213 protein-coding genes, 6 tRNA genes and 1 pseudogene (2 of these 220 running past the window's edge) are annotated in these 229,940 nt (G+C 66.5%); 131 read left to right on the forward strand and 89 right to left on the reverse strand.

Translation table 11 applies throughout. The annotated features are described in order from the left end of the window. A protein-coding gene (gene rdgB / locus JVX90_RS05380) for an RdgB/HAM1 family non-canonical purine NTP pyrophosphatase (RefSeq protein WP_205331389.1) crosses the window boundary here: on the forward strand, positions 1-339 show its 3' portion. The gene continues 288 nt to the left of window position 1, outside the view; the window shows 339 of its 627 coding nt (coding positions 289-627); its start codon lies off the left edge, out of view; the stop codon is at positions 337-339. 21 nt (positions 340-360) lie between these two features. On the opposite strand, the gene JVX90_RS05385 is transcribed toward rdgB, so the two are convergent. From JVX90_RS05385 to JVX90_RS05410, 6 genes are read right to left on the reverse strand one after another with little or no spacing between them, the layout of a single operon-like run. Beyond that, entirely contained in the window at positions 361-699 is a 339-nt protein-coding gene (locus JVX90_RS05385) for a DUF3817 domain-containing protein (RefSeq protein WP_205332290.1), read from the reverse strand. Positions 700-733: 34 nt separating this feature from the next. After that, on the reverse strand, positions 734-1,138 hold the full coding sequence (locus JVX90_RS05390; RefSeq protein WP_205331390.1) for a transcriptional regulator: 405 nt from the start codon (positions 1,136-1,138) through the stop codon (positions 734-736). 37 nt (positions 1,139-1,175) lie between these two features. Then, positions 1,176-1,712 carry a M15 family metallopeptidase gene (locus JVX90_RS05395; protein ID WP_205331391.1) on the reverse strand — a complete coding sequence of 179 codons (537 nt, stop codon included), beginning with the start codon at positions 1,710-1,712 and terminating at the stop codon, positions 1,176-1,178. 29 nt (positions 1,713-1,741) lie between these two features. Further along, complete coding sequence (locus JVX90_RS05400; RefSeq protein WP_205331392.1) at positions 1,742-3,133, reverse strand: HAMP domain-containing sensor histidine kinase; 1,392 nt, start codon at positions 3,131-3,133, stop codon at positions 1,742-1,744. A 10-nt stretch (positions 3,134-3,143) separates the two neighbouring features. After that, positions 3,144-3,824: a response regulator transcription factor gene (locus JVX90_RS05405; RefSeq protein ID WP_205331393.1), complete on the reverse strand. Its 681-nt coding sequence runs from the start codon at positions 3,822-3,824 to the stop codon at positions 3,144-3,146. A 7-nt stretch (positions 3,825-3,831) separates the two neighbouring features. After that, the gene (locus JVX90_RS05410; protein WP_205331394.1) at positions 3,832-4,485 is read right to left on the reverse strand and encodes a phosphatase PAP2 family protein; all 654 of its coding nucleotides are present in this window, start codon (positions 4,483-4,485) and stop codon (positions 3,832-3,834) included. A gap of 54 nt (positions 4,486-4,539) precedes the next feature. On the opposite strand from JVX90_RS05410, the gene JVX90_RS05415 reads away from it, so the two are divergent. Genes JVX90_RS05415 through JVX90_RS05425 form a run of 3 tightly spaced genes read left to right on the forward strand, consistent with a single transcriptional unit; the run spans position 4,540 to position 9,463 of the window. Continuing rightward, positions 4,540-5,235 (forward strand): DNA alkylation repair protein, encoded by a 696-nt coding sequence (locus JVX90_RS05415; RefSeq protein WP_205331395.1) that lies wholly within the window; start codon positions 4,540-4,542, stop codon positions 5,233-5,235. 44 nt (positions 5,236-5,279) lie between these two features. Next, complete coding sequence (locus JVX90_RS05420; RefSeq protein WP_205331396.1) at positions 5,280-7,769, forward strand: ATP-binding cassette domain-containing protein; 2,490 nt, start codon at positions 5,280-5,282, stop codon at positions 7,767-7,769. Further along, positions 7,766-9,463: an ABC transporter ATP-binding protein gene (locus JVX90_RS05425; RefSeq protein ID WP_205331397.1), complete on the forward strand. Its 1,698-nt coding sequence runs from the start codon at positions 7,766-7,768 to the stop codon at positions 9,461-9,463. Before JVX90_RS05420 ends, JVX90_RS05425 begins: the two co-directional genes overlap by 4 nt. A 7-nt stretch (positions 9,464-9,470) precedes the next feature. On the opposite strand, the gene JVX90_RS20540 is transcribed toward JVX90_RS05425, so the two are convergent. Continuing rightward, on the reverse strand, positions 9,471-9,947 hold the full coding sequence (locus JVX90_RS20540; protein WP_240194069.1) for a hypothetical protein: 477 nt from the start codon (positions 9,945-9,947) through the stop codon (positions 9,471-9,473). Between the two features lie 127 nt (positions 9,948-10,074). Here JVX90_RS20540 and JVX90_RS05435 point away from each other — a divergent pair, with 127 nt between their 5' ends. Further along, complete coding sequence (locus JVX90_RS05435) at positions 10,075-11,043, forward strand: hotdog domain-containing protein (RefSeq protein WP_205331398.1); 969 nt, start codon at positions 10,075-10,077, stop codon at positions 11,041-11,043. 1 nt (position 11,044) lies between these two features. Here the strand turns inward: JVX90_RS05435 and JVX90_RS05440 are convergent, their stop codons facing one another. After that, positions 11,045-11,656: a LysE family translocator gene (locus JVX90_RS05440; protein WP_205331399.1), complete on the reverse strand. Its 612-nt coding sequence runs from the start codon at positions 11,654-11,656 to the stop codon at positions 11,045-11,047. 58 nt (positions 11,657-11,714) lie between these two features. Further along, positions 11,715-12,281 (reverse strand): hypothetical protein, encoded by a 567-nt coding sequence (locus tag JVX90_RS05445; protein WP_205331400.1) that lies wholly within the window; start codon positions 12,279-12,281, stop codon positions 11,715-11,717. Positions 12,282-12,621: 340 nt separating this feature from the next. Here JVX90_RS05445 and JVX90_RS05450 point away from each other — a divergent pair, with 340 nt between their 5' ends. From JVX90_RS05450 to JVX90_RS05460, 3 genes are read left to right on the forward strand one after another with little or no spacing between them, the layout of a single operon-like run. Beyond that, positions 12,622-13,029 (forward strand): hypothetical protein, encoded by a 408-nt coding sequence (locus JVX90_RS05450; RefSeq protein WP_205331401.1) that lies wholly within the window; start codon positions 12,622-12,624, stop codon positions 13,027-13,029. A gap of 6 nt (positions 13,030-13,035) precedes the next feature. Continuing rightward, on the forward strand, positions 13,036-13,230 hold the full coding sequence (locus tag JVX90_RS05455; RefSeq protein ID WP_205331402.1) for a hypothetical protein: 195 nt from the start codon (positions 13,036-13,038) through the stop codon (positions 13,228-13,230). Positions 13,231-13,287: 57 nt separating this feature from the next. Further along, entirely contained in the window at positions 13,288-13,908 is a 621-nt protein-coding gene (locus tag JVX90_RS05460; protein ID WP_205331403.1) for a GyrI-like domain-containing protein, read from the forward strand. An 8-nt stretch (positions 13,909-13,916) separates the two neighbouring features. On the opposite strand, the gene JVX90_RS05465 is transcribed toward JVX90_RS05460, so the two are convergent. After that, a tRNA-Leu gene (locus tag JVX90_RS05465) sits at positions 13,917-14,001 on the reverse strand. Between the two features lie 54 nt (positions 14,002-14,055). Here JVX90_RS05465 and JVX90_RS05470 point away from each other — a divergent pair. Then, positions 14,056-15,555, forward strand: coding sequence for a methyltransferase (locus JVX90_RS05470; protein WP_205331404.1), 1,500 nt, complete (start codon positions 14,056-14,058; stop codon positions 15,553-15,555). A gap of 124 nt (positions 15,556-15,679) precedes the next feature. On the opposite strand, the gene JVX90_RS05475 is transcribed toward JVX90_RS05470, so the two are convergent. After that, positions 15,680-16,345, reverse strand: a complete 666-nt coding sequence (locus JVX90_RS05475; RefSeq protein WP_240194070.1) for a lysophospholipid acyltransferase family protein — start codon at positions 16,343-16,345, stop codon at positions 15,680-15,682. 68 nt (positions 16,346-16,413) lie between these two features. Between JVX90_RS05475 and JVX90_RS05480 the strand changes: the two genes are divergently transcribed. Further along, positions 16,414-16,923 carry a TetR/AcrR family transcriptional regulator gene (locus tag JVX90_RS05480; RefSeq protein WP_205331406.1) on the forward strand — a complete coding sequence of 170 codons (510 nt, stop codon included), beginning with the start codon at positions 16,414-16,416 and terminating at the stop codon, positions 16,921-16,923. Positions 16,924-17,079: 156 nt separating this feature from the next. Here JVX90_RS05480 and JVX90_RS05485 read toward each other — a convergent pair whose 3' ends face one another. The 3 genes from JVX90_RS05485 to JVX90_RS05495 are packed head-to-tail and all read right to left on the reverse strand — an operon-like array spanning position 17,080 to position 21,261. Next, a complete protein-coding gene (locus JVX90_RS05485; protein ID WP_205331407.1) occupies positions 17,080-18,300 on the reverse strand; it encodes an aminotransferase class V-fold PLP-dependent enzyme in 1,221 nt (406 codons plus the stop codon). Then, a complete protein-coding gene (gene opgC, locus JVX90_RS05490; protein ID WP_205331408.1) occupies positions 18,297-19,445 on the reverse strand; it encodes an OpgC domain-containing protein in 1,149 nt (382 codons plus the stop codon). Before opgC ends, JVX90_RS05485 begins: the two co-directional genes overlap by 4 nt. A gap of 28 nt (positions 19,446-19,473) precedes the next feature. After that, positions 19,474-21,261: an AMP-dependent synthetase/ligase gene (locus JVX90_RS05495; protein WP_205331409.1), complete on the reverse strand. Its 1,788-nt coding sequence runs from the start codon at positions 21,259-21,261 to the stop codon at positions 19,474-19,476. A gap of 120 nt (positions 21,262-21,381) precedes the next feature. Here JVX90_RS05495 and JVX90_RS05500 point away from each other — a divergent pair, with 120 nt between their 5' ends. Next, the gene (locus JVX90_RS05500; protein ID WP_205331410.1) at positions 21,382-23,106 is read left to right on the forward strand and encodes a DEAD/DEAH box helicase; all 1,725 of its coding nucleotides are present in this window, start codon (positions 21,382-21,384) and stop codon (positions 23,104-23,106) included. Positions 23,107-23,189: 83 nt separating this feature from the next. On the opposite strand, the gene JVX90_RS05505 is transcribed toward JVX90_RS05500, so the two are convergent. Then, entirely contained in the window at positions 23,190-23,795 is a 606-nt protein-coding gene (locus JVX90_RS05505) for a TetR family transcriptional regulator (protein WP_205331411.1), read from the reverse strand. A gap of 96 nt (positions 23,796-23,891) precedes the next feature. On the opposite strand from JVX90_RS05505, the gene JVX90_RS05510 reads away from it, so the two are divergent. Next, positions 23,892-24,881 (forward strand): ABC transporter permease, encoded by a 990-nt coding sequence (locus JVX90_RS05510; protein WP_205331412.1) that lies wholly within the window; start codon positions 23,892-23,894, stop codon positions 24,879-24,881. Between the two features lie 15 nt (positions 24,882-24,896). Here JVX90_RS05510 and JVX90_RS05515 read toward each other — a convergent pair whose 3' ends face one another. From JVX90_RS05515 to JVX90_RS05535, 5 genes are read right to left on the reverse strand one after another with little or no spacing between them, the layout of a single operon-like run. Next, complete coding sequence (locus tag JVX90_RS05515; RefSeq protein WP_205331413.1) at positions 24,897-25,451, reverse strand: hypothetical protein; 555 nt, start codon at positions 25,449-25,451, stop codon at positions 24,897-24,899. Then, positions 25,448-26,182: an NAD-dependent deacylase gene (locus JVX90_RS05520; RefSeq protein ID WP_205331414.1), complete on the reverse strand. Its 735-nt coding sequence runs from the start codon at positions 26,180-26,182 to the stop codon at positions 25,448-25,450. Before JVX90_RS05520 ends, JVX90_RS05515 begins: the two co-directional genes overlap by 4 nt. After that, on the reverse strand, positions 26,179-26,610 hold the full coding sequence (locus JVX90_RS05525) for an HIT family protein (RefSeq protein WP_205331415.1): 432 nt from the start codon (positions 26,608-26,610) through the stop codon (positions 26,179-26,181). Before JVX90_RS05525 ends, JVX90_RS05520 begins: the two co-directional genes overlap by 4 nt. 59 nt (positions 26,611-26,669) lie before the next feature. Further along, positions 26,670-27,059 (reverse strand): DUF4189 domain-containing protein, encoded by a 390-nt coding sequence (locus JVX90_RS05530; protein ID WP_205331416.1) that lies wholly within the window; start codon positions 27,057-27,059, stop codon positions 26,670-26,672. Positions 27,060-27,102: 43 nt separating this feature from the next. Next, on the reverse strand, positions 27,103-27,903 hold the full coding sequence (locus JVX90_RS05535) for an LppX_LprAFG lipoprotein (protein WP_205331417.1): 801 nt from the start codon (positions 27,901-27,903) through the stop codon (positions 27,103-27,105). Between the two features lie 298 nt (positions 27,904-28,201). Here JVX90_RS05535 and JVX90_RS05540 point away from each other — a divergent pair, with 298 nt between their 5' ends. Beyond that, on the forward strand, positions 28,202-37,432 hold the full coding sequence (locus tag JVX90_RS05540; protein ID WP_205331418.1) for a type I polyketide synthase: 9,231 nt from the start codon (positions 28,202-28,204) through the stop codon (positions 37,430-37,432). A gap of 16 nt (positions 37,433-37,448) precedes the next feature. Further along, on the forward strand, positions 37,449-37,841 hold the full coding sequence (locus tag JVX90_RS05545; protein WP_205331419.1) for a holo-ACP synthase: 393 nt from the start codon (positions 37,449-37,451) through the stop codon (positions 37,839-37,841). Between the two features lie 4 nt (positions 37,842-37,845). Here JVX90_RS05545 and JVX90_RS05550 read toward each other — a convergent pair whose 3' ends face one another. After that, positions 37,846-38,460 carry a TetR family transcriptional regulator gene (locus tag JVX90_RS05550; protein WP_008378844.1) on the reverse strand — a complete coding sequence of 205 codons (615 nt, stop codon included), beginning with the start codon at positions 38,458-38,460 and terminating at the stop codon, positions 37,846-37,848. Between the two features lie 14 nt (positions 38,461-38,474). After that, positions 38,475-38,948: a thioredoxin-dependent thiol peroxidase gene (gene bcp, locus JVX90_RS05555; protein ID WP_205331420.1), complete on the reverse strand. Its 474-nt coding sequence runs from the start codon at positions 38,946-38,948 to the stop codon at positions 38,475-38,477. Positions 38,949-39,065: 117 nt separating this feature from the next. Between bcp and JVX90_RS05560 the strand changes: the two genes are divergently transcribed. The 5 genes from JVX90_RS05560 to JVX90_RS05580 all read left to right on the forward strand — a co-directional run bounded on the left by JVX90_RS05560 (position 39,066) and on the right by JVX90_RS05580 (position 43,179). Further along, positions 39,066-39,287 (forward strand): DUF3618 domain-containing protein, encoded by a 222-nt coding sequence (locus tag JVX90_RS05560; RefSeq protein WP_205331421.1) that lies wholly within the window; start codon positions 39,066-39,068, stop codon positions 39,285-39,287. Between the two features lie 90 nt (positions 39,288-39,377). Further along, positions 39,378-39,450 (forward strand) — tRNA-Lys (locus JVX90_RS05565). Positions 39,451-39,579: 129 nt separating this feature from the next. Then, on the forward strand, positions 39,580-40,368 hold the full coding sequence (locus tag JVX90_RS05570; RefSeq protein WP_205331422.1) for an alpha/beta fold hydrolase: 789 nt from the start codon (positions 39,580-39,582) through the stop codon (positions 40,366-40,368). Positions 40,369-40,671: 303 nt separating this feature from the next. Beyond that, positions 40,672-41,898 (forward strand): Ig-like domain-containing protein, encoded by a 1,227-nt coding sequence (locus tag JVX90_RS05575; protein WP_205331423.1) that lies wholly within the window; start codon positions 40,672-40,674, stop codon positions 41,896-41,898. A 141-nt stretch (positions 41,899-42,039) separates the two neighbouring features. After that, positions 42,040-43,179 carry an acyl-CoA dehydrogenase family protein gene (locus JVX90_RS05580; RefSeq protein WP_205331424.1) on the forward strand — a complete coding sequence of 380 codons (1,140 nt, stop codon included), beginning with the start codon at positions 42,040-42,042 and terminating at the stop codon, positions 43,177-43,179. A gap of 42 nt (positions 43,180-43,221) precedes the next feature. On the opposite strand, the gene JVX90_RS05585 is transcribed toward JVX90_RS05580, so the two are convergent. Genes JVX90_RS05585 through JVX90_RS05595 form a run of 3 tightly spaced genes read right to left on the reverse strand, consistent with a single transcriptional unit; the run spans position 43,222 to position 47,926 of the window. After that, the gene (locus tag JVX90_RS05585) at positions 43,222-44,748 is read right to left on the reverse strand and encodes an aspartate aminotransferase family protein (protein ID WP_205331425.1); all 1,527 of its coding nucleotides are present in this window, start codon (positions 44,746-44,748) and stop codon (positions 43,222-43,224) included. After that, entirely contained in the window at positions 44,745-46,061 is a 1,317-nt protein-coding gene (locus JVX90_RS05590; RefSeq protein ID WP_205331426.1) for an MFS transporter, read from the reverse strand. The genes JVX90_RS05585 and JVX90_RS05590 overlap by 4 nt, the downstream gene beginning before the upstream one ends. Next, the gene (locus tag JVX90_RS05595; RefSeq protein WP_205331427.1) at positions 46,058-47,926 is read right to left on the reverse strand and encodes a membrane dipeptidase; all 1,869 of its coding nucleotides are present in this window, start codon (positions 47,924-47,926) and stop codon (positions 46,058-46,060) included. Before JVX90_RS05595 ends, JVX90_RS05590 begins: the two co-directional genes overlap by 4 nt. 71 nt (positions 47,927-47,997) lie before the next feature. Here JVX90_RS05595 and JVX90_RS05600 point away from each other — a divergent pair, with 71 nt between their 5' ends. The 6 genes from JVX90_RS05600 to JVX90_RS05625 all read left to right on the forward strand — a co-directional run bounded on the left by JVX90_RS05600 (position 47,998) and on the right by JVX90_RS05625 (position 55,152). Further along, positions 47,998-48,495, forward strand: a complete 498-nt coding sequence (locus JVX90_RS05600; RefSeq protein ID WP_205331428.1) for a nuclear transport factor 2 family protein — start codon at positions 47,998-48,000, stop codon at positions 48,493-48,495. 88 nt (positions 48,496-48,583) lie between these two features. Beyond that, positions 48,584-50,827, forward strand: coding sequence for a glycerol-3-phosphate 1-O-acyltransferase (locus JVX90_RS05605; RefSeq protein ID WP_205331429.1), 2,244 nt, complete (start codon positions 48,584-48,586; stop codon positions 50,825-50,827). Then, the gene (locus JVX90_RS05610) at positions 50,824-52,332 is read left to right on the forward strand and encodes an HAD-IB family hydrolase (protein WP_205331430.1); all 1,509 of its coding nucleotides are present in this window, start codon (positions 50,824-50,826) and stop codon (positions 52,330-52,332) included. Before JVX90_RS05605 ends, JVX90_RS05610 begins: the two co-directional genes overlap by 4 nt. Positions 52,333-52,366: 34 nt before the next feature. After that, complete coding sequence (locus JVX90_RS05615) at positions 52,367-53,761, forward strand: wax ester/triacylglycerol synthase domain-containing protein (RefSeq protein ID WP_240194149.1); 1,395 nt, start codon at positions 52,367-52,369, stop codon at positions 53,759-53,761. Between the two features lie 19 nt (positions 53,762-53,780). Continuing rightward, on the forward strand, positions 53,781-54,569 hold the full coding sequence (gene thiD, locus JVX90_RS05620) for a bifunctional hydroxymethylpyrimidine kinase/phosphomethylpyrimidine kinase (protein WP_205331432.1): 789 nt from the start codon (positions 53,781-53,783) through the stop codon (positions 54,567-54,569). Positions 54,570-54,594: 25 nt separating this feature from the next. Beyond that, on the forward strand, positions 54,595-55,152 hold the full coding sequence (locus JVX90_RS05625; RefSeq protein ID WP_205331433.1) for a dihydrofolate reductase family protein: 558 nt from the start codon (positions 54,595-54,597) through the stop codon (positions 55,150-55,152). Here the strand turns inward: JVX90_RS05625 and JVX90_RS05630 are convergent. Next, positions 55,060-56,751, reverse strand: coding sequence for an HNH endonuclease signature motif containing protein (locus JVX90_RS05630; protein ID WP_240194071.1), 1,692 nt, complete (start codon positions 56,749-56,751; stop codon positions 55,060-55,062). The two genes, JVX90_RS05625 and JVX90_RS05630, sit on opposite strands and share 93 nt — an antisense overlap. Positions 56,752-56,957: 206 nt before the next feature. Between JVX90_RS05630 and JVX90_RS05635 the strand changes: the two genes are divergently transcribed. The 3 genes from JVX90_RS05635 to JVX90_RS05645 are packed head-to-tail and all read left to right on the forward strand — an operon-like array spanning position 56,958 to position 58,654. Beyond that, positions 56,958-57,332, forward strand: coding sequence for a VOC family protein (locus JVX90_RS05635; RefSeq protein ID WP_205331434.1), 375 nt, complete (start codon positions 56,958-56,960; stop codon positions 57,330-57,332). A 43-nt stretch (positions 57,333-57,375) separates the two neighbouring features. Beyond that, positions 57,376-57,885: a GNAT family N-acetyltransferase gene (locus JVX90_RS05640; protein ID WP_205331435.1), complete on the forward strand. Its 510-nt coding sequence runs from the start codon at positions 57,376-57,378 to the stop codon at positions 57,883-57,885. A 1-nt stretch (position 57,886) separates the two neighbouring features. Further along, on the forward strand, positions 57,887-58,654 hold the full coding sequence (locus tag JVX90_RS05645) for a crotonase/enoyl-CoA hydratase family protein (RefSeq protein WP_205331436.1): 768 nt from the start codon (positions 57,887-57,889) through the stop codon (positions 58,652-58,654). Between the two features lie 19 nt (positions 58,655-58,673). Here JVX90_RS05645 and JVX90_RS05650 read toward each other — a convergent pair whose 3' ends face one another. Together JVX90_RS05650 and allB are read right to left on the reverse strand one after the other, a co-directional pair. After that, on the reverse strand, positions 58,674-59,234 hold the full coding sequence (locus JVX90_RS05650; protein ID WP_205331437.1) for a Type 1 glutamine amidotransferase-like domain-containing protein: 561 nt from the start codon (positions 59,232-59,234) through the stop codon (positions 58,674-58,676). Then, entirely contained in the window at positions 59,235-60,608 is a 1,374-nt protein-coding gene (gene allB / locus JVX90_RS05655; protein ID WP_205331438.1) for an allantoinase AllB, read from the reverse strand. A gap of 222 nt (positions 60,609-60,830) precedes the next feature. Between allB and JVX90_RS05660 the strand changes: the two genes are divergently transcribed. Both JVX90_RS05660 and JVX90_RS05665 read left to right on the forward strand, forming a co-directional pair. Beyond that, the gene (locus JVX90_RS05660; RefSeq protein WP_205331439.1) at positions 60,831-62,336 is read left to right on the forward strand and encodes an NCS1 family nucleobase:cation symporter-1; all 1,506 of its coding nucleotides are present in this window, start codon (positions 60,831-60,833) and stop codon (positions 62,334-62,336) included. A 24-nt stretch (positions 62,337-62,360) separates the two neighbouring features. Continuing rightward, positions 62,361-63,083: an aspartate/glutamate racemase family protein gene (locus JVX90_RS05665; protein WP_205331440.1), complete on the forward strand. Its 723-nt coding sequence runs from the start codon at positions 62,361-62,363 to the stop codon at positions 63,081-63,083. A 132-nt stretch (positions 63,084-63,215) separates the two neighbouring features. Here JVX90_RS05665 and JVX90_RS05670 read toward each other — a convergent pair whose 3' ends face one another. Then, positions 63,216-64,031 carry a bifunctional allantoicase/(S)-ureidoglycine aminohydrolase gene (locus tag JVX90_RS05670; RefSeq protein ID WP_205331441.1) on the reverse strand — a complete coding sequence of 272 codons (816 nt, stop codon included), beginning with the start codon at positions 64,029-64,031 and terminating at the stop codon, positions 63,216-63,218. Next, positions 64,028-65,302 carry an aldolase gene (locus JVX90_RS05675; RefSeq protein WP_205331442.1) on the reverse strand — a complete coding sequence of 425 codons (1,275 nt, stop codon included), beginning with the start codon at positions 65,300-65,302 and terminating at the stop codon, positions 64,028-64,030. Before JVX90_RS05675 ends, JVX90_RS05670 begins: the two co-directional genes overlap by 4 nt. A 163-nt stretch (positions 65,303-65,465) precedes the next feature. On the opposite strand from JVX90_RS05675, the gene JVX90_RS05680 reads away from it, so the two are divergent. Next, the gene (locus JVX90_RS05680; RefSeq protein WP_205331443.1) at positions 65,466-66,230 is read left to right on the forward strand and encodes an IclR family transcriptional regulator; all 765 of its coding nucleotides are present in this window, start codon (positions 65,466-65,468) and stop codon (positions 66,228-66,230) included. 128 nt (positions 66,231-66,358) lie between these two features. On the opposite strand, the gene JVX90_RS05685 is transcribed toward JVX90_RS05680, so the two are convergent. Next, the gene (locus JVX90_RS05685; RefSeq protein WP_205331444.1) at positions 66,359-67,213 is read right to left on the reverse strand and encodes an alpha/beta fold hydrolase; all 855 of its coding nucleotides are present in this window, start codon (positions 67,211-67,213) and stop codon (positions 66,359-66,361) included. Between the two features lie 43 nt (positions 67,214-67,256). Here JVX90_RS05685 and JVX90_RS05690 point away from each other — a divergent pair, with 43 nt between their 5' ends. From JVX90_RS05690 to JVX90_RS05710, 5 genes are all read left to right on the forward strand, one after another. Further along, complete coding sequence (locus JVX90_RS05690; protein ID WP_205331445.1) at positions 67,257-67,535, forward strand: 4a-hydroxytetrahydrobiopterin dehydratase; 279 nt, start codon at positions 67,257-67,259, stop codon at positions 67,533-67,535. A gap of 117 nt (positions 67,536-67,652) precedes the next feature. After that, positions 67,653-67,982 (forward strand): PadR family transcriptional regulator, encoded by a 330-nt coding sequence (locus JVX90_RS05695; protein WP_008378904.1) that lies wholly within the window; start codon positions 67,653-67,655, stop codon positions 67,980-67,982. A gap of 1 nt (position 67,983) precedes the next feature. Continuing rightward, the gene (locus JVX90_RS05700; RefSeq protein ID WP_205331446.1) at positions 67,984-68,340 is read left to right on the forward strand and encodes a DUF1048 domain-containing protein; all 357 of its coding nucleotides are present in this window, start codon (positions 67,984-67,986) and stop codon (positions 68,338-68,340) included. Beyond that, positions 68,337-69,113: an ABC transporter ATP-binding protein gene (locus JVX90_RS05705; RefSeq protein ID WP_240194072.1), complete on the forward strand. Its 777-nt coding sequence runs from the start codon at positions 68,337-68,339 to the stop codon at positions 69,111-69,113. The genes JVX90_RS05700 and JVX90_RS05705 overlap by 4 nt, the downstream gene beginning before the upstream one ends. After that, positions 69,110-69,886, forward strand: a complete 777-nt coding sequence (locus JVX90_RS05710) for an ABC transporter permease (RefSeq protein ID WP_205331447.1) — start codon at positions 69,110-69,112, stop codon at positions 69,884-69,886. The genes JVX90_RS05705 and JVX90_RS05710 overlap by 4 nt, the downstream gene beginning before the upstream one ends. Positions 69,887-70,012: 126 nt before the next feature. On the opposite strand, the gene nuoN is transcribed toward JVX90_RS05710, so the two are convergent. The 16 genes from nuoN to JVX90_RS05790 all read right to left on the reverse strand — a co-directional run bounded on the left by nuoN (position 70,013) and on the right by JVX90_RS05790 (position 87,450). Then, positions 70,013-71,677, reverse strand: a complete 1,665-nt coding sequence (gene nuoN / locus JVX90_RS05715; RefSeq protein WP_205331448.1) for an NADH-quinone oxidoreductase subunit NuoN — start codon at positions 71,675-71,677, stop codon at positions 70,013-70,015. Further along, the gene (locus tag JVX90_RS05720; protein WP_205331449.1) at positions 71,674-73,200 is read right to left on the reverse strand and encodes an NADH-quinone oxidoreductase subunit M; all 1,527 of its coding nucleotides are present in this window, start codon (positions 73,198-73,200) and stop codon (positions 71,674-71,676) included. The genes nuoN and JVX90_RS05720 overlap by 4 nt, the downstream gene beginning before the upstream one ends. Further along, positions 73,197-75,122 (reverse strand): NADH-quinone oxidoreductase subunit L, encoded by a 1,926-nt coding sequence (gene nuoL / locus JVX90_RS05725; protein WP_205331450.1) that lies wholly within the window; start codon positions 75,120-75,122, stop codon positions 73,197-73,199. Before nuoL ends, JVX90_RS05720 begins: the two co-directional genes overlap by 4 nt. A gap of 4 nt (positions 75,123-75,126) precedes the next feature. Next, complete coding sequence (nuoK, locus tag JVX90_RS05730; RefSeq protein ID WP_008378915.1) at positions 75,127-75,426, reverse strand: NADH-quinone oxidoreductase subunit NuoK; 300 nt, start codon at positions 75,424-75,426, stop codon at positions 75,127-75,129. Then, the gene (locus JVX90_RS05735; RefSeq protein WP_205331451.1) at positions 75,423-76,295 is read right to left on the reverse strand and encodes an NADH-quinone oxidoreductase subunit J; all 873 of its coding nucleotides are present in this window, start codon (positions 76,293-76,295) and stop codon (positions 75,423-75,425) included. The genes nuoK and JVX90_RS05735 overlap by 4 nt, the downstream gene beginning before the upstream one ends. Continuing rightward, positions 76,292-76,810 carry an NADH-quinone oxidoreductase subunit NuoI gene (nuoI, locus tag JVX90_RS05740; RefSeq protein ID WP_205331452.1) on the reverse strand — a complete coding sequence of 173 codons (519 nt, stop codon included), beginning with the start codon at positions 76,808-76,810 and terminating at the stop codon, positions 76,292-76,294. Before nuoI ends, JVX90_RS05735 begins: the two co-directional genes overlap by 4 nt. Beyond that, positions 76,810-78,129: an NADH-quinone oxidoreductase subunit NuoH gene (gene nuoH / locus JVX90_RS05745; RefSeq protein ID WP_205331453.1), complete on the reverse strand. Its 1,320-nt coding sequence runs from the start codon at positions 78,127-78,129 to the stop codon at positions 76,810-76,812. Before nuoH ends, nuoI begins: the two co-directional genes overlap by 1 nt. Continuing rightward, entirely contained in the window at positions 78,126-80,522 is a 2,397-nt protein-coding gene (locus JVX90_RS05750) for an NADH-quinone oxidoreductase subunit G (RefSeq protein WP_205331454.1), read from the reverse strand. The genes nuoH and JVX90_RS05750 overlap by 4 nt, the downstream gene beginning before the upstream one ends. Next, the gene (nuoF, locus tag JVX90_RS05755) at positions 80,522-81,862 is read right to left on the reverse strand and encodes an NADH-quinone oxidoreductase subunit NuoF (RefSeq protein WP_205331455.1); all 1,341 of its coding nucleotides are present in this window, start codon (positions 81,860-81,862) and stop codon (positions 80,522-80,524) included. The genes JVX90_RS05750 and nuoF overlap by 1 nt, the downstream gene beginning before the upstream one ends. After that, positions 81,859-82,506, reverse strand: coding sequence for an NADH-quinone oxidoreductase subunit NuoE (nuoE, locus tag JVX90_RS05760; protein ID WP_205331456.1), 648 nt, complete (start codon positions 82,504-82,506; stop codon positions 81,859-81,861). The genes nuoF and nuoE overlap by 4 nt, the downstream gene beginning before the upstream one ends. Next, on the reverse strand, positions 82,503-83,825 hold the full coding sequence (nuoD, locus tag JVX90_RS05765; RefSeq protein WP_205331457.1) for an NADH dehydrogenase (quinone) subunit D: 1,323 nt from the start codon (positions 83,823-83,825) through the stop codon (positions 82,503-82,505). The genes nuoE and nuoD overlap by 4 nt, the downstream gene beginning before the upstream one ends. Next, a complete protein-coding gene (locus JVX90_RS05770; protein WP_205331458.1) occupies positions 83,825-84,490 on the reverse strand; it encodes an NADH-quinone oxidoreductase subunit C in 666 nt (221 codons plus the stop codon). Before JVX90_RS05770 ends, nuoD begins: the two co-directional genes overlap by 1 nt. Then, positions 84,487-85,041, reverse strand: a complete 555-nt coding sequence (locus JVX90_RS05775) for an NADH-quinone oxidoreductase subunit B (RefSeq protein ID WP_205331459.1) — start codon at positions 85,039-85,041, stop codon at positions 84,487-84,489. The genes JVX90_RS05770 and JVX90_RS05775 overlap by 4 nt, the downstream gene beginning before the upstream one ends. A gap of 5 nt (positions 85,042-85,046) precedes the next feature. Beyond that, complete coding sequence (locus JVX90_RS05780) at positions 85,047-85,409, reverse strand: NADH-quinone oxidoreductase subunit A (protein WP_205331460.1); 363 nt, start codon at positions 85,407-85,409, stop codon at positions 85,047-85,049. 239 nt (positions 85,410-85,648) lie between these two features. Beyond that, the gene (locus JVX90_RS05785; RefSeq protein ID WP_205331461.1) at positions 85,649-86,044 is read right to left on the reverse strand and encodes a hypothetical protein; all 396 of its coding nucleotides are present in this window, start codon (positions 86,042-86,044) and stop codon (positions 85,649-85,651) included. A 53-nt stretch (positions 86,045-86,097) separates the two neighbouring features. Further along, positions 86,098-87,450, reverse strand: coding sequence for a DUF3533 domain-containing protein (locus tag JVX90_RS05790; protein ID WP_205331462.1), 1,353 nt, complete (start codon positions 87,448-87,450; stop codon positions 86,098-86,100). Positions 87,451-87,518: 68 nt separating this feature from the next. On the opposite strand from JVX90_RS05790, the gene JVX90_RS05795 reads away from it, so the two are divergent. The 3 genes from JVX90_RS05795 (at position 87,519) to JVX90_RS05805 (ending at position 90,620) form a co-directional block, all read left to right on the forward strand. Then, a complete protein-coding gene (locus tag JVX90_RS05795; RefSeq protein ID WP_205331463.1) occupies positions 87,519-88,580 on the forward strand; it encodes a 2,3-butanediol dehydrogenase in 1,062 nt (353 codons plus the stop codon). A 21-nt stretch (positions 88,581-88,601) separates the two neighbouring features. Beyond that, positions 88,602-89,693, forward strand: a complete 1,092-nt coding sequence (locus JVX90_RS05800; RefSeq protein WP_205331464.1) for an AI-2E family transporter — start codon at positions 88,602-88,604, stop codon at positions 89,691-89,693. Positions 89,694-89,831: 138 nt separating this feature from the next. Further along, complete coding sequence (locus tag JVX90_RS05805) at positions 89,832-90,620, forward strand: metalloregulator ArsR/SmtB family transcription factor (protein ID WP_205331465.1); 789 nt, start codon at positions 89,832-89,834, stop codon at positions 90,618-90,620. A 69-nt stretch (positions 90,621-90,689) separates the two neighbouring features. Here JVX90_RS05805 and JVX90_RS05810 read toward each other — a convergent pair. From JVX90_RS05810 to JVX90_RS05830, 5 genes are all read right to left on the reverse strand, one after another. Next, positions 90,690-90,762 (reverse strand) — tRNA-His (locus tag JVX90_RS05810). 111 nt (positions 90,763-90,873) lie between these two features. Next, on the reverse strand, positions 90,874-91,473 hold the full coding sequence (orn, locus tag JVX90_RS05815) for an oligoribonuclease (RefSeq protein ID WP_205331466.1): 600 nt from the start codon (positions 91,471-91,473) through the stop codon (positions 90,874-90,876). Between the two features lie 24 nt (positions 91,474-91,497). Next, positions 91,498-92,304 carry a mycolate reductase gene (cmrA, locus tag JVX90_RS05820; protein ID WP_205331467.1) on the reverse strand — a complete coding sequence of 269 codons (807 nt, stop codon included), beginning with the start codon at positions 92,302-92,304 and terminating at the stop codon, positions 91,498-91,500. A 102-nt stretch (positions 92,305-92,406) separates the two neighbouring features. Beyond that, the gene (locus JVX90_RS05825; protein WP_205331468.1) at positions 92,407-94,470 is read right to left on the reverse strand and encodes an NADPH-dependent 2,4-dienoyl-CoA reductase; all 2,064 of its coding nucleotides are present in this window, start codon (positions 94,468-94,470) and stop codon (positions 92,407-92,409) included. Positions 94,471-94,502: 32 nt separating this feature from the next. Continuing rightward, positions 94,503-95,069: a PadR family transcriptional regulator gene (locus tag JVX90_RS05830; RefSeq protein ID WP_205331469.1), complete on the reverse strand. Its 567-nt coding sequence runs from the start codon at positions 95,067-95,069 to the stop codon at positions 94,503-94,505. A 40-nt stretch (positions 95,070-95,109) separates the two neighbouring features. Here JVX90_RS05830 and JVX90_RS05835 point away from each other — a divergent pair. Then, positions 95,110-95,817, forward strand: a pseudogene (locus JVX90_RS05835) (SMP-30/gluconolactonase/LRE family protein); the annotation flags it as partial. Positions 95,818-95,826: 9 nt separating this feature from the next. Here the strand turns inward: JVX90_RS05835 and JVX90_RS05840 are convergent. Next, a complete protein-coding gene (locus JVX90_RS05840; protein ID WP_240194073.1) occupies positions 95,827-97,758 on the reverse strand; it encodes an ABC transporter ATP-binding protein in 1,932 nt (643 codons plus the stop codon). A 92-nt stretch (positions 97,759-97,850) separates the two neighbouring features. Continuing rightward, positions 97,851-97,982: a hypothetical protein gene (locus JVX90_RS20685; protein ID WP_275889945.1), complete on the reverse strand. Its 132-nt coding sequence runs from the start codon at positions 97,980-97,982 to the stop codon at positions 97,851-97,853. Positions 97,983-98,252: 270 nt separating this feature from the next. Here JVX90_RS20685 and JVX90_RS05845 point away from each other — a divergent pair, with 270 nt between their 5' ends. Both JVX90_RS05845 and JVX90_RS05850 read left to right on the forward strand, forming a co-directional pair. Continuing rightward, entirely contained in the window at positions 98,253-99,641 is a 1,389-nt protein-coding gene (locus tag JVX90_RS05845; RefSeq protein WP_205331471.1) for an MFS transporter, read from the forward strand. Further along, positions 99,638-100,774: a uroporphyrinogen-III synthase gene (locus tag JVX90_RS05850; protein ID WP_205331472.1), complete on the forward strand. Its 1,137-nt coding sequence runs from the start codon at positions 99,638-99,640 to the stop codon at positions 100,772-100,774. The genes JVX90_RS05845 and JVX90_RS05850 overlap by 4 nt, the downstream gene beginning before the upstream one ends. On the opposite strand, the gene JVX90_RS05855 is transcribed toward JVX90_RS05850, so the two are convergent. From JVX90_RS05855 to JVX90_RS05870, 4 genes are all read right to left on the reverse strand, one after another. Then, positions 100,743-101,492, reverse strand: coding sequence for a CbiX/SirB N-terminal domain-containing protein (locus JVX90_RS05855; RefSeq protein ID WP_205331473.1), 750 nt, complete (start codon positions 101,490-101,492; stop codon positions 100,743-100,745). The two genes, JVX90_RS05850 and JVX90_RS05855, sit on opposite strands and share 32 nt — an antisense overlap. Beyond that, positions 101,489-101,890, reverse strand: a complete 402-nt coding sequence (nirD, locus tag JVX90_RS05860) for a nitrite reductase small subunit NirD (protein ID WP_205331474.1) — start codon at positions 101,888-101,890, stop codon at positions 101,489-101,491. Before nirD ends, JVX90_RS05855 begins: the two co-directional genes overlap by 4 nt. Next, positions 101,887-104,415, reverse strand: a complete 2,529-nt coding sequence (nirB, locus tag JVX90_RS05865; protein WP_205331475.1) for a nitrite reductase large subunit NirB — start codon at positions 104,413-104,415, stop codon at positions 101,887-101,889. The genes nirD and nirB overlap by 4 nt, the downstream gene beginning before the upstream one ends. A 106-nt stretch (positions 104,416-104,521) precedes the next feature. Then, entirely contained in the window at positions 104,522-108,541 is a 4,020-nt protein-coding gene (locus JVX90_RS05870) for a bifunctional nitrate reductase/sulfite reductase flavoprotein subunit alpha (RefSeq protein ID WP_205331476.1), read from the reverse strand. An 80-nt stretch (positions 108,542-108,621) separates the two neighbouring features. Here JVX90_RS05870 and JVX90_RS05875 point away from each other — a divergent pair, with 80 nt between their 5' ends. From JVX90_RS05875 to JVX90_RS05895, 5 genes are all read left to right on the forward strand, one after another. Continuing rightward, entirely contained in the window at positions 108,622-109,752 is a 1,131-nt protein-coding gene (locus JVX90_RS05875; protein WP_205331477.1) for an acetyl-CoA C-acyltransferase, read from the forward strand. Continuing rightward, entirely contained in the window at positions 109,749-110,549 is an 801-nt protein-coding gene (locus JVX90_RS05880) for a crotonase/enoyl-CoA hydratase family protein (RefSeq protein ID WP_205331478.1), read from the forward strand. The genes JVX90_RS05875 and JVX90_RS05880 overlap by 4 nt, the downstream gene beginning before the upstream one ends. Further along, positions 110,546-111,685, forward strand: coding sequence for an FAD-dependent oxidoreductase (locus JVX90_RS05885; protein WP_205332293.1), 1,140 nt, complete (start codon positions 110,546-110,548; stop codon positions 111,683-111,685). Before JVX90_RS05880 ends, JVX90_RS05885 begins: the two co-directional genes overlap by 4 nt. A 97-nt stretch (positions 111,686-111,782) precedes the next feature. After that, positions 111,783-112,433 (forward strand): HAD-IA family hydrolase, encoded by a 651-nt coding sequence (locus tag JVX90_RS05890; RefSeq protein ID WP_205331479.1) that lies wholly within the window; start codon positions 111,783-111,785, stop codon positions 112,431-112,433. Positions 112,434-112,496: 63 nt separating this feature from the next. Continuing rightward, on the forward strand, positions 112,497-112,802 hold the full coding sequence (locus JVX90_RS05895; RefSeq protein ID WP_205331480.1) for a GlsB/YeaQ/YmgE family stress response membrane protein: 306 nt from the start codon (positions 112,497-112,499) through the stop codon (positions 112,800-112,802). A 21-nt stretch (positions 112,803-112,823) separates the two neighbouring features. On the opposite strand, the gene JVX90_RS05900 is transcribed toward JVX90_RS05895, so the two are convergent. Beyond that, positions 112,824-113,468 (reverse strand): pentapeptide repeat-containing protein, encoded by a 645-nt coding sequence (locus tag JVX90_RS05900; RefSeq protein WP_205331481.1) that lies wholly within the window; start codon positions 113,466-113,468, stop codon positions 112,824-112,826. A 186-nt stretch (positions 113,469-113,654) separates the two neighbouring features. Here JVX90_RS05900 and JVX90_RS05905 point away from each other — a divergent pair, with 186 nt between their 5' ends. Next, positions 113,655-113,840 carry a hypothetical protein gene (locus JVX90_RS05905; RefSeq protein WP_205331482.1) on the forward strand — a complete coding sequence of 62 codons (186 nt, stop codon included), beginning with the start codon at positions 113,655-113,657 and terminating at the stop codon, positions 113,838-113,840. A 249-nt stretch (positions 113,841-114,089) separates the two neighbouring features. Here JVX90_RS05905 and JVX90_RS05910 read toward each other — a convergent pair. Then, positions 114,090-114,163, reverse strand: a tRNA-Arg gene (locus JVX90_RS05910). Between the two features lie 59 nt (positions 114,164-114,222). Here JVX90_RS05910 and JVX90_RS05915 point away from each other — a divergent pair. Continuing rightward, positions 114,223-116,274, forward strand: coding sequence for a cytochrome c oxidase assembly protein (locus tag JVX90_RS05915; RefSeq protein ID WP_205331483.1), 2,052 nt, complete (start codon positions 114,223-114,225; stop codon positions 116,272-116,274). Positions 116,275-116,287: 13 nt separating this feature from the next. Here JVX90_RS05915 and JVX90_RS05920 read toward each other — a convergent pair whose 3' ends face one another. Beyond that, complete coding sequence (locus tag JVX90_RS05920) at positions 116,288-116,608, reverse strand: PGPGW domain-containing protein (protein ID WP_205331484.1); 321 nt, start codon at positions 116,606-116,608, stop codon at positions 116,288-116,290. Between the two features lie 215 nt (positions 116,609-116,823). Beyond that, positions 116,824-117,270 (reverse strand): MarR family transcriptional regulator, encoded by a 447-nt coding sequence (locus JVX90_RS05925; protein WP_205331485.1) that lies wholly within the window; start codon positions 117,268-117,270, stop codon positions 116,824-116,826. Between the two features lie 69 nt (positions 117,271-117,339). On the opposite strand from JVX90_RS05925, the gene JVX90_RS05930 reads away from it, so the two are divergent. The 5 genes from JVX90_RS05930 (at position 117,340) to JVX90_RS05950 (ending at position 126,095) form a co-directional block, all read left to right on the forward strand. Continuing rightward, positions 117,340-118,383, forward strand: a complete 1,044-nt coding sequence (locus JVX90_RS05930; protein ID WP_205331486.1) for a hypothetical protein — start codon at positions 117,340-117,342, stop codon at positions 118,381-118,383. A gap of 153 nt (positions 118,384-118,536) precedes the next feature. Beyond that, positions 118,537-120,213 (forward strand): energy-dependent translational throttle protein EttA, encoded by a 1,677-nt coding sequence (gene ettA, locus JVX90_RS05935; RefSeq protein WP_275889946.1) that lies wholly within the window; start codon positions 118,537-118,539, stop codon positions 120,211-120,213. Positions 120,214-120,363: 150 nt separating this feature from the next. Further along, on the forward strand, positions 120,364-124,887 hold the full coding sequence (locus JVX90_RS05940) for an NAD-glutamate dehydrogenase domain-containing protein (RefSeq protein WP_240194074.1): 4,524 nt from the start codon (positions 120,364-120,366) through the stop codon (positions 124,885-124,887). Between the two features lie 45 nt (positions 124,888-124,932). Beyond that, the gene (locus tag JVX90_RS05945; protein WP_205331488.1) at positions 124,933-125,415 is read left to right on the forward strand and encodes a thioesterase family protein; all 483 of its coding nucleotides are present in this window, start codon (positions 124,933-124,935) and stop codon (positions 125,413-125,415) included. 2 nt (positions 125,416-125,417) lie between these two features. After that, positions 125,418-126,095, forward strand: coding sequence for a hypothetical protein (locus JVX90_RS05950; RefSeq protein WP_205332295.1), 678 nt, complete (start codon positions 125,418-125,420; stop codon positions 126,093-126,095). 25 nt (positions 126,096-126,120) lie between these two features. On the opposite strand, the gene JVX90_RS05955 is transcribed toward JVX90_RS05950, so the two are convergent. Together JVX90_RS05955 and JVX90_RS05960 are read right to left on the reverse strand one after the other, a co-directional pair. After that, positions 126,121-127,719: a glycoside hydrolase family 13 protein gene (locus JVX90_RS05955; RefSeq protein WP_205331489.1), complete on the reverse strand. Its 1,599-nt coding sequence runs from the start codon at positions 127,717-127,719 to the stop codon at positions 126,121-126,123. 19 nt (positions 127,720-127,738) lie between these two features. Then, a complete protein-coding gene (locus tag JVX90_RS05960; protein ID WP_205332296.1) occupies positions 127,739-128,131 on the reverse strand; it encodes a globin in 393 nt (130 codons plus the stop codon). Positions 128,132-128,295: 164 nt separating this feature from the next. Here JVX90_RS05960 and JVX90_RS05965 point away from each other — a divergent pair, with 164 nt between their 5' ends. Together JVX90_RS05965 and JVX90_RS05970 are read left to right on the forward strand one after the other, a co-directional pair. Next, positions 128,296-128,544 carry a hypothetical protein gene (locus JVX90_RS05965; protein WP_008378339.1) on the forward strand — a complete coding sequence of 83 codons (249 nt, stop codon included), beginning with the start codon at positions 128,296-128,298 and terminating at the stop codon, positions 128,542-128,544. Further along, on the forward strand, positions 128,531-128,998 hold the full coding sequence (locus tag JVX90_RS05970; RefSeq protein WP_205331490.1) for a DUF5130 family protein: 468 nt from the start codon (positions 128,531-128,533) through the stop codon (positions 128,996-128,998). Before JVX90_RS05965 ends, JVX90_RS05970 begins: the two co-directional genes overlap by 14 nt. Before the next feature lie 126 nt (positions 128,999-129,124). Here the strand turns inward: JVX90_RS05970 and fadD1 are convergent, their stop codons facing one another. Together fadD1 and pepN are read right to left on the reverse strand one after the other, a co-directional pair. Continuing rightward, positions 129,125-130,756, reverse strand: a complete 1,632-nt coding sequence (gene fadD1, locus JVX90_RS05975; protein WP_205331491.1) for a fatty-acid--CoA ligase FadD1 — start codon at positions 130,754-130,756, stop codon at positions 129,125-129,127. A gap of 22 nt (positions 130,757-130,778) precedes the next feature. Beyond that, entirely contained in the window at positions 130,779-133,361 is a 2,583-nt protein-coding gene (pepN, locus tag JVX90_RS05980; RefSeq protein WP_205331492.1) for an aminopeptidase N, read from the reverse strand. 60 nt (positions 133,362-133,421) lie between these two features. On the opposite strand from pepN, the gene JVX90_RS05985 reads away from it, so the two are divergent. Beyond that, positions 133,422-134,030 (forward strand): DsbA family protein, encoded by a 609-nt coding sequence (locus JVX90_RS05985; RefSeq protein ID WP_205331493.1) that lies wholly within the window; start codon positions 133,422-133,424, stop codon positions 134,028-134,030. A 40-nt stretch (positions 134,031-134,070) separates the two neighbouring features. Here JVX90_RS05985 and JVX90_RS05990 read toward each other — a convergent pair whose 3' ends face one another. Further along, entirely contained in the window at positions 134,071-135,111 is a 1,041-nt protein-coding gene (locus JVX90_RS05990) for a M48 family metallopeptidase (protein ID WP_205331494.1), read from the reverse strand. 22 nt (positions 135,112-135,133) lie between these two features. On the opposite strand from JVX90_RS05990, the gene JVX90_RS05995 reads away from it, so the two are divergent. The 3 genes from JVX90_RS05995 (at position 135,134) to JVX90_RS06005 (ending at position 137,420) form a co-directional block, all read left to right on the forward strand. Next, positions 135,134-135,613 (forward strand): ribose-5-phosphate isomerase, encoded by a 480-nt coding sequence (locus JVX90_RS05995; protein ID WP_205331495.1) that lies wholly within the window; start codon positions 135,134-135,136, stop codon positions 135,611-135,613. Between the two features lie 15 nt (positions 135,614-135,628). Further along, the gene (locus JVX90_RS06000; RefSeq protein ID WP_205331496.1) at positions 135,629-136,447 is read left to right on the forward strand and encodes an Fpg/Nei family DNA glycosylase; all 819 of its coding nucleotides are present in this window, start codon (positions 135,629-135,631) and stop codon (positions 136,445-136,447) included. A 70-nt stretch (positions 136,448-136,517) separates the two neighbouring features. Then, positions 136,518-137,420, forward strand: coding sequence for a PE-PPE domain-containing protein (locus JVX90_RS06005; RefSeq protein WP_205331497.1), 903 nt, complete (start codon positions 136,518-136,520; stop codon positions 137,418-137,420). A 70-nt stretch (positions 137,421-137,490) separates the two neighbouring features. On the opposite strand, the gene JVX90_RS06010 is transcribed toward JVX90_RS06005, so the two are convergent. Then, positions 137,491-138,171: a L,D-transpeptidase gene (locus tag JVX90_RS06010; RefSeq protein WP_205331498.1), complete on the reverse strand. Its 681-nt coding sequence runs from the start codon at positions 138,169-138,171 to the stop codon at positions 137,491-137,493. 164 nt (positions 138,172-138,335) lie between these two features. Beyond that, entirely contained in the window at positions 138,336-138,893 is a 558-nt protein-coding gene (locus JVX90_RS06015) for a helix-turn-helix domain-containing protein (RefSeq protein ID WP_205331499.1), read from the reverse strand. Positions 138,894-138,953: 60 nt separating this feature from the next. Between JVX90_RS06015 and JVX90_RS06020 the strand changes: the two genes are divergently transcribed. Together JVX90_RS06020 and JVX90_RS06025 are read left to right on the forward strand one after the other, a co-directional pair. After that, positions 138,954-140,144, forward strand: a complete 1,191-nt coding sequence (locus JVX90_RS06020) for a benzoate/H(+) symporter BenE family transporter (protein WP_205331500.1) — start codon at positions 138,954-138,956, stop codon at positions 140,142-140,144. A 91-nt stretch (positions 140,145-140,235) separates the two neighbouring features. Then, on the forward strand, positions 140,236-140,682 hold the full coding sequence (locus JVX90_RS06025) for a lipoprotein LpqH (RefSeq protein ID WP_205331501.1): 447 nt from the start codon (positions 140,236-140,238) through the stop codon (positions 140,680-140,682). A gap of 62 nt (positions 140,683-140,744) precedes the next feature. On the opposite strand, the gene JVX90_RS06030 is transcribed toward JVX90_RS06025, so the two are convergent. Beyond that, positions 140,745-140,815, reverse strand: a tRNA-Gly gene (locus tag JVX90_RS06030). 137 nt (positions 140,816-140,952) lie between these two features. Between JVX90_RS06030 and JVX90_RS06035 the strand changes: the two genes are divergently transcribed. The 5 genes from JVX90_RS06035 (at position 140,953) to clpX (ending at position 145,320) form a co-directional block, all read left to right on the forward strand. Continuing rightward, positions 140,953-141,026 (forward strand) — tRNA-Pro (locus JVX90_RS06035). Positions 141,027-141,066: 40 nt separating this feature from the next. Then, positions 141,067-142,419 (forward strand): trigger factor, encoded by a 1,353-nt coding sequence (gene tig / locus JVX90_RS06040; RefSeq protein WP_205331502.1) that lies wholly within the window; start codon positions 141,067-141,069, stop codon positions 142,417-142,419. A 230-nt stretch (positions 142,420-142,649) separates the two neighbouring features. Beyond that, on the forward strand, positions 142,650-143,228 hold the full coding sequence (locus tag JVX90_RS06045) for an ATP-dependent Clp protease proteolytic subunit (protein WP_205332297.1): 579 nt from the start codon (positions 142,650-142,652) through the stop codon (positions 143,226-143,228). Positions 143,229-143,274: 46 nt separating this feature from the next. Beyond that, complete coding sequence (locus JVX90_RS06050; protein ID WP_240194075.1) at positions 143,275-143,952, forward strand: ATP-dependent Clp protease proteolytic subunit; 678 nt, start codon at positions 143,275-143,277, stop codon at positions 143,950-143,952. A gap of 84 nt (positions 143,953-144,036) precedes the next feature. Then, complete coding sequence (gene clpX / locus JVX90_RS06055) at positions 144,037-145,320, forward strand: ATP-dependent Clp protease ATP-binding subunit ClpX (RefSeq protein ID WP_205331503.1); 1,284 nt, start codon at positions 144,037-144,039, stop codon at positions 145,318-145,320. Between the two features lie 97 nt (positions 145,321-145,417). On the opposite strand, the gene JVX90_RS06060 is transcribed toward clpX, so the two are convergent. Further along, complete coding sequence (locus tag JVX90_RS06060; protein ID WP_205331504.1) at positions 145,418-146,329, reverse strand: hypothetical protein; 912 nt, start codon at positions 146,327-146,329, stop codon at positions 145,418-145,420. 168 nt (positions 146,330-146,497) lie between these two features. On the opposite strand from JVX90_RS06060, the gene JVX90_RS06065 reads away from it, so the two are divergent. From JVX90_RS06065 to proB, 11 genes are all read left to right on the forward strand, one after another. Then, the gene (locus JVX90_RS06065; protein WP_205331505.1) at positions 146,498-147,094 is read left to right on the forward strand and encodes a molybdenum cofactor guanylyltransferase; all 597 of its coding nucleotides are present in this window, start codon (positions 146,498-146,500) and stop codon (positions 147,092-147,094) included. A gap of 46 nt (positions 147,095-147,140) precedes the next feature. Beyond that, a complete protein-coding gene (locus tag JVX90_RS06070; protein ID WP_205331506.1) occupies positions 147,141-149,831 on the forward strand; it encodes a valine--tRNA ligase in 2,691 nt (896 codons plus the stop codon). Beyond that, positions 149,831-151,228, forward strand: a complete 1,398-nt coding sequence (locus tag JVX90_RS06075) for a folylpolyglutamate synthase/dihydrofolate synthase family protein (protein WP_205331507.1) — start codon at positions 149,831-149,833, stop codon at positions 151,226-151,228. Before JVX90_RS06070 ends, JVX90_RS06075 begins: the two co-directional genes overlap by 1 nt. Then, the gene (locus tag JVX90_RS06080; RefSeq protein WP_205331508.1) at positions 151,225-151,623 is read left to right on the forward strand and encodes a DUF4233 domain-containing protein; all 399 of its coding nucleotides are present in this window, start codon (positions 151,225-151,227) and stop codon (positions 151,621-151,623) included. Before JVX90_RS06075 ends, JVX90_RS06080 begins: the two co-directional genes overlap by 4 nt. A 75-nt stretch (positions 151,624-151,698) precedes the next feature. Next, positions 151,699-152,133, forward strand: a complete 435-nt coding sequence (locus JVX90_RS06085; RefSeq protein ID WP_205331509.1) for a hypothetical protein — start codon at positions 151,699-151,701, stop codon at positions 152,131-152,133. Positions 152,134-152,170: 37 nt separating this feature from the next. Then, entirely contained in the window at positions 152,171-152,587 is a 417-nt protein-coding gene (gene ndk, locus JVX90_RS06090) for a nucleoside-diphosphate kinase (protein WP_205331510.1), read from the forward strand. 269 nt (positions 152,588-152,856) lie between these two features. After that, positions 152,857-156,105 (forward strand): Rne/Rng family ribonuclease, encoded by a 3,249-nt coding sequence (locus tag JVX90_RS06095; protein ID WP_205331511.1) that lies wholly within the window; start codon positions 152,857-152,859, stop codon positions 156,103-156,105. A gap of 203 nt (positions 156,106-156,308) precedes the next feature. Then, entirely contained in the window at positions 156,309-156,620 is a 312-nt protein-coding gene (gene rplU, locus JVX90_RS06100) for a 50S ribosomal protein L21 (protein ID WP_008378366.1), read from the forward strand. 32 nt (positions 156,621-156,652) lie between these two features. Then, positions 156,653-156,916, forward strand: a complete 264-nt coding sequence (rpmA, locus tag JVX90_RS06105; RefSeq protein WP_008378367.1) for a 50S ribosomal protein L27 — start codon at positions 156,653-156,655, stop codon at positions 156,914-156,916. 97 nt (positions 156,917-157,013) lie between these two features. Continuing rightward, the gene (obgE, locus tag JVX90_RS06110; protein ID WP_205331512.1) at positions 157,014-158,507 is read left to right on the forward strand and encodes a GTPase ObgE; all 1,494 of its coding nucleotides are present in this window, start codon (positions 157,014-157,016) and stop codon (positions 158,505-158,507) included. Then, complete coding sequence (proB, locus tag JVX90_RS06115) at positions 158,500-159,615, forward strand: glutamate 5-kinase (protein WP_205331513.1); 1,116 nt, start codon at positions 158,500-158,502, stop codon at positions 159,613-159,615. Before obgE ends, proB begins: the two co-directional genes overlap by 8 nt. A gap of 21 nt (positions 159,616-159,636) precedes the next feature. Here proB and JVX90_RS06120 read toward each other — a convergent pair whose 3' ends face one another. The 4 genes from JVX90_RS06120 to JVX90_RS06135 form a co-directional block, all read right to left on the reverse strand. Continuing rightward, positions 159,637-160,074, reverse strand: a complete 438-nt coding sequence (locus JVX90_RS06120; RefSeq protein ID WP_205331514.1) for an ectoine synthase — start codon at positions 160,072-160,074, stop codon at positions 159,637-159,639. After that, positions 160,071-161,342, reverse strand: coding sequence for a diaminobutyrate--2-oxoglutarate transaminase (ectB, locus tag JVX90_RS06125; protein ID WP_205331515.1), 1,272 nt, complete (start codon positions 161,340-161,342; stop codon positions 160,071-160,073). The genes JVX90_RS06120 and ectB overlap by 4 nt, the downstream gene beginning before the upstream one ends. A gap of 30 nt (positions 161,343-161,372) precedes the next feature. Continuing rightward, on the reverse strand, positions 161,373-161,879 hold the full coding sequence (gene ectA, locus JVX90_RS06130) for a diaminobutyrate acetyltransferase (protein WP_205331516.1): 507 nt from the start codon (positions 161,877-161,879) through the stop codon (positions 161,373-161,375). 118 nt (positions 161,880-161,997) lie between these two features. Then, positions 161,998-162,873 carry a Sir2 family NAD-dependent protein deacetylase gene (locus JVX90_RS06135; RefSeq protein WP_205331517.1) on the reverse strand — a complete coding sequence of 292 codons (876 nt, stop codon included), beginning with the start codon at positions 162,871-162,873 and terminating at the stop codon, positions 161,998-162,000. A gap of 27 nt (positions 162,874-162,900) precedes the next feature. Between JVX90_RS06135 and rsmD the strand changes: the two genes are divergently transcribed. From rsmD to mutM, 6 genes are all read left to right on the forward strand, one after another. Continuing rightward, positions 162,901-163,446, forward strand: a complete 546-nt coding sequence (gene rsmD / locus JVX90_RS06140; protein WP_205331518.1) for a 16S rRNA (guanine(966)-N(2))-methyltransferase RsmD — start codon at positions 162,901-162,903, stop codon at positions 163,444-163,446. A 37-nt stretch (positions 163,447-163,483) separates the two neighbouring features. Beyond that, positions 163,484-163,972: a pantetheine-phosphate adenylyltransferase gene (gene coaD, locus JVX90_RS06145; protein ID WP_205331519.1), complete on the forward strand. Its 489-nt coding sequence runs from the start codon at positions 163,484-163,486 to the stop codon at positions 163,970-163,972. A gap of 99 nt (positions 163,973-164,071) precedes the next feature. Then, positions 164,072-164,866, forward strand: coding sequence for a DivIVA domain-containing protein (locus JVX90_RS06150; protein WP_205331520.1), 795 nt, complete (start codon positions 164,072-164,074; stop codon positions 164,864-164,866). 34 nt (positions 164,867-164,900) lie between these two features. Next, the gene (locus JVX90_RS06155) at positions 164,901-165,437 is read left to right on the forward strand and encodes a YceD family protein (RefSeq protein WP_205331521.1); all 537 of its coding nucleotides are present in this window, start codon (positions 164,901-164,903) and stop codon (positions 165,435-165,437) included. Next, positions 165,434-166,162, forward strand: a complete 729-nt coding sequence (gene rnc / locus JVX90_RS06160) for a ribonuclease III (RefSeq protein ID WP_205331522.1) — start codon at positions 165,434-165,436, stop codon at positions 166,160-166,162. The genes JVX90_RS06155 and rnc overlap by 4 nt, the downstream gene beginning before the upstream one ends. Positions 166,163-166,165: 3 nt before the next feature. Next, complete coding sequence (gene mutM / locus JVX90_RS06165) at positions 166,166-167,032, forward strand: bifunctional DNA-formamidopyrimidine glycosylase/DNA-(apurinic or apyrimidinic site) lyase (RefSeq protein WP_205331523.1); 867 nt, start codon at positions 166,166-166,168, stop codon at positions 167,030-167,032. A gap of 50 nt (positions 167,033-167,082) precedes the next feature. Here the strand turns inward: mutM and JVX90_RS06170 are convergent, their stop codons facing one another. Then, positions 167,083-168,459 (reverse strand): MFS transporter, encoded by a 1,377-nt coding sequence (locus tag JVX90_RS06170; RefSeq protein ID WP_205331524.1) that lies wholly within the window; start codon positions 168,457-168,459, stop codon positions 167,083-167,085. 60 nt (positions 168,460-168,519) lie between these two features. Between JVX90_RS06170 and JVX90_RS06175 the strand changes: the two genes are divergently transcribed. The 13 genes from JVX90_RS06175 to JVX90_RS06235 all read left to right on the forward strand — a co-directional run bounded on the left by JVX90_RS06175 (position 168,520) and on the right by JVX90_RS06235 (position 186,195). Continuing rightward, entirely contained in the window at positions 168,520-169,203 is a 684-nt protein-coding gene (locus JVX90_RS06175; protein WP_205331525.1) for a TetR/AcrR family transcriptional regulator, read from the forward strand. Positions 169,204-169,476: 273 nt separating this feature from the next. Beyond that, a complete protein-coding gene (locus JVX90_RS06180; RefSeq protein ID WP_205331526.1) occupies positions 169,477-169,884 on the forward strand; it encodes an OsmC family protein in 408 nt (135 codons plus the stop codon). 3 nt (positions 169,885-169,887) lie between these two features. Beyond that, positions 169,888-170,157 (forward strand): acylphosphatase, encoded by a 270-nt coding sequence (locus tag JVX90_RS06185; protein ID WP_205331527.1) that lies wholly within the window; start codon positions 169,888-169,890, stop codon positions 170,155-170,157. 25 nt (positions 170,158-170,182) lie between these two features. Next, positions 170,183-173,803 (forward strand): chromosome segregation protein SMC, encoded by a 3,621-nt coding sequence (gene smc, locus JVX90_RS06190; RefSeq protein ID WP_205331528.1) that lies wholly within the window; start codon positions 170,183-170,185, stop codon positions 173,801-173,803. After that, a complete protein-coding gene (ftsY, locus tag JVX90_RS06195; RefSeq protein ID WP_205331529.1) occupies positions 173,800-175,197 on the forward strand; it encodes a signal recognition particle-docking protein FtsY in 1,398 nt (465 codons plus the stop codon). The genes smc and ftsY overlap by 4 nt, the downstream gene beginning before the upstream one ends. Before the next feature lie 154 nt (positions 175,198-175,351). Then, complete coding sequence (locus JVX90_RS06200) at positions 175,352-175,981, forward strand: TetR/AcrR family transcriptional regulator (RefSeq protein WP_205331530.1); 630 nt, start codon at positions 175,352-175,354, stop codon at positions 175,979-175,981. Further along, positions 175,978-177,597 (forward strand): acyl-CoA dehydrogenase family protein, encoded by a 1,620-nt coding sequence (locus JVX90_RS06205; protein WP_205331531.1) that lies wholly within the window; start codon positions 175,978-175,980, stop codon positions 177,595-177,597. Before JVX90_RS06200 ends, JVX90_RS06205 begins: the two co-directional genes overlap by 4 nt. A 4-nt stretch (positions 177,598-177,601) precedes the next feature. Further along, entirely contained in the window at positions 177,602-179,119 is a 1,518-nt protein-coding gene (locus JVX90_RS06210; RefSeq protein ID WP_205331532.1) for an AMP-binding protein, read from the forward strand. A 129-nt stretch (positions 179,120-179,248) separates the two neighbouring features. Beyond that, positions 179,249-180,583 (forward strand): ammonium transporter, encoded by a 1,335-nt coding sequence (locus JVX90_RS06215; RefSeq protein WP_205331533.1) that lies wholly within the window; start codon positions 179,249-179,251, stop codon positions 180,581-180,583. A gap of 69 nt (positions 180,584-180,652) precedes the next feature. Continuing rightward, a complete protein-coding gene (locus tag JVX90_RS06220) occupies positions 180,653-180,991 on the forward strand; it encodes a P-II family nitrogen regulator (protein ID WP_008378391.1) in 339 nt (112 codons plus the stop codon). After that, positions 180,966-183,353 carry a [protein-PII] uridylyltransferase gene (locus tag JVX90_RS06225; protein WP_205331534.1) on the forward strand — a complete coding sequence of 796 codons (2,388 nt, stop codon included), beginning with the start codon at positions 180,966-180,968 and terminating at the stop codon, positions 183,351-183,353. The genes JVX90_RS06220 and JVX90_RS06225 overlap by 26 nt, the downstream gene beginning before the upstream one ends. Positions 183,354-183,524: 171 nt before the next feature. Further along, positions 183,525-185,102: a signal recognition particle protein gene (gene ffh, locus JVX90_RS06230; protein WP_205331535.1), complete on the forward strand. Its 1,578-nt coding sequence runs from the start codon at positions 183,525-183,527 to the stop codon at positions 185,100-185,102. Positions 185,103-185,115: 13 nt separating this feature from the next. Further along, positions 185,116-186,195 carry an amidohydrolase family protein gene (locus tag JVX90_RS06235; RefSeq protein ID WP_205331536.1) on the forward strand — a complete coding sequence of 360 codons (1,080 nt, stop codon included), beginning with the start codon at positions 185,116-185,118 and terminating at the stop codon, positions 186,193-186,195. A gap of 3 nt (positions 186,196-186,198) precedes the next feature. Here JVX90_RS06235 and JVX90_RS06240 read toward each other — a convergent pair whose 3' ends face one another. Beyond that, positions 186,199-186,861 carry a hypothetical protein gene (locus tag JVX90_RS06240; RefSeq protein ID WP_205331537.1) on the reverse strand — a complete coding sequence of 221 codons (663 nt, stop codon included), beginning with the start codon at positions 186,859-186,861 and terminating at the stop codon, positions 186,199-186,201. 246 nt (positions 186,862-187,107) lie between these two features. Here JVX90_RS06240 and rpsP point away from each other — a divergent pair, with 246 nt between their 5' ends. The 12 genes from rpsP (at position 187,108) to dprA (ending at position 195,868) form a co-directional block, all read left to right on the forward strand. Then, complete coding sequence (gene rpsP / locus JVX90_RS06245) at positions 187,108-187,560, forward strand: 30S ribosomal protein S16 (protein WP_008378396.1); 453 nt, start codon at positions 187,108-187,110, stop codon at positions 187,558-187,560. Then, positions 187,557-187,799: an RNA-binding protein gene (locus JVX90_RS06250; RefSeq protein ID WP_008378397.1), complete on the forward strand. Its 243-nt coding sequence runs from the start codon at positions 187,557-187,559 to the stop codon at positions 187,797-187,799. The genes rpsP and JVX90_RS06250 overlap by 4 nt, the downstream gene beginning before the upstream one ends. A 13-nt stretch (positions 187,800-187,812) precedes the next feature. Beyond that, a complete protein-coding gene (gene rimM, locus JVX90_RS06255) occupies positions 187,813-188,349 on the forward strand; it encodes a ribosome maturation factor RimM (RefSeq protein ID WP_205332299.1) in 537 nt (178 codons plus the stop codon). Positions 188,350-188,362: 13 nt separating this feature from the next. Then, the gene (trmD, locus tag JVX90_RS06260; RefSeq protein ID WP_205331538.1) at positions 188,363-189,049 is read left to right on the forward strand and encodes a tRNA (guanosine(37)-N1)-methyltransferase TrmD; all 687 of its coding nucleotides are present in this window, start codon (positions 188,363-188,365) and stop codon (positions 189,047-189,049) included. Between the two features lie 69 nt (positions 189,050-189,118). Further along, complete coding sequence (locus JVX90_RS06265) at positions 189,119-190,285, forward strand: hypothetical protein (protein WP_205331539.1); 1,167 nt, start codon at positions 189,119-189,121, stop codon at positions 190,283-190,285. 186 nt (positions 190,286-190,471) lie between these two features. Further along, the gene (gene rplS / locus JVX90_RS06270; protein ID WP_205331540.1) at positions 190,472-190,813 is read left to right on the forward strand and encodes a 50S ribosomal protein L19; all 342 of its coding nucleotides are present in this window, start codon (positions 190,472-190,474) and stop codon (positions 190,811-190,813) included. A 96-nt stretch (positions 190,814-190,909) separates the two neighbouring features. Continuing rightward, on the forward strand, positions 190,910-191,731 hold the full coding sequence (gene lepB / locus JVX90_RS06275; RefSeq protein WP_205331541.1) for a signal peptidase I: 822 nt from the start codon (positions 190,910-190,912) through the stop codon (positions 191,729-191,731). Then, positions 191,731-192,390 (forward strand): ribonuclease HII, encoded by a 660-nt coding sequence (locus tag JVX90_RS06280; RefSeq protein ID WP_205331542.1) that lies wholly within the window; start codon positions 191,731-191,733, stop codon positions 192,388-192,390. The genes lepB and JVX90_RS06280 overlap by 1 nt, the downstream gene beginning before the upstream one ends. Then, positions 192,390-192,701, forward strand: coding sequence for a DUF2469 domain-containing protein (locus tag JVX90_RS06285; RefSeq protein WP_040519813.1), 312 nt, complete (start codon positions 192,390-192,392; stop codon positions 192,699-192,701). Before JVX90_RS06280 ends, JVX90_RS06285 begins: the two co-directional genes overlap by 1 nt. 115 nt (positions 192,702-192,816) lie before the next feature. Beyond that, positions 192,817-193,212 carry a YraN family protein gene (locus tag JVX90_RS06290; RefSeq protein WP_205331543.1) on the forward strand — a complete coding sequence of 132 codons (396 nt, stop codon included), beginning with the start codon at positions 192,817-192,819 and terminating at the stop codon, positions 193,210-193,212. Beyond that, positions 193,209-194,738: a YifB family Mg chelatase-like AAA ATPase gene (locus JVX90_RS06295; RefSeq protein ID WP_205331544.1), complete on the forward strand. Its 1,530-nt coding sequence runs from the start codon at positions 193,209-193,211 to the stop codon at positions 194,736-194,738. The genes JVX90_RS06290 and JVX90_RS06295 overlap by 4 nt, the downstream gene beginning before the upstream one ends. After that, positions 194,735-195,868 carry a DNA-processing protein DprA gene (gene dprA, locus JVX90_RS06300; protein WP_205331545.1) on the forward strand — a complete coding sequence of 378 codons (1,134 nt, stop codon included), beginning with the start codon at positions 194,735-194,737 and terminating at the stop codon, positions 195,866-195,868. Before JVX90_RS06295 ends, dprA begins: the two co-directional genes overlap by 4 nt. 15 nt (positions 195,869-195,883) lie before the next feature. On the opposite strand, the gene JVX90_RS06305 is transcribed toward dprA, so the two are convergent. Together JVX90_RS06305 and JVX90_RS06310 are read right to left on the reverse strand one after the other, a co-directional pair. Then, on the reverse strand, positions 195,884-196,444 hold the full coding sequence (locus JVX90_RS06305) for a hypothetical protein (protein ID WP_205331546.1): 561 nt from the start codon (positions 196,442-196,444) through the stop codon (positions 195,884-195,886). Positions 196,445-196,450: 6 nt separating this feature from the next. Continuing rightward, on the reverse strand, positions 196,451-197,089 hold the full coding sequence (locus JVX90_RS06310) for a hypothetical protein (protein ID WP_205331547.1): 639 nt from the start codon (positions 197,087-197,089) through the stop codon (positions 196,451-196,453). Positions 197,090-197,230: 141 nt separating this feature from the next. Here JVX90_RS06310 and JVX90_RS06315 point away from each other — a divergent pair, with 141 nt between their 5' ends. Together JVX90_RS06315 and JVX90_RS06320 are read left to right on the forward strand one after the other, a co-directional pair. Next, complete coding sequence (locus tag JVX90_RS06315) at positions 197,231-198,022, forward strand: siderophore-interacting protein (protein ID WP_205331548.1); 792 nt, start codon at positions 197,231-197,233, stop codon at positions 198,020-198,022. Between the two features lie 14 nt (positions 198,023-198,036). Continuing rightward, positions 198,037-198,921, forward strand: a complete 885-nt coding sequence (locus JVX90_RS06320) for a tyrosine recombinase XerC (RefSeq protein ID WP_205331549.1) — start codon at positions 198,037-198,039, stop codon at positions 198,919-198,921. Here JVX90_RS06320 and JVX90_RS06325 read toward each other — a convergent pair. Continuing rightward, entirely contained in the window at positions 198,869-199,423 is a 555-nt protein-coding gene (locus tag JVX90_RS06325) for a M23 family metallopeptidase (RefSeq protein ID WP_240194076.1), read from the reverse strand. The two genes, JVX90_RS06320 and JVX90_RS06325, sit on opposite strands and share 53 nt — an antisense overlap. 302 nt (positions 199,424-199,725) lie before the next feature. Here JVX90_RS06325 and rpsB point away from each other — a divergent pair, with 302 nt between their 5' ends. From rpsB to JVX90_RS06350, 5 genes are all read left to right on the forward strand, one after another. Then, positions 199,726-200,583, forward strand: coding sequence for a 30S ribosomal protein S2 (rpsB, locus tag JVX90_RS06330; protein ID WP_205331551.1), 858 nt, complete (start codon positions 199,726-199,728; stop codon positions 200,581-200,583). A 94-nt stretch (positions 200,584-200,677) separates the two neighbouring features. Beyond that, positions 200,678-201,502, forward strand: coding sequence for a translation elongation factor Ts (gene tsf, locus JVX90_RS06335; RefSeq protein ID WP_008378427.1), 825 nt, complete (start codon positions 200,678-200,680; stop codon positions 201,500-201,502). Positions 201,503-201,623: 121 nt separating this feature from the next. After that, a complete protein-coding gene (gene pyrH, locus JVX90_RS06340; protein WP_205331552.1) occupies positions 201,624-202,364 on the forward strand; it encodes a UMP kinase in 741 nt (246 codons plus the stop codon). A 50-nt stretch (positions 202,365-202,414) separates the two neighbouring features. After that, entirely contained in the window at positions 202,415-202,972 is a 558-nt protein-coding gene (frr, locus tag JVX90_RS06345; protein WP_205331553.1) for a ribosome recycling factor, read from the forward strand. Then, complete coding sequence (locus JVX90_RS06350; protein WP_205331554.1) at positions 202,969-203,802, forward strand: phosphatidate cytidylyltransferase; 834 nt, start codon at positions 202,969-202,971, stop codon at positions 203,800-203,802. Before frr ends, JVX90_RS06350 begins: the two co-directional genes overlap by 4 nt. 14 nt (positions 203,803-203,816) lie before the next feature. Here JVX90_RS06350 and JVX90_RS06355 read toward each other — a convergent pair whose 3' ends face one another. Then, positions 203,817-204,176 carry a lipopolysaccharide assembly protein LapA domain-containing protein gene (locus JVX90_RS06355; RefSeq protein ID WP_205331555.1) on the reverse strand — a complete coding sequence of 120 codons (360 nt, stop codon included), beginning with the start codon at positions 204,174-204,176 and terminating at the stop codon, positions 203,817-203,819. A 30-nt stretch (positions 204,177-204,206) separates the two neighbouring features. Between JVX90_RS06355 and rlmN the strand changes: the two genes are divergently transcribed. Continuing rightward, positions 204,207-205,313 carry a 23S rRNA (adenine(2503)-C(2))-methyltransferase RlmN gene (rlmN, locus tag JVX90_RS06360; RefSeq protein WP_205331556.1) on the forward strand — a complete coding sequence of 369 codons (1,107 nt, stop codon included), beginning with the start codon at positions 204,207-204,209 and terminating at the stop codon, positions 205,311-205,313. 69 nt (positions 205,314-205,382) lie between these two features. On the opposite strand, the gene JVX90_RS06365 is transcribed toward rlmN, so the two are convergent. Beyond that, a complete protein-coding gene (locus JVX90_RS06365; protein ID WP_008378436.1) occupies positions 205,383-205,646 on the reverse strand; it encodes a DUF2631 domain-containing protein in 264 nt (87 codons plus the stop codon). 82 nt (positions 205,647-205,728) lie between these two features. On the opposite strand from JVX90_RS06365, the gene dxr reads away from it, so the two are divergent. The 6 genes from dxr to JVX90_RS06395 all read left to right on the forward strand — a co-directional run bounded on the left by dxr (position 205,729) and on the right by JVX90_RS06395 (position 213,082). Beyond that, entirely contained in the window at positions 205,729-206,898 is a 1,170-nt protein-coding gene (gene dxr, locus JVX90_RS06370; protein WP_205331557.1) for a 1-deoxy-D-xylulose-5-phosphate reductoisomerase, read from the forward strand. Between the two features lie 26 nt (positions 206,899-206,924). Further along, the gene (locus JVX90_RS06375) at positions 206,925-208,133 is read left to right on the forward strand and encodes a M50 family metallopeptidase (RefSeq protein ID WP_205331558.1); all 1,209 of its coding nucleotides are present in this window, start codon (positions 206,925-206,927) and stop codon (positions 208,131-208,133) included. Between the two features lie 37 nt (positions 208,134-208,170). Beyond that, positions 208,171-209,325, forward strand: coding sequence for a flavodoxin-dependent (E)-4-hydroxy-3-methylbut-2-enyl-diphosphate synthase (gene ispG, locus JVX90_RS06380; protein WP_205331559.1), 1,155 nt, complete (start codon positions 208,171-208,173; stop codon positions 209,323-209,325). Positions 209,326-209,388: 63 nt separating this feature from the next. Further along, positions 209,389-210,225, forward strand: a complete 837-nt coding sequence (locus tag JVX90_RS06385) for a GNAT family N-acetyltransferase (protein ID WP_205331560.1) — start codon at positions 209,389-209,391, stop codon at positions 210,223-210,225. 22 nt (positions 210,226-210,247) lie between these two features. Then, positions 210,248-212,053, forward strand: a complete 1,806-nt coding sequence (locus JVX90_RS06390; RefSeq protein WP_205331561.1) for a penicillin-binding transpeptidase domain-containing protein — start codon at positions 210,248-210,250, stop codon at positions 212,051-212,053. A gap of 192 nt (positions 212,054-212,245) precedes the next feature. Continuing rightward, on the forward strand, positions 212,246-213,082 hold the full coding sequence (locus tag JVX90_RS06395; RefSeq protein ID WP_205331562.1) for a hypothetical protein: 837 nt from the start codon (positions 212,246-212,248) through the stop codon (positions 213,080-213,082). A gap of 53 nt (positions 213,083-213,135) precedes the next feature. Here JVX90_RS06395 and JVX90_RS06400 read toward each other — a convergent pair whose 3' ends face one another. From JVX90_RS06400 to JVX90_RS06410, 3 genes are read right to left on the reverse strand one after another with little or no spacing between them, the layout of a single operon-like run. Continuing rightward, positions 213,136-213,903 carry a heme ABC transporter ATP-binding protein gene (locus tag JVX90_RS06400; protein WP_205331563.1) on the reverse strand — a complete coding sequence of 256 codons (768 nt, stop codon included), beginning with the start codon at positions 213,901-213,903 and terminating at the stop codon, positions 213,136-213,138. Continuing rightward, positions 213,900-214,940, reverse strand: a complete 1,041-nt coding sequence (locus JVX90_RS06405; protein ID WP_205331564.1) for an iron ABC transporter permease — start codon at positions 214,938-214,940, stop codon at positions 213,900-213,902. The genes JVX90_RS06400 and JVX90_RS06405 overlap by 4 nt, the downstream gene beginning before the upstream one ends. Then, complete coding sequence (locus JVX90_RS06410; RefSeq protein ID WP_205331565.1) at positions 214,933-215,919, reverse strand: ABC transporter substrate-binding protein; 987 nt, start codon at positions 215,917-215,919, stop codon at positions 214,933-214,935. Before JVX90_RS06410 ends, JVX90_RS06405 begins: the two co-directional genes overlap by 8 nt. A gap of 111 nt (positions 215,920-216,030) precedes the next feature. On the opposite strand from JVX90_RS06410, the gene map reads away from it, so the two are divergent. The 3 genes from map to JVX90_RS06425 all read left to right on the forward strand — a co-directional run bounded on the left by map (position 216,031) and on the right by JVX90_RS06425 (position 219,313). After that, positions 216,031-216,894, forward strand: a complete 864-nt coding sequence (gene map / locus JVX90_RS06415; protein ID WP_205331566.1) for a type I methionyl aminopeptidase — start codon at positions 216,031-216,033, stop codon at positions 216,892-216,894. A 69-nt stretch (positions 216,895-216,963) separates the two neighbouring features. Further along, a complete protein-coding gene (locus tag JVX90_RS06420) occupies positions 216,964-218,517 on the forward strand; it encodes a cobyric acid synthase (RefSeq protein ID WP_205331567.1) in 1,554 nt (517 codons plus the stop codon). Then, complete coding sequence (locus JVX90_RS06425) at positions 218,486-219,313, forward strand: alpha/beta hydrolase (protein ID WP_205331568.1); 828 nt, start codon at positions 218,486-218,488, stop codon at positions 219,311-219,313. Before JVX90_RS06420 ends, JVX90_RS06425 begins: the two co-directional genes overlap by 32 nt. On the opposite strand, the gene JVX90_RS06430 is transcribed toward JVX90_RS06425, so the two are convergent. The 4 genes from JVX90_RS06430 to JVX90_RS06445 are packed head-to-tail and all read right to left on the reverse strand — an operon-like array spanning position 219,299 to position 222,682. Further along, positions 219,299-219,601: a hypothetical protein gene (locus JVX90_RS06430; RefSeq protein WP_205331569.1), complete on the reverse strand. Its 303-nt coding sequence runs from the start codon at positions 219,599-219,601 to the stop codon at positions 219,299-219,301. The genes JVX90_RS06425 and JVX90_RS06430 overlap by 15 nt on opposite strands. Positions 219,602-219,633: 32 nt before the next feature. After that, positions 219,634-220,287 carry a maleylpyruvate isomerase N-terminal domain-containing protein gene (locus tag JVX90_RS06435; RefSeq protein ID WP_205331570.1) on the reverse strand — a complete coding sequence of 218 codons (654 nt, stop codon included), beginning with the start codon at positions 220,285-220,287 and terminating at the stop codon, positions 219,634-219,636. Then, positions 220,284-221,678 (reverse strand): mycothione reductase, encoded by a 1,395-nt coding sequence (gene mtr, locus JVX90_RS06440; protein WP_205331571.1) that lies wholly within the window; start codon positions 221,676-221,678, stop codon positions 220,284-220,286. Before mtr ends, JVX90_RS06435 begins: the two co-directional genes overlap by 4 nt. Beyond that, the gene (locus JVX90_RS06445; protein ID WP_205331572.1) at positions 221,675-222,682 is read right to left on the reverse strand and encodes an alpha/beta hydrolase; all 1,008 of its coding nucleotides are present in this window, start codon (positions 222,680-222,682) and stop codon (positions 221,675-221,677) included. Before JVX90_RS06445 ends, mtr begins: the two co-directional genes overlap by 4 nt. Before the next feature lie 152 nt (positions 222,683-222,834). On the opposite strand from JVX90_RS06445, the gene mqo reads away from it, so the two are divergent. From mqo to JVX90_RS06470, 5 genes are all read left to right on the forward strand, one after another. Further along, entirely contained in the window at positions 222,835-224,319 is a 1,485-nt protein-coding gene (gene mqo, locus JVX90_RS06450; RefSeq protein WP_205332300.1) for a malate dehydrogenase (quinone), read from the forward strand. A 3-nt stretch (positions 224,320-224,322) separates the two neighbouring features. Further along, complete coding sequence (locus JVX90_RS06455) at positions 224,323-226,236, forward strand: VWA domain-containing protein (protein WP_205331573.1); 1,914 nt, start codon at positions 224,323-224,325, stop codon at positions 226,234-226,236. A 151-nt stretch (positions 226,237-226,387) separates the two neighbouring features. Then, positions 226,388-227,005 carry a cob(I)yrinic acid a,c-diamide adenosyltransferase gene (cobO, locus tag JVX90_RS06460; protein WP_205331574.1) on the forward strand — a complete coding sequence of 206 codons (618 nt, stop codon included), beginning with the start codon at positions 226,388-226,390 and terminating at the stop codon, positions 227,003-227,005. Further along, positions 226,999-228,399 (forward strand): cobyrinate a,c-diamide synthase, encoded by a 1,401-nt coding sequence (locus JVX90_RS06465; protein WP_205331575.1) that lies wholly within the window; start codon positions 226,999-227,001, stop codon positions 228,397-228,399. The genes cobO and JVX90_RS06465 overlap by 7 nt, the downstream gene beginning before the upstream one ends. Continuing rightward, a protein-coding gene (locus JVX90_RS06470) for a GAF domain-containing protein (RefSeq protein WP_205331576.1) crosses the window boundary here: on the forward strand, positions 228,396-229,940 show its 5' portion. It continues 51 nt past the right edge of the window; 1,545 of the gene's 1,596 nt are visible here — the first part of the coding sequence; it begins with the start codon at positions 228,396-228,398; the stop codon falls past the right edge of the window. The genes JVX90_RS06465 and JVX90_RS06470 overlap by 4 nt, the downstream gene beginning before the upstream one ends.

The raw sequence follows: 229,940 nt of genomic DNA on the forward strand, positions 1-229,940 counted from the left end.
CTGGTGCCGGGAAGCTCGGTCGACGAGGGCAACAACGATCTGCTGCTCGCCCAGCTGGGTGACGTACCCGAGGATCGACGAGGGGCTGCGTTCGTGTCCGTCTGCGCGCTCGTCACGCCAGACGGCGCCGAGACCGTGGTGCGAGGGGAGTGGCGCGGGACGATCATCGCGCAGCGCCGTGGCGTCGAAGGATTCGGCTACGACCCGCTGTTCGTGCCGGACGACGCCGCTGCGGGCGGCCGCACGTCAGCGGAGCTGGCACCGGACGAGAAGAACGCTCTCAGCCACCGCGGCAAGGCGCTCGGCCAGCTCGTTCCGGCGCTGCGCGACCTCGTCTGATCAGGACAGGGTGAGCTGCAACTACGAGAGGTTGAACTCGGCCTTCACCTCGCGGGTGCGAATGTGCTCGAAGTAGAACGACAGGAACGGGATGGTTCCGGCGATAGCGGTCAGGACCAACTTGGGCAGCGGCCACCGAGCCTTGATGCTCAGGTCGACGGTGAAGATCAGGTACGCGAAGTAGATCCAGCCGTGAGCGATGCCGACCCAGCCGTAGCCGTCGACGTCGAAGCCGTACTTGGCGACCATCTCGGCGACCAGGGCCAGCAGCCAGATGCCGGTGATCCATGCGAGGACTCGGTAGCGGACTAGCGCACCGTGGACCCGCTTCTGGGTGGCGGCGGACTCGGCGTTAGACATGTCGGTCACAGATGTTCCTTCGGTGCAGATCAGATCAGCGGGCGTCGTCGCCGCGGTCGTTGAGCTCGGAGAGATACCGGTTGTAGTCGGCGAGACCGTCATCGGGCTCGTCGAAGACGGCGATGTGCGGGTCGCGCGCCGTCGGGCGCTCGGGGAGGACTCCATCGGGGATCTCGGTGGGTCCGCGGCGTTCGGCGGCGGTGTGCACGGCGTCCGGATCGGACTCCATCACGACGAACCGCCGATACGCGTACACGACGGCGATGGCGAACGCAGGCCACTGCAGTGCGTAGCCGAGGTTCTGAAAGCTGCCCGATGACGATTCGAACCGGCCCCATTGCCACCACGCAAGCGCCAGGCATGCTCCCGCGGCGACCACCACGAGCGCGATCAACGCAGGTCGGTGTCGCTTCGGGGTTGATGCTGCAGTGTCGGCCACGAGCTCTACGGTACCTGGCCGCTCATAGCGACCGGGGTCACAGCGCACTCGCATCGGGCAGCAGGTCCGGGCAGTCGCCACCGGGCACGAGCTCGTAGTGCCACAGCTCATTGGCGAAGATCTGGCACAACCCGTAGTCGGATCCGTTACGGGACATCCAGTCCATCGCATCGGTGGGGCCGACGTCGACCGCTTCGCCGGTCACATGCTTCGACTTGTCGGGGGACGCGACGAACCGGGACGCTGCGTCCTCGGAGCCGTAGGTCCCGACTGCATCCGCGAACAACGATTGCTGGAAGTCCCTCGATCGCCAACCCGACGTGATGCGGATGTCGACGTTCTGTGCTCGCGCATCTGCGACGGCACGACGCAATGCGTCCAGGAGATCCGGGTCGAGTCGGGTGATCGCGGCAGAAGTCGAGTCGACGGTGACGCCCTCGTCGGGCAGCGACCCGTTGTCGGAGGTGTCGACGAAGGAACGGGTGATGTCGTCCATGCGGCAGGCAGTCGAGGCGAGCACGAGCGACACGGAGACGGCGGCGACGGAGAGGAGGCGAACGATTCTGGTGGTCATGTCTCCAGAATCGGCGGGGGATGTCCCGGTCAGGTCCCGCCGGTGGAGCGACTGTGCTGCGGTCGTGTCGCCGGGGGGCGGCCCTGGGGGTCGGCGAACTCTGCGACGAACACCGTCGCCGGTGCACCTTCGACGTCCGTGCGCAGGTATCGGACGTCGCCGCCGAGCAGTTGCGCGTTCTCCCTAGCGATCGCAAGGCCGAGGCCCGCGCCTCCCGTACGCGTTCGGGCGTCCGACGCCTTGTAGAGGCGCTCGAAGATCCTCGACACGTGTTCGCCGGCGACACCTGGCCCGCGGTCGATGACGGCGACGGTCAGCACACCCGAGCGGTACGAGATGTGGACCGAAACAGGGGAGGCTCCGTGCCGAACGGCGTTGCCGACGAGATTCGTGACGACAGCGACCAGACGCCTCGGGTCGGTCGAGACCGAAATCGCCGAGCCTCGGATCTCGACGTCCGACCAACCGCGGCGATGCAGCGCGTCGGTCAGGACGGACACGACGTCGACCGTCTCGACCGATACGTCTGCCAAACCCGCATCGCGGCGCGTCATCTCGAGAAGGTCTTCGACGAGGGCCGCCATCGCCGTGACCTCACGGGAGACGAGACTCGCCGCTCGACCGGCGAAGCCGGGGTCGTCCGCCAATTCCTCCTGCAGCACTTCCGCCGCAGGCACCATCGCGGCGAGTGGCGATCGCAGTTCGTGCGACACGTCTGCGACAAAACGCTGTGCGCGCTGTTCCTCTTCTTTCAACACGGTGAGCGCGGCGTCCTGTTCGTCGAGCATGTCGTTCAACGACGCCGTGACGCCCTGCAGTTCGCGCGCGTCTGTCGGCGGCATGCGCACGCCCTCGTCACCTGCGGCGATCCTCTTCGCCGCTCGTTCGACCTTCTTGAGCGGACGCACGACGGACCGGACGACGAACGCGCCGAGCGCAACGCCGAGGATCACGCTGCCCGCGACGGACGCTGCGAGAATCGTCATGAGGTGGTTGAGACGTTCAGACACGTCGAGCAGCGGCCTGACGACGAAATAGCTCCGCGCGGGGAAGTCGCCGCCGGGCTGATACCCGATCGCGATCCGCTCGGACGACAGGCGTTCGAACCGAAACAGGGTGGGATTGCGATCGACGTTGGTGCGGAGGTCGGCGGGCACGAGGTCGGCCGTGGCCCGTGGATCGGAGATCACCTCGCCGCCGACGGTGACGACGACGTCTGACGGGACGTCCATCGGGTCGTCCCGGAGCGTTGTCATCTCGTCGGTGAACGTCGCAAGGGCGGTCTCTTGCGCGTCCTGGTACGCCCACGATCGGGCGGACAGCGCGGTGGCGCCGCCTGCGCCGAGCGCCGTCACGAGCACAACCAGCACGGTCCCCAGGAGGACTCGGGCCCTCAGGCTGGGGAGTAGTCGCGTGATCACGGCGTCGCGCTCATGGAGCGAACCGATAGCCGAAACCGCGGACCGTCTCGATGTGGTGGTCGCCGATCTTGGTCCGGAGACGTTGGATGGCGTTGTCGACAAGGCGTGAATCGCCGAGATACGACTGGTCCCATACGAGTTCGAGGAGCTGATCCCGGCTCAGGACCTGACCGACGTGGTCGGCGAACGTCAGCATCAGACGGGTCTCGGTGGGGCTCAGCGGCAACGGTTCCCCGTCCCGTCGCACCTGGGCGGCTCCGCGGTCGACGATCAGGTCGCCGAGGGACACGGTGTCGGCGGTCGCCGTCGACGGAGCTGGACTGGTGGGGGCGCTCGCGACACGTCGGACGTTCGCCTTGATCCTGGCGTCGAGAACTCGGGGGCTCACGGGTTTGACGACGTAGTCGTCCGCGCCGGCTTCCAGTCCCGCGACCATGTCGATGTCGTCCGACCTGGCAGTCAGCATGACGATGGGGATGTCGCTGATCGCCCGAATCGAGCGGCAGACGCTGAAGCCGTCAGCACCGGGCAGTCCGATGTCGAGAATCACGACGTCCGCTGCGTCGAGGAGCTCAGGCAGTCGATGGCCTGGGGCGGCGGATTCGGCCTGCACAGTGTGATCGAGGCGTTCCAGACTCATCTGGAGCGCCTCGACGATGTGCGGATCGTCCTCGATCAATAGAAGTCGCATGCTTGGACTAGCTTCGCACAGTGTGCAGTCTGGTCCCGGGGTTCGTCTGATGCACGGCGACGCGGCGACCGCGAACGGGAACCAGGCACTCGGCGGCCGCCGCTGCGGCGATCGCGATGAGCCAGCCGCCGATGACATCCGACGGGCGGTGCCACTGCAGCGCGACGACGGCGGCCGACACGGCCACTGACCCGACGGTGGCACCGACTGCGGCGACGGTCCGAAATCGATTCGGAAGGACAACAACGAGAGCGATCCCCGCGGCGACGAACGCTGCGACGGTGTTCGACGGGAACGAGTTGTTGGCTGTCCCGACACCGAACGACGGCCGGTCGAGGCCGTGCTTCACGAACACTGCGGTCAGGACGGCGCCGAGAATGACTGCTGCAGCGTGCGCTGCGAGTCGTGTCGAACGGCGCCAGGCGCAGGCCGCACCGATCACGACACCGATGACGACGAGAAGAATCAATTGATGGGTACCGAGCCAACCGGTGGTCGGCACCTCGTTGCCCCACCGCGCCGCCCATGCCTTCATGGCGGCGTCGTCGGCAGCCTGTCCGGGGTAGGAGGTGACGAACATCGCGAACGAGGCGACTGCGAGGCCGAGGGCTGTGACGGCGCAGGCGAACGCGCCTATCCGGTGAGCAGAACTGGTCATCATGGCATCCACCTTGCAGATCGGATGTCGCGGATCGGGGGCTCGGTCGACGCAGAAATGTCGCAACTGTGTCGCAGCTATTCTCGAGGGGTGACCGATGTCGACACGATCCTCGCCGAACTCGCCGAACTTGCTGATGAGAGGACGTCGGCGATCAACCGTCGACACGGCGACGACCACGCGGTGAAGCTGTCGTCCTTGCGTGCGATCGCAAAACGATGCAAGACGCAACAACCCCTGGCCGTCGACCTGTGGAACACGGGCGACAGCGCCGCGCGCCTCGTCTCGCTCCTGATCTGTCGGCCGAAAGACTTCGCCGCGGCCGAGCTGGACATGATGCTGCGCGAGGCAGGCACTCCAAAAGTGACCGACTGGCTCATCGGCAACGTCGTCGCGAAGAGCCCGCATCGGGAGGTGTTGAGAGTCGCCTGGCTCGACGACGCCGATCCTGTTGTCGCCGCCGCTGGCTGGTCGTTGACCGCAGACCGGGTGGCGAAGGATTCCGAGGGACTCGATCTCACCGGGCTCCTGGATGCGATCGAATCAGAGATGAAGGGCGCGCCGGACCGACTCCAATGGTCCATGAACACCTGTCTGGCTCAGATCGGCATCGGCCACGCGGAGCTACGGGGCCGGGCGGTATCGATCGGCGAGAGCCTGGGGGTGCTCGCGGACTACCCGACGTCGCCGGGGTGCACGTCGCCCTACGCACCGACGTGGATCGCGGAAATGGTGCGCCGTGCCGATGCGTGACTGTCTCATCTAAGATTAGGCAAACCTAATCTTCAGGAGGGTTCATGGGAACCGGCTTCCAGGGCGCGATGCTGCGCGCACTCGGCGCGAAGAACCATCCGGCGACGGTCACCGGCGTCCGGTGGATCACCGAACACGTCGTCCGCATCGACTTCCGCTGCACCGAGATCATGTACCCGGCGGGGGAGAAGCCCGCTGCCTGGGTTCGCGCCTGGTTTCCCGACGCAGACAACCCGTCGAAGTTCCACCAGCGTGGATACACCTTCGTCGACCCGGAGCCGACTGCCGGCACATTTGCTCTCTGCTTCCTCGTCCACGAACCGGCGGGTCCGGCCTCGACGTGGGCCCGCGCCGCATCGGTCGGCGACGAACTGCTGATGACCAGGCTCAGCGGCGACGGCTACGACGTGCCGGAGGACCCGCTCGGCTACCTATTGCTGGGCGATGTCGCATCATGGCCCGCGTTTGCCTCCCTGGTCCAAAAGATTCCCGCCGACGTGCCGATCCGCGTTGTTCTGGAGTACCAGAACGACGACGATCTCGATCTCCCCATGCCCGCTCACGACGGCCTGACGGTCGACTGGGTTCCGACCGGCCCAGACCGCCGTGCGTTGGTCGATGCCATCGGGGACGGCGACTACCGCGGGTGGGCCACCTGGGTGACGGCCGAGAGCACCGCGGTGCGGCTGGCGAAATCTGCGCTGGCCCGCGACCACGGCCACAACAAGGCTACGATGCACGCGCAGGCATATTGGGCGGCCGGTCGTGCGATGGGCAGACAAGCGGACGTGGAAGTCGATGCGCCGGAAACCCCGGAGCAGCCCACTGCGAAGACGGCGTCGGTGCTTGCCCCCGCAGTGCCCGCAATGGTGATCGCCGGACTCTTCGCGCTGGTGCTCGCCGTGCTCGAAGTGGTCCCGCTCGTTCTCTTCGCCGAACTGGCTCGACGGCTGGTATCCGGGGCCGACCGAGCCGAACTGGTCAGCGTCGGCGTCACCGCATTGATCGTGCTGGTCGCGGGCGGTGTGGGGAGCGCCGTCTTGATCGCTGTCATGCACTTCTATGACCAGGTGTACGCGGCCGCGCTGAGACGACGGGTGCTCGCCAAACTGTCGCGACTGCCGCTCGGATGGTTCGCCGAGCGGCGCCATTCCGACATCCGCAAGACGGTGCAGGACGACGTCTCCGGGCTGCACTACCTGATCACCCATGCCGTGCCCGACCTCATCTTCGCCGTGGTGACACCCCTGGTGATTCTCGGCTACCTGTTCGCCGTGGACTGGCGCCTTGCGCTGGTCCTGCTGACCCCGGTGATCGTGTACGTCGTGTTGATGGGGCGCCTGGCCACGGCCGACAAACCGCGCCTCACTAAGCGCATGCAGTGGTACGCGACGCTGCCCGGCGACGCCGAGCGGTTCATCGGTGGGCAGCAGACCTCACGTGTGTTCGGCGATCGGGCGACCGTCGACCTGCCCGGAGAGGTGCGCCGCCTCACGGACTTCGTCAAGGACTGGCAGAACGCCACCGTAGCCACCAAGTCGGTTCTGTTGCAGCTCAATCGCCCTATGACGTCGATGGTTCTCGTCTGCTTCGTCGGTACGGCGTTGATCACGGCGGGTTGGATGGAGGCCGTTGCAGTCCTTCCGTTCCTGATCCTCGGGACATCGCTCGGCGACCGACTGCTCGGCGCGTCGTTCGCCGCCAACGGACTGCGGGAGGGCATGGAGGCCAAGGCCGGCCTCGACCTCCTCCTGACCACCGGGGACCTTCCTCTCGCCGACAATGAGGTGGCGTTGACTTCCGGACCTGCGACCGTCGCGCTGCGCGGGGTCACGTTCGGGTACACGCCCGGACGGCCGGTGCTCGACGGCGTCGATCTACGCCTGGCACCCGGGACGACGACCGCACTCATCGGCCCGTCCGGAGCCGGAAAGTCGACGATCGCTGCGCTGGTGGCCCGACTCTGGGACCCGACATCGGGGAGTGTCCTGATCGATGGCGTCGACTATCGCGACGTGCCCGAAGAACAGTTCCGAAGCCGGGTCGCCGTGGTGTTGCAGGACGTGCAGCTGGTCCGCGGAACCATCGCGGACAACATCGCGCTCGGGCTGCCGGACGTTGAGCGTTCGGCGATCGTCGAGGCCGCGCGCGCCGCATACATCGACGAAGTGATCTCGGCGCTGCCAGACGGGTACGACACCGTCGTGGATCGCGAGAGTCTGTCCGGCGGGCAGCGACAACGCATCGCGATCGCCCGCGCAATCCTCGGGGATCCACGGTTGGTGGTGCTCGACGAGGCCACCGCCGCCGCCGATCCGGATTCGGAATGGGAGGTGCGGCAGGGCCTGTCACAGCTCCTCGCCGGTCGGACGGTACTCGTCGTCGCACATCGCCTGCACACGGTCGCCGATTCGGATCGCATCGTGGTGCTCGACGGTGGGCGAATCGTCGAACAAGGACCACCGGCCGAGCTCCTCGAGGCGGGCGGGCGATATGCGGCGATGACCGCGCAAGCACGGGAGGCGCTCCGATGATCTTGAATGATGTCGCCGCGGTGACCGGTGGGGCACGTCGTGCCGACCGCGCTGCGTTCTACGGACTGACGATCGTCTCGACAATTCTGCAAGCGGTCGCCACCATCGGCCTGGTACCGGTGCTCTCGGCGCTCTTCAGCGACCAACCGGCCGACGCGTGGCCGTGGGTGGCGATGATGGTCATGGCGTTGATCGTCGGATGGGCGACCGACATGGCCGCCACCAAGGCCGGGGTCCGGGTCGGGTTCGGCGTCATCGACGCAGCGGAACGGGCGGGTGTGCAGGCGATCCGGACGCTCGATCCAGCCGCCTTGCACGGTGAGCGTGCGTCGATGCTTCGTGATCTCGTCGCGAAGTCGGGACCAGACGCCGTGTCGGCCATCGTGCTGTTGTTCTCCCCGTTGATCCGCGCGGCCCTTCTCGTTCCGTTCCTGTCAGCCGGCCTGTTCCTGGTGTCGTGGCAGCTCGGTCTCGTCGGACTCGTCGCGGGCGCCGCACTGTTCAGCGCGTTCTTCCTCAGCCGCCGCGTGGTGGCGAAGGCCGAGGACGGTTTCGCGGCGGCCGGTCGCGAGCTCGACGACCGGATGCTGGAGTTCGCGTGGGCGCAGCCGACCCTGCGGGCAGCCGGGGTCGGTCCGCGCCTGGTCGACGGCGTGATCTCCCGGTCCCGAAGTCGCGGCTTCCGGCTGCTCGCCTGGCAGATACCCGGAGACGTCCTGTTCAGTGTGGTCGGACAGATCGTGCTCATCGCGCTCGGCGTGACGGCGGGCGCCCTGTACCTGTCCGACGACCTCTCCGGATCGACGGCAGCCGCGCTGATCGTCGTCGCCCTGCGGATGGTCGAGAGCACAGGGTCGTTGTCGTTGTTGGCGACGCCGTACGCGGGAATCCAACGGACACTCGCCGACCTGCGCCGACTCGTCGAGTCGGAGGATCAGGTCCAGACACCGGCTGACGGAGCGGACGGCCCGGTCGACGTCGTCCTGGACGCGGTCGACTACAGCTATCCGGACGGAACTCGTGCGCTGGACGGTGTTGATCTGACGATCGGTCGGGGCGAGATCACGGTGATCGTCGGACACTCGGGGTCGGGCAAGTCGACACTGCTCGACGTGGTGGCCGGCTTGCGGGAACCGTCAGGCGGGCAGGTGTCGGTCGGTGGTTCGGTGTCGGATGCTGACACGCGACTCGCGGGCTCGGCCGTCGTCTTCCAGACCACCCTCCTTCGGCCCGGAACCGTCCGCGAGAACGTCGTGACCGGAGACGCCGCCGCCGACTTGGTGGAGATCGCGGATCTTGCTCAGCTCGACCCCGTGCTGGCGGGCCTGCCCGACGGTTGGGAGTCGAAGATCGGTGAGGGCGGGAACACTCTCTCCGGAGGCGAACGCCAGCGGGTCGGTCTTGCGCGGGCACTCGCCAAACCGGCCGGTGTGCTGTTGGTGGATGAAGCGACGTCGTCGTTGGACGTGGTGACGGAACGGGCGGTCGTGGAGTCATTGGAGCGCATTCGGGGAACGCGCACGATCGTGGTCGTCACGCACCGTCCTGCGTTGGTGGCGATCGCGGATTCGGTCGTAGTGCTCGATGGCGGGCGGGTGGCCGAGTCCGGCCCCGTCGAAGTTCTCCTCGCAGGGGGCGGTGTGTTCGCCGATCTCTGGGAGCGTTGGCGTTCGTCTGAGGGATGGCAGGTGTGACACGCGTCTAAGGGCGTGTCACCCACGTTGTTCCGCCGCACATGATGAACAGGCCGTTCTCGTCCTTCGCAACCGAGTCGACGGCGCTGTCGCATGGTTCGCCGACGCTGTGGATCTCGCCGGATTCGTCCGCGTGCTGGAGCCAGTGCGGCTCGTCCGTCCCGGAGTAACCACACACCAGGCTGCGTCCCGACGCATCGGTCCCGAAGCTCCGGACTTCGGAGGGATAGCACTCACCACCTTCAGTGACGAGTGAACCGCTCGGCGTCTCGGCAGTCGGCTCCACGTACGTCGGCGTCTCGGCGACCGGGGCCGTCGTCGTCGCGGTGCTCGAAGTCGTGGTGATCGTGGTTGTTGTGGTCGCAGGAGGTGCGGACGGCGACTCCGAGCCGTCGAGAACAACGATGGTGACGGCGACTCCCACGACCACTGCCAGAACGGCAGCGGCACCAGCCAGGACCGCGGTGAGCGACTTCGGCGACATCCGACGAAGGTACCCGTGACGGGCGTGTTACCGCGACATGGCCGACTGCTCGCATCGTCACCCCAGTTCACTGTGCGTTTCCGACACTTCTCACCATGGTGCGAGGCGACGATGAGGAGGCCGAAGGATGACGAGGAACGATCGTGAGATGACGCTGCGCTTCATGGCGGCGCCGACAGACGTGGCGACGATCGGCGGCGGTGTTCGGGGCGGGCGGATCCTGGAGTGGGTCGACAAGGCGGCGTACGCGTGTGCGGCGGCGTGGTCGGGCGGGTACAGCGTGACCGCGTACGTCGGGAACATCAGCTTCGGCCGGGACATCGAGTCCGGCGACATCGTCGAAGTGACGGCGACACTCGTCCACACCGGACGGACGAGTATGCACATCGAGTGTTCGGTGGCCTCCGCAGATCCCCGTGTCGGCACTTTCACCGAGGCGAGTCGATGCCTCTTGGTGTTCGTGTCCGTCGACGAGGACGGAGCCCCCACACCCGTTCGGCAGTGGGAACCCGTCTGGGCCGTCGATGTCGCACGGTCCGATGCGGCGTGTGCCCGTACCGAGGTCCGGAACAGGATCACGGCGGCTATGAGCGACGCGGACTACTCCGGCACATCCGCGGCGCTCAACGTCTCGACGCGCTTCTTGGCGGCTCCAACGGATGTCAACTGGGGCGGCAAGGCCCACGGTGGGCGAGTGATGGGGTGGATCGACGACGCGGCCTACCTGTGCGCGGTGCGCTGGTGGTCAGGGGAGGCGGTGACCGTTTACATGGGCGGCGTGCGCTTCTACCGGCCCATTCACATCGGCCAAGTAGTCGAGGTTCAGGCGCGTCTGATCCACACCGGTCGTCAAACGATGCACGTCGCCGTCCACGTCTACGCGCATTGGCCAAGGGAAGGACGCGAGACGAGGCGACTCGCCGCGCACAGCCTCACTGTCCTCGCCGCATTGGACGTGAACGGCGATGCGACCGAGGTGAAGCCGTGGATCCCGCAACTTCCGAAAGACATCGCACTCGACCTCCACGCGCGTGACCTGATCAGGATTCGCGGCAGACGCCGACCCGCTCGCGAACACCGGATGGTCGAGATCTGACCTACTCGGTCGCGAGCCGTACGCCGAAGCCGATGAGGGCGACACCGGCGACGGCGTCGATGCGTCGGCGATTACGCGGCGTCTGCATCCAGTTCCCGATGCGGCCCGCGGCGAGGACAATCACCGCGAAATACACACAGGTCAATGCGACGTAGAGCATGCCGAGGCCGAACGTGGTCCAGGCCGCCGAGTAGCCGTCCGGCACAAAACCGGGCAGGAGCGTGATGAACAGAATGCCGATCTTGGGGTTCAGAATGTCCGTGAGGAATCCGGCGAGGAACCCTCCTGCGCTGCCGCCGGTCGGCGCGGGTACCGGTTCGGCGGGCCGCGCACGCATCGACCGCAGGGTCTGGACGCCCATCCAGACCAGGTAGACGCCTCCGACGATCTTCAGGATTTCGAAACCGATCTCACTCGCCTGGAGCAGTGCTGACAGCCCGAGGACCGCCGCGATCACCCAGACGAGCAGACCGCAGACGACGCCGAGTGACGTCCGTACACCACCCGCCCGTCCGTCGCGCGTCAGACCGCGAATCACAACAAGGGAGTCGGGTCCGGGGAGGATCACGAGAAGGACCGCCGCCACGGTGAAGGATGCAAGAGAGGCGAGCATGGTGTCATCGTAGATGGTCGACGACTCGCGACGCCGCGTGCGAGTCGACCATCCGGCTTCATCGACGAAGCGTGTTGTTGATCGCCATGGCGTCGTCCCGCGCGACGTTCAATGCTTCGATGACCTGGTCGAGCAACGCGATCGGCACGCTGAACTCGCGCGGATGTCGGCCGTCGGTGAGCGAAATCGTCGCGTCCTGAGCAGTCACGTGTCCGTCATCGCCTTGCATCGTCTTCACGCGAGTCTCAATCCGGACTCCTCGATGGAACGTGACGCGATTGCGCCACCACGTCTCGCGGCCGGTCTCGTGGCGGTAGGAACGTTCGGGGTCATCGGAGCGTTTGTGGTCCACGGACACGGTTGGCGATGCGGCCGCGTCGGTCGACACGTCTGAGAGCGTTCCTCGCCGCTGAGCTTGCCGTATCGCCAACGTCCAGCGGTCAGCACTCGTGTCGAACGACACGTCCTCTGCGAGGAGCAGCAACAACGATCGCATGAGGGTGTGGGCGTCGATCTGCGTCTCGACCCGGTAGGCGACCACATCGCCGACGCTGGGGTCGTCGTCGCGTTCATGGAAGACGACGTTCCATTCGTCCGCTTCGCCGGTACTGACACCGTGCAGCACGAAGCGAGGTATCACGGCGTGACCGGGTCGGTTCTGGTGGTACTGCACGGCCGTCGCGAAGGTTGGAAAAAGGTGACGGCCGATACCGACTGATGAAGTAGAACTCATACGTCTCGCCGCCTTGCCCGAGGTACTCGCCCCGGCTGATCCGTCACGACGACAGCGGACCGCTGTTTATTGGTGACGATGCAGTGTCCAGCCTACGCGCGTTCGGCGGACGCTGTTCTGGTCGCGATCAGCGTACGGTTGGAGTAGGCCGCACGAACAGTTCGCGGGATTCCGCCGGCGTCGTCGCGACTGCGGAACCGGCTGCCTGTCGTGGCCGAGTTTGGTCGAAGCTGTGGACGATACCGACTTCCTCGAGACGGTCGAGGCACAAGGCCGGCTGTATCCGGACGTACGCGACTACATGCGTGCACGGCCAGGACATGGCGGGCGACGCAGATCGGTGGTCGCCGGTATTCAGGAGCAGGACTCGGTCGAGACATCTGGTGACCTCCTAGCTCAATGGGACGTCGTCTTCTATCCGAGCGTGATCGTGCACGGACAGGGGGATGTCGTCGCTCATCGGGTCCTGCGCCGCTCACGGTATTCGCGGACGGTGATCGTTCAACGTGATGAGCACCCGGTGATTGTCGTCGCCCAGGACGTGACTCGTGCTGAGGCGGATGCGGCCTGGCGATCGGTCACCGAGGGAGCACGTGCTGCGACTCTCGAATCGCTGCTCGTCGAGTGCGGAGGCAGGTGACTCGTCATGACCCGACGGAATGACCTGCCGCCGATCACTCGACGGCTGAATGCGGATCTCGACGCCGCGTTTCGTTCAGAATCGATCAACCCGGAACTGAAGGCGGCTTTGACGGAACTTCGCCTCGGAGTGATATCGGCCGTCGGAGCACTCGAAGTGGATCTGATCACGAGCCGCCCTCGTCACGTCGGTCGCGGTTGATCTCCTCGGGCGGAGCTCGCGTCCAGGCCGTGGACATTTCCCGAGCCCGGGTGGCAGATGACTGACAAGATCGATTTCAAGAAGGTGCTCGACAGTTACCGGGCCGCGCGCGGCCGCTTCGATATCGTCGACGTCCCCGACATGCAGTACTTGATGGTCGACGGACACGGCGATCCGAACACGGCTGTCGAGTACACAGACGCGCTCGCGGCTCTTTATCCCGTCGCGTTCAAGCTCAAGTTCGCAAGTAGACGAGAACTCGGCCGCGACTACGTCGTCCCACCGCTCGAAGGGCTGTGGTGGGCGGCGGACATGGATGCGTTCACCACGTCGCGTGACAAAGCGAAGTGGGACTGGACGATGATGATCATGGTTCCAGACTGGATCGATCACAGCATCTTCGTCGACGCTGTTGCGCAGGTCGGGGCGAAGGATCCGCCCGTCCGACTGCCAGACGTCCGACTCCGGCCATTGACCGAGGGGCGATGCCTGCAGACACTGCACATCGGACCATACGACGATGAAGCTCAGGTTCTCGACCGACTCCACAACGAGTTCATCCCGCAGAACGGTCTTCACCTGAACGGCCTGCATCACGAGATCTATCTCAGCGATGCCCGGAGAGTGGCACCGGAGAAGCTGCGGACGATCCTCCGCCAACCGATCGCCCCGGCCTGACCCGATCCTGGTGCGCGAGGGGGGACTTGAACCCCCACACCCGAAGGCACTGGAACCTAAATCCAGCGCGTCTGCCAATTCCGCCACTCGCGCGCGACGCCGAATCAGGTCGGCGTGCGAAGAACACTGTACCGGTACGCTCGGGCGGTGACGGCATACCCACTCTCTGATCCTGACCTCGTCGACGCTCTCGGCGCCGCATTGCGCGCCGCGGACTTCTCCTCGGAGGGCATCGACGGTCTTCTCGGCGAGCAGGCGAGCGCGGCGCTCGTCAACGGATCATGGTGGCCTGCGCTGCGAGCCACGCGCCGGGATGACGCCGATCCGGCGCTCGCAACACTTGTCAGGCTCTTCCTGCTCGGTTCCACGGAGCCCGAGTTCCAGGTCGCCGAAGCGCTCGCGCCCGTGACGGTCCAGGATCTCGTCGACAGCGGTGTGGTAGCACTGCTCGACGGCGGAGTCCGCGCGCTCCTCGACATCCGCCCCCACGGCAGTGACGCGTCCGATTACTTGGTAGTCGCCGATCAGGACGCGTCGATGCGTCCGGGCGCTGTTTCCCACGACCATGTGCTCGGCATCGGTGGCGCGTCGATGTCGTTGGCGCAGGCCGTGATTCGCACACCTGTCAGGCGTGCACTGGATCTCGGAACGGGATGCGGTGTGCAGGCGCTCCACATGGACGGACACTGCGACGAGATCGTCGCCACCGACACCAACCCGCGGGCGCTCGCACTCGCGGCTGCGACCGCGCGACTCAACGGCATGCAGTGGGAACTGCGAGACGGCAGCCTGTACGAACCCGTCGAGGGGGAGACGTTCGACCTCATCGTCTCCAACCCGCCGTTTGTCGTAGGGACTGGAGCGCAGGACTACATCTACCGTGACTCCGGCATCGTCGGAGACGGCGTCAGCAGGCAGCTGATCGAGAACGCAGCCGCATACCTCAATCCCGGCGGCGTCGCGCAGATGCTCGCCAACTGGGTGGTCTACGACGAGGAGCGCTGGGACGAACGCGTCCGAGGCTGGGTTGAGGCGAGCGGTCTCGACGCATGGGTGGTGCAGCGCGAACTCGCCGATCCGATCAGCTACGTGTCCCTGTGGGTGTCCGATGCGGGGGAGTCGTCCGAGGACGCGGCCCGGCGTGGGGCAGACTGGCTCGACTGGTTCGAACGCGAAGGGATCGTCGGAATCGGCATGGGATCGGTCACCCTTCGCCGGCCGCTGGAGGACCGCGCGGCGGACGTGACGATCGAGGAGATCACCGCTGCAGGCCAAGAGGTCACAGGTTTCGAGGCCCAGGCTTGGTGGCGCCGACGCGACTTCCTGCGCGCCGCATCCGACGAGGAACTTCTCGCCGCGCGCCTCACCACACCTCCGGTCTTCCTCGAGACCCAGTCGCTTCCCGGCGACGACGGCTGGCAGCAGGTCGGTGCGTCTGTCACTCGCCCGGGCGGACCGGGTGCTGTGCTCGGCGTGGACGTAGTGCTGACCGCGCTGCTCGCCGGTTGCCGCGGCCAGGTACCACTGGCTGCCCTGATCACGCTGCTCGCCGACTTCCACGGTGTCGACTCCGACGCGTTGGCTCAGGCGGCGATGCCGTCTGTGCGCGACGCGATCGGCCGAGGGATTCTGCACGTCGCCGACTAGGCTCCTACAGTCGTTCCGTCACTCGAACAGCACGCCAAGCGTTCGGTCACCGGATCCGCAACGCTGGTGTCGGAAAGCCGGCGCCGCGACGGACGGTGGCGACGGAAGGTCCGCTGTCCCGCACTCATTTCCGGGCGTACTCGTCCACGTACGCCAGATCGCCGAGGCGGCGGATCGCGGCCATCAGTTCGTCAGTTGCTGCACGAGCGTTCTGCTCGGGACCGAGAAGAGCGTCGGCAGACAACGGCTCGCCGATATGGACCGTGACGACGCCGGGGCGAACTCGGCGCGATCCGGCAGGCGTCACGTCTGGCGTCCCGGAGATGACCACGGGGACGACGCTGGTACCGGGCACGCGCGAGGCCACACGCATCGCACCTGTGTGGCCACGGTGCAACCTTCCGTCAGGAGACCGAGTTCCCTCGGGATAGATGGCCCACACCCGCCCGCTGCGAAGAACTCGTTCCGCGGCGTCGAGGGCCGCGTGGTCTCCGCCTGAGCGGTCCACCGGGATCTGACCGGTGCCGGCGAAGAATGCTCGTGCAGCGCGTCCGCGGATTCCGGCGCCGGTGAAGTACTCGGACTTCGCGAGGAACGACAGTCGGCGTCGAATCGCCAGCGGAAGCATCAGCGAGTCGATCTCGGCGAGGTGATTCGACGCGATGATCACCGGTCCGTCGTCGGGAACGTTGTCCCGGCCGATCACGGTGACGTCGATTCGCCTCCGGAGTGGAGGGCCGATGAGGACGTGTTTGCAGAGCGGATACAGGACAGAAGCGGTAGTCGGCACGAGGTGTCCTCCAATCGGTAGACAGTGTCTACTGGACAGTGTGTGCTGCATCAGTAGACACTGTCAACGTGGAGACCACGCGTGACCGTCTCGTGGCGGCAGGAGTCGAGATCGTCGACGAGTCGGGACTCGGTGAGGTCGGCGTCCGAGCGGTGGCGGCCAGGGCAGGCGTCTCACACGGAGCGCCGCGACGATACTTCCCGACGCTGGAGAGCCTGCTCGCCGCGATCGCGGCGAGTGGCGTCGCTGACGTGGACCGAGTGCTGTCGCCTGCGATCGAGCGCGGCATAGCCGAGGCGGCCGTCGAGTATTGGAGGTTCGCGCAACGGCGGCCGGGGATGTTCGAGCTGATCTTCCGTCACGATCTGCTCGACGGTGCAGGAGAGGATCTGCGGTCGACGACCGGTCCGTGGTTTCGAGGGATCGTCGCCGCCGTCGGCGACCCCGATCGGGCGTTGACCTGTTGGGCTGCGGTACACGGTTTGTGCGTATTGGCGGCCACACGAGTCCCCGACGCCGTCGGAGTGACCGTCGACGAGCTTGCGATTCGTCGTATCGCGACCGAACTCGGCGCTTGAGCCTGACGCAGGAGCAGCGTTCCGTCACCCCTTACCGACGCGCGTCGGCTATTCCATCACGATTGCCTCGTAGGCGTGACGCAATCCTGTCGCCGTGCTGGAAATGGGTGACGGAACGCCGTCACGGCACGGAGGCGGAGGTTGTCGCTCGGATGGTCAGGAACAGGCGACGTCGAGAGCCGCTGCGAGGTCGGCCTTCAGGTCGTCGACGTCTTCGAGACCGACGGAGAACCGCAGATGTCCGTACTCGCGGAATCCGTCTGGGTAGGCCGCGACCCGTGGACCGGTGGTGCCGACGTGCACAATCAGTGATTCGTCATGTCCGACCGATACCGCAGAGGTGATCACACGCAGGGCCGCGACGAAACGGTTCTGCAGGTCGGGATCACCTTTCACAGCGAACGACATGATGCCGCCGAATCCCGCATCGGGTGTCGCGGCGCGGCCGAACTGTCGGACGGCGAGGTCGTGCTGCGGATGCGATTCGAGTCCGGGGTAGGCGACGTATGCGATCCGCTCGTCGGCCTCGAGGAAACGTGCCAGTTCCAGCGCCGACGCCTGATGCTGTCGAAGGCGTAGGGGGAGTGTCACGGAGCCGCGCATGATGAGCCACGCGTTGAACGGTGAGATCACGCCACCGACGTCGACCATCGCCTCCGACCGGATCGGTTCGACCGCCGCCGCCGTGCCGATCACCGCACCGCCCATCGCGTCGCCGTGCCCGTTGATGTACTTGGTCAGAGAATGCACAACCAGGTCGGCGCCGTGATCAAGCGGACGGAACAGAGGGGGCGGAGTGAACGTCGAATCCACCATGAGCAATGCGTCGGTCGCATGAGCGATATCGGCGAGTGCCGCGATGTCCGCGACCTTGGTCGTCGGATTGGCGATCACCTCGGTCACGATCAGTTTTGTGTTGGGTCGGATCGCCGCGCGAACGGCGCCGAGGTCGGCGATGTCGACGAACGTCGCGTCGATCCCGTACTTCCGCGGTAGCAACGACGTCCACAGCTTGTAGGTCGCCTCATACGTCGCGTCGGCGACAACGACGTGGTCGCCGACTGAGACATGGGAGAAGAACACGGCATGCAGTGCGGCGACGCCGGAGGCGAGTGCAACGGCGTCCTGCCCGTGCTCCAACGCGACGAGCTTGTCCTGCAATGCGATCTGGTTGACGCCGGTGTTCCGGGTGTAAGTGAGATGCTCCGGATTCGACCAGTCCATCGTCGACGGATCCGCCGGTAGGTGATACGAGTTGGCCATCGTGACCGGGACCCGGATCGCGCCGCCCTCGCCCTCTGCGTGATTTCCGCCGTGCACACTCCACGTCTGCTCGCCGACCGTCGACGCGTCGTGCTTGTCCGGGCGCTGTCTCATCGCTGTGTCCTCCCCGCTCGCTGGATCCCCGCCGCGCCGGCCTGGACCACTCGTGCAGGCAGTCGGTGGAGTTTGTCGATCCGGAACCGGCTGCGGGTTTCGGCCCACAACCAGCACGTCGCGAAGACCACCGCGGCCGTCGTCATCGCCGTCGAAGCCGACCAGGGGCGTGGGACGAGGACCGCGGGGACCGCGAGCAGCGCCAACGCCTGGATCACGTACGAGTCGAGACTGCGGGCGCCTGTCGAGACAAGCGGACGCAGCACATCGCGACGAGTCCAGCCTAGGACTGTGCGGAACACGCCGTACAACGTGGTCACCACCAGGAACGCCACGATCACGCGGACGACGCCCAGATCGACCTTGTCGATCAGCCAACCGGAGTGGCGGACGACGGACCGGGACCGGATCACATCGCGGACCGTGAAGCCGACAGCCAGTGCGACGGTCACCAGCACGGGGAGGGCGGTGTCCACCCGCTCGGGCACCCGCAAGCGGTCCCAGTGCCAGCCGATCACCAGCGCGATCATGAACAGGATCTGCCAGGCGGCCCAGTTCTGGACTTCAAGACCGCCCGGGAACGACGTGACGACCATCCACCCGGCGGTTGAGGTCTGACTGACGACGTACAGCCCGATCGATCCGGCGATGACGAGCGGCCACCACCCGCGCATCAGGATCGGGATCACCGCAAGCGCGAGGACCATGAGGATCAGATAGAGCAGCAGGATGTTCCCGCCGCTCGGCAGGTAACGCAGACCGAGGGCCCACCGGACCTTCTCCCCGACGTCGTCCGGGTACGGCAGCAGCGAGACGCGGCGGAACTCGCGGCGGGTGAACGCTGCAGCGGCCAGCACGGCGGCCAGTCCGATTGCGGCCTGACACACGTACAGGACGGCGATACGACGAATCAGCCGGTCCACGCTGTAACGCAGCGAGAACCGGCTGATCCACCGTTGGTGGACGATGCCGAGGACAAGACCGGACAGGAGGACGAACGCGCTCATCCCGTCCATGTACGGAAACAGATGAGTCGGTTCGGCCGCCCAGGTGCCGTCCGCGAAGTGCAGACTGACCATGCTCCAGATGGCCAGTCCGCGCAGCGCGTCGATCGCGAGATCGCGGCCGTGAGCGGACCGCGTCACGAGGTGAACGCGGGCGCAGCCCTGTCGATCACGAGTACAGGTCGGCGATCGCCTGCTGGTACGTCTCGTGAATCACGTTGCGCTTCAGCTTCATCGTCGGGGTCAGCTCGCCGGTGTCGATCGTGAAGTCGGTGTCGAGGACGTCGTACTTCTTGATCGCCTCGGCATTTGACACCTTCTTGTTGGCGTCGGCGACCGCTGCGTCGAGCTCGGCGCGGATCGCCGGGTTCGTCGTCAGCTCGGTCAACGTCGTGTCAGCGGGGAGACCGTTGCGCTCGAGCCACCCTGGCACGGCCTCGGGGTCGAGGGTGATGAGCGCTGCGATGAAGGGCTTCTTGTCGCCGACGACGAGGCACTGGCTCACCAGCGGATGCGCGCGGATCGAGTCCTCGAGTTGAGCGGGGGACACGTTCTTTCCGCCCGCGGTGACGATCAGTTCCTTCTTGCGACCCGTGATGAACAGGAAGCCGTCCTCGAGGCGGCCGATGTCGCCGGTGTGGAACCATCCGTCCCGGATGGAGTCGGCGGTGGCCGTCTCGTTCTGCCAGTAACCACTGAAGACCATGCCGCCCTTGAGCAGGACCTCGCCATCCTCGGCGATCTTGACGGTCACGCCGGGGACGGGGCGGCCGACCGAACCGATGCGGCTGTGCTCCTGGCTGTTAGCGGTGACGGCGGCAGTCGTCTCCGACAGGCCGTAGCCTTCGTAGATCGGAACACCCGCGCCGCGGAAGAAGTGGCCGAGACGTTCGCCGAGCGGTGCGCCGCCGGAGATCGCGCCTTCGCAGTTGCCGCCGAGTGCGTCGCGCAGCTTGCCGTAAACGAGCTTGTCGAAGATGGTGTGCTTGATCTTGAGGACCAGACCCGCCCCGTCGGCTTCTTCGGCGCGGCTGAACTCGATCGCGGTGTCGACGGCCTTGCCGAAGATGGAGCCCTTGCCGCCGTCGATCGCCTTCTGCTCGGCCGTGTTGTAGACCTTCTCGAACACACGCGGCACCGACAGCACGTAGTTCGGCTTGAACACGGCGAGGTCGGCGATCAGGTTCGGGATGTCTGCGGTGTGGCCGAGCACAACGCCGTTTTCGAGTGCGGCGACGGCGACGACACGCGCGAACACGTGGGCCAGCGGCAGGAACAGCAGAGTCGACTTGCCCTCCTCCATGCCGGTGCCGACCGCGGCGGCAGTCGCCGCGGTCTCGGCGAGGAAGTTCTCGTGCGTCAGGACGACGCCCTTCGGGCGACCGGTGGTGCCCGAGGTATAGATCAAGGTGGCGGCGTCGCCGCTCGTGGCGGCCGCCTCGCGAGCATCGAGTTCGGAGTCGGGGACATCGGCGCCGCGCTTGCGGAGGGCGTTCACGGCACCGTCGTCGATCACCAGGGTCTCGCGGAGTGCCGACGCACCTGCGATCACCTCCTGGTGCTTGCTGCGCTGGCCGGCGTCTTCGACGATCAGGACCGATGCCGCGGAGTCGGTGAGGATCCAATCGACCTGGTCGGGCGAGGAGGTCTCGTAGATGGCGACGGTGGTGGCTCCTGCCCGCCAGATCGCATAGTCGAACAGGCTCCATTCGAAGCGTGTGGACGAGAGCAGAGCGACGCGGTCGCCTGCCGTCACACCGGCAGCGATCAGGCCCTTGGCGACGGCGTCGACCTCGTCGGCGAACTGCGCTGCCGTGACCGTCACCCACTGGCCGCCGTCTCCGCGACGCTTGAACAGCGGCAGTGTCGGGCGCTCCTTGCGGTAACGCTGCAGAGTGGTGATCGTCGTTGCACTCGGATCGACGACCAAACTGGTGGGAGTGGTGTACTCCTGCATGTTCATTCCCCTCAACTGGAAATCGCTCGAACCGCCCGGCCGGCGAATTCTTCGCTCGCACAGTACCAGTAGCCCGGTGAGGCATGTCACAGGCCCTTTTCGGGGTAGCATCTACAGACGATGACTAAAGATTCCGCCGACGATTCGGCACCGGTGTCCAGCTTCGACGACTTCGACATCGACGGTCGCGTGCGCGCAGCAGTTGACGAAGTCGGGTACGAGACGCCGTCACCCATTCAGGCGGCGACCATTCCTCCTCTTCTCGAGGGACGCGACGTGGTCGGCCTCGCGCAGACCGGTACGGGTAAGACGGCGGCTTTCGCCATCCCCGTGCTCTCGCGCATCGACACCTCCGCCCGCAAGCCGCAGGCGCTCGTTCTGGCGCCCACGCGTGAACTCGCGTTGCAGGTGTCCGAGGCGTTCGGTCGGTATGCCAGCAAGATGCCCGAAGTGAAGGTCCTGCCGATCTACGGTGGCCAGAGTTACGGCGTCCAGCTGTCCGGTCTCCGTCGCGGCGCACAGGTGATCGTCGGCACCCCGGGCCGAGTGATCGATCACCTCGACAAGGGCACTCTGGATCTGTCCGAGCTCGAGTTCCTCGTCCTCGACGAGGCCGACGAGATGCTGACGATGGGCTTCGCCGAAGACGTCGAGCGGATCCTCGCCGACACTCCGGACAAGAAGCAGGTCGCGCTGTTCTCGGCGACGATGCCCGCCTCGATCGGTCGGCTGGCCCGCAAGTACCTGAACAACCCGCAGGAGGTGACGGTCAAGGCCAAGACCGCCACCGCGTCGAACATCACGCAGAAGTACCTGCAGGTGTCGCACCAGCGGAAGCTCGACGCGCTGACTCGTGTCCTCGAAGTCGAGACCTTCGACGGGATGATCATCTTCGTCCGCACCAAATCGGCCACCGAAGAGCTCGCCGAGAAGCTGCGCTCGCGCGGCCTGTCGGCGATGGCGATCAACGGCGACATGGTGCAGGCGCAGCGTGAGCGCACCATCAACCAGCTGAAGGACGGCTCGCTCGACATCCTCGTCGCCACGGACGTGGCCGCACGAGGGCTGGACGTGGACCGCATTTCGCACGTCGTCAACTACGACATCCCACACGATGTGGAGTCGTACGTCCACCGCATCGGCCGTACCGGTCGCGCTGGACGATCGGGCGCCGCACTGCTCTTCGTCTCGCCGCGTGAGCGTCATCTGCTCCGTTCCATCGAGCGCCACACGCGTCAGAGCATCGAAGAGATCGACCTGCCGAGCGTCGACGACGTGAACGCACAGCGTGTCGCCAAGTTCGCCGACTCGATCACATCGAATCTCGGATCGAGCAATCTCGACATGTTCCGTGGGCTCGTGGAGAACTACGCCCGCGAGAACGATGTCGCGATGGCGGACATCGCTGCGGCACTCGCGCTCGAATCGCGGGACGGCGGCTTCCTCATGGCACCGGATCCGCCCGCGGGCCAGCGACGTGAGCGCAGCGAGCGACCGGAGCGCGCACCCCGCGGCAGCAACGGTGGGCACTTCGCGACCTACCGGATCGCCGTCGGGCGCAAGCACAAGGTGTCGCCGGGGGCCATCGTCGGTGCGATCGCCAACGAAGGAGGTCTCACGCGAGGCGATTTCGGCAACATCAGCATCCGCGACGACTTCTCGCTGGTCGAACTGCCGAACGATCTCGACTCCGAGACTCTGAACTTGCTCAAGCACACGCGCATCGGCAAGCATCCGATCGATCTGCGTCAGGACATGGGCGCGCCCCGTGGCCGTGGCGGCTACAACAAGCGCGACGGCTACAACAAGCGGTCACCGCGCGTCGCCGGGCGCGGCCGCGGCTGACGACACGCCTCTTCGCATAACATTCACCGATTCGACGGGAAACGGGCCGACGCCGGCAGGTGGCCGTCGGATCGGTGAATTTTTTACGGAATGTGGGTTCCGTCGGCGTCAACGATCAGTTGGAGTCGGGGGCCGTACATGGCGATCACTTCATCGCGGGTCAACTCGGCGAACGTCGGAACGCCGACGAGATATCGGACCATCGCCATGCCGAACAGGCAACTGATGAGCACACGCGCGGTGTCCAGGTCCACCCCGGCCTTCTCGGAGAGCAGCGGAACCATCCGATGCGACGCGAACTCGCCGAACGCATTCGAGCGACCGGGGTCGTTGACGATGGATCGCAGTAGTCCCTGCAGCGCGGTGCCAGTGGTTTCGCCCTCCCAGGCGCCGGTGAACACTGTGATGATCCTCGTGCCCAGTTCGGAGCGGGGGCCGTCCGCGGCGCGCGTCAGTTGCTCGGCGGGATCGACTGGCACCTCGAGCGCTTCGACGAACAAACCGTGCTTACTGCCGAAGTAGTACGAGACGAGCGCGACGTCGACGCCCGCCGCGGCGGCGACCGCGCGCAGCGACGTGCCCTTGAATCCGTTGCTCGCGAACATCTCTCGCGCTGCAGTGAGAATGTCCGCGCGCGCCGTGGACTCTCCGCTGCGTCGTCCTGCTCGGGTGGATGAAGCCTCTGCCATGCGTCCAGCCTACCCGAAATTCAACACTCGTTGACTTATAAGGCAATCCGTCGTACCTTGGGTGTCAACAGTTGTTGAATTAATCGGAGGTGGGCCATGTCCACGACAGTCCGCAAGCTGGGAGCCGTCGTCATCGGACTCTCGATCGTGATTCCACTCGTCTTGTTGATGTTCATCGGGCCCGCGTCGCGCGGTGCGCCGCATGACGTGCCGATCGGTGTGGTCGGACCTCCCGCTGCGGTGGGACAGATGAGCTCTTCGCTCGAGCAGCACCAGCCGGGGGCCTTCGACGTTCGCAGCTTCGAGACATCGGACGATCTGCGGGACGCCGCACGCAACCGTGAGGTGTACGGCGGATTTGTGCTCGGCGCGCAGCCTGAGACGATCGTGGCGACCGGCGGCAGCCCGGCTGTCGCGACGACGCTCACTCAGATCGGCGCCGGACTCGCGGCCCAGTCGGGTGCGCCTGCCGCACCCGTCGTCGACGTCGCGCCTGCTGCCGACGACGACTCGCGTGGTGCGGGGTTCGGTTCGATGGTGATGCCGGTGTTCATGGCGGGAGTCGCCCTTGGCGCCACTGCTGCGCTCGTCGGACGCCGCCGCAGGGTGATCCTGTGGGCACTTCCGGTAGGCGCGGCAGCCGTCGCTGCCGCGTCGATCGGCGTCGCCATGGCAGTCGGCGTCCTGGGCGGAGGGTTCGGGCTTCAGTGGCTGGCGCTCGCCGCGGGCATCCTTGCGATAGCGGCGCCGGTTGCGGGTCTTGTCCGTGCTGTCGGCACGCCGGGGATCGGCGGTGCAGCGCTGGTGTTCATGCTTGTCGGCATGCCTCTCGCAGGAATCTCCGCACCGCCGGAGTTCCTGCCGTCGATCTGGGGGACCGTCGGACAACTGTTGCCGCTCGGCGCCACCGGCACCGCGCTGCGCAGTGCGGCGTTCTTCGACGGGGCGGGCTCGCCTGCGGCGTTCGCGGTGCTTGTCGCCTGGATCGTCATCGGCTACCTGCTCCTGTCGGTTCCGATGAGGACTCCCGATGGTGAGGTCGCCTCCACCGGGGTCGATGAGATCGGTGAGCCTGTCGCCGTGTGACGACCGCGGTCCCTCTCAGACGCGGGTCAGTCGTTGGCGGACGCTGAGCCACCTGGCTTCCGCGATCTGTTGATGGTCGGTGAGTCCACGCCAGAAGCCGGCGAGATCCGCGGTCGCGGACTCTTCGCAAGCGAGCGACATTCGAGCGAGGAGGCTCAGGTAGCCACGTCGGTACCAGTGGTCGGTGAGGGCGACCGCGAGAAGTGCGACGTCGGCGCCACCCGGGAGGGGTCCCGCTCCCGACGGCGCGGCGATGTCGAGGAGGACACTCCGCAGGCCGGCCCGCTCCTTCGGATCGGCGATGCCCTCGGTGAGCAGGGTCGGCGTCACCGGCAGCCCGGCATCTGTGCGGGCCACCACAGCGGCGAAGACCGCGGTGTGAACCGGTCTCAGAAAGAGCACGGTGTCGACCGGGAGCAGATCTCGCGACGGGGGGTCGCGCTCCTCAGGTCGGCCGATCATCGCATGCACCGCGGCGACGGCCACCGTGGCCGGCGCCCAGACCAGTGATGTCAAGAACTCGAGTTCCAGACGGATGGTGTCGTCGAGGTCCGCCGATGTGTCCGTCATCCGACAACCCGAGGCAGCGTCTCGGCCGCCGATCCGGCGAGGTGGATGGTCGCCAGTCGTGTCAGCTCCGACGGCTCCGGGTTCACCTCGATGATGGGGACTCCGTCGAGGTGCGCTCGTTCGGGAAGTCCGGCGGCGGGTTGGACGACCCCGCTCGTCCCGATCACGATCATCAGATCGCAGGCGGCGACCGCTGCGGACGCAGTGGACCAGGCGTCTCGCGGAAGGAGTTCGCCGAACCACACGACGCCCGGCCGCAGCGATTCGCCGCACAGCGGGCACATCGGTCGGGGTGTGACGAGGGCTGTCTCTGCGCTCTCGGGGTGACGACAAGATTCGCACCGGGGCGCGAACAGGCTGCCGTGCAGGTGGCTGGCAACCGCGCTGCCTGCACGTTCGTGGAGATCGTCGACATTCTGCGTGATCACACTGACCGCTCGACCGTCGATGCGGGCGGTGACGGCCAACTGCGCGAGTGCGATGTGCCCGTCGTTCGGCTCGACATCGCGGACGTCGTTCGCGCGCTGCGCATACCAGCCCCAGACGAGGTCGCGGTCGGCCTTCCATCCCTCCGATGACGCCAGCGTCATCGGGTCGTGGTTCTCCCACATGCCGACGAGGGCATCGCGGAATGTCGGGATGCCGCTCTCGGCGGACATTCCGGCACCGGTGAACACGACGGTCTTCTCGGCGTGCGCGATGAGCTCCGCGGCTCGCTCGAGGTCCGTCACGCGTGTGGTCCGATCAGTCCGCGGAGCTGTGCCGCAGTCGTCGCGAGATCACCCGCGCGGCGAGTGACGAGACCCTTGGCGAACGAGAGCTTGTCTCCGCTCCGCCGCGGGACGACGTGCAGGTGAGTGTGGAACACCGTCTGCATCGCGGCTCGGCCGTCGTTGACTGCGAGGTTGACGCCGTGCGCACCGAACTCGGGTGTCTTCATGGCGTCGGCGATCCGCTGGGCGGCTGCGAACAGGGGTGCGCCGAGTGTCGGATCAAGGTCGGACAGGCCGGATGAGTGCTTCCGTGGAATCACCAGCGTGTGCCCGCGGGTGACCGGAGCGCGGTCGAGGAACGCAACGACGTGCTCGTCGGAGTAGACGAGATGTGCGGGACCGCGTTCGGCGACGATGTCGCAGAACACGCAGGGATCGGTCGACATGGAACAAAACTAACGGCCCGGGCGCGCGTGTGCGCTCCCGGGCCGTCAGTCGGTGCGGATCAGCTGTGGCCGGAGGTGCAGACCCAGTCGTAGATGTAGCCGCCCTCGGAGTAGTAGCGGGCGTACGACTCGGCGTCGTACAGGTTGCTCGCCCAACCGTAACCCCAATAACTGGTGCCCTTTGCGATGGCGCCGCAGCCGTTGACGAACTCGGTCACCACTTTGCAGTCCGAGTATGAGCAGTAGCTCATGGCGACATTGGCGGCATCACGAGAGTTGTCGTAGTCCCAGGCGCGGCCGGTCTGGCCGGTGCTCGGCGATAGCGCGATCGCGCCGTAGTAGCTGTAGGCGTGGGCGGGCGCCGGGTCGACGATGGACGGGACGGTGAGGGCGGAGCCGACTCCGACGGCGATCAGTCCCGCGGTGGCGAGACGCTTGCGGATGTTCATGGTGTTCTCCTGAGGAAGAGAGGTAAGGAAGGGGACGGGAGGGTCAGCTGCCGGTCTTCTCACGTGGGGTCTCGCCCGACGTGGTCGACTTCGGCTTCGCGGTCGGAGCTTCGACGTTCTTCGGCTTGCTCACATCGACCTTCTGGCCCCACTCGCTGATGTCGACGGTCATTGTGGCGTCCTTGGCGGGGGAGACGACGACTCGTGCGACGTTGTTCTTGCCGTCATCGGTGACGAAGACGGTGGCGTCGTACGTCGCCTCGGCGAGCTCACCGGTGGACGGCGTCGATGCGAGGCCCGCGAGGTCCTTGCCGCTGACGGTGCCGGTGATCTTGGTGGTCTCGACGCCGTTGACGGTCTCGGTGCCCGCCTTGGTGGCGCCCTGAAGTGCACGAAGGATGGCAGGGACGCCGCTCTTCGAGTCGAGGATCTTCGAGACGTCGTAGATCGAACGACCGTCGCCGTAATCCTGGTATCCCTTATCGGCCACGTCGGCGTAGAGCTTGCCGTCGATGTAGACGAATGGAGCGTCGACTGTGCGACCGCCCATGTTCAGGGTGGTGGTTCCCTTGCCCTTCAGCTCGGGCTTGGTCTCGACGTCGGCCTCGACCTTGCTGGCGTTCAGGCTCTGCAGCTTGCCGTCGATCGCCATCACGATGTGCGCGCCTGTGAGGGCCTCGGTCGCGGTCGCGGCGGCGTCGAGTGTCGACTTCGCGGCGGAGTCGGAGGCTGCAGTCGTCGAGCTGTTGCCGCTGTCGTCGTTGCTGGAGCATCCGGTCAGGATGACCGACGCTGCAACGACTCCTGCGAACGCGCCGGCGACCAGTCGGTGTGAACGGTTCATGGATGGTGCTCCTCCCCGCGGGATCGCACCCGGTGTGCGACTCACTGCGAATTACTGGATCGAAATCTAGTACGTCGCGACGTGACGTGGGGGATTCACGTCGTTTCAGCGGATGACACGTCGACGGGCCCGGGCGGTTGTGATGACAGTCACTGAATTTTCGGGCGACGCAGGTCCAGTTGGTTACTGACGGGTCTACCAGCGAGTATACCTCGCGGTCGCCTCCAAACATGAGGGATCCCTCATGTTTCTGTGGCACTATGGCCGAGTTCCCCCACACAGGCCGACAGGAGTATCCGTGACCCTCGACCAGTTCCGCACCGGTGATCGAGCAACCTCAACCGACGACGGTTCGACGAGTCTGATCGACCGCTTCGCGGCCGGCGAGTGCTATGCGATCAGCTTCGGCGGGCAGGGCGGGCCGTGGCTGCCGACACTTGCCGAGCTCGTCGCCGACGCCGATCTGGGCCGACGGATCACCGCGATCGTCGACTCCGCTGCGCGCTCCCTGGGGCCTGTCGCCGACCGTCTCGCCGCTGCCGGCGGCGACCGTTTCGCCCCCGCGGAGTGGATCGCCGCTGTCGACGAGGACCGGGCGGTCCCGACCGACGCCGAACTCGCCGCCGCCGAATTGTCGGTCCCGGGCATCCTCCTCGCTCAGATCGCGGCCATCGCCAACCTGTCGAAGCAGGGTCTCGACCCGAGCAGGCTCCCGGCGAGCGCCGTCATCGGTCACTCGCAGGGGCTCCTCGCCGCAGAGGCCATCACCACCGCCGAACATCCCCGCGAAGCCGACGACGCGGCTCTCCTCGCGATCGCCCAGCTCATGGGGGCAGCGGCCACTGTCACCGCCCGCCGCCTCGGGCTGCTCGGCTCGGCGGATCAGACCACCGAGGGCACCTCGCCGATGGTCGCGGTCAACGGCGTCCCGCCGCGTGAGATCGACGCCATGCTCGAGGAGTACCGCGCGTCGCTGCCCACCGGGACATCAGGACTGCCGACCGTTGCGATCGTCAACAACCGACGGTCGATCGTTCTCGCGGGGTCGCCGCGTCACCTGACCGGATTCCAAGCGCTCTGTGCACGTCGTGCAACGGCCGAAGCCGCCGACCGCAAGGCCAAACTGACCGGCGGGAAGCCGTTCGCGCCGACCTTCGAGGAACTGGCCGTCACCGTGCCGTTCCACCATCCCGATCTTGCACCCGCGGTTGACCTCGTCGTCGAATGGGCCGGCCTCTCCGGACTCGACCCGGAGTTCGCCGGCCGTCTCGCCACCCGCATCCTCGTCGACCCCGTCGACTGGGTGGACCAGATCGGCGACGCAGTGGCCTCCGGCGCATCGTGGATCATCGACTTCGGTCCAGCCGATCTCGGCGCTCGGCTCGCCGCACCCCTGGTCCGTGGACAGGGCGTCGGTGTCATCGCCGCGGCCACCCGTCGTGGCCAGCGCAGTCTGTTCGTTCCGGGTAGCGCCCCGGCCGTCGCGCGGCCATGGTCGGCCTTCTCGCCGCGTCTGGTGTCGTTGCCGACCGGACGCACCGTCGTAGACACCGCTTTCACTCGACTCACGGGCCGATCGCCCATGCTGTTGGCGGGTATGACCCCGACAACCGTCGATCCCGCGATCGTCGCCGCGGCGGCAAACGCGGGCCACTGGGCCGAGCTCGCCGGTGGCGGACAGGTGACCGAGGAGATCTTCGCGTCCAACGTCGCCAAACTCACCGACCTGCTCGACGAGAACCGCCAGGTCCAGTTCAACTCGTTGTTCCTCGACCCCTACTTGTGGAAGCTCCAGCTCGGCGGCAAGCGCCTCGTGCAGAAGGCACGCGCACAGGGTGCACCGTTCGACGGTGTCATCATCACCGCGGGCATCCCCGAGCTCGACGAGGCGGTGGATCTCGTCGGTGAACTGAACGACGCGGGCCTGCACTACGTCGCCTTCAAGCCGGGCACCGTCGACCAGATCCGCGCGGTCATCCGCATCGCGATCGCAGTGCCCCAGTTCCCGGTCATCGTCCAGATCGAAGGCGGGCGCGCAGGTGGCCACCACTCGTGGGAAGACCTCGACGACCTGCTCCTCGCGACCTACGGCGAACTCCGCGACCGGCCGAACGTCGTCGTCTGCGTCGGCGGCGGCATCGGGACTCCCGAACGCGCGTCGGAGTACCTGACCGGCGAATGGTCCGCCCGGTACGACTACCCGTCGATGCCGCTGGACGGCATCCTGATCGGCACCGCCGCCATGGCGACGCTCGAGGCCACCACCTCACCCGAGGTGAAGCAGATGCTCGTCGACACCGAAGGTTGCGACACCTGGATCGGCGCAGGCCACAGCGAGGCAGGCATGGCTTCGGGGCGCAGCCAGCTCGGCGCCGACATCCACGAGATCGACAACTCGGCGTCGCGCTGCGGTCGCCTCCTCGACGAGGTCGCAGGCGACGCGGACGCGGTGGCCGAGCGGCGTGACGAGATCATCGCCGCGATGGAACGCACAGCCAAGCCGTACTTCGGCGACGTCAGCACCATGACCTACCTCGAGTGGCTCACCCGTTTCGCCGAGCTCGCAGTGGGCGCCGACGGCGAGTACGCATGGGCCGACATCACGTGGGAGAAGCGTTTCGTCGACATGCTGCGTCGCACTGAGGCCCGCATGCACCATCTCGACACCGGCGAGTTCGAGTCGTTGTTCGGTGTCCGGGTAGACGACGCACACGGTGCGATCGCTCGCCTGACCGAGACCTTCCCCGCCGTTGAGGCCGACATCCTGCATCCCGCCGATGTGGCGTTCTTCCTCGAGCAGTGCCGTACGCCGGGCAAGCCCGTCAACTTCGTCCCCGTCATCGACAAGGACGTCCGGCGTTGGTGGCGTTCGGACTCCCTCTGGCAGGCGCACGACGCGCGCTACTCCGCAGACGAGGTCTGCATCATCCCCGGAACCGTCGCAGTGTCCGGCATCACCCGAGTCGACGAACCGGTCGGCGATCTGTTGAACCGGTTCGAGGACCAGGTGGTCACGGATCTGCGCACCTCCGGCGAGCAGGCCCAGGTCGTCGCCGCACGTCGTCGGCGCGGCATCGTCAGCGAGTCCGGGCCGCTCAGCATTCTGATCGAAGCTGAAGACGTGCTCTGGGCGGGCCGCCAGGTCCGCAATCCCATCGCTCTCCTCGGTGACCGCGAGGCGTGGACCGTGTACGACGGTGAGTACGCCGAGCACTCCACGGGCGCGATGATCGCCTACGTCCCGGACGCCGAGACCGCGGACGACGAGATCCGTCTCGACCTGGTGATCCCGGTGTCCGGCTCGATCCTGCGCATCCCGTTCACCGGCGACCTCAAGGTGGTCGACGGCGGCAGCCCCCGCGTCACCACCGCGGGCGCCGCCGATGCCATGCGCGACCTGCTCGCCGTCGCCGCGGGCGGCGATCTGCTCGCTCTCACCGACGGCGCGACCACCGGTACCGTCGCGTGGCGCGCCGATTCGGTCGCCGATCACAGCGGCGCGACGTCGTCGGGTCTTCCGACTCGACTCGGCGCGACCACGCCGTCGTCGCCCAACGGATTTGCGGTGCCCGACGCGCTCGTCGTGGCCTGCTGGCCGACGGTGTTCAGCGTCATCGGCGGAGTCTCGACCGATGACGGCCTACCGGTTGTCGAAGGGCTGCTCGACCTGGTCCACCTGGATCACGCCATCACCCTGGAGGCGGCGCTCCCGACAGTCGACACGGACCTGACCGTTGCCGCGCGCTGCGTCGGCGTCAGTGACGCCGACGTGGGACGCGTCGTCGAAGTCGAGGTGACCGTCACCGACGGCGACACCCCGATCGCCCAGCTCGTCGAGCGCTTCGCCATCCGCGGTCGCACCGGCGCCGCGAGCCTGGCCGACCCGGTCCGGGCCGGCGGTGCGCTCCGCGAGGAGCGGACCGGCACCCGTAAGCACCTGCGATCGGTGACGGTGAACGCACCGTCCCGGATGCACGGCTTCGCCGTCGTCTCGGGCGACCGCAACCCCATCCACACCGATCCACTCGCGGCACGCCTGGCCGGACTCGGCGACCCGATCGTCCACGGCATGTGGCTGTCGGCGCTCGCACAGCAGGTCGTGACCGCCTCCGACTCCGGTCAGCCGACCCCCGCACCACGTGCTCTGCTCGGCTGGACCGCGCGCTACCTCGGCATGGTCCGTCTCGGCGACGCCGTCGACGTCCGTGTCGACCGTGTGGGAATCGACTCCGGTCGAGAGGTCATCGAGGTGACCGCCAAGGTCGACGATGAGCTCGTGATGGCGGCCACCGGACTGCTCGCCGCGCCGCGGACCGTTTACGCGTTCCCCGGCCAGGGCATTCAGAGCAAGGGCATGGGCCTGGAGGCCCGATCGCGCAGTGCCGCGGCCCGTGACATCTGGGACCGTGCCGACAAGCACACCCGCGAGACGCTCGGCTTCTCCATCCTCGCGGTGGTCCGCGACAACCCGACAACACTCGTCGCCAACGGTGAACGCTACTTCCATCCGGACGGCGTGCTGTTCCTGACGCAGTTCACCCAGGTCGCGATGGCCACGCTCGGCGTCGCGCAGATCGCTGAACTGCGTGAGGCGGGCGCGTACGTCGAAGACTCGATCACCTGCGGTCACTCGGTCGGCGAGTACAACGCGCTCGCCGCCTGCGCCGGTGTGCTGCCTCTCGAAGCAGTCCTCGAAGTCGTGTTCCAGCGCGGCAGCGCCATGCATCACCTGGTTCCCCGTGACGCGAAGGGCCGAAGCGACTACCGTCTCGCGGCGATCCGGCCGAGCCAGTTCGGTCTGGCCGACGCCGACGTCGAGGCGTTCGTCTCCGGAATCGGCACCGATGCAGACGAGTTCCTGCAGGTGGTCAACCTCAACCTGCTCGGGTCGCAGTACGCGATTGCCGGCACCGTCCGCGGGCTCGAACTGCTTGAGGCCGAGATCGATCGGCGTCGCGCCGAGTTCGGCGGCAAGCGGGCGTTCATCCTCGTCCCCGGAATCGACGTGCCGTTCCACTCGACCGTTCTGCGCGCCGGGGTGCCGGAGTTCCGCGGCAAGCTCGACGAACTCCTGCCGGAGGTCATCGACCCCGACATCCTCGTCGGCAACTACATCCCGAATCTCGTTCCTCGCCTGTTCAACCTGGGTCGCGACTTCGTCCAGGAGATCGCCGACCTGGTTCCGTCCGAGCCCCTCGACGCCGTTCTGGCCGACTGGGAGTCGTGGGAGGCACGTCCGGCCGAACTCGCCCGTGTCATCCTCATCGAGCTCCTGGCGTGGCAGTTCGCCAGCCCAGTCCGATGGATCGAGACGCAGGACCTGCTGTTCTCGACAGTCGAACAGGGCGGACTCGGGATCGACCGCTTCGTCGAGGTCGGCGTCAAGTCGGCCCCGACGCTGACCGGCCTCGCTCGCAACACGCTCAAGCTGCCTCCGTACGGCGCAGCCGTCACCGAGGTACTGAACGCGCAGACCGACGAGCAGCTCCTGCGCGCCGAGGACAGTGCCCCCGAACCGGTCGAGGACCCCGATGAAGGTGATACGGCCCCGGTCGAGGCGGCCGTCGAAGCCGCACCTGTGGAGGCCGCACCCGTCGCCGCCGCGCCTGTCGCAGCAGCCGCCGGGCCGCGCCCGGACGACATCACGTTCGGCCCCGCCGACGCGGTCCGCGCAGTCATCTCCCTCTGGACCAAGATGACGCCGTCCCAGATCGGCTCAGCCGACACGATCGAGTCGCTGTGCGACGGGGTGTCGTCGCGTCGCAACCAGCTGCTGCTCGACATCGGCGGTGAGCTCGGTCTCGGCGCCATCGACGGCGCCGCGGAGGCGGAGATGCACGCTCTCGCGGCGACCGTCGAGACGATGGCACGCGGGTACAAGCCGCTCGGCGATGTCTTGACCGATGCCGTCGGCGATCAGATCCGCAAGGTTGCCGGACCCGTCAACAAGCGTCAGAACTACATCGTCGACAGGGTCACCGACACGTGGCAGCTCGGCGGTGGATGGGCGCAGCACACACTCGTCGCGGTCGCGCTCGGTTCGCGTGACGGCGCCAGCGTGCGCGGCGGCGACCTCGGCGACCTGCTCGAGAGCGCCGTCACCACGGTGAACGATCTCGACAATCTCATCGACCGTGCGGTCCGCTCGGTCGGTGCGGCTCGCGGTATCAGCGTGGAACTGCCCGCAGCAGGCGGTGCGGCGGGAGGCGCGGTCGACTCGGCTGCCCTCGACGCCCTCGCCGAGCACATGGGCGGCAAGGACGGTGTCCTCGCGGCCACGGCCAACACGATCCTCGCCAAGCTCGGTCTCACCTCGACTGCGTCGACCGAGGAGATCCTCGACGACCCGAACGCGGTCGCCGCGCAGCGCATCAGCGATGAGCTCGGCGCCGACTGGGTCCGCACGGTCACTCCCTCGTTCGACGAGCAGCGGGCAGTCCTGCTGGACGACCGCTGGGCGAGCGCCCGCGAAGACCTCGCACGTCTGTGGCTGCTCGACGAGAGCGCCGTCGACGCCGACCACGACCGCATCGTCGGTCGGATGGCCGGAGCGGGAACGACCGTCGCCGAGCACGCCACCTGGTGGCAGGGCAAGGCGCTTCATCGTGGCTTCCGCGTGCACGCCCGCCTGTTCGCGGCGATCGCCGAAGCCGCAGAGTCCACGCAGTCCGGCGTGTTCGCCGACGACGTCGCCGTCGTCACCGGTGCGTCGCCCGACTCCATCGCCGCGTCCGTCGTCGGCGAACTGCTGGGCGGGGGAGCGACAGTCATCGCGACCACCTCGCGCCTGAGCAGCGAGCGTCTCGGGTTCTACAAGGAGCTCTACCGCGACCACGCGAGCCACGGTGCAGCGCTCTGGGTGGTGCCTGCCAATCTCGCGTCGTACGTCGACGTGGACGCCGTCGTCGAGTGGATCGGCACCGAGCAGACCGAGAACCTCGGTGCCACCACGGGTGTCATCAAGGAGGCCATGACGCCGACTCTGCTGTTCCCGTTCGCCGCCCCGCGCGTCGCGGGCGACCTCACCGACGCCGGTGGTCGCGCGGAGATGGAGATGAAGGTCCTCCTGTGGTCCGTGGAACGGATGATCGCAGGTCTCGGCGCCATCGGCGCAGATCACGATCTCGATTCGCGACTCCATGTGGTCCTGCCGGGCTCGCCCAACCGCGGCATGTTCGGCGGTGACGGCGCGTACGGCGAATCGAAGGCCGCGCTCGACGCTCTCGTCACCCGCTGGGGTGCCGAGGAGTCGTGGGGATCGCGCACCACGATCGCGCACGCCCTCATCGGTTGGGTTCGCGGGACCGGCCTCATGGGTGGCAACGACGGCATGGTCGCCGCAGTGGAGGCAGCAGGCGTCCGCACGTGGAGCACCGAGGAGATGGCGGGTGAACTCGTGTCGCTGTGCACCGCGGACAAGCGAGCGCAGGCTCGGGTGGAGCCGATCGTGGCCGACCTGACCGCGGGACTCGACCCGAACATCGATCTCAAGGCGTTGGCGAAGGTCGCAGCCGCCGAGTCTGCCGACGAGCCGGAGTCGGACGTCGACGAGCCGGTCAACCCGCTGGTCGCGGCGCTCCCGTTCCCGGCACGCGCCGATCTGCCGACCGCCCACGAGTGGCCGGAGATCACTGCGCGTCCCGAGGACATGGTGGTCATCGTCGGTGCGGGCGAGGTGGGCCCGTACGGCTCGTCGCGCACCCGTTTCGAGATGGAGGTCGACGAGAAGCTGTCGGCGGCGGGTGTCCTCGAACTCGCGTGGAACACCGGCCTGGTCACCTGGGAGGAGACTCCGAAGCCGGGCTGGTACGACGTGGAGTCGGGCGACCCGGTCGCCGAGGCGGACATCGCCGACCGCTACCACGACGAGGTCGTCGCTCGGTGCGGCATCCGTCGATACGTCGATGAGGGCGCGATGGTCGACAACTCGTCGCCGCTGCTGGAGTCGGTCTTCCTCGACGAGGACCTGACGTTCACCGTTCCGAACGAGGCCGCTGCTCGGGCGTTCGCATCGGCCGATCCGGAGCGGACGCGCATCGTGGCGACTGATTCGGGCGACTGGAGTGTGACCCGCCTGGCGGGCACCGAGATCCGCGTCCCGCGTCGGTTCGAACTCTCGCGCACCGTCGGCGGACAGATCCCGACGGGCTTCGACCCGGTCCGCTGGGGCGTCTCGCCCGACATGGCGGAATCGGTCGACCGCGTCGCACTGTGGAATCTCGTCGCGACGGTCGACGCGTTCATCACCGCGGGCCTCACCCCGTCGGAACTGATGCGGTGGGTCCACCCGGGTCTGGTCGCCAATACTCAGGGCACCGGCATGGGTGGCATGACGTCGATGCGTTCGCTGTACGTCGACACGCTGCTCGGCGAGTCGAAGGCGAACGACATCCTGCAGGAAGCGCTGCCCAATGTGGTCGCCGCGCACGTCGTGCAGTCGTACATCGGCAGCTACGGCGCGATGATCCACCCGGTCGCCGCGTGCGCCACCGCGGCCGTGTCGGTCGAGGAGGGCGCCGACAAGATCCGCCTCGGCAAGGCGCTGTTCGCCGTGGCCGGCGGCTTCGACGACGTGGGCATCGAAGGCATCGTCGGCTTCGGCGACATGTCGGCCACCGCCGACTCGGCGGCGATGAAGGCCAAGGGAATCGACGAACGTCGCTACTCGCGAGCCAATGACCGTCGACGCAGCGGATTCGTCGAATCGGCAGGCGGTGGAACAGTGCTCCTGGCACGCGGTGACGTCGCCGCCCAGCTCGGGCTCCCGGTCCTCGGTGTGGTCGCGTGGGCGCAGAGCTTCGGCGACGGCGTGCACACGTCGATCCCGGCTCCGGGCCTCGGTGCTCTCGGTGCGGCACGCGGACAGAAGATGTCCCCGTTGGCGACATCCCTCGCCTCGCTCGGCGTGAGTCCCGACGACGTCGCGGTCGTGTCCAAGCACGACACGTCGACTCGCGCCAACGACCCGAACGAGTCGGAGCTGCACGAGCGTCTCGCCGGCGCGATCGGCCGTGGCGACGGTGCTCCGCTGTTCGTCGTCTCGCAGAAGTCGCTGACAGGCCACGCCAAGGGTGGGGCCGCAGCGTTCCAACTGATCGGCCTGTGCCAGGTGCTCCGCGACGGTGTGGTCCCTCCGAACCGCAGTCTCGACTGCGTCGACGACAAGATGGCCGAGTACCCGCACCTGGTGTGGCCGCGGGAGACACTGCGGATGGGCGAGCGCTTCCCGCTCAAGGCCGGTCTGCTGACCAGCCTCGGCTTCGGACACGTCTCCGGTCTCATCGCGGTGGTTCACCCCGAGGCGTTCGTCTCGTCGCTCGACGAGACCTCACGTGCGGACTACCGGCGCGCCGCCGCAGCTCGCCTGCGTGACGGACAGCAGCGTCTCCTCTCGGCGATGTGCGGCGGCGACCCCGCGTACCAGCGTCCGGCGGACCGTCGTCTCGGGGACGGCGACGAGCACACGGCAGAGGCCTCGCTCCTGCTGAACCCAGAGGTCCGTCTCGACGCCCAGGGCTCGTACGCATGACCACCTCGGACGCACGATGAGCATCGTCGGAGTCGGCATCGACATGGTGTCGGTGACCGAGTTCGCCGAGCAGCTCAAGCAGCCCGGTTCGACGTTCGCCGGCCGTTTCTCGGTCGGCGAGCGTCGGGATTCGGCCGACCGAACCGGTGCCGACGATCGTCACCTCGCGGCGCGCTGGGCGGCGCGTGAAGCCGTGATCAAGGCGTGGTCGTCGAGCCGGTTCGGTCTGGCGCCGGTGCTGCCGGAGACGGCCGTCAATGAGGTGGAGGTGCAGTCGGACGCCTATGGCCGCCCGCGCATCCGCCTGCACGGCGACCTCGCCGAGCAGATCGGACATCTGCGCATCCATGTTTCGCTGACGCACGACGGCGACATGGCCGCCGCGGTCGCGATCCTCGAGGAGACCTGACGGCTCAGCGGCTGACGGCGTCCTCGAGGAGCAGATAGCCTGCGAGCATCCGCTTGAGTTCGCCGACCACCTTCTGGTGATCGTGCGGCTCCTGCACGGAGAAACTCAGCAGCGAGTACGACGCGTGGACCAGGACCTCGGCCATCATCTGGCGCCGCTGCCGTTCTGAGGTCGGTGTGAGCGGCGCCAGGATCCGCGCGACCTGTTCGGCGAGGATCTTCTCGGTGATCGACGCGGTCGCGCGCGTCGCAGGCGTCGACTGCACGGCCAGCCACACTGCTCGCCGCGACGGGTCCGTGCGCCACAGTTCTGCGAGGTGATCGAGGAACTTCTCCAGCAGTTCAGGCCACTTGAGCGACGGGATCTCGGCGGCGAATGCCGACAGCTCGTTGCTGACGGCGGTCGTGTCCTGCCGGTCGAGTTCACACACCACGACGTACTTGTTGGCGAAGTACTGGTAGATGGTGCCGATCGGAAGGTCGGCGCGCTGGGCGATCTGTTCGCATGTCAACGATTCGAATCCGACGTCGATGAGCACCTCGCGCGCGGACGACAGGATGGAGTCGAACGTGCGCCGACTCCGCTCCTGGGTCGGACGCTTGCGTGGGACGAGTTCCACTGGGAGCGACGCCGCTAGACCGAGAGGTCGCGGCGCAACTTGGCGACGTGGCCGGTGGCGCGCACGTTGTACTGAGCGGCTTCGATGACGCCGTTCTCATCGACGAGGAATGTCGATCGGATGACGCCCTGGACGATCTTTCCGTACAGCTTCTTCTCGCCGAATGCGCCCCACGCTGTCAGCACTTCCTTGTCGGGATCGCTGAGCAGCGGGAACGTCAGCTCGTCGCGTTCGACGAACTTGGCGAGCTTGGCGGGTTTGTCGGGGGAGATGCCGACGACGTCGATGCCCTGACCGTTGAGTTCGGCGAGACTGTCGCGGAAGTCGCACGCCTGCTTGGTGCAGCCCGGTGTCATGGCGGCGGGGTAGAAGTAGACGATCACCTTGCGACCTGCGTAGTCCGAGAGCGACACGGGCTTCTCGGTGGAGTCGAGCAGGGTGAATTCCGGGGCCTTGTCACCAACGGTGAGGCGTGCGTTCTCCGACATACCGCCAGGCTATCCGATCGCGCGACCTGATCGGCCGTGGTGCGCCGCAGCCCTTATAGGCTGGTCTGCACAAGTAGGCTTGCCTGCACAGACACAACGAGTAGAAGTGGAGACGCCGTGGCCGGGGAAACCGAACGGATCGAGAAAGAAATCGCACAGGCGCGCGAGGAGCTGGCCAAGACGCTCGATCAGCTCGCCGTGCGCGCCAACCCCGAACGTCTCGCGAACGACGCCAAGAGCAAGGCGCTCGCGTTGCTGGCGAGCCCTCCGGTGAAGTTCGGTCTGATCGGAGTCGGCGCGCTCACTGTTGTGGTCGTGATTCGTAAGATCGTCCGCTGATGAGCCGCGAGAAGAGCTGAAAACAGCGTCTGACCAGCCGATTTTTGTTCTGGTTCCATCTACTGTTAGTGTTTCTTCTCGCAAGGCCAAGCGCCATTAGCTCAATTGGCAGAGCAGCTGACTCTTAATCAGCGGGTTCGGGGTTCGAGTCCCTGATGGCGCACTGTGAAAGACCCTCTCCATTCGGAGGGGGTCTTTTTCGTGGTGGATGAGATCCGATTCTCGCTCGCGTCGTGTGGCGTCTGCCTCAGCACGCCCCATATTGAAAAAGGTAACGCTAACCTAATTATCCATGATGATCAGGAGAGTCGCCGCCCTCGGCGCCGCCGCCGTCCTCGCCGCGTCGATGATCGGAACCGGCTCGGTGTCCGCGGAGAAGCCGACGGGCGCCGCGGGAATCACCGATGTGGTGATCGTCCCGGGCCAGACCTTCGGCGGCACGCCGTACCAGCCGCTCGCCGCGACTCTCCGCGACAAGGGGTACCGGACGCATGTCCTCGAGCTCGCGGGCACCGAACTGCGCGAGGACCCGGCGAAGATCGGGGCTGCCGTGGACCGGATCCGTGCTGAACGACCGTCCGCGAAGATCGCGCTTGTCGGGCACAGCATCGGCGGACTGACGGCCCGCTGGTATTTGAAGGAACTCGGGGGAGCGTCGAAGGTTGCGACATATATCGCTGTCGGGGCGCCGCAGTACGGCTCCATGGGCGGCTGCTCACAGAAGGGGCAGGCACGATTGGTCTGCCCCGGCACCGACTACATCAACCAGGTCAACGCGGGCGACGACACCCCCGGCGACACCGCATACTTCGGCATCCGCAGTGAGCGGGAGTGGGCGAGCGGACACCTCGATGGTGGACAGTGCCGTGTGACTCCGGTGCGGGGCTATTCGCCGCTGCCGGACGTCGGCGTCGAACACATGGTGGAGACGATCGATCCGGCCGGACAGGCGGCCATCGCGACTGCACTCGCCGGGCGCTGCGACGGTGAGTTCGTCGATGAGAAGGACGGGGTGATCACCTACAAGTCGTCGGAGTTCCCTGGCGGATACCCGGACGTCGCCGCACCGCGGGCCAGGTAGGGGACCAAGCCTCGACTACGACTCCAGGTCGACGCGTCGTTCAACTGAATGCTCCGAGTGTGATCCTGTGCGTCGTCGGTGGTGCTTGTCGGAGGGTCTCGGTATTCTCGGGATCGAATCCTCGCAGGCTGAACGGTCATTGACCTGCTGCTACACCCTTCGGCGGTGTGGCGGTAGGCGCTGACCGGTCATGCGGTGAGGGATGACGGTCGATGTCGGATACGTGAAACGTGTTCGGCGTCTCGTACAATCGAGAAAACGGAATACCGGTCCGTTTACGGGTCACACAGTTTTGGGAGCAAGATGGGCATCACTCGGAGCGGGCTCCGTCGACCTCGCGTCAAAGCGACATCAGCAGTCGCCTTGATGGTCGCCGCCACCGCATTCCTCTCGGCGTGCAGTGGCGTCAGCGGCTACGACAGCGAAGTGCACGCGAACGGCGAGTTCGGCGACATGATCAAGCCTGCCGTCTCGATCACCGACGAGGCCGGCAAGCCGCTGACGAAGAACGAACTCGGCGTCCAGCCGGGTCGTCCGGTTGTCGTCAAGGCCACCGAGGGCGCCATCTCCGATGTGCGGATCAAGAAGGCCGACGGTGGCCTCATCAAGGGTGAGTTGAGCGACGACGGCACCACCTGGACCAGCGCTGAGCCCTTCGGGTACGACCGGACCTACACCGTCAACGCGACCGCGACCGGAGTCGGTGGCAAGACGGTGCAGACCACCAAGTTCCGGACCCGTTCGCCCGAGAACCAGACCGCTGCGTACATCGGACCGCCGGACGGCGAGACCGTCGGCGTCGCACAGACCGTGTCGGTGCGCTTCGACGAGGCGATCGGCAACCGCCAGGCCGCACAGGACGCCATCAAGATCACGTCGACCCCGTCCGTCGAGGGCGCGTTCTACTGGATCAGCGATCAGGAAGTCCGCTGGCGTCCGGAGAACTACTGGGCCTCGGGCACCAAGGTGAACGTCAAGGTCAACATCTTCGGCATCGACCTCGGTAACGGCACGTTCGGCCAGGAGAACGCCTCGTCGAGCTTCAAAGTCGGCCGCGACCTCGAGATGTTCGTCGACGACAACACCAAGATGGTCGTCGTCAAGAAGAACGGCAAGGTCATCCGCACCATGCCGACGTCGATGGGCAAGGAATCCGCGCCCACCAACAACGGCATCTACATGATCGGCGACCGCGTCGACAACATCATCATGGATTCGTCCACGTACGGCGTCCCCACCAGCTCGGCAGACGGTTACCGCACGCCGGTCGACTACGCCACGCAGATGTCGTACAGCGGCATCTACTTGCACTCGGCGCCGTGGTCGGTGTGGGCGCAGGGCAACACGAACACCAGCCACGGCTGCCTCAACCTCAGCCCGGACGACGCACTATGGACTGTGCGCAACACGCTGCGTGGAGATCCGGTGACAGTCAAGAACACGATCGGCGACCCGCTGCCGGGCACGGACGGCCTCGGCGACTGGAACATCCCGTGGTCGACGTGGAAGAAGGGCAACGCCAAGGGCTGACCGCGATGTAGCGAGTCGCTCGAAGCGAAGAGTTTCCGAACTGGTCAAGGTCCGGTGGGGTCATCCCCACCGGACCTTGTCATTGGTCGGTGTTAAGATCGCGGCGATCGAAAAAAGTCACCGAAGATTGGTATGAACACCATGGCTCGTCCCAGCTGGGAAACCGAGGATCTGTCCGCACTGCGTGAGATGGCGCGCGCTTTCTGCGAGAAGGAGATCGCGCCCAACACCGAGCGCTATATCGAGCAGCATCACGTCGATCGTGACCTGTGGACCAAGGCAGGCGAGGTCGGCCTTCTCGGTATGTCGATCCCGGAGGAGTACGGCGGCGGTGGCGGCACCTTCGCCCACGAGGCGGTCTTGATCGAGGAACAGGCACGTGTCGTCGACTCCGCATGGGGTCAGAGCCTGCACAACGGCATCGTCGCTCATTACATCCTCGCGTACGGCTCCGAAGAGCAGAAGAAGACGTGGCTGCCGAAGATGGCGTCGGGAGAGGTCGTCGGCGCGATCGCCATGACCGAGCCCGGTACCGGTTCGGACCTGCAGAACATCAAGACCAAGGCCGTCAAAGACGGTGACGACTACGTCATCGACGGCTCCAAGACGTTCATCACCAACGGCGGCCAGGCCGACTTGGTGATCGTGGTGGTGAAGACCGATTCCAACGAGGGCGCCAAGGGCATCTCGCTTGTCCTGGTCGAGACCGACCGCGAAGGCTTCAGCCGCGGGCGCATCCTCGACAAGGTCGGCATGCGCGGTCAGGACACCGCGGAGTTGAGCTTCTCCGGCGTCCGCGTCCCGCAGTCGAACCTGCTCGGCGACCAGGAGGGCCTCGGCTTCATCCAGCTCATGACGCAGCTTCCGCAGGAACGCCTCATCATCGCAGTCGCGTCGGTGGCCGGCATGGAGGTCGCGCTCGAGAAGACCGTCGCGTACACCAAGGAGCGCACCGCGTTCGGCCGCCCGGTGTTCGGCTTCCAGAACACCAAGTTCAAGCTGGCCGAAGTCGCCACCGAAGCCCACGTTGCACGCGTCTTCCTCGACGACTGCATGGAGAAGCACCTCCGCGGCGAGCTCGACATCCCGACCGTCGCCATGGCGAAGTGGTGGACCACCGATCGCGCCATGCAGGTCGCCGACACCTGCCTGCAGCTCTTCGGAGGCTACGGCTACATGAACGAGTACCCGATCGCCCGCATGTGGGCCGACAACCGTGTCCAGATGATCTACGGCGGCACCAACGAGATCATGAAGGAGATCATTTCTCGTTCACTCTGAGATCGTTCGAAAGATCGATCGAATCGTCAAGGTCCGCCGGCGTCATGCCGGCGGACCTTGTTCGTTGGACCGATCGTGGGAGGGGACGGGGTTGGTGAAGGCGGCGAGGAACTCGGTCAGCATCTTCGCGGTGACCGGCCTCGGCAACAGATCGATCGCAGCGATCACCGCGCTCAGGTCCAACGCGTCGGACGCGGAGGTGGGATCGGTGTGCGGATCGATGCCCGCGCCGACGAGGACCGCCTCGGTTGTCGCGGAGTCCAGCCCCAGTGCGTCGTCGATGCTGACGGCACCAGATGTGAACGCCGCTCCCAGTTCAGCCAATGCGGCAGGTGCTTGAGCAGGCGCGACACCACGGGCAGCGGCCGCACCCAGCACCAAGGCCTCCGACAACTCGCCGACGATCCGCTCGGTCACCGGCGTGATCGTCAGATGTGTGCTCGGCGCGAGGACCGTGCCGTCGCTTTGTGTGAAGCCGGGCTGGGCCTGAAGGGTGAATCCACGTGCGGCCACTTCATCGGCCCAACGGTGCGGGTCGACGGGATCAGGGGAGTCGCGATCTGCGGCGACGGCAAAAACGGGTCCTTGCGGATCACCGACCACTCGGAGTCCCTCGATGCCCCGGACGGTGTCGATCAGAGCAGACCGGGCCGATGAGACGTCCCCGACCAGCCTGCTGAATCCATCGGAGCCCAGATGGCGGGTGATAGCCCAGGCGGATGCGAGTCCGGCTGCCGATCGAGAACCGAGCAGCGTGGCGTTGACGATCGGGTACCCGGGCCAGTCGGTGGTCGCGAAGTAGGCGGCACGATGACGGTCACGGTCGGTGTGCAACAGAATCGACGCACCTTTCGGCGCGTATCCGTACTTGTGGAAGTCAGCGGACAGGCTCGTCACGCCGGGCACCCGTAGGTCCCAGGCGGGCAACTCGTCCGGCCACCACGCCAGGGCGAACCCGCCGAGGCACGCGTCGACGTGCAACGGCAGACCGAGGTCGAGCGCGACTTCTCCGACCTCCTCGATCGGGTCGAGCGCTCCGGTCGGGTAATTCGGTGCCGACGCCACCAGCAGAAAGGTGTCGTCAGTGACGGCGTCGGCCATCACCTTCGGGTCGACGCGGGTGGTGACCGGATCGACCGGCACCCTGCGGGCACTCACTCCGAGGAGCTTTGCGGCCTTGTCGAACGCTGCGTGGGCAGTCGACGGCATCACGATGCTGCCGGATCCGGCGCGGGTACCGGAGTGCTCGCGCGCTGCGAGGACCGCGAGCACGCAGCTCTCGGTTCCGCCGGAGGTCACTGATCCCACCGCGTCGTCCGACCCGAATGCGGTGCGCGCGAACGTGATCAGATCTCGCTCACAAGACGCGACAGAGCCGAAGACTGTCGGATCCAGACCGTTGACAGGCTGGACGAGAGCGGCCGCCTCGGCGGCGAGTCGGTCGACCTCGTCGAGGCCGGGATCGTAGACGTACGACAGGATCCGTCCGCCGTGAGTCGGAGCGTCGGCGGCCCGCCGGGCGGCGAGTTCGGCGAGGACGTCGTCGATGGGGCTGCCGGGTGAGGTCACGGGGTCGCCTTTCGTTCGTAGCGAAGGAGGACTGCGATGCTGACCGAGACGAGCAGAGCCGGCAGCAGCGAGAACCCGAGAGAGATGCCCGTACGAGCGAGGTCGGTCTGCTGGGCGGTGTCGTCTCCGCTGGATGATACGAAACCGGTCGCCGCCAATACGAGCAGGTAAACACCGGGACCGAGTGCCAGGCCGAGCGTTTCGCCGGCCGTCCACAATCCGGAGAGTGCGCCGCCTTGATCGCGTCCGCGATCCTGCGACACCTCATCGATCACATCGGGCAGCATCGCGAGGGGGAAGGTCTGCATGCCGGCGTAGCCGACACCGGCGATCGCGACCAGTGCGAAGATCCACGGCCCCGGTGCTGTGGCGGCTCCGGACAGGCCGAGCGCTGCGGCGCCGAACAGGACTGACGCCGCGAGCAGGCCGGCACGTTTGCCGTGGCGCACCCCGACTCGCACCCACAGGGGCATCACGAGAAGCGCCGGCGCGACGAGTGCGACGAAGACGATCGTCAACGCACTCTTGTCCTCGAGCACGTACGTCGCGAGATACTGCGCACCCGCGAGCATGACCGCGGAGGCGAGTGCCTGCAGCACGTAGACGATCAGCAGGATCCGGTAGTGCGTGTTGCCCGTGAACGCCGTGAACGCGTCGCGGTGATGCAGATCCGCAGAGTCTGCGCCGATGACGGGGCGGGCCCTGGTCGCGGCGGACGACGTCGCGACGGTCATACCAGTCGCGATGAGCGCGACTGCCGCCACCGCCATCACCACGTAGCCGACGGCACCGCCGCCGAGAGCGTCCCGCACGGCGGGGGCGCCCGCCCCGATCACCAGAATCGTCAACGCAAGGACGGCGATCCGCACGGAGACGAGTCGGGTCCGCTCGTTGTAGTCGGGCGTCAGTTCGGTCGGCAGCGCGACGTATGGAACCTGGAAGCAGGCGTACGCGACCGCGCTGAGCGTGAAGAACACCAGGACCCACGTGGCGGCGGCGGTCGGCCCGAACGACTGCGGTGTGCTGAAGGTGAGGACGAACGCTGGGACCAGCGCGAATGCGCCGAGTCGCATGAGTCGTGTACGACTGCCGGTCGCGGCGGCCGCGCGGTCGCTGATCGCGCCGATGACCGGGTTGATCAACACATCGATCGCCTTGGGGATCACCACGACGGCCGACGCGATGAGCGCGGCCACCCCGAGGGTGTCGGTCAAGTAGTACGCCAGGACGAGTCCGGGCAGGACGCCGAAGCCTCCGGTGCCCACACTTCCGGCGGCGTACCCTCCGACAACTCTGCGGGGGAGGGTCGTCATGGTCGGTAGGCCTCCACGCGCTCCCACATCGCGGCGTACGACTCCGCTGCCCGGTAGAGGTCGGCGACAAGGGCGTTGCCGTCCGCGCCCGCCTGGAGTCTCATTCCCTGAATCCAGTCGGGAAGCAGGCCGTAGTGCGCGGTGCCGTCCTTCGTCACGTCGAACACCCGGACACCGGTCCGCTGGCGACTGACGACGGTGCCGTTGGGCATGGTGAAGGGGTAGGTGACGGGTGTTCCGGTCTTCCGCGGTGGTGCCTGCGAGCCCAGACCGTTCATATCCGGACCGAACCCGAGGCCAAAAGGACGGCCCTTCGGCGCCGCTTTGCGTGCCTCTCGCCATTCGTCGATGAACGACTCGGTCTCGCCGCCGTACAGGCCGACGACGCCGCCCGTGGCCATGATGCGACGGTAGTTCAGCTCGTCGGTCCACGAATGGGAGGAGACGACACCCGGGTACCGGAGAGCGCTGACGATGTCGAGCGCGCGGTCGGACGACTTCGCCGACAGATGATCGACGTCGACCACCATGTTCCGCTTGATCGTGGCCTTCACGGCGTATTCGCCGAGCCGGGTGAGTCCACGAACGTTGCACCGCTCCGAGCCGCGGCCGATCGCATCGTTGTCGTGGGTGTGACCGGGGCACTCGCCGACCTGCCAGAGTCCGCCGCCGGCGTAGACCTGACCGATCTCGACGCCGACGCCGGTGAGTCCGCCGTCCATCCTGGCACCACCGAGCGCGTTGTCGAACTTGTGAGTGAGGATCACCTGCCGGACTCCGAGACGGTGAAGCTCGTCGAGCCCACGGTCGATGTCGGCGGCGGAACACAGCGGGCGTCCGCCGACCGCGCCGCAGCCGAACGGCTCGGAGATCTCGATGCCCAGGGTCACGGCGAGCTTGCCGGATTCGACGATCCGGCGCAGTTCTTGCGAATTGGTAGCGATCTGGAAGAAGCCCTTACCCGGTCCGCCGGCCTGAGCGTCGATGTAGTCCCGAAGTTGCAGCATTCGGCGGTGCTGGATGCGCACGGACTCCATCTCGTTGCACGGTTCGTCGGACAGCGGGTAGATCTCGCACAGCACGCGGTTCTGGACGTAGTAGTTGTTGAGGACTCGCAGTCCGGATCGCCACGTCCTCTCGATCCACCTGTAGTAGGTCTGCTCATGAGTGAGCGAGTACCAGGCGGGATACCCCTTGAATGTCGGCCAGCCCTCCGTGTCATGGGGGCCGGGCTTGCTGAGGATGTGTTCGCTGACCGCCGGAATGCCGTCGGGCCGGTGGTCGGGGCAGTCCTGCAGGGCGACGGTGATGCCTAGCGGGCTGTACGGGCGGCCGCAGTGCATTCGGCCGCCGAGGAACTGTTCGGCCATGAGATGTGCGTGGGAGTCCACGAAGCCCTGGAGTCGCCCGCTGGGGTCGGTGCCGGTCTGAGTCGGCCCGCTGACGTCGATCTGCGCCTCGGGGAAAGCCCGACATCCGGTGGCCGGGGTGAGACGGACCGAGCGTGTGAGGCCGGCGGTCGAGGTGAACCGGTAGCTCGAACCGGTCCGGTCGACCTTCCAGATCGCCTCGTCTGTCGGCGTCGCCTTCCGGACGGCCTGGTTGCCCTTCGCGGTCAGCAGCGTGCCTGCGGTGTCGTAGAACAGGAACTTGCCGAGTGCGGCCGCCTTGGCTGTCGACGGGCCTTTGCCCGGAATCGTGGCGCCGCGGACCGCCGACATCGTGAAGCAACCGTTCGCGAGGTCGTACGCGGGGGTGGCGGGTGTTGCGGTGGCGGGCTGCGGGGTCAGTAGCGGCACGACGGCGATGACGGGCACCAGAAGCGCGGCGGCGAAGCTGCGCCATTTCATCCGTGAGACGTCCATGGTCGACAAACGTAGTCGATCGATCGATCAAATTGTGAGCTTTCGCTCATCGTGGGCATTACCGTGAGCTGATGGACACCACTCCGGCACAGATCGCCGCATTGACGGCGATCTCCGACATAACGACGCTCAAGCACAACTACTGGCGGGCATGCGACGCGAAGGACGTGGACGGCTTCCGGGCCTCGTTCATCGCAGACGGCGCGGTGATCGACTACGGACCCCTCGGCACGTTCGACGACGCGGGGCCGATGGTCGCGGTCTTCGAGCGGGTGGCCCTCGCGAAGGTCGACGGTCGGTACGCCGTTCTCGACATGCACACGGGCGGACACCCGGACATCGACGTGACCGGACCCGACACCGCACGCGGCCGTTGGTCGTTGCGATTCCGCCAGGTCAACACCGTCCAGCGGACCGAGACTGTGTCGGTCGGCGAGTACCACGACGAATACCGACTTGAGGGCGGGAAGTGGCGGATGTCCGTCTGCCGATTCACCCAGCACTGGTCGATGACACGTCCGATCGGCGACGACGTCGTCCTGTCCGAGGGTGTGTTCGCCGCCGGCTGAACGGACAGTGGCGCCGATTCGGGTCCGCCGGCCGCGTGAATCGACCACAATCGGTCTTCTCGGTTGATGTAGAGGGGTGGACTGTTCAGTGGGTGTGATCGTTCTGGCCGATGTGCGTACGACGACCGAGCAGGAGATCGTCGCGGAGTGGGCGGCATCCAATTACCCGGGAGTCGACGTACGTCGCCTCGGTGAGGTGGATTTCGGGGCGCTCGACCCGCAGACGATGCTGGTCCCGGCGCGTGTGGTGTGGCTGCCGCCGGTTCGCAAGGGCGAACGGCGGGTCGCGCTCGCCGACGCCATCGTGCTCTCGAACCCGCGGCGTCCTCCGGCGTTTCGGCAGCAGGCCATCAGGAGACTCGGGCAAGACCGGGTGCGTGTGGTCGAAGGTGTTCCCGCGACCGTCGCCGACCTCGGGGCGCGCTACGGGACCCAGCAGGCAGAGGGGGAGTCGTTCGCGTCGTTCGTCGCGATGCAGGCGTCGCTGGCGGCTGAACGGGCCGAACTGGAGATCGTGGGCACACGCTACAAGGTGCCGCGACTGGTGGCCGAGCAGATCAGTTCCTCGGCGCGCTTCCAGGCGGCGGCTGCGCAACTCGCGGCCGATCTGGGTCGCAGTGCGTCGACGGTGGCCCAGGAGGCGACCGAGAAGATGGGAACGTTCGTCGCCACCCAGAGCCGCCTGGTGCAGGATGTCTTCACGTCCACATTCAGCGGGTTGTATGAGCGGGCCTGGACCGTCACGGCCGACCTGGACACCCTCGGCCGACTGCGGACGCTGAACAAGTCGAACTCGTTGGTGTTCCTGCCGTCGCACCGGTCGTATGTCGACACCCTCATCCTGGCGAGCGTGTTGCACGACCACGACTTTCCGCAGAACCTCGTCCTCGGCGGCGACAACTTGGCGTTCTGGCCGATGGGTTCGATCGCCCGCCGTGCGGGCACGATCTTCATCCGTCGCAAGTTCGGCTCGGACCCGGTGTACAAGTTCGCGATGCGCTCGTACCTGTCGTTCATCGTCGAGAAGCACTTCAACCTCGAGTGGTACATCGAGGGCGGCCGGTCGCGCACCGGCAAGCTGAGGCCGCCGATGCTCGGACTCCTGGCGTATGTCGCCGACGCCGTCGAAGCGCTCGACGACGGTGACGTGATGCTGGTCCCGACGTCGATCGTCTACGACCAACTGCCTGAGATCGCGGCGATGGCGCGGGAGTCGGCCGGTGGTGCGAAGACGCCCGAAGACCTGAAGTGGCTGTTCAAGTACGCGCGGGCCCAGCGGGAGTACCGCGGTGAGGCCCGCGTGCGATTCGGCGAGCCGATCTCGCTGCGTACGGCGCTGGACGAAGCAGGCACCGGCCGTGCACGGCTGGAGAAGGTCGCTTTCCGTGTGATGGACGAGATCAACGCCGCCACCCCGATCTCGGCGACGTCGCTCGCCGGTTTCGCGCTGCTTGGCGCGGAGGACCGGGCCTACACGGCCCGGGAGATCGAGGAGATCCTCGCGCCGCTGCTGACCTACATCGACGCGCGGAAACTGCCCGGTCCCGACCCGTCCCTGTGCCGGGGGCTCGGTCTGCTGACGACACTCAGCGAACTGACCGACGCCGGGGTTCTCGACACGTTCGACGGAGGCCCGGAACAGGTCTGGTCGATCGCGCCGGACAATCATGCGGTCGCCGCGTATTACCGGAACGGCGCGCTGCATCACTTCGTCGACAGGGCGATCGTCGAACTCGGCATGCTCGCGCTCGCGGACGGAAAGCCGACGCCGTCGGATGGGCTGCTCGCGGCCGGACAAGCGGAGGCTCTCCGCACTCGTGATCTGCTGAAGTTCGAGTTCTTCTTCCCTCCGAAGGAGGAGTTCCTCCATCGACTCGGCCAGGAGATGGACCTGATCTCCGCGGATTGGCGCACCCGTCGTCCCACCATCGAGTGGGTGTACGACACTCTGTTCGCCAGCGCCGGAATGCTGCTGGCGCGTAGGTCGTTGCAGACCTTCTTCGACGCGCAGTATGTCGTCGCGACTCACCTGGCGAAGCTCGGGTCGGTCGATGTCGACAAGGACACGGTGCTGGCCGACTGCCTGGGGCTTGGTCGGCAGCTCGCGATGCAGGGGATCGTCAAGATGGACTCGGTGTCTCGCGAGCTCTACGACGGCGCGTACCGCCTCGCAGACAATCAGGGAGCCATTGCGGGAGAATCAGACGACGCCGTCTCAGCCGCGCGTCGGGCATGGCTCGACGACGTGCAAGAACTGCGGTCGCGTTTGACCCGGCTGGCTGCGATCGAAGCGGAACAGGCCGCTGTGAACCGACGAGAGGACCACCGGTGAGCGCGCTTGCCGACCGGCTGCAGGAGATCAAGGCCGCTCCGTCTGGGAAGCAGGTGTGCGCCTTCTTCGATTACGACGGGACGCTGCTTGACGGCTTCTCGGCGGTCGCCATTCTGCGCGCCCGGTTGAAGAGTCTGGAGTTCACCGGCGCCGAACTGCTCGACGGCCTGATGATCGCCCTGCGCGGCTGCTCGTCGGAGCAGGACTACGCCGAGGTGCTCGAGGCGACGCGCCCCGCGTTCGCGGGCAAGACCTACGCCGAGCTGCTCTCGATGGGTGAGAAGCTGTTCAAGGAGGACACGGCGTCCAAACTGCGTCCGCAGATGTGGCAGGTGATTCGCGCACACCGCGCCAAGGGACACCGAATCGTCATAGCGTCGTCGGCCACACGCTTCCAGATCGAGCCGATCGCGAAGCAGATCGATGCCGACCATGCCCTCGCGACCGACGTCGAAGTGATCGACGGGGTCGTCACCGGACGGATCCTGGGGCGTCCCCTCTGGGGCCCGGGCAAGGCTGCGGCGGTGCGTCGCCTCGCCGCCGAGCACGATCTCGATCTGGCGTCGTCGTTCGCGTACAGCGACGGAAACGAAGACGTGCCGTACCTCGAGTCGGTGGGGCATCCCGCCGCGATCTCCCCGCAGAGCGGGCTGCGGGCCGTCGCCGAGTCGCGGGGATGGCCGATCCTGGAGCTTCGCAATCCGTCACACAGCACCCTGGGCATGATGGCCAGGACGAGCGCGTTCTACGGGTCGTTCCTCGGCGGCGCGGCTGTCGGAATCGCGAGGGGTCTGATGGGCGGCGAGGACAGCACCGCCGCCATGCAAGACGCGGTCGCTTCGGGCATCGACACCGGATTCGCGTTGGCCGGAGTGAGCGTCGACGTCCTCGACGGGCGGGAGTACCTGGAGAAGGCCCGACCGTGTGTGTTCGTGTTCAATCACCAGTCGAAGCTCGACCTCCCGGTGATGATCCACCTGGTCCGCGATCACGCGACCGGTGTTGCAAAGAAGGAGATCCGCAGCGTTCCGCTGTTCGGACAGATCCTCCAGGTGGGTGGGGTCGCATTCATCGATCGAGCCGATGCGGGCAAGGCCATCGAGCAACTCGAACCGGTGGTCCAGAAGATCCAGGAAGAGGGGCTGTCGCTGGTGGTCGCCCCGGAGGGCACACGGTCGGCGACGCCGCGGATCGGGTCGTTCAAAAAAGGGCCGTTCCACATCGCGATGCAGGCCGGCGTGCCGATCGTTCCAGTTGTGATGCGCAACGCGGGTGAACTGATGTGGCGCGGCGCGCAGCTCATCAAACCTGGAACCGTCGAGGTGCGGGTCCTACCCCCCGTCGACACCTCCAGCTGGGTGCCGGAGAAGGCAGGCGAATACGCCGACCAGGTGCGTGAGGCGTTCTTGGACGCGCTGGCGGACTGGCCCGTGACGGCGTTCGACGACGGACGGATGACCAAGACCATGGGAGTCTTCGAATGGAAGGAGTCGGCGGGTGACTGACGACAAGCCGCTCGACTGGGGCAACGACGGCGAGATGAGCGCGGTCGACACCGTCATGTGGCGAGGCGACGCCGACCGTCGGCTCCGGTCGACCATCTCGGTCGTCGAAGTGCTCGACTGTGAACCCGATTGGGACCGGCTGGTCGCTGCTCACGACTGGGGGACCCGGATGGCGCCCCGATTCCGACAGCGTGTGGTGGAGTCACCGCTGCGCACGGGGACGCCGAGCTGGCAGGTGGATCCCGACTTCGACCTGCACTATCACCTGCGGCGCGTCCGCGTGGCAGGCGACGGTTCGATGAGCGAACTGTTCAGCCTGTGCGAGCAGATCGCGATGACACCGCTCGACCCGGCCCGGCCGCCGTGGGAGGGCTACCTGATCGACGGCCTGGCGGAGGGGAAGACCGCCTACTTCATGAAGGCCCACCATGCGTTGACCGACGGGATGGGCGCGATGCTCGTCGTCGCTCAACTTCACTCGACGACGCGCGAGCCGAAACCGGGAAAGCCTCAGCCGCCCGCGCCGAAGCCTGCCGAGCTGTCCGGGCTCGACGTGTTGTCGCGCCAGGTGAGCGAGGAGCTCAACAGGCTGCCTAAGCTCGCCGGCCTCGCCGTCGACGGGGTCCGGGCGCTCACCGATCCGAAGAAGACGTTGAGCCGTGTCCTGCGCTACGGCCGTTCCGTTCCGCGGGTCGCCGGGATGATCAGCCCTGAGGGATCGCCTCTGCTCGCGGGTCGCAGCGTGTCGTGGCGGTTCAGTGCGTTCGAAGCCGACTTCGGAGCGATTCGGGCAGCGAGTGCCGCGACGGGCGCGTCGGTCAACGACGTGTACCTCGCCGGGCTCATCGGCGGCTTCCGCAAGTACCACGATGCGAACGGGGTGTTCGCCGAGTCGATCCCGGTGGCCATTCCCATCTCGGTTCGCCAGGAAGGCGATTCGGCGAGTGGCAACCGAATCGCCGTCGGGCGCCTCGCGGGGCCCATCGGCATCGACGATCCGTTCGAGCGCGTGCTGACCATCCGTGAGCAGGTGCGGGCCGCACGCGGCGAACCCGCGGTCGACATCTTCAACACGATCGGCCCCGTCCTGGCGTGGCTGCCCGGGCAGGTTCTGACGCAGTTCAGCGGTACCACGGCGATGAACGACCTGCAGGCGAGCAATGTTCCCGGCATCCCGTGGGACACGTACTTCGCGGGCGCAAAGGTGGAGCGGATGTATCCGTTCGGCCCGCTGCCCGGCTGTGCCGTGATGGCGACGATGATCACGCACAACGGGGTCGCCTGTCTCGGACTGAACATCGACGCCGCGGCCGTCACCGACATCGACCTGTTCGCGGAATGTCTCGTCGAAGGATTCGAGGAGGTGTTCGACCTCGCCGAATCCTCGTCGGACGGCCACGGGGGATCACGAATGGTGAGGGTGATCTGACGGCCACTACCATGGCCCCATGGTTGACTTCGCATATGTGATCGCAGGCTCGGAGGCCACCGGCGGTGCCGGTATTCAGACAGACCTGAAGACGTTTCAGCAGCTCGGCGCGTTCGGGCTCGGCACGATCACATGCATAGTGTCGTTCGACCCCAAGAACAACTGGGGCCACCGCTTCGTGCCGGTCGATCCGGCTGTCATCGCGGACCAGATCGAAGCCGCGACCAGCGCGTACGATCTCGATGTCGTCAAGATCGGCATGATGGGCACGCCCGCGACCATCGACGTCGTCGCCGATGCGCTCTCCGGCCAGTCGTGGCGGCACGTGGTGCTCGATCCGGTCCTGATCTGCAAGGGGCAGGAGCCGGGGGCCGCGCTCGACACCGACCAGGCGCTGCGTGCGAAGGTGCTGCCGCAGGCCACAGTGGTGACGCCCAATCTGTTCGAAGCGCAGATCCTGTCAGGGATGGACTCGATTCAGACTGTCGACGACCTCGCTGAGGCCGCACGCCGAATCGGCGCGCAGGGGCCGCAGTATGTTCTCGCCAAGGGCGGGGTGGAGTTGCCGGGCGATGACGCCGTGGATGTACTCTTCGACGGCGACGACGTCACGGTGTTGCGTGCCCCGAAGATCGGAAGCGAGCGGGTCTCGGGTGCCGGCTGCACACTCGCCGCCGCGGTCACCGCGGAACTCGCGAAGGGCGCCACCGTTCTGGAAGCGGCACGTCGCGCGAAGGATTTCACAAGTGACGCCATTGCGGCTCGCGTCAGCGGTAACCTCCCGTTCGACGCAGTCCGACAGGGCTGACACACCAGGCGAGGAGATCAGCCGCATGGGACTGTTGACCTACAGCATCAACGTCACACTCGATGGTTGTGTCGACCATCGAGAGGGCATCGCCGACGACGAGACCCACGCGTACTTCACCCGCCTCATGAACGACAGCGGCGCGATGCTGTGGGGCCGAGTCACGTACGAGATGATGGAGGACTACTGGCCCGCCGTGGCTCGCGGCGAGGTCGACGCGCCGCCCGCGCTCCAAGACTGGGCTCGTGCGCTGGAGTCGAAGGCGAAGTACGTCGTGTCGACCACGCGGACCGACTTTCCCTGGACGAACAGTCATCACCTCAGTGGTGATCTGCGGATCACTATCGGCGACCTCAAAGAGCGCACCCCTGACGGCGTGCTCGTCGGCAGTGTCTCCCTCGCTGCGGAACTCGACCGACTCGATCTGATCGACGAGTACAAGTTTCTCATTCACCCGATGATCGTCGGGCACGGCCCGACGCTCCACCAGTCAGGTCTGCCCACCACCCGCCGTCTTGAGCTGATCTCGGCGGAGCCGCTGACGAACGGCGCCATCGCAGTCCACTACCGCCGCTCGCGGTGATCCATAGCTCCTTGAGCGATCTTGCGAGTCAAAAAGCGGCGAGATGCGACTGGCAGGTAATGGGCATGGCGGTGTCCCCGCTTGACCAGCTCGGGCGGGGTACCGCACCACGTCGGCCCCTGGTGGGGTGGGCGGTCCAGGTGGTGGGGCCGGGATCCGGCAGGAGATCCATTTCTCGACAGCTGATCCGGACTTGGTGGCCCGGATGGCCGGGAGGAGTTTCTCGGGTTGGAGGGAGTGGTTGACTGTCCACGGCTGGTTGGAGCCGGTGGGTCGCCATCCGACGCGGCCTTTGAAGGGGCCGGTGGTGAGGATGGTGGTTTCCCACCCGCCGGATGTCTTCGCAACGCTCCGGTTGTGAGGACCGCAGGCCCCTCCAAGGTGGTCGATGTCGGTGGGGCCGCCGTCGTGCCAGTCGGGCATGTGGTGGGCTTGGGTGCGTGACCACGGGGTGGTGCAGCCGGGTGCGGTGCACCCGCGGTCCCGGCCGAACAACGCGAGGCGTTGGGCGAGGGATGCGAGGCGGCGGCCACGCCCGAAATACAAAATCTGCGAGGACTGGCCCTCGAAGACCTCGAGCCACGGTGTGGCGTCGGCTGCGATGTCGACCAGATCAGTGACGGGCAGACGCGTGCCGGTGGCGGTGACGGCAACCCCTGCCCGGTTCTCGAGGTCTTCGAGTGAGGCGGTGACTACGAGATGCGAGGGCAGGGCGACGGAGTCGCCGAGGGCGCCGTTGGCGAGAACGTGGTCGAGCATCGCCTCCAACGCGTCGTGGTTGCGCTGCAACTGGGAGCGGGTGTCCCGCTCACGCGCGGCGGAGAGTGCTTCGGCGTCGGCGCCGTAGGCGGCGCCGCGGGGTGACTCGGGGTCGTCGGGGTTGTTCATCCCGGGTTCTGCCCACAGGGTGAGGATTGCTTCGAGCTTGGCTCGAAGCGACGGCGACAGTTGTGCCCGGATCTTGGACATCAGGCGCTTGTCCTGCGGCTGGATCGCGAATCCTCGGGTCCGGGCGCGGTCGGCGTCGTCAGTCAACGATCCATCGGGGTCGAGGTGGGCCAGGATGCGGCGTCCGACTTCGCGGGTGCCCTCCGGGGTCAGTTCGCGGGACAGTTCGGCGAGCTCGGCCTCGGCACGAGCCTTGTCCCCTGCCGGGATGGCGGCGGGGATCTCCTCGATCACGGCGACGATCTCGTTGACGTGGTCGACTGAGAGGTCGCCGTCGGCGACCGCGGCTGCGGTGGCCGGAAGTGTCGGGTCGAGTTGGTCGCCGGAGTAGTTGTACATCGGGCTGATCGCCAACGCCGCGGCCAGGCGACGCTTACTTGCGCCGGCACCGAGGCGAAGCGCGGAGGTGAGGTACTTGCCCGGCGTCTGGGCGCCGGCCTTGCGGTACGCACCGCGGGTAGAGACCTCCGCGAAGAGGCGGGCGTCGACGCCGTCCGACCGGCGATGCGAACGTTCAAGAACATCCGCAGCGAGCAGGACATCGTCGTCGGTCATCGCCGTAAGCGACACCGACGAGAGCTTCGCGGCCACCGCATCCTGCAGGTGCGCCAGTTCGAGAGGCGAATCGGGTAGATCAAACGTGATGGTCATGGTGCTCGCCCCTTCAATGAGCCTTGGACCTTGTCCGGTTTTGCTGTTATTTCCATAATACTTCAATAGTGTTGAAAATCATAGTAGTATCGTCAGTTAGTTCGACATGAGCGAAGGCAAAGCGGACGGAAACTGGCCGGAATGGCTCCTATGGTCAGGGCATCAGCCCGATACGACGCCGACTGATCCGACTCCAGGGAGACACCGTGACCTTCGCAGCAACTCGCATCATCACCGACGACGTCGACGGACTCGTCGCCTTCTACGAGACCGTGACCGGCGGAGCCGTTGAGCGTCTGCATCCACTGTTCGCACAGCTGAACACGTCAATCGGAAACCTCGCGATCGCCAGTTCGGCCACCGCGAGTCTGCTGGGGGAGCGGGCCGTGGAACCGGCGGCCAACAGGTCCGTAGTGCTCGACTTCCTCGTGGCCGACGTCGACGCCGAGTATCGGCGCCTGCGGGGTGTCGTCACATCATTCGTCAACGAACCGACCGACATGCCGTGGGGCAACCGTTCGCTCCTCTTCCGCGACCCCGACGGCAATCTGGTCAACTTCTTCACACCGCTGAACGAGTGAAGCGAGGTCGGAACGTCGGTACGGCGCTCGGTAGGGTGGCAGGATGACTGTGACCCTCCGCGCGCAAGAGACCACCGATCTGGAGTTCCTGCACTCGCTGTTCAGCGATCCGGAGGTGGTCCGGTACTGGTTCGTCGAGCCGTACGTGACGCGCGCCGATTTCGAGGCCAAGTTCGAGGCGCGTCGCGGCGATCCGACGTCTCGCCGCTTCATCATCGATGACGACGGAGAAGCAGTCGGCATCGTCGAACTCGTCGACATCCGTCGTATCCATCGAAACTGCGAGTTCCAGATCATCGTCGCGCCCGGTCGCCAGGGGCATGGGTACGCGCAGACGGCCACCACACTCGTGCTCGACTACGCGTTCAACACCCTCAACCTCCACAAGGTGTATCTGCAGGTGGACGACGAGAACAAAGGCGCGATCCACGTGTACAGCAAGTGCGGCTTCCACGTGGAGGGGCACCAGCGAGACGAGTTCTGGGTCGACGGCGCTTACCACGACGTGACGCGGATGGCCGTGTTCGCCGACGACGCGCGGCCGCAAGCCTGACATGAGCGATGTCCGTGTGGAGCGCGACGGTGACGTCCTCGTCGTCGTGATGGATCGCGGTGACCGGCACAACGCGGTCGACGGTCCGATGGCCGCTCAGCTGGCGGCGGCGTTCCGTGACTTCGAGGAGTCGGACGCCAAGGTCGCGGTACTCGCAGGTGAGGGACCGTCGTTCTGCGCAGGCGCCGACCTCAAAGCAGTCGGAACGGAGCGAGGAAACTCGGTTACTCCGGACGGAGACGGACCCATGGGGCCGACGCGGTTCGATCTCGACAAGCCGGTGATCGCGGCGATCCACGGTCACGCCGTCGCCGGGGGACTCGAACTCGCCCTCTGGTGCGATCTGCGGGTGGCCGACGAGAGTGCAACACTCGGAGTCTTCTGCCGGCGATGGGGAGTGCCACTGATCGACGGCGGAACCGTTCGGCTTCCACGGCTCATCGGCCACAGTCGAGCGATGGACCTCATCCTCACCGGCCGTCCGGTCGACGCCACGGAAGCGTTGTCGTTCGGGCTGGTCAACAGGGTGGTGCCGGACGGCTCCGCGCGTGCCGCCGCCGTCGAACTCGCTCACGACATCGCGCGGATGCCGAACACGTGCATGCGCGGCGACCGTCGGTCGGCCCGTGACCAGTGGAGCCTCGACGAGGCATCAGCGCTCTCCTCGGAGTTCGAGGTCGGCATGACGTCACTCATGTCCGACGGCATCGGCGGCGCGGGCCGTTTTGCATCCGGCAAGGGCCGCGGCGGATCGTTCGACGACATCTGACGCCTTCGGTCCGGGCCTGTCAGGGACTTCGGATGACGCGAAGTGTCGAGTCGTGGATCTCAACGGCTTGGTCGTCGTCGACGGGCAGCAGCGGGAACCGCGGCCCGTAGATGCGCAGGGTCTCCGCGATCAACGATGACGGATACGCGGGAAGCATGCCACCCGCGTGAGGGACGACGACCTGATCGATCAGGCCGAATCCTGCGGTGCAGGCCAGGTCCGGAGCTTCGGTGGGATCGTCGAGGAGCCCGGCGGGCTCGATGTCCGGTCCGACGATCACCGAGCCGGCACTGAGCCCGATGTAGGGGAGACCTGCGCGCACTCTCTCCGAGAGCTCCAGGTCCATGCCTGAGCGTTGTAGATCGGCGAGAATTCGGAACGTGTTGCCGCCGCCCACGTAGACGGCGTCGACATCGCCGAAGCCGAAGTCGTCGACGGTCGTGTATCCGCGGTCCTCCAACAGTTCACGGCCTGCACCGGCGACGACGCCGATCCGTACGTCCGAAGCGGGTTTGGAAACACACTCGGCGACGAAACGCGTGAGCGCTCCGTCGCCGAGAGACAGCAGTAGCAGATGCAATTACACGTCGCCGCGACGCAGCATGCGACCCTGTGCGGTCTTGAAGTCGATCTTCTTTCCGCGCAGCCACGTGCTCTTGACGACGCCTGCCAGGGCGCGTCCGTCGTAGGGGCTGATCGGGTTCTTGTGGTGCAGTTTGTTGACGTCGACCACCTGGGCCGATTCCGGCTCGAAGATCGCGAAGTCGGCGTCGTAGCCGAGTGCGATGCGACCCTTGTTGTTCAGCCCTGCGAGAGCGGCCGGCTTGGCCGACATCCACTCCATGACCTGAGTGAGGGGGATTCCGCGCTTGCGAGCCTCGGTCCAGATCAGCGACAGGCCGAGCTGCAACGACGCGACGCCGCCCCAGGCGACACCGAAGTCGCCGTTCTCGACGTCCTTGAGGTCGATCGTCGACGGAGAGTGGTCGGAGACGATGCAGTCGATGGTGCCGTCTTCGAGGCCCTGCCAGAGGAGCTCGCGGTTCGACGCCTCGCGGATCGGCGGGCAGCACTTGAACGCGGTCGCACCGTTCGGGATCTCCTCTGCGAGCAGCGTGAGGTAGTGCGGGCAGGTCTCGACGGTGATCTTGACACCGTCGCGGCGGGCGGAGGCGATCATCGGCAAAGCGTCGGACGACGAGAGATGGAGCACGTGTGCCCGGGCGCCGGTCCAGCGAGCCCGCTCGATGACCTCGGCGATCGCCACGTTCTCCGCGCCGCGCGGGCGCGAGGCGAGGAACTGCGAGTACTGATTCCCCTCTGCGGTGGGGGCATGGTCGATTGCGCGGGAGTCCTCGGCGTGGACGATCATGAGTGAGTCGAACCCGGCCAGCTCGGCCATGTCCTCTTCCATCTCGTCGGCGGTGAGGTGCGGGAACTCGTCGACGCCGGAGTGGAGAAGGAAGCACTTGAAGCCGAAGACGCCTTCGTCGTGCAGGCCGCGCAGGTCGGCCTTGTTGCCGGGGACTGCACCGCCCCAGAATCCGACGTCGATGTGCGTCTTTCCTGCGGCGGCTGCGCGCTTGGCGTTGAGCGCCTCGACGTTGACCGTAGGCGGGATCGAGTTCAGCGGCATGTCGATGAGGGTGGTGACACCGCCCGCGGCTGCGGCGCGGGTCGCGGAGTCGAAGCCTTCCCACTCGGTGCGGCCGGGCTCGTTGACGTGCACATGGGTATCGACGAGCCCGGGGATCATCACCTGGTCGGACGTCAGCTCGATGACCTCGGCGCCGTCCAGTCCGCTGCCGAGCGGTTCGATCGCGACAACACGACCGCCGGTGATGCCGATCTCGCGTGCGACGATGCCAGCCGTGGTGAGGGTCTTCTCGCCTCGGACGACAAGATCGAATCGGGCCTGCGGTGCCTGTGTCGAATCGGCAGCGTCGTCGGTCATGGACGGGTCTCCTTAGCGAGATGAAAGTTCCTCATCGTGGAACTAGAAGTCTACTCAACGGAAATGGTAGATGTGACGGGAGACACCGGTCAAGGCGGCCCGGGGCTTGACAGTTTGGCCTAAGGTACGCGTTACTTATCGAACCTGTGGAATACTCTTTCCGCAGAGTGGAATACAGCGGTCGGCTCCCCGGCCACCGCCCCGAACGTGAAAGTTCTTCCCATGAGCACAGAGATGACCGAGCCGGTGGACGTCGTGTCGACCGTCAAGGACTCCGGATTCGTACCGAGCCCGGAGCTGTACAACGCCGACCTTGCCCCGACCAAACGCGAAGGGCGACGCTGGAACGCGTACAGCATCTTCACCCTGTGGGCCAATGACGTTCACAGCCTCGGCAATTACGGATTCGCACTGGGTCTGTTCGCGGCCGGCGGCCTCGGCGGCTGGCAGATCCTGCTGGCCCTCGGCCTCGGCGGAGCATTTCTCTTCCTGCTGCTCAACCTCTCCGGCTTCATGGGCGAGAAGACCGGCGTCCCGTTCCCGGTGATGAGCCGCATCTCGTTCGGCATCCGCGGAGCCCAGGTTCCCGCCCTGATCCGCGGCATCGTCGCCATCGCATGGTTCGGCGTCCAGACGTATCTGGCGTCGGTTGTGCTGCGAGTCATGATCGTGGCGCTGGCGCCGTCGGCCGGCACACTCGACACCAACGACTTCCTCGGCCTCTCCACTCTTGGCTGGATCTCGTTCGTCGGCCTGTGGATCATCCAGGTCTTCATCGTCAGTTACGGCATGGAGATGATCCGCAAGTACGAGGCCTTCGCCGGTCCGGTCATCCTGATCACCATGGTCGCGCTCGCGGCATGGATGTTGAACAAAGCAGACTGGTCGATCGCGTGGACCGCTCCCGACGCCAAGACCGGTGGCGCGATGTGGGCCAAGATCATCGGCGCTGCGAGCCTCTGGGTCGCGATCTACGGCACGTTCGTCCTCAACTTCTGCGACTTCACTCGTAGCGCGAAGTCGAAGGGCTCCATCGTTCGTGGCAACTTCGTCGGCATCCCGCTGAACATGCTGCTGTTCGGCGGCATTGTGGTGGTCCTCGCCGGCGGACAGTTCAAGATCGACGGCAAGGTCATCACGTCGGTCTCCGACATCGTCGAGACCGTCCCGAACACGTTCCTGCTGGTCCTGGCCTGCCTCGCCCTGCTGATTCTGACCGTCGCCGTAAATCTGATGGCCAACTTCGTCGCGCCGATCTACGCGCTGTCGAACCTGTTCCCGAAGGTTCTGAACTTCCGTCGTGCGGGCGTCGTCTCGGCCGTCATCGGCCTGGTGATCCTCCCTTGGAACCTGTACGACTCGCCGGCGGTGATCGACTACTTCCTCGGCGGCCTCGGTGCACTGCTCGGCCCGTTGTTCGGCATCGTGATGGCCGACTACTGGCTCGTCCGCAGGGGCAAGATCAACGTCCTGGATCTCTTCTCGATGGACGAGAACGGCGACTACCACTACACGAAGGGCGTCAATCCTCGTGCCGTGCTCGCGTTTGTGGTCACCGCGATCGTCGCGTTGCTGTTGGCATTCGTGCCGGCGTTCAAGGTGGTCGCGGACTTCTCCTGGTTCATCGGAGCCGGGCTCGGTGCGGTGGTCTACTTGGCCGTCGCCGATCGCCAGGGACCGTTCCGCGACGTCTCCGGTGAAGAGATCGCCGTCCAGAGCGCCCACTAGATCACCGTCACCGAAGGAGACTTGATGAGGATTCTTGTAGCCAACGTCAACACGACTCAGTCGATGACCGATGCCATCGCCGAGTCGGCGCGCGCCGTCGCCTCGCCGGGAACCGAGATCGTCGGCATCACGCCGCGTTTCGGCGCCGACTCGTGCGAAGGCAACTTCGAGAGCTACCTCGCGGCCATCGCAGTGATGGATGCGATCACCTCGTACTCGGAGCCGTTCGACGCCGTCATCCAGGCGGGATACGGCGAGCACGGTCGAGAGGGCCTGCAGGAGCTTCTCGACGTTCCTGTCGTCGACATCACCGAGGCCGCCGCGTCGACCGCGATGTACCTCGGCCACAAGTACTCGGTCGTCACGACGCTCGATCGCACCGTTCCGCTCATCGAGGATCGGCTCAAGCTCGCGGGACTCGACGCTCGCTGCGCATCGGTCCGTGCGTCCGGGCTCGGTGTCCTCGAACTCGAGTCCGATCCGGACCGGGCCGTCGAGGCGATCGTCGCTCAGTCCCGAGAAGCCGTCGAATCCGATCACGCCGAGGTGATCTGCCTCGGGTGCGGCGGAATGGCAGAACTCGAAGAACGCGTGCGCGAGGCGACGGGTGTCCCGATCGTCGACGGAGTTCGCTCGGCCGTCACGATCGCGGAAGGCCTTGTCCGCATGGGACTCTCGACGTCTAAGGTACGGACATACGCGCAACCGCGTGAGAAGAAGGTCATCGGCTGGCCGTTCACGATCTGACGACCACAGCGACCACAACGAAGCCGGGCATCCCCTCCCAGGTGCCCGGCTTCGTTGTGCTCTGACCACGGCTGCTGCCGAGATGGAAACTGCCCGGCACGCTGTCGCGTGCCGGGCAGTGTCTGTGGGGCGTCAGAGCGTGATCTGGCGGTTGACGTCCTTGTAGAGGAGATAGCGGAAGTTCGACGGCCCGCCGGCGTAGCAGGCCTGCGGGCAGAAGGCTCGCAGGGACAGGTAGTCGCCTTCCTGGACCTCCACCCAGTCCCCGTTGAGGTGGTAGACGGCTTTGCCCTCGAGCATCAGCAGGCCGTGTTCCATCACGTGGGTCTCGGCGAACGGAATCGTCGCGCCGGGTTCGAACGTGACGACGTTGACGTGCATGTCGTAAGCGAGGTCCTGCGGGTCGAGCATGCGGGTGGTGCGCCACTTGCCGTCGGTGCCGGGCATCGCGGAGGGCTCGATGTCCTGCTCGTTGCCGAACTTGACGGACGGCGTGTGGCCCTCGGCGGGCTCGTAGCGCTTGCGGATCCAGACGAACGTCGCGGGAGCGTCGCCGTCGTTGCGAGACGACCAGACAGTGCCTGCCGGAAGGTAGGCGAAGCCGCCCTCGGTGAGGGTCTCGGTCTGGCCTGCGGCGACGACGGTGAGGGTGCCGGACGTGACGAACACGAAGCCCTCGACCTCTGCCTGCGGCTCCGGACGCTCGGCGCCGCCACCGGGCGCCACCTCGACGATGGCCTGGAAGAAGGTGGTCGCGCCACCCGCGACAGGACGGTTGATGATCCACGCGCGGGTGTCGGTCCACTCGGGGAACACCGAGGTCACGATGTCGGAGAGGACTCCGCGGGGGATCACCGTGTACGCCTCGGTGACGATCGCGCGGTCGGTGAGCAGATCAGTCTGCGGGGGCAGTCCGCCGCGAGGGGTGTAGTACGACGCTGAGGTCACTGTTCTCTCCTGGTGGTGGTGGTCGCGCGGCCCAGGGCTGTGTCGCGGACGGTGGACATCGGAAGGTCTGTCGCCGACTCGGCCTCATCGGCGGTCACCGCGCCGCAGGTGACGCCGCGGTTGATGACGGCGGCGAGGGCACGCGCGGTGGCCGGCTCGTCGAGGATCGTCGAGTCGAGCTTGTGCACGTAGTTGCGGAGACGTGTCGCCGCCGGGCCGAAGCCGTCGCGGTAGAACGCGTATGTGGCGAGGAACCGGGTCACGAGCTGCGCGGGGTGCAGGTCCCAGCCCTGGTAGATGCCGCGTTCGAGGTGTCGGCGCACCAGTCGGGCGTGCAGCTTCCAGGCGTGGGCCACGGTGTCGGTGTCGCCGATCGGCAGGATGTTGGTCGAGCCGTCGGACATGTGGACGCCGGTGCCCGCGACGGCGAGCTGCATGACGTTCTTCGCATGGTCGGCCGCGGGGTGTTCCATCGACTGGTATGCGGCCGCGATGCCGAGCGATGCGGAATAGTCGTAGGTGCCGTAGTGAAGGGAGCTGACGCGTCCGTCGCCTACATGAATCATGCGGGCCACGGGTGCGCTGCCGTCGGCGCCGAGGATGGACTGCGGCGTCTCGACCTGCACCTCGAAGCGGATGCGGTGGTCGGGCAGATTGTGCTCGGACTCCAGGGTCTCGGCGACGAGCACCATCGCCTCCACCTGGTCGACAGAGGTGACCTTGGGGAGGGTGAGGGTGAGGCCGTCGGGCAGTCCGCCGGTCTCCATCAGCCCGCCGATGAACAGATCGAGGGTACGCAGACCGCGTCGACGCGTCGGGGTCTCGAAGCACTTGAACCTGGTGCCGACGAACGGCGTCGACGTTCCGGTGTCCAGTGCGATCCGGAGGCGACTGACGGCTTCGGCGACGTCGGCGTCCTCGGTGGTGTCGCCGCGGTTGCCGTAGCCGTCCTCGAAGTCGATGCGGAGGTCTTCGATGGGCTCGGTCGTCAGTTTGCGGGCGACGAGTTCGGCGAGGGTGTCGGCGGTGTCCGTGCTGCCGATCATCGCGGCGACGGCGTCGAGGCCGCCCGCGTTCTGGGCGGCGTCCAGTGCTGCCGCGCCCCACTCCTGCGGCATGGTCGCCGTGTAGCGGTCGCCGGGCAGGTAGACGGTGTGGATCGGCTGGCGTCGTCCGTCGTCGCCGGGGTATTGCGCCTTCAGTGCGGCGTCTGCCGATGTGAGACGGCGATCGACGTCGTCGAGCAGTGCGTCGTCGAGATGTCGGGTCACAGTGGTGGCCTCCCGGTTGGCATTGTCGTGCGGAATCGGAATCAGAATTCCACGATGTGGAGTTTACTGTGAATGGGGTCGAATACACAAGGATTCGCCGGTCTTCTTGTTGATCGCCGATTCCGCATTGCGGAACGAATCATGAGCGTGTTGAATGAACCGCATGGCGGATGGCAGGTCGGGCGGCGTTCAATCGGTGGAACGCGCCTTCGAGCTCATGGAACTGATCGGTCGTGCTGGCGGGGAGTGTTCGCTGACGGAACTGTCGTCCGAGTCGCCGCTTCCACCTCCCACGATCCACCGACTTCTCCGAACGCTGGTCGGCATCGGCTATGTGAGGCAGCTTCCCAATCGTCGCTACTCGCTCGGTCCGCGGCTCATTCGCCTGGGTGAGGTCGCGAATCGGCAGTTGGGCGCCGTGGCGGGCCCTGTTCTCCAAGCGCTCGTCGACGAACTGTCCGAGACGGCCAGCCTCGCCGTCCTCGACGGCGACATGGTGATCTACACCGGCCAGGTCGCGTCGTTGCACAGCATGCGCACGAACAACGAGATCGGGCGTCGAGTGAACTTGCACAACTCCGGCGTCGGCAAAGCCGTTCTCGCCGAGCTCGACGACGCGCGGATTCTGAAGCTCGTGACGCAGGCCGGCCTTCCGGCGGCCACCGAGAACAGTGTGACCACGTTGTCGTCCGTCTTCGCCAACGTGGAGAAGGTGCGAGCCGACGGCTTCGCCGTCGATGAACAGGAGCAGGAGATCGGTGTTCGGTGCATCGCGATGGCCGTGCCCGGCGCGCCGACGCCGATGGCCATCGGCATCTCCGGTCCCGAAGCGCGCATGGACGCGGATCTGCTGAAACGGGCGGTCCCGGCTCTCCGACGCGCGACCGACGTGATCTCCGAAGCCCTCATCGGCGCTCGGGAGGAGTAGGCGCGGCATCGAGTAGTCGGCAGATCTGTCGTGGGTGGGAAAGCGTAGGTGGAGCGGCCGCGGTGTCAGGGCTATGGACACGGCCGCCGATCGTTCCATGGGGCTCGCGCGGGCGGTCGGCTCGTAGGTCACGAGAGTTTTGACGACTCCGACGTGAGACGCCTGATCGCGGGCAGAACGACGTCCCACGTGTGCGGCGGCGGAATCTCGTGCCCAACTCCGGCCAACTGTAGAAACCGGGATCCGGGGATCATCGCGGCAAGCGCGTGGCCGTGCTCAACCGGGAACATCGGGTCGTCCACGCTGTGAACGACGAGCGTCGGCGCGGAGATCTCGGCAGGGTCGACGCCGTCGGCCGGACGCGCGACGAAGTGGTTGGACATCGACGACTCCATGTTCGCGGTGCGGCGCACCTCGAGGGATGCGATGTGCCGGACGCGTGCTTCGTCGAATCGTCCTGGGCAGGCGTAGGGCCGTTCGGCGTCGACGCGATAGTCGATCACCGAGTCCACATCGGCCCAGTCGATCGCGGGCGTGGGTTCGGTCCAGGTGGCGGCGACTGCGGCGGTCGGGCCGGGCAGTGATCCGTGGTCGCCTCCGGACGGGCTCGACTCGATGAGAGTCACCGACGCGACACGATCCGGGCGGCTCACGGCGAGTGCCTGCGCGATTCCGCCGCCCATCGACATGCCGACGAGGTGAGCGCGCTTGATGTCGAAGGCGTCGAGGACTGCCAGGGCGTCGCCCACCAGGTCGTCGCCCGTGTACTCGGGGCGGCCAGGTGGGGACTGCGATGACCGGCCGGTGTCGCGGTGGTCGTAGCGGATCACCTGGAGAACTCCGGCGCTGAGGGCATTGCAGAACTCGGGTGTCCACCAGTCCATCGACTGTGCGCCGCCGGCGATCAGCAGGACGGCCGGCGCATCAGTGGAGCCACGTCGGTCAGCGGCGAGATCGATTCCATCTACGTGCAGCATCGTCATGGGAGGCCTTTCGAGACTCTCTCCATCGTGTCATCGTGGAGTGATGGGTGGCGAAGATTTGACGACAGCAGGGTGGACGGCGACGCCCGACGGGCTCGTCGCCCGGTTCCGCACCGGAACAATGGTCCGCGGTCTCGAATTCGTGACGCGCGTCGTCGCGGCTGCGGAGGCGGCGAATCATCACCCCGACATCGACTTCCGGTACGGGGCGGTGGCACTGACGCTCATGACGCACGATGCCGGCGACGAGATCACCGAGCTCGACCATCTGCTTGCGCGCGAGATCACAAACATCGCATCCAGTTTGGACATATCGTCCTGATGTCCTGCTGAACCACGGCCCCGCACGATCTGTACGAACGTGCGGGGCCTCTTGCCATCTCACTAATCAGCGTTACTATGTACTGGTAGTCAACATCACTTAGTAGTGGGAGGGGTTGTGGGAAAACAGATCACCGAGATGCTCAAAGGCACGCTCGAAGGAATCGTTCTCGCGGTGCTGGCGGTTGCGCCGGCATACGGGTACGAGATCACCGCGCGACTGCGCGACGAGGGTTTCGCCGACATCGCGGAAGGCACTGTCTACGCATTGCTGGTCCGCATCGAGAAGCGCGGCATCGTCGACGTGGAAAAGGTCCCGTCGGAGAAGGGGCCGCCGCGAAAGGTCTACTCGCTCAACGACGCCGGGCGAGCGGAGCTCGACGAGTTCTGGCGCACATGGACATTCCTGTCCGACCGAATCGAACATCTGCACCGAGGAGCCAACTGACATGTCCATCATCAGCAAGATCGTCGGCGACAAGAAGCGCTACCGCGCCTACCAGGCGCGAGTCGCGGCTCTGCCGACACCACACCGCGAGGCCGTTGAAGCACTCGCTCGGTATCTCATGTACTTCGGGCCCGGCGACAGCGACAACCTGACGTCGATGCTCGAAGACCTCACCGATCTGTTCGAGCAGAGCGTGGCCGACGGCGTCGACGTCCGCAGCATCGTCGGGGACGACCCGGTCGAGTTCGCCGAAGACTTCCAGCGCAACTACCCCGAAGGTCAGTGGATCGGCCGCGAGCGCGACCGCCTCAACGACACGATCACCAAGGCCGTCGGCGATGAGGGGACACCGCGATGACCACCACCGACAATGCGATCAGCGTGCGTGGGCTGACCAAGAAATACGGTGACCACGCAGTGCTCAACGGTGTCGACCTGGACGTCGCCAAAGGCTCGGTTCTTGCGCTGCTCGGATCCAACGGCGCCGGGAAGACCACCCTCGTCAAGGTCCTCGCCACCGTCCTGTCGGCCGACACCGGTACCGCGACCGTCAACGGTCACGACGTAGCGCAGCAGGCGCGCAGTGTTCGCCAAGCGATCAGCCTCACCGGGCAGTTCGCCGCCGTCGACGAGATACTGACGGGCCGCGAGAACCTCGTGCTCATCGCGCGCCTGCGTCACCAACCAGATCCGGGAGCGGTCGCAGACAGACTGCTCACCCGATTCGGCCTGACCGACGCGGCATCTCGTCGAGTCGGCACCTACTCGGGCGGCATGCGGAGACGCCTCGACATAGCGATGAGCATGATCGGTGACCCGCCGATCGTGTTCCTCGACGAGCCGACGACCGGACTGGATCCACAGGCCCGCATCGACGTGTGGAACTCCGTCCGGGAACTCGCCGACGGGGGGACGACGGTCCTCTTGACCACGCAGTACCTCGACGAAGCCGAGCAACTCGCGGACCGGATCGCGATCCTCCACGAGGGGCGGATCATCGTCGACGGCACACTCGCCGACCTCAAACGGCTCCTGCCGCCCGCAGAAGTCGAGTACATCGAGAAGCAGCCGACGCTGGAGGACGTGTTCCTCGCGGTGATCGGCGACGACGACCTGAGGAGGTCGGCATGACCACTCAAACTCTCGGCTCGACAGTCGTCTCAGACACGTTGACCCTTCTCGGTCGGTCGCTGCGCCACATCACGCGAAGCGTCGACACCGTGATCACGACGACGGTCATGCCGATCGCGTTCATGCTGCTGTTCGTCTACGTCTTCGGCGGGGCGATCGACACCGGTGCCCAGCGCTATGTCGACTATCTGCTGCCCGGGATCCTGTTGATAACCATCGCGTCGGGCGTCGCCTACACCGCGTTCCGGCTGTACCAGGACATGCAGGGCGGAATCGTCGAACGGCTGGTGTCCATGCCGATCAGTCGGACCAGCGTCCTGTGGGCCCACGTCTTCACGTCGATGGTGGCGAACGCGGTGTCAGTCCTGATCGTGCTGATCGTGGCCGCCGCCATGGGCTTCCGCACGAGCGCCGGGCCGGCAGCGTGGTTGGCCGTCGTGGGCATTCTCGCCCTGTTCACCCTCGCGATGACGTGGCTCGCCGTGATCCCTGGGCTCACCGCGAGTTCACCCGACGGGGCGACGGCGTTCTCCTACCCGCTGATCCTGTTGCCGTTCGTCAGTTCGGCGTTCGTCCCGACGGCGGGAATGCCCGGTCCGGTGCGGGCCTTCGCGGAGAACCAACCGGTCACCGCGATCGTCGACGCGATCCGCAATCTCTTTGCACAGCAACCCGTCGGCAGCAGCATCTGGATCGCTCTCGGCTGGTGCATCGCGCTGCTGGCCACCGCATATGGCGTCGCCATGCTCGTCTACCGTCGCAAGATGCGGTGACGACCAAGACGTTCGTAAGCGAATTGTCGTCCAACCCATACCGCTCAGGTGAAGCAGTGCTTCGACAAAGCCTGTCTGCCCTGAGCGGTAATGGTTGAACGACCCGGCGGATCAGAGCCGTGGAGGTCAACCGAGGAAAGTCGCCACATCGTGGGAGATGTCGAGCAACCAGGCGGGAACGACGCCGAGAGCGATCGTGAGACCCACGCTGATCGCGATCGGGATCGTGGTCAGCAGGCTCGGTTGAGCGACGGTGGGAGCACCCTCCGGGGGATCCGAGAAGAACATCGCGACGATCACCCGCACGTAGAAGTAGGCGGCGATCGCGCTGCACACCACTCCGACGATCACCAGCGGCCATGCGCCGTCCTGTCCTGCGGCGGAGAACACCGCGAACTTGCCGATGAACCCGCCGGTGAGCGGGATGCCCGCGAACGACAGCAGGAGGATCGACATCATGGTGCCCACCAGGGGATGCTCACGACCGAGTCCGGCCCACGCGCGAAGGTCGGACTCCTCCCTGCCGGTCAGATCGCGCACCACGCTGATGAGCGCGAAGGCGCCGAATGCGGAAACCGCGTACACGGCGATGTAGAAGAGAGTGCCCGCGAGGGCGTCCCGCGAGAGAGTGATCGCTCCGACGAGGGCGAAACCGACGTGACTCACCGACGAATACGCCAGCATGCGTTTGCAGTCCCGTTGGGTGACTGCCATGAACGTCGCGACAACCATCGTGGCGATCGTGATCGTCCACAGCGCGGGGCGCGCGATATCGGCGAGATCGGGGAACCCGACATGCAGCACCCGGAGCAGTGCGCCGAAAGCGGCCGCCTTCGTCGCGGATGCCATCAACGCGGTGACCGGAGACGGCGCGCCCTGGTAGACGTCCGGAACCCAGGACCCGAAGGGGACGGCCCCGACCTTGAACAGCAGGCCGGCGGCGATCAATACCAGCGCGATCACACCGAACGTGCGATCATCAGCGGTCTGCAACGACTGGCCGACGTCCCGCAGCGACAGCGACGCGCTCGCGCCGTAGGCGAAAGCGGTCCCGAACAGGAAGATCGCCGACGCGAACGCGCCGAGCAGGAAGTACTTGAGCGACGCCTCCTGAGACAGCAATCGGCGACGTCGAGCCAGGCCGCACAGCACATACAGTGGCAACGACAGCACTTCGAGCGCGATGAACATCGTCAGCAGATCTCCGCACGAACCGAACAGCATCATGCCGCCCACCGCGAACAGCGTGAGCGGATACACCTCGGTCGTCAGGAACCCGGCGCGACCAGCGGCGAGTTCGTCCGTTGAACCCGGCACGGTGGCACCGGACGGAGTGAATGCGTCAGCCGTCAGGTCGGCGTCGGATCCCGCACCTGCGTCGTCGAGCGGAGTCGAGACGTATCCCGCCGCCACCGGCGTGCCCGTCGCGGTCCGGACCTCTGCGGGCGCCCACACCCTGTCGAGGCGTCGTTCGCCCATGAACGCGACGGCTCCTAGCGCGACGACGAGCACAACTGCCTGTACGAACAGGCCAGGCCCGTCTATCAGGACCGCGCCGGACATGAGGGTCCGTTGCTGCGGGGAATCCGTTGTGGCGGTGTGCGCGACGAATCCCAGCGCGACCATCGCGGCGACGATGCCGGCACACGACAGTCCGAGCTGAATGCGGTACCGCGCCTCACTTCGAGCGAAGGCCTCCACGAGCACGCTGACAACGGCGACTCCGAACACGATCAGCATCGGCGAGAGCCGGTAGTAGTCGATCGAGGGAAGCAGGAGTCCGTCGGTCATCGATCTGCTCCGTCGTTCGCAGTGGTCGAGGTGGTTGCGGGTGCTGCTGGATCAACGAAGTCCAGGATGATCCGCGGGAAGAAGCCGAGAACGAACAACAGAACAATCAACGGTGCGACCACGAGCTTCTCCCGCACACCGAGGTCAGTGATCTGTTCGTCGGCGCTGTCCGGGGCAGGTCCTCCCATCATTCGCTGGTACGTCCAGAGGATGTAGACCGCCGACAGGACCAACGCGACCGAAGCGATCACGGCCGCCGCGGGATACCGCACGAATGTGCCGATGAGGACCAAGAACTCGCTGATGAACGGCCCCAAACCGGGAAGTGACAGGGTGGCCAGACCAGCGATCAGGAACGTCCCCGACAGCACCGGTGCGAGGCGCTGCACGCCGCCGTAGTCGCTGATCAACGAACTGCCGCGACGCGAGACGAGGAATCCTGCGATGAGGAACAGGGCAGCTGTCGAGATGCCGTGGTTGACCATGTAGAGAGTGGAACCCGCGTGGCCCTGGTCGGTGAGTGCGAAGACGCCGAGCACGATGAATCCGAAGTGGGAGATGGACGTGTAGGCGATGAGTCGCATCACGTCGGTCTGTCCGATCGCCATCACAGCGCCGTAGACGATGCTGACGACCGCAAGAGTGCACAGCACCGGGGCGAAGGTCTCCGAGGCGTCGGGGAACAGTCCGACGCAGTATCTCAGCATCGCGAACGTGCCGACCTTGTCCATCACCGCCATCATCATCACGGCCGCAGCCGGCGTGGTGGAGACGGCGGCATCGGGCAGCCACGTGTGCAGCGGCCACAGCGGTGCCTTCACGGCGAACGCGAACACGAAGCCCGCGAACAGCAGGTTCTGTGTGGTCGGCGACATCTCGAGGGTGCCGTCGGCGACTGCCGTGGAGATCGACTCGAAGCTGAACTTGCCTGCGACGACGTACAGGCCGATCACCGCGGCGAGCATGATGAGTCCGCCGAACAGGTTGTACAGCAGGAACTGCACGGCTGCCCGTGATCGTTCGGCACGTACTCCGGGCCCCTTCGTCCCGAAGCCGCCGATCAGGAAGTACATCGGGATCAACATCGCCTCGAAGAAGACGTAGAACAACAGCACATCGGTCGCGACGAAGCTCATCAGCACCATCGCCTCGACCGAGAGCAGCAGGGCGACGTAGATGTGGACGGTCTTGCCGACCGGTCCGTCTGCGTCCCGCCACCCGGCAAGCAACAGGAGGGGAGTGAGGACCGTGGTGAGAAGGATCAGCGCGAGTCCGACGCCGTCCAACCCGAGGGAGTAGCGAGCTCCGAACTGTGGGATCCAGCTCAGATCTTCGGTCATCTGGAATCGCCGGCCGCCGGGTTCGAATCGAGCCGCCACGATCAGCGACCACACCAGCACCAGCAGCGCTGCGCCGACGCCGATCACCTTCGCGTTGTGGGCGCGGTCCGCTGGCAGGAACATCACCACGGCGGATGCGACCGCGGGGAGCAGCCACAACACGGTGAGCCACGGCATCGTCATAGGACGTTCACCACCATCGTCAACGCGGCGATCACCACGGTTCCGGCGAGGATCGACAGAGCGTACGAGCGGACGAACCCGTTCTGGGCCCGCCGGGCGACGGTGGACGTGCCGGTGACGGCCGTGCCGATGCCTGTCGGAACAGCGCTGAGGCCACGTTCGTCCACCATCACCAGGCCGGCCGTCGCGAGTGCTCCCGGGCCTGCGAACACCTTCTCGTTGAAGGCGTCGCCGAACAGGTCCGCGCGTGCTGCGACAGTCAGCATCGAGACGTCGTCCGGCGGTGTCTCGGGGACCGATTGTCGCCCGTACTTGGCCCATGCGACGGCGGCGCCCGCGACGACACACACGAGGACGATGGTCGTGACGGCCCACGCCGGGACGGAACCGTGGTGCTCGGGCGCCTCGCCGACAACAGGGGCGAGCCAGTCCTTCAACGAACCGCCGATCGCGAGGAGCGCGCCTGCACCGACCGAACCGATCGCGAGCACGATCATCGGGGCGGTCATCGATGCGGACGACTCGTGCGGGTGCGCGTCGTCACGCCACCTGGCTGGACCGAAGAACGTCAACACCATCACGCGGGTCATGTAGAACGCGGTGATCGCGGCACCGAGAACCGTCGCACCGCCGAGCAGCCATCCGCGGACACCTCCCTCGGCGAGCGCGGCTTCGATGATGCCGTCCTTCGAGAAGAACCCGGAGAACGGCGGCACTCCGATGATCGCGAGGTATCCGAGGCCGAACGTGGCGAACGTGATCGGCATCGCCGTCCGAAGCCCGCCGAAGCGGCGCATGTCCGTCTCGTCGTTCATCGCGTGCATCACCGAACCCGCGCCGAGGAACAGTCCGGCTTTGAAGAAGCCGTGTGTGAGCAGGTGCAGAATTGCAACTGCGTAGCCGGCTGGCCCGAGACCCGCCGCAAGGATCATGTAGCCGATCTGGCTCATCGTCGACGCCGCCAGCGCCTTCTTGATGTCGTCCTTCGCGCAGCCGATGATCGCACCGAACAGCAGCGTGACAGCGCCGACCACGGTGACCGCGGTCTGCGCGTTGGGCGCGAGGTCGAAGACCGGGCCCGACCGACTGATCAGGTAGACGCCCGCGGTGACCATCGTCGCGGCGTGAATCAGCGCCGACACCGGAGTCGGGCCCTCCATCGCGTCGCCGAGCCACGCCTGCAGCGGCACCTGCGCCGACTTGCCGCAGGCTGCGAGCAACAACATGAATCCGATGCCGGTGACCGCGGCGTCGCTCGCGTCGGTGGCGCCGGTGAACACGGTGTCGAAGTCGACGGACCCGAAGGTCGAGAACATGATCATCATCGCGATCGCCAACCCCATGTCGCCGACACGGTTCATCACGAACGCCTTCTTCGCGGCGGTCGCCGCAGACGGCTTGTGCTGCCAGAAGCCGATGAGCAGGTACGACGCGACTCCCACGCCTTCCCAGCCGAGGTAGAGACCGAGGTAGTTGTTCGCGAGGACGAGCAGGAGCATCGCCGCGACGAAGAGGTTCAGGTACGCGAAGAACCGTCGACGGTCCGGATCGTCGGCCATGTATCCGAGCGAGTACACATGGATCAACGTGCCGACCACGGTGATCAACAGGACGAAGCACATCGACAGCTGATCGAGTTGCAGGCCAAAATCGACTCGGAGGCTGCCGACCGGAACCCACGAGTACAAGTCGTTCGAAACGGTGCGTTCGCCGACGTCACGGCCGATCATCGAGATCCACGCGACGACCGCAGCAATCGCAGAGCCCGCGGCGAGTGCCGTCGCGACCAGCGGACCCCAGGTGTCGGCCGCCGGTCGTCGCTCTGTGGTCGGGGGACGACTGTGCTCAAGGAGCGGCGGAACCAGGAGGAGTAGCACCGCGCCGAGGGCGGGCAATGCGGGGATGATCCAGAGTTGTGTCACGCGGTCACCGCCTCAACAAGTTGGCGTCGTCGACGTTCGCGGACCGTCGAGTGCGGAAGATCGTCATGATGATCGCCAGACCGATCACGACTTCGGCGGCGGCGACCACCATCGTGAAGAACGCGATCACCTGCCCGTCGAAGCTGCCGTGCATGCGGGCGAACGTCACGAAAGCCAAGTTCGCGGCGTTCAGCATCAACTCGACACACATGAACACCACGATCGCGTTGCGGCGCAGTAGTACACCGGACGCGCCGATCGCGAAGATGATCGCGGACAGGTAGAGGTAGTTGGCGGGGTTCACTTCTCGACTCCGCTCGACGATCGGGTGCCGCTGGAAGATCGGGAACTGCTCGCGGGCGAAGGCTCACTCGTCAGCTGCGGGGCGGCGCGCCCCGATTCCGGAAGTCGAGGAGTGAGGTTCCGATTGACCGAGAGCCGCGACGGAGTGCCGTCCGCCTGCCGGCCGGGCATGTCGACGGCGTTGTGACGCGCGTAGACGCCGGGTGCGGGCAGCGGCGTCGCGTGCCCGGTCTTGAAGCGCTCGATGGACTGCTCGCGCTGACCGCGGACAGGTGCTGTAGGACGCCGGTGAGCGAGGACCATCGCGCCGAGTGTCGCCGTGATCAGCAGGGCGCCGGTCAACTCGAACGCCCACAGATACCGCACGAAGATCAGTTCGGCGAGCGCCCGCACGTTCTCGTTGCCGCCTGTGCTGAGCCCCGTCGAAGTGCCGGTGCCGGGCGCAGTTCCTCGGCTCGCGTCGGGCGCACCGATGAAGGGCGCGATCGAGGCGCTGCCGATGGCCGCCACAAGCAGCACCCCGAACCCGGCCGACAGGCCGATCGCCACCAGTCGTTGGCCGCGGACTGCCTCCACCAGCGAATCGGCTGAGTCGACGCCTATGAGCATCAGCACGAACAGGAACAGCATCATCACCGCGCCGGTGTAAACCACCACCTGCACAACACCGAGGAACAGTGCGCCCTGCATCACGTAGAACACGGCGAGGATGATCATCGTCATCGCCAGGAACACCGCCGAGTAGACGGCTTTCGGCGACAGGACCACGCCGAGTGCGCCGATGACGACGATCACGGCGAGCACCCAGAACGTCACGGCCTCCGCCCCGGACGTCTCCATCAGCGGCGCGGCCGCACTCACCAGACTCATCGCATGCCGTCCGGTCCCACGTCGCCCCGGTAATAGTTCTCGGGTCGCGCGCCGTCGGCCATCGGGTGGGGCGTCGCCGTCATGTCGTCGCCGAGCGGTGCGAGAAGTCGGTCCTTCTCGTAGATCATCGACTCGCGACTGGTGCCCACCATCTCGTAGTCGCCTGTCATCGTCAGCGCGCGCGTCGGGCAGGCCTCGACGCACAGTCCGCAGCCGATGCACCGCAGGTAGTTGATCTGATAGACCCGGCCGTATCGCTCACCAGGGGAGAAGCGTTCCTCATCGGTGTTGTCCGCGCCCTCGACGAAGATCGCGTCCGCCGGGCACGCCCACGCGCACAACTCGCAGCCGATGCACTTCTCCAGTCCGTCGTCGTACCTGTTGAGCTGGTGACGTCCGTGGGTTCGAGGCAGGGACGGGCGTCGTTCCTCCGGATACTGCTCGGTGACCGGTTTGCGAAACATCGACGAGAACGTGCCGCCGAACCCGGCGATCGGCTTGAGACCGTCCGACATCACTCACTCTCCTTCGACTCGACGGGTCGACTGGCCGCCGCGAGCGCAGGCGAGAAGACGACCTGCCCTGGTAGCGGGGGAACGGGGAAACCGCCTGCCATCGGGTCGAATGGTGCGGGGGGCGTCTCGGCTCCGCTCGACGATCGGGGCCGGGCGCTCGACGATCGGGCGCGGGACAGCTGAGCGATTGCGTAGACGAGCAGCCCGGTCACGAGCAGACCGGCGGCCGCGAGCAGCAGTGACGACGTCACCTCGGAGGCGTCGCGGGTGGCCTGGGTGATGACGCCGACAACCAGTACCCAGCCGAGGGCGATCGGGATCAGCACCTTCCATCCGAGGTTCATGAACTGGTCGTACCGGAGGCGGGGAAGTGCGGTCCGCAGCCAGATGAAGCCGAACAGGAAGATCCACATCTTGACTGTGAACCAGACCAGAGGCAGCCATCCGGAGTTCGCGCCGTCCCACATGGACAGTGGCCACGGCGCCTGCCATCCGCCGAGGAACAGCGTGGTGGCCAGCGCGGACACGGTCGCCATGTTGACGTACTCGGCGAGCATGAACATCGCGAACTTGAGGGAGCTGTACTCGGTGTGGAATCCGCCGACGAGCTCGCCTTCGGCCTCGGGGAGGTCGAACGGTGCCCGGTTCGTCTCGCCGACCATCGAGATCAAGTAGATGACGAACGACGGGAGCACGAGCAGGACGTACCAGTGGTGCTGTTGGCCGCCGACGATCTCCGACGTCGACATCGTCGACGACAGCAGGAACACCGCGGCGAACGACAGGCCCATCGCGATCTCGTAGGAGATCACCTGCGCCGTCGACCGGAGGCCGCCCAGCAGCGGATACGTAGACCCCGACGCCCACCCGGCGAGGATGATCCCGTAGACGCCGATCGAGGTGACAGCCAGCACGAACAACACCCCGACAGGCAGATCAGTCAGTTGAAGTGGTGTGTGGTGCCCGAAGACCGACACCTCGGGGCCCATCGGGATGACGGCGAACGCGGTGATCGCCGGGACCACCGAGATGATCGGCGCCAGCAGATAGATCACCTTGTCGACGCCGGCCGGCGTGAGTCCCTCTTTGAGAGCGAGCTTCACTCCGTCGGCGAGGCTCTGCAGCAGGCCGCCGGGTCCGACTCGATTCGGCCCGAGTCTGCGCTGCATGCGGGCCATGATCTTGCGTTCGGCGAGGATGCCGACGAGCACCGTGAGCACCAGGAACACGAAGATGCCGATCGATTTCGCGAGGATCAGCCACCACGTGTCGTTCCCGAAGCTGTGCAGTGTCGGATACACGGCGCTCGCAGCAGTCATCGTGCTGCTCCGATCTCGACGACATCACCCGGGGTCGCGCCGAGTGTCGCATGGACTCGGGAGTCGACAGAGTTCATCGGCACCCACACGACGCCGTCCGGCATGTCCGTGATCACGAGCGGCAAGGTGATCGAACCTCGTGCTGTGGACACTCGCACGTCGTCGCCGTCGCCGGCGTCCACGCTTGCGGCGGTGGTCGACGACAGGCGGAGCACGGTGGGGTGCGCGGTGCCTGCGAGATGGGGTTCCCCGTCCTGCATTCGGCCGAGGTCGAGCAGCATCCGCCACGACGCGAGGACTGCCTGCCCGGGACCCGCGGCCGGACGGTCGACCGGCGTGGGCGGTGCGGAGGCGTGTCGTTCACCTCGCCATGCGCCGATGCGGGCGAACTCGGCGTGAATGTCCTCGGCGGTGTCACAACCGAGGTCGACGCCGATCTGATCTGCGAGTGCGTGGAGCACGCGGTGATCAGAGAGGGGGACACTGCCGGCCTCGACGGACAGAGCCGTGGCGAACGGCCGTGGTCGTCCCTCCCAGTCGAGATAGGTTCCCGACTTCTCCGGTGCCGCGGCGACCGGAAACACCACGTCGGCGTGACGAGTCGCGTCGCTGGAGCGCTGTTCGAGGCAGACGACGAACTTCGCCGATCCGAGAGCATGTGCTGCGCGTTCCGGATCCGGCAGATCGTCGAGTTCAACACCTCCGACCACCACTCCGTCGAGGTCTCCACCGATCAGGGCGTCGAGGATCTGCGATGTGGAACGACCGGTCTCGGCGGGTACGTCGACGCCCCAGATCTCGGCGATGTCGGCGCGAGCGCGTTCGGATCGCACCGGTCGTCCCGCGGGCAGCAGTCCGGGCGCGGCGCCGACGTCGAGCGCACCGCGCTCACCGGCCCGGCGGGGGATCCACGCGATCGGCGCTCCGGTCGCAGCAGCTGCGGTGAGAGCTCCCGGGCTCGTGGCGAGCCGCTCGCCGACCGCCAGCACGGCGCCCGGAGTCGCAAGGAGGTCACGTATCTCATCCGAGCCGAGAACATCCGCTTCGTGCCCGGGCACACAGGAATGCAGGGTGGCCGACAACTTTTGTGCGCCGGGACTGCGCCACGGCGCGATCGTGTGCACCCGCTGCCCCCGCGCGCGGACGGATTTGCGCAGCCGAAGGAAGACGATCGGGGACTCCTCTTCGGGCTCGAGTCCAGCGAGGACCACAATCGGCGCGGTCTCGAGATCGGCGTAGGTGACGCCGAGCCCGGTGCCCGCGACGTGCTCGGCGAGGAACTGCGCCTCCTCTCCGGAATGGGCCCTCGCCCGGAAGTCGACGTCCGACGTCCCGAGCACCACCCGTGCGAACTTCCCGTACGCGTATGCGTCCTCGACAGTGCACCGGCCGCCGAGCAGAACACCTGAGCGGGCACCAGACGCCGCGAGCCCGGCGGCCGCGGTGTACAGCGCGTGCGGCCACGACGCCGGGTGCAGCACTCCGTCGTCACCTCGGACGAGTGGTGAGACGATGCGGTCCGGCTCTCGGGTGTATGCGAACGCCCACCGGCCCTTGTCGCAGTTCCACTCCTCGTTGACCTCCGGATCGTCGCCCGCAAGACGTCGCAGCACCTTTCCGCGCCGGTGGTCGGTTCGCTGCTCGCAGCCCGACGCGCAGTGCTCACACACGCTGGGCGAGGACACCAGGTCGAACGGGCGTGCACGGAAGCGGTACGCCGCCCCGGTGAGGGCGCCGACCGGGCAGATCTGCACGGTGTTCCCCGAGAAGTACGAATCGAATGGAGCGTCGGCCGTCGCATCGGAGCCCGCTCCGGGCTCGCGGTACGCGCTGACCTGTTGCAACGCCCCACGATCGGACAGTGCGATCAGCGGGTCGCCTGCGATCTCGTCGGCGAATCGGGTGCATCGCGCGCAGAGCACACAACGTTCTCGGTCGAGCAGAACCTCCGACGACAGCGGGACCGGTTTCGTGTACGTCCGCTTGACGCCGGCGAACCGCGACTCGGAGCGGCCGGCCGACATCGCCTGGTTCTGCAGCGGACACTCGCCACCCTTGTCGCACGTCGGACAGTCGAGCGGATGGTTGATGAGAAGCAGCTCCATGACGCCGCTCTGCGCCTTCGCCGCGGTCACCGACGAATGCTGCGTGCGGACGACCATCCCGTCGCTGACAACGGTGGTGCACGACGCCATCGGCTTGCGGAGACCCTCGATGTCGACGAGGCACTGACGACACGCGCCGACCGGGGCGAGCAGCGGATGATCGCAGAACCGGGGGATGTCGACACCGATCATCTCGGCGGCTCGGATCACCAGGGTGCCGGTTGGCACGGAGACCGGCGTGCCGTCGATGACAACGGTGACCTGATCGTCGGCTTGGCCCTCGGACATCAGCGCACCCCTTTGCCGAAGACTGTCGACAATGCGGGATCGAACGGACATCCGCGGCCGTCGAGATGAGCGATGTACTCGTCGCGAAAGTACTGGAGCGACGACGTGATCGGACTCCCGCTGCCGTCGCCGAGCGCGCAGAAGCTCTTGCCGACGACGGTGTCGGTGGTATCGGTCAGCAGATCGAGGTCGGCTTCGGTTGCGTCACCGTCCTCGATGCGCTGCAGGATCTGGACCAGCCAATACGTCCCCTCGCGGCAGGGCGTGCATTTGCCACACGACTCGTGTTTGTAGAACTCGGTCCACCGAAGCACCGCGCGGACGACACAGGTCGTCTCGTCGAAGAGCTGGACGGCCTTGGTCCCGAGCATCGAACCCGCCGCGCCGACACCCTCGTAGTCGAGGGCCACGTCGAGGTGCTCGGCGGTGAACATCGGCGTCGACGACCCGCCCGGTGTCCAGAACTTGAGCTCGTGGCCTGCGCGGATCCCGCCGGCGCGGTCGAGGAGTTCACGTAGCGTGACGCCGAGGGGCGCCTCGTACTGGCCGGGCCGGGTGACGTGGCCGGACAGCGAGTACAGGGTGAAACCGGGTGACTTCTCGGTCCCCATCGATCGGAACCAGTCGACACCGTTGCGCAGAATCGACGGGACGCTGGCGATCGATTCGACATTGTTGACCACGGTCGGGCTCGCATACAGTCCCGCGGTGGCGGGGAACGGTGGGCGCAGCCGTGGTTGGCCGCGGCGTCCTTCGAGTGAGTCCAGGAGCGCCGTCTCCTCGCCGCAGATGTAGGCGCCGGCGCCCGCGTGCACCACGAGGTCGAGACTGAACCCGGACCCGAAGATGTTCCTGCCGAGCAGGCCGGCCTCATAGGCCTCAGTCACCGCGCTGCGCAGTCGTCGGATGACCGACGCGACCTCACCACGCACGTAGACGAACGCATGACTCGCCCGGATGGCGTACGCCGCGATGATGACACCCTCCACCAGCATGTGCGGTGACGCCAGCATCAGCGGCATGTCCTTGCAGGTACCGGGCTCGGACTCGTCGGCGTTCACCACGAGGTAGTGCGGCTTGGCCGACGCCTCGCCCTGGGGGATGAACGACCACTTCAGCCCGACCAGGAACCCTGCACCTCCGCGTCCCCGTAGGCCGGACGCTTTGACCAGCTCGATCACCTCGTCCGGGGTCATCGCCAGCGCCGCCTTGAGACCCTGGTAGCCGTGTTGACGGACGTAGTTCTGCAACAGCCACGACTCGTCGTCGGCCCAGTGCTTGGACAGGACCGGCGCCTCGGCCGGTTCGGCACCTGGGGTGGGCTGGTCGATGACGATCACGACGCACCTCCCGGCTGCTCGGGGACTCCGGCGAGGAGTCGTGCGGTCTGCCGGAACGTGCACAACGACGGTGCGCCGCGGCTGGGGGCGGGTGCCTGTCCGGCCTGCAGTTCAGCGACGAGGCGGGCGGCGGACTCCGGTGTCTGGGCGTCGAAGAACTCCCAGTTCACCATCACTACCGGCGCATGATCGCAGGCCGCGTTGCACTCGACGTGCTCGAGCGTGACGGAACCGTCCGGCGTCGTCTCACCCGGACCGATGCCAAGCCGTTCAACCAGACCGGCGAGAATCGCATCCCCGCCCATCACCGCGCACAGCGTGTTCGTGCACACCCCGACGAGGTACTCGCCTGTGGGTTTCTGTCGATACATCGAATAGAACGTCGCGACCGAAGCGACCTGCGCGGTGGTCAGCTGTAGCCGCTCGGCGCAGAATGCGACACCGGCCCGCGTGAGGTAGCCGTCGTTGCTCTGCACGAGATGCAGGAGCGGCAGGAGCGCGGACCTCGACTCCGGGTAGCGCGCGACGATCTCATCCGACTCCGCAGTCAGCGATGTCAGCACATCGGCCGGGTAGTCCACGGGCCCGTCGAACGAGATCGGGGGAGTGGGCTCCGAGGTCGTGAACATGATCGGAACGGTCATCGGTCGACGCCTCCCATCACGGGATCGATGCTGGCCACCGCGGTGATCACGTCGGCGATCAGGCCGCCTTCGCACATCGCGGCGACCGCCTGGAGGTTGGTGAACGACGGGTCGCGGAAGTGGACGCGGTACGGGCGGGTGCCGCCGTCGGACACCACGTGCACGCCGAGTTCACCTCTCGGCGACTCGATCGACACGTAGCACTGGCCCGCAGGCACCCGCATGCCCTCGGTGACGAGCTTGAAATGGTGGATCAACGCCTCCATCGACAAGCCCATGATCTCGGCGATGTGCTCGGGGGAGTTGCCGAGACCGTCGGGCCCGACGGCGAGATCGGCGGGCCACGCGAGTTTGCGGTCCGCGACCATCACCGGGCCGGGCTCGAGCTTGTCGATGGCCTGCCGAACGATCTTGATGGACTGCCGCATCTCCTCGATGCGGATCAGGTACCTGCCGTACGAGTCACAGGCGTCATCGGTGACGACGTCGAAGTCGTAGTCCTCGTAGCCGCAGTACGGCGCGGCCTTCCGCAGATCGTGCGGCAGACCGGTCGACCGGAGGACGGGGCCGGTCACGCCGAGTGCCATGCATCCGGTGAGGTCGAGGAACCCGACTCCCTTGGTACGCGCCTTCCATATGTAGTTCTCGGTGAGGAGTGCCTCGACCTGCGCGATCTCGTCGGGGAGAGCGTCGAGGACGGCGAGGATATTCGGGATCACACCGTCGGGCAGATCGGCGGCCACACCGCCGGGGCGGATGTAGGCGTGGTTCATGCGCAGTCCGGTGATCTCCTCGAAGAGGTCGAGGATCTTTTCGCGTGAGCCGAATCCGAGGAACATCGGCGTCACCGCGCCGAGTTCCATCCCACCGGTCGCCAAGGCCACGAGGTGCGACGTGATGCGGTTGAGTTCCATCAGGATCACGCGGATGACGGTGGCTCGTGCGGGGATGTCGTCGGTGATGCCGAGCAGTCTCTCCACGGCCAGGCAGTAGGCGACCTCGTTGAAGAACGGCGACAGGTAGTCCATTCGGGTCACGAAGGAGACGCCCTGCGTCCACGTGCGGAACTCGAGATTCTTTTCGATCCCGGTGTGCAGGAAGCCGATTCCGCAGCGCGCCTCGGTGACGGTCTCGCCTTCGATCTCCAGGATCAGGCGCAGCACACCGTGGGTCGACGGGTGCTGCGGACCCATGTTGACGACTATCCGCTCATCGACCTGGGTGGCGGCCGCACGTTCGGCGACGGCGTTCACGACGTCTTCCCAGTCGTTGCCGGTGACGGTGAACGGGGTGGATTCGGAGTGGGTGGCGCCGGCCATCAGTTGTACGACCTCCGCTGGTCGGGCGGCGCGACGGTGGCGCCTTTGTACTCGACGGGAATCCCGCCGAGCGGGTAGTCCTTGCGCTGGGGATGGCCCTCCCAGTCGTCGGGCATCTCGATGCGCGTCAACGACGGATGGCCGTCGAAGATCAGTCCGAAGAAGTCGTAGGTCTCGCGTTCGTGCCAGTCGTTCGTCGGGTACACGCGGAAGAGGCTCGGCAGATGCGGGTCGGCGTCAGGCGCGGTCGTCTCCAGGCGGGCCGACCGGTTGTGAGTGATCGACCGGAGCGGATAGACGGCGTGCAGTTCACGACCCGACTCGTCGGGGTAGTGAACGCCGCTCACGCCGAGGCAGAGCTCGAACCGCAGTGATGGTTCATCCCGCATCGTCGACGCGACCGCGAGCAGGTGCTCGCGGGTCACGTGGATCGTCATCTCGTCGCGGTAGACGACGACCTTCTCGACGGCTTCGTCGAATGCGACACCGCGCCGACTGAGGCCGGCGGCGAGTTCGTCCGCGACCTCGTCGAAGTAGCCGCCGAACGGGCGCTCGGAACTGCCCGGCAGGTTGACCTGCGCGATCATCCGACCGTATCCAGATGTGTCGCCGGTGCCGGAGGCCCCGAAGAGGCCGTGGCGCGCGCCGATGAGTTCGCCGCTCATCGCAGCAGTCCCGTGAACTCGATCGTCGGTTTCGCCGACAGTGCCGCCTGCTCGGCTGCGCGGATCGCCTCCTCGCGGTGCACCCCGAGCGGCATCTGCCCGATCTGTTCGTGGAGCGCAAGGATCGCGTTGAGCAGCATCTCGGGTCGAGGCGGGCATCCGGGCAGGTAGATGTCGACTGGCACAACGTGGTCGACGCCCTGAACGATCGCGTAGTTGTTGAACATCCCGCCGGACGATGCGCACACGCCCATCGCGAGCACCCATTTCGGTTCGGCCATCTGGTCGTAGATCTGGCGGAGGACGGGCGCCATCTTCTGACTGACACGACCGGCGACGATCATCAGATCCGCCTGTCGGGGCGACGCCCGGAACGCCTCCATGCCGAACCGCGCGAGGTCGTAGCGTCCGGAGGTGGTCGCCATCATCTCGATCGCGCAGCACGCGAGCCCGAAGGTCGCGGGCCAGAGGGAGCCTTTGCGCATGTAACCGGCGAGCTTCTCGACGGTCGTCAGCATGAGCCCGCCGGGAAGCTTCTCTTCGATTCCCACAGTTTCTAATCCCACCTGAGTCCGCCGCGACGCCACTCGTAGGCGTACGCGACGGACACGTTGACGATGAAGAGTGCAACGGCCAGGAGGCCGAACCATCCGAGGGTGTCTGAGGCGACAGCCCACGGGTAGAGGAAGACGATCTCGATGTCGAAGATGATGAACAGCATGGCCGTGAGGTAGTACTTCACCGGGAAGCGCTGGACTATGTCGGCGGCAGGCGGGAGCGGTTCGATTCCGCATTCGTACGCGGCGAGTTTCGCGGCGTTCCGACGCTTCGGGCCGACGATCGACGCGATCACCACGGACACGATCGCGAAGGCGGCAGCGATCGCGCCGAGAACCAGGATCGGTGCGTAGACGTTCATCCGCGTAAGCCTCCCCACTGTGTGACTTGAACCACACCATACGCACGGAATGGTGTGTGCCGTGGGCGCTTTCGGCTTAAACCGAGGTGGGAGACCGCTTCGAGTGCGGACGCCGGGTCGAGAGTTGTGGACACCGTGAGGGCGGCGCGATTCAGGGCGGCGACGACCGCCGACACGAGTGGCGATCCACCGTGAGCCGGTCGCGTTGGACCGGTGCGAAGGCGAAGATCATCGGCCCTTCATCGCAGCAGGTCGACCAGCGTGCGCGACAACCGCATCGGATCCACCGGCACTTGTGCGACGGCGTCGGCCCGCGACCAGTCGGCCAGCCACCGATCGGCCTCCCGCGCCACCAGCACGACCAACGGAGGGCATGGGCTGTACTCGTCGCGGATCTGTTTCGCCATGCCCATGCCTCCGGCGGGGGACGCCTCGCCGTCGAGGATCGCCACGTCCACCGTCCCGCTGTCGAAGTGCGACAACAGCATCGGCGCGGTGGCGACTTCGACGTACTCGAGGTCGGGCAAGTCCGGGTGCAGGCGCTCGCCGAGCGCCCCGATCACCTGCCCGCGGGTGCCTGAATCGTCGGAGTACACGACGACGCGCAGTGTCACCCGTTCCTGTGTCGTGCTCACGAGTCCGACACTAACCCAGCCGACCGTGCTTCTTCTGCCGTTCGAGCTGGGTGCTAGCCCTTGTCGAGCACCTGGACGCCGGCGCGGGCGAGGCCGCGGTGGTCGTAGTACCAGTTGACGCCGACTCCGAGGGCCACGCCGATCGCGAGGCCTGCGACGGTCATCAGCAGCCCGTGCGTGAGGCCCGCGCTGCCGCGGGCGTCGAAGTAGAGGATCGCGCGGATGCCCATGTACACCTGGTGCAGCGGTTCGAACGACGAGAGCCACGCGAAGAATCCGGGGACCGCTTCGATCGGGGTCGTCGCGCCCGCTGACGGCAGGCCGAGGAAGATGAACACGAACATGTTGATCAGGAGGCCGATGGTGCCGAACGCCGACACGACGGCCAACGCGGTGACGCCCACGGCCGCCGCAGCGAGCGAACTGAAGAGCCACAACGTCCATGGATGGTCGATCGGCATGTCGAGCGCGCTTGCGATGCCGATGTACACCGCCGATATGGCGAGGCTGGTCACGATCATGATCGCCCACTTGATCAGCAACACCCTCAGTCGGGTGAGTCCGATGGCTTTGCGGACGACCACACGGGGGCCGATCTCCGACGGGATGTAGCCGAGAGTGGAGTCGACGAGCGAGTTGATGAGCATCGCGCCGGTGAAGCCCGCGAGGAGCACCAAGAGGGCGAAGTAGAAGGCCGACAGTCCCATGCCGGTGCCGGTCGGCAGCGGCTCGAAGGCGGTCGTGACGACGTCGATGGGTGCGGACAGCACGATCGACGCGGTGCCGGTGATGGTCAACGGCGGGACGGCGGCCGCAGCCTGTTTGCTGACCGCGGCGGTCAGCTGTTGGCCGAGCTGTTTGTTCATCTCGGCGAGAGCTTCCTTGCTCAACGCCGTGACCAGGGAGCTTCCCAGCGTGCCGGCCTGGGGATTCGTGTAGACGATGATCTGGGGTCGTTCGACCGCATTGGGCGTCACCGACCCTTCGGCGAGTGCGAGTGTCTTCGCAGTGAAGTCGGCCGGAACGCGAATCGCGCCGTAGACCTTGCCGTCGCGCAGCTTCTCCTGCGCGTCATCCCAGCTCAGGTCCTCAAGGGAGACCTTGTCGGGGTCGACCTTCTCCTTGACCGTCGACTCCATCTGGACGCCGAAGTTCTGCTGTGCGCCGGTCGGGTCGACCGCGCCCTTGTCATCGTTGACGACGGCGATCGGGAACGACGTCAAGCTGCCCACCGGGTCGAGAATGCTGCCCAGGTACAGGCCGGCCATCGCCGACATCGCCACGAGCACTGCGATCACCGGCGCGATCCACAGGCGCCACGAGCGGAGCACGCCGTCGCTGTTGTCGGTCTCCACGACGGGCTCGTCGGTCGGCGGCTGGGGCTGATCTGTTTCGGCGTCGGTCACGCATCGATCGTAATTGCAACGCTCTGCAACCGTGGAGTCGCTTGGACCGTCGGCCCTACCGTGTCGACATGAGAGCAGCGCGTTACTACGACAGAAGCGACATCAGGATCGAAGACGTTCCCGAGCCTCCGGTGCGGCCGGGCACGGTGGCCATCGACGTCGGGTGGTGCGGCATATGCGGGACCGACTTGCACGAGTTCCTTGAGGGGCCGATCTTCATTCCGCCGTCCGGCTGCCCGCACCCGATCTCGGGGGAGTCGGCGCCGGTTGTCATCGGGCATGAGTTCTCCGGGACGATCACGGCACTCGGCGAGGGCGTCACGGACCTCACGGTCGGGGAGAATGTGGTCGTCGAGCCGTACATCGTCGGCGAGGACGTCGACACCGGTCCCGGTGAGGCGTATCAGTTGTCGAAGGACATGAACTTCATCGGCCTCGGCGGGCGTGGAGGCGGGCTCGCGGAGAAGATCGTCGTCGAACGCCGTTGGGTGCATCCGGTCGGCGACATCCCGCTCGACCAAGCCGCGCTCATCGAGCCGTTGTCGGTGGGGCATCACGCCTACGTCCGCTCGGGGGCGCGGGCGGGTGACGTCGCAGTCATCGGAGGCGCCGGCCCGATCGGATTGCTCACCGCGGCCGTGCTCAAGGCCGAGGGGCTCACGGTGTACATCTCGGAGCTGTCGGAGGCGCGCAAGCAGATGGCGCGGTCGACGGGGGTCGCCGACGACGTCCTCGATCCGCGTGACGGCGACGTCGCCGCGCGGATCCGGGAACTCACCGGCGGCCGCGGCGCCGACGTCGGATTCGAATGCTCGTCGGTGCCGGTGGTCCTCGACATGCTGCTCGACGCGGTGCGACCGGGAGCCGTGATCGTCAATGTGTCGATCTGGGGGCACAAGCCCGAGGTCGATATGCCGAAACTTGTGCTCAAGGAGATCGACCTACGCGGAACGATCGGCTACTCCAACGATCATCCGGCGACGATCGCGCTGGTTCAGTCGGGGAAGATCGATCTCGCGTCGTTCATCACCGGCCGTATCGGACTCGACGGCCTCGTCTCCGAGGGCTACGACCAGTTGATCAACAACAACGAACGCCATGTGAAGATCATCGTCGACCCGCGTGCCTGACGCCCGGTCTACAGTTGGCGGGTGACCGAGACCGAACCCGACAGCCCGGACGATCTGAACGCCGCGACTGTTCGTTCCACAGCCCGCGCGGTGCGGTCGATCGGAGCGCTCAGCTGGTCGATCATCGGTGTGGTCGTCCTACTGATCCTGGCGGCCGCCGCGATCAGCGCGATCAGCGGAATCGTGGTTCCGCTCATCATCGCGACGATCCTCGGGATCGTGCTGGAACCGGGTGCGGCGTTGCTGCGCCGACATCGGGTCCCGCCGGTCGTCGCGACACTCCTGGTGATGCTCGCCGCCGTGGTGGTGGGCGGAGCTCTGGCCACCCTCGTAGTTTTCGGCATCGTCGATCAGTGGTCGCAGATCTACGACCAGCTGATGGTCGGGTGGAACACGCTGCTGGAATGGTTGCGCGATCACGACCTCGACACCGCGGCCGCAGAGCACCTCCGAACAGCGGTCGCCGACTACGCGCCTCAACTCGGCCAAGGTGTCCTCGGCGTCGTGACCAGCACGTTCTACGGTCTGCTATCGGTGATTCTCGGGACGTTCTTCTCGTTGTTCTTCTTGTTCTTCGTGCTGCGCGACGGCTACCGGTTTCCGGCGTGGGTCTCGCGGGCCGGACTCGATCCTGTCGAGGTGTCGGCCGTCGCGGACCTCTCGCGTCAATCGGTGCGAGGCTACTTCTCGGGAACTGCCAAGACCGCTGTGATCACGGCGCCGATCTTCATGATCCCGATGCTGATCCTCGGCGTCCCGCTGCCGATCCCGATCTTCATCCTGTACTTCTTCCTGTCGTTCCTGCCGTACGTGGGCGCTTGGCTCACAGGCGCGGTCGTCGTACTGATCGCGCTCGGGTCCGGTGGAACAACGGCGGCTCTGATCATGTTGGTGACGTTCATCGTGTCGAACGGATCCGTGCAAAGCGCGGTCAGTTCGTGGGCACTCGGTTCGTCGCTCAAGATCCACCCGGTGCTGGTCTTGCTGTCGACGATCATCGGGGGAGCGATCGCGGGAATGATCGGCATGGTCCTCGGTCCGCCCGTCGTGGCGGCGACGGTCAAATCCGTCTCCGAGGTTCGTCGACTTCGCGCCGCGTCCACATCGACGTGACGAGCGCTTTCACGAAGTCCCTCGTCAATCGTCGTCACATGTCTGCTCCAGTGTGTCTTCACGACGAACGTCGAGGCTGTTGAGACTGTCGGCCCGTGCACGTTGCAATATGCAGGTATTTACCTGCATGATTGAGGAGTGGATGCGGACCTCGTTTTCAAAGCGCTTGCGGACTCCGGCCGTCGTCGGCTGCTCGACATGCTTCATGAGCGGTCCGGATTGACGCTGGGGGAGTTGTGCGACGGTCTCGACATGCGTCGGCAGTCGGTGAGTCAACACCTTGCGCTCCTTGAAGAGGCGGCCCTGGTGTCATCGATCCGCGACGGGCGGCGGAAGCTGCACTACCTGAACGCCGTGCCCATCCACGAGATCCAGCAGCGCTGGATCTGGAAGTTCGAAGAACCGACGCTGGCGGTCCTCGCCTCCGTCAAGCGACACGCAGAGGAGAGTTTCATGACCACGGAGCAAACAGGTTCAGTGCCGGACTACGTCTACACCACGTACATTCGGGCGACCCCGGAACAGGTCTGGGACGCGCTCACTGACCCGGAGATCACGGCTCGATACTGGGGCCACGCGCAGACGTCGGACTGGAAGGTGGGCAGCCGCGTCGACCATGTTCGGATCGACGGTTCCGGCACCGTCGACGTGTCGGGTCGCGTGATCGAGACCGCTCGGCCGACGCGGCTGGTGTTCGGTTTCGGCGATCCCGCTATCGCGGACGATCCCGACGCCGAGATCAGCGTCGTCGCGTTCGACATCGAGCAGGGACGCGACATCGTCAAACTCACGGTCACACACACCAACCTGCAGAGTGCGAACGACCTTCGAGACATCAGCCAGGGATGGCCCGCAGTACTCGCGAACCTCAAAACGCTGCTGGAGACCGGCGACGTCCTCCCGCAGGAGCCGTGGACGCTTGAGTGAGCGGCGCTGAGCGCACACCGTCAACGAAAGAACGCCCGACCGGATATTCCGGTCGGGCGTTCTCGTCGGGGTGGCTGACGGGACTCGAACCCGCGACAGCCAGGATCACAACCTGGTGCTCTACCAACTGAACTACAGCCACCATCGGCACGGATTCCCAGCGTTCACACACTGTTGGCCGAGCCAGGGTCATACTCTAGCTGGTTTCCACCGATCATGGCCAATCGGTTTCTGACCAGCGTGTTTTCGTGCGTCAGGCGGGGCCGAGGTCGCTGACGATCTTCTCGAGCGTCTTCGAGTCGGGACCGGGAGCGGGCACGAACGCCGCCGCACGGTAGTACCGCAGCTCCAGAATCGACTCGCGGATGTCTGCGAGCGCACGGTGCGCCAGGCCCTTCGGGGGCTGGCCGAAGTAGATCGCTGGGAACCAGCGGCGAGTCAGTTCCTTGATCGAGCTCACGTCCACCATCCGGTAGTGGAGGAACGAGTCGAGGCGCGGCATGTCCCGCGTGATGAAACCGCGGTCGGTCGCGATCGAATTGCCGGCGAGCGGAACGGTGCCGGTCGCGCTCACATGCTGACGGAGGTACGCGAGCACCATCTCCTCGGCCTCGGCGAGGGTGACAGTGGATGCGCGGACCTCTTCGGTGAGGCCCGACTTCGCGTGCATCTCGGTGACGACGTCGGGCATGTTCGCGAGCGCCTCGTCGTCGGCGTGGATCACCACGTCGACACCTTCCCCGAGGATATTCAAGTCGCTATCGGTGACGAGGGCGGCGATCTCGATGAGCTTGTCCGAGCCCAGATCGAGGCCGGTCATTTCACAGTCGATCCATACGAGTTTGTCTTGCACGGTGTCGACTGTAGTCGTCGAAGGCTAGTCGCCCTCGCCGAGCTTGCCGTAGAAGCCGCCGACGATCGGCGCGACGATCGCCCGCGGGGAGTACCCGCCCGCCACCGACATCGCCTTCGACAGCGTGCCGGGAACGACGCGCATCTTGTTCCGTGCGAGGGCGTCCAAGCTCATCTCGGCGACCTTCTCCGAGGAATGCCAGAGGAAGTCGGGGACCATCTTGTCGACGATCGACTGGTCCTCCGGAGCGGGCGTCTGGGTGCGGACCGGGCCGGGCGCCAGGAGTGTCACGTGCACACCCGTGCCCCTGAGCTCACCGCGCAGCGATTCGCTGAACGTGTTGACGAACGCCTTGGTCGCCGCGTAGGTGGCGTTGTTCGGGATCGGCATGTTGCCCGCGGCGGAACCGACCATGAGGATGCCGCCGGTGTTCCGTTCGATCATCTGCGGCAGGACGGCCAGCGTCAGGTCGTGGACGGCGACGGCGTTCAGCCGGACCTGGGCGCGTTCGTATGCGGCGTCGAGTTCGGCGATCGGACCGAACGTCGCGATTCCCGCGTTGTTGCACAGCACCGAGATCTGGCGACCCGCGAGTTCGTCGCATAGCACGCCGACGGCCTCCAGATCTGAGAGATCCACGGCGCGCACCTCGGCCTCCACTGCGAAACGCGAACGCAGTTCGGTGGCCAGCTCTTCGAGTATCTCGCCGCGGCGGGCCACCAGGATCACCGAGTGACCGCGGGCGGCGAGGGCCCTGGCGAGCGCCATGCCGATTCCGGACGAAGCGCCGGTGACGACAGCGCGGGCGGAGGCAGAAGGAGGTACTGGCATGGGTTGATCGTATCTGTCGTCCAACCATTACCGCTCAGGTGCAGTAGGCCTCTGACGGGGCCTGCTGCGCCTGAGCGGTGATCGTTCGACAGCGTTGTCAGATCACGGCATGCCCGCGGCGACTTCCGTTCCCTGACGGATTGCTCGCTTGGCGTCGAGCTCGGACGCGAGATCGGCTCCACCGATGACGTGGGTGATCACGCCCGCCTCGGTCAGCGGATCGACGAGGTCGCGGACCGATTCCTGGCCCGCGCAGACGACGACGTTGTCGACCTCGAGGACACGCTGACCCGTCACGTTGCCCTCCTTGTCCCGCACCGTGATGTGGAGTCCCGCGTCGTCGATCTTGTCGTAGCTCGCGCCCGAGATCTGCTCCACGCCCTTCATCTTGACCGTTGCGCGGTGCACCCAGCCGGACGTCTTGCCCAGCGTCTTGCCCTGGCCGCCGGGCTTGCGCTGCACCAGGTACACCTGGCGAGTCGCGGGGAGCGGGCGCGGCTTGGTGACGAAGCCGGGAGTGTCCAGGTCTTCGGTGACGCCCCACTCCTGCTCCCATTCCTTCAGATTGAGGGTGGGGGACTCATCGACAGTCAGGAACTCGGTCACGTCGAAACCGATGCCGCCCGCGCCGATCACCGCGACGCGCTTGCCGATCTCGCGGTGACCGAGGACCGCGTCGGCGTAAGACACGACCATCGGGTGATCGATGCCGTCGATGTCCGGGATGCGAGGAACCACGCCGGTCGCGACGACCACTTGGTCGAAACCTCCGTCGATGATGTCCTGAGCGGTCACACGTGTACCGAGGTGCACGGTGACGTTGTTGATCTCGAGCTGGCGGGTGAAGTAGCGGATCGTCTCGCTGAACTCCTCTTTGCCCGGGATGCGGGCCGCGATGGAGAACTGGCCGCCGATGGTGTCGCCGCCCTCGAAGAGGTCAACGCGATGGCCGCGCTGTGCCGCCGAGACCGCCGCGGACAGGCCGGCGGGGCCTGCGCCGACGACGGCGACCCTCTTGGCCGTTCGTGTGGCGCCGAGCGTCAGGACGGTCTCGCGTCCGGCGCGCGGATTCAGCAGGCACGAGACCTTCTTGCCGACGAACGCATGGTCCAGGCACGCCTGATTGCAGCCGATGCACGTGTTGATCTCGTCGGAGCGGCCCTGCTCGGCCTTGTTCGCGAACTCCGGGTCGGCGAGCAGCGGACGCGCCATCGAGACGGCGTCGACCTTGCCGCCTCCGAGGATCTCCTCGGCGAACTCGGGGGTGTTGATGCGGTTGGACGCGATAAGCGGGATCGACACCACGTCGCGAAGACGCTCGGTGAACTTGACGAACGCGCCCCGAGGAACCGACGTGACGATGGTCGGGACCTGCGCCTCATGCCAGCCGATGTCGGTGTTGATCGCGTCGACGCCGAGCTCCTCGGCTTTGCGCGCGAGCTGCGCGATCTCGTCGAACGTCTGACCGTTCTTCACGAAGTCGGCGACGCTCTGACGCAGGATGATCGGGTAGTCGCGCGGCACCTGCTTGCGGATCTCCTTGATGATCTCCAGCAGGAAGCGCTGACGATTCTCCGTCGAACCGCCCCACTTGTCCGTGCGGTCATTGGTGTGGGGGCACAGGAACTGGTTGATCAGGTAGCCCTCGCCGCCCATGATCTCGATCGCGTCGTATCCCGCACGGCGGGCGAGCTTGGCTCCCTGGCCGAACGAACGGATCACGTGCCAGATGACCTGCTCGGTCATCTGGAAGTGCTTGAACGGGTGGATCGGTGACGGCTCACTGCCCGCGGCCACCTTGAACGGCGTGTAGCCGTACCGCCCGGCGTGGATCAGCTGGAGCGCGATCTTGCCGTTCTCGGCATGCACGGCCTTGGTGAACTCGCGGTGACGCAGGACGTCGGCCTGGTTGGTCATCTTGCCCGCGAACGGCAGCAGCAGACCGGTCCGCGACGGAGAGAATCCACCCGTGATGATCAGGCCGACACCGCCGCGGGCGCGCTCGGCGTAGTACGCCGCGAGCTTCGGCGTGTCCCACAGGCGGTCTTCGAGGCCGGTGTGCATGGAACCCATGACGATACGGTTCCGCAGCGTGGTGCCACCGATCTGCAGGGGCTCGAACAGGAGCGGATAGTGGGTGTTTGGCTCGGCCGTCTGGGCTGACATGGCGCGACCTTTCTTTTCGGGCTGGGCTGACTTCAGGCTGTGGCTGTGGCTGTGGTTCGGCGGAGTTCCCGATGCAGGCCTTCGAGTGCTTCATCGCACCAGTCAAGGGTGCTTCGGCACATGCGGATTCCGCCGCGGAGCACGAGGTACTGATTGAGACGACGCCCGTGCAGTGCATCGGGGTCGGGGTAGTAGTCGCGTTCGAAGCCGGAGTACACCTCGAGCATGGCGGCTGCCTCGTCACGATGAGCGGCGAGCTGGGCGATCGACTCATTGAGATCGCCCATGTCGGCGGCGCGCAGTTTCACGCCGAGATCACTGCGGAGCGGAGCGAACGGGGTCGGGGTGACGACCCATTCGGCGAGCATGGCGCGACCGGCGTCGGAGATCGTGTAGACCTTCTTGTCCGGGCGGCCGTCCTGCTCGATCTCCTCGAAACTCACCAGTCCGTCGGTGTGCAGTTTCTTGAGAGTGCGATAGATCTGCTGATGTGTGGCCGACCAGAAGTACCCGATCGACCGCACGAACTGCTGCCCGATCTCGTAGCCGGTCCCCGGTCGTTCGGTCAGTGAGACGAGGATGGCGTGCTCCAATGCCATGCGACGACGCTAGCAGTGCAACTGCGCGGTATGCAACAGAATGTTATGCAACAATGTTCATAATGGAGAGCGGTTGACCACAATCCCTGCTAAGAAAGGTGCCGTGAGCACTTTCCGACGCATCGACCTCCCCGGATCCGCGCCCGAAGACGTCGCAGTGCTGCCGGACGGCCGCATCGGCACGGGACTCTCCGACGGGAGACTGCTCGCCGTCGACCCGGAGTCCGGAACTGTGGAGGTGATCGCCGACACCGCGGGACGTCTACTCGGGCTCGACGTCCGGCCTGACGGTTCGATCGTCCTCTGTGACCACGACCGCGGGCTGCTCCTCATCGATGCAGGCAAACAGCGTGCGGAGGTCCTCGTGGACACCGTTGACGGCCGCCCGCTGCACTTCGCGAGCAACGCTGTCACCGCGTCGGACGGTTCGGTGTACTTCTCATCGTCCAGTCAACGCTTCACGATCGATCGATGGCGGGCGGACCTCATCGAACACTCGGGCACCGGACGGCTGATGCGTCGTGATCCCGACGGAACAGTCGACGTCTTGCGCGGCGGCCTGCAGTTCGCCAACGGTGTTGTGCTGTCGCCTGACGAGACGTTTGTGCTGGTGGCCGAAACCGGTGCGGCTCGGATCTCTCGTCTGTGGCTCACCGGCGCGCGCGCAGGGGACTGGGATGTGTTCGCCGACGATCTGCCCGGCTATCCGGACAACATGTCGGTCGGCAGTGACGGACGAGTGTGGGTGGCCCTGGCATCACCGCGCAACAGCGTCCTCGAAGCGCTCTTCAAGCTGCCGCTGAGGGCCAGGAAGGTACTCGCGCGAGCCCCCGAACGTGTGGGGCCTGCGCCTGACGAGACCCTGTGGGCCCTCGGCCTCACCTTCGACGGCGCGGTGGCGCGCGAGGTCAGGCTCGACGACGTCGATTTCTCGTTCGCCACAAGTGTCGTCGAACGCGACGGCGTGCTCTACTTCGGCACGATCGCGCACGACGCGCTGGCTGTGGTCGCCCTCGACTGACCAGCACGTCTCCGGTTCGAGGACTCGACCGTCTCGGAGCGTCGCCACTCGGTCTGCGAGACGCAGAACCCGGGAGTCGTGCGTGATGAGCAGCGTGGTGCGGTTCTCGGTCAGCGCCCGGAGCGGGTCGATCAGGTCGGCGACCGATTCGTCGTCCAACGCAGATGTCGGTTCGTCCAGCACAAGGATTCGGGTGTCGCGCAGCAGTGCTCGAGCGATGCACAGACGTTGACGCTGTCCGCCGGACAGCTCGAGTCCACCGTCTGCCAGCACCGTGTCGTAGCCGCCGGGCAGGGCGCGGATGAAGTCGTCGGCGCCCACCGCGACGGCTGCGCTGATCACGTCGTCCCGCGACGCGTCGGGTCGCCCGTAGGCGATGTTCTCTGCGATGCTTCCGGGTTTTATCATCGGTGCCTGCGGCAGCACGGTGACGTGGTCGCGCACGGACCCCGCGGTCGTCGAAGCGAGGTCGATGTCGTCGATGTGCACCGATCCGCCGTCGGGTTCCTCAAGGCGCCCGATGAGCGCAGCCATCGTCGACTTGCCCGCGCCGCTGGGGCCGACAAGCGCAGTCACCCGACCGGCGGGAAGGGTGAGTTCGGCGTTCCTCAACACCGTTCTGGCGCCGCGCCGCATGACGATTCGTCGGAACTCAACCCGACCTTCGTGAATGGTGAGTGTCCGTGCTCCGGGGAGATCCGGTGAGTGGGGTTCCTCGTCGAGCAGCTCTGCGATCCGGGCCGCGCTGACCCCGGTCGACGCCAGCGACAAGCGGACCTCGGCCAACTCCTGGAACTTGGGATACAGCATCGCGACATAGCCGGTCAGGGCCATCAACTGGCCGACGCTCATCGCACCGTGACGAACCTGCCACACGCCGACGATCGCGACGCCCAAGGACACGAGCACCTGGGCGAATCCGAGCATTGCGCCGAAGCCCGCCTCCACCCGAGTCAGCGCCACCCGTGCCGCCATCCAGTCCCGTCCGCGACGATGCAGTGCGGTCTGCTCGGTGTGCTCCTGGTTGTACGCAACGGTCACCTCGTGACCGGTCAGCGCCGAGTGCAGAGTGTCGGTGAGGGCGGAGTCGGCGTCACGTTCGCGCCACGTCTCCTGGGTCTGTCGGCGCCCGTACCAGGCCGACAGCAGCGCGATCGGCGGCACCGCGCACACCGCGACGACGGTGACGACAGTGTTCATCCAGAACGCGGCGATGAGGAGTGCGACCATGTTGACGACCGCGATCACACCCGTGAGCAAGCCCGACGCGACGAGGTGCTCAACGGCTTCGAGATCGCTCGAGTGTCGGACCACCAGATCACCGATCCCTCGCCTCCGGTGAGCGGCCGGTGAGAGCCGTTGGACGTGAGCGAACACGGTGTCCCGCAACGTCAGGACGATCTTCTCCGACTCCTTCGCGGCGATCACCTGGCCGAAGTAGTCGCCTAGAGATGACGCTGCCGTGATGGCGATCCAGATGCACGCGAGGGGGATCAGCGCGGTTGTCGTATCGGAGTCGAGTGCGCTGTCGACGACGTCGGAGAGCACAAACACGCCGACAGCGTCGCAACCCGCCGCGACGATGAACAGCAGGGCCGCCGTCGTGAGCAGGCGGCGGTGACCGCGAAGCAGCGGGACGAAGCGGGCAAGGGCACGGCGGGCGGTCATTCGGTGGGCTCTCTCTATCGGACTGGGTGCAGAAGCGCCGCGTGCGCCGGACCCGAGGGGGTCCGGCGCACGCAGGGTTCAGACGGTGGTTGTCAGCGCCAGATCCAGGTCCAGCGGTGATTGCGGCGGTCCCACTGACGCGTCCGACGGCGGCGCGTCGGCTGCTGCTGGTTCTGGCGGTGCGGCTGCTGGGCGCCGGGGCGGGGTGCGGTGGTGTTCGACATGTGGTGTTCTCCTTGATCGCAGATCGATTCTTGTTCTCTTCGGGCGCCTCTGGTGTGCGCCACGTGATTCAAGGTAGGAATCGTTCCTGGCAGCATTCGGGTGCACGGCCTGCCAGTTTCCTGGCCGCGATCTCACACATGCGGCGCTTCGGCTGCGAGGTGTTCATTACGTACCGGTGATCGGCACCGCCGTCGAATGCAACATGGCGTCCCTAGTTTCAAAGGCGACAGTCGACGACCAAGCCGTCGGCTCGGAACGAGGAGGCAGACGTGAGACGCAGTCGCACGATTGAGAACTGGGATGCGGAGGACGTCGTCGCATGGGAGTCCGGCGGGAAGGACATCGCGCGCCGAAACCTCATCTGGTCGGTGGTCGCAGAACATGTCGGCTTCTCCGTGTGGTCCCTGTGGTCGGTGATGGTGCTGTTCATGCCCTCCGACGTCTACGGGATCTCGGCCGGTGACAAGTTTCTGATCGGCGCAGTCGCCACCTTCACCGGTGCGGTGCTGCGGTTCCCGTACACGATGGCCACCACCCGTTTCGGCGGCCGCAACTGGACGATCTTCTCTGCGGTGGTGCTCCTGGTCCCGGTCACGGCGACGATCGTCCTGCTCGCGAACCCCGGCCAACCGCTCTGGATGTACCTCGTGTGTGCTGCGTTGACCGGTCTCGGCGGCGGAAACTTCGCATCGTCGATGACCAACATCAACGCCTTCTATCCCCAGCGACTCAAAGGCTGGGCGCTCGGTCTCAATGCAGGCGGGGGCAATCTGGGTGTGCCCGCCGTCCAGCTGCTCGGACTTCTCGTCCTGGCGCTGGTCGGCGACACCGAGCCCTACTGGGTGTGTGCCTTCTACCTCGTCGCGCTGGTGGTCGCAGGTATCGGCGCTGCGCTCTTCATGGACAATCTGGTCGGTCCCGGCGTCGACATGACGGCGATGAGAGCCGCGGTCGCCAACAAGAACACCTGGGTGATCGCACTGTTGTACATCGGGACGTTCGGCTCGTTCATCGGCTTCTCGTTCGCGTTCGCGCAGCTGCTGGTCATCAACTTCAAAGCAGACGGTCAGTCTGCAAGTGACGCCGCGCTGCATGCCGCCTCGATCGCGTTCATCGGGCCGTTGCTCGGTTCGATCAGCCGCGTGTACGGCGGGAAGCTCGCCGACCGCATCGGCGGAAGCGTGGTCACGCTCGGGGTGTTCGTCGGCATGATCGGGGCCGCGGCACTTCTGATCGTCGGGAACGGTTCACTCACCGTCTCCGTGATCGCCTTCATCGCCCTCTTCGTGTTGTCTGGCATGGGCAACGGATCGGTGTACAAGATCATCCCGTCGGTGTTCGATGCGGCATCACGGTCTTTGCCTCTCGACGAGGCTGGGCGCTCGGACTATTCGCGGTCCATGTCGGGTGCGGTCATCGGAATCGCCGGCGCCGTCGGCGGCCTGGGAGGCGTCGGCATCAACCTGGTGCTTCGGCAGTCGTACCAGTCCGGTGACGCCGGATCCGGAGTGTGGGCGTTCACCGTCTTCGCGGTGTTCTATCTGATCGCCGCCCTGGTCACCTGGCGTGCCTATGTCGCCACGCCCGCCGCGGTCAGCGGCGGCGACGCGCAGGCACCCGCGTCGGAACCGGCAACATCTGGAACGATTGCTTCATGAGTCCCAGTACCGACCGGAGAACCCCGCCCACGTTGGCGGGGTTCTCCGTTGCCATCACTGCGGCTCGGCGCGCGGAAGAGTTCGAGGCCCTCCTGACGCGCCGCGGCGCTCGAGTCGTTTCGGCAGCAGCCATTTCGATGGTTCCGCTCGCCGACGACCGAGGTCTGTCGGAAGCCACAGCGAACCTCATCGAGAACCCGCCGGACGTCCTGATCGCCACGACCGGCATCGGCTTCCGGGGGTGGATCGAGGCCGCAGACGAGTGGGGCGTGGCCGATGAGCTCCTTGCAGCGCTCTCCGGCGCCCGTGTCATCTCCCGCGGACCGAAGGCCACCGGTGCCCTGCGCGCGGCCGGCCTGCGGGAGGAATGGTCGCCGGAGTCAGAATCGTCCGCCGAGGTGCTCGCACACTTGACCGGTGACGACCTCGGCGGAAAACGAGTGGCCGTCCAACTCCACGGGGCGATCGATGCGTGGGATCCCAATCCCGGATTCCTCTCAGGACTCGTCGGGCGGGGTGCGAGCGTCGTCGGAGTGCCCGTCTACCGATGGGAGGGACCGAGCGACGTCGCCGCATTCGATGCTCTTGTCGACGACGTCGCCCGAGCACGCGTGGACGCTGTCGCCTTCACATCGGCGCCCGCCGCGGCGTCGATGCTGCTGAGAGCAGACGAGCTCGGCGCTCGTGATGCCTTGCTCGCAGCCTTATCGGGTCCGGTCGTCGCGTACAGCGTCGGGCCTGTGACGTCGGCGCCACTGGCTGCGGCTGGTATACCGTCGGTGGAGCCCGACCGGATGCGGCTCGGTGCACTCGCTCGTCTCATCACCGAGGATCTCCCCGCGGGATGCCCGGATATCGCGGTGGCTGGGCACCGCCTCGGTGTCCATGCCGCTGCCGCAGTGGTCGACGGTGAGGTGCGTGACGTTTCCGCAAGCGGGCTGACCGTGTTGAAAGCTCTCGCCGCACAACCCGGTGACGTCGTCTCACGTCAGGATCTGCTGGCCTTGCTGCCGGCGGCCGGGGACGACCTGCACGCCGTGGAAGTTGCCATCGGCCGTCTCCGCGACGCCATCGGCGTCCGCGAGATCATCGGGACCGTCGTCAAACGCGGCTATCGCCTCGCCGTCGACTGACCGGATCGAGAACTGGTGAATTGTCGCAGTGGTACGACGACAATTCACCGAAAGAGGCGAGGGTGCAGGCCCGGTCGACGATCAACGGGTGCAACCCGAGCGGAGCGGCGACCACCTCGGCGCCGGAGCGCTCGAGTCGTGTCTGGAACAGTCCGGGCGCCAACAGATGCGATGCGACCGCAACGCGCCGATGGTCGCGACGAAGTCCCGACACGGCGTCGACGACGCCGGGGAACTGCGGCGCGTTCGGAGCCGGAGCGGCGAATGCGATCGTCACCGGTACACCGACCAGCGGCGCCAGGCGCTCGGCGACTCCTTCGATGTCGGCGATCGCCAACGGGTCCGACGATCCGGCGGCCGCCAGGACCACGGCGTCGCCTGGACGGCGACCGGCCTCGTCGAGCCGCCCGACGAGTGCGGCGAGCACTTCGTCGGACGGGCCGAGCGAATCGGTGACCGTGGTGGGCGGCAGCCCGGCCTGTGCCAGATGCGCTGGTATGTCCCGGCGAACGTGGTATCCGCGCCCGAGGAACGCCGGGACCACGGTGGCGTCCGTCGAGAGCACGCGGAGCGCTTCGCTGGGACTGGGACCGAGGACGTCGACGAACGAGACCGCCACCCGGGTGGCGAGCCTGGCCCGCATGGCCGCCGCCAGATCGCCGATGAGGGCTACACCGTGCGGATTGCGGGTGCCGTGCGCGACGAGCAGGACGGTCATCGAATCGGCGCCGGTCGCTGTCCGAATCGGACCTGCGGAGAGTTCGCGACGAACACCGTGCCGTCGATCCCGATGCGGGTGGCGAACACGGGAACCCGGACACCGTCGACGTCGAGGCACCGGCCGTCGATGAGGCTGAACGCCTGCTTCTTCAGCGGCGACGCGACGACCGGGAAACCGTTCCGATCTCCGACGATGCCGCGGGACAGCACCGCTGCCCGCCCGATGGGGTCGATGTTCCCGACCGCACGTAGAGAATCGTCGGCCAGCCGGAACAACGCGACCTGCATCTGGTCGGGGAGCAGGACGGCGACACCGCGCAACGGTTGGAGCCGATCGAACGCGCAGGCGGGAGTCCAGTCGCGGGTCCAGCGGTGCAGATCGAAAGTGAGGCTCATCGGGAACTCCTGACGGTGGGCTGCCCGAGGAGAACCGGAACCTTGCGGCCGTGGCTCTCGCCGAACGAGATGGTGGGATCGGGAACACCGGGCGCGTTGACGAACGATGTGAAGCGGGCGAGCTTGTCAGGGTCGTCGAGGACGCCCTTCCACTCGCACTGGTAACCGGACACGTGGCGAGCCATGTCGGCCTCGAAGTCGGCCGCGAGGCCGAGACTGTCGTCGACGACGACGGCTTTGACGTGGTCGAGGCCGCCGTCGACCGTCTCCATCCAGGCCGCGGTGCGCTGCAGTCGGTCCGCTGTGCGGATGTAGTACATGAGGTATCGATCGATGTAGCGGACCAGGGTCGCGGTGTCGAGGTCGCCTGCCAGGAGCTGTGCATGTCGCGGTGTCATGCCGCCGTTGCCGCCGACATACAGATTCCAACCGCTCTCGGTGGCGATGACACCGATGTCCTTGCCCCGGGCCTCCGCGCATTCACGTGCACACCCGGAGACGCCCATCTTGATCTTGTGCGGCGACCGGAGTCCTCGGTACCGGAGCTCGAGATCGATGGCGAGCTGCACCGAATCCTGCTGTCCGTACCGGCACCAGTCCGATCCTGCGCAGCTCTTCACTGTGCGCAACGACTTGCCGTAGGCCTGCCCCGACTCCATGCCGCCGTCGACGAGACGCTTCCAGATCTGGGGAAGCTGATCGACGGTGGCGCCGAACATGTCGATGCGCTGACCTCCGGTGATCTTCGTGTACAGCCCGAAATCGCGCGCGATCTCGCCGATCAGGATGAGCTGTTCGGCGCTGATGTCGCCACCCGGAACTCGGGGCACCACCGAGTACGTGCCGTTGCGCTGGATGTTGGCGAGGAAGTGGTCGTTCGAGTCCTGCAGGGACGCCTGTTCGCCGTCGAGGATGTGATCGCTGCTCGTGGACGCGAGGATCGACGCGACTGTCGGTTTGCAGATGTCGCAGCCGGTCCCGGTTCCGAAGCGCTCGACGAGTCCGGTGAACGTGCGGATCCCACTCGCGCGGACGAGCTCGAAGAGCTCCGCGCGGGAAGCGCTGAAGTGCTCGCACAATGCGGTCGACTGTTCCACGCCGGAGTCGGCCAGAATCTGCGACAGCAGGGGAACACACGAGCCGCACGACGTGCCGGCACCTGTGCACGTCTTGAGTTCCGCGACGTCGCAGGCGCCGTTCTCGATCGCCGCGCACAGGGTTCCCTTCGAGACGTCGTTGCAGGAGCAGATCTGGGCGTCGTCGCCGAGCGCGCCGACACCCAGTGCGGGAGCGTCGCCGGAGGCCGGGCTGATGAGTGCCACGGGGTCGCCCGGCAGACTCGACCCGACGAGCGGGCGGAGCAGACCGTACGACCCGGCGTCGCCGACCAACACGCCGCCGAGGAGGGTCGACGCGTCGTCGGAGAGGACGAGTTTGGCGTATGTCCCGTTGATCGGATCGCTCACCACGACGTTCAATGCGCCCGGCGTCTCGCCGTGCGCGTCGCCGAAACTGGCGACGTCCACGCCGAGGAGCTTCAACTTCGTCGACGTGTCTGCTCCGGGGAACTCGGCGATGCCGTCGAGGAGGCGGTCGGCGACGACCTCGGCCGTCGCATAGCCGGGGCCGACGAGCCCGTAACAACGGCCCTCGACTGCCGCGACCTCGCCGATCGCGTAGATCGCCGGGTCACTCGTCACGCCGGACAGATCGGTGAGCACACCGCCGCGTTCGGCCATCGCCAGTCCGGCGTCTCGTCCGAGCTCGTCGCGCGGGCGGACGCCGGCTGCGAAGACGACCAGGGCCGCGTCGACGACGGTGTCGTCCGCCAGCGTCACCGCGACGCCTCCTGATCGGCCGCGGGTGATCGCCTTCGTCCCGGATGACAGGGAGATGTCGATGCCGAGCTCGCCGATCATCCGTGCGAGGTGCTCGCCGCCTGCCGGGTCGATCTGTTGTGGCATCAGCCGGGGATTCACCTCGACCACGTGCGGCCGAAGGCCCATCTGGCGGAGTGCGTTCGCGGCCTCCAGACCGAGGAGACCACCGCCGACGACGAGTCCGACCGGGGGCGTCCCGGGATTCGCCGCGAGGGCGGCGTCGGCGTCGACGCGGATGGCGTCCAGATCGTCGAGAGTGCGGTAGACGTGACAACCGACGGTGTCGTGGCCCGGCACCGGCGGTACGAACGCGTACGACCCGGTCGCCAAGACCAGAGCGTCGTACGAGACAGTGTGGCCGTCGTCGAGGCGGACGACGCGGGCCTCGCGGTCGATGCCGGTGACACGTCGACCGAGCACCACCCGAACATTGTCGTCTCCGGCGTAGTCGTTGCCAGGCAGCGCCAGTGTGCTCCGATCCCAGCCTCCGACATACGACGACAGGCCGACCCGGTCGTAGGCGGCGTCGGTCTCCTCACCGATCACGACCACCTGCCACTGGGCGTCGGTGTCGCGCGTGCGGAGTGCTTCGACAAAACGGTGGCCGACCATTCCGTGCCCGATGACTGCGACTGTTCTGTTCATGCTCACGACGCTATGGATCGGGTGTTGCAGCTGATCGGGTCCGGCGTTGCCCGATTGTCACCGCTTCCGCACAGTGTTACGGATCCGTGTGTGAGGAGGACGGGGGTCAGTACACGTCGCGGACGTAGCGGTTGTCGGCGGCGAGAGCAGTGACGTATTGATCGGCGCTATGGGGTGCGAGACGACCCTGTTGGGCGACGATCTCCCGCAGCGCGACGTCCACATCGCGTGCCATGCGAGACGCGTCGCCGCACACGTACACGTGCGCGCCCCGTCGGATCCACGACCACAGCTCGGCGGCGTTCTCTCGCATCAGATCCTGGACGTACACCTTCTCGGCCTGGTCCCGGGAGAAGGCGACGTCGAGTCGGTCGAGGACACCGGCTTCGCTGAGCTCGCCGAGTTCGTCGCGATACAGGAAGTCGGACGCGCGGCGCTGTTCACCGAAGAACAACCAGTTGTCACCGGAGGCCCCCGACGCGGCCCGATCGTGCAGGAACCCACGGAACGGTGCCACCCCGGTGCCGGGCCCGATCATGATCGCCGGCGCGTCGGAGTCGGCGGGTGGTCCGAACTTCGAGTTGGGCTGAACGAACACCCGGACGGGCGTGTCGGTGTCGGAGTCGGCGAGGAACGTCGAGCACACCCCGCCGCGCGGCGATCCGGAATCGGCTGACGTGAACCTGACAGTCGACACGGTGATCTCCACCCGGTCGGGTCGATTCCGGGGACTCGATGAGATCGAGTACAGGCGGGGCTGGAGGGGACGGAGCACTGCCAGCCACTCGTCGACATCGGCGGCTACCGGATACGACGTCAACAGGTCGACTGACTGCCGTCCCCACGACCAGTCGGTGAACGCCGGTCGGTCGTCTACGAGAGTTCTCAGAAACGGGTCGTCGTTTCGGTCACTCACAAAGACCAAGAGGTCGCGCGTGAGGCGCGCGATCTCAAGATGATCGGTCAGGGCAGTCCTCAGCGACGTCTCACCCGAGCCCACGTTGACGAGGAACTCGCCGTCCAGTCCCGTCGCCGCCAGCCACTCATCGACCAGCGTCGACGCGTTCGACGGCAACACCCCGAGGGCGTCGCCCGCCGCGTACGTCAGAGTGCCTGTGGGCAGGTCGAACGCCAGACGGCGCACCTCCTTCGCCGAACCCTCCCCGGTCAGGAGGTCGTTGGCAACCAGCGACGTCGTCAGCGGATTCCTGCGGGAGTACGCCTCTACTTCGCTCGACGAGCAGGGAGGAACTTCGCTCGACGAACTGGCGGGAGACACGGCCCTTGACGACTCGGGAGAGGTGAACTTCGGGAGGAGTGCAGCGATCCACGTGTCGGCGGTGGCCTCGTCGCCCGGCTCACAAGAAACGCGGTCGGTGATGCGTGTGGCTCCGAGGTGTGCGAGACGTCCGTCGAGCTTGCGGGCGAAACCGCAGAAATCGGCGTACGACGAGTCGCCGAATCCGAGGACGGCGTAGTCGAGGTCGTCGACGTCGGACTCGGTGGCGGCCGACAGCCGGGTCCACAGCGCCGCTCCGTTGTCCGGCGGGTCGCCGTCGCCGGTCGTCGACACGACGAACAGCACCGTTCCGTGAAGTTCGTCGAGATCGACTGCATTGGCGCAGCGCACCGTGACGGCGATCCCCGCTGAGTCCAACGTCGATTCGAGTCCAGTCGTGTACTCCTCCGCGGTCCCGGTCTGCGAAGCCCAGACGACGGTCACCGACGGCGGCGTCGGAACCCTGTGGACCGGTGTCGCGACGGGAGTGCGCGAATAGAAGCCTGCGAGCACACCGTCCGCCCATGCCCGTACATCGTCGGACAACGGCGACTGATCGGGAATCGTCGGGATCTCGTCGACGGGCGGATTCGCGGTGAGGCCGTGCACGAGGCCGGAGAGATACGCCTGCTCGGTGGGCCGAGGCTCCGGACGGCGCCCTAGGGTTCCGAACACCGCGGCGAGAGGATGGGCGTCGCGCGGTTCAGCGGTCACAGGTGGCGTCTCCAACGGTTGGTCGATGCGGGTCAACACGACGGCGCACGCCTTGAACTCGGGTTGCAGGGAGTCGGGGTCGACGGCGTCGCTGGTCACGGCGTTGACGGCGAGGTCGGGGCCGACGGCGTCGTTGAAGTGCATCGGCACGAAGCAGCAGCCGGGGGAGATGTCGGCCGAGGTCTGTGCCGGGACACGAACGGCGCCGCGACGAGAACGGACCTCGACGAGGTCGCCGTCTGTGATGCCGAAACCGGACGCCGTGTCCGGATGCAGTTGGACGAAGCTCGCCGGATTCAGCCGGTTGAGTTTGGGGACCCGGCCGGTCTTGCTCATCGTGTGCCACTGGTGTGCGAGCCGCCCGGTGGTCAGGAGAAGGGGGAAGTCGTCGTCGGGGAGTTCGGCGGGAGGCAGGTACGGGCGGGCGAGGAACTGCGCGCGTCCGTTGGTCGTCGCGAACCGAAGCCCCTCGCCGTCGAGGTACCGGATCGGGTTTCGGTCGGGCCCCTCCGGGGCCGCGGGCCACTGGACTGGACCGCGGCGGAGCCGGGCGTAGTCGACTCCTCGGACGTCCCACCCGGTGCGTGGATTGTGAAAGGACTTCAGTTCGTCGAAGACGGCTCCCGCGTCGGGGAAGTCGAAGTGGTGCCCGAAACCCATGGCGGTTGCGACGTCGCAGATCAGACGCCAGTCGGGGCGCGCGTCGCCAGGCGGAGGGACCGCAGGGGCGCACAAGGAGAGGCTGCGTTCAGAGTTCACCATGACGCCCTCCGCCTCGGTCCACAGCGCTGCCGGGAGGATCACGTCGGCGTACTCGGCGGTCTCGGTGCCGGTGAACACCTCTTGGACGATCACGAGGTCCGCGCGTTCGAGGGCGTCGATCACAGTCTGTCGGTTGGCGACAGACGCGACCGGATTGGTGCAGATGATCCATGCGGCGCGAATCTCGCCGGCGGCCATGCGTTCGAACATGTCGATGGTTCCGCCGCCTGGATCCGACCGCAGGGTTCCCGGTTCGAGACCCCAGACGGACTCGACTTCGGCGCGGTCCCGCTCGAGCAGTGCAGTCCGCTGACCGGGGAGTCCCGGGCCCATGTAGCCCATCTCGCGGCCGCCCATCGCATTCGGCTGTCCGGTCAGCGAGAACGGCCCCGAACCGGTACGGCAGATCGCGCCGGTCGCCAGATGAAGGTTGCAGATCGCGTTAGTGTGCCAGGTGCCGTGCGTGGACTGGTTGAGACCCATCGTCCACAGGCTCATCCACTCGTCGGCGTCGACGATCATCTGCGCCACCTCGCGGAGGTCGTCCACGTTGAGCCCGGTGACCTCGGCGACCCGTTCCTGCGGGTACTCGTCCAATAGTGGGCCCATCGTGTCCCAGCCGTCGGTGTGGGCGTTGATGAAATCCTGATCCACACCACCGGCGTCGACGACGAGACGAAGCAGCCCATTGAGCAGGGCTAGGTCTGTTCCGGGCCGCACCGGCAGGTGTATGTCGGCCTTGGCTGCGGTTGCGGTGCGTCGAGGGTCGACGACGACGAGCTTCGCGCCCGCCTTCACCCGGTCCATCATGCGCAGATACAGGATGGGGTGGCAGTCGGCCATGTTTGCGCCGATCACGAAGAACAAGTCGGCGTGGTCGAGGTCGTCGTAGCTGCCCGGCGGCCCGTCGGCGCCGAGAGACTGCTTGTATCCGGTGCCTGCGGACGCCATGCACAGTCGAGAATTCGACTCGATCTGGTTGGTTCCGAGGAAACCCTTGGTCAACTTGTTCGAGAGGTACTGGGCCTCCAGTGACATCTGGCCGGAGACGTAGACGGCGATCGAGTCGGGTCCGTGCTCGTCGCGGATCGACGACAGTCTGCGCGCCGCGTCGGCGACGGCGGCGTCGGTGGAGACTTCGACTCGTTCGGACAGCCGATCCGCACGCATGAACGACGAGGTCAGGCGTCCGGGAGCGGAAAGCAGATCGACTGTGGTCGAGCCTTTGGTGCAGAGTCGTCCACGATTGGCCGGATGCCCCGGTGTGCCCTTCGAAGCGGTCACCGCACCGTCGACCACGGTGAGCGTCAGGCCGCAGCCGACGCCGCAGTAACCGCACACGGTGTCGACGGTGCGAGTGGCATCGTTCATGAATCGATCGTCGTCACCGTGTGTTTCCGGATGTGCCCCTTCGTGTTACGCCTCGATCAACCGTGAGTGATGATGGTCATATGCGCGATGCAGTGATCGTCGATGCGGTTCGCACACCCATCGGCAAGAGAAACGGTTCCCTGTCCACGATTCACCCCGGTGACCTGACCGGACACGTCCTCGGGGCGCTCGCCGATCGAGTCGGGTTCGATCCGGCCGCTGTCGACGATGTCGTCTGGGGCTGTGTCAGCCAGGTGGGTGATCAGGCGGGAAGTATCGGACGAGTCGGTGTTCTCGCCGCCGGATGGCCGGAGTCGGTACCGGCGACCGTTGTCGACCGGCGATGCGGATCCGGTCAGCAGGCGGTGGTGTTCGCGGCAGCCGGTGTGATCGCCGGTCATTATGACGTCGCGATCGCTGGCGGCGTCGAGTCGATGTCCCGGGTTCCGATGGGCTCGGCCCGCGGTGACGGTGCACCGTACCCGGCCTCGGTGCTCGACCGTTACGGTGTGGACGGGTTCAACCAGGGCCTGGGCGCGGAGATGATGGCGAGGCGGTGGAACCTGTCACGCCAGGCGCTCGACGAGTACTCGGCCCGCTCCCACGAACGGACCGCGGCGGCCATCGACGCGGGAGCGTTCGACGCCCAGCTCGCGCCGATCGGCGGCCTGACGCACGACGAGGGGCTGCGTCGCGGCACGACGGCGGAGAAGCTGGGCGGCCTGAAGACGCCGTTCGACCCCGAGGGTGTGATCACCGCGGGAAACGCTTCGCAGATCTCCGACGGGGCAGGCGCGCTGCTCGTCACGTCGTCGGAGACCGCAGCAGAACAGGGCTGGAAGCCGTTGGCCCGCATCCACACCACGGTCCTTGCCGGGGACGACCCGGTGATCATGCTCAGCGCGCCGATCGCCGCGACCGAGAAGGCCCTGAAGCGTTCAGGCCTGTCGATCGGTGACATCGGCGCGTTCGAAGTGAACGAGGCGTTCGCGCCGGTCCCGCTCGCGTGGCAGAAGGAGACCGGCGCATCCGACGCCGTCCTCAACCCGGTCGGCGGCGCCATCTCGGTGGGGCATCCACTCGGCGGGTCCGGGGCGATCCTCATGACCCGCCTCGTGCACCACATGCGCGACAACGGGATCCGTTACGGCCTGCAGACGATGTGCGAAGCCGGTGGCATGGCCAACGCGACGATTCTGGAGCTGCTGTGAGCGACGACCTGCTGATCGAGCGTGACGGCGACGTCGTCACCTGGACTCTCAACCTTCCAGACTTGCGCAATGCGATCTCCGACGTGGCGATCATCGACGCGATCGTCGACGCGGTCGCCGCGACCAACAGTGATCAGTCGATCCGTGCGGTGATTCTGACCGGCGCGGGCTCGGCGTTCTCGGCGGGCGGCAATGTGAAGGCAATGGCTGCCGGTAAGGGACTCTTCGGCGGTGCAGGCCACACCCAGCGGATCGGCTACCGCGAAGGCATCCAGCGGATCCCGCGCGCCATGTACTCATTGGAGGTGCCCGTGATCGCCGCGGTGAACGGTCCAGCCGTGGGTGCCGGATGCGACCTGGCGATGATGTGCGACCTCCGCGTCGCGTCGTCGACGGCGTTCTTCGCGGAGAGTTTCGTCAAGCTCGGCATCATCCCCGGCGACGGCGGCGCATGGTTCCTGCCCCGGATAATCGGTCCGGCGCGAGCCGCGGAGATGGCTCTGACCGGTGATCGGGTGGACGCCGCTACCGCCCTCGACTGGGGAATGGTGTCGCAGGTGGTCGCCTCCGACGAACTGCTGCCGACTGCGAGGGCTCTCGCAGCGCGGGTGGCGGTGAACCCGCCCGTCGCGGTTCGCATGACGAAGAAATTGTTGCGCGAATCGTCTCAACAGACCCTCGATCAGCTTCTTGAACTGTCTGCCGCGATGCAGGGGCTGGCTCACCAGACCGACGACCACCGCGAGGCGGTCACCGCGATGCTCGAGAAGCGGACCGGCATCTACACCGGGCGCTGACCGTGCGTGTGATCGTCGTCGGTGCGGGGATAGCGGGGCTCACCGCTGCGGTCGCCCTTCATCGCGACGGTCACGACGTGACGGTTCTCGAACGAGTGCCCGACCCTCGCGTCGAGTCTTCTGATCCTCGAGCGGAGTCGAGAGGCGGCATCTCCATCTGGCCGAACGCCTTGGCGGCGCTCGACCGGATCGACGTGGGCGAGGCGGTTCGCGCGGCCGGCGGAGCGGTGGCTGCAGGCGCCGTTCGTTGGCGTGATGGAAGTTGGATCCGACGCCCGGCAGCGGATCGCCTGATCGACGCTCTCGGAGAGCCCCTGATCGTCATCGAACGGTCGGTGCTCCGCGCCGTCCTCGCGGAACGGCTGCCTGTCGGGACTGTGCGATACGGCGTCGACGTCACGTCGTCGTCCGAGCTCGATGCCGACCTGGTGATCGGTGCGGATGGGATCGCGTCGCGGGTGGCAGTCGAGTTGAACGGTCCGCTGCCGCGCACGTACTGCGGCTACACCGCGTGGCGTGGCGTCGCCGACGCGAGCTTCGATCCCGTTCTGGCGGGGGAGGTGCTGGGGCCCCGATCGCAGTTCGGGTTGGTGCCGCTCGGTGAGGATCGCACGTACTGGTTCGCAACCCAGCAGTTGCGGGAGAAGTCGTTCTTCGACGACGAGCTCGCGCATGTGAAAGACCTGGTCACCGGGTGGGCGGCTCCGCTGCCGGAACTGGTCTCGGCGACCGCGCCTCGGAATCTTCTGCGTAACGACCTTCACGACCGCCCGATCGCGAGGCGGTGGTCAGATGGGCGATCAGTGCTGATCGGCGACGCCGCGCATCCGATGCGCCCGCACCTCGGACAGGGTGGCTGTCAGGCGATCGAGGACGCGGTGATCCTGGCGGCCTGCATCGCTGCGGGTCCCCACGTCGCCTCTGCCTGCCGGACTTTCGAGAGCGTTCGGCGTGGGCGAGTCACCGCCATCGTGCGTGAGTCGAAGCTCATCGGTCGAATCGTGAACGGTAGGCCCGCGGTGCTGACCGGCGCGGTGATTCGGGCGAGCGTCCTCGGTCCGGATCTGTTGGTCCGCACGCATCTCGCGCAGATCGCCGGGAAGTCGGCCTTCGAGCGGAACCTCGACCGCATCTGACTCTCGTCGTGCTGTCCGTTCGACGGGCTGCGGTTCTCTGCTCGTCTAGCGGTGGTTCTCCGTTCGTCGAGCGAACTCGGGACGTACCGTGGCGAGCATGACTGTCACACTCTCCGCCCGTGCCCTCCTGCTCGACATGGACGGGACGCTTGTCGACTCGACGCCCGTGGTGAACCGGATCTGGAGCGAATGGGCCGTTGACCACGGGGTGGACGCCGACACCGTTCTGCACCGGGCGCACGGACGCCAGGGCCATGATGTGATGGCGGAGTTCCTGCCGGACCGACCGCAGGAGGAGAACGTGCGTGAGAACGACCTCATGCTCGCGCGGGAGGTCGCCGAGACGGAGGGGATCGTCGAGATCCCCGGCGCCGCAGTGTTTCTCGCGTCGCTGAACGGTGTGCCACACGCGCTTGTCACCTCGGCGAACGAACCGTTGGCCGCGGGTCGAATGGCCGCAGCAGGGCTCGCGGTGCCGTCGATCGCGGTCATGGCCGACGATGTCGCGGCGAGCAAGCCCGATCCCGAGGGTTTCCTCAAGGCCGCTGGAATCCTCGGTGTCGACCCGGCGGACTGCATCGTGTTCGAAGACTCGCGTGCCGGTGTCACAGCTGCGCGGGCCGCCGGGATGCGTGTTATCGGGGTGGGTGACGCGGCGGAGTTCGCACCCGACTACGTTGTGCCGGATCTGGCGGCGGTAACGGTCACGCCAACGTCGGACGGCGTCGAGGTCACGGTGCGCCCGTAACGGTTCCGAACTCTCGTATCAGCCGATAGCGTTGGGACTCAACCACTATCGGAGGTCATTGACATGGACGTTCTTGCAGCATCAGAGATCCTGGCCCGTTCGACGACGCTGACCAATGTGGGTTGGATCGGCTACATCGTGATCGGTGCGATCGCCGGATTCATAGCCGGGAAGATCGTTCACGGCAGCGGTTCGGGCTTCTTCGCGAACATCGTGATCGGCATCATCGGCGCCCTGATCGGCGGCTTCCTGCTCAGTTTTTGGTTCGACACCGAATCCGGCGGTTGGTGGTTCACGCTCTTCACCGCGGTCCTCGGCTCGGTGATCCTTCTCTGGGTGATGGAGAAACTCCAGAAGTCGCGCCGCTGATCCCAGCACCGACCCGGGCGATCAGTCCAGAGTCACACCGAGGTGCGCGGCGAAGTGATTGACGAGGCCGACGGCCTGGTCGGTGTCCATCGTGGAACCGCGTAGGCCGTCGAGATGATGCACGTTGCCGATGGTCAAGCCGCGCAGGTCGACGTCGGACAGTTCAGCTCGATGCACGTCGAGCGTCTCGACGCGGCAGTCGGTGAACGACACGCGAGTCACCGTCGCGCCGCCGAAGTCGAGTTCGCCGATGATGCAGCCGCGGAACTCGACGTCGCGCACGTCGCAGCCACGCAGGTTGACCAGCTCGATCTTGCAGTTCTCGACGACCATCGAGCGGACCTTGCCGTCGAAGAGATCAAGCGCGCCGATCCGGCTGTCGGTGAGGTGAACGTTGCGGAGAAACGCTCGGGCGAGGGTGAATCGGGGAGCGGTGATCCGAGTCAGTCGTGAGTCTGCGAACCGGGCTCCGGTGAAGTCGGTGTCGTCCAGATTCGACGCCGTGATCTCGCATTCGACGAGGGATACGCCCACGGCGGATTCGGCTGCGAGGTCGACGTTGTCGAAGACAGCCAGCTCGACGTCGGAGTGCGGCGCGATGTCGGTCGCATCTCCCGTTTCGAGTTCTGGGAGGACCAGACGTTCCAAGCGAGGTGCACGCGGCACGGTCCGACCTTTCGTAGTTCTCGTACTGGTGATCGATCCTACCGACGGCGGCGGGCGTCCGATCGCGCTGAAGCCTGCGGGCTGAGTGTGGGGATCGGTGTGTTCGATCAGGTCCACCGGGCTGTCGTGCAAGAGTGATCAGCGGGGGCCTGCCATGTAGGCAGGTGAGAACTACATGGGGGAACAATGACAAGATCGGACGGCTTGACGGCATTCTCGTGGACGCTCATCGCGATCGCAGGCCTGGTGGCGGTCGTGACGGGGAGCGGAGAAGGCACCGGCGACCGGATTCTCGTTGTGCTGTTGGTGGCAGCAGTAGTGGCGGCGATTCAGTCCATCGGCCGAGAGCCAGAAGTCTCGGATTCAGAGTGACCGGTGCTCGCGCCGTCACCGGGGCACGGCGTGCCGACGCCGCGCACCCGACGTGGAGCCGCGCGTAAGGTTCCCCGATTCTGGGAGAAATCAGGCTCGCAGGAGCTTCCGCGGCTGCTTCGGGGAACTTTAGACGCCGTGCACTGTGGCAGGTCGCGCAAAAGTGGTACGACTCTGCACTGCGAGCCGCGTATAGCGGTTCGAAGGCCGTCAGTGGTACCACTCGCGAGACGCGACGAGCGTGTGGAGTGCCCCCAGCAGGACTCGAACCTGCGACCTAGGGATTAGAAGGCCCTTGCTCTATCCACCTGAGCTATGGAGGCGTCGACCGTCACACTAGGTGGCGGCGAGGGTTGAGTATATCGGGTCCTACGATGGACTCATGACAACGACGTCGCCTGCGAGCGGTACAGACAAGAGCGACGGCGCGACGATCGACCACGATCGGCTGAAGGATCCCTCTGGAATCCGGCGAATCCTGATCGCGGTGATGATGGTGCTCGGCTCGGTGGCGGGTGTCCTCGTGACTGCTGCTTCGGCGGCGACGGCTCTGAAGTTGACCGGCCTTCCCGACGCCGGGAACCTCACGACCTATGGCATCCCGGTCGTGACCGTGGTGGGCCAGATCAGTGCGGCGATCGGTTTCGGGTGCGCGATGTTCGCAGCGTTCTTCGTTCCGCCCCAGCGCTCAGGGATCTTGGACGCGGGCGGGTTCCGTGCGATCCGCTGGGCGTACACCGCGATGCTGACGTGGGCCGTCTGCGGTCTGCTGCTGGTTCCGCTGACGATCTCGAATCAGAGCGGTCACTCATTGGGGGAGACTCTCAAACCCGACAACCTCATGAACGCCTACGGCCAGGTGGCCGAGGCTCGGTACTGGCTGTGGACGGCGATCTTCGCGATCGCCGCCGCGATCGTCGCGCGTCTCGCGCTTGCCTGGGGCTGGACATTCGTCGTCCTGGCGTTGGCGTTCCTGTCTCTGATGCCGTCGGCATTGGCAGGGCACTCGTCGTCGGGCGGCTCCCACGACATCGCGACCAACAGCCTGATCATCCACATCGTTGCGGCGGCCGCATGGCTCGGCGGTCTGCTCGCGGTTCTCGCGTACGCGTTCGGCGATGGCCGGTGGCGGACACTGGCACTGCGCAGGTACTCGCGGGTGGCCTTCTGGTGCCTCTTCGCGGTCGGCATCAGCGGCGTCATCAACGCCCTGGTCCGCATGCCGATCGGTGAACTGTTCACCACCACGTACGGACTCATCGTCCTCGGCAAGCTCGCCGCGTTTGTGTTGGCGGGCGTCATCGGTGGACTGCACCGGGCCGTCACATTGCGGGAGTTGGAAGAGACCGACGAACCTCGGAAGTCGCTGTTCGTGCGGTTCGCCGCGGTGGAAGCGCTTGTCTTCGCAGTGGCCTTCGGGTTCGGCGCGGGACTGTCGCGGACGCCGCCTCCTGTCCTGTCGACCGCTGACGTGACACCGATGGAACTCAAGATCGGCTACAACGTCGACGGAGCTCCGACACTCGCTCGACTCGCGTTCGACTGGCGCTTCGACCTGATCTTCGGCACCGCGGCGATCATCGCGGCGGTCGTCTACCTGCGCGGTGTCTACCGCCTGCGCAAGCGCGGCGACGCCTGGCCGATCGGCAGGACCGTCGCGTGGATCGCCGGCTGTCTCGGGCTGCTGATCGCGACGTCGTCGGGGATGGGACGCTACTCACCAGCACTGTTCAGCAGTCACATGATGAGCCACATGATGCTCTCGATGCTGGTCCCGGTGCTGATGGTCCTGGGTGGGCCGGTGACGCTAGCGCTGCGTGCGATCCCGCCCGCGGGACGCGGCAATCCGGATGGTCCCCGCGAGTGGATCCTCAAGGGACTGCACAGCAAGTACTCCCGAATCATCACGCACCCACTCATCGCGGTCACGGTGTTCGTCGGCAGCTTCTATGTCCTCTACCTCGGTGGGCTGTTCGACGCCGTCGTCGAGAACCACTCCGCGCACCTGTTGATGAATCTTCACTTCCTGCTGAGCGGGTACCTGTTCTACTGGATCGTCATCGGCATCGACCCCGCGCCCCGACAGCTCAGCCACGTCGGGAAGCTCGGCATCGTGCTCGGGGCGCTTCCGTTCCACGCCTTCTTCGGCGTCGCATTGATGATGACCACCGGGATCATCGCCGAGCAGTACTACAAGGGGTTGCAACTGCCGTTCGCGTTGGATCTCGCCGCAGACCAGAAGGTTGGCGGCGGTATCGCGTGGGCGACCGGTGAGTTCCCGCTCGTATTGGTGATGTTGGCGCTGCTGATCCAGTGGAGGCGTCAGGACGACAAGGTGGCACGACGGTTCGATCGTCGTGAAGAGCGTGACGAAGACGCCGAACTGGAGGCGTACAACAAGATGCTGCGCGAGATGAAAGACGCGAAAGACTAGTCAGGAGCAGGGACTACGCGAACGCGTAGGGGACCTGCAGCGCCCGCTGGTGCTCGAGCCACGTCTGAACGAGGCGGGCGCCGGTGATGCGCTCGACGCGGCGATGGACGGCCGCGTCGATCCGCTGCCACGCGTGGGTGGCGATCGCCCCCGCCCGGCGGAGGTACTTGACGATGAACGACGTGACACGGTGCGCCCACTCGAATTCGGTCGACAGCACGCCGAGGCCGAGGAAGAACGATCCCCAGCCGGGGCCCGGGATGGGAAGCGGGATCATGACGAGTCCAGCCAAGAGGAGCAGCGTTCCGACGACGGCGACGCCAACGCGGTACATGCGATCAAGTGAACGGTGACGCCGGATCGCGTATCGCTGCTTCCGGTGCCAGATCTTGATTCGCAGGCGCCTACTCAAATCGCCGTCCCTCTCCTCGTCCGCCGTGTCGTCGGTGTGTCCGTCGGGCTTGCAGGGTGAACGACCCGGCTTTGCGCGACGGTTCCCAGTGTGACACACGTCATGGGAATAAATCAGGGTTGGCACGCAAACATCGGTCAGGATTTCCCTCTAGTCGCGGCCGAGTTGTACCTGTGCAGCAGGGCGGCAAACATTGCGACGTCGTCGGCGGGCCAATCGACCAGCAGGGCGCTGATTGCGGCTTCGCTGGCGGACGCGATGTCTCTCAGCGTGGTTCGCGCGAGGTCGGTCAGTTCTAGTCGCTGACCTCGGGCGCTGCGGCCATCGGCGACGCGCGCCAGAAGGCCACGATCGCGGAGTCCGCCGAGTTGTCTGCTCGCGGTCGACTTGTCGATCATGGCGGCGTTCGCGAGTTCGGCGGCGTTCGTTCCGGGGTGGTCGTCGACCATGCGCAGGAGCGAGTACTCGGTGAACGTCAGGCCGTTAGCGGCGTAGATGCCGCGTGCGCCGTTCCGCAGTCGGCGGGAGAGCGCGGTCAGCTCGCGCTCCACGGTGACGACGCTCTCTTGCTCAGGCTCATTCATGGTTGTATATTACAACCATACCGAAGTTGCATATTACAACTTTGCTAGAAATGAAAGGTCGCACGCTTCATGTCAGCCAGCCCGACACCGGCACTGCCCGTCAAGACGATCGCCACCCACGTTCTTGTCCCCGTACTCATCGGCATCGTCATGGCGGTCTGCTACATCGGCGGCTTCCACAAACCGGACCCACACGGACTGCGCGTCGACGTCGTCGGTCAACCCGCGGTCACCGCGCCGGTCGGTGAGGCGTTGTCGGCAAAACTCGGTGACGCCGTGGACTTGGACTACGTGACGACCGTCGACGAGGCGCGCAATGCCATCGAGAACAGGGAGATCTCTGCGGCGTTCGTGCCCGGCGTCGACAGCAACGAGGTCCTCGTCTCCACGGCTGCGAGCGACCCGACGGCGATGGTCGCCGAGCGCATCTTCTCCTCGGTCAGCGAACACACGCAGACGCGGCTCGTCATCACCGACGTCGTCCCGGCGGACCCGGGCACGGACCCGTCCGGTCAGAGCCTGTTCTTCCTTCTCGTTGCACTCACTGTCGGCTCGTACGGAACCGGCATCGCGATCGCCGTCGCGGGAGGTGGCCGCTCTATCGGAGTGCGCCTGGCCTTCGCCGCAGGAGCGGCCATCGCAGTCCCGGCCGCTGTCATCGCCGTCGCCTCGGTGTTCGACGCGTTGCCGGGATCCGGCTGGGGCGTGTTCGGGCTCGCGGTTCCGTACGCCCTCGCGACGATGCTGTTCGCGATCGGCCTGCATCCGCTGATCGGCCGGTTCACGACCTTCGCCATGGTCACGATCTTCGTGGGCCTCAACTTCACAACCAGCGGCGGCGTGTTCGCGCCCACCCTGCAACCGGCCTTCTTCGGTGTCCTGCACAACTTCTGGATCGGCGCAGGATTCAACGAGGCTGCTCGCAACCTCGCCTACTTCCCGAATCTGAGCATCGCCGGCGAGCTCGGCAAGCTGGCAGGATGGCTCATCGCCGCGTTGGCTCTGGTCGCGGCGGCGACCGTCGTGGAGCGACGTCGCCACGCTGCCACGGTGAAGGCTCAGCAGCCGTCACCGGCCCAGCTCTCCGAACTCGAGGAGGAGATCGTCGCCTGACCTGCCGCCCTCCCGCCCACGCTGATCACAACACCGCATCGACCGATAGGATGGCCGATGAACCATGCCCACTCTCGGTGTTCCGTTGTGACAGCCGAGGTGTCGAGAGCATGTCCGCAATCGCAGTAACCCTGATGCTAGGAGTCGAAACCGGTGGCCGGTGAATTCATTTACACGATGAAGCAGGTGCGCAAGGCGCACGGCGACAAGGTGATCCTCGACAACGTCACCATGAGCTTCTACCCGGGCGCCAAGATCGGCGTCGTGGGGCCGAACGGCGCAGGCAAGTCGTCGATCCTGAAGATCATGGCCGGACTCGACCAGCCGTCGAACGGCGAAGCATTCCTCGACCCCGAGGCCACTGTCGGCATCCTGATGCAGGAGCCTGCCCTCAACGAGGAGAAGACCGTCCGCGGCAACGTGGAGGAGGGTCTCGGCGAGATCAAGGTGAAGCTCGACCGCTTCAACGAGATCGCCGAGCTCATGGCGACCGACTACTCCGACGAACTCATGGAGGAGATGGGTCAGCTCCAGGAGGAGCTCGATCACGCCGACGCATGGGACGTCGACTCGCAGCTCGAGCAGGCGATGGACGCCCTCCGCTGCCCGCCGGCAGACGAGCCCGTCACGCACCTGTCCGGTGGTGAGCGACGCCGCGTCGCACTGTGCAAGCTCCTGCTGAGCAAGCCCGACCTGCTGCTCCTCGATGAGCCAACCAACCACTTGGACGCGGAGTCGGTCCTGTGGTTGGAGCAGTTCCTCGCCAACTACGCCGGCGCCGTGCTCGCCGTGACGCACGATCGCTACTTCCTCGATCACGTCGCTCAGTGGATCTGTGAGGTCGACCGCGGCAAGCTGCACCCGTACGAGGGCAACTACTCGACGTACCTCGAGAAGAAGGCCGAGCGCCTCGAAGTCCAGGGCAAGAAGGACCAGAAGCTGCAGAAGCGCCTCAAGGAGGAGCTCGAGTGGGTTCGGTCCGGCTCCAAGGCTCGCCAGACCAAGAACAAGGCGCGTCTGGGCCGCTACGAGGAGATGGTCGCGGAAGCCGAGAAGCACCGGAAGCTCGACTTCGAAGAGATCCAGATCCCGACTCCGCCTCGTCTGGGCAACGTCGTGGTCGAGGTCAAGAACCTCGACAAGGGCTTCGACGGCCGCGTCCTCATCAAGGACCTGTCGTTCACCCTGCCGCGCAACGGCATCGTGGGCGTGATCGGTCCCAACGGTGTCGGCAAGACGACCCTGTTCAAGACCATCGTCGGGCTCGAGTCGCCCGACTCCGGCGACGTGAAGGTCGGCGAGACCGTCAAGCTCAGCTACGTCGACCAGAACCGCGCGAACATCGACCCGAAGAAGTCGGTGTGGGAGGTGGTCTCCGACGGGCTCGACTTCATCGAGGTCGGCCAGAACGAGATGCCGTCGCGTGCGTACGTCAGCGCCTTCGGATTCAAGGGCCCGGACCAGCAGAAGCCGTCGGAGGTGCTGTCCGGTGGTGAGCGAAACCGCCTCAACCTCGCGCTGACGCTCAAAGAGGGCGGAAACCTGATCCTGCTCGACGAGCCGACCAACGACCTCGATGTCGAGACGCTGAGCTCGCTCGAGAACGCTCTCCAGCAGTTCCCCGGCTGTGCCGTCGTGATCTCGCACGATCGTTGGTTCCTCGACCGGACCTGTACCCACATCTTGGCGTGGGAGGGCAACGTCAACGAAGGCCAGTGGTTCTGGTTCGAGGGCAACTTCGAGGCCTACGAGGCGAACAAGCTCGAGCGCCTCGGCGCCGACGCGGCGCGCCCGCATCGGGTGACTCACCGCAAGCTGACGCGCGACTGATCCACCTGTTCGACACCGGAGCCGGCCCGGGGCGGAAGCCCCCGGTCGGCTCCTGTCGTCTGCGCCCCACGACCCTTTCCGCGATACCTGCGGGTAACACGACGACCACCGTAGGCTCGTCGGAGCACAAATAGGAAAGGTGTGGAGAACGTGGCCGACTTGGCGGAGCGCTACGGCGCAGACGTCCATGACCTGGCGAAGGCTCAGGTCGACATGCAATTCGATCGACATCGGGCAGTGGGGGCGATCAGAACGCCCGGCGAGGCTCGTGTCGCAGCGACTCGACTCCACGACGGGACGATCGAACTGCAAGTGGTCGTCGACGACGTCCCATTGCTCGTCGAGTCCATTCTGACTGTCGTCGACGAAGCCGGCTACACCGTGGTCCGCACCGATCATCCGCGACTCGCCGTTGCCCGAGACGCTGACGGACGCCTCGACACAGTCGGCGCACGGCGGGACGAATCGTGGATCACCGTGACCACCGCTCCGTCACCAGACGCCGATCTCGATGCGCTCGCGACGGCGGTGACCGCGACACTCCATCGAGTGGCGTCGGTCCACGCAGACACCGATGCGATGCGCGAACGAATCGCCGAAGTGATAGCCGGGCTCGCCGACGCCGGGGCCGACCTCGAAGACGTCCGCCTGCTCGAATGGCTCGCCGCGCGCGCGAACTTCGTCGGCCTCGGATATCGCGCAGCGACTTTCGAGTCCACTGCGGGGGAGGCCCTCGGCGTCTGGCGGGACCCAGACACGCCGCGCCCGGCACCGGCGGTGTCCGGCGTTGCCGTGGACCGTGCGTGGTTGCCGACCGGTGTGCTCCGCGGGCAGTTTCCCGTCCTCGTACGCGCGGCCGTCGGCAGCGTGGAGCACCAGTTCGTCGGCCTCATTCCAGCTACTGGCCTGTACCAGTCGGTGCTCGACATTCCGCGAGTCCGCACGAACGTACGTGCCGTCCTGACCGGCCTCGACCTTGAAGAGGACAGCTACGGCGGTCACGCGGCGGTTGAGCTTCTGCAGACGTTCCCGCTGGTCGAATTGATGGCCTGCACGTCCGACGACCTGACTCGCCGAATCAGTGATCTGCTCGATGCCCAGGCGGGCCGGTCACCCCGATTCCAGGTGCGCGCGGGCCTCGACGGACACACGATCAGTGCACTCGTGTTCATGCCCCGTGAGGCGTACTCGACCGCTGTCCGCACCCGCGTGATCAACATCATCAAGGACGCCCACGGCGGTCACGAGACCGACTTCACCACCCGCATCTCGCAATCCTCGTTGGCCCAGCTTCAAGTCCTCATGCACGTGGGGACGGCGACTGTCCTCGACGATCAGGCAGGCGAGTCGTGCCGCGCTCAGCTCGCGGCGGCGGTCCGGACGTGGGACGACCACATTCGCGACAGGGTGTCCGACGATGCCTCATTGCGGCTTCTCGGGACTGTAGCCGAGCGGTATCGGGATGAGCGTGATCCCGCCGATGCGACAGCCGACTTACCGATCGCGGCAGGCCTGGATTCGGGCGATCTCCATGTCGCCGTCGACACCCCGGACTCCGGTGCCTGGACGTTCACGCTGTATCTCTGCGACCGTCAGGCCGCCCTCACCGATGTGCTGCCGATGCTGCAGAGCCTCGGACTCACGGTCGAGGACGAGCATCCCCACGTCATCGACCGACCCGACGGATCCCGCGTCTGGATCTACGAGTTCACCGTGCAGCCCGCCCCAGGTGTCGACGTGGAACGAACCCCGGACCTGCCCGAACGTGTCGCGGATGCCTTCCGTCGGATGTGGCGCGGCGAGGCCGACATCGACGGCCTCGGCGAACTCGTCCTTCGGGCCGGCTTGTCCGCACGGTGGGTCGCGATGCTCCGCACGTACGCGCGCTACCTGGGCCAGTGCGGATTCGGGTACACCCTCGCGCACATCGCGACCGTCCTGGGGGAGCAGCGTGACGCTACGGCGGCGCTCGTGGACTTGTTCGAGGCGTCGTTCGATCCGGACAGTGCTGACGATCGGCGGCGCGTCGAGGCGTCGGACCGCTTGGACCGGCACATTGCGGGCATCCTCAGCCTCGATGCCGACAGAGTGGTGTCGGCGCTGGCCGCGACCGTCCGGGCCACCCTGCGCACCACCTTCTACATCGACGCGGACGGCTGGACCCGGCCGACGATCGCCGTGAAGCTCAGCACCGGCGATCTCGCGCACGCGCCAGCGCCACGCCCCAAGTACGAGATCTTCGTGCACTCGCCGCTCGTCGAAGGTGTTCATCTCCGGTTCGGCGACGTCTCGCGAGGCGGACTGCGCTGGTCCGACCGGTTGGAGGACTTCCGCACCGAGATCCTCGGTCTGGTGAAGGCACAAGCGGTGAAGAACGCGGTGATCGTGCCCGTCGGCGCCAAGGGCGGGTTCGTCGTGAGACGCGGACCGGCGACCCGCGACGAGGGCATCGAATGCTATCGGGCCTTCATCGCGTCACTCCTGCAGCTCACCGACGATCTCGACACCGCGACCGGCGCTGTTCTGCACCCGCCCCGCGTCGTGCGACGCGACGGCGACGATCCCTATCTGGTGGTGGCGGCCGACAAGGGCACCGCGTCGTTCTCCGACATCGCGAACAGCGTGTCCGCGCACTATGACTTCTGGCTCGGTGACGCATTCGCGTCCGGCGGATCCGTCGGATACGACCACAAGGCGATGGGCATCACCGCGCGCGGCGCGTGGGAGAGCGTGAAGCGACACTTCTGGGAGATGGGCGTCGACGTCCAGACCCAGGACTTCACCGCGGTCGGCGTGGGCGACATGAGCGGCGACGTGTTCGGCAACGGCATGCTCGCCTCCCGGCACACGCGGCTGGTCGCCGCGTTCGATCACCGCCACGTCTTCGTCGACCCGAACCCCGACGCCGCGTCGTCGTACGTCGAGCGTGAACGACTGTTCCGACTGCCGCGATCGTCGTGGGCCGACTACAACACCTCGCTGATCTCCGCGGGCGGCGGCGTGTGGCCGCGCGATGTGAAGTCGATACCGATCAGTCCGCAGATGCGGTCGGCGCTCGGGCTGGCCGACGACGTGACCGAACTGTCTCCGCCGGAACTGTTGCGCAGTGTGCTGCTCGCCCCCGTCGATCTGCTGTTCAACGGTGGTATCGGCACCTACATCAAGGCGTCCGACGAAGCCGACGCCGAGGTCGGCGACAAGGCGAACGATCCGATCCGCGTCACCGGATCGCAGCTGCGTGTGAAGGTGGTCGGCGAAGGCGGCAACCTCGGTGTGACCGAGCACGGACGCATCGAGGCAGATCTGTCGGGAGTGCGGATCAACAGCGACGCACTGGACAACTCCGCCGGCGTCGACTGCTCCGATCACGAAGTGAACATCAAGGTCCTGCTCGACTCGCAGATCGCCTCCGGAGCTCTCGACGCGGACGATCGTGTGAGCTTCCTCGAGTCGATGACCGACGACGTCGCCGCGCTCGTGCTGGCCGACAACGTCGCGCAGAACGCCGAACTCGGCGTCGCGCGCGGGGCGGCTGTCGACGACGTCGAACTGCACGCCCGAATCCTGACTGAACTCGCCGAATCCGGAGTCGACCTGGCGTTGGAGGCGTTGCCGACACCAGCCAAACTCCGCGCTCGGCGGGCCGGTGAACTCGGCAGAGGTCTCACCAGCCCCGAGCTCGCAACCGTGATGGCCCACGTCAAGCTGCTGACCAAGGGCAGGCTGCTCGCGTCGAACCTGCCGGACAACGACTTGTTCATCCCGCTGGCGGCCGCGTACTTCCCGGAGGCGGTCCGGGAACGGTTCGCCGACGGGATCGCGGGTCACCGGCTGCGCCGCGAGATCGTCACCACCTGTTTGGTGAACCAGATCGTCGACGATGGCGGCATCGCGCATCTGTTGACGATCGCCGAGTCGACCGGAGCCGACACGGGTGAGGGTGCACGCGGATTCGTCGTGTCCAACGACGTGTTCGGGCTCAGTGCGCTGATCGGCTCGATCCGCGGCCAGCGGATTCCCGCCGTGACCGGCGACGCGATGACGTCGCGTGTGAGGAGGCTGCTGGCGACGTCGTCCCGCTGGTTGCTGGCACACCGCCCGCAGCCGCTCGCCATCGCGGCCGAGGCCACTCGGTACAACGACGTTTCGGTGCTCGCCCCGAGACTTGGCGAGTGGCTGCGGCGCGCGAGTGCCGACACCGTCGAGGCGACGGTGTCCGAGTACACGGCCGCTGGCGTGGACACCGAGCTGGCTCGGGTCGTCGCCGAGGTCCCGTACCGGGTTCACCTGCTCGACGTGCACGACCTCGCCGAGATCGAGGACCGTGATCCCGACGAGGTCGGCGACCTGCTGTTCGCGGTGCTCGACCACTTCGGGATCGACCGTCTGATCACGGCGGTCGACGGGCTGCCGCACGGCGACCGTTGGGACCTGCTCGCCAGGGTGGCGCTGCACGATGACTTGCTCGCCGTGCTGCGGGGCCTCACCGGGTCGATTCTGGCGATGAGCGAACCCGACGAGACGTCGGAGCAGAAGATCTCCGAATGGTCGTCTGCACGCACCGCGCTGCTGCAGCGTGCAGGAGGGACGCTCGACGAGTTGACGGTGGCGGACAGCTGGGACATCGCCACGTTGTCGGTGGCGGTTCGGGCGTTGCGTAGTGTGATCGGGTAGGAGCGGCTGGTCCGACGGCCGCCGACCTTGAAGGGGGCCGCGGGAATGACCGACCCGATTGCAGTGACCGACGCCGAACGTCGACTGTTCGACGACGGTGGCCGACGCACCGACTCCGGGTACGTCGTGTCGGTTCCGGTCCGATGGTCGGACATGGACGTCTACCAGCACATCAACCACGCCCGCATGGTGACGCTGTTGGAAGAGGCCCGCATTCCCTGGCTGTTCTACGACGACAAGCCGACAGTGCTGCTGCGCAAAGGCTGCCTCGTCGCCGACCTTCACGTGAAGTACCAGGGACAGATCCGGCATGACGAATCGCCGATCTCGGTGACGATGTACGTCGAGCGGCTCCGGGCCGTCGACTTCACCGTCGGCTACGAGGTACGGCCCCGCGGGGCGGCTCTCGACTCGAAGCCCGCGGTCGTAGCGTCGACCCAGCTCGTGTCGTTCGACATCGACACGCAGCGTCCTCGCCGGATGACCCCCGAGGAGAAGGCGTACCTGTCGTCCTTCCAGCGGTCGTGACGATGTCCGCGCGCGGCGTCACGCCGCACCGGGAGTCCGATCGGGCCGATCTCGCAGCCTTCGTGGCCCGTGCTCGACGCGTGGACGACTCGGGTGTGCTGCGCATTCACGCGCGTCCCGACTCCCGAGTCGGCCTGTGGGTCCGCACGGGCTTCGACGTGCTCGCGACCCGATCGATCTTCGGCTCCGTCGAGCCCGGCGACGTGATCGCCGATACCGCAGTCATGTCGTCGGCCCTCGCTGCGGGCGACGCCGTGATCGATGTGGGTGCGCCGCCGACGATCGCCTGGCAAGGCGCTCTCCCCGGCGCCGGCGGTTTCGTCCATGTGGACGACGTCCCTGCGCGCGATGTCATTGATCTCGCGCGCCGGGGCGCCGGTGTGGCGCGCGACGACTCGGGCGCACTCGGGCCCGCCTCGTCACTGCTGGATCAGAAGGTCCTGTCGGTCGTCGACGACGATGTGAGCGTCGACGTCACGATGCGCGCAGTCTTCGCACTCACGGCGATGGGTTTCGTCCGTGACGCTGCGGGCCGAGAGATCACGTCGGAGTCGCCGCTCGACGCGATCGCTCCAGACGAGCCGGTCCGCGTCCGCGCATCCGGCGCGTGGGCCCGCATCGACGCCCGCTTCGGTTCCGTCTACCAACGACGCTCGTCGCTGAACCTCAACGTCTCCTAGCTGCGACGCGTCGACCAACAGCCCGTCAGACGAGCCAGGCTGCGGTGTTCGGGGGAAGGAGGCCCGCGTCCAGAGGCGTGCTGACGAGAAGGACCTGCCCCGGAGGCAGGGGGACGGGGACGTCTGAGGCGTTGAGCGCGCAGATCAGTCCACCGGGACGACGGAAGGCGATGCACCCGTCCGGGGCGCCGTACCACTCGACGGTGTCGCCGGAGAACTCCGGCCGGTTGTACCGCAGCTCGAGAGCTTGCCGGTACAGGGACAGCGTTGAGAAGATGTCTTCGAGCTGGGCTTCAACGGTCAGCGACGCCCACTCCGCCGGAATGGGCAGCCACGTGTCGGCGGTGGAACTGAAGCCGAACGGCGGTTCCGTTCCCTCCCATGGCAGCGGTACGCGGCACTCGTCTCGTCCGCGGTCGGTGTGGCCGGAGTTCTCCCACACCGGGTCGACGAGCGCTTCGTCGGGCAGATCGGCGTTCGGCAGGCCGAGCTCGGCGCCGTTGTAGATGAACACGGTGCCGGGCAGAGCGAGCTCCACAAGCGCCATCGCCCGGGCGCGCAGCTCCCCGATTCTGGTGTCGCCCGCGGGCGCGTACCTCGACACCTCACGCGGCACGTCGTGATTCGACAGCGTCCAGGTAGGTGTCGCGCCGACGATTTCGGTCGCCGTCAACGACGACGCGATGGCGTCACGGATCTGGTCGCCGTCGAAGTCGACGGTCGCGAGACGGAAGTTGAATCCGAGGTGCAGTTCGTCCGGGCGGACGTACTTGGCGAACGCCTCATTCGACTCGACCCACACCTCGCCGACGTTGAACGTGCCCGGGTACTCGTCCATCACGGCGCGGATCGCACGGTGGATCGCATGCACGCCCTCGCGGTTGAAGCGTGGGTCGTCGTCGGTGTGCTTGAGGATCTCCGACGGATGCTCCATGTCGGGAAGGCCTTCGGGTTTGGCCATTCCGTGGGAGACGTCGATCCGGAAGCCGTCGACGCCGCGGTCGAGCCAGAAGCGCATCGTGGTGCGCAGATCCTCGAGGACCTCGAGGTTGTCCCAGTTCAGGTCGGGCTGCTGCGGTGCGAACAGGTGCATGTACCACTGGCCCGGTGTGCCGTCGGGTTCAGTGATCCGGCTCCAGGCCGGGCCACCGAACACGCTCGTCCAGTTGTTCGGCGGGAGGGAACCGTCGTCGCCGAGACCGTCCCGGAAGATGTATCGCGCACGTTCACGGCTGCCGGGTCCGGCGGCCAGGGCGGCGACGAACCACGTGTGCTGGTCGCTGGTGTGGTTGGGGACGAGATCCATGGTCACCCGGATGTCGCGGTCGTGAGCGTCACGTACCAGCCGGTCGAAGACGGCGAGGTCGCCGAAAAGAGGATCCACATCGCGCGGGTCCGACACGTCGTAGCCGTGATCGGCCATGGGCGACCGCATGATCGGCGACAGCCAGATCGCGTCGACGCCCAACAGCTCGAGATAGCCGAGCTTGTCGATGACGCCGGCGAGATCGCCGACTCCGTCACCATTGAGGTCCGAGAACGATCGCGGATACACCTGATAGACCACGGCGGACCGCCACCAGTCATCGGCCGGTCCGGAATTGCTCACGTACTGTTCGCTCACGTACGCGATTGTTTCACAGTCAGATGGGGCTGTTGATCAACGAATCGGCCGCCATCTCCATGTATTCGAGGAGTCGGGCTCGATGATCGTCGTCGAGGACGTCCGATTCGACGGTTCCTATCGCGATCCGCATGCATCGGAGCCAGGCGTCGCGCTCGAGGGGGCCGACCTTGTACGGGACGTGGCGCATGCGCAGTCGGGGGTGACCGCGTTCGTCCGAGTAGGTGTGCGGTCCACCCCAGTACTGTTCGAGGAACATGCGGAGGCGCCGTTCGGCCGGGCCCAGGTCCTCTTCGGGGTACATCGGTCGCAGGATCTCGTCGGACGCGACCTCCGCGTAGAACGCAGCGGTGATCCGCTCGAACGTCGCGTGGCCGCCGACCTCGTCGTAAAAGGTGCTCACAGCGCCCATTGTCCACGACATGAGTCGTCTGCGACGCCGACGGCCGTCGTCTACGACGCTGCGTAGGCCCTATTGCGACAACCGTCGGAGCCGTGAGCTAAATTGGTCAACGATGACCTGCACCTGGCGGGTCGTGTGCGCTCAACTCCAGGCGCGAGTCGAAAGGGTGGGGTGTGGACCAGCTCATAGTTCCCGTCGGTGTGACGGTCACCGCGCTGTGCGTGCTCTCAGTGATTCTGTGTGTCGTCGCGATGGCTTTCTCCTGGGGCGTCAAGCGTCCCGAGGTCAAGGAATACACGCTCGACCAGCGGTGGGACCGCGGCCCCGCGCTGTTCACCGCGACCGACATCGATCCGATGACTCTCGCCCGGCACACCGAGCCCGGCGACACCGAGGGAGGTTCCGCAAGTGGCAAGTGGTGACATCGCGCACGTCGATCCGGCGTCGCTCCCCATCGGTTCGGCCGTCACGTCCAGCGGTCGCGTGTCCGCGGCCCTCTACCCGGGCCAGGGATTCGGCACCCCGCCGCTGAGTCAGGACGACCTCATCCTGCTCGACGACACGCTCAAAGAGACCAGTGAAGTGGCCCGCGTGCGCTTCTCGGTCTTCATCGGCGACCTCGGCTCCGACGTCGTCGCAGGCGCGCGTGCTGCCCTCGCAAAGGCGCCCGAGCCCTACAACGGCGCTCTGCTGGCGGTCTCACCGAACTCGCGCGACGTTGTCGTGGTGTCGGGTTCGGACGTCGCGGGTCGTGTCAACGATCGTGTCGCCGAACTCGGTGTCGCGGCTGCTCTCTCGGCGTTCAAGCAGGGTGAGCTCGTCGACGGCCTCGTCTCCGCGCTGCGCGTGATGGCCACTGCCGTCGCCCGCCCCTGATCTGACAAGTTCTCCACGAAGGACCCCGACCTGATGGTCGGGGTCCTTCGTTTCTTCGCTGCTCGTCGAGCCGCGTCCGAGGCGCTAACCCGAGGCCGCGTGTCGAAGCGTGCCGCCCCAGCAGAATCAGGGCATCAACCGCGAGTAGGTCCGCGAGCGAAAGGCGCGAGTCCAGAGGACGTCGTCGCCGACGTCCCTGCCCTCGGCGACTAGTGACCGCTTCAGGATCTTGTTGGTCGCAGTCGAGGGAAGGTCTGCGGCGACTCGAACGTACCGCGGCCACGCTTTCGGCGACAGGTCGTCTTGGTCGGCCAAGAAGCGGCCGAATTGTTCGGGCGACAGGTCCGCATCGTCACGCAGGACGACCGCCGCCATCACTTCGTCGCCGACCGAGTCGGGGTCGGACGCCGGGTACACGGCGACCCGGCTGATCGCGTCCAACCGCATCAGGATCCGTTCGATGGGCCCGGCGGTGAGGTTCTCGCCGTCCACCCGCAGCCAATCCGATGTCCGGCCTGCGAGGTAGAGATATCCGTCGGCGTCCTCGTAGGCGAGATCACCGGACCAGTACATGCCGCCGCGCATCCGTTCGGCGTTCGCTTCGGCGTTGTTGTAGTAGCCGGAGAAGAATCCGGCGCCCGTGGTGTTCACGAGTTCGCCGATCGCGTCGTCCGGGTTGATCAGTACGTGATGCTCGTTGAACTCGGCCGTCGCGCATCGCCGTGCGGTGTCGGAGTTGTACACCGCGACGCCGTCGAGACCACGTCCGATCGATCCGGGAGGGGTCGTCTCGTCCCGGGTGATGATGACGGCGTTCTCAGTCGAACCGAATGCGTCCATGACATGGGTGCCGAAGCGGCGGGCGAATTCGGTGATGTCGCGTTCGGAGCCCTCGTTTCCGAAGGCGACGCGCAGCGGGTTGTCGGCGTCGTCCGGGCGAGGAGGCGTGGCCAGCACATACGACAGCGGCTTGCCGACGTAGTTCATGTACGTGACGCCGTAGCGGCGGAGGTCGTCGACGAAGCGAGTCGCCGAGAACCGAGCCGGCACAAGAGTCCCGCCAGCGTTGAGGGCGGGGGAGAAGCCGCCTGCGATGGCGTTCGAATGGAAGAGTGGCATCGACAGGTAGAACACGTCGTCGCCGGTCAGCTCAAATCGCTGTGCGAGATTGCTGCCCGCGAACAGCACCATGAGATGCGACACGAGAACGGCTTTCGGTTCACCGCTGGTGCCGGAGGTGAAGATCATCATGAACGGGTCCGTCATCTCGACGGTTCGGACCGGTGTCAGTTCCGGTGCGGAGTCGACTTCGGCGGACCACGACCGCGAATCGACGTCGATCACGATGACTCCGGGCAGATCGAGACCGTCGAGGAGAACCCGATGTTCAGTGTCGACGAGCAGCAGTTGCGCGTCTGATCGTGCGACATCGCCCGCGAGCGCAGCACCCCGTCTGGTGTTGTTGACGCCGCACAGCACGTATCCGCCTGCCGCCGCACCTGCCAACGCCACGAGCATGTCGGGGGTGTTCCCGAGGAGTGCGGCGACGTGCGGGGGTCGCGTGGGGTCGAGTCGTCCGATCACGGCGGACGCGTGCCGCCGTGATCGGCCGATGTACTCGGGCCACGACCACTCGACAAGAACGCCGGTGTCGGCGTGCGTGAAACGCACTGCGACACCGGCGGTCTCGGCTCGCTGCCCGATCAATTCCTGGACAGTTTGGGGCGAGCGGAGCGACGGGGGATGTGACTGCGCCATACGGCGCATTGTGGCACAGGTCTCAGTCGGCGGACTCCGCATCGAATGAACGGGCCCGCATCGCGCGTGCGGCGGAGTCGCGACCCTCGAGGATCAGTCGCCGCAGTGCCGCGGGCAGGTCGGTCGCGAGCAACGCGTCCGCTGCGGCGAGCGCCGAGTCGGAGAGATCCCAGCTCGGGTAGAGGCCGATGACAACGGTCTGCGCGACTTCACTGGTGCGTCGTGCCCACAGACCTTCCACCTCGCTGAAGTAGCGGTTCGTGTACGGCGCGAGGAGGTCGGCCTGGCCGGGACGGGCCAGACCTTCGACGATCGATCGGACGGTGACGTTGGCGATCGCGTCGTCGTCGAACGCGGTGGTCCACGCGGTCTCCTTGGCCTCCGCAGTCGGCAGCGCGGCGCGCGCGGCCGCGGCGTGACGTGCGCCGGCCGCGGTGTTGTCACGGTCTGCTTCGGCGCTGATCTCGTCGAGGCCGATCGTGCCGTGCGTCGCCAGGGCCTTGACGAGTCGCCAGCGGAACTCGTCGTCGACGACGAGTCCGGTCAGACCGTGTGTTGCCGGGTCGTCTCCGGCGAGCAGCCCCCGGAGTTCGGGCTGCTGGGCGTCGGTCGTCACACCGGCGAGGAGCGTGTTCACAAACGCCAGCTGATGGTCCGAGCCGGCTTCCGCTCCCCGGGCGAGTTCCAGGAGGCGGTCGGCGAACTGCGGCCAGCCGGTGGACGCGGCCCAGCCGGGCTCGGCGTACGACTCCAGGGCCGTGGTGGCCTGCAGCAGCACACGCTGCACCACGCCGACCTCCGATTCGGCGGCGATCCCGCGGCTCACCAATTCGACGAAGTCGCGGGCGGACATCTCGGCCTGGCGGGTCATCTCCCACGCGGCGGACCAGACCAGGGTCCGGGGCATCGGGTCGTCGATGTCGCCGATGCGGGCGGTCGCCGTTGCCAACGACTCCGGGTCCAGACGCACGGACGCGTACGTCAGATCGTCGTCGTTGAGGAGGATCAGCTCTCCGCGTCGCTTGCCGACGAGTTCGGGAACCTCCGTGCGCGGACCTTCGACGTCGAGTTCAACGGACTCGGTGCGGACGAGCTTTCCGCCCGCCGAGGCGTAGACGCCGATCCGCATGCGGTGGACGCGGGTCTCGCCCGCGCCGGGAGCCGCGCCGTCCTGCAGCACGGCGAACGAGGTGATGACTCCGTCTGCATCGACCTCGACGTCGGGGCGCATCACGTTGATGCCGGTGGTCTTGAGCCACTGGTCTCCCCAGTCCGACAGGTCGCGGCCCGACGCCTTCTCGAGCGCGCCGAGAAGGTCGGCGAACGTTGCGTTGCCGAACCGGTGAGCAGCGAAGTAGTCGCGCAGGCCCGCCAGGAACGGTTCGAGGCCCACATACGCGACGAGCTGCTTGAGAACCGATGCGCCCTTCGCATAGGTGATGCCGTCGAAGTTCACCTCGACGGCGGCGATGTCGGGGATGTCGGCGGCGATCGGGTGGGTCGAGGGCAGCTGGTCCTGGCGGTACGCCCACGACTTCTCGACGTTGGCGAACGTGGTCCAAGCGTTGGTGTACTCGGTGGCTTCCACCTGCGACAGGACGGAGGCGAACGTTGCGAACGACTCGTTGAGCCACAGGTCGTCCCACCACGTCATGGTGACGAGGTCGCCGAACCACATGTGCGCCATCTCGTGGAGCACGGTCTCGGCGCGGCGTTCGTACAGGTAGCGCGTGACACGTGAGCGGAAGACGTAGTCCTCCAGGAAGGTGACGGCACCGGCGTTCTCCATCGCGCCCGCGTTGAACTCGGGGACGAAGAGCTGGTCGTACTTGCCGAACGCGTACGGCACGCCGAACACCCGGTGATAGAAGCCGAAGCCCTGTTTGGTCTCGGTGAACAGCCGCTCGGCGTCCATGTGCTCGGCGAGTGAGGCGCGGCAGAACAGGCCGAGCGGGATCGTGCCGTGTTCGTCGGTGTACTCGTCGGTCCAGGTGGCGTACGGCCCGGCGATCAGTGCGACGAGGTACGTGCTCATCACCTCGGTGGTGACGAACCGATGGACGAGAGCGCCCGACTCGTCCGACGCCGGTTCGCCCTCCGGAGCTCCGTTGGAGATGACCTTCCAGTCGGCCGGTGCCGTGACCGTCGTCGTGTAGCGAGCCTTGAGATCAGGCTGGTCGAAACAGGCGAACATACGCTTCGCGTCGGCCGTCTCGAACTGCGAATACAGGTACACCGCGCCGTCGGCCGGGTCCACGAAGCGGTGAAGCCCCTCACCGGTGTTGGAGTACGCGCACTCGGCGACCACCGTCAGTGTGTTCTGCTCGGCGAGGTCGGTGAGCACGAGGCCTACGGACTCGTCGAAGTCGGTGATGTCGAGCGCAACACCGTTCAACGTGGCCGAGACCAGGGTCGGAGCGACGAGATCGATGAACGTCGACGCACCCGCCGTCGCGCGGAAGGTGACAGTCGAGGTGGAGGAGAAGTGCTCCTCGCCGGGGGCCCCGGACCCGTCGGTCAGATCGAGGTCGACGACGTACTCGTCGACGGCGAGAACGGATGCGCGCTGCTGCGCCTGGTCACGTGTCAGATTCGGTGCGCTCACGCGACCATCGTACTGACGAGGACGGGAATGTGACCGGGGCAGCGGTGGTTGAATGCAGACATGGCTGATAACGATCGTGTTGACTTCTGGTTCGACCCCTTCTGCCCGTGGTGCTGGATCACCTCGCGCTGGATCCTCGAGGCCGCGCAGGTCCGGGACCTCGACGTGAACTTCCACATCATGAGCTTGGCCGTCTTGAACGAGGGCAAGGACATCCCCGACGGCTACCGCGAGATGTTGAAGGACGCATGGCAGCCCGTCCGTGTGCTCGCCGCGGCTCAGGCGCGTCACGGCGACGACGTGCTCGCACCGCTCTACACCGCGATGGGAACCCAACTTCACAACAACGGGAACCGCGACATCCCCGCGATGATTGCCACATCGCTGGCTGAGGCGGGACTGGAGGCCGATCTGGCCGATGCCGCGCAGAGCGACGAGTTCGACGCCGCCATCCGCACCAGCCACCACGCGGGCATGGACAAGGTCGGCGACGACGTCGGCACCCCCACGATCCACGTCAACGGAGTCGCGTTCTTCGGACCGGTCCTGTCGCGAATCCCGCGCGGAGAGGATGCCGGTCGCGTGTGGGACGGCGTCGTCGCTCTCGCGTCGTACCCGCACTTCTTCGAACTCAAGCGGTCCCGCCACGAAGACCCGCAGTTCGACTGACCTCCCCGCTCCTTGAGCGAGCTTGCGAGTCGAAAGGCCCTCAGTACGTCCCGGTGTCCGACAGCTTGTTTGGCATCGATCCGGGTGCAACCTGAGACGGGGGCAGGGGAGCGGGAACGGGGACGACGTTCCCACTCCCTGTTCCCCGGACGAACACGCGGGGGCGCAGCAGGATGGCGCCGCTTCGCGTTCGGTCGCGCAACGCGGCGGCCCGCCAGGTGAGCACGGGGTGCGAACTCAGCGCGTTCACCAGGACGACGAAGAATCCCTTCTCGTGGGTCGCGCGATCGGCGAACTGGTCGAAGTCGATCGCGCTGAGAAGGTATTTGCCCGATGAGAGGACGCCGATCGCGGGTGCAGCGCCGTCGGGTCGCGTGTAGTACCCGTAGTTGTCCGCGGTGTACTCCTGCGCGCGTGACAGCAGCGAACCGAGGATCGGGATGTTCATGATCACGCTGCTGAACAACTGTCGCCAGTACGAGACGTGACCTGCCGCGATGTGCCCGACTTCATGTCCGATCACGAACTCGAGTGCCTCTGGGCTGCGGGCGCGCCCGCCGACCTCGAACAGGTCCGAATACACGACGACGAAACGACGAAAACCGTGGCCGGACGCGAACGCGTTGATCTGTCCGTTCCCGGACATCACGTATGCGTCGGGGACGTACTCCATGCCGTAGCGCGCCGCGGCTTCGACGACCATCGTGAACGCCTCGGGAAACTGAGTCGGCGTGATCTGGACTGCGTTCGCTCGGATGCTCGCGTAGCCGATTCCGCGTCCGAGGAAGATGAGGAACGGCAGGGCGAGCGGAATCAGCAGGTACTCGGTCACGAGGCCGATGGAGATCAAGGCGAGGATGACCACGTAGACGCCGACTGCCAGGAGCACGGCGAGCACGAGCACCGGAATCTCCCAGGGATGACGACGCGGCGCGCCCGCATACAGCGCGGGCTGCTGCCAGACACTCGTCGGGCCGGGCGGCGGCGTGACCGCGGCAGGCGCTGTGTCATCGACACCGGGCACCGACGGAATCGGCGAGGCGGCGAGTCTGGAGCGGGGGATGTGCGCATCGGAGTCCACGCCCTCAAACTATAGTGGCGGCATGCGCATCTACCTCGGAGCCGACCATGCAGGGTTTGAACTCAAGAACCAGATCTCTGACCATCTGAAGGCCGCAGGCCACGACGTGGTCGACTGCGGAGCGCACGAGTACGACGCCGTCGACGACTACCCGGCGTTCTGCATCGCGGCCGCCGAGCGTGTGGTCGCCGATCCGGGCAGCCTCGGCTTCGTCCTCGGCGGAAGCGGCAACGGCGAGCAGATCGCCGCGAACAAGGTCAAGGGTGCCCGCTGTGCCCTCGCGTGGAGCGTGGAGACCGCCCAGCTCGCGCGTCAGCACAACAACGCCCAGCTCATCGGCATCGGCGGCCGCATGCACAGCACCGAGGATGCGCTCGCCATCGTCGACGCGTTCATCGGCGCCGAGTGGTCGGACGAGGCTCGTCACCAGCGTCGTATCGACATCCTCGCCGAATACGAGACGACCGGCGTCGCGCCGGAGCTGCCCGAGCCGCCTCGCTGATCGGCGTCGGGCACCATGCCCGAAGGCCACGCTCTTCACCGGCTCGCTCGCCGGCAGCAACGACATTTCGGCGGACAGCGTGTTCGCGTCACCAGCCCGCAGGGTCGGTTCGCCCATGAGGCGGCCCAGCTCGACGGGCTGGTGTTCCGTCGTGCCGAGGCATGGGGCAAGCACTTGGTCCACCGCTACTCGGCCGACGCAGTCGGCAGGTTGGACGCCGGGCTGATCGTGCACGTCCACCTCGGCATCTACGGCACGTTCAGCGAGGAGCCGTCACCGATGGGTGTGCCCACCGGGCAGGTGCGGATGCGCATCGAAGGCTCCGACATCGGTACCGACCTGCGGGGACCGAACGCGTGTGAGCTGTATACGCCGGCTGACCTCGACGCCCTCGTGGCGCGGTTGGGGCCGGACCCGTTGCGGTCCGACGCCGACCCCGAACGGGCGTGGCGGGCGATCAGCAGATCCCGACGTGCGATCGGATCACTGCTGATGGACCAGAAGGTGATCGCGGGTGTCGGGAACATCTACCGCGCGGAAGTGCTCTTCCGGGCGGGTGTCGACCCGCACCGGCCGGGAACATCGATCAGTCGTGACGAGTTCGACGAGATGTGGGCCGATCTGCTTCACCTGATGCCGATCGGCGCCCGGCACGGCAAGATCCACGTGGTGCGACCAGACGACGATCACGGCGCCCCCGCGTACGCCGTCGACCGGCCGCGAACCTATGTCTACCGACGGACCGGCGAAGAGTGCCGACTCTGCCGAACTCCCATCGTCTGGCAGGAGATGGAGGGCCGCAACCTGTTCTGGTGCCCGTCCTGCCAGAGGTAGCCGCTGCTCTCAGAGAGTCCACAGTCTCAGCAACCGTCATTTGTCAGAGTCGACGTGCAGAGTAGTGGTCATGAACAGAGCCACCGAACCGATCACGGTCCTCGCCGTCGGCGGCACCGGTGAATCGTTTCCCGCAGACGCTCGAACGCAAGTATCCGGAATGCTCGCCGCGGTGACCGACCAGCTCGACTCGCGCTTCGTCAGTCGGTGGGTGCCGTATCCGGCCAGTTACGGTCCGACGGCAGGACGCCACGGCATCGCGTATGTCGACAGCGTCGCGTGCGGTGTCGCATCGCTCGCCGCCTCGATCCGCGACACCGACGGGCCGATCATGCTGATCGGCTACTCGCAGGGGGCGGCCGTCATCCGAACCTTCCTCGCTCATCCCGCGTCGGCGAATCTCGTCGCGAAGGTGACCGCGGTCGGGTTCGTCGCCGATCCGCATCAGCCGCGAGGCGCTGTCGACGGTTGTACCGGGTGGGGTGTCGCCGGGCCGGGAGCGCCGCTGCCGGGCGACGTGCCCGCGTGTTGGGTCGGCGTGGCCGACGACGTCATCTGCAACGCGACGGACGACTCCCTGATCCGCGACATCGCCGACCTCACGGACTCGTTGTCGATGCTGCATGTGCGGCGCTGGATGGCGGCGATGGGTTCCGCGGTGATCGGCAGGCGGATGCAGAACGCCGCGCGGACGTCGGTGTCACCGCGCCAGTGGCGACGCGACGTGCATCGAATCGCGTCCGCCGCGCGCGAGGTCCGGGGATACCTGCCGTCAGTGCTGCCGGTGGGCCGCTGGTCGATCACGAATCGGCCCGGCGGTCGGCACGTGTCGTACTCCGCCGAACCATACCGGCACGCGCCGCTCACCGATCCCGACGTGACCGGCTGTCAGATGTTGGCCGGCTGGATGCAGGTGGAGGCGACGATGTCGTACCGCCACCAGACGCCAGCGTTGACGGCTGTCGCCGCATAGAGAACGTCACCAACGAGACAGGGCCCCTACCGACTGCGAGTCGGAAGAGGCCCTGTCGACGTTTACGGGACTAGTCGCCCGTGTACTGACCACCGATGGTGCCGCGAACCACGATCGGAGTGCCGCGTCCGACGTTGTCGAACACCCACTTGCCGTTCTCAGTGCTCACGTTGATGCAGCCGTGACTGGCGTTCGAGACGCCCTGCTGTGCGACCGACCACGGTGCGGCATGAATGAAGATGCCGTCCCAGGACATGCGCGTCGCGTACTCGACGTACGTGCGGTAGCCCTCGGGCGAGTCGATCGGGACACCGTACGTGGACGAGTCCATGTACATGTCGCGGTACTTCTCCTTGGTGTGGTACACGCCGTTAGGAGTCGGGTGCTTGTCGGTGCCCATCGAGATCGGCATCTTCTTGATGAACTCGCCGTTCTTCCACCAGTAGATCTGGTGGTCGCCGTCGACCGCGAGGGCGACGTAGCCGGTCTCGCTCTTCACGTTCGGCATCGCGGGAACACCCGGAGTGGTCGGCGTGGTGGGCTTGGGCTTCGGCTTCGACTTGGAAGTCGGGGGCACGCCCGGGAAGGTCGGAACCTTCGGGAGGTCGGGCAGCTGCACCGGCGGAAGGCCGGGGATCACGGTGACCGGAGCTGCGTCGGCGACGGCGGGGAGGCCGGCGGTCAGAGCCGCCACGCTGACAGCGATGGCGGTCAGGCGAGCCGCGCGGCTCGCACTCTTCTTCTTGAACACGTCGTTTCTACCTTCGTTTTGTCGTCACAAAAACGCCACCCCCGTGGACGCTCACGAGTCATCGTTACACAACCGTTGCAGCCTCGCCAAGCGATAACACGCCGCAGGAGACGCTGCGAGTCCGTTTAGCGGGTTATTCGCCAGTGAAGCCGATCACAGTAACATCACCGTCGATCATACGGAATGCCGCCGGGGCTGGTGATCACCACGACGGCTTCGGCGGGTCCGTCCACCGCGGCGAACACGTGTTCACGATCGCTCGTCCACGCGTGGCATCGCCCCGCGGGGACCTCGGTGGCCTCGTTCACGGTGCCCGCGCGTACGACGCCGGAGACAACACAGAACTGCTCGCGGACCCCGAGCCCGTGGGCGGGGGAGGCGTGACGTGCGCCGGCGGGGAACTCGAGGCGGAACACCTCCACTGTTGCGCCCTCGGGGTGTTCTGCTGACGCAGGTAGACGCCTCGTGGACAGCAGCACGGTCACCATTCCGCCTTCTGCGGCGCCGTGGGCGCCCGGTGACTCGCCGAGCAGGGCCGTCAGCGGGACGTCGAGTGGTGCGCAGAGCGCGTACAGCGTCTCGATCGTCGGATTGCGACGGCCGCTCTCGATCTCCGACAGTGTCGCCTTGCCGACCTCGGCGCGGCGGGCGAGCTCGGAGAGGCTGAAGCCGCGTGCGGCGCGCAGTTCACGGAGTCGCCTGCCGACTTCGGATTCCTTCATGTCGTAGAGCCTAGCCAATGTTCCGTTTACAGAACGTTCCGTTTGTGGAACGATCTGTCTATGGCTCATTCCGATGTCGAGACTTCAGTGCCCATCGCCGTCCCGATCGGTGCGGGCGTGGTCTGTGCACTCGTGGGCTTCACATCGTCGTTCGCGGTCGTCCTGGCCGGTCTGCGCGCGGCGGGTGCGGACGCGTCGGAGGCTGCGTCTGGACTCCTGGCGGTGAGCGTGGCGATGGGTGTGGCGACAATCGTGCTGTCCTGGCGCTTCCGCATGCCGATCACGTCGGCATGGTCGACCCCGGGCGCGGCGCTGCTCGTGAGCACCGGAGCGGTGGCCGGAGGATGGTCTGCGGCGGTGGGCGCCTTCCTGTGCTGTGGCGTCCTTCTTGTCGTCACAGGGCTGTGGCCGCGGCTCGCCGACCTGGTCACCAAGATTCCGACACCCATCGCCCAGGCGATGCTCGCGGGTGTGCTGCTCCCGCTGTGCGTGAAGCCGCTTCACGGTGTGGTCGACGATCCGGCAGCGGTGGTGCCGGTGCTGATCGTCTGGCTCGTGGTTCTGACACTGCGGCCGCGCTGGGCCGTGCCCGCGGCGTTCGCGGCCGCACTGGTGGTCATCGCCGTGTCGGTGACGCGGGACGGCACCGCGCCCGGTGTCGCCGACCTGGTCCCGTCGTTGACCCTGACCGCGCCGTCGTTCACTCTCGGTGCGCTCACCGGGGTCGCGTTGCCCCTGTATCTGGTGACGATGGCGGCCCAGAATCTTCCGGGTGTCGCAGTGATGGCCGGATACGACTACGCGGTTCCATGGAGGCCTGCCATGGCGGTGACCGGAATCGGTTCGATTCTCGCCGCGCCGTTCGGGGGCCACGCGGTCAACCTGTCGGCGATCAGCGCCGCACTCGCCGCGGCGCCGGAAGCCGATCCGGATCATGAACGACGCTGGGTCGCAGGCCTCACGACCGGAATCACGTACCTCGGCCTCGGCCTCGGCTCCGCGGGCCTGGTCGCGATCGTGCTCGCCGCCCCCGATGGAGTGGTCCAGGCAGTTGCGGGAGTCGCGCTCCTCGGAGCGTTCGCGGGTGCCTGCTCCGCCGCGCTCTCCGATGTCGACGGCCGCTTCCCGGCGACCCTGACGTTTGTGATCGCGGCGTCGGGCATCAGCATCGCCGGGGTCGGGTCCGCGTTCTGGGCCCTCGTCGTCGGTGTGATCGTGTGGGTTGTGGGAATCGGGCGAGAAAGTCGGTAACGCCCCCTGGTCGCGGTCGGGGTGAGAACCTTCATCTCAGGCGTCTCTCAGGTGACTGGGAGGCGCCTTCACCCCCGATGAAAGGAAGCTCATGAAGCGCACTATCGGATTCGCTGTGTCGGCACTGGCAGTAGGCGCCCTCGTCGCCGGCTGTGGGAGCGATTCGGGCAGCGACGACGTCAGCACGAACAATGCTGCGGCTGTCGTCAAAGTGGAAGGCGCCGATCTTCCCGGGCTGGACGCCGGCAGCGTCACGTGTGTGAAGCAGAACGGAAAGATCAACGTGGCCAGCGGGGCGATAGGCAGTCAACAAGCGGTCACGGTAGTCATGTCTGAGGGCAATCCGCCCAAGGTCGATGCGCTCACCGTTGTCGTCGAGGATAGTGCACTGGCGGTCGCGCCCGGAGCGGGATCAGCGGAAGTCGCCGTCGACGGCGATAAGTACACGATCACCGGCACCGCGGTCGGCGCCGACATGAAGAACCCGACGGCCGGGATGCTCGAGAAGAAGTTCGAGATCGTCGTCGAGTGCAAATAGCTCCACAAACGACTTCGGCGACGTTATCCGGTGTCGAACCGGATAACGTCGCCGACGTTCTGAGCGGGTGACGGGAATCGAACCCGCGTAGCTAGTTTGGAAGACTAGGGCTCTACCATTGAGCTACACCCGCGTGCCGCACGCTCGTTGCGACCGGTGAAACAGTACCCCAGGGCATCGGTGATGGACAAAACCGGTCCCTGGTTCGCGGTGGGACACCCTCGGCCCGTACTATGTGCGTTTGGCCGTGTCCGCACTGCGGGACGTCCACGGGATGTGGCGCAGCTTGGTAGCGCATCCGCTTTGGGAGCGGAGGGTCGCAGGTTCAAATCCTGTCATCCCGACGAATACGTGACGTACGGATCTATAAGGAGCATCGAAGTCGTGAAGAGCACCGTCGAGCAGCTGAGCCCGACCCGAGTCAAGCTGAGTGTCGAAGTTCCGTTCGAGGAGCTCTCCGCTGACTTCGACCGGGCCTACAAGTCGCTCGCGCAGCAGATCCGCATCCCCGGCTTTCGTCCGGGCAAGGCCCCCGCGAAGCTGATCGAAGCCCGCGTCGGTCGCCAGTCGATCCTCGAGCAGGTCGTCAACGACGCGTTGCCGAACAAGTACTCGCAGGCGATCGCCGAAGCTGACGTCAAGGCGATCAGCCAGCCGGAGCTCGACGTCGCAGAACTCGAAGACGGCCAGCCGGTCCGCTTCACCGCAGAGGTCGACATCCGTCCGGAGATCACGCTGCCGGAGTACTCGACCATCGCCGTGCAGGTCGACGCGATCGAGGTCGCAGACGCTGACGTCGAGACCGAGCTGGACAACCTCCGCGCACGCTTCGGCACCCTCGTCGGTGTGGAGCGCGGCGCGACCAAGGGTGACTTCGTGTCGATCGATCTGATCGCCACCGTCAACGGTGAGACCGTCGACGAGGCCACCACCGAGGGCCTCTCGCACGAGGTCGGCAGCGGCGATCTGGTCGACGGCCTGGAAGAAGCCCTCGAAGGCCTGAAGGCCGGCGAGACGAACACGTTCACCACCAAGCTCGTTGCAGGCGACCACGCAGGCGAAGAGGCTGAGGTCACCGTGACCGTCAACTCGGTCAAGGAGCGCGAGCTCCCCGCCGTCGACGACGACTTCGCACAGCTCGCCAGCGAGTTCGACACCGTCGACGAGCTGCGCGAGAGTCTGCGTGAGCGCGCAGGCGAGTCGAAGAAGTACGAGCAGGCCGGTGCGATCCGGGACGCCGTCCTCGAGCAGCTGCTCGAGACCGTCGAGTTCCCGTTGCCCGAGAAGGTCGTCGCCGACGAGGTCGAGGGCGTCCAGCACCAGCTGGTCCACGCACTCGGGCACGATGACGCTCAGGTCGACCGTTTCCTCGAGGCGCAGGGCAAGACCCGCGAGGAGTGGGACGCCGAGAGCCGTACGGACGCCGAGAAGTCGGTCCGCACTCAGCTGCTGCTCGACGCGATCGCGGACGCGACCGAGGTCGAGGTCGGCCAGGACGAGCTGACCCAGCAGATCCTCATGCAGAGCCAGCGCTACGGCGTCGCACCGCAGGAGTTCATCCAGCAGCTGCAGAACGCGAACCAGATCGGCGCCCTGTATGCCGATGTGCGTCGCAACAAGGCGCTCGCCGAGGTCATCGGCGACGTGACGGTGACCGACACCAACGGTGAGGCCATCGACACCAAGGCGTTCTTCGGCGGAGCCGATGAGGACGCCCAGGACGACGAAGAGGCCTGATTCTCTTCACCTCGCTCACGAGGTTTCACGACAGCCGGGACGGTATCCGTCCCGGCTGTCGTGTTCTCCCAGAGATGAACCCGCAGGACGAGGCGTCACAGTGTTCTGCTGTGAGCGAATCCGGGGTGTCACCGGAACATTCGGCACCCCGTAAGTGATTAACCTCGGTGACAACGCCGCACTTTCTCGACAGATAGGTACAACCAGTGAGCACTCTCCACACGCCTTCGATGAGCTCGGGCGTCGCCGGCCTGAACCTGACTGATTCGGTTTTCGAGCGACTCCTCCGCGAGCGCATCATCTTCCTCGGCACCCAGGTGGACGACGACATCGCCAACCGCCTCTGCGCGCAGATCCTGCTGCTCGCCGCGGAGGACCCGGAGAAGGACATCAACCTGTACATCAACTCGCCCGGCGGCAGCGTCACGGCGGGCATGGCGATCTTCGACACGATGCAGCTCGCACCGTGCGATGTCGCGACCTACGGGATGGGCATGGCCGCGTCGATGGGCCAGTTCCTGCTCGCCGCTGGCACCAAGGGCAAGCGTCACGCACTTCCGCACGCGCGCATCATGATGCACCAGCCGTCGGCGGGCATCGGCGGCACCGCGGCCGACATCGCGATCCAGGCCGAGCAGTTCGCCGCCACCAAGCGGGAGATGAACCGACTCAACGCCGAGTTCACCGGTCAGCCGCTCGAGAAGATCGAGGCCGACGCCGACCGCGACAACTGGTTCACCGCGACCGAGGCCAAGGAGTACGGCTTCGTCGACCACGTGGTGACCACCATCTCGCGTCCGGGTGCCTGAGCGCCTCCTCCATCCCTCACATCCCTTCACCGGCTACGGAGAAACCATGTACAACGATCTTCCCGCTGATGTCCGCGCAGGCATCTCGGACTCGGCGATCGCTCTGAAGAGCATCGAAGCCCGCTACATCCTGCCGTCGTTCATCGAGAACACCCCGAACGGTCAGCGCCAGTACGACCCGTACGCGAAGCTGTTCGAAGAGCGCATCGTCTTCGTCGGCACGCCGATCGACCAGACCGTCGCCAACGACGTGATGGCTCAGTTGCTGGTCCTGGAGAGCCAGGATCCCGATCGCGACATCACGATGTACATCAACTCGCCCGGCGGCAGCGTTCCGGACATGCTCGCGATCTACGACACGATGCAGTACGTGCACTGCGACGTCGTCACCGTCTGCCTCGGCGAGGCCGCTTCGGCCGCCGCGATCCTGCTCGCGGGTGGCACCCCCGGCAAGCGTGCGGCTCTGCCGAACGCCACCGTCCTGATCCACCAGCCCCGTACCGGTGGCGCCTACCAGGGTCAGGTCTCCGACCTGGAGATCCAGGCGGCCGAGATCGAGCGCATCCGTAAGCGCCTCGACGAGATCCTCAGCCACCACACCGGCCAGGACACCGACAAGATCCGCAAGGACACCGATCGTGACAACATCTTGACCGCTGACCAGGCCAAGGAGTACGGGATCATCGACGAGGTCTTCGACTACCGCAAGAAGTCGGCCCGCTAGCAATCCGTGTTCCCTCGTCCGAACACACGCAAGCGCGAGTACCGTTCACGGTGACGCGCGTCACGAGAAAGAAGGTGCGGCCACATGGCGCGAATGGGAGACGGCGGGGACCTTCTCAAGTGCTCGTTCTGCGGTAAGAGCCAGAAGCAGGTCAAGAAGCTGATCGCAGGACCCGGGGTCTACATCTGCGATGAGTGCATCGACCTGTGCAACGAGATCATCGAGGAGGAGCTGGCCGAGACCAGCGACGTGAAGCTCGACGAGCTTCCGAAGCCCGCGGAGATCCGTGACTTCTTGGACAACTATGTGGTGGGTCAGGACACGGCCAAGCGGACCCTCGCCGTCGCCGTCTACAACCACTACAAGCGCATCCAGGCAGGCGAGAAGAAGGTGAGCGACAAGCGTGGCTCGGTCGAGACGGTTGAGCTGGCGAAGTCGAACATCCTGATGCTCGGTCCCACGGGCTGCGGTAAGACCTACCTCGCTCAGACGCTCGCGAAGATGCTGAACGTGCCGTTCGCCATCGCCGACGCGACTGCACTCACCGAGGCCGGCTATGTGGGCGAGGACGTCGAGAACATCCTGCTCAAGCTGATCCAGGCCGCAGACTACGACGTGAAGCGTGCAGAGACCGGGATCATCTACATCGACGAGGTCGACAAGATCGCGCGTAAGAGCGAGAACCCGTCGATCACGCGCGACGTGTCGGGGGAGGGTGTGCAGCAGGCGCTGTTGAAGATCCTCGAAGGCACGCAGGCGTCGGTGCCGCCGCAGGGCGGACGCAAGCACCCGCACCAGGAGTTCATCCAGCTCGACACGACGAACGTCTTGTTCATCGTGGCCGGCGCCTTCGCCGGTCTGGAGAAGGTCGTGGCCGAGCGAGTCGGCAAGCGCGGCATCGGCTTCGGCAACGAGGTCGCCAGCAAGCGTGATGTCGACACGACTGATCATTTCGCCGAGGTGATGCCCGAGGATCTGATCAAGTTCGGTCTGATTCCCGAGTTCATCGGACGTCTCCCGATGATCGCGTCTGTTCGGAATCTCGACAAGGAGGCGCTTGTCTCCATCTTGTCTGAGCCGAAGAATGCGCTGGTCAAGCAGTACGCGAGGTTGTTCGACATGGACAACGTGGAGCTCGAGTTCAGCCAGGACGCTCTGGAGGCGATCGCCGATCAGGCGATCCACCGTGGCACCGGCGCTCGTGGTCTCCGCGCGATCATGGAGGAAGTCCTGCTCCCCGTCATGTACGACATCCCGAGCCGCGACGACGTCGCCAAGGTTGTCGTCACTGGCGAGACCGTCCGCGACAACGTCCTCCCGACCGTCGTCCCACGCAAGGACGAAGGCCCGAAGGAGAAGTCGGCCTAAGGCCGACGGACCGACAGGCCCTAACCTTCACGCAGCAGGCGTTGGTTCCCGCTAATTGTCAGACAATTAGCGGGAACCAACGCTTGCTGCGTATTGGCTAAAGGAGTCCGTGGCGCCGGAGTTTCTGCGTCACCCGGGGGACCATCCGACGGTTCTCGAGATCGGCCCAAACGAATCGGACCACATCGCATCCCAGGTCGCGGAGGCGATCCTCCCGGACCTTCTCGCGCACGACGGCGTCCTCGATGCTCTCGCCCGGGCGTAAGTCTCGACCGTACTTCCGGAGACCGTCGAACTCCGCGATCAGACGTCGAGCCCAGTCGTAGTCGGTGAACGCGGACGACCCGTCGCCGAGTTCGAACTCAGACTGCAGGTCGGGGACGGGAAGGCCGGCTTCGATCATCTGAGCGCGGCCCCAGGATTCGCCCGGGTTTGCTGATCGTCCGTCGGCATGCCGCAACGCCGCATCGACGACGGCCGCTCCGCGAATGCGGTGGCGAGACGCCTCAGCACGCAGCTCCTCAAGAGTCACCCCGAGGCGAAGAGCGCTGTCCATCACGGCAAGGGCGCGAGCGAGGTCGGTGCACGCGGCAATGTCCACAGCAGTTCGGGCGATCGACGTGACCGCGATACCGCCGACAACGACGAGGGCGTCGTGGGGGACTCCGGTGTGGATGTGGCGGCTGGGCATTCGACGTCCGCCGCTTGACCGGTCTGTTCCGAAGTGGACGACGGAGCGGTCCGGTTTGAGGGTCGCGAGTGCGTGGATGGCGGCCGCCGATTCGTGCGTGAGCGCCATTGATTGGTGGGACGCCGCTGCCATGACCTTGTATCGGTAGACGGCGTCGTCCACGTCGTAGGTCGGCAGCCGCGCAACAGGCAGGTAGAAGCCCCTGTCCAGAGCTACGATCTCGCCTGATCGCAAAGCACGTTTGACCTCGGCGTCAGTGACCCCGATGTCGAGCAGTGCTGAACGGTGGATGATCCCGTGTTTGTCAGTCGGCCACATGCCCGAATTGAAACCTGGATCGTCGAATCCGTCACCTCCGTTGTCCACAGGTCCGCCGGCGCGGCAGGCGCCCGCTCCCGCCAATCGCCGCCGCTCGGCGGGAGGAGACGCGGCATCCGAAACGTCAAGCGGCGGCGAGACGGTTGCGTCGCCGCTACGGTGGTCGGTATGACGCACAACACAGTTGCCGGAATCGTTCTCGCTGGGGGACGGTCGCGGCGCATGGGGCAGGACAAAGCAGCACTCGAGTTCGAGGGAGCCACGATGCTCACTCGGATCGCGGAGGCGATCGGGGAGCGGTGCACGCCCGTCCTGGTCGCGGCTCCGGAGACGTCGCAGGCGTATCGCGAACTGTCGGCCGAATCGGACCTGCAGTGGGTCACCGACGAGCAGGAGGGCAGCGGACCGCTCGGCGGGCTCGTCGCGGCACTGCGAGCGGCGGCGGCGGCAGGCGCCGACGTCGCGTTCGTGTGCGCAACGGACATGCCGCTGGTGAAGGCCGAGCTCGTCGACGAACTGCTCGCCGGACTCACGCCGTCGACCGATGCGGTGATCGCCCACGACGCCCAGCGCGACCACCCGATGGCGGGCGTTTACCGGACGGGCGCCGCCGACGCGTTGGCCGCCCTCGTCGACGCAGGCGAACTGCGGATGCTCGCGGCGCTGGACGCGATCAGCACGCGCCGCGTCGGTGTCAGCGACCCGAACTGGCTCACCAACGTCGACGCCCCCGAAGACCTGCACCGACTCCGAGTGGGAGCCTGACTGGGCCGGTTCGTCCCACAAGCAGTGCCGCTTCTAGAATCGAGACGTGACGAACTCCGATCAGAGCGCCGGCCTCCCCAAGTCGTGGGACCCCTCCGAGCATGAAGCGGGCCTGTACGAGCGGTGGGTAGACGCCGGATACTTCGAAGCTGACGCGTCAAGCGACAAGCCCGGCTACTCGATCGTCCTGCCTCCGCCGAACGTGACCGGCTCGCTGCACATGGGGCACGCGCTCGACCACACCCTCATGGACACCCTGACACGCCGTAAGCGCATGCAGGGGTTCGAGGTGCTGTGGCTGCCCGGCATGGATCATGCGGGCATCGCGACGCAGACCATCGTCGAGAAGCAGCTCGCCGCTGAGGGCACCTCCCGCCAGGAGCTCGGACGCGAGGCCTTCGTCGAGCGTGTCTGGAAGTGGAAGGCCGAATCGGGCGGCACGATTCAGAGCCAGATGCGTCGTCTCGGTGAGGGCGTCGACTGGAACCGCGACCGGTTCACCATGGACGAGGGCCTGTCCCGTGCCGTCCAGACGATCTTCAAGAAGCTCTACGACGACGGTCTGATCTACCGGGCCGAGCGTCTGGTCAACTGGTCGCCCGCCCAGCAGACCGCCATCTCCGACATCGAGGTCAAGTACAAGGATGTCGACGGTGAGCTCGTCTCGTTCCGCTACGGATCGCTCGACGACGCGCAGCCTCACATCGTCGTTGCCACGACCCGTATGGAGACCATGCTCGGCGACACCGCGATCGCCGTTCACCCCGACGACGAGCGCTACAAGGCACTGATCGGTGTCGAACTCGATCACCCGTTCCTCGACCGCAAGATCCCGGTGATCGCTGACGACTACGTCGATCCCGAATTCGGCTCGGGCGCAGTCAAGATCACGCCTGCCCACGACCCGAACGACTTCGCGATCGGCCAGCGGCACAACTTGCCGATGATCACGATCATGGACTCCACCGCGGTCATCGAGGGCACCGGAACCCAGTTCGACGGACTCGACCGCTTCGCGGCGCGCGTGGCAGTGCGTGAGGCGCTCGCCGAGCAGGGACGCATCGTCAAGGAGGTGCGCCCGTACTCGCACAGCGTCGGCCACTCCGAGCGGGCGGGCGAGCCGATCGAGCCGCGACTGTCGATGCAGTGGTGGGTCGACGTGTCGTCGCTCGCCAAGGCAGCAGGCGACGCCGTCCGCGACGGCGACACCGTGATCCACCCGAAGAGCCAGGAACCGCGCTGGTTCGACTGGGTCGACGACATGCACGACTGGACCATCTCGCGTCAGCTCTGGTGGGGCCACCGAATCCCGATCTGGTACGGCCCGGACGGCGAAGTCGAGTGCTTCGGCCCCGACGAGACCGCGCCCGAGGGCTGGGAGCAGGACCCCGACGTCCTCGACACCTGGTTCAGCTCCGGACTGTGGCCGTTCTCGACGATGGGCTGGCCGGAGCAGACCGCCGATCTCGACAAGTTCTACCCGACATCGGTGCTGGTCACAGGCTACGACATCCTGTTCTTCTGGGTCGCCCGCATGATGATGTTCGGAACCTACGTCTCGAACCTCGACCTCGGCGGCCTACCGGGGCGGCCTGCGACGGTTCCGTTCCGCGACGTCTTCCTCCACGGTCTCGTCCGTGACGAACGCGGTCAGAAGATGAGCAAGTCGAAGGGCAACGGCATCGACCCACTCGACTGGGTCGACCGCTTCGGAGCCGACGCGCTGCGCTTCACCCTCGCTCGCGGAGCCAACCCCGGAAGCGACATCTCGGTCGGCGAATCGCACGCGCAGAGCTCTCGCAATTTCGCGACCAAGCTGTTCAACGCCACCAAGTTCGCCATGATGAACGGTGCCGTGGTACCTGATCCCGCTCGCTCCGCTCCCGGCGATCGCCTCGGGGATCTCCCCGCCGCCGACGAACTGACCGTCGCCGACCGCTGGATCCTCGGCCGACTCGACCAGGTGCTGACCGACGTCGACACCGGCTTCGAGACGTATGAGTTCTCGAAGGCCTGCGAGGCGCTGTACCACTTCGCGTGGGACGAGGTCTGCGACTGGTACCTCGAGCTGTCGAAGGTCCAGGTCGCCGAGGGCGGCGCCCGCGCCGACGCCACCGCGCTTGTCCTCGGAACCATTCTCGACAAGCTGCTTCGCGCGCTGCACCCGGTGATGCCCTTCGTCACCGAAGTCCTCTGGACCACCCTGACCGGCGGCGAGTCCGTCGTGATCGCCGAGTGGCCCACACCCTCGGGCGCACCCGCGGACCCGACCGCGGCCCAGCAGATCGACGACCTCCAGAAGCTCATCACCGAGGTCCGACGTTTCCGCAGCGACCAGGGTCTGGGTCCCGGACAGCGAGTCGCCGCCACCGTCGAGGGCCTCGAAGCACTCGGATTGGCGACTCTGCGCGGCCAGCTCGACTCGCTCGCGCGCCTCGAGGCCGCGGGTGACGACTTCGCGGCGACCGCGACCATTGAAGTCCGCCTCTCGGGCGGCACCGCGACCGTCGCGATCGACACCTCCGGGACCGTCGACGTCGAAGCCGAGCGCAAGCGTGCGGCAAAGGACCTCGCCGCCGCCGAGAAGGAACTCGCGGGCACCACCGGGAAGCTCGGCAACGAGCAGTTCCTGTCCAAGGCCCCCGACGCCGTCGTCGACAAGATCAAGGCTCGCCAGGCCCTCGCACAGGAGGACATCGCCCGTCTGAAGGCCAAGCTCGAGGCGCTGGGCGCCTGATGGCTCCCAGCCCGGAGGACCTCGCCGAACTCGCGGCGGTAGAGGCCGAACTCGACACCCGCTGGCCCGAGACCAAGATCGAGCCGTCGCTGACACGGATCAACCTGCTGCTCGAACTGCTGGGGAACCCTCAGCACGCCTACCCGGCGATTCACATCGCGGGAACCAACGGGAAGACGTCGGTCACGCGGATGATCGACTCTCTGTTGCAGGCGTTTCACCGCCGTACCGGTCGGATCACCAGCCCTCACCTGCAACTGGTGACCGAGCGGATCGCGATCGACGGCACCCCGATCTCGCCACGGCTCTACGTGGACACGTACCGGGAGCTGGAGCCGTTCATCACGATGGTCGACGACTCGTCGACCGCGCAGGGCGGCCCGCGCATGAGCAAGTTCGAAGTCCTCACCGCGATGGCGTACGCCGCGTTCGCGGAGGCTCCGATCGAGGTGGCCGTCGTCGAGACGGGCATGGGTGGACGCTGGGACGCGACCAACGTGATCGACTCCAAGGTCGCGGTGATCACTCCGATCGCGATGGACCACGCCGACTACCTCGGTGACACGCTCACGGCGATCGCAGGGGAGAAGGCGGGCATCATCAAACCCGGCCCCACCGACGCCGTGGTCCCGAGCGATCCGGTGACCGTCATCGGCCCGCAGGAGCCTGAGGTGGCCGACGTGCTGCTGCGGGCGAGTGTGGAGGCCGGGACCATCGTCGCGCGTCAGAACTCCGAGTTCGCAGTCCTCGACTCGGCGACCGCCGTCGGTGGGCAACTGCTGCGGATCCAAGGACTCGGCGGCGTGTACGACGACGTGTTCCTTCCGCTGCACGGCGCTCACCAGGCGCAGAACGCGGCCCTCGCGCTCGCCGCAGTCGAGGCGTTCTTCGGTGCCGGAGCCGACCGTCAGCTCGACGTCGACACCGTCCGCGAAGCATTCGCCGAGGTTCGGACTCCCGGACGCCTGGAACGGCTGAGGAATGCGCCGAGCGTCTTCGTCGACGCCGCGCACAACCCACACGGTGCACGCGCGCTGGCCCAGGCGTTGGTGTCGGAGTTCGACTTCCGTCGCCTGATCGGGGTGATCGGCGTGCTCGGCGACAAGGATGCGCGAGGGCTGCTGACGGAGCTCGAGCCCGTGCTCGACGCCGTCGTCCTCACGAACAACGGCTCGCCCCGGGCGCTCGACACGGACTCGCTCTACGACCTCGCGCTGCCGATCTTCGGTGACGAGCGCGTGAGTGTGGAGCCTTTCCTGCCCGACGCCGTCGAGGCGGCCATCGCCCTCGCCGAAGACGGCGAGACCGGGACTGTGTCCGGTGCGGGCGTCATCATCACCGGATCGGTCGTCACCGCAGGCGCCGGTCGCACACTGTTTGCGAAGGACCCGTCATGACCGACGAGAACACTCCGGCGGTCAACCCGCCCGCCACCGATCCGTGGAAGGGATTCCGCGGTGTGATGGCCGGAACGCTGATCCTCGAAGTGATCGTGGTCCTGTTGGCCTTCCCGATCATCGCCAAGATCGGCGGTGGTCTCGGCTGGGGATCAGGCCTGTATCTCGGTGCGATGACGCTCGCTCACGTCCTGATGTCCGGCATGTGCGCGCGGTCATGGGCGCTGCCCGCGATCCTCGTGCTCCAACTGCTCCTCATCGCAGGCGGGTTGTTTCACTGGTCGATCGCTGTGATCGGAGTGATCTTCCTCTGCGTCTGGGTGTACATCGCGTACATCCGTCGCGACGTCGCACTGCGCATCGAACGGGGACTCCTGCCCAGCCAACGCGCGTAGTCCGATCGAGCGAATCCGTCCGTTACACTTCACAGCAGTAGCGTCGATCACTCCGAGATCGACCGGAAGGATTGCATGCGCTCGTCTCATCTCGTGTCCGCGCTGATCGCTGCGGTTGCGGTTCCGCTGTTCATCGCACCGCTCGCGCACGCGGCGCCGTCGTCGACTCTTCCGTCGACGACCACGCCGTCGTCGGAGGGCTTCGACCCGTCGATGGTGAAGCCAGGCCTGCCGATGCCGGTGCCCGAGGGCTCCTTCGGGTACATCGCGACGCGCGGTGCGACCAAGTGGATGGACGATCGCCAGCCGGGTGCGCTCATCCGGAATCTTCCGGTGCCGCCTGCGTTCCGGCAGGCGAACAGTGCGATGGGCAAGATCATCGACGCCGAGCTCGATGCCGCGATGGCGAAGCCGGGCGCCTGCGTTCAGATCATCGTCACGCCGCACTCCAAGTCGGGCCTGTTCAGCTATGGATTCTTCGCCATCGAGCCCGAGTACTGCCCCAGCTGACGCGGCGTATGAGGCCACCGGTCGTTACAGTGTCCTGGTGACTGAACAGACTCTCGTCCTCATCAAGCCCGACGGCGTGCAGCGCGGTGTCATCGGTGAAGTGATCTCCCGCATCGAACGCAAAGGCCTGACGCTGGCCGCGCTCGAACTGCGCACCGTCACCACCGAGATCGCCAGTGAGCACTACGCCGAGCACGCCGAACGCCCGTTCTTCGGTTCGCTGCTCGAATTCATCACCTCCGGCCCCGTGGTCGCACTCGTCGTGGAAGGCCCGCGCGCCATCGCCGCGTTCCGTCAGCTCGCGGGCGGCACCGATCCCGTCGAGAAGGCCACACCCGGCACGATCCGCGGTGACTTCGGCCTCGAGACCCAGTTCAACCTGGTTCACGGCTCCGACTCGCCCGAGTCCGCCGCTCGTGAGATCGCCCTCTGGTTCCCGTCGCTCAACTCCTGATCCGACACCCTCGCGCCGCGGCGCGCGGGGCACTTTTCCAGGCTGTGCGGGTTCTTCCCGGCACGTGTGGGATACTTGTTGTAGTTCACGGCGTCACACTTTGACGCCGAGGGCTCGGCGGACGAACCGCCACAGCAAGGCGTCGAGAACGACGCGAAGACCACACAACACCCGGTCGCTTCGACCGGCACACATTGGGAAGGCCCTCGCGTGGCCGCGTCGTGAGAAGTTCACACGCCCGACGCGCCCGGGGGTCTCGAGGAGACCACGTGACCGACAACGGGTCGCCGGTGAACGCCGACAAGGCGGATTTCACGGCGGAACATTTTCCCCTTCGACTCCGCGTGCACGCACTCGCCCGGATGCTGGAATCCACCAGCCGGGACGTGCTTGCGCACCTTGGTGAGTTGGGGGTGACGGCGCGCACCGCGCAGTCGTCCATTTCACGCGACGACGCATACGCCGTCGCACAGCGTCTTGGCGCCACCGCGCCCGACGCTTCCACCGACGACGCCGCAGCCGCGGCAGCGGAACCCTCGACGTCGCTGTTCTCGGCGGTTGAGGTCGTGGAGCCGCAGGCGCCTGCCGCTGCGGGCGACGCGGGAGCGCCTCTCTTCTTGTCGGCGGACACTCCGGCAGGCGGCAAGCCCGCCAAGAAGGCCGCGGCGCGTAAGGCCGCCGCCCGGAAGACCACGAAGCCCGACGCCGAGCCTGTGACCGACGAGCGTCCCGCCGCCGAGTCGACCTCGGATGAGACATCTGAGGACAAGAAGACCGAGGACAAGAAGCCCGAGGACAAGAACGCCGACGACAAGAACGCCGACGACAAGAAGGCCGACGGCAAGAAATCCGCCCGCAAGTCCGCGAAGAAGGCGGACGACGGCGAGGCCGCGCCTGCCAAGAAGAAGAGCGCCAAGAAGTCAGGCAAGAAGGCCAAGACGGCAGACTCCGACGACACCGCCGATGCGCCTGCCGTCGAGATCTCCGAGCAGGCGCCGATCGACGGACCGGAGGGTGCCGACGCGTCGGCAGTCGCCGACGCCTCGACCGGCGATGCGCAGGTGGCCGACGAGTCCGCCGACGACACCACCAACGCCGAAGCGGACTCGGACGCCGATGCGGAAGACTCTGCAGAGAACGAGTCGCGGTCGCGCCGCCGTCGTCGTGGACGCCGCGGTCGCGGCCGTGGACGCGGCGACCAGCCCGCCGACGAGCAGAACGACATCACCGAGGCCGCCGACACCGGCAGTGCAGGCGACGAGGAGCAGGCCGCACCTGACGCCGCTCCCGGAGACACGGCGCCGGAGTCCGAGGACTCGTCCGACGACACGGAGACCTCCGACACCGACTCCGGCGACGACGCCTCCGATGACGCGACGCCCACCAGCAAGCGTCGGCGTCGCCGTCGTCGCCGTCGTGGAGCCGGTGAAGGCGAGGAGGCGACGTCGTCCGACGATCCGCCGAACACCGTCGTCCACGAACGCGAGCCCCGCACCAAGAGAGTGCGCGACGAAGTCCAGGGCATCTCCGGATCCACTCGGCTGGAGGCCAAGCGCCAGCGTCGACGTGACGGACGGGACGCGGGACGTCGTCGTCCGCCGATTCTGACCGAGTCGGAATTCCTGGCCCGCCGTGAGTCGGTGGAGCGAGTCATGGTGATCCGCGAGCGCGGCGCCAACGCGACCACCGAGGACTACACGCAGGTCGCCGTTCTCGAAGACGGAGTCCTGGTTGAGCACTTCGTGACCACCGAGACGTCACAGTCGATGGTCGGCAACATCTACCTTGGCCGCGTCCAGAACGTGCTGCCCGGCATGGAGGCTGCGTTCGTCGACATCGGCCGAGGCCGCAACGGCGTCCTGTACGCGGGCGAGGTCAACTGGGAGGCTGCGGGCCTCGACGGTCGATCACGCAAGATCGAGCAGGCCCTCAAGCCCGGCGACTACGTACTGGTCCAGGTCAGCAAGGACCCGATCGGACACAAGGGCGCTCGCCTGACGACACAGATCTCGCTGGCCGGCCGTTACCTGGTGTACGTGCCCGGCGGGACGTCGACCGGCATCAGCCGGAAGCTGCCCGACACCGAGCGCAAGCGTCTCAAGCAGATCCTCTCCAAGCTCGTGCCGGACGAGGCGGGCGTCATCATCCGCACCGCGTCGGAGGGTGTCAGCGCAGAGGAGCTCGCGGCCGACGTCGCACGACTGGAATCGCAGTGGAAGGGCATCGAAGCCGCCGCCGCTGAGCATTCGGAGAAAGCGTCCGGAACTCCGCGTGCGCTGTACGAAGAGCCCGACCTGCTGGTCCGCGTGGTCCGCGACCTGTTCAACGAGGATTTCAGCAAGCTCGTCGTCGAAGGCGACAAGGCGTGGAAACTGGTCTCCGGGTATGTCAACGACGTCGCCTCCGACCTGTCCGAGCGGGTCGAGGAGTTCGCCAAGGCGCACGCGGACGCTCCCGACTCGTTCGCCGTGCACCGCATCGACGAGCAGCTCGCGAAGGCACTCGACCGGAAGGTGTGGCTGCCTTCTGGCGGCACGCTGATCATCGAGCACACCGAGGCGATGACCGTCGTCGACGTCAACACCGGCAAGTTCACCGGTTCGGGCGGCAATCTCGAGGAGACGGTCACCAGGAACAACCTGGAAGCCGCGGAGGAGATCGTCCGGCAGATGCGTCTGCGTGACATCGGCGGCATGATCATCGTCGACTTCATCGACATGGTCCTCGAGTCGAACCGCGATCTTGTGCTGCGTCGCCTCACCGAGGCGCTGGCCCGTGACCGCACACGTCACCAGGTGTCCGAAGTGACGTCGCTAGGACTTGTGCAGATGACACGCAAGCGTCTCGGCACCGGCTTGCTCGAAGCCTTCTCGACCACGTGCACCGCGTGTGCAGGTCGGGGAGTGATCGTCCACGCCAATCCTGTCGAGGTCCGTCCGGCGTCGTCCGACGACGCTTCGCGCGGGGATTCGAGCAGCCGACGGACGCGTCGTAAGAAGGGACGCGCCGAGGCCGCTCCGGAGACGAAGCCCGAGGCGGCCCCATCGGTCCAGCAGCCCAAGGCGCCGCACAAGCCCGCCGCGGAGCACCCGCTGTTCCGGACCATGGCTCACCACGACGACGAACACGGTCACGATCACAGCGACGATCACGCAGTCGCCGACCATCCGGTGGAGGTCGCGCCCGTAGCGGTCGTAGAGACGGCCGACGCCGCGGTTGAGGTTGCTGCTGTCGCGCCGGTCGCCGTGGACGTACCCGATGCAGTGGCCCCGGTCGCCGAGCCGGCGCCTGTCGCCGACGCGGCCCCGGCCGCCGGAGTGGTCCGACGACGTCGTCGGGCGGTCCGCCGTCCGTCGGCGCCCACCGCGGTCGCCCCGGAAGCGATCACCGTTGGAAGTGCGGAACCGCCGGTCACCACCGTCGCCCCCCAGGCTTCCGAGCCGGTCGTGTCGGTCACCCGGACCCCGCGCAGGCGTACCGGTCGACGTGCGGCGGGGCCTCCGCCGGGCGGCGACTGACACGCCGGCGAGATGAGTTTGACCTGATAGGGAGCGCTACCGTAACCTTGACAGGTCGCATCCCCCAGACGCGCGCTGACGCCTGCGCTGGAGAGGAAATGCTCCGAGGACGGATCCCCGGAGTGTGCAGCACCACAGATTCGCTGGAGCGCAGGAATGGCCTGCGACTTCGGCCCGATGAGACAAGTTAGAGGACAGCGGGAATGGCTACGTACGCGATCGTCAAGACCGGCGGTAAGCAGTACAAGGTCGCCGAAGGCGACATTGTGAAGGTTGAGAAGATCGACGCCGCTCAGGGCAGCAGCGTTGATCTGCCGGTGGCGCTGGTCGTCGATGGTGCGAACCTCACCACCGATGCGGACAAGCTCGCCAAGGTGTCGGTCGCAGCCGAGATCCTCGAGCACGTCAAGGGTCCGAAGATCCGCATCCACAAGTTCAAGAACAAGACCGGCTACCACAAGCGCCAGGGTCACCGTCAGAACCTGACGGTCCTCAAGGTCACCGGTATCAAGTAAGCAACGCACTTTTCTTTCAGGAGGAATGAACCATGGCACATAAGAAGGGTGCATCCAGCTCGCGCAACGGTCGCGATTCGAATGCCCAGCGACTCGGTGTGAAGCGCTTCGGCGGCCAGCAGGTCAGCGCGGGCGAGATCCTGATCCGTCAGCGCGGCACCAAGTTCCACCCGGGCGTCAACGTCGGTCGCGGTGGCGACGACACGCTGTTCGCTCTCGAGGCAGGCGCCGTGCAGTTCGGCACCAAGCGCGGCCGCAAGACCGTGAACATCGTCCCGGAGTCGGCCTCGGTCTGACACCAGGTGTTCTGGTAACAAGCTCTACACAGGGCGGGTCGGGGTCACTACAGAACCCTGACCCGCCTTGTGTCATTCGGTGAGGAAGGAGACGAACGTGTCGCGTTTCGTCGACCGCGTCAAAATCGACGTGGTAGCAGGCAACGGCGGACACGGATGTTCGTCTGTGCACCGTGAGAAGTTCAAGCCGCTCGGTGGTCCCGACGGCGGCAACGGTGGCAACGGCGGTGACGTCCGCCTCGTCGTCGATCCTCAGGTCCACACGCTCCTCGACTTCCACTTCCGACCGCACGCGCGCGGCACCAACGGACGACCCGGTCACGGAGACAACCGCAGCGGCGCCAACGGCGACGAACTCGTGCTTCCGGTCCCTGACGGCACCGTTGTGCTCGACGACAAGGGAAACATCCTCGCCGACATGGTCGGGGAGGGCACCGAGTTCGTCGCCGCGCAAGGCGGTCGCGGCGGCCTGGGCAACGCGGCGCTGGCCTCGAAGGCGCGCAAGGCGCCAGGTTTCGCCCTCTTGGGCGAGCCCGGCGAGGAACGCGAACTCATCCTCGAACTGAAGTCGGTGGCCGACGTCGGTCTCGTCGGCTTCCCGTCGGCCGGAAAGTCGTCGCTGGTCTCAGTGCTGTCCGCAGCGAAGCCGAAGATCGCCGACTACCCGTTCACCACGCTCACGCCGAACCTCGGAGTCGTCACCGCGGGCGCCGACGTGTTCACCGTCGCCGACGTCCCCGGTCTCATTCCCGGAGCGTCGGAGGGCCGCGGACTGGGCCTGGAGTTCCTCCGGCACCTCGAGCGCTGTGCCGTCCTGGCGCACGTCGTCGACTGTGCGACCCTCGACCCGGGGCGCGACCCGCTCTCGGACATCGACGCGCTCGAAGCCGAGCTCGCAGCATACCGCCCCGCCTTGGACGCCGACCACTCGCTCGGCGACCTGGCGAGCCGGCCCCGCATCGTCGTCCTGAACAAGGTCGACATCCCCGAGGCGGCCGAACTCGCCGACCTCGTCGAAGCCGACATCGCCGAGCGCGGCTGGCCCGTCTACCGCATCTCGGCAGTTGCACACCAGGGGCTGTCTGAGCTGACATTTGCACTGGCCGAGATGGTGTCGGAGTACCGGGCCAAGAACGCCAAGCCCGTCGCCCGTCGCGCGATCATCAGGCCCAAGGCCGTCGATCAGGGCGAGTTCACCATCGAAGCCGATCCGTCGATCGAGGGCGGCTTCATCGTCCGCGGCGCGCGTCCGGAACGGTGGATCATCCAGACACAGTTCGAGAACGACGAGGCCGTCGGCTACCTCGCGGACCGGCTCAACCGCCTCGGAGTGGAAGCTGCGCTCGTCAAGCGTGGTGCCAAGCCGGGGGCGGCGGTCACGATCGCCGGTATGACGTTCGACTGGGAGCCGACCACGCCGACCGGCGACGCAGTGCCGATCACCGGCCGCGGCACCGACATCCGGCTCGAGCGGAACGATCGCGTCGGCGCCGCCGAACGCAAGGTCGCCAGGAAGGCTCGCCGTGAGCACTCGGACGCCGACAGCGAGCAGGCTCTCGGCTGGGAGTCCGACGACCTCGACGATGAGTGACGTTCGGGCCGGGATCGCCGCGGCCCGGAGCATCGTCGTCAAGATCGGGTCGTCGGCGCTGACCGACCTCGAGAGCGGCCTCGACCGCGGTCGTCTCGACGTCCTCGTCGACGCCCTCGAAGCACGAATGCGCGCGGGATCCGACGTGATCGTGGTGTCGTCCGGCGCAATCGGGGCCGGAATCGCGCCGCTCGGCCTGCGCAAACGGCCCACCGATCTCGCGACCAAACAAGCAGCTGCCAGCGTTGGACAGCTCGCACTGGCGCACGCTTGGGGGACTTCGTTCGCACGATACGAACGCGTGGTGGGGCAGGTTCTACTCACTGCGGACGACATATCGAACCGCGCGCACCATGCAAACGCTCAGCGCACGCTCGATCGTCTGCGGTCGCTGCATGCCGTGGCGGTGGTGAACGAGAACGACACCGTCGCCACCAACGAGATCCGCTTCGGTGACAACGATCGCCTCGCGGCTCTCGTCGCACATCTGGTGTCCGCGGACGCGCTTGTGCTGCTGTCCGACGTCGACGGTCTGTACACGGGGGACCCCCGGAAGCCGGGGCCTGACGGCCTCCCCGCGCGTCTCATAGAGCAGGTGGACGGTCCCGACGACCTCGACGGAGTGATCGCCGGGTCGGGTGGCGCCCTCGGCACCGGCGGCATGGCCTCGAAGCTGGCGGCCGCACGTCTGGCGTCCGACTCGGGTGTTCCCGTGCTGCTCGCGTCGGCTGCCGACGCGGCGGGAGCGCTTCGCGACGCATCCGTCGGAACAGTGTTCGCCGCACGGCCCGAACGCCTTTCCGCACGACGCTTCTGGGTGCGTCACGCGGCGGAGTCGCATGGCCGGCTGGTGCTCGACGACGGCGCCGTTCAAGCTGTCTGCCTGCGACGACGTTCTCTTCTGGCCGCCGGTGTCACCGAGGCGCACGGCAACTTCTCCAGCGGGGACGTCGTTGATCTGGTCGACCTCGCCGGTGCTGTCCGAGGTCGGGGAGTCGTGGCGTACGACGCAGACGACGTCGCGCGGATGATCGGACGGTCGACGGGCGCGTTGCCCGGTGACCTTCAACGTCCGATCATCCACGCGGACGATCTTGTTCCCGCTTGACCCTGTCGAGTCGAAGCGTCGTCAGGCGCGGTGGCGCCCGGCGAGCTCACCCTCGGGTGCAGGGGCGGGCACCTCGACGAGCGGGTAGACCCCGTTCTCGTCGTGCACCTCGGTGCCCACGACGGGCGGGTTGAACACGCACAGCATCCTCATCTGCTCGTCAACCGACACGGTGTGCCGTTCGTTGCCGTTCAAGAGATACATGCTGCCGGGGCCGAGCGGGTACGTCTCGCCGGTCTCCCGGTCGAGCAGGGTGCCCGACCCCTCGATGAGCCAGACGGCCTCGACGTGGTTCGCGTAATGGAACTCGTTGATCGACCCGGCTTTGATGGTCGTCTCGTGGAATGAGAACCCGACCATGTCGCCGCCGAGGACGATGCGCTTGGAGACCCAGTTGCCCTTCGGGTCGGCGACTTCGCGGTCGGTGCCGGTGATCTCAGCGGTGGTGCGGACGATCATCCGAGCACCTCCTCGACTGCGGCGGACAGGATGGTGAGGCCTTCGCTGAGCTCGGCGTCGGTGATCGTCAAAGCGGGAAGCAGCTTGACGACCTCACTGGACGGGCCGGACGTCTCGGCGAGCAGTCCGCGTTCGAATGCCTTGGCGCACACTTCATCCGCCTTCGGTGCGTCTGCGAAGACAAGCCCCTGAACCATGCCGCGTCCGCGATGGCTGATGCCGTCGAAGCGCTCGCACAGGTCGTCGAAGTGCTCGGAGATCGCGATGCCCTTCGCCTTGGTGGCGATGGTCAGCTTGTCGTCCGACCAGTAGTGATCGATCGCGGCCTTCGCCGTGACGAACGCCGGGTTGTTTCCGCGGAACGTTCCGTTGTGCTCACCGGGCTCCCACACGTCGAGCTCGGGGCGGATCAGGGTGAGCGCCATCGGCAGTCCGTATCCGCCGATCGACTTCGACAGCGTGACGATGTCCGGGACGATGCCTGATTCCTCGAACGAGAAGAACTCGCCGGTACGACCACAACCCATCTGGACGTCGTCGACGATGAGGAGCATGTCCTGGCGCTTGCAGAGGTCGGCGAGGCCGCGCAGCCACTCGGCGCGCGCGACGTTCACGCCGCCCTCTCCTTGAACGGTCTCGACGATGACGGCGGCAGGCTTGTTCAGCCCGCTGCCCTCGTCGTTGAGGACTCGCTCGAACCATGCGAAGTCTTCGGTGGCGCCGCCCATGTAGTTGTCGAACGGCATCGGGGTGGAATGGACGAGCGGAATGCCCGCGCCTGCGCGCTTCATCGCGTTGCCCGTGACCGACAGCGAACCGAGCGTCATGCCGTGGAAGGCGTTGGTGAAGTTGACGATCGCTTCACGCCCGGTCACCTTGCGAGCGAGCTTGAGCGCCGATTCGACGGCATTGGTGCCGGTCGGGCCCGGGAACTGGACCACGTAGTCGAGTCCGCGGGGCTTGAGGATCTTCTCCGCGAACGTCGACAGAAAGGCGCCCTTGGCGCGCGTGTTCATGTCGAGTGCATGCGTGATGCCGTCGCGCTCGATGTAGTCGAGCAGCGCGGACTTGAGGAGCGGATTGTTGTGCCCGTAGTTGAGGGCGCCTGCGCCTGCGAAGAAGTCGAGGTAGCTGCGTCCGTCGACGTCTACGAGTCGAGAGCCGACGGCGGTGTCGAAGAGGGCGGGCCAATCGCGGCAGTAAGAGCGGACTTGAGATTCGTGCTTGGTGAAAGTGTCGTCGCCGCGTGCTGTGTGCATCGTCGTCATTTGTTCAGATTCCTTACGGATTTGTCGGCGTCATGCCGGCGAGAGCCGGTACAGGTCTTCCGGCTCGTGCGAGTCGCCGAAGAGTTCGGCCTCTAGGAAGGGCTCGCGTGTGAACTGCAAGCCCAGCGATCGGGCGACCCCGGCGAACAGGCGCTGCGAAGCGTTGTTGTCGGGGCTGATCGTGGTGTGGATCGCGGAGACCCCCGAACGGCTGAACAGTTCGCGGAGCATCGTGCCCGCGATCTGCTTGCCGCGTTGATCGGCGTCTACCGCCACCTGCCACACCATGAGGACATCGGAGGCGTCCGGCCTGCGATATCCGGTGATGAAGCCGACGGGCCTTCCGTCGACTTCGGCGATGATCGACGTGTCGGCGAAGTCGACGGCCCACAGGACATAGGCGTAGCTCGAGTTCACGTCGAGGACCTGCGAGTCGCGGGCGATCTGCCACATCCGCAGGCCGTCGGTGGCCCGGGGCCGCCGGTAGGCGACACCGCTGCGCTCATTGATTTGGATCGCGCTGAGTTCCGGGTTCATGACGTGACCGAGGCTAACGAGGGGCTCTAGCGATGTCACCCGTTCAGTCCACTCGACGCCGAGATGTCCGGCCTTTATGCAGTTCACAGCTTTGCTGTGGGATAGATCACAGTAACGCCTAGGCGGCCGCCAGCGACGGCAGGATCACCTCGCATCGGTGGTCGATCTTGAGCGTCGCAAAACGGTCTCCACGGGTGCCCCCGCGGTTCACGATCACCACAGGGATCCCGGCCTGAGCCGCGTGCCGCACAAAACGGAGTCCGGACATCACCGTGAGCGACGACCCGGCCACCAGCATCGCGTCGGCGGCGTCGACCATCGCGAAAGCGCGATCGGTGACCGGCCGGGGAACCGTCTCCCCGAAATAGACGATGTCGGGTTTGAGGACGCCGCCGCAGTTTTCGCAGTCGATCATCACGAAGTCGGCGGTGTCGTGCAGGACGGCGTCGGCATCGGGTGCCACTTCGATAGCGCCACGACTGCGGATCGTGTCGGCGAAATCGGGGTTCGCGGTGTCGAGCCTGTCTGCCAGCGTGTGTCGCGACAGCAGGTTCCCGCAGTCCAGACAGATCACTCGTCCGTACGAGCCGTGCAGGTCGAGAGTTGGAAGGCTTCGTGCTTTGAGGTGCAGCATGTCGACGTTCTGAGTGATCACGCCCGACACGGACCCGTCTCGCTGCATCTGTGCGATCGCGTGATGGGCGGTGTTCGGCCGCGCGGCGTCCATGTGGCGCCAGCCGAGGTGATTGCGCGCCCAGTAGTGCCTGCGGAAGTCGGGGGAGGAGAGGAACTGGCCGATCGTCATCGGATTCCGGACCGGCGACCCAGGGCTTCGGTAGTCCGGGATTCCGGACGGGGTGGAGATCCCGGCTCCCGTGAGGACAACTGTGCGTCGTCCGTCGAGGATGCGAGCGGCACGTTCTGCCGCCGCAAGAGGATCTGGGTCTGCAGGGGTCGGCGGGGCCGGCGACCAGGCGTTGACGCGCGTGCGCATGCCACGACGATACGATGGTTAACCGATATGACCAGGATCATCGCCGGAGAGTTCCGGGGCCGCCGACTCAGTGTGCCCGCCGACACCACCAGGCCCACGTCCGACAGGGTGCGCGAGGCCGTGTTCTCCATGCTCGGTGCACGTCTCGACCTCGATGGGCTGCGGGTAGCGGATCTCTACGCGGGAACCGGTGCACTCGGGCTCGAAGCGGTGTCGCGGGGAGCAGCATCTGCGGTGCTCGTGGAGGCGGACCGTCGTGCGGCGAAGATCGTCCGCGACAACATCGCCACCTGTCGCGCCGGTGGACGGGCGCGGGTCGTCGACCGAACTGTCGAATCGTTCCTGTCGGCCGCTGCCGGGCCGTTCGACCTGGTCTTTCTCGATCCGCCGTACGACGTGACGACGTCCGACGTCGATGCCGTCCTGACCTCGCTGCTCCCGGCGTTGGCCGAGGACGCGTGGGTTCTGGTGGAACGCGGAGCCCGCACGGCTCCGATCACGTGGCCGGAGGGGCTCGGCGAGGTGGCTGCGAAGAAGTACGGGGACTCGGTGGTCCATCTCGCGGCACGATAGCGCTGCCACAGATGTCTCGCGCGGTAGATTCGGCGGCATGAGCGCCGCTGTCTGCCCCGGTTCGTACGATCCCTTCACTCTCGGCCATCGATTTGTCGTCGAGCGCACCGCCGCCCGTTTCGATCGAGTGGTCGTCGCTGTGGTGGTCAATCCCAACAAGCAGGGGATGTTCTCGATCGACGAGCGGATCGAGCTGATCCGCGAGGACTGCGCGGACCTGCCGAACGTGGAAGTCCGCAGCTGGTCGGGGCTGTTGGTGGATCTCGTGCGTGACGACGACCTTCCGACCATCGTCAAGGGGCTGCGGTCGGAGACCGACTTCGCATACGAGACACCGATGGCGCAGATGAATCGTGAACTCGCAGACGCCGAGACGCTCTTCATGCTCACCGACCCCCGGTTTGCGCATGTCTCCAGCTCGCTGGTGAAGGAAGTCGCCAAGCTCGGCGGCGACGTGACCCCTTACCTTGCGCCGCACATTCACCGTGCGCTCTCCGACAAGCTCGCAGGAGCCCGCTCGATCTGACGAGGCACGACACGCCGACCTCGCCTCCTGAGTCACAGTCGCAACATTCGGCACAATGGCCACAAGAACATCAAGGCCTTGTGCCGGATCGGAGTAACCGTGTACCGCGTATTCGAAGCGCTGGACGAACTCGTCGCACTCGTCGAAGAGGCGCGCACCGTCCCGATGACCGCCGGCTGCCTCGTGCCCCGCGGTGACGTCCTGGAACTGCTCGACGACCTGCGCGACGCTCTCCCCGGGGAGCTCGACGACGCCCAGGACGTGCTCGACGAGCGTGACACCATAGTCGGCAACGCACGCGACACGTCAGACAAGCTGATCACCGGCGCCGAGAACGATTCGGAGTCGATGCTCGCTCACGCGAAGGCTGAAGCCGAGCGGATCGTCGCCGAGGCGCAGGCCAGGGCCGATCGTCTCGTCAGCGAGGCGGGCGTGCACGCACAGCAGACCATCGACTCGGCAGACGAGGAGGCGCAGCGCCTCGAAGCCAGTGCCAACCGCGAGTTCGAGGCCGTCACCGGTCGCGCACGCGCCGAAGCCGCACGGGTCGTCGAGGCGGGCGATGCCAGCTACCACAAGTCGGTGTCGGACGGCATCGCCGAGCAGCAGCGGTTGGTGTCCGAGTCGGAAGTCGTCGCGGCGGCCAAGAGTGAGGCCGAGCGGATCGTCGACGCGGCGCACGCCGAGTCCGATCGTCTGCGGGGCGACTGCGACATCTACGTCGACGACAAGCTCGCAGGTTTCGAGGACCTGCTGACCAACACGCTGCGGTCGGTGAACCGCGGGCGTCAGCAACTCCGCACCGGAGCAGGCATGCACGACTACGTCGAGTACCCGCACGGTATCGACGACGCGCGTCGCGAAGACCTCGATCAGCACGAGATGGCGGGCTGACGAACCGATTCGACACAAGCGCTAAAATCAGTGCGTGAGTGTGAATCCCTTCGTTATCGACGTTCGGAGCGTCCCCCGCCGCGCAGGTTCGATGGTGGAGGTCGACCGCACGGTCGTCACCGCCGACCGGATCGGCGCCCAGATGGTCGGGATACCCGCCGGTGCCGACGTTCACCTCGATCTGCGGCTGGAATCGGTCACCGAGGGTGTCCTGGTCAGTGGCACTGTGGACGGCCCTCTTGACGGGCAGTGCGGTCGATGCCTCGATCCGATCGAGGATTCGGTGTCGGTGTACTTGACCGAGCTGTTCGCCTACCCGAACAGCGAGACCGACAAGACGTCCGACGACGAGGACGTCGAAAGGATCGTCGACGAGGAGATCAACCTCGAGCAGACGATCATCGACGCCGTCGGCACCGAACTCCCGTTGACTCCGGTCTGCGCGCCCGACTGCCCCGGCCTCTGCCAGATCTGCGGTGTGAAGCTCGCCGACGCCGAGCCTGATCACGGACACGACATCATCGATCCTCGCTGGGCGAAGTTGGCTGCGTTCAAGGACGATGCCGAGTGAGTCGGCGGACCGACCAGACTGAGCTTCTCGAGGCCCTCGGCGTCACCATCAGTGACGAGATCCTCACGTTGGCGTTGACGCACCGCTCGTACGCGTACGAGAACGGTGGGTTGCCGACCAACGAGCGACTCGAGTTCCTCGGTGACGCAGTGCTCGGCGTTGTCGTCACCGAACGGCTGTACGTCGGTTTTCCCGACCGTCCGGAAGGTGAGCTGGCGAAGATCCGTGCGAGTGTGGTGAACATGAATGCTCTCGCGGACATCGCGCGTGGTCTCGGCGATGGCGGGCTCGGAGCGCACATCCATCTCGGTCGGGGTGAGGAGTTGACCGGTGGTCGGGACAAGGCGAGCATTCTCGCGGACGGTCTCGAGTCGTTGTTCGGTGCGATATTCCTCGATCACGGCATCGAGGTGGCCAAGCGCGTGATCATGGGGCTCTTCGAGCCGATCATCGCTCGCGCCGGAGAGCTGGGTGCGGGTCTCGACTGGAAGACGTCGTTGCAGGAGTTGTCTGCCGAACGTGGGACCGGGCAGCCGCACTATCAGGTGACGTCGACCGGGCCCGATCACGATAAAGAGTTCACCGCCACGGCCGTTGTCGCCGGTCGTTCACTCGGCGCAGGAGTTGGACGGACGAAGAAGGAAGCCGAGCAGAACGCCGCCGCCATCGCGTGGCGCGAACTCGACGGTGACCCGACTGTCGGACAGTCGACGTCCAGGAACTGACGGGTGCCTGAACTTCCCGAAGTCGAGACGATTCGATCCGGTCTCGCTCCTTACCTCGCAGGTCGGACCGCGACGTCGATCGAGGTGGCGCATCCGCGTGCTGCGCGACGCCACGTGGGCGGCCCGTCCGATCTGGAGAACCGATTGCGCGGCAAGCGGTTCGAGTCGGTCGATCGGCGCGGCAAATACCTGTGGATCACTGGAGCCGACGCCACCGACGAAGTGGCTGTCGTCGTTCATCTCGGCATGAGCGGGCAACTGCTGATCAGCGAGGCCGATGCTCCCGATCCCGTGCACTTGCGCATTCGCGTCCAGCTCGACGACGGCCGGCAACTGAGGTTCGTGGACCAGCGGACCTTCGGCGGCTGGCACGTCGACGAGCTGGTGACGGTAGGAGAGCGGGCGCTGCCGGAGTCGGTGGCGCACATCGCGCCGGACCCGTTCGAGCCCGCCTACGATCCCGACCGCGTGGTGTCCGTGCTCCGCAAACGTGACACGGAGATCAAACGCGCGATCCTGGACCAGACGGTCGTCTCCGGGATCGGCAACATCTACGCGGACGAATCGCTGTGGCGCGCACAGCTTCACGGACGTCGCCGTACACGTGGCATCACCAGGGCCGCGCTCGGCGAACTGCTCGGCGCGGCGTCGGACGTGATGGGCGAGGCGATCAAGGTCGGCGGAACGTCGTTCGACGATCTCTACGTCAATGTCAACGGGCAGTCGGGATACTTCGAGCGATCGTTGAACGCGTACGGCCGAGAGGGACTTCCGTGCAGGCGCTGCGAGACGCTGTTGCACCGCGAACAGTTCATGAACCGCAGTTCGTTCTTCTGTCCGCTGTGCCAGCGGCCGCCACGGGCGAGATAGCGTCACGCACGGTCGTCGCCTCGACGATCAACTGACGGAGCCGGCGAGGGTCATTCGGCCCGTTCCTTCCCCGGAAGGAGCAAGGCGATGACGAACGCCGCGCCTACCAGGCCTGCGCTCACGAGCAGTGCACTTCGGTACCCCGGGAGGACTTCGGCGCCGGTGTTCACGGCGGCGGATACGGTCACCAGAATCGCGAGGCCGAGCGCTCCGCCGACCTGGCGGTAGGTGTTGAGCAGCCCGGAGACCATGCCTGCGGCCGAGGGGGCCACGGCAGCAGTGGCGACGTTCGGGAGCGGGAGGAAGACCATTCCGATTCCGACCGAGGTCACCAGTGACGGGATGAGGATCGCGGTGATGAACGGGCCGTCTGTGGGGAGAGGTGCGAACAAGAGGAACCCGACAGTCGCGAGCGCCGCACCGCCGGCGACGACTCGACGGGCGCCGAACCTGGGCACGAGTCGTGATGCGATCTGAACCGCGGCGATGGTGCCGAAGCAGAAGGGAAGGAACACCAGCCCGGTCTTCGTAGCGGAGTACCCGAGCCCCATCTGCAGGTAGAGCGACACGAAGTAGAAGGCGCCGAACTGTCCCGCGACGATGAACGCGAACACCAAGCACGGGACGAGGACGTCGCGGCGACCGAGGACGCGGAAGTCGACAAGCGGCACAGCAGTTCGCCGCTCGGCCGCGACGAATGCGCCCAGCAGGACGGCGGCCACAGCGAACCAGGCGAGCGTCCGGACGCTGCCCCAGCCGTTGTCGGTCGCGGCGACGATCCCATAGGTCAGGACTGTCAGTCCGGCGGTGGCGAGCACGCCGCCCGCCCAATCGGTTCGACGGTCGGCACCGGCGATGGGGCCGGGCGCTGCGAATGACAGTGCGAGCCCCGCTGCAGACACCAGTGCTCCGCAGGCGATCACAGTGCGCCACCCGAACGCGTCGGTGAGGACACCGGAGAGGACCACGCCCACAGCACCTCCGAGGGAGGCTCCGATCGCGATGGCCGCAAATCCTTTGGCGCGTTGAGCCGGTTCACGGAAAGTCAGTGCGACCGACGTGATCGCTGCGGGTGCGACGGCTGCTGCACCAACGCCCTGCAGAATTCGCACGGAGATGACCTGCCACGGCTCACTGCACAGGTATGCGGCGAGCGACGCGATGGTGAACAGGGCGAATCCGAACCTGAGCAGCGATCTGGCTCCGAACCTGTCGGAGAGGCGTCCGGACAGGAGGAGCAGCCCTCCGAAGACGATCGCGTATGCATTCACGACCCACGACAGGCCCTGCGGGCTGAAGTGCACGTCGTCCCGGATCGCTCGAAGCGCGACATTGGTGACTGAGGCGTCGAAGGTGACGAGGAACTGGGAGAGGCCGGCGAGCACAAGCGAGGTCCGGACCGCAGTGTTTTGTGTAGCACGTAACATAATTGATTAGGCTAGACTTACTTACGAGCCGAGTGCAAGGGGCTCTGGCAGAATGCGTGCATGCGTCAGAGCACGCCGCGTCGGGGTCGTCCGCCGAGCATCACGCGGGACCAGATCGTTGAGCGAGCGCTACTTCGGCTTGACGAAGCCGGTGTCGACGCGCTCACCATGAAGGCTCTCGCCAGTGACTTGGGCGTGACCACGATGGCGCTGTACCGCCACGTGGGCGATAAGGAGACGCTGGTTGCGCTGGCCCTCGACGCGATCGCGGACCCGTTCGCGACCATCACGTACCCGGACGAGCCGCGCGCGTGCATTCGACGTGCGATGACCACCCTGTACACCACGCTGACCGCACATCCGTGGGTTCCGGAAGCGCTCATCCGACCACAGCGGATCGGACGTGGAGCGCTGCTGCTCGCCGACGCGGTGATCGGGGCGGCGTTCGACATCACCGGAGATCGTGCCGCCGCGCTCGCGGCGTACCGGGCCCTGTGGAGCCTCACGCTCGGCAGCGTGCTCTCACATCTGCGGCAGCGTGCGGAGGGGACGCCGCTGTCTCACGACCGGATGGACCAACTCATGGGCTCTGCGTCCGCTGACGCGCTTCCGAACCTGCGCGCGAGCGTGATGTTGGACCTGCAGCCGTCCACGGACGACGACTTCGTTGACAGTCTCGAAGCACTGATGGCTGGACTTTTCGGCCCGATCGGTGGTGCTGACTGCGGCCGTCGGTCGCAGTGAGGTGCGTCGCGCCGAACAGACAGCGCTGAATTGCGGTAGGGACGACGGTCTAGGCTCGCGCCGTTTAATGTGCACCGATGTGGGTCTGGAAGGCCGTCTGGAGCGAAATTGTCGTGGAATCGGTGAACATTGAACGGCGGCTCGAGTCACCGACGTCGGTCGGCACCGCGGACGCGGCGATGACTACGCTGTTCGCGAGGGTAGGAGCACACGGGAAGCATTCGCGAGCCGCTCGTGTTGCCATCCACACAACGACGAAGGAGTCTTCACGACATGACTGATCTGTGGGTGCAGCGCACCGGAACACGCCGGTACACCGGCCAGAGTTCGCGGGGCGCGGAGGTGTTGATCGGTTCGGCCGACGTCGAGGGTGTGTTCACGCCCGGCGAACTGTTGAAGATCGCTCTCGCCGCATGCACCGGAATGTCCTCGGACAAGCCGCTGTCGCGTCGCCTCGGTGACGACTACGACGCCACCATCCGCGTGTCAGGTGACGCTGATCGTGAGAACGAGGTGTACCCGGTGCTCTCGGAGACGCTTGAAGTGGACCTGTCCGATCTCGACCCGGAGGCTGCTCAGCGGCTGCTCGTGGTCGTCGAACGCGCGGTCGACAAGGTGTGCACCGTGGGACGCACGATCAAGGCCGGCGCGCAGGTCGAGCTGGCAATCGAAACGGACTGACGCATGGAACGACTGTCGGCGTGGGTGCACGGAAACGTCCAAGGTGTCGGTTTCCGCTGGTGGACTCGATCACGAGCGTTGGAGCTCGGTCTGGTCGGATATGCCTCGAATCACGCCGACGGTCGGGTCCACGTGGTGGCCGAAGGGCCGCGTCCGCAGTTGGACGCCCTACTGAACGCGCTTCGGTCCGGTGAGACGCCCGGACACGTTGATCTGGTGGTCGAGGACTTCCTCGCGGCGCGCTCGGACTTGCACTCGTTCGTCGAACGCTGAGGTCGCGCGAGTAAACTGGACAGTCGTGCACCTCAAGAGCCTCACCCTCAAGGGCTTCAAATCGTTCGCGTCGTCGACGACGCTGCGATTCGAGCCCGGCATCACGTGTGTGGTGGGGCCGAACGGGTCGGGCAAGTCGAACGTCGTGGACGCGCTCACCTGGGTGATGGGCGAGCAGGGTGCGAAGGCGTTGCGCGGTGGAAAGATGGCCGACGTCATCTTCGCCGGCACGTCCGGTCGCGCACCGCTCGGCCGTGCGGAAGTGACGCTGACCATCGACAACTCCGACGGCGCGCTGCCGATCGAGTACTCCGAAGTGTCGGTCACGCGACGCATGTTCCGCGACGGCGCGGGGGAGTACGAGATCAACGGGAACGCATGTCGTCTCATGGACGTGCAGGAACTCCTCTCCGACTCCGGCATCGGCCGCGAGATGCACGTCATCGTCGGGCAGGGCCGGCTCTCGGCGATTCTCGAATCGAAGCCGGAAGACCGTCGCGCGTTCATCGAAGAGGCGGCGGGCGTCCTCAAGCATCGTCGCCGCAGAGAGAAGGCGGTCCGCAAACTCGATGCGATGGCCGCGAATCTCGCTCGCCTGACGGACCTGACGGCTGAGCTGCGTCGACAGCTCAAACCGCTCGGACGACAAGCTGAGGTGGCGCGTCGCGCCGCGACGGTGCAGGCCGACCTGCGCGACGCTCGACTGCGGTTGGCCGCTGACGACCTCGTGACTCGACGTGAGGAGATGGCGCAGCACACGAGCCTCGAACACGAGATCCGCGAACGGCAGAACGAAGTCGCCGCCCAACTCGACGAGGCGACGGCCGCGCTGACCTCAGCGCAGGAACACCTCGCGCAGATCACTCCCGCGGCTGCCGAGGCCGGGCGCGTCTATCACCAGCTGTCGACGCTCGCCGAACGTGTCGACGGCACCCGCCGTGTGGCCTCCGAACGCGCGGCGCACCTCTCGCAGCCCGCGTCGGCGCCCACCGGCCCCGACCCTGAGACGTTGGAGCGTCAGGCCGAAGAAGCCGCGATGACCGAGGCCGAACACGCTCTGGCAGTCGAAGAGGGCGCAGAGCGGCTCGAGTACGCGACCGCCGCACTCCAGGCCGCAGAACAGGCCGCATCGGCGGCGGAGAAGGCACACATGGCGGCCGTACAGGCCGTCGCCGATCGCCGCGAAGGCCTCGCCCGCCTCGAAGGTCAGGCCGCGAACCTGCGAACCAAAGTGGAGTCGGTCGACGCCGAGACCTCACGCCTCGCCGAAGGCATCGAGGCCGCCCACCAGCGGGCAGACGCCGCGCAGGCCCTCATCGACGAGCAGGCCGCCGCGACCGCGGCGCTGGAGTCCCGCGAGGCCAGCCTCGACGAGCATCACGAACGATGTATGGCCGCGCTCGAGACCGCGTCGGCGACCGTCGTCGCACTGCAGAAGACCGAGCGCGAGGCCGAGCACGCGATCGCCTCGCTCACCGCGCGTATCGAAGCGCTCGCCGTGGGCCTCGAACGCGATGACGGCGGCGCATGGCTGCAAGAACACGCAGGTGACGGTCTCCTCGGTCCGCTGTCGGACCTGCTGACAGTGGAACCGGGATACGAGACGGCGGTGTCGCTCGCCCTCGGGCCGGCCGCGGATGCCATCGCCACAGTCGATGGACTCACCGCGGTGCGGGCGCTCGACGCTCTCCGCGGTGGCGACGGCGGGCGTGCGGCACTGATCGTCGGAGGTCTTCCACAGGCGCCGAAGGCCGGCCGACCCCAACTGCCTGCGGGCGTCGTGTGGGCACGTGACGTGGTCACCGCACCGGACACGATCAGCGGTGCGGTCGACGTGCTTCTGGCCGACACCGTGATCGTCGACGACGCGGCACTCGGACTGCGGCTGGCCGCCGAGCACGGATTGGTGGCCGTCACCGGAGACGGTGACCGGGTGTCGGCCGCATCAGTGGAGGGCGGCTCGTCCAAGCGTCCGTCGACGCTCGAAGTCCAGTCCGCCGTCGACACCGCTACCGACGACCTCGCCAAAGCCCGCGCGACAGTCGGCCGTGTGCTCGGCGAACTGAGCGAGGCTCAGGCCGCCGAAGCCCAGGCGCGGGAGGCCGCCGAAGGAGCGCTCGCCGCCCTGAACGAGTCGGACGCCAACGTCGGCGCCGCATACGAACAGCTGGGTCGCCTCGGTTCCGACGTCCGCTCTGCGCGTGATGAAGCGGACCGGCTCACCAGGCAGCGGCGGTTCGTCGAAGAGGGGAGAGCCGACAACCTCGCGGCCCTCACCGAGGTCGAGGAGAGGCTCGCTCGCGCCCTCGACGAGCACGACGACCCGACGGTCGGCGACCTCGACAGCGGAATGCGGGAGGCTGCTGCGGCCGAGGTCGCCTCCGCACGCTCGATGGAGGTCGAGACTCGGCTGACGCTCCGGACGGCGGAGGAGCGTCTCGGATCGGTACGCGGCAAGGCCGAGAGTCTGCGACGGGCAGCGGTCAACGAACGAGCCAACCGTGAGCGACTCAAAAGGCAGGACGCCAGCCGTCGGTACGCGGCGGGCGTCGCGAACGTCGTCGTCGAAGCGGGGCGGAAGCTCGCGGACGCCGTCGCCGCAGCAGCATCCGACGCCGCCCGCGGACGTGACGAACTCGAAGCGGTCCGTGCGGCACGGACCACGGAGACCGACGAGCTTCGTCGACTCGTCGACGAGCTCACCGCAACCATGAACCAACTCCGCGACGCCGTGCACCGCGACGAGATCGCCAAGGCGCAGGCCGAACTGCGCATCGAGCAGCTTGAAGAACAAGTGCTCGAACAGTTCGCGATGGCGCCGGACGACCTCGTCGCCGAATACGGCCCCGACGTCCCGATGCCGCCTTCCGATCTCGAGATGCGGGAGTACGAAGACGCCAAGGCGCGCGGCGAGCAGGTGGTCGCGCCGGCTCCGATGCCATACGACCGCAAGACGCAGGAGATCCGCGCGAAGCGGGCGCAGAAAGACCTCACCACGCTCGGCAAGGTGAACCCGCTCGCTCTTGAGGAGTTCGCCGCGCTCGAAGAGCGGTACTCGTTCCTGTCGACACAGCTCGAAGACGTCAAGAAGGCGCGCGACGACCTGCTCGACGTGGTGGCCGATGTCGACGCCAGAATCCTGCAGGTCTTCACCGAGGCCTACGCCGACGTCGAAGCCGAGTTCACCCAGGTGTTCGCGACTCTCTTCCCCGGCGGCGAAGGCCGACTAGTCTTGACCGATCCGTCCGACATGCTGACCACCGGTGTCGAAGTGGAAGCGCGTCCGCCCGGCAAGAAGGTCAAACGGCTGTCGCTGCTCTCCGGCGGAGAGAAGTCGTTGACCGCGGTCGCCATGCTCGTCGCGATCTTCCGCGCCCGACCGTCGCCGTTCTATGTGATGGACGAGGTGGAGGCCGCGCTCGACGACGCGAACCTCCGGCGACTCATCAGCCTGTTCGAGCAGCTTCGCGAGAAGTCGCAACTCATCGTCATCACGCACCAGAAGCCGACGATGGAGATCGCCGACGCCCTGTACGGCGTCAGCATGCGCGGCGACGGCATCACTCAAGTCATCTCCCAACGACTCCGCGGCGTCGACCTCGCCACGGCAGGCTCATCGCCACAAGGAAAGGCACAGTCTTCGTGACCACAGAAGTCCTCATCGGAATCATCGTCGGAGTGATCCTGCTGATCGCCCTGGTCGGCCTGACCGGCTACCTGATCAGTCGCAAGCGGCAGATCTCGATCTCCGACAAGCCCGAACAGGTGGACGTCACCGACGGAACCACACGCCAAGTGGACCGATCGGGCGGCTACCAGGCTGGTTCGGGCTTCAACTTCAGCCAGGGCGGGACCGCGACCGTTGACGCGCCCGCACCCACGCCCGAGCCTGAGCCGGCTGTCGACGTTCCGGCTGTCGAGGCGCAGCCGGAGGTCTCGGAGTCGACCACCGCTGAGCCTGCTTCCGCCGAACCCGAGGCCACCGAGCCCGATGCCGCCCAGCACGCGGGCGAAGAGGTGGATGCTACTGAGGCGCCGACCTCGGTGGAACCGGAAGTGGTCGCCGAGCCCGAATCGGAGCCGATCGTCGAAGGGGCTCCGGCGCCGGCCCTCGACGACATCGAACCCACCGCCGGACGCCTGTCCCGCCTGCGTGGACGCCTGTCTCGATCGCAGGGCGCCATCGGCGCCAGTGTTCTGGGCCTGCTCGGTGCGGGTGACCTCGACGAAGACTCGTGGGAGGAGATCGAGGACACGCTGGTCATGGCCGACCTCGGCACCGCGGCCACGGCCACCGTCGTCGAACGGCTCCGCGAGGAACTGGCGACGGGCAAGGTCCGCACGGCCGACGACGCGCGTTCGGCGTTGCGCCGGATCCTGATCGAACAGCTCCACCCGAACCTTGATCGCTCGGTGAAGGCACTTCCGCACGCCGACGGACCCGCAGTCGTGCTGGTGGTAGGCGTGAACGGTGTCGGCAAGACCACCACCACCGGGAAGCTCGCACGTGTGCTCGTCGCTGACGGACGACGCGTGACCCTCGGGGCAGCAGACACCTTCCGTGCTGCGGCCGCCGACCAGTTGCAGACTTGGGGCGAACGCGTCGGCGCGGGCATCGTCCGTGGCAAGGAGGGCGCCGACCCGGCGTCGGTCGCGTTCGACGCCGTCACCAAGGGCATCGACGACGGCGTGGACGTCGTCCTCATCGACACCGCAGGCCGCCTGCACACCAAGACCGGGCTCATGGACGAACTCGGCAAGGTGAAGCGCGTCGTGGAGAAAAAGGTCCCTGTCGACGAGGTGCTACTCGTCCTCGATGCGACTGTCGGGCAGAACGGACTCATGCAGGCGAAGGTGTTCGCCGAAGTCGTCGACCTCACCGGTGTGGTGCTGACCAAACTCGACGGAACTGCCAAGGGCGGCATCGTCTTCCGTATCCAGGAGGAACTCGGTGTCCCGGTGAAACTCGTCGGTCTCGGTGAAGGCGCCGACGATCTCGCTCCCTTCGAGCCCGGTGCGTTTGTCGACGCGCTGCTGTAGATCGCACCTCGACGACGATCCCCACCCGGCCATGCCGGGTGGGGATCTTTGCGTTCTGGGTCGTTCGAAGGCACGCAGACCTTGAACGCAATCTCTGAATCGTGATTCAATACTTACAGGCGAAGAATTGAATTGAAATTCAGAAGGAGGCGCAGTGGCATATCGACCGACCGAGGCGACGCGCCTCGCGGCGCAGGCGAAACGTGCAGCGATGCTCGTCGCCGCTCGTGGTCTCGTCGCAGACGCCGGATTCTCCGCGGCGACGGTGGCTGCGATCGCCGAGGCCGCAGATGTGAGCGTCGGATCGGTCTACTCGTATTTCGACAACCGCGAGACGCTACTGGCCGAGGTGTTCCGCGCCGCGGCGGAGTACGAGTTCGCGCAGGTCGCCGCGGCAGTCGAGGCGGCAGGCGACGACCCTCTCGTACAACTCGACGCGCTGATCGTGACCTTCGCCGACCGCGCTCTGCGCGGCCGACGGATGGCGTGGTCGCTGCTGTTCGAACCCGTCATCCCCGCCGTCGACGCCGAACGTCTCCGCCTGCGCCAGTGGTACCGCGAACTGGGGGAGGCCGTGATCGCCGCGGGCGTGGCGTCGTCGATCTTCGTCGACCAGGACGTCCGCGTCACCGCGTCCGCGGTCATGGGCGCGATCTCCGAGGCGCTCGTCGGAGCCCTCAACCCCGATACGTCGCCACTCACCACCGACCCCGATCAACTGCTCGGCACCATCCGAGCGTTCTGCCGACGTGCACTCGGCGCACAACCGAAGGAGACCCCATGACCGCCACCCACCAGGTGTTCAACCAGGCCGCGCCCCGCGTCGACGTGAACGAGTACCTGACCGACCTTCCGCTGGTGGAAGCCGTGGAGGCCTACGGCGCCTCCTGGGCCACCGATCAGCTCACCGAGGCGGGTGCGCTCGTCGGACGTGCCGACTTCCAGCGTGACGCCGAACTCGCCAACACGATCACCCCGAAGCTCCATACCCACGACCGGTGGGGGCATCGCGTCGACGAGATCGAATTCCATCCCGCCTACCATCGGATCATCGGCGACGCGATCGCACACGGCGCGCACACGAGCTGTTGGGACGACCCTCGTGACGGGGCCCACGTCGCCCGCGCCGCGATGTTCATGCAGTTCGGGCAGGTGGAGCCCGGCCATGCATGCCCCGTGAGCATGACGCACGCGGTGGTCCCGTCGTTGCGCGTGGATCAGACGCTCGCGGATCAGTGGATCCCGCGGACCCTGTCGCGGGATTACGATCCGTCGCTGGCCGACCCCGGGAAGAGCTCCGCGATATTCGGCATGGCGATGACCGAGAAGCAGGGTGGATCCGACATCCGCGCGAACACCACACGCGCCGTCGACAATGGCGACGGGACCTACCGGATCACGGGTCACAAGTGGTTCTGCTCTGCGCCGCAGTCCGACGCGTTCCTCGTCCTCGCGAAGACCGAGCCCGGGGTGACCTGCTTCGTCGTCCCGCGCACGCTTCCGGACGGCACGCGCAACACGTTCAACATCCAGCGACTCAAAGACAAGCTCGGCAACAAGTCGAACGCGTCGAGCGAGATCGAGTTCTCCGACACCATCGGCTGGCGCCTCGGTGACGAGGGCTCGGGCGTTCGCACGATCATCGAGATGGTCAACCAGACGCGACTCGACTGCGCGCTCGGCAGTGCCGCGGGCATGCGACAGTCCGTCGCCGAAGCCGCATGGCACGTGCGCCACCGCTCCGCGTTCGGGGCGACGCTGATCGACCAGCCCGCGATGACCGCCGTGATCGCCGATCTCCAGGTGGAGGCCGAGGCCGCCATGTGGACCGCGATGCGACTTGCGGCCGCGTACGACGACGACTCGGATCAGTCACAGGCATTCCGCAGACTCGCCACCGCCGTCGGCAAGTATTGGGTCTGCAAACGAGGCCCGAACCACGCATATGAGGCACTCGAATGTCTCGGCGGCAACGGGTACACCGAGGCGTTTCCACTGGCCCGTCGCTTCCGCGAGCAGCCGGTGATGGCCGTGTGGGAGGGATCCGGAAACGTCATCGCTCTCGACGTCCTGCGCGCGATGGTGCGCGATCCGCTGTCGGTCGAGGCGCTCGACGCCGAATTCGAACTCGCGCTCGGGCAGCATCGCGCGTACGACCTGCACGTCGAGAACACCCGCAAACTCGTGGCGCAGGCCGCGGCTGATCCGCTCAACGCGCCCGCCATCGCGCGTCGTCTGACGGAGTCGCTGGCCATCGCGCTGCAGGGATCAATCGTCATCAGACAGTCGCCGTCGTTCGTTGCGGACGCGTTCGTCGCAGGTCGAATCGCCGATCCGGGCCAGATGTACGGCGTGCTCGATTCCACGCTCGACCTCGCGTCGATCGCAGGACGGGCCTGACCCAATGCATCTGACAGCAGTCCTCGAACGCGCGGCGCGAATCGCCGCCGACAAACCGGCGCTGATCGCGGACCAGGACGAGATCACCTACGGACAGCTTCTCGACCAGTCGAGGCGCGCTGCGGCCGTCTTCGTCGACGCCGGTGTCCGCCCAGGGCACCGAATCGCCGTCATGGCCTTCAACACGCCGGGGTTCGTAGTCGCCGCGTTCGGCGCCTGGTTCGCCGGAGCGACATTGGTGCCGGTGAACCACAAGTTCGCCGCCCCCGAGGTCGAGTACACGATCAATCACAGCGGAGCGATCCTCGGAGTGGTCGACGGGACCCTGGTGGCGACCACTCTCGGAACCGGCATCACTTGGCTGACCACCGACTCTCCGGTCGCCGACTTCGGAGACTTCGATGCGCTCGTGGCTGCTGCGACACCGATCCTCGGGCCCGTCGACGACGATGTAGACACCCCGGCGGAGATTCTCTACACGTCTGGGACGACCAGTTCGCCGAAGGGATGTGTGCACACCCACCGGGGGCTGTCGGCGGTGGCACCACTCATCGCGACCACTCTCGGCTTCACGCCGGACGAGCGGTTCTTGCTCGCGATGCCCATCTGGCACGCTGCGCCGCTCAACGATTGGTTGCTCACGATGATCTCGTTGACGGCTACCACCGTCCTGATGCGCGAGTACGACCCCGCAGTGTTCCTCCCGGCTGTGCAGAGGCAACGGATCACCGCGTTCTTCGGTTCGCCGATCGCATATCTGTTGCCCGTTCAACTGGCCGATGCCGGACGACTCGACCTCGCGGCGTACGACCTGTCCAGTGTCCGCGCATGGCTGTACGGCGGCGCATCGCTCGGCGAACACACCGCGCGCAGGCTCATCGACGCCTACCGGAGCGACCGGTTCTTCCAGGTCTACGGCATGAGTGAGACCGGACCGGTCGGCACCGCCCTGTACCCGCACGAACAGACCACAAAAGCCGGATCGATCGGCCGTGGTGGGATGCACGGCGTGGACCTGCGGGTGGTAGGCGCGGACGGCGTCGACCAGACTGCAGGCGGAACAGGCGAGATCTGGCTGCGCGCCGACACGCGCATGGTCGGTTACCTCGACAACCCGGACGCGACCGCCGCCGCATTCGCGGGACCGTGGTTCCGGACCGGGGACGTCGCGCGTATCGACGACGACGGTTACCTGTACATCGTGGACCGACTCAAGGACGTCATCATCGTCGGCGGCGAGAACGTCCACTCTCAGGAGGTGGAGGAAGTCCTGCGCGGCCATCCGCGGGTGGCAGACGTGGCCGTCATCGGTCGACCTCACCCCGAATGGGGCGAGACCGTGGTCGCGGTGTGCGTGTCCACGGACACCGAGGCCATCAGCGTCGACGAGGTCCGCAGATACCTCGCCGACCGCCTCGCGCGTTACAAGATCCCTCGCGAAGTCGTGGTGGTGGATGCACTTCCGCGCAATCCGAGCGGCAAGATCGTCAAGCACGTCCTGCGCGATCGCGTGACAGTGTGATGTAACGCGCTCGAAACGTGGACCGTCCGCACGTGACCCATACGAAACACGCGCGCGGCTGAGCGGCAACCTGCGGGCGACACAGTTACCTCACACGTCGACAGACGACGGGTGAGGAGGCCTGCAACAGTGAATGTGGCACTGCCGGACACAGTGTTCGGAACCATCGACAGCGGAAACACCGCCTGGGTGATCGCGAGTGCGGGACTCGTACTCCTGATGACCCCGGCCCTGGCGTTCTTCTACGGAGGACTCACGCGCGCCAAATCGGTCCTCAACATGATGATGATGTCGTTCGGCGCCCTCGGCGTCGTCACGATCATCTACGTCCTGTGGGGATTCTCGATGTCGTTCGGCAACTCGTTGACGGGTTCGAAAGACATCCTCGGCATCTTCTCGAATCCGTTCGAACTCTTCGGATCCGACCAATTGATGCAGTCCAAGGAAGTCGGCGGCACCACCCAGGTGGTCGTCTGGGGTGACTACGGCATCCCGGCCATCGTCTTCCTGGCGTTCCAGCTGACGTTCGCGGTGATCACCGTCGCTCTGATCAGCGGTGCGATCGCCGAACGCGTCAAGTTCACCACCTGGCTGGTGTTCAGCGGGCTGTTCGCGACGATCGTCTACTTCCCACTCGCTCACATGGTCTGGGGCGGCGGCATACTCTCGGGTGCCGAGGACGGCATCGCGGCGAAGATGTTCGGCGTCACCGACGGTGCGGCGACCGTCGCGCCCATCGACTTCGCGGGCGGCACAGTCGTCCACATCAACGCCGGCATGGCGGGCCTGGTGCTCGCGCTGATCGTCGGCAAGCGCAAGGGCTTCGGCAAGACGTCGTACCGTCCGCACAACATCCCGTTCGTGATGCTGGGCGCAGCGCTCCTGTGGTTCGGCTGGTTCGGGTTCAACGCCGGCTCCGAACTCGGCGCCGACGCGACTGCCGGACTGGTGTGGGTCAACACGACCGTCGCGACAGCGGCAGCGATGATCGGGTGGCTTCTCGTCGAGTGGTTCCGTGACGGACACGCGACAAGTGTCGGCGCGGCATCGGGCATCGTCGCAGGTCTGGTCGCCATCACGCCGGCATGCGCCGCTCTCACACCGATCGGCTCCATCGCTCTCGGCCTGGTCGCAGGTGCGCTCGCCGCAGTCGCCATCGGTCTGAAGTACAAGTTCGGCTTCGACGATTCGCTCGACGTCGTCGGCGTCCACCTCGTGGCAGGCCTGTGGGGCACGATCGGCATCGGACTGCTGGCCAAGGACACCGGCCTGTTCTACGGCAACGGCTTCAAGCAGATCGCCGTGCAGACGGTGGTTGCGCTTGTGGCGCTACTGTTCACTGCAGTGCTCACCGCCGTGATCGGCTACGCCCTCAAGCCACTCGGCTGGCGCGTGGACGACGAGGCGGAGTTCGTCGGAATCGACTCTGCGGAGCACGCGGAGAGTGCATATGAGACGACGTAGTCGACCGAACAGGCCGTCACGGCCCGAACGTCGCGCCGTAGGCTCGAAATCTCAGGGAAAGGTCTATTCATGAAGCTGGTCACCGCAATCGTCAAGCCGTTCACCTTGGAAGACGTGAAGGCCGCACTGGAACAGATCGGCATCGTCGGCATGACGGTCAGTGAAGTCCAGGGCTATGGACGTCAGAAGGGGCACACCGAGGTCTACCGTGGCGCCGAGTACGCCGTGGACTTCGTGCCGAAGGTCCGCGTCGAGGTCATCGTGGACGACGACGTGCTCGATCAGGTCACCGAGACCATCGTCGAAGCGGCCCGGACGGGCAAGATCGGCGACGGCAAGGTGTGGGTGACTCCCGTCGAGTCGATCATCCGGGTGCGCACCGGTGAACGCGGACCCGACGCGATCTAGCGCGGAGTCGTTCGTCGCGGCACGCCGAGTGCTGCTGCGCGCCGGCGATCTTCACGGACAGGCTCTGCGGGACGCTCTCGCAGACCGGGCCGAAGAATGGATCGCCGCGCGTGCAGCGGAACTCGGCGTTGTCGAGGGGAGCGGCTTCGCCGTTGTCGCAGTCGGCAGCCTCGGACGTCGGGAGATGGTCGGATACTCCGACCTGGACCTGATCCTGGTTCACGACGACCGGCACCGCGATCGGCTCGCCGATGTCGCGGATGGGCTCTGGTATCCGATCTGGGACGCCGGGATCAAGCTCGATCACAGTGTCCGGTCGGTACCCGAGGCCATGAAGGTGGCGCGCGAGGATGTCACGGCCGCCCTCGGACTGCTCGACGCCCGGTTCATCGCAGGTGACGCCGACCTCGCGGCACTCCTGATCTCCTCGGTCCGGAACTTGTGGCGTGCCGAGGCGAGAATGCGCCTGCCCGAAGTGATCGACGCCGCTAAGGCGCGGTGGGAGCGGACCGGCGAGATCGCACACCGGGCCGAGCCGGATCTGAAGAACGGCAGGGGAGGACTGCGCGACGTCCAACTGCTCGACGCGCTCGCGTTCGCTCATCTCACCGACGGCCTCGGTCGTCTCGACCCGGGTCGAGCGGAATCGCCACTGCGGACCGCATACGGTGACCTGTTGGCGGTCCGAACCGAACTGCACGTGGTGGCGGGCCGTGCTCGTGACCAGGTGAGAGCCCAGGACGCAGACGAAATCGCCGCTGGACTCGGCGTCGGTGACAGGTTCGATCTCGCCCGCATCATCAGCGGGGCGGCGAGGACCACGTCGTACGCCGTGGACACGGGCTTCCGTACCGCGACCAACGCGGTGGGCCGACGAGGGCTGTCGCGTTTTCGCCGAAATCCGATCCGCAAACCTCTCGACGAGGGAGTAGTGGAACACGACAGCGAAGTGGTGCTGGCGAAGACCGCCACGCCCAGTTCCGATCCCGGCCTGGTGTTGCGCGTCGCCAGCGCCTCCGCTCGGAATCGGCTTCCGATGAACGGCGCGGTCCTCGAACGGCTCGCCAACTTCGGTTCTCCGATTCCGGAGCCGTGGTCGGGTGAGAACTTGTCGGATCTGCTCGTTCTGCTCGCGTCGGGGCACGAACTGATCGCACCGGTCGAGGCGCTCGATGCGACAGGGTTGTGGGAGAAGATCGTGCCCGAGTGGCCGGTCGTCCGTGACCTGCCGCCGCGCGATGCGATCCACACGTGGACCGTCGATCGGCATCTGCTGGAGACCGCCGCATACGCTGGAGCGCTCACCACGAGCGTCTCGCGTCCGGACCTCCTGCTCCTCGGTGCGCTCTTCCACGACATCGGCAAAGGGCGCGGCGGTGACCACAGTGTGGTCGGAGCCGAGCTCATCGGCCCGATCGCAGACCGTATGGGCCTGTGGCCGGACGACCGGAACCTGCTCGTCGAGATGGTGCGCCTGCACCTTCTCCTTCCCTCGGTCGTGACTCGCCGCGATGTCAGCGAGCCCGCGACGATCGAGTGGGTGGCCGACCAGGTCGGAGGCGATCGGGTGCTCGTCGAACTGCTCGGCGCGCTTGCCGAGGCCGATTCGCGGGCCACCGGACCAGGCGTCTGGAACGAATGGAAGGCGTCACTCATCGGGGGACTGGTGGAGCGGGTTGTCGATCATCTCGGTGGTCGACCGGTTCCGACTCCGGAACCGATCGCCGACGACGTCCGAGCTCTCGCCGAGGAGGGTGGCGTCCGGGTCCACACGGCACCCGGCGATGGGCCGAACATGACTGTCGTGACCATGGTCGCGCCCGACAGCCCCGGAATGCTGGCGACGATGGCCGGTGTGCTCGCACTAGCGGGGCTGCAGGCGCATTCGGCCTCGGTCCGAACACACGCCGGGTCGGCGGTCGACTCGTTTGTAGTGATGCCGACGTTCGGCAGTGCTCCGGACGCACAGTTGCTTCGGCAGAGGCTCGTCGCCGCAGTGTCCGGAAATCTAGACGTGCACGAGACGCTGGCCAAGCGGATCGCTGACCGGAAGCCTCCGGTCGGTGTCGGCTCTGCGGCCGTGCCGACAGCTCGGACGACTCCGCCCCCGCGTGCCGCCTGGCTCCGAAGCCCGGAGAAGGAGCGGCAGCTCCTCGAACTCCGAGCGCACGACGACGAGGGGCTCCTCGCACGGGTGAGCGCGGAACTCGATCGTTGTGATGTCGACGTCGTCTGGGCGACTGTCGCGACCATGGGTGCGACTGCGGTCGACACCTTCTGCGTCGTTCTCCCGGACGACAGTCCCGCGACCCGTGAACGTGTCGCGGCGGCTGTTCTCGCGGTGTGCAGGAGCCGACCCTAGGTCAGGTCCGGCAAACGAGGCGCCAAACGACAAACGAGGCATGCATGCATGCCTCGTTTGTCGTTGAGAACCTCGTTTGCGGCTCGGCGCCTGACCCGTTGCTCGTCTTCGAGGCAACGGCTGATCTGATCCGGGAGGCAGACACTCGACTCGGCATGGAAGGATAGAGGAATGTTCGAATCCCTCTCCGACCGGTTGACAGGCGCCCTGAAGGACCTGCGCGGCAAGGGTCGTCTCACCGACTCCGACATCGACGCGACCGCGCGCGAGATCAGACTCGCCCTTCTCGAGGCCGACGTCTCGCTGCCCGTGGTCCGCACGTTCATCGCGAACGTCAAGGAACGCGCCAAGGGTGCTGAGGTCTCCGCGGCGCTGAACCCCGCGCAGCAGATCGTCAAGATCGTCAACGAGGAGCTCGTTGCCATTCTGGGCGGGGAGACCCGGCGGGTGCAGCTGGCGAAGACTCCGCCGACCGTCATCATGCTGGCGGGTCTGCAGGGCGCCGGAAAGACGACGCTCGCGGGCAAGCTGGCCAAGTGGCTGTCGGGCCAGGGTCACACCCCGATGCTCGTCGCCTGCGACCTTCAGCGTCCGGGCGCCGTCCAGCAGCTCCAGATCGTGGGCGAGCGCGCCGGTGTGCCGGTGTTCGCCCCGCATCCCGGAACCTCGGTCGGCGGTGAAGGCGCACTCGGCGTCAGCTCCGGTGATCCGGTGCAGGTGGCGCAGGCCGGTGTAGCAGAGGCCAAGGCAAGACAGCACGACGTGGTCATCATCGACACGGCCGGTCGCCTCGGCATCGACGCCGAGCTGATGCGCCAGGCGTCCGACATCCGCGACGCCACGAATCCGGACGAAGTCCTGTTCGTGCTCGACTCGATGATCGGCCAGGACGCAGTCAGCACGGCGCAGGCGTTCGCCGAGGGCGTCGACTTCACCGGCGTCGTCCTCACCAAGCTCGACGGCGACGCCCGAGGCGGTGCGGCCCTCTCGGTGCGTGAGATCACCGGACGCCCGATCATGTTCGCGTCGACCGGTGAGAAGCTCGAAGACTTCGACGTCTTCCACCCGGATCGCATGGCCAGCCGAATCCTCGGCATGGGCGACGTCCTCTCGCTCATCGAGCAGGCCGAACAGCACTTCGACGAGGCCGAGGCACAGCGCACGGCGGAGAAGATCAGCCAGGGCGAACTCACGCTCGACGACTTCCTCCAGCAGATGCTGATGATCCGGAAGATGGGTCCGATCGGCAACCTCCTGGGCATGCTGCCCGGTGCCGGCGACATGAAGGACGCGCTGTCACAGGTCGACGACAAGCAGCTCGACAAGATCCAGGCGATCATTCGCGGTATGACGCCGGCCGAGCGCGACAACCCGAAGATCATCAACGCCTCACGCCGCATCCGAATCGCCAAGGGATCGGGCGTCACCGTGACCGACGTGAACCAGCTCGTGGACCGCTTCTTCGCGGCCCGCAAGATGATGTCGCAGATGTCCGGCCGCATGATGGGTGGCGGCGGAATGCGTAAGAATCAGCGCAAGGGCAAGAAGGGCGCCAAGGGTCGCAAGGGCAAGGGCGGACGCGGACCGACGCCGCCGAAGGCGATGCGCGGGGGAGGTTTCCCCGGCATGCCTCCGGGCATGGGGATGCCGCCCGGCCTCGACCTGTCGAACATGCCGCCCGGGCTCGACGAACTGCCCCCGGGGCTGGAGGGCCTCGACCTCAACAACCTGAAGTTCCCGAAGAAGTAGGTTCACGCAGCCCATGAATGCGCCCCTCGAGTTCAACGGCACAGACCCGTTCACCGGTGAACCGATTCGGTTCTGGATGCACGACGGCGTCGTGTCGGCCGAACCGATCAAGGGCGCCAACGTGGCGGTCGCGCGTGGCTGGATCGTTCCCGGTCTGGTCGACGCCCACAACCACGTGGGGATCGCACCCGGACTCGGCGTGACCATCGAACGGGCGCGAGAACTCGCCGCGCAAGACCTGCGCGCCGGCACCATGCTGATTCGCGAGGTCGGCTCGCCCGTCGACACCCACCCGCTCGACGCCGACGCACACGGCCCGCGATTCCTGCGCTCGGGCAAGCACATCGCCCGACCCAAGCGGTACCTGCGCGACTACGGCGTGGAACTGGACGATCCCGACCAGCTCGCCGCCGAAGTGGCTGTACAAGCGGGGGCGGGAGACGGCTGGGTGAAGCTCGTCGGTGATTGGATCGACCGCGAGGTCGGCGATCTCGCACCGCTGTGGTCGCGGGAACAGCTCGACGCCGCGGTCGAGGCCGCGCATGCCAACGGCGCACGCATCACCGCCCACGTCTTCGGTGCCGAAGCGCTCCCGGACATCATCTCCGCAGGCTTCGACTCCATTGAGCACGGCACCGGTCTGGATGAGGGCTTGATCGATCAACTCGTGGAACGGGACATCGCTCTGGTCCCGACGCTGATTCAGCTGGAGACCTTCCCGGAGATCGCCGCGGGCGCCGATCGTTTCCCGAAGTACAAGCAGAACATGCTGTCCCTGCATGCCGGTCGTCACGAGGTCTTCGCTCGGGCCCGCGAGGCCGGGGTCCGGATCTACGCAGGCACCGACGCGGGTGGCACCATCAAACACGGTCGGATCGTCGACGAGGTGGAAGCGCTGACGAGCATCGGATTCAGCCCTCTCCAGGCTCTCGCCGCCGCATCAACAGCCCCACGCGACTGGCTCGGGGCCCCCGGGATCGTCGACGGCGCTCGTGCCGACTTCTTGGTGCTCGACTCCGATCCCGCAGAGGATCTCGCAACCCTCCGCCGCCCGCTCCACATCGTGTGCGGTGGCGAGAAGATACCCGCCTAGGTCCTACGCTTGCTGAACGATCTGCGCGATGCCGATCACAATCAGCAACACAGTCACAAACCAGCCGGCAGCGCGGGCCACAGACTCCTGGTTCCGGCGACCGTAGGCGAAGACCCGGCCGATCCACCAATGTGGGCGGGCGCGGACGGCGACGAGAGCCAGGCCGGTGAGAAACGGCAGACTCAACGCCACCGTCGCGTACAAGAACACGCCGATGTAGCGCTCGACAGTCGGGAAATCGGCGGCGGACAGCACCGCCAGACCCGCGTAGAACGGCGCGGATGTCGCCGACTGCACCACGCCGAGGACAAAGCCGACCACCAGAGTCAGCGGCGACGGCGATCGCAGGGGAGTGAGGATCTTCTCCATCAGGCCGGACGAATCGCCGCCACGCCACGTCAAGTACGCGGTCAGCACACCGGTCAGGATCAGCAGAATGCCGAAGGTCGGTGAGTTCAACACGGCGTCGACCAGTGGTTTCAGGCCGTCGAACACCAGCATCACCAATACCGACAGTACAAACACGCCGAGCCAGTCGCCGATCAGCAACAGGGGAACGATGCGTCGGTAACTGCCGGGCGCGAGCATCATCGCGAGCGTCACGAGCACGCCGATCAGAAGGACGTTGACCGAGTCGACGAACGCGAGCGACAGTGCGTGCAGCATGGTTGAGGCGGGTCTCCGGCGGTTGTTCGGCAGCCCGGTCGGCCGTCGATGTGTCTGGTGAAACGGTACCTGGAGACAGTTCTCGACCACCGGTTTGGGTGCGTGACGCCGGATCTGGCAGAATGGACAGCTGGTTCGCCGGAGCCGGCCACGGCCGACCGGCGGTCACCCCAGAAGAGATCGCAAAACCGGGCCCGCCGACGTGGTGGGTCGCTGAATTGCGCTGTGACGAATGGAGAGCCAATCATGGCTGTCAAGATCAAGCTCACGCGGCTCGGCAAGATCCGCAACCCCCAGTACCGCATCGTCGTCGCCGACGCTCGCACCCGCCGCAACGGTCGCGTCATCGAGACCATCGGCAAGTACCACCCGAAGGAAGAGCCGTCGCTGATCGAGATCGATTCCGATCGCGCACAGCACTGGCTGAGCGTCGGCGCACAGCCGACCGAGCCGGTCGCAGCACTCCTGAAGGTCACCGGTGACTGGCAGAAGTTCAAGGGCCTGCCGGGCGCAGAGGGCACCCTGAAGGTCGCCGAGCCGAAGCCGAGCAAGCAGGACCTGTTCAACGCTGCGCTCGCCGCTGCAGAGAACGAGCCGGTCGCTGCCGCCACCACCGCCAAGAAGAAGGCCAAGAAGGCCGACGAGGCGCCGGCCGAGGCCGCAGCTGCTGACGCAGGCGAGGACAAGGCCGACGCGTGAGCACTGTCGTCGCTGACGCAGTCGAGCACCTGGTCCGCGGGATCGTCTCCAACCCGGACGACGTTCGCGTCGACCTGATCACCGGCCGTCGCGGCCGCATGGTCGAGGTCCACGTGAGCCCCGAAGACCTCGGCAAGGTGATCGGCCGCAACGGTCGCACCGCCACCGCTCTGCGCACCCTGGTCGCCGGAATCGGCGGCCGCGGCATGCGTGTCGACATCGTCGACACCGACCGCTGACGAGTCCGCATACATGGATCTCGTCGTCGGCCGCGTCGTCAAGACGCATGGCGTTCGCGGTGAACTCGTCGTTGATGTCCGCACCGACGACCCGCAGACGCGTTTCGCCGTAGGCGCACGCCTGGTCGGGCGTGCACCGAAGGGCGCAGGCGACACCGAATACGTGGTGACAGCCGCCCGGAATCACTCCGGGCGGCTGTTGCTGTCCCTGAAAGGTGTCGCCGATCGAACCGCAGCCGACGCGCTGCGGGGAACTCTGTTCGTGATCGATGCTGCTGACGTCGACTCAGGAGACGATCCGGACGAGTTCTACGACCATGAACTCGAGGGCGTCGCGGTCTCGACCGTCGCGGGCGATCCGGTCGGCACGTTGACCTCGATCCTGCATCTCCCGGGTGGAGACGTCCTCGCGATCCGGACAGACGACGGCCGCGAGGTGCTCGTCCCGTTCGTCCGCCAGATGGTCCCGACAGTCACGCGTGAGCGCATCGAGATCGATCCGCCTGAAGGTCTGATCGACCTCGACACAGCCGTGTCAGAGAGGGACTGACGGCGAGTCGACCATGAGAATCGATGTCGTCACCATCTTCCCCGAGTACCTCGAACCGTTGAAAGCCGCTCTGCTCGGTAAGGCGGTCGATGCCGGGCTACTCGAGTTCGGCATCCATGACCTGCGGCAATGGACGTACGACGTTCACCACAGCGTGGACGACGCGCCGTACGGTGGGGGACCGGGAATGGTCATGAAACCGCAGGTCTGGGGCGAAGCCCTCGACGAGGTGTGCCCCGACGACGCGCTCCTCGTCGTGCCGACACCCGCGGGTGTGCCGTTCACGCAGGCGACTGCACAGCGTTGGAGCGCAGAGAAGCATCTGGTGTTCGCTTGCGGCCGGTACGAGGGCATCGACCAGCGGGTCTTCGACGACGCCGCGCGCCGCGTCCGTGTGGAGGAGGTGTCGCTCGGCGACTTCGTCCTCATCGGCGGTGAGGTCGCGGTCCTCGCGATGGTCGAGGCGACCACCCGTCTGATGCCCGGTGTGCTCGGCAATCCGCAGTCGCATCAGGAGGACTCGTTCTCCGACGGGCTGCTCGAAGGCCCCAGTTACACCCGTCCCAAAATGTGGCGTGACCTCGAAGTCCCGCCGGTCCTGCTGTCTGGCGATCACGGGAAGGTCGCCGCGTGGCGGCGCGAGCAGTCGTTGGACCGCACACGACGTCGACGGCCGGATCTTCTTCCCGACGAAGGCTGAATCGTCGCGTCGGTCGGTGTGTCGCGGAACCGAACATCGGCGTGGTGCGTCTGACCTTGTGTGGGAACTGTGTGGACCGACATCGCGACGACTCTCGCGCGCATCGACACGATGAGCTCTGCTTCGGCTGCTTCAGACGCCGCCGAACTCGCCAGGATCGTCTCGGCAGTCGAAAGCGTCGCGGCGGGTCTACGCGCGGCCTTCGCGCCGGCGGAAGGGCTCCTGGGCGTGACCACGGAGAGTGCGTCCGACGCAGGGCAATCGCTGGCCGAACGGATCAGCGCCTCGGTCACGGACCTCGAGCCCGCGGCCTCAGTTCTCTCCGATGTCTCAGGTGTGTTGGCGGCGAGTGAGGGGGTCCGGGGGCGGGTCGCGGCGTTGGCCCCGATCATGAACATCCCGGGTCTGCGGGGATCTGTCGTCGGCGCCGTCCACTCACTGATGGTCGGGACCTACAACGAACCCATGACGGTGTCGCGGGCAATGGAAATCCGGCCGGCAGGTGCGCCGGAGGTGTCGTCGAGCGCCACCGCGACGTTGGGAATGCCGATTGTCGCGGCAGGTGTCGACCCTGTTGTCCTCCGACCTGCCGGCCCCGACCAGTCGTACCCACCCGGACCTGCGGGCGTCATCGTCAACGGAGGTGGTCCGCGCGGTGGACCGTCACCAGCGATGTCGCCGCAGGGTGCACCCTCGAACACGACTCCCGCGCCGACTCGGACTCCGGCCGTGCCGCCGGGAGCTGCGCCGTCTGATCCCGCCGTCACGCGTGCGGGTCCTCCAGGCGGTCCAGGCCCTGCGGCCCCGGCGGCTCGTGTTGCCCCAGGCGTCACATCAACGCTGCGCCCCTCCGCCGCCGTTCCCGGCACCGCTGTGCCGTTGAGAGTTCTGCTCGCCCCGACGCCCGCTCCACCGGTGGGAACTGCGTCTTCGCCTGGTTCGCCGGTGGCGCGGGTCGTTCCGCCCCCAGGGGCCACACCGCAGGCCCAGCCCGGACCTGTGAACAGCAGTCAGTCGCGCACTGGACCAGGTGGAGCGCAGCCCGTGGCGCCGGCGGCAACCAGATCGCGTGACGGTCAGACCCGCCGACCCGCGGAGTACCTGCGGTCGACATCGGAAGGTGAGCTTCTCCTGGGGGAACAGCAGTTGGTCACACCCGCCGTCCTCGCGCCGCCTGAGCCTCCGACAGCCGACGACGAGCCCGATTCTTCGGACGACCCGACATCGGCACCGTGACGCGGATCGATTTCGCTCCGCGGCCGACTTCTGGCAGAATGTGTCAGGTTGCCTGTCGACGCCGAGGTTCTCGGCTGCGCAGCGCACGAAGACCAATGATTCGGGCACGAACCGGTCGATCCTTCCGCACTCGCTGCGGAGCGGGCCACCAGGTTCCTCTGTCCTGCTGAACGAATGGACTCCACAATGAACACCCTCGACTTCCTCGACAAGCAGTCGCTCCGCGACGACGTCCCCGAATTCGGCCCCGGCGACACCCTCGACGTTCACGTCAAGGTCATCGAGGGCTCGAAGGAGCGCATCCAGGTGTTCAAGGGCGCCGTGATCCGTCGCCAGGGCGGCGGCATCGGTGAGACCTTCACCGTCCGCAAGGTGTCGTTCGGTGTCGGTGTGGAGCGTACCTTCCCGGTTCACAGCCCGAACATCGCGAAGATCGACGTCCTCAGCCGTGGTGACGTCCGTCGCGCCAAGCTGTACTACCTGCGCGACCTGCGTGGCAAGAAGGCCAAGATCAAGGAGAAGCGCTGAAGTATCGCCTTCGGGCGACTTCTCGCATCCGGCCCCGGCCGGTTCACCGCACACGCGGTGGATCGGACCGGGGCCGTTCTGCATTAGGCTGTCGGGGTGGACGACGACAAGACGAACGGCGACGAGACCGCTCCCGGCGCTGACGCGGCAGGCGAACCGAAGTTCGTCATCAAAGACGAGACAGAGGACGACGCGCCGAAGAAGTCGGGGAGATTCCTCCGCGAGATCGCGATCATCGTCGCGATCGTTCTCGGTCTGATGTTCCTGTTCACCCAGTTCTTCTTCCGGCAGTACGTGGTGCCGTCGGAATCGATGGAACCGACCCTGATGGGTTGCACGGGGTGCAGCAACGACCGGATCGTCGTCGACAAGTTGGTGTACCACTTCAGCGACCCCGAGCCGGGCGACGTCGTCGTGTTCAAGGCGCCGACCAGCTCATGGGACGGAACGTGGGTGTCCCCGCGGTCGTCCAACGCGGTTGTTCACAAGATCCAGGACGTCCTCTCGTGGTTCTCCCTGGCTCCACCGGATGAGAACAACCTGGTCAAGCGTGTGATCGCGGTCGGCGGCCAGACGGTGCAGTGCACCAACGCCGACGGCAAGGGCGTCACCGTGAACGGCAAGCCGCTCGACGAGCCGTACATCGACAAGAGCATGCAGGTGAACACCAGTACCGAGACCGACGGAGCGCTCGGCGGCGGAAGCTGCTACGGCTCGGACTTCGGGCCGATCAAGGTGCCCGACGGCAACGTGTGGGTGATGGGTGACAACCGCTCGAACTCGGCCGATTCGCGTGCGCACGTCGATGACGAGCTTCAGGGCACTGTCCCCGTCTCGGACATCCGCGGCAAGGTGCGGTTCATCTTGTACCCGTTCTCGCGCTTCGGCGGCGTCGGCTCGGTGAACCCGCAGGGCTGATGTCTCGAACGGATCGTTGGCCGCCGCGTTCGCCGGTCCGCAAGGCCGCGTCGCTGCGCACTCTCGAATTCACCCTGGCACGCCATCGGTTGGGGCCGGTCGCCGGTGTCGACGAGGCGGGTCGTGGGGCGTGCGCCGGCCCCCTCGTCGTTGCGGCGTGCGTCCTCGGCACGTCTCAGCTCAAGTCCCTCGCCGATCTCGACGACTCCAAACGACTGAGCGAGTCCACTCGCGAGCGACTGTTCGACGCCGTTCAACGCCACGCGGTGGCGAGCTGCGTGGTGATCGTCGACGCTCCTGAAGTGGACCGCATCGGCGTGCACGTGGCGAACATCGAAGGGATGCGACGGGCAGTCGCAGGACTCGACGTACGGCCGGGATACGTCCTGTCGGACGGGTTCGGGGTGCCGGGGCTGCCGATGCCGTCCCTTCCAGTGATCGGCGGGGACGCGAACGCCGCGTGCATCGCGGCGGCATCGATCCTCGCCAAGGTGACCCGCGACCGGATCATGGCCGACCTCGATGCGAGCGTGCCCGGCTACGATTTCGCGGTTCACAAGGGGTACAGCACCGCCCACCACATGTCGCGACTCGACGCTCTCGGCCCCTCGGCGGAGCACCGACTCTCGTACCGGAACGTCCGCGATAGGCTTGCATGATGAGCACGGAGGACCTCGAGAAGTACGAAGCCGAGATGGAGCTGTCTCTGTACAAGGAGTACAAGGACATCGTCGGCCAGTTCACCTACGTGGTGGAGACCGAGCGTCGTTTCTACCTTGCAAACGGCGTTGATCTCATTCCGCGGAGCAACGACGGCGAAGTGTATTTCGAGATCCACATGACCGACGCCTGGGTGTGGGACATGTACCGCCCGGCGCGCTTCGTCAAGCAGGTCCGTGTCGTCACGTTCAAGGACGTGAACATCGAAGAACTCGAGCGGTCGGAGCTTCGTCTTCCCGACGAACCGTGATCTGAGCGTGCATCTGCGCAGGTGAATCTGTGGACACCGACGGGGAAGTCCACAGTTCTCCCGGTTTGATCGAAACCCTCTGGCTGTTGTCGGTGGGCGGGGCCATTCTCTGCGCATGGGGGAGAACGCAGGACGCCGGGACCGGCGTGGACAAATAGGTCGACTCGGCGAAGATGTTGCCGCCGAATACATCAGCGGGCTCGGGTGGCAGGTGCTGGCCCGCAACTGGCGGACACGGTACGGAGAGCTCGATCTCATCGCGGCGGACGGTCGCACGTTGATCGTCGTCGAGGTGAAGACACGAGCCAGTCGGACATTCGTCGACCCAGTGGCGGCGGTGACACCGCAGAAGCTGCGGACGATGCGGCTCGTCACCAGGCAGTGGTTGGCGGAGCAGTCCGACTTCTGGCCGGTGATCCGGTTCGACATCGTCTCGATCCGCTTGGACATCGGCGATCCCGAGGACCTGGAACGGGCGACGATCGCTCATCACCGGGGAATCGTCGAATGACCGGCGCAGTGACCGACCTGGGCCGGGTCCACTCGGTCGGACTGAACGCGTTCGCGGCCGACGTGGTCGAGGTCCAGGCCAACATCAGCAGCGGACTCCCGGGCTTCTACATCAGCGGCAGCACCGACACGTCGCTGCGGGAGGCCAAGGAGCGCGTTCGGGCCGCCGTCAACAACAGCGCTCTGAAGTTTCCGGAGAAGAGGCTGACGGTGGCGCTCGCGCCGGCGAACCTCCCCAAGTCGGGGGCCGGGTTCGATCTGGCCATGGCCGTCGCGGTGTTGGTCGCAACCGGGCAGGCTCCGACGACGCTGCTGCCGGGCACGGTGATGATCGGGGAACTCGCATTGGACGGGCGTCTGCGCTCGACGCGCGGTGTGCTGCCGCTGCTGCTCGGTGCGCGGGACGCCGGATTCACCAGGGCCGTCGTGCCGATCGACAATGTCGCCGAGGCGGCTCTCGTCGAAGGCATCGAGGTCGGAGGGGCGTGCTCGCTTTCGGACGTGATCGCATGGATGGCCGGAAACCTCGTGCTCGACACCGTCACGGACGGGCCCGGCCCCTCGACGGCTCCCGCCGTTCCGGACATGACCGACGTCGTCGGCCAGCCCGCCGCTCGGCATGCGCTCGAGGTGGCGGCCGCGGGCGCCCACCACATCCTGATGACCGGCCCGCCGGGCATCGGGAAGACGATGCTCGCATGCAGGCTGCCGGGGATCCTCCCCGAGCTCGATCACGCGGAATCGTTGGAGGTCACCGCGATTCACTCGGTGGCCGGGATCCTGCCTCCGCAAAGGCCGCTTGTTGTGGTGCCACCGTTCGTGGCACCGCATCACAGTGCGAGCATCACGTCGCTGCTCGGGGGCGGCACCGGGATGGCCCGGCCAGGGGCGGTGTCTCGAGCGCACAGGGGAGTGCTGTTCCTCGACGAGTGTGCGGAGATGGGCGCCAAGGTGCTCGATTCGCTGCGGCAACCGGTGGAAGAGGGCATCGTGCGGGTCGCGCGGCGCGACGGGACGGCCGTCTACCCAGCGCGGTTTCAACTGATCCTCGCGGCCAATCCGTGTCCGTGTGCTCCCGTGAACGACGTCGACTGCGTGTGCACGTCCGTCGTGCGCCGACGTTACCTCGGGAAACTGTCCGGTCCGCTGATGGATCGGATCGACATCCGGGTTCAGATGGAACCGCCGGGCAACACCGCGCTGATGACCGAGCAGGGGGAGTCGAGTGCGCTCGTGGGTTCGCGAGTGGCGACAGCGCGTGCTGCCGCCCGGGACCGGTGGCGCGACCACGGTTGGCTGACCAATGCCGAAGTGCCGGGTAGCGCGCTTCGACGGGAGTACCGGTTGCCGCCGGAGACGATGCGCCCGATCGAGGCGTTCCTGCGTGAGGGGCGGATCACCGCACGCGGTGCGGATCGCGCTCTGCGGTTGGCGTGGACATTGACCGATCTTCGAGGAGGGACGTCCCCGGAAGCGGACGACGTCGCTCAAGCCCTCATGTACCGCGACCGGGGAAACGGCAGATGACCACACACGATGAAACCGAACGGCGCGCTTGGGCGTATCTGGCGAGTGTGGCCGAACCACCGGCGGCATCAGTCATCCGGCTCGTCGCCGCAATCGGACCGGTCGATGCGGCCGCCGCAATCCGGGCGCGGTCGGTTCCGCCCGGGCATGCCGGCGTGATCGAGGTGACGGAAGCGAGGCACATGATCACGACCGTCGACGAGGACCTGGCGGCCTGCGACACGATCGGGGCACGGCTGCTCACACCGGACGACGCCGAGTGGCCGGCATGGTCGTTGTCTGCGCTCGATCGGGCGTCGACCGCTGCGCGCGGCGGTGCGCCGCTCGCCCTGTGGGTTCGTGGCCGGGCGCCACTGGACATGTTGGGCGACACGGCGGTGGCTCTGGTCGGATCCCGCGCAGCGACGTCGTACGGGGAGTACGTCGCCGGGCAGTTCGCGTCCGGGCTGGCCGCCCAGGGGAGAGCGGTCGTGTCGGGCGGCGCGTACGGCATCGACGGAGCGGCCCACCGAGGCTCGCTCGCCGCGGGTGGTGCCACGGTGGCGGTCCTCGCCTGCGGGATCGACAGGACGTATCCGAGCGGACACGCCCGACTACTGGATGAGATCGCGTCGCGGGGCCTCATCATCTCCGAGTACCCGCCCGGGACCACCGCGGCCAAACATCGGTTCCTGACACGGAATCGGTTGGTCGCGGCGCTGTCTGGGGCCACAGTCGTCGTGGAGGCCGGGCGCCGTTCGGGAGCGACGAACACCGCGGCATGGGCGACCCGGCTGGGCCGACCGCTCGGCGCGGTGCCGGGGTCGATCACCAGCGCGACGTCTGTCGGGACGCACGCGATGATCGCCGACGGCCAGGCGACGCTCGTGGCCGACGTCGACGCGGTGGCGACACTCGTCGCGCCCGACGGCGAGGACCCTCGAGGGCCCGCACCGACGCGGTCCACTGACGGACTGCCTCGAGATCAGTTCCGAGTGATCGACGCGATCCCCGCGCACGACGGCGTCTCTATCGACGAGATCGCGTTCAGTTCGGGGCTGCAGGTCGACGCGGTGCGTCGTGCGCTCGCCGGCTTGGACGTCGCGGGTCTGGTCGACGAGGACCGCGGCCTCTGGCGATTGCGGAGGTGACCGGATCGCAACTGTTCATTTCACGGTGAATTCGACCGACGCCGAGTCGGCCGGTGCGCACAGCGGTGCTCGGTCGGGCCGTGCTGCGCGCGGTGGAATCTCCAGGGCGGCGGTGACGCGGTAGCGACCACGCTCGGTGACCGGCCAGATCGTCGCCGTCATACCGCCGGGCGCCGCGACAGTATGGCTGCGGATCGACGCCGGGGAACCGGTTCCGCCGTCCACCTCGATGTCGAGTGCCTGAGACTGCTCGGGGACGAGGTCGACCAGCGCCGCGCGGACGGCGTCCACGGCTGGGGCGAACGTCGGGATCGCTCGTGACGTACTCGGCACGTCGACCCCGTCACGATGGACGGACACCACTCTTAGACTGCCGATTCCGTGTTTGGGGACGGCGCATGCCGCCTCGGAGTTGTTGTGGACGGCCAACGTCAACGTCGGAGCGGTTCCCGCGTGGTAGCTGTCGCGGGCCGACCGCAGCTCGACGGTCACGGTGCCGGGCGGGTCGTCGGCGGAGCATGCGCCGGCACCCACAGCCGCCAGTAGGACTGTCACCGCGTGCAGAGCTCGGGGCATGCCTGCTCAGCTCGCAGTCGGCATCATGGCGATGTAGTCGACGTTATCGAGCCGGATCCGCACCGCAAGGTCGCCGGACCACTCCACCGCGATGTCGTGGCGCTCGAGCACCGTGCGGACCTCGGCCATGAGGTCCCGAACGATCCGTTCGTACTCGGTGTCCTTCTGGGCGTCGGAGAACGCGACCCACTGCTCCTCGGTGAAGTAGGCGGGTAGGAACGCGCCGTAGCCGAGGTACGTCTGCCTGCTGTCGAAGATGCCGTCGGTGTCCTGCGAGTGATAGAAGACGTAGCCACGCCAGTCGCGGGAGTCGTCGCGTTCATCGAAGATCTCAGAACTGCCACAGGTCCCGCAGCATGTGAAGTCCTCGCGAGCTACGACGCCGATCGTCGCGAGTTCGTCGAATGCCTCGGTCAGGCGTGACGTGGGGACGTCGCCCCACGACGACTGCTGGTTGCGACGCTGATCGATGACCGATTCGAAGAAGGCGGTCGCCGTCTCCTCGGAGACGCCCGCGGTGTCCAACTCCTCCTCGAAGAGTTCGAGGTACTCCTCGACGTCGACGGTTGCGCGGAGGACGAGCTGCCACGTCTGATCGGTCAGATACTCGCGGTCGTCGTCGGACAGCTTCCAGTCTGCTGGCACGGAGTACGTTGGCGGGGCACTGTAGAAGTCGACGCTCATAGTCCTCGTTCTACACCAGGCCGACGACGATCGTCGGTCGGTGGACCGATCTGTTTGTTAGGCTGTCCTAAATTAGTTCTCATTGATCTTTGGAGGTGCTTCATGGCGAAGCGACAGAACACGATGACGGTCCTGCGGTCGGAGGATCTGACCCCGCACATGCGCCGCGTGTGGCTCGGCGGCGACGGATATGACGATTTCCTGGCCACCGGCGACACCGACATGTACGTCAAGATCATGTTCGCCGTCGACGGCCAGGACGACCCGGTGCTCCGTACATACACCGTCCGCCACAACAACGAGCAGGCGCGAGAGATCGCCATCGACTTCGTGGTTCACGGAGACGAGGGCATAGCAGGTCCGTGGGCCGCGTCTGTGCAGCCGGGGGAGACGGTGACCTTCCTCGGTCCCGGCAGCGGCTATGCGCCGGACGCCGACGCGCCGTGGCATCTGTTGGTGTCCGATGAGGCCGGCCTGCCCGCCCTCGCCGCGGCCCTCGAAGCGCTTCCTTCGGACGCGGTCGCGAGGGTGTTCATCGAGGTCGCAGGGCCGGGAGACGAGATGGATCTCGCTGCGCCCGCAGGCGCCGAGATCAATTGGGTGCACCGCGGTTCGGGATCGAACGAGGCGCCGGAAGAGCTCGCCGGTGACAACGCCCCGATCATCGCCGCGGTCACGGCCGCCGAGTGGCTCGATGGCGAGCCGCAGGTGTTCATCCATGGCGAAGCGCAGGCCGTGATGAAGAACCTGCGTCCGTACGTCCGGAAAGAGCGGGGCGTGAGTGCAAAACGCGCGGCGTCGATCTCCGGCTACTGGCGCCGCGGACGCACGGAAGAGGGTTTCCGCCAGTGGAAGGCCGAGCAGCGCGCCGCCGAGGCACCCTCCGCGACCTGACCTATTCTTGCGCTATGGCCGACGTCCTCGAGAGGTTCGCAGATCACCTGCGGTACGAGATGGCACGAAGCGAGCACACGATTCGCGCGTACGTCGGTGACGTCCGTGGCCTGATCGCCTTCGCGGGCGCCCGCGGAGTGGAAGCGACCGACGTCGACCTGCCGTTGCTGCGCGCCTGGCTCGCCGAACACACCCGGCGAGGCGCCGCGCGGTCGAGCATCGCCCGGCAGGTGTCGTCGGCCAAGACCTTCTGCGCCTGGGCCGTCCGCGAAGGTGTCCTCGCATCGAATCCGGCCCAACGACTCCAGGCGCCCAAGGCGCATCGGACCCTCCCGCACGTCCTCGCCCCAGAAGAGGCGGCCGCGGCCGTCGGCGGGGATCCTGATCAGACAGATCCCGTCGCACTGCGCGATCGGCTGATCGTGGAACTCCTCTACTCGAGCGGTATCCGCGTCGGAGAGCTCTGCGGACTCGATCTCGCCGACGTCGACGCCGACCGCAGGGTGCTCCGCGTGATCGGTAAGGGCGACAAACAGCGCACCGTGCCCTACGGTGCGCCCGCGGAGGCGGCGCTCCGTGCGTGGCTGCGGACCGGACGTCCGGCGCTGGCGACAACGGCGTCGAAGGACGCCCTGTTGCTCGGCGTGAAAGGTGGACGGTTGGACCAGCGGATGGCGCGCAGTGTTGTGCACAAAGCGACGGACGACGGTGACGGCGGCTCGATCGGTCCGCACGGACTGCGCCACAGTGCCGCGACCCATCTGTTGGAAGGGGGCGCGGATCTGCGGGTGGTCCAGGAACTGCTGGGACACTCGTCGCTCGCGACCACGCAGTTGTACACCCACGTCAGCGTCGAGCGGCTCCGGGCGGTGCACGATCAAGCCCATCCTCGGGCGTGAGCGGCTTCAGTCGTACACGCAGGACGCCCAACAGTCCGAGGGGATTCAGATAGTCGGCATCATGGCCGTCGCCTCGTCGAGCACCCCAGTGCAGGCACGCGGCGGCAGAACAGTCGGGATGGCCCGCGAGAAGAACTCCGATCACTTCGCCGCGACCCACCGGATCACCCCGCCTCACCCTGGGCGTGACGGGCTCATAGGTGGTGGTGACGCCGTCGGCGTGCAGGATCGAGATCACCGGCCTGCCGCCGACTGGGCCGGCGAACTGCACCGTTCCGGCCCGCGCCGCCAGTACCGCCGCATCCGCAGGTGAGGCGAGGTCCACACCTCGATGACCGGACTCCCAGTGCCGTTCGGGCGGGTCGAACCCCCGAGTCACCGACGGGCGAGGCGCCAACGGCCAGTTGTACTGCGACTGCACGCGGGATCCGGCCGACCCGGCGGCTGTCGCGCCGACCACGACAGCGGCGATCAGACAAGCAATTACACGGCGTCCTCGCATACAACGTCCTCGCATACAAGGTCAGACGCGCCGCGCCGGAGAGCGGTTCCACAACGCGCCGCCGTGAGACCAGACAGATCGGGATTTGCCTGGTCGAAGCGGATCGGAGTAGTCTGGCCGACGCACTCGGGTATGCCCGGGTGACTTCGCGCGCCCGCGTGACGTCCCCGCAAGGGGAGTGAAGAAGTGCCGCAGAGCGCGGTCCTGGACTACAGAGAAGTCCGGGTGCTCTGACGGCGGCGGGCGCCAGGGTCGGACCCAAAACGTGGGCCCGACGTCAAACTGCGAGAGAGGACCCATTCATGGCTGTCGTGACCATGAAGCAGCTGCTTGACAGCGGCGCACACTTCGGACATCAGACCCGTCGCTGGAACCCGAAGATGAAGCGTTTCATCTTCACCGACCGCAACGGCATCTACATCATCGACCTGCAGCAGACGCTGTCGTTCATCGACCGCGCCTACGAGTTCGTCAAGGAGACCGTCGCCCACGGCGGCACCATCCTCTTCGTCGGCACCAAGAAGCAGGCGCAGGAGTCGATCGCCGCAGAGGCGACGCGCGTCGGCATGCCGTACGTGAACCAGCGCTGGCTCGGTGGCATGCTCACCAACTTCCAGACCGTGCACAAGCGCCTTCAGCGTATGAAGGAGCTCGAGGCCATGGAGCAGACCGGTGGCTTCGAGGGTCGCACCAAGAAGGAAATCCTCATGCTCACGCGTGAGAAGAACAAGCTCGCTCGTACCCTCGGCGGCATTCGCGACATGGCCAAGGTCCCCTCGGCCATGTGGGTCGTCGACACCAACAAGGAGCACATCGCCGTCGGCGAGGCTCGCAAGCTGAACATCCCGGTCATCGCGATCCTGGACACCAACTGCGATCCCGACGTCGTCGATTACCCGATCCCGGCCAACGACGATGCGATCCGCAGCGCTGCTCTCCTGACGCGCGTCATCGCTTCGGCAGTGGCCGAGGGTGTGCAGGCACGTGCAGGCCAGGGTGCGGCAGACGCCAAGCCCGAGGCAGGCGCAGAGCCGCTCGCCGAGTGGGAGCAGGATCTGCTCGCCGAGGCGACCGCACCGGCTGAGGCCGCCGCACCGGCTGAGGCCGCCGCGCCCGCGGAGGCTTCGGCCGACTCTGCCGCCGCTCCGGCTGCAGAATAAGTCTGTGGCGTAGTGACCCCGCCCCGGACATGAGTCCGCGGCGGGGCCGCTCGCCTCACACCGACACAAAACTTTACGAAAGGGGCTCGCCTCAATGGCGAACTACACCGCTGCGGACGTGAAGCGTCTGCGCGAACTGACCGGTTCGGGCATGCTCGACTGCAAGAACGCTCTTGCCAACAACGACGGTGACTTCGACAAGGCTGTCGAAGAGCTCCGCATCAAGGGCGCCAAGGACGTCGGCAAGCGCGCAGAGCGTTCGACGGCCGAGGGCCTGGTCGCCGCTCGTGACGGCGTGATGATCGAGATCAACAGCGAGACCGACTTCGTCGCCAAGAACGACGAGTTCCAGAAGCTGGCCGACGACGTCCTCGGCGCCGCTGCTGAGCTGCGCACCAACGACGTCGACGCGCTGCTCGCCGCACCGCTCGGTTCGGGCACGGTCGCCGAGGCAGTCGAGGCTCTCTCGGCCAAGATCGGCGAGAAGCTGGTCCTCCGCCGCGTCGCCGCATACGACGGCCAGGTGGCCGTCTACCTGCACAAGCGTGCGTCGGACCTGCCGCCGAGCGTCGGCGTTCTCGTCCAGTTCACCGGTGAGGGCGACGCCGCAGCCGAGGCTGCCCGTGGCGCCGCCATGCAGGTCGCTGCGCTGAAGGCCAAGTACGCCAGCCGTGACGAGGTTCCCGCGGAGATCGTCGCGCAGGAGCGCCACGTCGCCGAGGAGACCGCCAAGGCCGAAGGCAAGCCGGAGCAGGCCCTGCCGAAGATCGTCGAAGGTCGCGTCAACGGTTACTACAAGGACGTCGTCCTCGTGGACCAGGCATCGGTCACCGACTCGAAGAAGACGGTCAAGGCCGTCCTCGACGAGGCCGGTGCGGCTGTCGTCGCGTTCTCGCGCTTCGAGGTCGGCCAGTCCTAGTCGACTGACCCACGTTTGACGATCCGGCCCCGGATCCGCTGAATCTCAGCGGGCCCGGGGCCGGGTTCGTGCGTGCCCTAAGATAGAGAAGATTGTGTCCACTTCTTCAGCGAAGGAAAAGATGAGCGACGCCGGTGTCAACGAAGACGGACGCGAGGGTTTCAGTCGGGTGCTGCTGAAGCTGGGTGGCGAGATGTTCGGCGGCGGCGGTGGAGTGGGTCTCGATCCCGACGTGGTCGCCATGATCGCCGATCAGATCGCCGAGGTCGTCGAATCGGGTGTCCAGGTGGGCATCGTGATCGGCGGTGGCAACTTCTTCCGCGGTGCGGAGCTGCAGCAGCGTGGGCTGGACCGGTCCCGTTCGGACTACATGGGCATGCTCGGCACCGTGATGAACTGCCTGGCGCTGCAGGACTTCCTCGAGAAGCGCGGCATCACCACTCGTGTCCAGACGGCCATCACGATGGGGCAGGTCGCCGAGCCGTATCTGCCGCTGCGCGCGGTGCGTCACCTCGAGAAGGGCCGCGTGGTGATCTTCGGTGCGGGTATGGGCATGCCGTACTTCTCCACCGACACGACGGCCGCGCAGCGTGCACTCGAGATCAAGGCCGAAGCCGTCCTGATGGCGAAGGCCGTCGACGGCGTCTACTCGGACGATCCCCGCACCAACCCCGACGCGACCATGTACGACCACATCACACATCGTGAGGCCATCGAGAAAGAGCTCAAGGTGGCCGACGCGACCGCTTTCAGCCTCTGCATGGACAACAACATGCCGATTCTCGTGTTCAACCTGCTCGAACGAGGCAACATCGCACGTGCGGTCGCGGGCGAGAAGATCGGCACGCTGGTCAGCAGCTAGCCGACCACAGACCACCACTTTCGCAAGACTCGACGAAGGAACATTCGACAATGATCGACGAAGCTCTGCTCGACGCCGAAGAGAAGATGGAGAAGGCCGTCACCCACGTGCGTGACGACATGGCCTCCATCCGCACCGGCCGCGCCAACCCCGCGATGTTCAACAAAGTCGCCATCGAGTACTACGGCGCCCGCACTCCGATCACGCAGGTGGCGAGCATCAACACGCCGGAGCCACGACTCGTCGTCATCAAGCCGTACGAGGCATCGACGATGAACGACATCGAGACCGCGATCCGTAATTCGGACCTCGGTGTGAACCCGACCAACGACGGCAACGTCATCCGCGTCGCGATCCCGCAGCTCACCGAGGAGCGCCGCAAGGAGCTCGTGAAGCAGGCTCGCAACAAGGGCGAGGACGCCAAGGTCGCCATCCGCAACGTGCGCCGCAAGGCCGCGGACGAGCTCAAGCGCATCCAGAAGGACGGCGAAGCCGGCGAGGACGAGGTGGTCCGCGCCGAGAAGGAGCTCGACAAGACGACGCACACGTACACCGATTCGGTCGACGTCCTCGTCAAGAACAAGGAAGCCGAGCTGCTCGAGGTATGACGACACCGACGACGTCCAAGGCCGGACGCAACCTGCCAGCCGCGATCGGAGTCGGCGTCGGCCTCGGCGCGATGCTGATCGCAGTTCTGGCGCTCGTCCCGATGGCCTGGATCGGCGTCGTCGCGGTCGCGCTGGGCATCGCCAGCTGGGAGGTGAGCAAGCGGCTGCGGGACGGCGGGTTCGACATCGCGTTCTGGCCGTTGCTCGTCGGCGGCCAAGCCGTCATCTGGTCGTCGTGGCCGTGGGGGACCAAGGGGTCGTTCGTCGCATTCGCGGTCACCGTTCTGGTGATGATGGTCTGGAAGCTGTTCGCGCAGGGCCTGCACGACGCCCCGCAGAACTATGTCCGCGATCTGTCCTTGTCGGTGCTGGTCCTGGCGTGGCTTCCGATGCTCGCGTCGTTCGCGACCGTGATGGTGACCGAAGACCTCGGGAGGTATCGAGTCTTCACGATGATCATCGTCGTGGTGTGCTCGGACGTCGGCGGCTATGCGGCGGGTGTGCTGTTCGGCAAGCACCCGATGGCGCCCGCGATCAGCCCGAAGAAGTCGTGGGAGGGTTTCGGCGGCTCGATCCTGTTCGGCGCCGTGGGGGCCGTCTGCTGTTCAGTGTGGCTGCTCGACACTCACTGGTGGGTCGGTCTGGCGCTCGGGCCGCTGATGGTGATCGTCGCAACCACCGGCGACCTCGTCGAATCCCAGTTCAAGCGCGACCTCGGCATCAAGGACATGGGCACCCTGCTACCCGGTCACGGCGGAATCATGGACCGGCTCGACTCACTTCTGCCGTCGGCGTTGGTGACCTGGGTGGTCCTGACTCTCCTGCTGTAGCGGATAGCTCCTGGTCAGCGCGTCGTTCGCTTGAGCGCCCGCTTGAGTTGAAACAGTCGAGCGCCGCTCAGGAGCGCTGTGATGAGTGCACCGCAGATCGCAGCGATCAGGAGCCCGACGCCGATGGGGACGTCTGCGGTCAACGTGAAGAAGTGGATGGCCTGGGAGCCGGTGTTCTGCAGGATGAACACCAGAAGCAGAATTGTGATCAGCACGCCGATGATCCAGCCCGCGTACGTCGCTCGGGTTCGAGTGTGCGCGACTTCGTCCGCCGGCGCCTGCACCTGGTCCGGGACGGGCGGCATCGCCTCGGGAGCCTGGTCGACTTCGGGCTCGTACTGCGATGAGCCCCCGTTCATTTCTGGTGTGCTCATACCACAAGCATGCCATGAGATGATGACTGTATGACTTCTCTGCCGCTCGTGTTCGACGCGCCCAAGCGTGGGCTTCCGCCGAAGCACTTCGCCGATCTCGACGACGCCGGACGAATCGAGGCCGTCACCGGGCTCGGTCTGCCGAAATTCCGGGCGAACCAGCTGGCCAAGCAGTACTACGGTCGCCTGACGGGCGACGTCACGGAGATGACGGACCTGCCCGCAGACAAGCGTGACGCGGTCGGCGAGGCGCTCTTCCCGACGTTGATGACACCTGTCAGGCACGTGGCGTGCGACGACGAGTCGACCCGCAAGACCCTGTGGCGACTGCACGACGGCACGCTCTTGGAATCAGTCCTGATGCGTTACAGCGACCGCACCACGCTGTGCATCTCCTCACAGGCCGGCTGCGGTATGGCGTGCCCGTTCTGTGCCACGGGACAGGGCGGTCTTGACCGGAACCTGTCGACCGCGGAGATCGTCGATCAGGTGCGGGCCGCGGCGCGGGCCACCCGCGACGGTGACCTCGGAGAGCCGGGGCGCCTGTCGAACATCGTGTTCATGGGCATGGGCGAGCCGCTCGCCAACTACAGGCGTGTTGTCGACGCGGTCCGGAAGATCACGTCGCCCGCGCCGGAGGGTTTCGGCATCTCCCAGCGACACGTCACCGTCTCGACTGTCGGCCTTGCACCCGCGATCCGGCGTCTCGCAGACGAAGGGCTGTCGGTCACGCTCGCCGTCTCGCTGCACACCCCGGACGACGAGCTCCGCGACACCCTCGTCCCGGTGAACAACCGCTGGTCGGTGGCCGAGGTGCTGTCGGCGGCACGCTACTACGCGGACCAGACGGGCCGTCGCGTATCGATCGAGTACGCCTTGATCCGCGACGTGAACGATCAGCCGTGGCGCGCGGACATGCTGGGGGAGAAGCTGCGTCGCACGCTCGGCTCGCTTGCGCACGTCAACCTGATCCCGCTCAACCCGACCCCGGGTTCGGAATGGGACGCGAGCCCGCGGCACGTCCAGGACGAGTTCGTCCGCCGCGTCCGCGAACAGGGGATCTCCTGCACCGTGCGCGACACCCGCGGGCAAGAGATCGCCGCTGCATGCGGCCAGCTCGCCGCCGACGAACGCTGAGCTGCGGACACCAGAAAAACGATCGCCCACCTCGATGAGGTGGGCGATCGTTGTTGTATGCGGGGTGCGCTAGCGTCGCCAGGCGCCCTTCTTCGGGATCATCTTGAAGCCCGCGTAACCGATGAGGACGACGGCGAATCCGATGAGGAAGATGTCCTCGACGTGGCCGATGTGGTTGCCCTTCAGCATCGCGAGGCAGATGAGTCCGGAGACGAACGCGGCGATCGCGTACGTGCGCGGTGCGGTGCCGTGCCAGCCGAAGCGGGCCGACGGTGCATCGGCGGGCTCACGGACCCAGCCGGTATCGATCGCCTGGACCTCAGTACTTGCCACGTCCACTCCTTATGACAGCCGGTAGTAGTTCGGGGTAAGCATAACCCGTGCCGGTGACGGAACAGGCACCCGGTGCGCGACAATGTCAGGCGTGACGACACGTGTGCTGATCCTCGGATCGACAGGCTCCATCGGTACCCAGGCGTTGGAGGTGATCGACGAGCATCCGGAACTGTTCGAGGTGGTCGGACTCGGCGCGGGCGGCGGCAACCTGGACCTGCTGGAACGCCAGGTGGCTGCGACCGGGCTCGCCGCTTCCCGGATCGCGGTCGCCGACCCGGCCGCGGCCGGTGCCCTGGCTGATCGGATCGGTGGAGGCGTCCTCGCAGGCGACGACGCGATGGTCCGTCTCATCGAGTCGGTGGAGGCAGACGTCGTGCTGAACGGCGTGGTCGGAGCGATCGGGCTGCGCCCGAGCCTCGCCGCGCTCGAATCGGGCGCTCGGCTGGCGTTGGCGAACAAGGAGTCGTTGGTCGCGGGCGGGGCATTGGTCCTCGACGCCGCGGCCCCGGGCCAGATCGTCCCCGTCGACTCCGAGCATTCGGCGATCGCGCAGTGCCTGCGCGGCGGATCGGCGACGGAGGTCGACCGACTGGTGCTCACCGCGTCGGGCGGCCCGTTCCGCGGTTGGACCGCGGAGCAGGTGGCGAATGTGACTCCCGAACAGGCGGGCAAGCATCCCACGTGGTCCATGGGGCCGATGATCACATTGAACTCGGCGACCCTGGTCAACAAGGCGCTCGAGGTGATCGAGGCGCATCTGCTGTTCGATGTGCCGTACGACCGGATCGACGTAACTGTGCATCCGCAGTCGATCGTGCACTCGATGGTGACGTTCGTCGACGGCGCGACCATCGCGAAGGCGTCGCCGCCTAGCATGAAGCTGCCGATCGCTCTCGCGCTCGGCTGGCCGAATCGGGTGCCGGGCAGCTCGGCGGCCTGCGACTGGTCGCAGGCGTCGGCGTGGACGTTCGAGCCGGTCGACGACGTCGTCTTCCCGGCGATCACGCTGGCCCGACAGGCCGGAACCGCCGGCGGCAGTCTGACCGCGATCTTCAACGCCGCCAACGAGGTCGCGGCCGACGGCTTCTTCGCGGGCCGCATCTCGTTCCCGAGGATCGTCGGCGTCGTCGCGGACGTGCTGGCCGACGCGGACGAGTGGACCTCGCGGCCGGGTACTCTGGACGAGGTCCTGGCAGCGGACCGGTGGGCACGCGAACGCGCTGCCGTGCTGGTCGCCGCTGCCTCCTAGCCTGACGACGACTGGAGTGAACACGAGTGAGTTATGTGCTCGGCGTGGTGGCGTTCGCCCTCGCGCTGCTGACCTCCATCGCCTGGCACGAGTTGGGGCATCATCTCGCGGCGAAGGCCACCGGGATGAAAGTCCGGCGATTCTTCGTCGGCTTCGGCCCCACCGTCTGGTCCACCCGCTTCGGTGAGACCGAGTACGGCCTGAAAGCGATCCCGCTCGGCGGGTTCTGCGACATCGCAGGGATGACGCCGCACGACGAGATGTCGGTGATCGATCAGCCCCGTGCCATGTACAAGCAGGCCACGTGGAAACGACTCGTCGTGCTCATCGCCGGGCCGCTGCAGAACTTCATCCTGGGCTTCGTCCTGATCGTGATCGTCGCTCTGGCGTGGGGACTGCCGGTCCTCGGTGACAAGCCGGTGCACGTCGCCGAGATCTCGTGCGTCGCGCCGACCACGGATGCGAACGGCAAGCCCGTCCCGTGCACCGGATCAGCTCCCGCGGTCGATGCGGGACTGCGGACCGGTGATCAGATCATCGCCGTCGACGGCTCATCGATCTCCGACTCGACCGACATGATCGAGAAGGTCCGCGACGTGCAGGGGTCCACCGTGCTGACTGTCGAGCGCGACGGGGAACGCACCGACGTGACGATCCCGGTGTCCCAAGTGCAGCGGATGGCGAAGAACCCGGACGGCACGCTGATGCCCGTCACGGTCGGCGCCATCGGGGTGACACTCGACAACACACTCGACAACCACTACGACATCGGATCGGTCTGGGGAGGCGCGGTCTCGTTCACCGGCGACATGATCGTAGAGACGGTTAAGTCGCTCGCCTCGCTGCCGACCAAGATCGGGTCGCTGTGGACTGCAGTCACCGGTGGGGAGCGCGCCGTGGACAGTCCGATGAGCGTGGTCGGCGCGTCGCGCATCGGTGGTGAGGTTGTCGAGATGGGTCTATGGAACGTCTTCTTCCTGCTGCTGCTGAGCATCAACTTCTTCCTCGGGGCGTTCAACCTGGTGCCGCTGCTGCCGTTGGACGGCGGGCACATGCTGATCGCCCTGTACGAGAAGTTCCGCAATCTGATTCGGCGGGCCCTCGGCAGGGCCGACGGTCCGCCGGTCGACTACGTGAAGCTGCTCCCGCTCACCTATGCCGTGGTGGCAGTGATGGGCGCCTTCATGGTGCTCACTGTGACGGCCGACATCATCAATCCGATCCGGCTCGGCTGACGTTCGCGGCCAGGCGGGAGTCGGTAGACTCGGAGGCATGACTGATCTGATCGGGCTGGGAATGCCTGCTGGACCTCCGCCTGTTCTTGCGCCCCGCCGAAAGACCCGCCAGATCCAGGTCGGGTCGGTTGGCGTCGGAAGTGACCACCAGATCTCTGTGCAGTCGATGTGCACCACGAAGACGCACGATGTGAACGCGACGCTTCAGCAGATCGCCGAGCTCACGGCTTCGGGCTGCGACATCGTGCGGGTGGCCTGCCCCCGCCAGGAGGACGCCGACGCGCTCGCCACGATCGCCAAGAAGTCGAAGATCCCGGTGATCGCCGACATCCATTTCCAGCCGAAGTACATCTTCGCCGCCATCGACGCCGGCTGTGCCGCAGTGCGAGTGAATCCCGGCAACATCAAGGAGTTCGACGGCCGCGTCAAGGAGGTCGCGAAGGCGGCGGGCGATGCGGGTATTCCGATCCGGATCGGCGTCAACGCGGGATCACTCGACCCCCGTCTACTGAAGAAGTACGGCAAGGCCACCCCGGAAGCGCTCGTGGAGTCAGCGCTGTGGGAGGCGGGGCTGTTCGAAGAACACGGCTTCGGCGACATCAAGATCTCCGTGAAGCACAACGACCCGGTGATCATGGTCGAGGCGTACCGCCAGCTCGCGGCACAGTCCGACTATCCGTTGCACCTGGGCGTCACCGAGGCTGGACCGGCGTTCCAAGGGACGATCAAGTCGGCCGTCGCCTTCGGTTCCCTGCTGTCGGAGGGCATCGGCGACACGATTCGGGTGTCGCTCTCCGCGCCGCCCGCCGAGGAGATCAAGGTTGGCGACGCGATCCTGCAGTCGCTCAACCTGCGTCCCCGCAAGTTGGAGATCGTGTCGTGCCCGTCGTGCGGACGTGCGCAGGTCGACGTCTACAAGCTCGCCAACGAAGTGTCTGCGGGTCTCGAAGGTCTCGAGGTCCCGTTGCGCGTCGCCGTCATGGGATGTGTCGTCAACGGACCGGGCGAAGCGCGTGAGGCCGACCTCGGTGTCGCGTCCGGCAACGGCAAGGGGCAGATCTTCATCAAGGGCGAAGTAGTCAAGACCGTCCCCGAGGCGCAGATCGTCGAGACCTTGATCGCCGAAGCGCTGCGTATCGCCGAAGAGTCGGGGGACACTGAGAGCGGATCACCGGTCGTCTCGGTCAGCTGAGCGCCGCTCAGCCGGGCCGCATGGCGCATGGATGACTAGGGACTTCGAACACGGAGGTGGGACGTGCTGCGACTGCTCGGCGGACGCCCGTTGGGAGCCCGTGACACCGAAGCGGTGAACCGCGCCCTCGATCAGGATCCCGTGGGGTCGTGCATGGTCGCCGCCCGCGTCGAGGCATACGGCATGTCGCCGCGCTTCCTCGGCGGCGAGATGTGGAGCGCGTCGACGCCCGCGCAGTCGCTGTGCTTCTCGGGCGCCAATCTGATGCCGCTCCTCGGTGGCGCGGCCGATCTCGACGATTTCGCCGGACGCGCTCTCGCGTCGCCGCGCGGTTGCACATCGGTCGTCGGATACGCACCGCTGGCGCTGGGGCTGTGGGAGCGACTGGCGCCCATGTGGGGCGAGCCGCGTGAGATCCGTCCGGATCAGCCGTTGCTGGCGTTGAGCGGTATGCCTGCGCTGATACCCGACCCGCTGGTCCGGCTCGTGACGCCCGCAGACCTCGACAACTATTTCCCGGCGGCTGTCGACATGTTCCGCACCGAAGTCGGAGTCGACCCGTGCGAGGTCGACGGCGGGGCGTCGTACCGGCGTCGGCTCGCCGCGCTGATCTCGGCCCGCAGGGTGTTCGCCCGGTTCGACGGTGATCGTGTCGTCTACAAGGCTGAGATCGGGTCGATGTCGCGTCGGGTCGGACAGATCCAGGGTGTGTGGGTGGACCGCGAGTCTCGCGGACACGGACTCGGCGCGTCCGGGACGGCAGCGGTCGCAGCAGCCATCGCACGGCAGGGACGTATCGCGAGTCTGTACGTCAACAGCTTCAACGCGCCGGCCCGCGCCACGTACCAGCGGGTCGGTTTCACTCAGGTCGGCACGTTCGCGACGGTTCTCGTCGACTGACAAAGAAAGTCCTCCGCACACGATGATCCTGCGTCGCGCTCTTGCACTCCTCTGTGTCCTCGTCATGGTGGTGACGGCGGCGGCGTGCTCGTCGGACGACGACGAACCCCGCGACGCGGCAGACCGGTTCATATCCGCGTTCGCCGCCCGCGACGTCCAGTCCGCGGCGTCGGTCACGACGAACGCAGACGCCGCGGCCCGCGCGATGTCCGAGACGTGGGAAGGGCTCGGCGCGGAGTCGATGTCCGCGCGCACCGGGCGAGTGCGTGTGGATCATGACGTCGCCGACGTCGACGTGACTTACACGTGGTCTCTGGCCCGTGGGCGCACCTGGGAGTACCAGTCCACGCTGTCGATGGGCCGCAGTGACACCGGGTGGGCGGTGCGGTGGACGTCCACCGCGATCCACCCGAAGCTGGGTACCGACCAGCACCTCGCCGTCGGCGACCTCAGCCCGCCGAGAGCGAGCGTCAACGAGTCCGACGGCACCGAAGTGATGGTGAACGGTGTGGTCACCGGGGTGCTGTTCGACGGCCGCGCTGCGGCAGAGGCGGGGGACGTGATCGGTCCAGCGACTCGGCTCGTACAGGTCATGGGGCCCTTCGTGCCCGGCCTGTCGGCGCAGCGGATCGCCGAACAGGCCACCGCGTCCAGCGATCCGATGCCGATCGGGACCCTGTCGGAAGCGGACGCCTCCAGACTGCGTGATCAGCTGGCGCTGCCGGGCATCGTGTTGCGAGACGAGTCGGTACTCCAACCGAGGAATCCCGGTTTCGCGTCCGCCGTCGTCACGCGTGTCAAGAACGCCGTCGGCGGTGACATCATCGGCACTCCCGGATGGCGGGTGTCGGTGGTGAACGCCAACGGACTGGTAGCCGACGTCGTCTTCGACCACGCCAGCGTTCCGGCGCCTGCCGTGTCCCTGACAATGTCTCGGACCGTGCAGGACTCAGCGCAGCGTGCCGTGAACGCGATCGTCGGCAAGCAGGCGATGACCGTCGCCATTCAGGCGTCCACCGGCAAGATCCTCGCGATCGCGCAGAACGGCGACGCCGATCGCGCCGGCTTCCCGGCTGCCGCAGGGCAGTTCCCGCCCGGTTCGACCTTCAAGATGGTCACCTCGGCCGCTGCGATCTTCGGGCACTTGAGCGAGCCGGACGCGCAGGTCCAGTGCCCCGGCGAGATCACCATCGGCGAACGCACAATCCCCAACTACGACGGCTTCTCGCTGGGTCAAGTCACGTTGCGACAGGCGTTCGCCGCCTCGTGCAACACGACGTTCGCGAAGCTCGCCAGCGAAATGGGTCCGTCCGACCTCGCCCACGCCAGCGCCGCGATGGGCCTCGGGTCCGACTACACGATCGCGGGCATCGAGTCCGAAGCCGGATCGGTGCGTATCGAGCCCGAACTCGTTCGACGCAGCGAAGACGGCTTCGGACAGGGCACAGTCCTCGCCAGCCCGCTCGGAATGGCGTTGGTGTCGGCGACAGCGGCCACTGGTCGTCGGCCCGTCCCGCAACTCATCAACGACCGCGCGACGAAGGTCGTCGGCCCGACGGTCGACTTCGACGGTGACGTCTACGCGCGCCTGCGGACGATGATGCGCGCCGTCGTGACCTCGGGTACGGCGTCTGCGATCGCCGATCAGGGCGAGGTGTACGGGAAGACCGGTGAGGCCGAAGTCGCGGGCGGATCACACGCGTGGTTCGCGGGCTTCCGTGGCGACATCGCGTTCGCCACCCTCATCGTGCTGGGTGGAGGATCGGAAGCAGCAGTGGCGGTCACCCGAGACTTTCTCGCGGGCCTGCCCGCCGACTACCGGCCCTGACCGGGCCCCTCTCGCTCCGTTACCGGGTGGGTTGAGGAATCGCCGGACTTCGACGTCGGATCTGGGTGTTTCGTCAATTTCGTGTCAGGGGTGTGCGCCATTCGGGTGAACCCCCGTCGTGCATTCGGTCTAATGAGGGCATAGGTTATGGAAGTCTCACGGGAGACCCTGTAGTGAAAGTCGAGGCGAACCATGACCGGTCCCACACCCGGATACCCCGGGCAGAATCCTGAGCACGGTGGCGCTCCCCAGTACGGCACGCCCCAATACGGTGCTCCCCAGTACGGTGCACCTCAGCAGGGCCAGCAGCCGCAGTACGGTGCTCCCCAACAGCCGCAGTACGGCGCTCCCCAGCAGCCGCAGTACGGCCAGCCGCAATACGGTGATCCTCAATATGGTCAGGCTCAGTATGGCCAGGGGCAAGCCCCGCAGTACGGGCAGCCTCAGCAGCCGCAGTATGACCAACAGCAGGCGCAGACTGCAGCTCAGTACGGCCAGCAGCCGTACGGAGCGGCCCAGTACGGACAGCAGTACCCGCCGCTGGCCGCAGGCATGGGTGCCGGGCTCAGCCAGAAGGTGGTCACCGCGTTGTGGGGTGTCGTCGGCGCGGCAGTTGTCGTGATCATCGCGGCATTTCTGCCGTGGGTGTCTATCAGTGGCTTCGTCAACGACTCGGCGTCGGGTGTCGGCGACGGCAAGGACGGTGTGATCACCCTGATCCTCGGCCTGATCGCGGGAGCTGTAGCCGGAGCCGCGGTGTTCTTGACGGCGAAGCAAGCGGCACTGCCGCTCGCCGCGGGCGCCACCGCCGTGGTGACAGGCATCATCTCGGTGCTCGTCGCGATCGTCGACATCGCCGACGTCAGCGACGCCGCCAATGATTTCAACTCGGGTTCCACGAGTCCGTTCGGAACATCGTTCGATGTCGAGGCTCACGTCGGCTTCGGGCTGTGGCTGACGCTGGTGGCCGGCCTCGCGCTCGTCGCGGCCGGTGTCGCCGTGATCATCCTGCGGAAGAAGAACGCCTGATCTGAGCTTCATATACAAACGCGCCGTCCCGTCGAGGGGCGGCGCGTTTGTCATCAGCGGCGCGGGACGATGAGTAACTCTCCGGTGTCGGGATGATCGACGACAAGCACCGGATGATCGTAGGTCGCTGAGAGCAGATCCGCGGTCATCACGTCGCGGACGGGGCCACACGCTTGAATGCGGCCGTCCTTCATGACCGCGACCCGATCGGCGTACGCGGCGGCGAGCGACAGGTCGTGGACCACCAGGAGAACTGTGGCGCCGGCTTTTGCACGCTCGGCGAGTATCTGCAGGACCTGTTCGCTGTGGCCGATGTCGAGGGCTGCGGTCGGTTCGTCGAGCAGCAGCACCGGCGTGTCCTGTGCGAGGGCGCGGGCCAGGCTCACGCGAGCCTGCTGCCCGCCGGACAACTGGGAGAAGTGGCGTTCCAGCAGGTCGCCGAGTTCACACGCCTCGACCGCCGCATTGATCAAGGCTTCCGACCGCGCGGCCTCCGGGGTGCGGGTCCACGGGTAGCGGCCCATCTCGACCACCTCGCGAACGGTGAACGGAGTGTCGGTCCGGTTGGTCTGTGTGACGAAAGCGCGTCGACGAGCGAGTGCCCGCGACTCGAGTGTCGCGATGTCGGCGTCGCCGATCAGGACTCGTCCGGAGTCGGGGGACCGCAGCCCGGACACAGCGGACAGCAACGTCGACTTCCCGCAGCCGTTCGGACCGACGAGGGCGACGAGTTCCCCGGGCCTCACATCGAGGTCGACGCCGGACACCACGGTCCGTCCGCCGAGAGTCACAGTGACGTCGCGCGCTTCGATGCCGGTCACAGCGCGGCTCCGGCACTCTTGCGACGCAGCAACAGGAAGAACACCGGGCCGCCGATCAACGAGGTCAGCATGCCGAGCGGGAGTTCGCCGGCGGTGAGAGTGCGTGCCGCAAGGTCGGCGGCGGCAACCACGAGCGCCCCGCCCAACGCGCTGGCAGGCAGCAGCACGGCGTGGCGTGGCCCCACGATCAAGCGCATCACGTGCGGGACGATCAGTCCGACGAACATCAGGATGCCGGTGAAGGCGACGGCCGCGGCTGTCAGGATCGCGACGAGCACGATCACTTGGCGACGGACGACCTCGACGTTGACGCCGAGGGATGCGGCCTGGACCTCGCCGAGTGCGAGCAGATCAAGCTTGCGGACGAGCACCATGCCGCCGGCGACACCCGCGATCACCAGGGGAGCGACCACGCGGATCTGCGCCCAGGATGCATTGCCGGCGAGAGAGCCGAGCTGCCAGAACACGATCTGCTCGCGGGCCGCGGTGCTTGCGACGTAGGTCAGGTATGCGATGACGCCGAGCGCGAACGCGTTCACTGCGATGCCCGTGAGGACCAGCATGATCGTCGACGACGCTCCGTCGCGCATCGAGAGGGTGTACACGGCGAAGGTGGTCGCCAGACCGAACACGGCTGCAGCGCCGGCGACGGCCCAACCGTTGGTTCCCGTGCCGCCGATCACGATCATCAGGCACGCGCCGATGGCCGCGCCGGAGGAGATGCCGACGATTCCCGGTTCGGCCAACGGGTTGGCGAGCATGCCCTGAAGGAGACAGCCGGCAGCGCCGAGCGCGATGCCGACAAGCAGCCCGAGGACGATGCGGGGAAATCGTGTCACCCACAACGCGGTCTCACCGTTGGGGTGACTCGGGAGCGGCCCGATGTCGAGGTGCCAGTGGTGCGCGATCGAGCCGAGGACTTCGGCGGGGGAGACGTGCACTGCGCCGGTTCCCGCGGAGAAGACCACGATCACCGCGAGCACGATCAGCAGGGCGACGAACACCGCGAGGGTGCGGCCGCGGACCAGGTCACGCATAGATGGCCTTTGCCAGGGCACCCATCACCAGGCCGGTGTCGGGCCCGAACATGAGAATCTGCGTCTCATCCATCTCGACGATCCGCTTCGACCGCCCGGCCTTCGTCTGTGCGATGGCGGGTAGGCCGAGCAGGCGGTCCATGCCGCCGACCGAATCCGCGCCCTGCGTCATCACCAGAATCACGTCGGGGTCGGCCGCCATCAGGTTCTCGGCGCTGACCGTCGTGAACGGGGCCGTCAGTCCGGACGCCGTGCCCGCGTCGACCCCGCCGAGGTGCTCGATCAGGTCGTCGGCACCGGACTTAGGTCCGGCAAGGAGAAGCAGGTACTCGCCGCGGACGTAGAGGAACGCGATCGAGGGCTTGGTCGGCAGGTCGGGAATCGATCGCCCGGCGTCGTTGACCTGGGACTGGGTCCGCGCGACGAGCTTCTCGCCCTCCGTCGGTACTCCGAGAGCCGCCGCAACGGACCGGATCAGTTCCGGGGTGGACGCGACTGATCGCTCGGCCGGGAACTGGACCACGTGCAGACCGGCGCGACGGAGTGCGTCGACGGCGCCTGCGGGATTGCTGTCGGTGCCCGTCAGCACGATCGTCGGTGACACGTCGAGGACACGCTCGGTATTGATGGCGTGCCCGGTGTCGGTGATGACCGGCACCGCACGAGCCGACGGGAACGTCGTGGACTTGTCGCGGCCCACGACGTGCGAACCGAGTCCGAGGGAGTAGACGATCGCGCCGAGGGTCCCGTTGCGGTCGATCGCCACGATGCGCTCGGCCTGCGCAGGCGCGGACACGGTGGACGACACCGGGACGATGTCCGCCGTGGGCAGCACCGCAGTGGTCGGACCGGTTCGTAGAGCGGCTGTGAGCTTGGCCGACCGGGCTGCATCGGTCTCGATCGGTTCGGTGGTGCACGCCGACGTCAGTGCGACGAGGACCGCCACAGCGACGACGAGCACGCGTGGTCGACCGATCACCGGAACCTGCCTGTCTCGAAATGAGTGAAAACAAACTATTTAGGAATACCTTACCTCTGCTCTGGCGGGCGTCGGCCTCGGGAGTTCGGTCGGCATGAAACAATCGACGGCATGACTGTTCGTGCCCCGCTCACTCCCGGTGTCGTCGCGCCGGTGCTTTCCGTGCCAGACGCCATCGAGCGCCCCGAGTACGTGTGGAAGGACACCGTTGCGGAGGGGAGTGAGCCGTGGGTGCAGACCCCGGAGACCATCGCGAAGATGCGCGTCGCGTCGAAGATCGCCGCTAACGCGCTCGCCGAGGCCGGACGTGCCGTCGCGCCGGGTGTCACCACCGACGAACTCGACCGGATCGCCCACGAGTACATGCTCGATCACGGTGCGTACCCGTCCACCCTGGGTTACAAGGGCTTCCCGAAGTCGTGCTGCACCTCGCTCAACGAAGTGATCTGCCATGGCATCCCGGACTCGACGGTGATCCAGGACGGCGACATCGTCAACATCGACGTGACCGCGTTCTTCGACGGCGTCCACGGCGACACGAATGCCACGTTCTTCGCGGGCGACGTCTCTGACGAGGTTCGTGACCTGGTGGAACGTACTCGGAACGCGACCGACAGGGCGATCAAGGCGGTGAAGCCCGGACGCGCCTTGAACGTCGTGGGACGTGTCATCGAGGCGTACGCGAATCGGTTCGGCTACTCGGTGGTCCGTGACTTCACCGGACACGGCATCGGCGAGACGTTCCACAACGGGCTCGTCGTCCTTCACTACGACGAGCCGAGTGTGAGCACCGTACTGGAACCGGGCATGGTCTTCACGATCGAGCCGATGATCAACCTCGGCGGCAAGGACTGGGAGATGTGGGACGACGACTGGACCGTCGTCACCGCGGACCGGAAGTGGACGGCCCAGTTCGAGCACACCCTCGTCGTCACCGATACCGGCGCCGAGGTCCTCACGCTTCCCGACGCGTAGTGTGACGCGTCAACGTTGGCGACGTCGTCCGGCGTGGGAACCGAAATCGCTGCCAACGTTGGAGCTCGTGTGAAATCGCGGGGCGCTCTCCTCATCGGCGGTACGAGCAGTGACGCCGGTAAGAGCCTCATCGTCGCGGGCCTGTGCCGTGCACTAGCGCGGGACGGCGTGCGAGTGGCGCCGTTCAAGGCGCAGAACATGTCGAACAACTCCGCAGTGACGCTGGACGGCGGAGAGATCGGTCGCGCGCAGGCGTTTCAGGCTGCGGCGTGTGGGCTCCAACCGGACACCCGCTTCAATCCCGTCCTGCTCAAACCCGGAAGTGATCGGCGCTCGCACGTCATCGTGCGCGGTCGGCCGTACGGCGACGTCGGCGCTGCCGACTATCACGTTCGCCGCAGCGAGTTGGCGCACGTGGTCGCCGACGAACTCGCGTCTTTGCGTCGCGACTTCGACGCCGTGATCTGCGAGGGCGCCGGGTCGATCGCGGAGGTGAATCTCCGTGCGACGGACATCGCGAACATGGGTTTGGCGAGGGCCGCCGACCTGCCCGTACTGCTCGTCACCGACATCGACCGCGGTGGTTCGCTCGCGCACCTGTTCGGGACGCTCGCGCTCCTCGAACCCGACGACCAAGCACTCGTTGCAGGTTTTGTCATCAACAAGTTCCGCGGCGACCCGTCACTGCTCGACCCGGGCCTCGTCACCCTTCTCGAACGGACGGGCCGACCGACACTCGGCGTTCTGCCGTTCGCCGACGGCCTGTGGATCGACGCCGAGGACTCACTCTCCTCACCCGTGGGTCGGCGGGTCGGTGGGCCGGTCGCGCACAGCGGGGGTCAACGTCTCACGGTCGCCGCGATCCGACTGCCGCGGACCTCCAACACCACCGACGTGGAGGCACTTGCGTGCGAACCGGACGTCGACGTGACCTGGGTGGACGATCCAGCCGCAGTCCGTGCAGCCGATCTCGTCGTCCTTCCGGGCAGCCGGGCCACGGTGTCCGATCTCGGCTGGTTGCGGTCGACAGGCCTCGCCGACGCGGTGGTGGAGCGAGCGCGCGCCGGCCGTCCGGTGCTCGGTGTGTGCGGTGGATTCCAGATGCTCGCGCGGCGGATCACCGATCGGGTGGAGTCGACTGCGGGAACGGTGGACGGCCTCGGTCTGTTCGACGTCGACATCGAGTTCCGATCGGACAAGACCCTCCGAACGTTCTCCGGCCACGACGGTGTGGGGGCTCGTGTCGACGGGTACGAGATCCATCACGGAGTCGTGGCCCGAAGTGCGGAGGAGACGTGGCTGGTGGACTTCGAGACCGGCCCTGAAGGCGCTCGCCGCGGGCCAGTCGTCGGCACCCACTGTCACGGCCTGCTCGACGGCGACGACATGCGTCGATCGTTTCTGCGTGCAGTCGCCGTCCAGGCCGGACGTCCTGCGTTCACGCCTGCAGCGGGACTGTCCGTAAGGAAGGTCCGCGAGGACCAGTTGGACACCATTGCCGATCTGGTCACAGAACACCTCGACATGAGAGCTGTGCACAGATTGCTCGAGGCGGGCACCGGGCCGCTGCCGTCCGTCCTATCCTGGCTGAGTGGAAACCGAGCACCTGAAAGTCGAGCATGACGGTCTGACCTTCGATGTGAAGCTCAGCGGACCGGCCCGCGGGCCATGGGTTGTGCTGCTGCACGGCTTTCCCGTCGACTCACGCTGCTGGGACGACGTGATCCCTCGACTGCACGAAGCGGGCCTGCGCACCGTCACGTTCGACCAGCGCGGATACAGCCCCGGTGCGAGGCCGGAGAACGTCGAGGACTACCGACTGGAGAAACTGGTCGGCGACGTCCTCGGAGTTCTCGGTCACCTGAACATCGCCTACTCGATGATCGTCGGACACGATTGGGGCGGCATCGTGGCCTGGCATCTCGCCGCGAAACACCCGGAACGCTTCACCGGTCTCGTCGCAGTCAGCACCGGCCATCCGTCTGCCATGAAAGAGGCCCTGGAGGCGGGGGCCGACCAGCGGGAACGTTCGTCCTACATCTCGACGTTCGTCAAGCCCAAGGCGGAGCAACTGCTCACCGAAGACAACGGTGAGCGTCTGACCCGTCACGGTGTGACACCCGACGAAGTCGCGCCGCTGCTGGAACCGGGCGCTCTCACCGGCCCGCTGAACTGGTATCGCGCCAACTTCACTGGTGACATCGCCGCCACCCTCGCATGCCCGCCGGTCGAGATCCCGACAACCATGGTGTGGAGCGACGGTGACACCGCACTGGGCCGCGAACAGGCCGAGTTCAGCGGTCGCCACGTGTACGGCGACTACCGGTTCTCCGTCATCGAAGGCATCGACCATTGGGTGCCGCAGAAGGCGGCGAAGGCCGTCGCGAGCGAGATCTCGCTGCGGTCAGCGCTGTATTGACTCGAGGCGCGCGACGAGCTCGGTGACCTGGGCTCGGCCCTGCTCGTCGACGGTCAGCGCCATGAACGACGACATCGCGAGCAGCACGTCGAACTGGCGCGGGTTCTTGGGCTTGCCGAACAGTGAGGTTTTCTCCTTGATCGACACCTCGCGGAACGTGGAGACCGGGTTGCGAGCCGTCTCCTCCTTGCCGTGATGCTTGAATTTCGCCACGGTGACGCCGTCGAACACCAACGACTCTCCGTTCGCGCCGAGAACTTCGAATCCGGCTTGGGAGGGGTTCGTCATCGAAGCAGCATAACCAGCAGAAGGGCCGAGGTTCAGCGCAAGCAGGTGAATCCGGTCGGCATCTCGCCGCGTCCGAGGACGCCGCGGAGGAGCGTGTAGACGTCGTAGTCGCGCGTCAGCGACGCGGCGAGCGCCGCCGCCCGGCGGGCGCACCCGGGCAACTGGACCGGCGGTTCGATCCCGGCTGCGTCGACGATGTCGAGCGTGTGAACACTCAATTCGAAGGCTCGGGTGGCGAGGTAGTCGGACACGGAGATCGCGCCGACCGGGGTGAGCAGCACATCGTCATCGGCGAGGGTGTCGACCAGCGCCACCCCGCGCGCGGCGAGATCGTGGGCGTGATCGAACGGTTCGTCGCCGAGTCCGACACCGGCCCGCACGCCCGCCTCGGTGACCAGGGCCTGGTCGGTCACCCGGTCGAGGGCGGTGTGAAAGTACGCCGCGGCGCCGTCGAGAAGGTCACCGAGGCCCTCGCCGGCATCAACTCGATCGCGTGCCGCCGCGAAGTAGACCTCGATTGTGGTGAAACCGGATCGACAGGTGTGGCCCACCAGCGAACGCATGGTCCACTCGCCGAGCGCGGGACGATCCAGCGTCGATGCGGGCACTCGATCGATGACGTCGACGAACGCGGCGGACGAATCGGCATACCACTCCCGCACCGACACCGGATCGTGGAGGCTCACAACTCCAACCCCAGCAGCGCGTTCTCGAGAACTTCTGGAAGCGCGGGGTGGATCCAGTATTGGCCGCGTGCCATCTCGTGTGCAGTCAGGCCGAAGCTCATCGCCTGAATGACGGGCTGGATGATCGACGACGCCTGAGCGCCGAGCAGATGGGCGCCGAGCAGCCTGCCGGTACCGCGTTCTGCGATCACCTTGCAGATCCCGACGGTGTCCTCCATCGCCCAGCCGTACGCGACGTCGCCGTAGTTCTGGACCTTCACTGTGATGTCGAGGCCACGTTCACGCGCCTGCTCCTCAGTGAGCCCGACACTCGCGATCTGCGGGTGCGTGAACACTGCGGCGGGGACGAACCGGTGGTCGAAGGAGGCGAGCTCTGCAGACTCCCAGCCGAGCAGGATGTTGGCCTGCACCACTCGCTGCTCGTGGTTCGCGACGTGCTTGAGCTGGTACGGCGAGCTCACGTCGCCGAGCGCCCACACACCGCGGGCCGGTGTGCGGCCGCGGGAGTCGACCGGGACCCTGCCGTCGTCGGTGAGGTCCACGCCGATCGTGTCCAGCGACAGCAGATCGCCGTTCGGAATGCGGCCGGTGGCGACGAGCAGCGCGTCGGCGTCGAGCGTGTCGCCCGAGCCGAACGTCAGTCGAATCCCGCCACCGTCGAGCGTCGTCGCGCCGCTGACCTGGGTGTTCAAGTGGACGTCCCACTGCTCGGCGGTGACCTCGGTGAATCGTGCGCTGATGTCGTCGTCCATGGGACGCAGCAGTCGGGGACCCCGGGCGATCACCGACACGTCGACACCGAGGCCGGAGAACACGTGGGCGAACTCGGAGGCGATGTAGCCGCTGCCCACGATGGCCAACCGCTGGGGCAGTTCCGGCAGCCTCATCACGTCGTTGTTCGTGTAGTAGCGAACGCCGGAGTCGACGATCGCGTCCGGGACCGCCGACCGGGCACCAGCTGCGATGACCACCTGGGAAGCGAGCACCACGTCACCGGCGGTTGTCACGAGGCGGTATCGGTCGTCGTCGACGCCGTCGAAGCGGACGTGGCTCTCATAGACGGTGATGTTGGGGCAGCGGTCCACGCGGTACTCGCGACCGCCCGCGGTGATCGGGTCGATGCGGCCGAAGACACGATCGACGATCGACGGCCAGTCCACGCTGTCGACAGTCGCGTGAACGCCGTACCGGCCCGCGGTTCGAGCCGCCTCCGCCACGTCCGCGGCGTACACGAACATCTTCGTCGGGATGCACCCCACGTTGAGGCACGTTCCGCCGAACAGGTTCTCTTCGAAGATCGCGATCGACATGTCGTCGAACCGCTCGTCGGGGATCGAGTTGCCGCTGCCGGTGCCGATGACCGCGAGGTCGACGATCTGGGGGGTGCTCATTTGTCGAACTCGCTCTCCATCCAGGCGTCGACCTCGGCGTACGCCCTTCTGCGCACACTCTCGATCGACAAGAACACGTCATGCCGTGCGTCGGTGACGGCGACGGCGAGAACTCGGCCGCCGATGCATCCGGACCACTGCGCGATCTGCTTCACGTCCAGTACACAGTCCGCTGTGTCGACCGACGCGTCGTACTTCCCGCGGAACGACGACTTGTCGGACCTCAGGACCAGCGCTGGGACTCCGACGTCGAGGCCCGCATGCACCTGTCGATGCCCGGCGCGCACTGCAGACAACCAACCGAACGTCACCGGGAATCCGGCGAGTGGCTTGCGGACGAGATCGTACGTCCATTCGCCGTGGACATCGGTGTGCAGGCTGTCGCCGTACGCCGACGACAGTTCGCGTGGGAGCGACTGCATGCCCCGGACCGACCCGACCGCAGAGATCAGTCTGGACGCAGGCGCCGACCGCAAGACGGCCTCGCCTTGCAGATCGAGCCAGGGGCTGTTGAGGAGCAGGCCCACCACGTGCCCGTGCCGTTCCGGATTTGCGGTCCTGAGTCTGTCCAGCCACAGCGGCGTCACCAGGCCACCAGTCGAGTGACCCGAGACGATCACCTGCGGTGTCCCACCCGCCGCACTCACCTCGTCGGTGATGATGTCCAGTGCGGCGTTCAACTCTTCGTCGTAGAAGGCGAGATCGCTCGTGTAGTGCGGTTGATGGTGAGCCTTCAGCGACCGACCGCATTTGCGGAGGTCTAGTGCGTAGAAGGCGTATCCCCTCTGGTGAAAGAAGTCGGCGAGCTCCGTCTGGAAGAAGTAGTCGGTGAAGCCGTGCACATACAGCACCGCACCGCGCGGCGTGATGCCGTCGGTCGGGCGGCGAACGAGGCTCGCGAAGATCGGATCCTCGCCGTCGGGATCCGTTGCGAGCGGGATGGTTCGGACTTCATAGCCGTCGAGAAACTCGTCAGGGCGCCAGTCTGTGGTCACGCCGACCACTCTAGTGCCGCTTCATCCGCGTGTCGGACGCGACACATTTGGAAGCACCGGTGCTACCTGTCAACGTTCGATGGTGAACAATGAATCTCCTAGAGCGGCCCCTGGAGTGGGGTCGGCAAGGATTCACCCCGACCTCGGAGGAGAGCAGCATCGTGTCGCAGAAGGTCATCAAGACGGACGTGGCGTTGATCGGCGCAGGCATCATGAGTGCGACACTCGGCGCGCTCATTCGTCAGCTGGAGCCGAGCTGGTCGATCAGTCTGTTCGAACGTCTCGACGCGGCAGCGGCCGAGAGCTCGGATCCGTGGAACAACGCAGGCACCGGACACTCTGCGCTGTGCGAGCTGAACTACACGCCTGCGGGAGCCGACGGCGAGATCGACATCACCAAGGCGCTGACGATCAATGAGCAGTTCCAGGTGTCGCGTCAGTTCTGGGCTCACGGCGTCGACAACGGCGTGCTCGGAGCCCCGGACGAGTTCATCAACCCGATCCCGCACGTCGCGTACTGCCACGGCGCCGACGGTGTCGAGTTCCTCCGCAAGCGCCACGCGGCGCTGTCGAGCCAGACCCTGTTCGAGGGCATGGAGTTCATCGACGACGCCGACACCTTCGCCGAGCGTCTCCCGCTGATGGGTGCGGGTCGTGACTACTCCGACCCCGTCGGTCTGAACTGGTACACCGAGGGCACAGACGTCGACTTCGGTGCGCTCACGCAGCAGCTGCTGAACTACGTCGGCCGCGACGCCGACCTCTACTTCGGCCACGAGGTCCGCAACCTGAGCAAGCAGTCGGACGGCAGCTGGGTGATCAAGCTGCGCAACACCCGCAGCGGCGAGAAGCTCCGCGTCGAGGCGCGTTTTGTGTTCGTCGGAGCAGGCGGCGGCGCCCTCGGCCTGCTGCAGAAGTCGGGGATCAAAGAAGCAAAGGGCTTCGGCGGCTTCCCGGTCAGCGGTGAGTTCTTCCGCTGCACCAACCCCGACGTCATCGCCGAACACTCGGCCAAGGTCTACGGCCAGGCCGCTGTCGGCGCGCCTCCGATGTCGGTGCCGCACCTCGACACCCGCGTCATCAATCACGAGAAGGGCCTGCTGTTCGGTCCGTACGCGGGCTGGTCGCCCAAGTTCCTGAAGACCGGTGGTGTCCTCGACCTGCCGAAGTCGGTGAAGCCGGGCAACCTGGTGCCGATGATGTCGATCGCTCCCAAGGAGTTCGGTCTCCTCAAGTACCTGATCTCCGAGCTCGCGGCGAGCCGCAACGATCGTGTCACCACCCTCCAGGACTTCGCCCCGCTCGCTGTCGGAGAGGACTGGGAGCTGATCACCGCGGGGCAGCGCGTTCAGGTGATCCGCAAGAACGGCATCGGCGGAAGCCTGGAGTTCGGCACCGCCGTCGTCACCTCGGAGGACGGCTCGATGGCCGGTTTGCTGGGTGCGTCGCCGGGTGCGTCGACCGCTGTCCCCGCCATGATCTCCGTCCTGGAGAAGTGCTTCACCGCCCACTTCGACGGATGGCGCGACAAGCTGACCGATATGATCCCGTCGTTCGGACAGAAGCTCAACGACAATCCCGCCCTGTACAACCAGGTCTGGGACTGGACCAACCGCAGCCTGCAGCTCACCGGCGACAACGACTGATCGATGTCCGACCCGGTTCGGTACCCGTTCAGCGCGGTCGTAGGTCAGGAGCGGCTCAAACTCGCGCTGATCCTGTCGGCGGTGTCGCCGGGGATCGGCGGTGTGCTGATCAGAGGAGAGAAGGGCACCGCCAAGTCGACCGTTGTGCGTGGCCTCGGCCCTCTGCTCGGGTCTGCATCGCGGGTTGTCGAACTGCCCATCGGCGCCACCGAGGACAGGGTTGTCGGGTCGCTCGACCTGACTCGCGTGCTCCGTGACGGACAGGCTCACTTCACTCCCGGCCTGCTCGCCAAGGCGGACGACGGCGTCCTGTACATCGATGAAGTGAACCTGCTGTCCGACCATCTCGTCGACGTCCTGTTGGACGCTGCGGCGAGCGGTCGGGTGACTGTCGAACGCGACGGAGTGTCCCACACCCAGTCGGCTCGGTTTGTTCTCGTCGGCACGATGAACCCGGAGGAAGGGGAGTTGCGGCCGCAGCTCCTCGACCGCTTCGGGCTCGTTGTCGACGTGGCGGGTCCGCGTGACGTGGACGAGCGAGTGTCCATCGTGACCGCCCGCATGGCGTTCGACGCCGATCCCGCCGGCTTCTCCGACCGGCACGACGCGGCCGAAACCGAGCTCGCGTCACGGATCTCGCATGCGCGCTCGGCATTGCCCGACGTGATGCTGCCCGCCTCGGAACTGCGTCGGATCGCGGGCATCTGTGCGCACCTCGACGTGGACGGCCTCCGCGGGGACATCGTGATGGCCCGCACCGCGGCCGCCCACGCCGCGTGGCGCGGTGCATCGGAGGTGACCGAGGACGATGTTCGCGTGGCCGCCGAACTCGCGCTCCCGCATCGCCGCCGACGGAATCCGTTCGACGAGTCGTCGATGTCGGAAGAACAGCTCGATGACGCACTCCGTGCAGGCGACGACGCCGCGTCCAGCGCTCCTGCCGACTCCTCGGACCTGGATCCGTCCAGCGACTCCGATGACACGGCACCCGGCCCGGCGGGCGACGATTCCGCCGACTCGCGCGACGACAGCCCCTCGGACTCATCGAGCGAAACCGAGACGGACGACCCCGACGACGACCCGCCGCCGAGTGGCGGCGGTGCTGCCGGACCGCAGTTCGGCACGAGACCGACGGGTGGCTCTCCACGGGTGCGGACTTTCCGCGCCGACGGCGTCGGTGACGGCGACCCCGGTCGGCGGTCGCGTGCCCGCAGCACCCGCGGGTCTACGGTCCGTGACGTCGACTTCGGCACCGGGACCGGTGTCCACTTGTTCGGCACGGTCCTCGCGGCCGCCCGACGGGCCGCCGGTGACGGGATGCCGAGTCTGGAACCCGGGGATCTGCGGGGGACTGAGCGGATCGGCACCGAGTCGAATCTCGTGGTGTTCCTCGTCGACTTGTCCGGGTCGATGACCGCCCGGTCACGCCTGACCGCGGTCCGTGACGCGTGCGTCGAGATGCTGCGTGACTCGTACACCCGACGTGATCGGGTCGCGGTGGTCGTCGCCGCAGGCGCGGACGCCTATGTCGCCGTCCCGCCGACTCGCTCGGTCGACATCGCCGTCGGTCGTCTGGCTCAGGTCCGCACCGGGGGTCGGACGCCGCTCGCCGAGGGACTGCAGCGCAGTGTGGAGGTGATCGACCGGTCCGCCCGCGTGGATCCTCACCGACGGCCGCTGCTCGTGCTCCTCACCGACGGCCGAGCGACCGGCGGACGTGATGCCGCGCGCCGCGCCGAGTCAGCCGCCGACGAGGTCGCACGCCGCGGCGTCAGCACGGTTGTCGTCGACTGCGAGCAGGGCTTCGTCCGTCTCGGTTCGGCGGCGGCCCTCGCCAAGCGGCTCCGAGCCGAGTACGTGCCTCTCGACGATCTCGCCGACACCGGTCTCGCCGCGGGCATTCGCGGCGTAGCGTAGGTCCCTCCACCCCTGCCCAGCGCCGCCCCTTCCTGCCCAGCGACGCCCTTCCCGCTCGTTGAGCGAGGTTCGTCCCCGGTCAGTGACGCCCTTCCTGCTCGTTGAGCCAGGGGATGGTGAGCACGCGGAGGGCGGTGGATAGGGTGATCACATGCCTCAGGGAGTCCCCGAATCTGTTCCGAACGACGGTTTGACCACACGTCAGCGACGCAACCAGCCGGTGCTGGCAGTGCACACCGGACCAGGCAAGGGCAAGTCGACCGCAGCTTTCGGAATGGCGATGCGCGCATGGAACGCCGGGATGGACGTCGCGGTCTTCCAGTTCGTCAAGAGCGCCAAGTGGAAGGTCGGCGAGGAGTCGACGATGACCGCACTCGGACGACTGCACGAGCACACCGGAGAAGGCGGACCGGTCCAGTGGCACAAGATGGGCCAGGGCTGGTCGTGGATCCGCCGGAGCGACGACGCCGAACAGGACCACGCTGACGCGGCGCGTGCCGGCTGGACCGAGATCGCGCGGCGCATCGCATCGGAAGAACACGACTTCTACGTACTCGACGAGTTCACCTATCCGCTGCACTGGGGATGGATCGACGTCGACGAAGTGGTGACCGCGCTCCGTGAGCGGCCCGGCCGCCAGCACGTCGTGATCACCGGTCGATACGCGCCCGACGCACTCGTCGAAGCCGCCGACCTGGTCACCGAGATGACCAAGATCAAGCACCCGATGGATGCCGGCCGCAAAGGCCAGAAGGGCATCGAGTGGTGATCAACACCCGCAGGGCGGGTGGGCGACGGGTTCCCACTGTCGTCATCGCGGCGCCGTCCTCGGGAAGCGGAAAGACGACGATCACCACCGGGCTCATCGGCGCACTCGTCGCCGCTGGTCACCGGGTTGCGCCGTTCAAGGTGGGGCCGGACTACATCGATCCCGGATATCACGCCGTGGCCGCGGGCCGACCCGGACGCAACCTCGACCCCAACCTGGTGGGGGAGCACCGCATCGGGCCGCTCTTCGCCGCAGGCTCGGTGGACGCGGACATCGCGGTTGTCGAAGGTGTGATGGGCCTGTTCGACGGCCGGATCACCGACGACGACGGCACCCTCGGAGTCGGGTCCACCGCGCACGTCGCATCGCTGATCGGCGCCCCGGTGGTCCTGGTGGTCGACGCCGGCGGACACAGTCAGTCGCTTGCAGCACTGCTGCACGGTTTCGTCTCGTACGACCCGACGGTTCACGTGGCGGGCGTGATCCTCAACCGGGTCGGCTCCGATCGCCACGAAGCCGTACTGCGGCAGGCCGCGGACCGGGCCGGACTGCCGGTGTTCGGTGTGGTCCGCCGGGACTCCGCGCTGTCGGTGCCGTCACGGCACCTGGGACTGGTCCCCGCGGCGGAACGCAGTGCCGAGGCCGTGGCGTCCGTTGATGCGATCACCCGGCTGGTCGGCGCCGGTATCGATGTCGAGTCGATCGTCCGTCTCGCTGCGACGGCCAGGGGCACGGAGGTCGCACCGTGGTCGGCCGCCGACGAGATGGCCGAACACCGTGTCGACACGAGACCCGTCGTCGCCGTCGCGCAGGGAGCGGCGTTCACGTTCGGCTACGCCGAGCACCCCGAACTCCTGGCCGCTGCCGGAGCCGACGTGGTGTCGTTCGATCCACTGCATGACAGACTGCCCGAGCACACGTCGGCGGTGGTGATCGGTGGTGGGTTCCCGGAGGAGCACGCAGTCGATCTCGCCGCCAACGAGGGCCTGCGCTCCGATCTGGCTCGCCATGCCGCGGCCGGACGTCCGGTCCATGCGGAATGCGCCGGGCTGCTGTATCTGTCGTCAATGCTCGACGGCCATGCGATGGTCGGAGCGATCGAGGCCGACGGGGCTTTCGGCCCGCGCCTGACCCTCGGCTATCGGGACGCGGTCGCGGTCGCCGACAGCGTGCTCTATCGCACCGGTGAGCGGGTCACCGGACACGAGTTCCACCGAAGCACCGTCGCCTTCCGGGCTGACAGAACACCCGCGTGGGCATGGCGTGCGGGGGACGCGAACTCCGCTGACGGCGTCGTCTCACATGGCATTCACGCCTCTTACCTGCATGTTCACCCGGCGGGAGTGCCCGAGTCCGTCGGCCGGTTCGTCGCTGCGGCAGGACGGGCCCGATGACGTTCCACGAGGTCCGCACGGCGGTCGATGCGCTCGCAGCCAAAGACGGGAACGACCCCACGGCTCTGCGTGACGTGCTCGAAGCCGTCTTGCTGGTCGGCCAGGGTCTTGAACTCGACCTCGCGCTGCAGCGCATCGTCGACGTCGCGGCCGGTGTGCTCGACGCCCGCTACGGCGCCCTCGGCGTTCGCGGACCGGAACTGAGCTTGCAGGCGTTCGTCTACACGGGAATAGCCCCCGATGTGCGTGCGACGATGGGCCGACTGCCCGTCGGTCACGGTGTGCTCGGTGAACTGCTCCACCATCCAGAGGTGCTGCGCATCGAACGGTTGTCGGACCACCCGGCGTCGATCGGGTTCCCACCTCAACACCCGCCGATGAACACCTTTCTCGGGGCACCGATCATCGTCCGCGGGGAGTTGTTCGGCAGCATCTACCTCACGGAGAAGCAGGGTGCGCCTGCGTTCACCGAGCTCGACGAGAAGATCGTCGCCGTGCTGGCTGTAGCCGCGGGCATCGCGGTCGACAACGCGCGCTCCTTCGAGAGTTCACAGACGCGGCTGCGGTGGATGCAGCTGCTCGCCGACCGCGGCAGCGAACCGGTTCGTGGGATCTCGCTCGAAGACACGCTGACCGGCGTGTGCGCGGACGTCGCGTCGTTGAGCCACGCCACCGACGTGTATGTCGTCACCGGGGCGGAGCTTGTCGCCCACACGGGAGACCCGGTGAACGTCGACGACGTCGCCGGCACGTTCGGCGCGCGTGACGCAGGCCTCGCAGTGTCCGTTGTCGACGACGAGCGCGCGTGGCTGCGCGACGGTGCGCAGTGGGTCACCGTGCAACCGATTCAAGGGCCGCCCGGGCAGTTCCGCGCGATCGTCCTGACACACGTCGATCGTCGAGTGTGGACAGCCGAAGAGGAGGCGGGGCTCGCCGGGGTCGCACGTGTTGCGTCGTTGTCGATCGCGTACGCACAGCAGCAGGACCTGGAACGGGAGATGGAGGTCCTCTCCGACCGGCATCGGATCGCTCGTGACCTGCATGATCTGGTGATCCAGAGGCTCTTCGCGATCGGCATGTCGATGCAGACGATGAAAGCGCGGCCGTCCGAACTCGACGGACGCATGGATCAGGCGATCACCGACCTCGACTCGACGATCGCCCAGATCAGAACATCGATCTTCGACCTGCACAGCAGCTCCGGTCAGAGCACCAAGACGCTCCGGCGTCGAGTGCTCGACGTGGTCGCCGAGCTCGCCGCACACGCGCCGATCACCCCGAGCGTCGCATTCTCGGGTCCTGTCGACACGATCGTCCCGGACACCTTGTCGCCGCACATCGAAGCGGTCCTGCGGGAAGGACTGTCGAACGCTCTCCGTCATTCCGACGCCGAGCGGATCGGTGTCCGGATCGTGGCGTCCGACGACCTCGTCGTGGAGGTGTCCGACGACGGTATCGGCATACCGCAGGACGCCCGTCGCTCGGGTCTGCGGAACTTGGAACGCCGTGCGACAGAATGCGGCGGCGTCTTCAGCGAACGG

This window comes from Gordonia sp. PDNC005 (assembly GCF_016919385.1).
In the GTDB taxonomy this organism is placed as follows: Bacteria; Actinomycetota; Actinomycetes; order Mycobacteriales; family Mycobacteriaceae; genus Gordonia.

Coding starts and splice junctions, on each gene's coding strand:
- JVX90_RS05385 (WP_205332290.1), bottom strand. CDS start 699: ATGTCTAACGCCGAGTCCGCCGCCACCCAGAAGCGGGTCCACGGTGCG.
- JVX90_RS05395 (WP_205331391.1), bottom strand. CDS start 1,712: ATGACCACCAGAATCGTTCGCCTCCTCTCCGTCGCCGCCGTCTCCGTG.
- JVX90_RS05405 (WP_205331393.1), bottom strand. CDS start 3,824: ATGCGACTTCTATTGATCGAGGACGATCCGCACATCGTCGAGGCGCTC.
- JVX90_RS05410 (WP_205331394.1), bottom strand. CDS start 4,485: ATGATGACCAGTTCTGCTCACCGGATAGGCGCGTTCGCCTGCGCCGTC.
- JVX90_RS05415 (WP_205331395.1), top strand. CDS start 4,540: ATGTCGCAACTGTGTCGCAGCTATTCTCGAGGGGTGACCGATGTCGAC.
- JVX90_RS05420 (WP_205331396.1), top strand. CDS start 5,280: ATGGGAACCGGCTTCCAGGGCGCGATGCTGCGCGCACTCGGCGCGAAG.
- JVX90_RS05425 (WP_205331397.1), top strand. CDS start 7,766: ATGATCTTGAATGATGTCGCCGCGGTGACCGGTGGGGCACGTCGTGCC.
- JVX90_RS20540 (WP_240194069.1), bottom strand. CDS start 9,947: ATGTCGCCGAAGTCGCTCACCGCGGTCCTGGCTGGTGCCGCTGCCGTT.
- JVX90_RS05435 (WP_205331398.1), top strand. CDS start 10,075: ATGACGAGGAACGATCGTGAGATGACGCTGCGCTTCATGGCGGCGCCG.
- JVX90_RS05440 (WP_205331399.1), bottom strand. CDS start 11,656: ATGCTCGCCTCTCTTGCATCCTTCACCGTGGCGGCGGTCCTTCTCGTG.
- JVX90_RS05455 (WP_205331402.1), top strand. CDS start 13,036: ATGACCCGACGGAATGACCTGCCGCCGATCACTCGACGGCTGAATGCG.
- JVX90_RS05460 (WP_205331403.1), top strand. CDS start 13,288: ATGACTGACAAGATCGATTTCAAGAAGGTGCTCGACAGTTACCGGGCC.
- JVX90_RS05485 (WP_205331407.1), bottom strand. CDS start 18,300: ATGAGACAGCGCCCGGACAAGCACGACGCGTCGACGGTCGGCGAGCAG.
- JVX90_RS05495 (WP_205331409.1), bottom strand. CDS start 21,261: ATGCAGGAGTACACCACTCCCACCAGTTTGGTCGTCGATCCGAGTGCA.
- JVX90_RS05500 (WP_205331410.1), top strand. CDS start 21,382: ATGACTAAAGATTCCGCCGACGATTCGGCACCGGTGTCCAGCTTCGAC.
- JVX90_RS05505 (WP_205331411.1), bottom strand. CDS start 23,795: ATGGCAGAGGCTTCATCCACCCGAGCAGGACGACGCAGCGGAGAGTCC.
- JVX90_RS05510 (WP_205331412.1), top strand. CDS start 23,892: ATGTCCACGACAGTCCGCAAGCTGGGAGCCGTCGTCATCGGACTCTCG.
- JVX90_RS05515 (WP_205331413.1), bottom strand. CDS start 25,451: ATGACGGACACATCGGCGGACCTCGACGACACCATCCGTCTGGAACTC.
- JVX90_RS05525 (WP_205331415.1), bottom strand. CDS start 26,610: ATGTCGACCGATCCCTGCGTGTTCTGCGACATCGTCGCCGAACGCGGT.
- JVX90_RS05530 (WP_205331416.1), bottom strand. CDS start 27,059: ATGAACATCCGCAAGCGTCTCGCCACCGCGGGACTGATCGCCGTCGGA.
- JVX90_RS05535 (WP_205331417.1), bottom strand. CDS start 27,903: ATGAACCGTTCACACCGACTGGTCGCCGGCGCGTTCGCAGGAGTCGTT.
- JVX90_RS05545 (WP_205331419.1), top strand. CDS start 37,449: ATGAGCATCGTCGGAGTCGGCATCGACATGGTGTCGGTGACCGAGTTC.
- bcp (WP_205331420.1), bottom strand. CDS start 38,948: ATGTCGGAGAACGCACGCCTCACCGTTGGTGACAAGGCCCCGGAATTC.
- JVX90_RS05570 (WP_205331422.1), top strand. CDS start 39,580: ATGATGATCAGGAGAGTCGCCGCCCTCGGCGCCGCCGCCGTCCTCGCC.
- JVX90_RS05575 (WP_205331423.1), top strand. CDS start 40,672: ATGGGCATCACTCGGAGCGGGCTCCGTCGACCTCGCGTCAAAGCGACA.
- JVX90_RS05580 (WP_205331424.1), top strand. CDS start 42,040: ATGGCTCGTCCCAGCTGGGAAACCGAGGATCTGTCCGCACTGCGTGAG.
- JVX90_RS05590 (WP_205331426.1), bottom strand. CDS start 46,061: ATGACGACCCTCCCCCGCAGAGTTGTCGGAGGGTACGCCGCCGGAAGT.
- JVX90_RS05595 (WP_205331427.1), bottom strand. CDS start 47,926: ATGGACGTCTCACGGATGAAATGGCGCAGCTTCGCCGCCGCGCTTCTG.
- JVX90_RS05600 (WP_205331428.1), top strand. CDS start 47,998: ATGGACACCACTCCGGCACAGATCGCCGCATTGACGGCGATCTCCGAC.
- JVX90_RS05615 (WP_240194149.1), top strand. CDS start 52,367: ATGAGCGCGGTCGACACCGTCATGTGGCGAGGCGACGCCGACCGTCGG.
- thiD (WP_205331432.1), top strand. CDS start 53,781: ATGGTTGACTTCGCATATGTGATCGCAGGCTCGGAGGCCACCGGCGGT.
- JVX90_RS05625 (WP_205331433.1), top strand. CDS start 54,595: ATGGGACTGTTGACCTACAGCATCAACGTCACACTCGATGGTTGTGTC.
- JVX90_RS05630 (WP_240194071.1), bottom strand. CDS start 56,751: ATGACCATCACGTTTGATCTACCCGATTCGCCTCTCGAACTGGCGCAC.
- JVX90_RS05640 (WP_205331435.1), top strand. CDS start 57,376: ATGACTGTGACCCTCCGCGCGCAAGAGACCACCGATCTGGAGTTCCTG.
- JVX90_RS05645 (WP_205331436.1), top strand. CDS start 57,887: ATGAGCGATGTCCGTGTGGAGCGCGACGGTGACGTCCTCGTCGTCGTG.
- allB (WP_205331438.1), bottom strand. CDS start 60,608: ATGACCGACGACGCTGCCGATTCGACACAGGCACCGCAGGCCCGATTC.
- JVX90_RS05660 (WP_205331439.1), top strand. CDS start 60,831: ATGAGCACAGAGATGACCGAGCCGGTGGACGTCGTGTCGACCGTCAAG.
- JVX90_RS05665 (WP_205331440.1), top strand. CDS start 62,361: ATGAGGATTCTTGTAGCCAACGTCAACACGACTCAGTCGATGACCGAT.
- JVX90_RS05680 (WP_205331443.1), top strand. CDS start 65,466: ATGGCGGATGGCAGGTCGGGCGGCGTTCAATCGGTGGAACGCGCCTTC.
- JVX90_RS05685 (WP_205331444.1), bottom strand. CDS start 67,213: ATGACGATGCTGCACGTAGATGGAATCGATCTCGCCGCTGACCGACGT.
- JVX90_RS05690 (WP_205331445.1), top strand. CDS start 67,257: ATGGGTGGCGAAGATTTGACGACAGCAGGGTGGACGGCGACGCCCGAC.
- JVX90_RS05700 (WP_205331446.1), top strand. CDS start 67,984: ATGTCCATCATCAGCAAGATCGTCGGCGACAAGAAGCGCTACCGCGCC.
- JVX90_RS05705 (WP_240194072.1), top strand. CDS start 68,337: ATGACCACCACCGACAATGCGATCAGCGTGCGTGGGCTGACCAAGAAA.
- JVX90_RS05710 (WP_205331447.1), top strand. CDS start 69,110: ATGACCACTCAAACTCTCGGCTCGACAGTCGTCTCAGACACGTTGACC.
- nuoN (WP_205331448.1), bottom strand. CDS start 71,677: ATGACCGACGGACTCCTGCTTCCCTCGATCGACTACTACCGGCTCTCG.
- JVX90_RS05720 (WP_205331449.1), bottom strand. CDS start 73,200: ATGACGATGCCGTGGCTCACCGTGTTGTGGCTGCTCCCCGCGGTCGCA.
- JVX90_RS05735 (WP_205331451.1), bottom strand. CDS start 76,295: ATGAGTCTGGTGAGTGCGGCCGCGCCGCTGATGGAGACGTCCGGGGCG.
- nuoI (WP_205331452.1), bottom strand. CDS start 76,810: ATGTCGGACGGTCTCAAGCCGATCGCCGGGTTCGGCGGCACGTTCTCG.
- nuoH (WP_205331453.1), bottom strand. CDS start 78,129: ATGACTGCTGCGAGCGCCGTGTATCCGACACTGCACAGCTTCGGGAAC.
- JVX90_RS05750 (WP_205331454.1), bottom strand. CDS start 80,522: ATGTCCGAGGGCCAAGCCGACGATCAGGTCACCGTTGTCATCGACGGC.
- nuoE (WP_205331456.1), bottom strand. CDS start 82,506: ATGACCGTTCCGATCATGTTCACGACCTCGGAGCCCACTCCCCCGATC.
- nuoD (WP_205331457.1), bottom strand. CDS start 83,825: ATGGCCGGCGCCACCCACTCCGAATCCACCCCGTTCACCGTCACCGGC.
- JVX90_RS05770 (WP_205331458.1), bottom strand. CDS start 84,490: ATGAGCGGCGAACTCATCGGCGCGCGCCACGGCCTCTTCGGGGCCTCC.
- JVX90_RS05780 (WP_205331460.1), bottom strand. CDS start 85,409: ATGAACGTCTACGCACCGATCCTGGTTCTCGGCGCGATCGCTGCCGCC.
- JVX90_RS05795 (WP_205331463.1), top strand. CDS start 87,519: ATGAGAGCAGCGCGTTACTACGACAGAAGCGACATCAGGATCGAAGAC.
- cmrA (WP_205331467.1), bottom strand. CDS start 92,304: ATGCCAGTACCTCCTTCTGCCTCCGCCCGCGCTGTCGTCACCGGCGCT.
- JVX90_RS05825 (WP_205331468.1), bottom strand. CDS start 94,470: ATGTCAGCCCAGACGGCCGAGCCAAACACCCACTATCCGCTCCTGTTC.
- JVX90_RS05830 (WP_205331469.1), bottom strand. CDS start 95,069: ATGGCATTGGAGCACGCCATCCTCGTCTCACTGACCGAACGACCGGGG.
- JVX90_RS05840 (WP_240194073.1), bottom strand. CDS start 97,758: ATGACCGCCCGCCGTGCCCTTGCCCGCTTCGTCCCGCTGCTTCGCGGT.
- JVX90_RS20685 (WP_275889945.1), bottom strand. CDS start 97,982: ATGTCGAACACCACCGCACCCCGCCCCGGCGCCCAGCAGCCGCACCGC.
- JVX90_RS05850 (WP_205331472.1), top strand. CDS start 99,638: ATGAGTCCCAGTACCGACCGGAGAACCCCGCCCACGTTGGCGGGGTTC.
- JVX90_RS05855 (WP_205331473.1), bottom strand. CDS start 101,492: ATGACCGTCCTGCTCGTCGCGCACGGCACCCGCAATCCGCACGGTGTA.
- nirD (WP_205331474.1), bottom strand. CDS start 101,890: ATGAGCCTCACTTTCGATCTGCACCGCTGGACCCGCGACTGGACTCCC.
- nirB (WP_205331475.1), bottom strand. CDS start 104,415: ATGAACAGAACAGTCGCAGTCATCGGGCACGGAATGGTCGGCCACCGT.
- JVX90_RS05870 (WP_205331476.1), bottom strand. CDS start 108,541: ATGAACGATGCCACTCGCACCGTCGACACCGTGTGCGGTTACTGCGGC.
- JVX90_RS05875 (WP_205331477.1), top strand. CDS start 108,622: ATGCGCGATGCAGTGATCGTCGATGCGGTTCGCACACCCATCGGCAAG.
- JVX90_RS05890 (WP_205331479.1), top strand. CDS start 111,783: ATGACTGTCACACTCTCCGCCCGTGCCCTCCTGCTCGACATGGACGGG.
- JVX90_RS05895 (WP_205331480.1), top strand. CDS start 112,497: ATGGACGTTCTTGCAGCATCAGAGATCCTGGCCCGTTCGACGACGCTG.
- JVX90_RS05905 (WP_205331482.1), top strand. CDS start 113,655: ATGACAAGATCGGACGGCTTGACGGCATTCTCGTGGACGCTCATCGCG.
- JVX90_RS05915 (WP_205331483.1), top strand. CDS start 114,223: ATGACAACGACGTCGCCTGCGAGCGGTACAGACAAGAGCGACGGCGCG.
- JVX90_RS05920 (WP_205331484.1), bottom strand. CDS start 116,608: ATGTACCGCGTTGGCGTCGCCGTCGTCGGAACGCTGCTCCTCTTGGCT.
- JVX90_RS05925 (WP_205331485.1), bottom strand. CDS start 117,270: ATGAATGAGCCTGAGCAAGAGAGCGTCGTCACCGTGGAGCGCGAGCTG.
- JVX90_RS05930 (WP_205331486.1), top strand. CDS start 117,340: ATGTCAGCCAGCCCGACACCGGCACTGCCCGTCAAGACGATCGCCACC.
- JVX90_RS05945 (WP_205331488.1), top strand. CDS start 124,933: ATGACCGACCCGATTGCAGTGACCGACGCCGAACGTCGACTGTTCGAC.
- JVX90_RS05950 (WP_205332295.1), top strand. CDS start 125,418: ATGTCCGCGCGCGGCGTCACGCCGCACCGGGAGTCCGATCGGGCCGAT.
- JVX90_RS05960 (WP_205332296.1), bottom strand. CDS start 128,131: ATGGGCGCTGTGAGCACCTTTTACGACGAGGTCGGCGGCCACGCGACG.
- fadD1 (WP_205331491.1), bottom strand. CDS start 130,756: ATGGCGCAGTCACATCCCCCGTCGCTCCGCTCGCCCCAAACTGTCCAG.
- JVX90_RS05985 (WP_205331493.1), top strand. CDS start 133,422: ATGGCTGATAACGATCGTGTTGACTTCTGGTTCGACCCCTTCTGCCCG.
- JVX90_RS05995 (WP_205331495.1), top strand. CDS start 135,134: ATGCGCATCTACCTCGGAGCCGACCATGCAGGGTTTGAACTCAAGAAC.
- JVX90_RS06000 (WP_205331496.1), top strand. CDS start 135,629: ATGCCCGAAGGCCACGCTCTTCACCGGCTCGCTCGCCGGCAGCAACGA.
- JVX90_RS06005 (WP_205331497.1), top strand. CDS start 136,518: ATGAACAGAGCCACCGAACCGATCACGGTCCTCGCCGTCGGCGGCACC.
- JVX90_RS06015 (WP_205331499.1), bottom strand. CDS start 138,893: ATGAAGGAATCCGAAGTCGGCAGGCGACTCCGTGAACTGCGCGCCGCA.
- JVX90_RS06020 (WP_205331500.1), top strand. CDS start 138,954: ATGGCTCATTCCGATGTCGAGACTTCAGTGCCCATCGCCGTCCCGATC.
- JVX90_RS06025 (WP_205331501.1), top strand. CDS start 140,236: ATGAAGCGCACTATCGGATTCGCTGTGTCGGCACTGGCAGTAGGCGCC.
- JVX90_RS06045 (WP_205332297.1), top strand. CDS start 142,650: ATGAGCTCGGGCGTCGCCGGCCTGAACCTGACTGATTCGGTTTTCGAG.
- JVX90_RS06050 (WP_240194075.1), top strand. CDS start 143,275: ATGTACAACGATCTTCCCGCTGATGTCCGCGCAGGCATCTCGGACTCG.
- clpX (WP_205331503.1), top strand. CDS start 144,037: ATGGCGCGAATGGGAGACGGCGGGGACCTTCTCAAGTGCTCGTTCTGC.
- JVX90_RS06060 (WP_205331504.1), bottom strand. CDS start 146,329: ATGTGGCCGACTGACAAACACGGGATCATCCACCGTTCAGCACTGCTC.
- JVX90_RS06065 (WP_205331505.1), top strand. CDS start 146,498: ATGACGCACAACACAGTTGCCGGAATCGTTCTCGCTGGGGGACGGTCG.
- JVX90_RS06075 (WP_205331507.1), top strand. CDS start 149,831: ATGGCTCCCAGCCCGGAGGACCTCGCCGAACTCGCGGCGGTAGAGGCC.
- JVX90_RS06080 (WP_205331508.1), top strand. CDS start 151,225: ATGACCGACGAGAACACTCCGGCGGTCAACCCGCCCGCCACCGATCCG.
- JVX90_RS06085 (WP_205331509.1), top strand. CDS start 151,699: ATGCGCTCGTCTCATCTCGTGTCCGCGCTGATCGCTGCGGTTGCGGTT.
- rplU (WP_008378366.1), top strand. CDS start 156,309: ATGGCTACGTACGCGATCGTCAAGACCGGCGGTAAGCAGTACAAGGTC.
- rpmA (WP_008378367.1), top strand. CDS start 156,653: ATGGCACATAAGAAGGGTGCATCCAGCTCGCGCAACGGTCGCGATTCG.
- proB (WP_205331513.1), top strand. CDS start 158,500: ATGAGTGACGTTCGGGCCGGGATCGCCGCGGCCCGGAGCATCGTCGTC.
- JVX90_RS06120 (WP_205331514.1), bottom strand. CDS start 160,074: ATGATCGTCCGCACCACCGCTGAGATCACCGGCACCGACCGCGAAGTC.
- ectB (WP_205331515.1), bottom strand. CDS start 161,342: ATGACGACGATGCACACAGCACGCGGCGACGACACTTTCACCAAGCAC.
- ectA (WP_205331516.1), bottom strand. CDS start 161,879: ATGAACCCGGAACTCAGCGCGATCCAAATCAATGAGCGCAGCGGTGTC.
- JVX90_RS06135 (WP_205331517.1), bottom strand. CDS start 162,873: ATGCGCACGCGCGTCAACGCCTGGTCGCCGGCCCCGCCGACCCCTGCA.
- rsmD (WP_205331518.1), top strand. CDS start 162,901: ATGACCAGGATCATCGCCGGAGAGTTCCGGGGCCGCCGACTCAGTGTG.
- coaD (WP_205331519.1), top strand. CDS start 163,484: ATGAGCGCCGCTGTCTGCCCCGGTTCGTACGATCCCTTCACTCTCGGC.
- JVX90_RS06170 (WP_205331524.1), bottom strand. CDS start 168,459: ATGTTACGTGCTACACAAAACACTGCGGTCCGGACCTCGCTTGTGCTC.
- JVX90_RS06175 (WP_205331525.1), top strand. CDS start 168,520: ATGCGTCAGAGCACGCCGCGTCGGGGTCGTCCGCCGAGCATCACGCGG.
- JVX90_RS06180 (WP_205331526.1), top strand. CDS start 169,477: ATGACTGATCTGTGGGTGCAGCGCACCGGAACACGCCGGTACACCGGC.
- JVX90_RS06185 (WP_205331527.1), top strand. CDS start 169,888: ATGGAACGACTGTCGGCGTGGGTGCACGGAAACGTCCAAGGTGTCGGT.
- JVX90_RS06205 (WP_205331531.1), top strand. CDS start 175,978: ATGACCGCCACCCACCAGGTGTTCAACCAGGCCGCGCCCCGCGTCGAC.
- JVX90_RS06210 (WP_205331532.1), top strand. CDS start 177,602: ATGCATCTGACAGCAGTCCTCGAACGCGCGGCGCGAATCGCCGCCGAC.
- JVX90_RS06220 (WP_008378391.1), top strand. CDS start 180,653: ATGAAGCTGGTCACCGCAATCGTCAAGCCGTTCACCTTGGAAGACGTG.
- ffh (WP_205331535.1), top strand. CDS start 183,525: ATGTTCGAATCCCTCTCCGACCGGTTGACAGGCGCCCTGAAGGACCTG.
- JVX90_RS06235 (WP_205331536.1), top strand. CDS start 185,116: ATGAATGCGCCCCTCGAGTTCAACGGCACAGACCCGTTCACCGGTGAA.
- JVX90_RS06240 (WP_205331537.1), bottom strand. CDS start 186,861: ATGCTGCACGCACTGTCGCTCGCGTTCGTCGACTCGGTCAACGTCCTT.
- rpsP (WP_008378396.1), top strand. CDS start 187,108: ATGGCTGTCAAGATCAAGCTCACGCGGCTCGGCAAGATCCGCAACCCC.
- rimM (WP_205332299.1), top strand. CDS start 187,813: ATGGATCTCGTCGTCGGCCGCGTCGTCAAGACGCATGGCGTTCGCGGT.
- trmD (WP_205331538.1), top strand. CDS start 188,363: ATGAGAATCGATGTCGTCACCATCTTCCCCGAGTACCTCGAACCGTTG.
- rplS (WP_205331540.1), top strand. CDS start 190,472: ATGAACACCCTCGACTTCCTCGACAAGCAGTCGCTCCGCGACGACGTC.
- JVX90_RS06280 (WP_205331542.1), top strand. CDS start 191,731: ATGTCTCGAACGGATCGTTGGCCGCCGCGTTCGCCGGTCCGCAAGGCC.
- JVX90_RS06285 (WP_040519813.1), top strand. CDS start 192,390: ATGAGCACGGAGGACCTCGAGAAGTACGAAGCCGAGATGGAGCTGTCT.
- JVX90_RS06290 (WP_205331543.1), top strand. CDS start 192,817: ATGGGGGAGAACGCAGGACGCCGGGACCGGCGTGGACAAATAGGTCGA.
- JVX90_RS06295 (WP_205331544.1), top strand. CDS start 193,209: ATGACCGGCGCAGTGACCGACCTGGGCCGGGTCCACTCGGTCGGACTG.
- dprA (WP_205331545.1), top strand. CDS start 194,735: ATGACCACACACGATGAAACCGAACGGCGCGCTTGGGCGTATCTGGCG.
- JVX90_RS06305 (WP_205331546.1), bottom strand. CDS start 196,444: ATGCCCCGAGCTCTGCACGCGGTGACAGTCCTACTGGCGGCTGTGGGT.
- JVX90_RS06315 (WP_205331548.1), top strand. CDS start 197,231: ATGGCGAAGCGACAGAACACGATGACGGTCCTGCGGTCGGAGGATCTG.
- JVX90_RS06320 (WP_205331549.1), top strand. CDS start 198,037: ATGGCCGACGTCCTCGAGAGGTTCGCAGATCACCTGCGGTACGAGATG.
- JVX90_RS06325 (WP_240194076.1), bottom strand. CDS start 199,423: ATGCGAGGACGCCGTGTAATTGCTTGTCTGATCGCCGCTGTCGTGGTC.
- rpsB (WP_205331551.1), top strand. CDS start 199,726: ATGGCTGTCGTGACCATGAAGCAGCTGCTTGACAGCGGCGCACACTTC.
- tsf (WP_008378427.1), top strand. CDS start 200,678: ATGGCGAACTACACCGCTGCGGACGTGAAGCGTCTGCGCGAACTGACC.
- pyrH (WP_205331552.1), top strand. CDS start 201,624: ATGAGCGACGCCGGTGTCAACGAAGACGGACGCGAGGGTTTCAGTCGG.
- frr (WP_205331553.1), top strand. CDS start 202,415: ATGATCGACGAAGCTCTGCTCGACGCCGAAGAGAAGATGGAGAAGGCC.
- JVX90_RS06350 (WP_205331554.1), top strand. CDS start 202,969: ATGACGACACCGACGACGTCCAAGGCCGGACGCAACCTGCCAGCCGCG.
- JVX90_RS06355 (WP_205331555.1), bottom strand. CDS start 204,176: ATGAGCACACCAGAAATGAACGGGGGCTCATCGCAGTACGAGCCCGAA.
- rlmN (WP_205331556.1), top strand. CDS start 204,207: ATGACTTCTCTGCCGCTCGTGTTCGACGCGCCCAAGCGTGGGCTTCCG.
- dxr (WP_205331557.1), top strand. CDS start 205,729: ATGTCAGGCGTGACGACACGTGTGCTGATCCTCGGATCGACAGGCTCC.
- ispG (WP_205331559.1), top strand. CDS start 208,171: ATGACTGATCTGATCGGGCTGGGAATGCCTGCTGGACCTCCGCCTGTT.
- JVX90_RS06390 (WP_205331561.1), top strand. CDS start 210,248: ATGATCCTGCGTCGCGCTCTTGCACTCCTCTGTGTCCTCGTCATGGTG.
- JVX90_RS06395 (WP_205331562.1), top strand. CDS start 212,246: ATGACCGGTCCCACACCCGGATACCCCGGGCAGAATCCTGAGCACGGT.
- JVX90_RS06405 (WP_205331564.1), bottom strand. CDS start 214,940: ATGCGTGACCTGGTCCGCGGCCGCACCCTCGCGGTGTTCGTCGCCCTG.
- map (WP_205331566.1), top strand. CDS start 216,031: ATGACTGTTCGTGCCCCGCTCACTCCCGGTGTCGTCGCGCCGGTGCTT.
- JVX90_RS06430 (WP_205331569.1), bottom strand. CDS start 219,601: ATGACGAACCCCTCCCAAGCCGGATTCGAAGTTCTCGGCGCGAACGGA.
- mtr (WP_205331571.1), bottom strand. CDS start 221,678: ATGAGCACCCCCCAGATCGTCGACCTCGCGGTCATCGGCACCGGCAGC.
- JVX90_RS06455 (WP_205331573.1), top strand. CDS start 224,323: ATGTCCGACCCGGTTCGGTACCCGTTCAGCGCGGTCGTAGGTCAGGAG.
- cobO (WP_205331574.1), top strand. CDS start 226,388: ATGCCTCAGGGAGTCCCCGAATCTGTTCCGAACGACGGTTTGACCACA.